At 62.1% G+C, this 206,260-nt stretch carries 194 protein-coding genes, 1 tRNA gene and 1 pseudogene; 78 read left to right on the top strand and 118 right to left on the bottom strand.

Annotated elements, in window-relative coordinates:
• The first annotated feature begins 53 nt into the window (after positions 1 to 53).
• The 4 genes from ACODSK_RS06115 to ACODSK_RS06130 all read left to right on the top strand — a co-directional run bounded on the left by ACODSK_RS06115 (position 54) and on the right by ACODSK_RS06130 (position 3,733).
• Positions 54 to 1,430, top strand: a complete 1,377-nt coding sequence (locus ACODSK_RS06115) for an L-serine ammonia-lyase (protein WP_489014641.1) — start codon at positions 54 to 56, stop codon at positions 1,428 to 1,430.
• A gap of 26 nt (positions 1,431 to 1,456) precedes the next feature.
• The gene (gene gcvT / locus ACODSK_RS06120; protein WP_489014642.1) at positions 1,457 to 2,581 is read left to right on the top strand and encodes a glycine cleavage system aminomethyltransferase GcvT; all 1,125 of its coding nucleotides are present in this window, start codon (positions 1,457 to 1,459) and stop codon (positions 2,579 to 2,581) included.
• Positions 2,582 to 2,935: 354 nt separating this feature from the next.
• Positions 2,936 to 3,148, top strand: a complete 213-nt coding sequence (locus ACODSK_RS06125) for a cold-shock protein (RefSeq protein WP_010220199.1) — start codon at positions 2,936 to 2,938, stop codon at positions 3,146 to 3,148.
• Positions 3,149 to 3,244: 96 nt separating this feature from the next.
• Positions 3,245 to 3,733, top strand: a complete 489-nt coding sequence (locus tag ACODSK_RS06130; protein ID WP_489014643.1) for an RDD family protein — start codon at positions 3,245 to 3,247, stop codon at positions 3,731 to 3,733.
• Positions 3,734 to 3,788: 55 nt separating this feature from the next.
• On the opposite strand, the gene lptG is transcribed toward ACODSK_RS06130, so the two are convergent.
• Both lptG and lptF read right to left on the bottom strand, forming a co-directional pair.
• Positions 3,789 to 4,850, bottom strand: coding sequence for an LPS export ABC transporter permease LptG (gene lptG, locus ACODSK_RS06135; RefSeq protein WP_489014645.1), 1,062 nt, complete (start codon positions 4,848 to 4,850; stop codon positions 3,789 to 3,791).
• Positions 4,843 to 5,958 (bottom strand): LPS export ABC transporter permease LptF, encoded by a 1,116-nt coding sequence (gene lptF, locus ACODSK_RS06140; protein WP_489014646.1) that lies wholly within the window; start codon positions 5,956 to 5,958, stop codon positions 4,843 to 4,845. The genes lptG and lptF overlap by 8 nt, the downstream gene beginning before the upstream one ends.
• A 299-nt stretch (positions 5,959 to 6,257) precedes the next feature.
• Here lptF and ACODSK_RS06145 point away from each other — a divergent pair, with 299 nt between their 5' ends.
• The 5 genes from ACODSK_RS06145 to rlmF all read left to right on the top strand — a co-directional run bounded on the left by ACODSK_RS06145 (position 6,258) and on the right by rlmF (position 12,984).
• Positions 6,258 to 7,751, top strand: a complete 1,494-nt coding sequence (locus tag ACODSK_RS06145; protein ID WP_489014648.1) for a leucyl aminopeptidase — start codon at positions 6,258 to 6,260, stop codon at positions 7,749 to 7,751.
• A gap of 42 nt (positions 7,752 to 7,793) precedes the next feature.
• Positions 7,794 to 8,222, top strand: coding sequence for a DNA polymerase III subunit chi (locus ACODSK_RS06150; RefSeq protein ID WP_489014650.1), 429 nt, complete (start codon positions 7,794 to 7,796; stop codon positions 8,220 to 8,222).
• Between the two features lie 5 nt (positions 8,223 to 8,227).
• Positions 8,228 to 8,593, top strand: coding sequence for a DNA polymerase III subunit chi (locus ACODSK_RS06155; RefSeq protein ID WP_489014651.1), 366 nt, complete (start codon positions 8,228 to 8,230; stop codon positions 8,591 to 8,593).
• A gap of 474 nt (positions 8,594 to 9,067) precedes the next feature.
• Positions 9,068 to 11,914 carry a valine--tRNA ligase gene (locus ACODSK_RS06160; protein WP_489014653.1) on the top strand — a complete coding sequence of 949 codons (2,847 nt, stop codon included), beginning with the start codon at positions 9,068 to 9,070 and terminating at the stop codon, positions 11,912 to 11,914.
• Positions 11,915 to 12,027: 113 nt separating this feature from the next.
• Positions 12,028 to 12,984 carry a 23S rRNA (adenine(1618)-N(6))-methyltransferase RlmF gene (gene rlmF, locus ACODSK_RS06165; RefSeq protein WP_489014654.1) on the top strand — a complete coding sequence of 319 codons (957 nt, stop codon included), beginning with the start codon at positions 12,028 to 12,030 and terminating at the stop codon, positions 12,982 to 12,984.
• A gap of 71 nt (positions 12,985 to 13,055) precedes the next feature.
• Here rlmF and ACODSK_RS06170 read toward each other — a convergent pair whose 3' ends face one another.
• The gene (locus ACODSK_RS06170) at positions 13,056 to 13,337 is read right to left on the bottom strand and encodes an HU family DNA-binding protein (protein ID WP_009398256.1); all 282 of its coding nucleotides are present in this window, start codon (positions 13,335 to 13,337) and stop codon (positions 13,056 to 13,058) included.
• Between the two features lie 408 nt (positions 13,338 to 13,745).
• Here ACODSK_RS06170 and yejK point away from each other — a divergent pair, with 408 nt between their 5' ends.
• The 3 genes from yejK (at position 13,746) to ACODSK_RS06185 (ending at position 16,586) form a co-directional block, all read left to right on the top strand.
• The gene (gene yejK / locus ACODSK_RS06175; RefSeq protein ID WP_489014656.1) at positions 13,746 to 14,753 is read left to right on the top strand and encodes a nucleoid-associated protein YejK; all 1,008 of its coding nucleotides are present in this window, start codon (positions 13,746 to 13,748) and stop codon (positions 14,751 to 14,753) included.
• A 197-nt stretch (positions 14,754 to 14,950) separates the two neighbouring features.
• Positions 14,951 to 16,123, top strand: a complete 1,173-nt coding sequence (locus ACODSK_RS06180) for a DUF2599 domain-containing protein (RefSeq protein ID WP_489014657.1) — start codon at positions 14,951 to 14,953, stop codon at positions 16,121 to 16,123.
• A 37-nt stretch (positions 16,124 to 16,160) separates the two neighbouring features.
• The gene (locus ACODSK_RS06185) at positions 16,161 to 16,586 is read left to right on the top strand and encodes a hypothetical protein (RefSeq protein ID WP_489014658.1); all 426 of its coding nucleotides are present in this window, start codon (positions 16,161 to 16,163) and stop codon (positions 16,584 to 16,586) included.
• Here ACODSK_RS06185 and ACODSK_RS06190 read toward each other — a convergent pair.
• The 14 genes from ACODSK_RS06190 to ACODSK_RS06255 form a co-directional block, all read right to left on the bottom strand.
• Positions 16,555 to 16,878, bottom strand: coding sequence for a GIY-YIG nuclease family protein (locus ACODSK_RS06190; RefSeq protein ID WP_489014660.1), 324 nt, complete (start codon positions 16,876 to 16,878; stop codon positions 16,555 to 16,557). The genes ACODSK_RS06185 and ACODSK_RS06190 overlap by 32 nt on opposite strands.
• Positions 16,879 to 16,922: 44 nt before the next feature.
• Complete coding sequence (locus tag ACODSK_RS06195; protein ID WP_489014661.1) at positions 16,923 to 17,393, bottom strand: nuclear transport factor 2 family protein; 471 nt, start codon at positions 17,391 to 17,393, stop codon at positions 16,923 to 16,925.
• 92 nt (positions 17,394 to 17,485) lie between these two features.
• Positions 17,486 to 18,763, bottom strand: a complete 1,278-nt coding sequence (locus tag ACODSK_RS06200) for a CynX/NimT family MFS transporter (protein WP_489014663.1) — start codon at positions 18,761 to 18,763, stop codon at positions 17,486 to 17,488.
• 18 nt (positions 18,764 to 18,781) lie between these two features.
• Positions 18,782 to 19,426, bottom strand: coding sequence for a FadR/GntR family transcriptional regulator (locus ACODSK_RS06205; RefSeq protein WP_489014664.1), 645 nt, complete (start codon positions 19,424 to 19,426; stop codon positions 18,782 to 18,784).
• Between the two features lie 183 nt (positions 19,427 to 19,609).
• Positions 19,610 to 20,656: a histidinol-phosphate transaminase gene (gene hisC / locus ACODSK_RS06210; RefSeq protein WP_489014665.1), complete on the bottom strand. Its 1,047-nt coding sequence runs from the start codon at positions 20,654 to 20,656 to the stop codon at positions 19,610 to 19,612.
• 2 nt (positions 20,657 to 20,658) lie between these two features.
• A complete protein-coding gene (hisD, locus tag ACODSK_RS06215; RefSeq protein WP_489014666.1) occupies positions 20,659 to 21,984 on the bottom strand; it encodes a histidinol dehydrogenase in 1,326 nt (441 codons plus the stop codon).
• 124 nt (positions 21,985 to 22,108) lie between these two features.
• Positions 22,109 to 22,744, bottom strand: a complete 636-nt coding sequence (gene hisG, locus ACODSK_RS06220) for an ATP phosphoribosyltransferase (protein ID WP_009398242.1) — start codon at positions 22,742 to 22,744, stop codon at positions 22,109 to 22,111.
• Between the two features lie 98 nt (positions 22,745 to 22,842).
• Positions 22,843 to 24,108, bottom strand: a complete 1,266-nt coding sequence (gene murA / locus ACODSK_RS06225; RefSeq protein ID WP_489014667.1) for a UDP-N-acetylglucosamine 1-carboxyvinyltransferase — start codon at positions 24,106 to 24,108, stop codon at positions 22,843 to 22,845.
• 25 nt (positions 24,109 to 24,133) lie between these two features.
• Complete coding sequence (locus ACODSK_RS06230) at positions 24,134 to 24,373, bottom strand: BolA family protein (RefSeq protein ID WP_009398240.1); 240 nt, start codon at positions 24,371 to 24,373, stop codon at positions 24,134 to 24,136.
• 116 nt (positions 24,374 to 24,489) lie between these two features.
• On the bottom strand, positions 24,490 to 24,795 hold the full coding sequence (locus ACODSK_RS06235; protein WP_489014668.1) for an STAS domain-containing protein: 306 nt from the start codon (positions 24,793 to 24,795) through the stop codon (positions 24,490 to 24,492).
• The gene (locus ACODSK_RS06240; protein ID WP_489014669.1) at positions 24,792 to 25,445 is read right to left on the bottom strand and encodes an MlaC/ttg2D family ABC transporter substrate-binding protein; all 654 of its coding nucleotides are present in this window, start codon (positions 25,443 to 25,445) and stop codon (positions 24,792 to 24,794) included. Before ACODSK_RS06240 ends, ACODSK_RS06235 begins: the two co-directional genes overlap by 4 nt.
• 9 nt (positions 25,446 to 25,454) lie before the next feature.
• The gene (mlaD, locus tag ACODSK_RS06245) at positions 25,455 to 25,922 is read right to left on the bottom strand and encodes an outer membrane lipid asymmetry maintenance protein MlaD (RefSeq protein WP_489014670.1); all 468 of its coding nucleotides are present in this window, start codon (positions 25,920 to 25,922) and stop codon (positions 25,455 to 25,457) included.
• Positions 25,922 to 26,719: a lipid asymmetry maintenance ABC transporter permease subunit MlaE gene (gene mlaE, locus ACODSK_RS06250; protein ID WP_489014671.1), complete on the bottom strand. Its 798-nt coding sequence runs from the start codon at positions 26,717 to 26,719 to the stop codon at positions 25,922 to 25,924. The genes mlaD and mlaE overlap by 1 nt, the downstream gene beginning before the upstream one ends.
• Positions 26,720 to 27,529, bottom strand: a complete 810-nt coding sequence (locus ACODSK_RS06255) for an ATP-binding cassette domain-containing protein (RefSeq protein WP_489014673.1) — start codon at positions 27,527 to 27,529, stop codon at positions 26,720 to 26,722.
• A gap of 290 nt (positions 27,530 to 27,819) precedes the next feature.
• Between ACODSK_RS06255 and ACODSK_RS06260 the strand changes: the two genes are divergently transcribed.
• The 10 genes from ACODSK_RS06260 to ACODSK_RS06305 all read left to right on the top strand — a co-directional run bounded on the left by ACODSK_RS06260 (position 27,820) and on the right by ACODSK_RS06305 (position 34,821).
• Positions 27,820 to 28,794 (top strand): KpsF/GutQ family sugar-phosphate isomerase, encoded by a 975-nt coding sequence (locus tag ACODSK_RS06260; protein ID WP_489014674.1) that lies wholly within the window; start codon positions 27,820 to 27,822, stop codon positions 28,792 to 28,794.
• Positions 28,794 to 29,315 (top strand): KdsC family phosphatase, encoded by a 522-nt coding sequence (locus tag ACODSK_RS06265; RefSeq protein ID WP_489014675.1) that lies wholly within the window; start codon positions 28,794 to 28,796, stop codon positions 29,313 to 29,315. The genes ACODSK_RS06260 and ACODSK_RS06265 overlap by 1 nt, the downstream gene beginning before the upstream one ends.
• Before the next feature lie 8 nt (positions 29,316 to 29,323).
• On the top strand, positions 29,324 to 29,896 hold the full coding sequence (gene lptC, locus ACODSK_RS06270; RefSeq protein ID WP_489014676.1) for an LPS export ABC transporter periplasmic protein LptC: 573 nt from the start codon (positions 29,324 to 29,326) through the stop codon (positions 29,894 to 29,896).
• Positions 29,883 to 30,410, top strand: a complete 528-nt coding sequence (lptA, locus tag ACODSK_RS06275; RefSeq protein ID WP_489014677.1) for a lipopolysaccharide transport periplasmic protein LptA — start codon at positions 29,883 to 29,885, stop codon at positions 30,408 to 30,410. The genes lptC and lptA overlap by 14 nt, the downstream gene beginning before the upstream one ends.
• Positions 30,410 to 31,135 carry an LPS export ABC transporter ATP-binding protein gene (lptB, locus tag ACODSK_RS06280; RefSeq protein WP_489014678.1) on the top strand — a complete coding sequence of 242 codons (726 nt, stop codon included), beginning with the start codon at positions 30,410 to 30,412 and terminating at the stop codon, positions 31,133 to 31,135. Before lptA ends, lptB begins: the two co-directional genes overlap by 1 nt.
• Positions 31,136 to 31,310: 175 nt before the next feature.
• Complete coding sequence (locus ACODSK_RS06285) at positions 31,311 to 32,804, top strand: RNA polymerase factor sigma-54 (protein ID WP_489014679.1); 1,494 nt, start codon at positions 31,311 to 31,313, stop codon at positions 32,802 to 32,804.
• 81 nt (positions 32,805 to 32,885) lie between these two features.
• The gene (gene hpf, locus ACODSK_RS06290; protein WP_489014681.1) at positions 32,886 to 33,194 is read left to right on the top strand and encodes a ribosome hibernation-promoting factor, HPF/YfiA family; all 309 of its coding nucleotides are present in this window, start codon (positions 32,886 to 32,888) and stop codon (positions 33,192 to 33,194) included.
• Positions 33,195 to 33,206: 12 nt separating this feature from the next.
• Positions 33,207 to 33,671 carry a PTS IIA-like nitrogen regulatory protein PtsN gene (gene ptsN / locus ACODSK_RS06295; protein ID WP_489014682.1) on the top strand — a complete coding sequence of 155 codons (465 nt, stop codon included), beginning with the start codon at positions 33,207 to 33,209 and terminating at the stop codon, positions 33,669 to 33,671.
• 2 nt (positions 33,672 to 33,673) lie between these two features.
• Positions 33,674 to 34,528: an RNase adapter RapZ gene (gene rapZ, locus ACODSK_RS06300; protein ID WP_489014683.1), complete on the top strand. Its 855-nt coding sequence runs from the start codon at positions 33,674 to 33,676 to the stop codon at positions 34,526 to 34,528.
• Positions 34,529 to 34,548: 20 nt separating this feature from the next.
• Positions 34,549 to 34,821: an HPr family phosphocarrier protein gene (locus ACODSK_RS06305; protein ID WP_489014684.1), complete on the top strand. Its 273-nt coding sequence runs from the start codon at positions 34,549 to 34,551 to the stop codon at positions 34,819 to 34,821.
• A gap of 58 nt (positions 34,822 to 34,879) precedes the next feature.
• Here the strand turns inward: ACODSK_RS06305 and ACODSK_RS06310 are convergent, their stop codons facing one another.
• The 6 genes from ACODSK_RS06310 to pmbA form a co-directional block, all read right to left on the bottom strand.
• Positions 34,880 to 35,773: a ZIP family metal transporter gene (locus ACODSK_RS06310; protein ID WP_489014685.1), complete on the bottom strand. Its 894-nt coding sequence runs from the start codon at positions 35,771 to 35,773 to the stop codon at positions 34,880 to 34,882.
• A gap of 11 nt (positions 35,774 to 35,784) precedes the next feature.
• Complete coding sequence (locus ACODSK_RS06315) at positions 35,785 to 36,396, bottom strand: superoxide dismutase (RefSeq protein ID WP_489014686.1); 612 nt, start codon at positions 36,394 to 36,396, stop codon at positions 35,785 to 35,787.
• Positions 36,396 to 36,857 (bottom strand): DUF2753 family protein, encoded by a 462-nt coding sequence (locus ACODSK_RS06320; protein ID WP_489014687.1) that lies wholly within the window; start codon positions 36,855 to 36,857, stop codon positions 36,396 to 36,398. Before ACODSK_RS06320 ends, ACODSK_RS06315 begins: the two co-directional genes overlap by 1 nt.
• A gap of 27 nt (positions 36,858 to 36,884) precedes the next feature.
• Complete coding sequence (locus tag ACODSK_RS06325; RefSeq protein ID WP_489014688.1) at positions 36,885 to 38,261, bottom strand: class II fumarate hydratase; 1,377 nt, start codon at positions 38,259 to 38,261, stop codon at positions 36,885 to 36,887.
• Positions 38,254 to 38,646 carry a FagA protein gene (locus ACODSK_RS06330; protein ID WP_489014689.1) on the bottom strand — a complete coding sequence of 131 codons (393 nt, stop codon included), beginning with the start codon at positions 38,644 to 38,646 and terminating at the stop codon, positions 38,254 to 38,256. The genes ACODSK_RS06325 and ACODSK_RS06330 overlap by 8 nt, the downstream gene beginning before the upstream one ends.
• Positions 38,647 to 38,824: 178 nt before the next feature.
• On the bottom strand, positions 38,825 to 40,171 hold the full coding sequence (pmbA, locus tag ACODSK_RS06335) for a metalloprotease PmbA (protein ID WP_489014690.1): 1,347 nt from the start codon (positions 40,169 to 40,171) through the stop codon (positions 38,825 to 38,827).
• Positions 40,172 to 40,282: 111 nt separating this feature from the next.
• Here pmbA and yjgA point away from each other — a divergent pair, with 111 nt between their 5' ends.
• Entirely contained in the window at positions 40,283 to 40,804 is a 522-nt protein-coding gene (yjgA, locus tag ACODSK_RS06340; RefSeq protein WP_489014691.1) for a ribosome biogenesis factor YjgA, read from the top strand.
• A 42-nt stretch (positions 40,805 to 40,846) separates the two neighbouring features.
• Here the strand turns inward: yjgA and tldD are convergent, their stop codons facing one another.
• The 8 genes from tldD to mreB all read right to left on the bottom strand — a co-directional run bounded on the left by tldD (position 40,847) and on the right by mreB (position 51,969).
• A complete protein-coding gene (gene tldD, locus ACODSK_RS06345; protein WP_489014692.1) occupies positions 40,847 to 42,286 on the bottom strand; it encodes a metalloprotease TldD in 1,440 nt (479 codons plus the stop codon).
• A 2-nt stretch (positions 42,287 to 42,288) separates the two neighbouring features.
• Entirely contained in the window at positions 42,289 to 43,140 is an 852-nt protein-coding gene (locus ACODSK_RS06350; RefSeq protein WP_489014693.1) for a carbon-nitrogen hydrolase family protein, read from the bottom strand.
• 9 nt (positions 43,141 to 43,149) lie between these two features.
• The gene (locus ACODSK_RS06355; RefSeq protein WP_489014694.1) at positions 43,150 to 46,962 is read right to left on the bottom strand and encodes a YhdP family protein; all 3,813 of its coding nucleotides are present in this window, start codon (positions 46,960 to 46,962) and stop codon (positions 43,150 to 43,152) included.
• Between the two features lie 76 nt (positions 46,963 to 47,038).
• Positions 47,039 to 48,496, bottom strand: coding sequence for a ribonuclease G (gene rng / locus ACODSK_RS06360; RefSeq protein ID WP_489014695.1), 1,458 nt, complete (start codon positions 48,494 to 48,496; stop codon positions 47,039 to 47,041).
• 82 nt (positions 48,497 to 48,578) lie between these two features.
• Positions 48,579 to 49,187, bottom strand: coding sequence for a Maf family protein (locus tag ACODSK_RS06365; protein ID WP_489014696.1), 609 nt, complete (start codon positions 49,185 to 49,187; stop codon positions 48,579 to 48,581).
• 36 nt (positions 49,188 to 49,223) lie between these two features.
• Positions 49,224 to 49,712, bottom strand: coding sequence for a rod shape-determining protein MreD (mreD, locus tag ACODSK_RS06370; protein WP_489014698.1), 489 nt, complete (start codon positions 49,710 to 49,712; stop codon positions 49,224 to 49,226).
• Positions 49,712 to 50,737 carry a rod shape-determining protein MreC gene (mreC, locus tag ACODSK_RS06375; protein ID WP_489014895.1) on the bottom strand — a complete coding sequence of 342 codons (1,026 nt, stop codon included), beginning with the start codon at positions 50,735 to 50,737 and terminating at the stop codon, positions 49,712 to 49,714. Before mreC ends, mreD begins: the two co-directional genes overlap by 1 nt.
• A gap of 194 nt (positions 50,738 to 50,931) precedes the next feature.
• Positions 50,932 to 51,969 (bottom strand): rod shape-determining protein MreB, encoded by a 1,038-nt coding sequence (mreB, locus tag ACODSK_RS06380; protein WP_008371426.1) that lies wholly within the window; start codon positions 51,967 to 51,969, stop codon positions 50,932 to 50,934.
• 195 nt (positions 51,970 to 52,164) lie between these two features.
• Between mreB and gatC the strand changes: the two genes are divergently transcribed.
• The 6 genes from gatC to ACODSK_RS06410 all read left to right on the top strand — a co-directional run bounded on the left by gatC (position 52,165) and on the right by ACODSK_RS06410 (position 57,377).
• Positions 52,165 to 52,452, top strand: coding sequence for an Asp-tRNA(Asn)/Glu-tRNA(Gln) amidotransferase subunit GatC (gatC, locus tag ACODSK_RS06385; protein ID WP_489014699.1), 288 nt, complete (start codon positions 52,165 to 52,167; stop codon positions 52,450 to 52,452).
• Between the two features lie 15 nt (positions 52,453 to 52,467).
• A complete protein-coding gene (gene gatA, locus ACODSK_RS06390; protein ID WP_489014701.1) occupies positions 52,468 to 53,919 on the top strand; it encodes an Asp-tRNA(Asn)/Glu-tRNA(Gln) amidotransferase subunit GatA in 1,452 nt (483 codons plus the stop codon).
• 11 nt (positions 53,920 to 53,930) lie between these two features.
• Complete coding sequence (gatB, locus tag ACODSK_RS06395) at positions 53,931 to 55,376, top strand: Asp-tRNA(Asn)/Glu-tRNA(Gln) amidotransferase subunit GatB (RefSeq protein WP_489014702.1); 1,446 nt, start codon at positions 53,931 to 53,933, stop codon at positions 55,374 to 55,376.
• 130 nt (positions 55,377 to 55,506) lie between these two features.
• Positions 55,507 to 55,878: a septal ring lytic transglycosylase RlpA family protein gene (locus ACODSK_RS06400; protein WP_489014703.1), complete on the top strand. Its 372-nt coding sequence runs from the start codon at positions 55,507 to 55,509 to the stop codon at positions 55,876 to 55,878.
• An 82-nt stretch (positions 55,879 to 55,960) separates the two neighbouring features.
• On the top strand, positions 55,961 to 56,986 hold the full coding sequence (locus tag ACODSK_RS06405; RefSeq protein WP_489014896.1) for a calcium/sodium antiporter: 1,026 nt from the start codon (positions 55,961 to 55,963) through the stop codon (positions 56,984 to 56,986).
• A 10-nt stretch (positions 56,987 to 56,996) separates the two neighbouring features.
• Positions 56,997 to 57,377 (top strand): carboxymuconolactone decarboxylase family protein, encoded by a 381-nt coding sequence (locus ACODSK_RS06410; protein ID WP_489014704.1) that lies wholly within the window; start codon positions 56,997 to 56,999, stop codon positions 57,375 to 57,377.
• 25 nt (positions 57,378 to 57,402) lie between these two features.
• On the opposite strand, the gene ACODSK_RS06415 is transcribed toward ACODSK_RS06410, so the two are convergent.
• From ACODSK_RS06415 to ACODSK_RS06430, 4 genes are all read right to left on the bottom strand, one after another.
• Entirely contained in the window at positions 57,403 to 58,758 is a 1,356-nt protein-coding gene (locus ACODSK_RS06415) for an amino acid permease (protein WP_489014705.1), read from the bottom strand.
• 56 nt (positions 58,759 to 58,814) lie between these two features.
• Positions 58,815 to 59,756, bottom strand: a complete 942-nt coding sequence (locus tag ACODSK_RS06420; protein WP_489014706.1) for an AEC family transporter — start codon at positions 59,754 to 59,756, stop codon at positions 58,815 to 58,817.
• A gap of 192 nt (positions 59,757 to 59,948) precedes the next feature.
• Positions 59,949 to 60,509, bottom strand: coding sequence for a response regulator transcription factor (locus ACODSK_RS06425; protein WP_489014708.1), 561 nt, complete (start codon positions 60,507 to 60,509; stop codon positions 59,949 to 59,951).
• Positions 60,509 to 61,771 carry an ATP-binding protein gene (locus ACODSK_RS06430; RefSeq protein ID WP_489014709.1) on the bottom strand — a complete coding sequence of 421 codons (1,263 nt, stop codon included), beginning with the start codon at positions 61,769 to 61,771 and terminating at the stop codon, positions 60,509 to 60,511. Before ACODSK_RS06430 ends, ACODSK_RS06425 begins: the two co-directional genes overlap by 1 nt.
• 204 nt (positions 61,772 to 61,975) lie before the next feature.
• Here ACODSK_RS06430 and ACODSK_RS06435 point away from each other — a divergent pair, with 204 nt between their 5' ends.
• From ACODSK_RS06435 to ACODSK_RS06475, 9 genes are all read left to right on the top strand, one after another.
• Complete coding sequence (locus ACODSK_RS06435; protein WP_489014711.1) at positions 61,976 to 62,686, top strand: SIMPL domain-containing protein; 711 nt, start codon at positions 61,976 to 61,978, stop codon at positions 62,684 to 62,686.
• Between the two features lie 324 nt (positions 62,687 to 63,010).
• Positions 63,011 to 64,636, top strand: a complete 1,626-nt coding sequence (locus ACODSK_RS06440; RefSeq protein WP_489014712.1) for an ABC transporter substrate-binding protein — start codon at positions 63,011 to 63,013, stop codon at positions 64,634 to 64,636.
• A 254-nt stretch (positions 64,637 to 64,890) separates the two neighbouring features.
• Positions 64,891 to 66,486 (top strand): ABC transporter substrate-binding protein, encoded by a 1,596-nt coding sequence (locus tag ACODSK_RS06445; protein WP_489014713.1) that lies wholly within the window; start codon positions 64,891 to 64,893, stop codon positions 66,484 to 66,486.
• 105 nt (positions 66,487 to 66,591) lie between these two features.
• On the top strand, positions 66,592 to 67,968 hold the full coding sequence (locus ACODSK_RS06450; protein WP_489014714.1) for an OprD family porin: 1,377 nt from the start codon (positions 66,592 to 66,594) through the stop codon (positions 67,966 to 67,968).
• Between the two features lie 56 nt (positions 67,969 to 68,024).
• Entirely contained in the window at positions 68,025 to 69,626 is a 1,602-nt protein-coding gene (locus tag ACODSK_RS06455) for an ABC transporter substrate-binding protein (protein WP_489014715.1), read from the top strand.
• A gap of 74 nt (positions 69,627 to 69,700) precedes the next feature.
• Complete coding sequence (locus ACODSK_RS06460; RefSeq protein WP_489014716.1) at positions 69,701 to 70,711, top strand: ABC transporter permease subunit; 1,011 nt, start codon at positions 69,701 to 69,703, stop codon at positions 70,709 to 70,711.
• Between the two features lie 10 nt (positions 70,712 to 70,721).
• Positions 70,722 to 71,639 (top strand): ABC transporter permease subunit, encoded by a 918-nt coding sequence (locus tag ACODSK_RS06465; protein WP_489014717.1) that lies wholly within the window; start codon positions 70,722 to 70,724, stop codon positions 71,637 to 71,639.
• A 10-nt stretch (positions 71,640 to 71,649) separates the two neighbouring features.
• Positions 71,650 to 72,618, top strand: a complete 969-nt coding sequence (locus tag ACODSK_RS06470) for an ABC transporter ATP-binding protein (RefSeq protein ID WP_489014718.1) — start codon at positions 71,650 to 71,652, stop codon at positions 72,616 to 72,618.
• A complete protein-coding gene (locus ACODSK_RS06475; RefSeq protein ID WP_489014719.1) occupies positions 72,618 to 73,586 on the top strand; it encodes a peptide ABC transporter ATP-binding protein in 969 nt (322 codons plus the stop codon). The genes ACODSK_RS06470 and ACODSK_RS06475 overlap by 1 nt, the downstream gene beginning before the upstream one ends.
• 218 nt (positions 73,587 to 73,804) lie before the next feature.
• Here ACODSK_RS06475 and ACODSK_RS06480 read toward each other — a convergent pair whose 3' ends face one another.
• A complete protein-coding gene (locus ACODSK_RS06480; protein ID WP_489014720.1) occupies positions 73,805 to 74,677 on the bottom strand; it encodes a hypothetical protein in 873 nt (290 codons plus the stop codon).
• 233 nt (positions 74,678 to 74,910) lie between these two features.
• Here ACODSK_RS06480 and ACODSK_RS06485 point away from each other — a divergent pair, with 233 nt between their 5' ends.
• The 4 genes from ACODSK_RS06485 (at position 74,911) to ACODSK_RS06500 (ending at position 78,688) form a co-directional block, all read left to right on the top strand.
• Positions 74,911 to 75,714, top strand: coding sequence for a helix-turn-helix domain-containing protein (locus ACODSK_RS06485; protein ID WP_489014721.1), 804 nt, complete (start codon positions 74,911 to 74,913; stop codon positions 75,712 to 75,714).
• Positions 75,715 to 75,778: 64 nt separating this feature from the next.
• Positions 75,779 to 77,185 (top strand): NAD(P)/FAD-dependent oxidoreductase, encoded by a 1,407-nt coding sequence (locus ACODSK_RS06490; protein WP_489014722.1) that lies wholly within the window; start codon positions 75,779 to 75,781, stop codon positions 77,183 to 77,185.
• A gap of 26 nt (positions 77,186 to 77,211) precedes the next feature.
• A complete protein-coding gene (locus ACODSK_RS06495) occupies positions 77,212 to 77,553 on the top strand; it encodes a cupin domain-containing protein (RefSeq protein WP_489014723.1) in 342 nt (113 codons plus the stop codon).
• 55 nt (positions 77,554 to 77,608) lie between these two features.
• Complete coding sequence (locus tag ACODSK_RS06500; RefSeq protein ID WP_489014724.1) at positions 77,609 to 78,688, top strand: polyamine ABC transporter substrate-binding protein; 1,080 nt, start codon at positions 77,609 to 77,611, stop codon at positions 78,686 to 78,688.
• A gap of 150 nt (positions 78,689 to 78,838) precedes the next feature.
• Here ACODSK_RS06500 and ACODSK_RS06505 read toward each other — a convergent pair whose 3' ends face one another.
• Positions 78,839 to 80,428, bottom strand: a complete 1,590-nt coding sequence (locus ACODSK_RS06505; RefSeq protein WP_489014725.1) for a peptide chain release factor 3 — start codon at positions 80,426 to 80,428, stop codon at positions 78,839 to 78,841.
• 387 nt (positions 80,429 to 80,815) lie between these two features.
• On the opposite strand from ACODSK_RS06505, the gene ACODSK_RS06510 reads away from it, so the two are divergent.
• Together ACODSK_RS06510 and ACODSK_RS06515 are read left to right on the top strand one after the other, a co-directional pair.
• Entirely contained in the window at positions 80,816 to 82,852 is a 2,037-nt protein-coding gene (locus ACODSK_RS06510) for an ATP-dependent nuclease (RefSeq protein WP_489014898.1), read from the top strand.
• 3 nt (positions 82,853 to 82,855) lie between these two features.
• On the top strand, positions 82,856 to 84,604 hold the full coding sequence (locus ACODSK_RS06515) for a UvrD-helicase domain-containing protein (RefSeq protein ID WP_489014726.1): 1,749 nt from the start codon (positions 82,856 to 82,858) through the stop codon (positions 84,602 to 84,604).
• A 107-nt stretch (positions 84,605 to 84,711) separates the two neighbouring features.
• On the opposite strand, the gene ACODSK_RS06520 is transcribed toward ACODSK_RS06515, so the two are convergent.
• The 3 genes from ACODSK_RS06520 to ACODSK_RS06530 form a co-directional block, all read right to left on the bottom strand.
• The gene (locus ACODSK_RS06520; protein ID WP_489014727.1) at positions 84,712 to 86,307 is read right to left on the bottom strand and encodes a relaxase/mobilization nuclease domain-containing protein; all 1,596 of its coding nucleotides are present in this window, start codon (positions 86,305 to 86,307) and stop codon (positions 84,712 to 84,714) included.
• Positions 86,304 to 86,648, bottom strand: coding sequence for a hypothetical protein (locus tag ACODSK_RS06525; RefSeq protein WP_489014728.1), 345 nt, complete (start codon positions 86,646 to 86,648; stop codon positions 86,304 to 86,306). The genes ACODSK_RS06520 and ACODSK_RS06525 overlap by 4 nt, the downstream gene beginning before the upstream one ends.
• Before the next feature lie 715 nt (positions 86,649 to 87,363).
• Positions 87,364 to 87,573: a hypothetical protein gene (locus ACODSK_RS06530; protein WP_489014729.1), complete on the bottom strand. Its 210-nt coding sequence runs from the start codon at positions 87,571 to 87,573 to the stop codon at positions 87,364 to 87,366.
• 344 nt (positions 87,574 to 87,917) lie between these two features.
• Between ACODSK_RS06530 and ACODSK_RS06535 the strand changes: the two genes are divergently transcribed.
• Positions 87,918 to 89,450, top strand: a complete 1,533-nt coding sequence (locus tag ACODSK_RS06535; RefSeq protein ID WP_489014731.1) for a type IV secretory system conjugative DNA transfer family protein — start codon at positions 87,918 to 87,920, stop codon at positions 89,448 to 89,450.
• 35 nt (positions 89,451 to 89,485) lie between these two features.
• Here the strand turns inward: ACODSK_RS06535 and ACODSK_RS06540 are convergent, their stop codons facing one another.
• The 6 genes from ACODSK_RS06540 to ACODSK_RS06565 all read right to left on the bottom strand — a co-directional run bounded on the left by ACODSK_RS06540 (position 89,486) and on the right by ACODSK_RS06565 (position 92,478).
• Positions 89,486 to 89,908, bottom strand: coding sequence for an ankyrin repeat domain-containing protein (locus ACODSK_RS06540; RefSeq protein WP_489014732.1), 423 nt, complete (start codon positions 89,906 to 89,908; stop codon positions 89,486 to 89,488).
• Between the two features lie 201 nt (positions 89,909 to 90,109).
• Positions 90,110 to 90,430 carry a hypothetical protein gene (locus tag ACODSK_RS06545; RefSeq protein WP_489014733.1) on the bottom strand — a complete coding sequence of 107 codons (321 nt, stop codon included), beginning with the start codon at positions 90,428 to 90,430 and terminating at the stop codon, positions 90,110 to 90,112.
• Positions 90,431 to 90,488: 58 nt separating this feature from the next.
• Positions 90,489 to 90,806, bottom strand: coding sequence for a hypothetical protein (locus ACODSK_RS06550; protein WP_489014734.1), 318 nt, complete (start codon positions 90,804 to 90,806; stop codon positions 90,489 to 90,491).
• Positions 90,803 to 91,162: a hypothetical protein gene (locus tag ACODSK_RS06555; protein WP_489014735.1), complete on the bottom strand. Its 360-nt coding sequence runs from the start codon at positions 91,160 to 91,162 to the stop codon at positions 90,803 to 90,805. Before ACODSK_RS06555 ends, ACODSK_RS06550 begins: the two co-directional genes overlap by 4 nt.
• A 23-nt stretch (positions 91,163 to 91,185) precedes the next feature.
• Positions 91,186 to 91,620, bottom strand: coding sequence for an ankyrin repeat domain-containing protein (locus tag ACODSK_RS06560; protein ID WP_489014736.1), 435 nt, complete (start codon positions 91,618 to 91,620; stop codon positions 91,186 to 91,188).
• 3 nt (positions 91,621 to 91,623) lie between these two features.
• Positions 91,624 to 92,478 carry a hypothetical protein gene (locus ACODSK_RS06565; protein ID WP_489014738.1) on the bottom strand — a complete coding sequence of 285 codons (855 nt, stop codon included), beginning with the start codon at positions 92,476 to 92,478 and terminating at the stop codon, positions 91,624 to 91,626.
• 114 nt (positions 92,479 to 92,592) lie between these two features.
• Here ACODSK_RS06565 and ACODSK_RS06570 point away from each other — a divergent pair, with 114 nt between their 5' ends.
• Genes ACODSK_RS06570 through ACODSK_RS06585 form a run of 4 tightly spaced genes read left to right on the top strand, consistent with a single transcriptional unit; the run spans position 92,593 to position 94,918 of the window.
• The gene (locus ACODSK_RS06570) at positions 92,593 to 93,264 is read left to right on the top strand and encodes a hypothetical protein (RefSeq protein ID WP_489014740.1); all 672 of its coding nucleotides are present in this window, start codon (positions 92,593 to 92,595) and stop codon (positions 93,262 to 93,264) included.
• On the top strand, positions 93,264 to 93,902 hold the full coding sequence (locus ACODSK_RS06575; protein ID WP_489014742.1) for a J domain-containing protein: 639 nt from the start codon (positions 93,264 to 93,266) through the stop codon (positions 93,900 to 93,902). The genes ACODSK_RS06570 and ACODSK_RS06575 overlap by 1 nt, the downstream gene beginning before the upstream one ends.
• Positions 93,893 to 94,456 carry a TerY-C metal binding domain-containing protein gene (locus tag ACODSK_RS06580; RefSeq protein ID WP_489014744.1) on the top strand — a complete coding sequence of 188 codons (564 nt, stop codon included), beginning with the start codon at positions 93,893 to 93,895 and terminating at the stop codon, positions 94,454 to 94,456. Before ACODSK_RS06575 ends, ACODSK_RS06580 begins: the two co-directional genes overlap by 10 nt.
• 15 nt (positions 94,457 to 94,471) lie before the next feature.
• Positions 94,472 to 94,918, top strand: a complete 447-nt coding sequence (locus tag ACODSK_RS06585; RefSeq protein ID WP_489014745.1) for a hypothetical protein — start codon at positions 94,472 to 94,474, stop codon at positions 94,916 to 94,918.
• A 96-nt stretch (positions 94,919 to 95,014) separates the two neighbouring features.
• On the opposite strand, the gene ACODSK_RS06590 is transcribed toward ACODSK_RS06585, so the two are convergent.
• Positions 95,015 to 95,527 carry an antirestriction protein ArdA gene (locus ACODSK_RS06590; protein WP_489014746.1) on the bottom strand — a complete coding sequence of 171 codons (513 nt, stop codon included), beginning with the start codon at positions 95,525 to 95,527 and terminating at the stop codon, positions 95,015 to 95,017.
• A gap of 613 nt (positions 95,528 to 96,140) precedes the next feature.
• Between ACODSK_RS06590 and ACODSK_RS06595 the strand changes: the two genes are divergently transcribed.
• The gene (locus tag ACODSK_RS06595; protein WP_489014748.1) at positions 96,141 to 96,320 is read left to right on the top strand and encodes a hypothetical protein; all 180 of its coding nucleotides are present in this window, start codon (positions 96,141 to 96,143) and stop codon (positions 96,318 to 96,320) included.
• Between the two features lie 69 nt (positions 96,321 to 96,389).
• On the opposite strand, the gene ACODSK_RS06600 is transcribed toward ACODSK_RS06595, so the two are convergent.
• From ACODSK_RS06600 to ACODSK_RS06640, 9 genes are all read right to left on the bottom strand, one after another.
• On the bottom strand, positions 96,390 to 97,448 hold the full coding sequence (locus ACODSK_RS06600; protein WP_489014749.1) for a hypothetical protein: 1,059 nt from the start codon (positions 97,446 to 97,448) through the stop codon (positions 96,390 to 96,392).
• Between the two features lie 56 nt (positions 97,449 to 97,504).
• Positions 97,505 to 100,528: a type III restriction-modification system endonuclease gene (locus tag ACODSK_RS06605; protein WP_489014751.1), complete on the bottom strand. Its 3,024-nt coding sequence runs from the start codon at positions 100,526 to 100,528 to the stop codon at positions 97,505 to 97,507.
• A gap of 12 nt (positions 100,529 to 100,540) precedes the next feature.
• Entirely contained in the window at positions 100,541 to 102,463 is a 1,923-nt protein-coding gene (locus ACODSK_RS06610; protein ID WP_489014753.1) for a site-specific DNA-methyltransferase, read from the bottom strand.
• Complete coding sequence (locus ACODSK_RS06615; RefSeq protein ID WP_489014755.1) at positions 102,463 to 103,242, bottom strand: DUF4391 domain-containing protein; 780 nt, start codon at positions 103,240 to 103,242, stop codon at positions 102,463 to 102,465. The genes ACODSK_RS06610 and ACODSK_RS06615 overlap by 1 nt, the downstream gene beginning before the upstream one ends.
• Positions 103,243 to 103,257: 15 nt before the next feature.
• Positions 103,258 to 106,467: a helicase-related protein gene (locus ACODSK_RS06620; protein WP_489014756.1), complete on the bottom strand. Its 3,210-nt coding sequence runs from the start codon at positions 106,465 to 106,467 to the stop codon at positions 103,258 to 103,260.
• A gap of 17 nt (positions 106,468 to 106,484) precedes the next feature.
• Positions 106,485 to 106,652, bottom strand: a complete 168-nt coding sequence (locus ACODSK_RS06625) for a helix-turn-helix domain-containing protein (protein WP_439900223.1) — start codon at positions 106,650 to 106,652, stop codon at positions 106,485 to 106,487.
• A gap of 408 nt (positions 106,653 to 107,060) precedes the next feature.
• On the bottom strand, positions 107,061 to 108,218 hold the full coding sequence (locus ACODSK_RS06630) for a tyrosine-type recombinase/integrase (RefSeq protein ID WP_489014758.1): 1,158 nt from the start codon (positions 108,216 to 108,218) through the stop codon (positions 107,061 to 107,063).
• Between the two features lie 17 nt (positions 108,219 to 108,235).
• On the bottom strand, positions 108,236 to 108,508 hold the full coding sequence (locus tag ACODSK_RS06635; protein ID WP_489014759.1) for a hypothetical protein: 273 nt from the start codon (positions 108,506 to 108,508) through the stop codon (positions 108,236 to 108,238).
• Between the two features lie 49 nt (positions 108,509 to 108,557).
• Positions 108,558 to 108,767 (bottom strand): hypothetical protein, encoded by a 210-nt coding sequence (locus tag ACODSK_RS06640; protein ID WP_489014760.1) that lies wholly within the window; start codon positions 108,765 to 108,767, stop codon positions 108,558 to 108,560.
• 684 nt (positions 108,768 to 109,451) lie between these two features.
• Here ACODSK_RS06640 and ACODSK_RS06645 point away from each other — a divergent pair.
• Positions 109,452 to 114,281, top strand: coding sequence for an RHS repeat-associated core domain-containing protein (locus tag ACODSK_RS06645; protein WP_489014762.1), 4,830 nt, complete (start codon positions 109,452 to 109,454; stop codon positions 114,279 to 114,281).
• 344 nt (positions 114,282 to 114,625) lie between these two features.
• Here ACODSK_RS06645 and ACODSK_RS06650 read toward each other — a convergent pair whose 3' ends face one another.
• From ACODSK_RS06650 to ACODSK_RS06665, 4 genes and pseudogenes are all read right to left on the bottom strand, one after another.
• Positions 114,626 to 115,831, bottom strand: coding sequence for a tyrosine-type recombinase/integrase (locus ACODSK_RS06650; RefSeq protein WP_489014763.1), 1,206 nt, complete (start codon positions 115,829 to 115,831; stop codon positions 114,626 to 114,628).
• A gap of 203 nt (positions 115,832 to 116,034) precedes the next feature.
• Positions 116,035 to 116,097: pseudogene (locus tag ACODSK_RS06655) on the bottom strand (hypothetical protein); the annotation flags it as partial.
• Positions 116,098 to 116,201: 104 nt separating this feature from the next.
• Positions 116,202 to 116,531, bottom strand: a complete 330-nt coding sequence (locus tag ACODSK_RS06660) for a helix-turn-helix domain-containing protein (protein ID WP_489014765.1) — start codon at positions 116,529 to 116,531, stop codon at positions 116,202 to 116,204.
• Positions 116,528 to 116,884, bottom strand: coding sequence for a type II toxin-antitoxin system RelE/ParE family toxin (locus tag ACODSK_RS06665; protein ID WP_489014767.1), 357 nt, complete (start codon positions 116,882 to 116,884; stop codon positions 116,528 to 116,530). The genes ACODSK_RS06660 and ACODSK_RS06665 overlap by 4 nt, the downstream gene beginning before the upstream one ends.
• A 386-nt stretch (positions 116,885 to 117,270) precedes the next feature.
• Here ACODSK_RS06665 and ACODSK_RS06670 point away from each other — a divergent pair, with 386 nt between their 5' ends.
• From ACODSK_RS06670 to ACODSK_RS06685, 4 genes are read left to right on the top strand one after another with little or no spacing between them, the layout of a single operon-like run.
• A complete protein-coding gene (locus ACODSK_RS06670; RefSeq protein WP_489014769.1) occupies positions 117,271 to 117,984 on the top strand; it encodes an ABC transporter permease in 714 nt (237 codons plus the stop codon).
• Between the two features lie 13 nt (positions 117,985 to 117,997).
• The gene (locus ACODSK_RS06675) at positions 117,998 to 118,906 is read left to right on the top strand and encodes a glycine betaine ABC transporter substrate-binding protein (protein ID WP_489014771.1); all 909 of its coding nucleotides are present in this window, start codon (positions 117,998 to 118,000) and stop codon (positions 118,904 to 118,906) included.
• Positions 118,903 to 119,556: an ABC transporter permease gene (locus ACODSK_RS06680; RefSeq protein WP_489014772.1), complete on the top strand. Its 654-nt coding sequence runs from the start codon at positions 118,903 to 118,905 to the stop codon at positions 119,554 to 119,556. The genes ACODSK_RS06675 and ACODSK_RS06680 overlap by 4 nt, the downstream gene beginning before the upstream one ends.
• Entirely contained in the window at positions 119,553 to 120,707 is a 1,155-nt protein-coding gene (locus tag ACODSK_RS06685; protein WP_489014773.1) for an osmoprotectant ABC transporter ATP-binding protein OsmV, read from the top strand. Before ACODSK_RS06680 ends, ACODSK_RS06685 begins: the two co-directional genes overlap by 4 nt.
• Before the next feature lie 112 nt (positions 120,708 to 120,819).
• Here the strand turns inward: ACODSK_RS06685 and ACODSK_RS06690 are convergent, their stop codons facing one another.
• From ACODSK_RS06690 to ACODSK_RS06700, 3 genes are all read right to left on the bottom strand, one after another.
• Positions 120,820 to 123,267: a TonB-dependent siderophore receptor gene (locus tag ACODSK_RS06690; protein ID WP_489014775.1), complete on the bottom strand. Its 2,448-nt coding sequence runs from the start codon at positions 123,265 to 123,267 to the stop codon at positions 120,820 to 120,822.
• Positions 123,268 to 123,349: 82 nt separating this feature from the next.
• Positions 123,350 to 124,321, bottom strand: coding sequence for a FecR family protein (locus tag ACODSK_RS06695; protein WP_489014776.1), 972 nt, complete (start codon positions 124,319 to 124,321; stop codon positions 123,350 to 123,352).
• 17 nt (positions 124,322 to 124,338) lie between these two features.
• A complete protein-coding gene (locus ACODSK_RS06700; protein WP_489014777.1) occupies positions 124,339 to 124,827 on the bottom strand; it encodes a sigma-70 family RNA polymerase sigma factor in 489 nt (162 codons plus the stop codon).
• 663 nt (positions 124,828 to 125,490) lie between these two features.
• Between ACODSK_RS06700 and ACODSK_RS06705 the strand changes: the two genes are divergently transcribed.
• Complete coding sequence (locus ACODSK_RS06705; RefSeq protein ID WP_489014778.1) at positions 125,491 to 126,654, top strand: type III PLP-dependent enzyme; 1,164 nt, start codon at positions 125,491 to 125,493, stop codon at positions 126,652 to 126,654.
• Positions 126,655 to 126,801: 147 nt separating this feature from the next.
• Here the strand turns inward: ACODSK_RS06705 and ACODSK_RS06710 are convergent, their stop codons facing one another.
• Complete coding sequence (locus ACODSK_RS06710; protein WP_489014780.1) at positions 126,802 to 127,551, bottom strand: tetratricopeptide repeat protein; 750 nt, start codon at positions 127,549 to 127,551, stop codon at positions 126,802 to 126,804.
• A gap of 3 nt (positions 127,552 to 127,554) precedes the next feature.
• Complete coding sequence (locus tag ACODSK_RS06715; RefSeq protein WP_489014782.1) at positions 127,555 to 128,235, bottom strand: Fe2+-dependent dioxygenase; 681 nt, start codon at positions 128,233 to 128,235, stop codon at positions 127,555 to 127,557.
• 210 nt (positions 128,236 to 128,445) lie between these two features.
• Between ACODSK_RS06715 and ACODSK_RS06720 the strand changes: the two genes are divergently transcribed.
• The gene (locus tag ACODSK_RS06720; protein WP_489014783.1) at positions 128,446 to 130,797 is read left to right on the top strand and encodes a TonB-dependent receptor; all 2,352 of its coding nucleotides are present in this window, start codon (positions 128,446 to 128,448) and stop codon (positions 130,795 to 130,797) included.
• A gap of 105 nt (positions 130,798 to 130,902) precedes the next feature.
• Complete coding sequence (locus ACODSK_RS06725) at positions 130,903 to 133,464, top strand: PepSY domain-containing protein (RefSeq protein WP_489014785.1); 2,562 nt, start codon at positions 130,903 to 130,905, stop codon at positions 133,462 to 133,464.
• Positions 133,465 to 133,568: 104 nt separating this feature from the next.
• Here the strand turns inward: ACODSK_RS06725 and ACODSK_RS06730 are convergent, their stop codons facing one another.
• From ACODSK_RS06730 to trmJ, 21 genes are all read right to left on the bottom strand, one after another.
• On the bottom strand, positions 133,569 to 134,360 hold the full coding sequence (locus ACODSK_RS06730; protein WP_489014787.1) for an amidohydrolase: 792 nt from the start codon (positions 134,358 to 134,360) through the stop codon (positions 133,569 to 133,571).
• Positions 134,348 to 135,496 (bottom strand): pyridoxal phosphate-dependent aminotransferase, encoded by a 1,149-nt coding sequence (locus ACODSK_RS06735; protein WP_489014788.1) that lies wholly within the window; start codon positions 135,494 to 135,496, stop codon positions 134,348 to 134,350. The genes ACODSK_RS06730 and ACODSK_RS06735 overlap by 13 nt, the downstream gene beginning before the upstream one ends.
• 157 nt (positions 135,497 to 135,653) lie before the next feature.
• Positions 135,654 to 137,120 (bottom strand): ribosome biogenesis GTPase Der, encoded by a 1,467-nt coding sequence (gene der / locus ACODSK_RS06740; protein WP_489014790.1) that lies wholly within the window; start codon positions 137,118 to 137,120, stop codon positions 135,654 to 135,656.
• 119 nt (positions 137,121 to 137,239) lie between these two features.
• Positions 137,240 to 138,391 (bottom strand): outer membrane protein assembly factor BamB, encoded by a 1,152-nt coding sequence (gene bamB, locus ACODSK_RS06745; RefSeq protein ID WP_489014792.1) that lies wholly within the window; start codon positions 138,389 to 138,391, stop codon positions 137,240 to 137,242.
• Entirely contained in the window at positions 138,384 to 139,025 is a 642-nt protein-coding gene (locus ACODSK_RS06750; protein ID WP_489014793.1) for a YfgM family protein, read from the bottom strand. Before ACODSK_RS06750 ends, bamB begins: the two co-directional genes overlap by 8 nt.
• 36 nt (positions 139,026 to 139,061) lie before the next feature.
• On the bottom strand, positions 139,062 to 140,351 hold the full coding sequence (gene hisS / locus ACODSK_RS06755; RefSeq protein WP_489014795.1) for a histidine--tRNA ligase: 1,290 nt from the start codon (positions 140,349 to 140,351) through the stop codon (positions 139,062 to 139,064).
• A 28-nt stretch (positions 140,352 to 140,379) separates the two neighbouring features.
• Positions 140,380 to 141,489 (bottom strand): flavodoxin-dependent (E)-4-hydroxy-3-methylbut-2-enyl-diphosphate synthase, encoded by a 1,110-nt coding sequence (ispG, locus tag ACODSK_RS06760; RefSeq protein WP_489014796.1) that lies wholly within the window; start codon positions 141,487 to 141,489, stop codon positions 140,380 to 140,382.
• A 3-nt stretch (positions 141,490 to 141,492) separates the two neighbouring features.
• On the bottom strand, positions 141,493 to 142,551 hold the full coding sequence (locus tag ACODSK_RS06765; protein WP_489014798.1) for a RodZ domain-containing protein: 1,059 nt from the start codon (positions 142,549 to 142,551) through the stop codon (positions 141,493 to 141,495).
• The gene (gene pilW / locus ACODSK_RS06770) at positions 142,551 to 143,312 is read right to left on the bottom strand and encodes a type IV pilus biogenesis/stability protein PilW (RefSeq protein WP_489014800.1); all 762 of its coding nucleotides are present in this window, start codon (positions 143,310 to 143,312) and stop codon (positions 142,551 to 142,553) included. The genes ACODSK_RS06765 and pilW overlap by 1 nt, the downstream gene beginning before the upstream one ends.
• A 13-nt stretch (positions 143,313 to 143,325) precedes the next feature.
• Positions 143,326 to 144,468, bottom strand: coding sequence for a dual-specificity RNA methyltransferase RlmN (rlmN, locus tag ACODSK_RS06775; protein ID WP_489014802.1), 1,143 nt, complete (start codon positions 144,466 to 144,468; stop codon positions 143,326 to 143,328).
• 28 nt (positions 144,469 to 144,496) lie between these two features.
• Positions 144,497 to 144,922 (bottom strand): nucleoside-diphosphate kinase, encoded by a 426-nt coding sequence (gene ndk / locus ACODSK_RS06780; protein ID WP_489014803.1) that lies wholly within the window; start codon positions 144,920 to 144,922, stop codon positions 144,497 to 144,499.
• A 91-nt stretch (positions 144,923 to 145,013) separates the two neighbouring features.
• Positions 145,014 to 145,214 (bottom strand): Fe-S cluster assembly protein IscX, encoded by a 201-nt coding sequence (gene iscX / locus ACODSK_RS06785; protein ID WP_489014805.1) that lies wholly within the window; start codon positions 145,212 to 145,214, stop codon positions 145,014 to 145,016.
• Positions 145,215 to 145,228: 14 nt separating this feature from the next.
• A complete protein-coding gene (gene fdx / locus ACODSK_RS06790; RefSeq protein ID WP_489014806.1) occupies positions 145,229 to 145,570 on the bottom strand; it encodes an ISC system 2Fe-2S type ferredoxin in 342 nt (113 codons plus the stop codon).
• Positions 145,570 to 147,435: a Fe-S protein assembly chaperone HscA gene (gene hscA / locus ACODSK_RS06795; RefSeq protein WP_489014808.1), complete on the bottom strand. Its 1,866-nt coding sequence runs from the start codon at positions 147,433 to 147,435 to the stop codon at positions 145,570 to 145,572. Before hscA ends, fdx begins: the two co-directional genes overlap by 1 nt.
• A 42-nt stretch (positions 147,436 to 147,477) precedes the next feature.
• A complete protein-coding gene (gene hscB, locus ACODSK_RS06800; protein ID WP_489014810.1) occupies positions 147,478 to 147,999 on the bottom strand; it encodes a co-chaperone HscB in 522 nt (173 codons plus the stop codon).
• An 8-nt stretch (positions 148,000 to 148,007) separates the two neighbouring features.
• Positions 148,008 to 148,331, bottom strand: coding sequence for an iron-sulfur cluster assembly protein IscA (gene iscA, locus ACODSK_RS06805; protein ID WP_316919268.1), 324 nt, complete (start codon positions 148,329 to 148,331; stop codon positions 148,008 to 148,010).
• 28 nt (positions 148,332 to 148,359) lie between these two features.
• Positions 148,360 to 148,746, bottom strand: a complete 387-nt coding sequence (gene iscU, locus ACODSK_RS06810) for a Fe-S cluster assembly scaffold IscU (protein ID WP_003248539.1) — start codon at positions 148,744 to 148,746, stop codon at positions 148,360 to 148,362.
• A gap of 46 nt (positions 148,747 to 148,792) precedes the next feature.
• Positions 148,793 to 150,007: an IscS subfamily cysteine desulfurase gene (locus ACODSK_RS06815; protein ID WP_489014811.1), complete on the bottom strand. Its 1,215-nt coding sequence runs from the start codon at positions 150,005 to 150,007 to the stop codon at positions 148,793 to 148,795.
• Positions 150,008 to 150,050: 43 nt separating this feature from the next.
• Entirely contained in the window at positions 150,051 to 150,539 is a 489-nt protein-coding gene (gene iscR, locus ACODSK_RS06820; RefSeq protein ID WP_009398503.1) for a Fe-S cluster assembly transcriptional regulator IscR, read from the bottom strand.
• Positions 150,540 to 150,704: 165 nt separating this feature from the next.
• The gene (gene cysE / locus ACODSK_RS06825) at positions 150,705 to 151,487 is read right to left on the bottom strand and encodes a serine O-acetyltransferase (RefSeq protein ID WP_489014813.1); all 783 of its coding nucleotides are present in this window, start codon (positions 151,485 to 151,487) and stop codon (positions 150,705 to 150,707) included.
• Positions 151,488 to 152,249 (bottom strand): tRNA (cytosine(32)/uridine(32)-2'-O)-methyltransferase TrmJ, encoded by a 762-nt coding sequence (trmJ, locus tag ACODSK_RS06830; protein ID WP_489014814.1) that lies wholly within the window; start codon positions 152,247 to 152,249, stop codon positions 151,488 to 151,490.
• A gap of 150 nt (positions 152,250 to 152,399) precedes the next feature.
• Here trmJ and suhB point away from each other — a divergent pair, with 150 nt between their 5' ends.
• Entirely contained in the window at positions 152,400 to 153,215 is an 816-nt protein-coding gene (suhB, locus tag ACODSK_RS06835) for a type III secretion system regulator SuhB (protein ID WP_075806547.1), read from the top strand.
• A gap of 182 nt (positions 153,216 to 153,397) precedes the next feature.
• Here suhB and ACODSK_RS06840 read toward each other — a convergent pair whose 3' ends face one another.
• The 6 genes from ACODSK_RS06840 to queA all read right to left on the bottom strand — a co-directional run bounded on the left by ACODSK_RS06840 (position 153,398) and on the right by queA (position 159,482).
• Entirely contained in the window at positions 153,398 to 153,946 is a 549-nt protein-coding gene (locus ACODSK_RS06840) for a glycine zipper 2TM domain-containing protein (protein ID WP_489014816.1), read from the bottom strand.
• 119 nt (positions 153,947 to 154,065) lie between these two features.
• Positions 154,066 to 154,977, bottom strand: coding sequence for a protein translocase subunit SecF (gene secF / locus ACODSK_RS06845; protein ID WP_489014818.1), 912 nt, complete (start codon positions 154,975 to 154,977; stop codon positions 154,066 to 154,068).
• A 9-nt stretch (positions 154,978 to 154,986) separates the two neighbouring features.
• Positions 154,987 to 156,852, bottom strand: a complete 1,866-nt coding sequence (secD, locus tag ACODSK_RS06850) for a protein translocase subunit SecD (RefSeq protein WP_489014819.1) — start codon at positions 156,850 to 156,852, stop codon at positions 154,987 to 154,989.
• A gap of 62 nt (positions 156,853 to 156,914) precedes the next feature.
• Positions 156,915 to 157,256 (bottom strand): preprotein translocase subunit YajC, encoded by a 342-nt coding sequence (yajC, locus tag ACODSK_RS06855; RefSeq protein WP_075806543.1) that lies wholly within the window; start codon positions 157,254 to 157,256, stop codon positions 156,915 to 156,917.
• 46 nt (positions 157,257 to 157,302) lie between these two features.
• On the bottom strand, positions 157,303 to 158,418 hold the full coding sequence (tgt, locus tag ACODSK_RS06860) for a tRNA guanosine(34) transglycosylase Tgt (RefSeq protein WP_009399721.1): 1,116 nt from the start codon (positions 158,416 to 158,418) through the stop codon (positions 157,303 to 157,305).
• Between the two features lie 14 nt (positions 158,419 to 158,432).
• Entirely contained in the window at positions 158,433 to 159,482 is a 1,050-nt protein-coding gene (gene queA / locus ACODSK_RS06865) for a tRNA preQ1(34) S-adenosylmethionine ribosyltransferase-isomerase QueA (protein WP_489014821.1), read from the bottom strand.
• Between the two features lie 114 nt (positions 159,483 to 159,596).
• Between queA and ACODSK_RS06870 the strand changes: the two genes are divergently transcribed.
• The 3 genes from ACODSK_RS06870 (at position 159,597) to ACODSK_RS06880 (ending at position 161,034) form a co-directional block, all read left to right on the top strand.
• Positions 159,597 to 159,681, top strand: a tRNA-Leu gene (locus ACODSK_RS06870).
• 740 nt (positions 159,682 to 160,421) lie between these two features.
• Entirely contained in the window at positions 160,422 to 160,667 is a 246-nt protein-coding gene (locus ACODSK_RS06875) for a hypothetical protein (RefSeq protein ID WP_489014823.1), read from the top strand.
• A gap of 151 nt (positions 160,668 to 160,818) precedes the next feature.
• Entirely contained in the window at positions 160,819 to 161,034 is a 216-nt protein-coding gene (locus ACODSK_RS06880) for a hypothetical protein (protein ID WP_489014825.1), read from the top strand.
• Positions 161,035 to 161,065: 31 nt separating this feature from the next.
• Here the strand turns inward: ACODSK_RS06880 and pseH are convergent, their stop codons facing one another.
• Positions 161,066 to 161,617, bottom strand: a complete 552-nt coding sequence (pseH, locus tag ACODSK_RS06885; RefSeq protein WP_489014827.1) for a UDP-4-amino-4,6-dideoxy-N-acetyl-beta-L-altrosamine N-acetyltransferase — start codon at positions 161,615 to 161,617, stop codon at positions 161,066 to 161,068.
• Between the two features lie 126 nt (positions 161,618 to 161,743).
• Between pseH and ACODSK_RS06890 the strand changes: the two genes are divergently transcribed.
• A complete protein-coding gene (locus ACODSK_RS06890; protein WP_489014828.1) occupies positions 161,744 to 162,463 on the top strand; it encodes an SDR family NAD(P)-dependent oxidoreductase in 720 nt (239 codons plus the stop codon).
• On the opposite strand, the gene ACODSK_RS06895 is transcribed toward ACODSK_RS06890, so the two are convergent.
• Complete coding sequence (locus tag ACODSK_RS06895; protein ID WP_489014830.1) at positions 162,404 to 162,922, bottom strand: sterol desaturase family protein; 519 nt, start codon at positions 162,920 to 162,922, stop codon at positions 162,404 to 162,406. The two genes, ACODSK_RS06890 and ACODSK_RS06895, sit on opposite strands and share 60 nt — an antisense overlap.
• A gap of 286 nt (positions 162,923 to 163,208) precedes the next feature.
• Here ACODSK_RS06895 and ACODSK_RS06900 point away from each other — a divergent pair, with 286 nt between their 5' ends.
• Positions 163,209 to 163,616 (top strand): RidA family protein, encoded by a 408-nt coding sequence (locus tag ACODSK_RS06900; protein ID WP_489014832.1) that lies wholly within the window; start codon positions 163,209 to 163,211, stop codon positions 163,614 to 163,616.
• Positions 163,617 to 163,997: 381 nt separating this feature from the next.
• Here the strand turns inward: ACODSK_RS06900 and ACODSK_RS06905 are convergent, their stop codons facing one another.
• The 4 genes from ACODSK_RS06905 to ACODSK_RS06920 are packed head-to-tail and all read right to left on the bottom strand — an operon-like array spanning position 163,998 to position 168,765.
• The gene (locus tag ACODSK_RS06905; RefSeq protein WP_489014834.1) at positions 163,998 to 164,855 is read right to left on the bottom strand and encodes an efflux RND transporter periplasmic adaptor subunit; all 858 of its coding nucleotides are present in this window, start codon (positions 164,853 to 164,855) and stop codon (positions 163,998 to 164,000) included.
• 10 nt (positions 164,856 to 164,865) lie between these two features.
• The gene (locus ACODSK_RS06910; RefSeq protein WP_064302741.1) at positions 164,866 to 165,066 is read right to left on the bottom strand and encodes a DUF1656 domain-containing protein; all 201 of its coding nucleotides are present in this window, start codon (positions 165,064 to 165,066) and stop codon (positions 164,866 to 164,868) included.
• On the bottom strand, positions 165,056 to 167,242 hold the full coding sequence (locus ACODSK_RS06915; RefSeq protein ID WP_489014836.1) for an FUSC family protein: 2,187 nt from the start codon (positions 167,240 to 167,242) through the stop codon (positions 165,056 to 165,058). The genes ACODSK_RS06910 and ACODSK_RS06915 overlap by 11 nt, the downstream gene beginning before the upstream one ends.
• Positions 167,239 to 168,765, bottom strand: a complete 1,527-nt coding sequence (locus ACODSK_RS06920) for an efflux transporter outer membrane subunit (protein ID WP_489014837.1) — start codon at positions 168,763 to 168,765, stop codon at positions 167,239 to 167,241. The genes ACODSK_RS06915 and ACODSK_RS06920 overlap by 4 nt, the downstream gene beginning before the upstream one ends.
• A 185-nt stretch (positions 168,766 to 168,950) precedes the next feature.
• Here ACODSK_RS06920 and ACODSK_RS06925 point away from each other — a divergent pair, with 185 nt between their 5' ends.
• Together ACODSK_RS06925 and ACODSK_RS06930 are read left to right on the top strand one after the other, a co-directional pair.
• Complete coding sequence (locus ACODSK_RS06925; RefSeq protein ID WP_489014839.1) at positions 168,951 to 169,898, top strand: LysR family transcriptional regulator; 948 nt, start codon at positions 168,951 to 168,953, stop codon at positions 169,896 to 169,898.
• A 71-nt stretch (positions 169,899 to 169,969) separates the two neighbouring features.
• Entirely contained in the window at positions 169,970 to 170,941 is a 972-nt protein-coding gene (locus tag ACODSK_RS06930; protein WP_489014841.1) for a 2-hydroxyacid dehydrogenase, read from the top strand.
• Between the two features lie 281 nt (positions 170,942 to 171,222).
• Here the strand turns inward: ACODSK_RS06930 and ACODSK_RS06935 are convergent, their stop codons facing one another.
• The gene (locus tag ACODSK_RS06935) at positions 171,223 to 171,483 is read right to left on the bottom strand and encodes a hypothetical protein (RefSeq protein WP_489014842.1); all 261 of its coding nucleotides are present in this window, start codon (positions 171,481 to 171,483) and stop codon (positions 171,223 to 171,225) included.
• A gap of 141 nt (positions 171,484 to 171,624) precedes the next feature.
• Positions 171,625 to 172,539 carry a DMT family transporter gene (locus ACODSK_RS06940; protein WP_489014844.1) on the bottom strand — a complete coding sequence of 305 codons (915 nt, stop codon included), beginning with the start codon at positions 172,537 to 172,539 and terminating at the stop codon, positions 171,625 to 171,627.
• Positions 172,540 to 172,673: 134 nt separating this feature from the next.
• Between ACODSK_RS06940 and ACODSK_RS06945 the strand changes: the two genes are divergently transcribed.
• Complete coding sequence (locus ACODSK_RS06945; protein ID WP_489014846.1) at positions 172,674 to 173,549, top strand: helix-turn-helix domain-containing protein; 876 nt, start codon at positions 172,674 to 172,676, stop codon at positions 173,547 to 173,549.
• A gap of 125 nt (positions 173,550 to 173,674) precedes the next feature.
• On the opposite strand, the gene ACODSK_RS06950 is transcribed toward ACODSK_RS06945, so the two are convergent.
• The 6 genes from ACODSK_RS06950 to ACODSK_RS06975 all read right to left on the bottom strand — a co-directional run bounded on the left by ACODSK_RS06950 (position 173,675) and on the right by ACODSK_RS06975 (position 179,930).
• Entirely contained in the window at positions 173,675 to 176,077 is a 2,403-nt protein-coding gene (locus tag ACODSK_RS06950; RefSeq protein ID WP_489014848.1) for a TonB-dependent siderophore receptor, read from the bottom strand.
• Positions 176,078 to 176,182: 105 nt separating this feature from the next.
• Positions 176,183 to 177,157, bottom strand: coding sequence for a FecR family protein (locus tag ACODSK_RS06955; RefSeq protein ID WP_489014849.1), 975 nt, complete (start codon positions 177,155 to 177,157; stop codon positions 176,183 to 176,185).
• Complete coding sequence (locus tag ACODSK_RS06960) at positions 177,154 to 177,720, bottom strand: RNA polymerase sigma factor (protein WP_489014850.1); 567 nt, start codon at positions 177,718 to 177,720, stop codon at positions 177,154 to 177,156. Before ACODSK_RS06960 ends, ACODSK_RS06955 begins: the two co-directional genes overlap by 4 nt.
• Before the next feature lie 4 nt (positions 177,721 to 177,724).
• Entirely contained in the window at positions 177,725 to 178,051 is a 327-nt protein-coding gene (locus ACODSK_RS06965) for a DUF3325 domain-containing protein (RefSeq protein ID WP_489014851.1), read from the bottom strand.
• Entirely contained in the window at positions 178,051 to 179,628 is a 1,578-nt protein-coding gene (locus ACODSK_RS06970) for a PepSY-associated TM helix domain-containing protein (protein WP_489014853.1), read from the bottom strand. Before ACODSK_RS06970 ends, ACODSK_RS06965 begins: the two co-directional genes overlap by 1 nt.
• Positions 179,625 to 179,930 (bottom strand): DUF3649 domain-containing protein, encoded by a 306-nt coding sequence (locus ACODSK_RS06975; RefSeq protein WP_489014855.1) that lies wholly within the window; start codon positions 179,928 to 179,930, stop codon positions 179,625 to 179,627. Before ACODSK_RS06975 ends, ACODSK_RS06970 begins: the two co-directional genes overlap by 4 nt.
• 171 nt (positions 179,931 to 180,101) lie before the next feature.
• Between ACODSK_RS06975 and ACODSK_RS06980 the strand changes: the two genes are divergently transcribed.
• The 4 genes from ACODSK_RS06980 to ACODSK_RS06995 all read left to right on the top strand — a co-directional run bounded on the left by ACODSK_RS06980 (position 180,102) and on the right by ACODSK_RS06995 (position 184,743).
• A complete protein-coding gene (locus tag ACODSK_RS06980) occupies positions 180,102 to 180,605 on the top strand; it encodes a sigma-70 family RNA polymerase sigma factor (RefSeq protein ID WP_489014857.1) in 504 nt (167 codons plus the stop codon).
• Positions 180,602 to 181,531 carry a FecR domain-containing protein gene (locus ACODSK_RS06985; RefSeq protein ID WP_489014858.1) on the top strand — a complete coding sequence of 310 codons (930 nt, stop codon included), beginning with the start codon at positions 180,602 to 180,604 and terminating at the stop codon, positions 181,529 to 181,531. The genes ACODSK_RS06980 and ACODSK_RS06985 overlap by 4 nt, the downstream gene beginning before the upstream one ends.
• A gap of 256 nt (positions 181,532 to 181,787) precedes the next feature.
• Positions 181,788 to 184,112: a TonB-dependent Fe(3+) dicitrate receptor FecA gene (gene fecA, locus ACODSK_RS06990; protein ID WP_489014860.1), complete on the top strand. Its 2,325-nt coding sequence runs from the start codon at positions 181,788 to 181,790 to the stop codon at positions 184,110 to 184,112.
• A gap of 244 nt (positions 184,113 to 184,356) precedes the next feature.
• Positions 184,357 to 184,743, top strand: a complete 387-nt coding sequence (locus ACODSK_RS06995; RefSeq protein WP_489014861.1) for an HPF/RaiA family ribosome-associated protein — start codon at positions 184,357 to 184,359, stop codon at positions 184,741 to 184,743.
• Between the two features lie 156 nt (positions 184,744 to 184,899).
• Here ACODSK_RS06995 and ACODSK_RS07000 read toward each other — a convergent pair whose 3' ends face one another.
• Together ACODSK_RS07000 and ACODSK_RS07005 are read right to left on the bottom strand one after the other, a co-directional pair.
• Positions 184,900 to 185,271 carry a lysozyme inhibitor LprI family protein gene (locus tag ACODSK_RS07000; RefSeq protein WP_489014863.1) on the bottom strand — a complete coding sequence of 124 codons (372 nt, stop codon included), beginning with the start codon at positions 185,269 to 185,271 and terminating at the stop codon, positions 184,900 to 184,902.
• A gap of 39 nt (positions 185,272 to 185,310) precedes the next feature.
• A complete protein-coding gene (locus ACODSK_RS07005) occupies positions 185,311 to 186,222 on the bottom strand; it encodes a LysR family transcriptional regulator (protein WP_489014865.1) in 912 nt (303 codons plus the stop codon).
• 95 nt (positions 186,223 to 186,317) lie between these two features.
• On the opposite strand from ACODSK_RS07005, the gene ACODSK_RS07010 reads away from it, so the two are divergent.
• A complete protein-coding gene (locus ACODSK_RS07010; protein WP_489014867.1) occupies positions 186,318 to 186,797 on the top strand; it encodes a DMT family transporter in 480 nt (159 codons plus the stop codon).
• 3 nt (positions 186,798 to 186,800) lie between these two features.
• Here ACODSK_RS07010 and ACODSK_RS07015 read toward each other — a convergent pair whose 3' ends face one another.
• The 9 genes from ACODSK_RS07015 to hmpA form a co-directional block, all read right to left on the bottom strand.
• Entirely contained in the window at positions 186,801 to 187,166 is a 366-nt protein-coding gene (locus ACODSK_RS07015) for a YkgJ family cysteine cluster protein (protein ID WP_489014869.1), read from the bottom strand.
• Positions 187,167 to 187,337: 171 nt separating this feature from the next.
• Positions 187,338 to 188,570, bottom strand: a complete 1,233-nt coding sequence (gene alaC, locus ACODSK_RS07020; protein WP_489014871.1) for an alanine transaminase — start codon at positions 188,568 to 188,570, stop codon at positions 187,338 to 187,340.
• 279 nt (positions 188,571 to 188,849) lie between these two features.
• Positions 188,850 to 189,737, bottom strand: coding sequence for a heme o synthase (gene cyoE / locus ACODSK_RS07025; RefSeq protein WP_489014872.1), 888 nt, complete (start codon positions 189,735 to 189,737; stop codon positions 188,850 to 188,852).
• A gap of 11 nt (positions 189,738 to 189,748) precedes the next feature.
• Complete coding sequence (gene cyoD / locus ACODSK_RS07030) at positions 189,749 to 190,087, bottom strand: cytochrome o ubiquinol oxidase subunit IV (RefSeq protein WP_489014874.1); 339 nt, start codon at positions 190,085 to 190,087, stop codon at positions 189,749 to 189,751.
• Positions 190,088 to 190,711 carry a cytochrome o ubiquinol oxidase subunit III gene (gene cyoC, locus ACODSK_RS07035; protein ID WP_489014875.1) on the bottom strand — a complete coding sequence of 208 codons (624 nt, stop codon included), beginning with the start codon at positions 190,709 to 190,711 and terminating at the stop codon, positions 190,088 to 190,090.
• Positions 190,712 to 190,714: 3 nt separating this feature from the next.
• On the bottom strand, positions 190,715 to 192,733 hold the full coding sequence (gene cyoB / locus ACODSK_RS07040) for a cytochrome o ubiquinol oxidase subunit I (RefSeq protein WP_489014877.1): 2,019 nt from the start codon (positions 192,731 to 192,733) through the stop codon (positions 190,715 to 190,717).
• A 3-nt stretch (positions 192,734 to 192,736) separates the two neighbouring features.
• On the bottom strand, positions 192,737 to 193,693 hold the full coding sequence (gene cyoA / locus ACODSK_RS07045; protein ID WP_489014878.1) for a ubiquinol oxidase subunit II: 957 nt from the start codon (positions 193,691 to 193,693) through the stop codon (positions 192,737 to 192,739).
• Positions 193,694 to 194,252: 559 nt separating this feature from the next.
• Complete coding sequence (locus ACODSK_RS07050; protein ID WP_489014879.1) at positions 194,253 to 194,759, bottom strand: disulfide bond formation protein B; 507 nt, start codon at positions 194,757 to 194,759, stop codon at positions 194,253 to 194,255.
• 283 nt (positions 194,760 to 195,042) lie between these two features.
• A complete protein-coding gene (hmpA, locus tag ACODSK_RS07055; protein WP_489014881.1) occupies positions 195,043 to 196,224 on the bottom strand; it encodes an NO-inducible flavohemoprotein in 1,182 nt (393 codons plus the stop codon).
• Positions 196,225 to 196,383: 159 nt separating this feature from the next.
• Here hmpA and norR point away from each other — a divergent pair, with 159 nt between their 5' ends.
• The 4 genes from norR to ACODSK_RS07075 all read left to right on the top strand — a co-directional run bounded on the left by norR (position 196,384) and on the right by ACODSK_RS07075 (position 200,107).
• Positions 196,384 to 197,910, top strand: coding sequence for a nitric oxide reductase transcriptional regulator NorR (norR, locus tag ACODSK_RS07060; protein ID WP_489014883.1), 1,527 nt, complete (start codon positions 196,384 to 196,386; stop codon positions 197,908 to 197,910).
• A gap of 86 nt (positions 197,911 to 197,996) precedes the next feature.
• Positions 197,997 to 198,896 (top strand): chemotaxis protein, encoded by a 900-nt coding sequence (locus tag ACODSK_RS07065; RefSeq protein WP_489014885.1) that lies wholly within the window; start codon positions 197,997 to 197,999, stop codon positions 198,894 to 198,896.
• A gap of 159 nt (positions 198,897 to 199,055) precedes the next feature.
• Positions 199,056 to 199,358, top strand: coding sequence for a hypothetical protein (locus tag ACODSK_RS07070; RefSeq protein ID WP_489014887.1), 303 nt, complete (start codon positions 199,056 to 199,058; stop codon positions 199,356 to 199,358).
• Entirely contained in the window at positions 199,337 to 200,107 is a 771-nt protein-coding gene (locus tag ACODSK_RS07075) for a YkgJ family cysteine cluster protein (protein WP_489014889.1), read from the top strand. Before ACODSK_RS07070 ends, ACODSK_RS07075 begins: the two co-directional genes overlap by 22 nt.
• A 9-nt stretch (positions 200,108 to 200,116) precedes the next feature.
• Here ACODSK_RS07075 and ACODSK_RS07080 read toward each other — a convergent pair whose 3' ends face one another.
• Positions 200,117 to 201,697 (bottom strand): methyl-accepting chemotaxis protein, encoded by a 1,581-nt coding sequence (locus ACODSK_RS07080; RefSeq protein WP_489014891.1) that lies wholly within the window; start codon positions 201,695 to 201,697, stop codon positions 200,117 to 200,119.
• A 233-nt stretch (positions 201,698 to 201,930) separates the two neighbouring features.
• On the opposite strand from ACODSK_RS07080, the gene ACODSK_RS07085 reads away from it, so the two are divergent.
• Together ACODSK_RS07085 and ACODSK_RS07090 are read left to right on the top strand one after the other, a co-directional pair.
• Entirely contained in the window at positions 201,931 to 203,106 is a 1,176-nt protein-coding gene (locus ACODSK_RS07085) for an efflux RND transporter periplasmic adaptor subunit (protein ID WP_489014892.1), read from the top strand.
• The gene (locus tag ACODSK_RS07090; RefSeq protein WP_489014894.1) at positions 203,103 to 206,219 is read left to right on the top strand and encodes a multidrug efflux RND transporter permease subunit; all 3,117 of its coding nucleotides are present in this window, start codon (positions 203,103 to 203,105) and stop codon (positions 206,217 to 206,219) included. The genes ACODSK_RS07085 and ACODSK_RS07090 overlap by 4 nt, the downstream gene beginning before the upstream one ends.
• Positions 206,220 to 206,260 lie beyond the last annotated feature (41 nt).

Genomic DNA, 206,260 nt, shown 5'->3' on the forward strand with positions numbered 1-206,260 from the left:
CCCCCCCCCCTGGGCCGCAACGCGGCCCCAAATTTCACGCGGAGGAACCAGCCATGTCACTTAGCGTCTTCGACCTGTTCAAGATCGGCATCGGCCCCTCCAGCTCCCATACCGTCGGTCCGATGCGCGCCGCTGCGCGCTTCGCCGAAGGACTGCGGCGTGACGGCCTGCTGGCCGCCACCCACAGCGTCAGGGTCGAGCTGTACGGCTCGCTCGGAGCCACCGGCAAGGGCCACGGCAGCGACAAGGCCGTGCTGCTCGGGCTGGAAGGCGAGCAACCCGACAGCGTCGATACCGACAGCATTCCCGCCCGCCTGAAGACGATCCGCGACAGCGGTCGCCTCGACCTGCTCGGCGAACACCCCATCGAGTTCCACGAAAAACAGCACCTGGCAATGATCCGCAAGCCGCTGGACTACCACCCCAACGGCATGATCTTCCGCGCCTTCGACAGCGCCGGCCTGCAGATCCGCAGCCGCGAGTACTACTCGGTGGGTGGTGGCTTCGTGGTCGACGAAGACGCGGCCGGAGCCAACCGCATCGTCGAGGACAAGACGCCGCTGGCGTATCCGTTCAAGACCGCGCGGGAGCTTCTGGCCCACTGCGCCGCGCATCAGTTATCGATCAGCCAGGTGATGCTGGCCAACGAAGCCGCCTGGCGCCCGGAAAGCGAGACCCGCGCCGGCCTGCTGAAGATCTGGCAGGTCATGCAGGACTGCGTCAGCGCCGGCTGTCGCAACGAAGGCATCCTGCCCGGCGGGCTCAAGGTGCGTCGGCGCGCGGCGGCGTTGTACCGCCAGCTCTGCGCCAGCCCGGAAGCGAGCCTGCGCGATGCCCTCTCGGTGCTCGACTGGGTCAACCTCTATGCCCTGGCGGTGAACGAGGAAAACGCCTTCGGCGGGCGGGTGGTCACCGCTCCGACCAACGGCGCCGCCGGGATCATTCCGGCGGTCCTGCACTACTACATGCGCTTCATCCCCGGCGCCAACGAGGACGGGGTGGTGCGTTTTCTTTTGACCGCCGCCGCCATCGGCATCCTTTACAAGGAAAACGCCTCGATCTCCGGTGCCGAAGTCGGCTGCCAGGGCGAGGTCGGCGTGGCCTGCTCGATGGCCGCCGGCGCCCTCTGCGAGGTCATGGGCGGCAGCGTGCAACAGGTGGAGAACGCCGCCGAAATCGGTATGGAACACAACCTGGGCCTGACCTGCGATCCGATCGGCGGGCTGGTCCAGGTGCCCTGCATCGAGCGCAACGCCATGGGCTCGGTGAAGGCGATCAACGCGGTGCGCATGGCCTTGCGCGGCGACGGGCAGCATTTCGTCTCACTCGACAAGGTCATCCGCACCATGCGCCAGACCGGCGCGGATATGAAAAGCAAATACAAGGAGACCGCTCGCGGCGGTCTGGCCGTCAACATCATCGAATGCTGACATCCCTTTGAAACCAGGAGTCCTACATGTCCACCGAAACACTGCTGAAAACCCCGCTGCACGCCCTGCACCTGGAACTGGGCGCGCGCATGGTGCCCTTCGCCGGCTACGACATGCCGGTGCAGTACCCGCTGGGGGTAATGAAGGAGCACCTGCACACCCGTGAGCAGGCCGGCCTGTTCGATGTCTCGCACATGGGCCAGATTCGCCTGCGCGGCGCCAATGCCGCCGAAGCCCTGGAAAGCCTGGTACCGGTGGACATCATCGACCTGCCGGTAGGCATGCAGCGCTATGCCATGTTCACCAACGAACAGGGCGGCATCCTCGATGACCTGATGGTCGCCAACCTGGGTGACGGCGAGCTGTTCCTGGTGGTCAACGCCGCCTGCAAGGACCAGGACCTGGCTCATCTGCGCCAGCATATCGGTGACCAGTGCGAGATCGAGCCGCTGTTCGAGGAGCGTGCCCTGCTGGCCCTGCAAGGCCCGGCGGCGGTCAAGGTGCTGGAGCGCCTGGCGCCGCAGGTGGCGAAGATGACCTTCATGCAGTTCGCCCCGGTGCAACTGCTGGGTGAGGACTGCTATGTCAGCCGCTCCGGCTACACCGGCGAGGACGGCTACGAGATTTCCGTTCCGGCGCACAAGGCCGAGGCCCTGGCCCGGCGCCTGCTGGAAGAGCCGGAAGTCGCCGCCATCGGCCTGGGTGCCCGTGATTCGCTGCGCCTGGAAGCCGGGCTGTGCCTGTACGGCCACGATATGAACACCAGCACCACCCCGGTCGAAGCCAGCCTGCTCTGGGCCGTGTCCAAGGCACGCCGTGCCGATGGCCCGCGTGCCGGTGGATTCCCCGGCGCGGCCCAGGTCTTCGCCCAGCAACAGGCCGGCGTGACGCGCAAGCGCGTTGGCCTGCTGCCGCAGGAACGCACGCCGGTGCGTGAAGGCGCAGAGATCGTCGACGAGGCGGGCAAGGTGATCGGCCAGGTCTGCAGCGGTGGCTTCGGTCCGACCCTTGGCGCTCCGGTGGCCATGGGTTACCTGGACAGCGAGCAGACCGTCCTGGACACCCAGGTCTGGGCAATCGTGCGGGGCAAACGGGTGGCGATGAAGGTCAGCAAAATGCCGTTCGTAGCCCAGCGTTATTACCGCGGCTGAGCCAGGACAACTGGTGTCATGGTGCGTTCGGGATATTCGATTTCGAACGCACGTCCAAACTTTCGAACAGGGTACGGCGCAAGCCCCGGAAAAAGCGCGTAAAGATCCGCCGATAATCGCCTAAAAAGCCTAAGAACAGCGGTCTCCAGGGCTTGTTTTTCCCGGCGAAGTTAGCGTAGAGTCGTTGCCACTGTGTTTGCATGGGTCGCTTGGTTCGTGACCTGGACAGTAGGCTGAGATTCGCTACAACCCGTTCGACGTCTCTTACTTTCCTGCAACCAGCCCAGTGCCTTTCATGACAAACCAATGAAAGAAACTGTAATCACAATATTCAAGTTTCAAAGGGAATAAGACATGTCTCAACGTCAGAGCGGTACCGTCAAGTGGTTTAACGACGAGAAAGGTTTCGGTTTCATCACTCCAGAGAGCGGTCCGGATCTGTTCGTACACTTCCGCGCCATTCAAGGTAACGGCTTCAAGAGCCTGAAAGAAGGCCAGAAAGTCACCTTCATCGCTGTGCAAGGCCAGAAAGGCATGCAAGCTGACGAGGTTATCGCTGAAGCCTAAGTCTTCGCGAAATCCGAAAGCCCCTGTCAATGACAGGGGCTTTTTTTTGCGCGCAATTCCGTAGAATGCACGCTTTTGCGCCAGGAGCCTCACCGCATGTCCAAACAACTGCTCCAGCCACAAGGCGACTTTCCGGTTGCCGGACTGGGCCGCCGCCTGGCGGCGATGTTCTACGACTTCCTGCTCTGCACCGCCCTGCTGATGGTCACCACGCTGGTCTACAAGATGATCCAGATGTCGATCATCGGCGAAACGCAGATGCGCGCCATGACCGAAGCCGGCGCCCTGGATGGCGACCCGTTGCTCTCCACCGTGCTGCTGTTCGCCCTGTTCGGTTTCTTCGCCAAGTTCTGGACCCACGGCGGCCAGACCCTAGGCATGCAGGTCTGGGGCGTGCGGGTGCAGAACGCCGATGGCAGCGCCATCAGCCTGTGGCAGGCATTGCTGCGCTTCATAGTCTCGATCGCCTCGTGGCTGTGCCTGGGCCTGGGCTTTCTCTGGGTGCTGTTCGACAAGCAGAAGCGCAGCTGGCACGACATGTATTCCGAGACCCGGCTGGTGCGGATTCCCAAGCGCAAGAAATGACGGATAAAAAAAAGCCGACCCCAGGGTCGGCTTTTTTACGCCTGCGAAACGCCGGTCAACCCGCGCGCCGCAACAGCCAGACACCTGCCAGCGCACAGATCGCCGCCGGCAGCAGCACCGCCAGCAACGGCGGGAAGCCGAACACCTGGCTGGATGGCCCGAGCAGGTCCTGGGCAATGCGGAACACGAAGCCCACCAGTACGCCGGTGAATACCCGCTGACCAAGGGTCACCGAACGCAGCGGGCCGAAGATGAAGGAGATCGCCATCAGCACCAGCGCTGCGGTCACCAGCGGCTGCAGGACCTTGGTCCAGAAGGCCAGCCAGTAACGATCGTTGTTCAGCCCCTGGTCGGAGAGGTAGTGGATGTAGTCCCACAGGCCGGTGATCGACAGCGATTCCGGCGCCATCACCACGGTATTCAGCAGTTGCGGGGTCAGCGCTACATCCCAGCGCTCCTGCGGCGTTTTCACTACTTCGGTATGGTCGCCGCGGAACAGGGTGGTCGTGACGTCGGTCAGCAGCCAGTGATCCTGCTGGTACTGGGCACGACGGGAAAAGCTGGAGGACTGGATGCGTCGCTCGCTGTCGAAGTGATAGCGGGTCACACCCAGCATCAGGCCGTTCGGCTGCACAGTGTTGATGTGCACGAACTCTTCACCCTGGCGGTGCCACAGGCCGCGCTTGGAGGTCTGTGCCTCGCCGCCACCCTGGGCCAGGGAGCGGTCGGCCTGGGCCTTGTTCTCGGTGACCGGGGCAACGTATTCGCCGATCAGCACGCCAGCCAGCATCAGCACCAGCATCGGCTTCATCACTGCCCAGACGATGCGTCCGATGGACACCCCGGCCGCACGCATGATGGTCAGTTCGCTGTTGCTGGCCAGGCTGCCAAGGCCGATCAGGCAGCCGATCAGGCCGGCCATCGGCAGCATGTCGTAGAGACGTCGTGGTGCGGTGAGCAGGACGAACTCGCCGGCATTCCACAAGGTGTAGGTCTCGCTGATATCGCCCATCTCGTCGATGAAGGCGAACAGCGATGCCAGGCCGAGGATGATCCCGAGCACGGCGAGGATCGCCATGAACACGCTGCGACCGATGTAACCATCGAGCTTACGCACGGGTCACCTCCGCGGCACGGGCACGCATCTTCAGGCGCAGTGGCTCCCAGTACATCAGGCCCAGGCCAATCAGCAGGAACAGCAGGTGAACCGGCCACAAGCCCACGGACAGCGGGATCTTGCCCTTCTCCAGGGCGCCGCGGGCGGCAATCAGAATCGTCAGGTAGGCCATATACAGAAGAATCGCCGGCAGCAGCTTGAGGAAACGACCCTGGCGTGGATTGACCCGCGCCAGCGGTACGGCCATCAGGGTCACGATGAACACCAGCAGCGGCAGCGACAGGCGCCACTCCAGTTCGGCACGCTCGCGTGGGGCATCGCTCTTGAACAGTTCGGAGGTCGGGATCGCCTCGCGCTCGGAGATGTCCTGGCTGACCTCCGGCTTGGGCAGCAGTACGCCATAGGTGTCGTACTTGATGGCGCGGTAGTCGGCCTGGCCCGGGTTGCCGTCGTAGCGGTAGCCGTTTTCCAGGATCAGGTAGCGGTTGCCGTCGGCCTGCACTTCCTGCCGGCCCTTCTCGGCCACCAGCACGCTGATACCGCGGTCCTTGCTCTTGTCGCCGGACAGGCGTTTCTCGGAAATGAACACACCGGCGAGACGGCTGCGGTCGTCGGACAGTTGCTCGGTGTAGGTTACCCGGGTGCCATCACGCAGGGTCTGGAAACGGCCAGGCACGAGGGTATCGAACTCGGTCATGGCATCCTGCTGGTTGATGATCTGGGCGACGTGGGCCACCCCCTGGGGCGCCAGGCTCAGGCTCAGCCAGGCAACGATCAGCGCCACCAGCGCGGCCGGGGCCATGGTCATGCGCAGCAGGCGCTGCTGGCTCATGCCGGTGGCGGAGAGCACGGTCATCTCGCTTTCGAGATACAGGCGACCGTAGGCCAGCAGGATGCCAAGGAACAGGCCCAGCGGCAGGATCAGCTGCAGGAAGCCCGGCAGGCGATAGCCCATGATGAGGAACAGCACGCCCGGATCGAGCATGCCTTGTGCGGCCTGGGCCAGGTATTTGATGAAGCGCCCGCTCATGATGATGACCAGCAGCACGGCGCTGACGGCACTCAAGGTCACCAGGACCTCGCGGGACAGATAACGGAAGACGATCAAACCAGCCACTCCTGGGTTGTCAGGCTCGGACAGCCAAACAAGGAAAACGTTGCAACCAACAAGATAGTTGCCGGTGCGTCAATGCACCCGGACTTCGAAGTGGGCGCATTATCCTGTGATTGCCCCTGCCTGTCACTTCGCACCGCGCAATGCATGAAAACGGGGTTGTCACGGGCGCCGCACCGGGCTCAAACTGGCAGCTTTCCGTCTGGCCCGCCGCGGGCGGCCAGGTCGCTTCGAGCGCTCGCTACGTTTTGTACGACCAGCAGCGCACTGACAGTTCGTTCGGGGACCCTGACATGGATTTGGTTGTAAAAAGCGTAGCCGCAGCATCCTTGAAAACCGCCACCCTGGTCCTGCCCGTCGGCGAAGGCCGCAAGCTGGGCGCCAGCGCCAAGGCCGTCGATGAGGCCAGCAAAGGCGCACTGAGCGCCGTACTGAAACGCGGGGACATCGCCGGCAAGGTCGGCCAGACCCTGCTGCTGCAAGGCATCGCCGGCCTGAAGGCCGAGCGCGTGCTGCTGGTCGGCACCGGCAAGGACGACAACCTGGGCGATCGCGCCTGGCGCAAGGTCGCCAACGCCATCCTCGGCGTGCTCAAGGGCCTGAACGGTGCCGATGCGGTGCTGGCCCTGGAAGACGTTGCGGTCAGCGGCCGCGATGCCCATTACGGCAAGGCCCGCCTGCTGGCCGAAACCCTGCTCGACGGCGAATACGTGTTCGACCGCTTCAAGAGCCAGAAAGCCGAACCTCGCGCCCTGAAGAAAGTCACCCTGCTCGCCGACAAGGCCGGGCTGGCCGACACCGAGCGCGCAGTCAAGCACGCTGCCGCCATCACCAGCGGCATGCGTTTCACCCGCGACCTGGGCAACCTGCCACCGAACCTGTGCCACCCGACTTTCCTCGCCGAAGAAGCGAAGAACCTCGGCAAGGCCTTCAAGGGCCTCAAGGTCGAAATCCTCGACGAGAAGAAGATCAAGGATCTCGGCATGGGCGCCTTCTATGCCGTCGGCCAGGGCAGCGACCAGCCGCCACGGCTGATCGTGATGAACTACCAGGGCGCGAAGAAGACCGAAAAGCCGTTCGTGCTGGTCGGCAAGGGCATCACCTTCGACACCGGCGGTATCAGCCTGAAGCCGGGTGCCGGCATGGACGAAATGAAGTTCGACATGTGCGGCGCCGCCAGCGTGTTCGGCACCCTGCGCGCCGTGCTGGAGCTGCAGTTGCCGATCAACCTGGTGTGCCTGCTGGCCTGTGCCGAGAACATGCCGAGCGGTGGCGCTACCCGTCCGGGTGACATCGTCACCACCATGAGCGGGCAGACCGTGGAGATCCTCAACACCGATGCCGAAGGCCGCCTGGTGCTGTGCGACACCCTGACCTACGCCGAGCGCTTCAAGCCGCAGGCGGTGATCGACATCGCCACCCTGACCGGCGCCTGCATCGTCGCCTTGGGTAGCCACACCTCGGGCCTGATGGGCAACAACGACGAACTGGTCGAGCAACTGCTCAGCGCCGGCAAGCGCGCCGACGACCGCGCCTGGCAACTGCCGCTGTTCGATGAATACCAGGAACAACTGGACAGCCCGTTCGCCGACATCGCCAACATCGGCGGGCCGAAGGCCGGCACCATCACCGCCGGCTGCTTCCTCTCGCGCTTCGCCAAGGCCTACAACTGGGCGCACCTGGACATCGCCGGCACCGCCTGGATCAGCGGCGGCAAGGACAAGGGCGCCACTGGCCGTCCGGTCCCGCTGCTGACCCAGTACCTGCTCGACCGTGCCAATGCCTGACCAGGATGCCGGCCGGTCCGGTGACCGGTCGGCGCTTGCCTCATGAGCCAAGTCGACTTCTATATCCTGCCCAGCCCCTCCCCCGGCGCACGCCTGGATTTCGCCTGCAAGCTTTGCGAAAAAGCCTGGCGCCTGGGGCATCGGGTCTACCTGAATTGCACCGATACCGCCCAGCGCGACGAACTGGATGCGCGCCTCTGGGCGTTCAAGGGCGAGGCCTTCGTGCCCCACAGCCATGCCGAGGAGGATGCCGCGGCAGCGGTGGCCCTGGGCATCGGTGACGACGCCGGCGAGCATCAGGACCTGCTGGTCAATCTCGACCTGAAAGTCCCGCCGTTCGCTGCGCGCTTCGCTCGGATCGCCGAGATCGTGGTGGAAGACCCGGCCATCCGCCAGGCCACCCGAGAGAGTTTCCGCTTCTACCGCGAACAGGGCTATGCTCTGCAAGATCACCGCTTACAGCGATTCTGACGACGATGGACAAACGCCCTGCCCTGCCTCAATCCGCCCACTTGCTGGACGACCTGGAGTCGATTCGCCAGTTGCTGGGCGATGAAACCCTGCAACCGCCGCTGCTGACCGAAACCGTGGAAGAACAGATCCCGCTGTTGCTCGAACCGGCCGAAGAGCTCGCACCGCCTCCTCCCGCTGCCGCCCCGGTGGCAGAGCCCGACCCGCAGGCCCGCCGCCAGGACACCCTGCTGCACCTGGACGCCGAACTGCGCGCCGCCGCGCAACTGATCATGCAGGACGTCATCGACGACTTCGCCCCGCATATCGAGAACGAGATCAAGCGGCGACTGGATGCCCGCCTGGAACGGCTACTCAACCAATCCTCCTGACACACCCTGGATCCCCACAGAAGGCATATAACCCTGTGGGAGCTGGCTTGCCAGCGATTTGGCCAGACCTGACAACATCATTGCTCTTGCCGGCCTCATCGCTGCATGGGTATCTACACAACTTGAGATCAACCACAAAGCCACAGGTCGCCGTGTACCTGTGGGAGCGGCTGTTAGCCGCGATTGGCCGCAAAGCGGCCATGAAACCTGTGCCCTCGGTGTGTCAGGCAGATCTGGGACTTAGGTTTTACGACGGCTTCGCCGCCGATCGCGCGGTCCGGCGTCCCGGCTAACAGCCGCTCCCACAAGGTCCGTGTTGTACCTGATAGAGATGTGTAGATACCCATGCTCATCGCTGGCAAGCCAGCTCCCACAGGGTCATGTGTTGCCATTGCCCTGCTTATCGCCTCAACCCCCCGCCTCCGTTATACTTCCCGGCTTTCCCGAATAAATGCCATAGGGTCCCCCCGCGCAATGGATAAGACCTACCAGCCGCACGCCATCGAAACCTCCTGGTACAACACCTGGGAGTCCGAGAATTACTTCGCCCCGCAAGGCGCGGGCGAGTCGTACACCATCATGATCCCGCCGCCGAACGTCACCGGCAGCCTGCACATGGGTCACGGCTTCAACAACGCGATCATGGACGCCCTGATCCGTTTCCGTCGCATGCAGGGCCGCAACACCCTGTGGCAGCCGGGCACCGACCACGCCGGTATCGCCACCCAGATGCTGGTGGAGCGCCAACTGGAAGCCAAGGGCCAGAACCGTCACGACCTGGGCCGCGAGAAGTTCCTGGAGAAGGTCTGGGAATGGAAGGATCAATCGGGTGGCAACATCAGCCGCCAGATCCGCCGCCTGGGCTCCTCCGTGGACTGGAGCCGCGAGCGCTTCACCATGGACGACGGCCTGTCCGAAGCGGTCAAGGAAGCCTTCGTGCGCCTGCATGAAGACGGCCTGATCTACCGCGGCAAGCGCCTGGTCAACTGGGACACCAAGCTGCACACGGCGATCTCCGACCTCGAAGTGGAAAACCACGACGAGAAAGGCCACCTGTGGAACCTGCGCTACCCGCTGGCCGATGGTGCGAAAACCGCCGAAGGCAACGACTTCCTGATCGTCGCCACCACCCGTCCGGAAACCATGCTCGGCGACTCCGCCGTAGCCGTTAACCCGAACGACGAACGCTACCAGGCGCTGATCGGCAAGTTCGTCGAGCTGCCGCTGATCGGCCGCCGCATCCCGATCATCGCCGACGACTACTGCGATCCGGAATTCGGCACCGGCTGCGTGAAGATCACCCCGGCCCACGACTTCAACGACTACGAAGTCGGCAAGCGCCACAACCTGCCGCTGCTGAACATCTTCGACAAGAACGCCACGGTCCTGGCCGCCGCCCAGGTGTTCAACCTCGACGGCACGGTCAACGAATCCATCGACGCCAGCCTGCCGGCCAAGTACGCCGGTCTCGACCGCTTCGCCGCGCGCAAGCAGATCGTCGCCGACTTCGATGAGCTGGGCCTGCTGGTCAGCGTCGACGACCACGCCCTGAAAGTGCCGAAGGGCGACCGTTCCGGCACCGTCATCGAGCCGTGGCTGACCGACCAGTGGTACGTCTCCACCAAACCGCTGGCCGAACCGGCCATCGCTGCCGTGGAAGACGGGCGTATCCAGTTCGTTCCGAAACAATACGAAAACATGTACTTCTCCTGGATGCGTGACATCCAGGACTGGTGCATCAGCCGCCAGCTGTGGTGGGGCCACCGCATTCCGGCCTGGTACGACGAGTCCGGCAAGGTCTACGTCGGCCGCAGCGAAGAAGAAGTACGGGCGAAGAACAACCTCGGCGCCGACGTGGTCCTGAATCAGGACAACGACGTGCTCGACACCTGGTTCAGCTCCGGCCTGTGGACCTTCTCCACCCTTGGCTGGCCGCAGCAGACCGAATTCCTCAAGACCTTCCACTCCACCGACGTGCTGGTCACCGGCTTCGACATCATCTTCTTCTGGGTTGCCCGGATGATCATGCTGACCATGCACCTGGTGAAGAACGAGGACGGCACCCCGCAGGTGCCGTTCAAGACCGTCTACGTGCACGGCCTGGTGCGCGATGGCCAGGGCCAGAAGATGTCCAAGTCCAAGGGCAACGTCCTTGACCCGCTGGACATCGTCGACGGCATCACCCTCGACGCGCTGCTGGAGAAACGCACCAGCGGCATGATGCAGCCCAAGCTGGCGGAAAAAATCGCCAAGCAGACCAAGGCCGAGTTCCCCGAAGGCATCGCCAGCTACGGCACCGACGCCCTGCGCTTCACCTTCTGCTCGCTGGCGTCCACCGGTCGCGACATCAAGTTCGACATGGGCCGCGTCGAGGGCTACCGCAACTTCTGCAACAAGATCTGGAACGCCGCCCGCTACGTGCTGGACAAGGGCGAGGACTGCGGCCAGAACGGCGAGGCCTACGAGCTGTCGCTGGCGGACCGCTGGATCATCTCGCAACTGCAACGCACCGAAGCCGAAGTGACCCGCCAACTGGAGCAATTCCGCTTCGACCTGGCTGCCCAGGCACTGTACGAGTTCATCTGGAACCAGTACTGCGACTGGTACCTGGAGCTGTCCAAGCCTGTGCTGTGGGACGAGAACGCCCCGGTCGAACGCGCTCGCGGCACCCGTCGCACCCTGGTCCGGGTACTGGAAGTGGCGCTGCGCCTGGCCCATCCGTTCATGCCATTCATCACCGAGGAAATCTGGCAGCGCCTGGCGCCGCTGGCCGGTATCGACGGCAAGACCATCATGCTGCAGCCATGGCCTGAAGCGAACGAGAGCCGCATCGACGCCGCCGCCGAAAGCGACATCGAGTGGGTCAAGGAGCTGATGCTCGGCGTGCGCAACATCCGGGGCGAAATGAACATCGGCCCGGGCAAGCCGCTGCAACTGTTCCTGAAGAACGCCAGTGCCGATGACCAGCGCCGTCTGGTCGAAAACGAAGCGCTGCTGAAGAAGCTGGCCAAGATAGAATCGTTCACCGTGCTCGGCGAGCAGGACGAAGCACCACTGAGCGCCACCGCGCTGGTCGGTGACCTGCAAGTGCTGGTACCGATGGCCGGCCTGATCGACAAGGACGCCGAGCTGGCACGCCTGAACAAGGAAATCCAGCGTCTGCAGGGCGAAGTCCAGCGCGTCGGCGGCAAGCTGTCCAACGCCGCCTTCGTCGACAAGGCACCGCCTGCGGTGATCGACAAGGAGCGCGCCAAGCTGGCCGAAGCCGAACAGGCCCTGGCCAACTTCACCGAGCAGCACGCGCGGATCGCCGCCCTGTAAAGCGACCCCGCCCCTGTGGGAGCTGGCTTGCCAGCGATGACTGTTGTGACTTCACTGACTTCATCGCTGGCAAGCCAGCTCCCACAGGTCCGCGCTCAAGCAAGCCCACGACCATGACCAAACCCGAAAAACCCACCCTGCACCCGCGCAACCGCCATCAGGGCCGCTACGACTTCCCCGCCCTGATCAAGGCCCTCCCGGACCTCGCCCGCTTCACCATCACCAACCCCCATGGCAAGCCGAGCATCGACTTCGCCAATCCGGAAGCGGTGCGGGTGTTCAACCGAGCGTTGCTGAAGGCCCAGTACGGCATCCAGTTCTGGGACATTCCCGCCGACTACCTGTGCCCGCCGATTCCGGGACGTGCCGACTACCTGCACGCCCTGGCCGATCTGCTGGCCGAGGAAAATGCCGGCGAGATCCCCCGTGGCGCGCAGATCCAGGCACTCGACGTCGGCGTTGGCGCCAACTGCATCTACCCGCTGCTGGGCAATGCGGACTACCGCTGGCGCTTCACCGGCTCGGATATCGATCCGCTGGCCCTGGCCTCGGCCAAGGCCATCGTCCAGGCCAATGGCCTGGGCAAGTTCATCAGCCTGCGCCAGCAAGGCAACCACAAGCACATCCTCAGCGGCCTGCTGGCCGCCGAGGAGCGCTTCGACCTGACCTTGTGCAATCCGCCCTTCCACAGCTCCCGTGAGGAAGCCACCCGCGGCAGCCAGCGCAAATGGCGCGCCTTGGGCAAGGCCGATCCGAAGCGCAAGCTTCCGGTGCTGAATTTCGGCGGGCAGAACAACGAGCTGTGGTGCGAAGGCGGCGAGATCCGTTTCGTCACGCAACTGGTACAGGAGAGCAAGGCCGTGGGCCAGCAGGTGCTGTGGTTCAGCAGCCTGGTGTCGAAAGCGAGCAACCTGCCCGGTATCGAAGCAGCGCTGAAGAAGGCCGGTGCCGTCGAGCAACGGGTCATGGAGATGGGCCAGGGGCAGAAGCAAAGTCGCCTGGTGGCCTGGACTTTCCAGGATCCGGCTGCCCGCCAGCAATGGCGACAGCAACGCTGGAAGGCGAAGTAGGCTACTTTCGCCAGACGTAAAAAAAACGCATCAGGCTCGCGCCGGATGCGGTTTTTTCGTGCTGCTTACAATTACTTGTTTACAGCGTCGGTCAGCACTTTGGCTGGCACGAACTTGACGACTTTCTTGGCAGCGATTTCGATGGCAGCGCCAGTCGAAGGGTTGCGACCGGTACGGGCAGGACGCTCGGTGATTTTCAGCTTGCCAATGCCTGGCAGGGTGATTTCGCTGCCGTTTTCCAGTTGATCAGCAACGATCTGGCCCAGTTGCTCCAGTGCGTTACGCGCGGTGGTTTTCGGCGCGTCGATAGCTTCAGCGATATCGGCGATCAGTTGGTCTTTGGTCAATGCCATGGTGGTGTTCCTTCCCTAATCAAATTCAGTGGGTTTGCAGAGTGCCGCGTCAGCCATCGGGTCCGGCTCCGTAGTCGGACGGCCGGGATACATCCATTTTTGCCAATCGCGTATGTAGATACCTAAAAATGCGATTGGTTCGACGTGACGCCAGCGGTCTGCCAGCACTGCGCCTCACAGGGGGCGCAAGACCGGGCAAAACTACCACAGGAATAGATAAATATCCGCCTCGCAGGTCGCAAATCTTCAGGTTTTTCGGGGGTTTACACAAAATATCGCAAAAAACAGAACGAAAAACGAACAGAGCCCCCCGGCATCCCACCTGGAAGCCCGTCCCGAGGCCCAGCTGGGTTACACTTGGCAACTTTGCCACGCCCTGCGCCACACCTTCATTGAGCCGAGAATTCCATGCCGATCCGTCATTGCATCGTCCACCTGATCGACAAGAAACCCGATGGCAGCCCTGCGGTCCTGCACGCGCGCGATTCCGAACTGAGCGAGTCGACCGCTATCGAGAACCTCCTGGCCGACCTGAATGACAGCTACAACGCCAAGCAGGGCAAGGCCTGGGGTTTCTTCCATGCCGAGTCCGGCGCCCACCCGTTCAGCGGCTGGTTGAAACAGTACCTGGACAGCGAAGAAACCTTCACCGGGTTCAGCCGTACTGCGGTGGAGCATCTGCAAAAGCTGATGGAGGAATCGAACCTGTCGGTGGGCGGCCACGTGCTGTTCGCCCATTACCAGCAAGGCATGACCGACTACCTGGCCATCGCCCTGCTGCACCACAGCGAGGGCGTCGCGGTTAACGCCGAGCTGGATGTCACCCCGTCCCGCCACCTCGACCTGAGCCAGCTGCACCTGGCCGCGCGGATCAATATCTCCGAGTGGCGCAACAACCAGAATTCCAAGCAGTACATCTCCTTCATCAAGGGCAAGAACGGCAAGAAGGTCTCCGACTACTTCCGTGACTTCATCGGTTGCCAGGAAGGCGTCGACGGGCCCGGCGAGACCCGTACCCTGCTCAAGGCCTTCAGCGATTTCGTCGAGAGCGAGGACCTGCCCGAGGAAGCCGCCCGCGAGAAGACCCAGACCCTGGTCGAGTACGCCACCAGCCAGACCAAGGCCGGCGAACCGGTGACCCTGGAAGAGCTGTCGAGCCTGATCGACGAAGACCGCCCGAAAGCCTTCTACGACCATATCCGCAACAAGGACTACGGGCTCTCTCCGGAGATCCCGGCGGATAAACGCACCCTCAACCAGTTCCGCCGCTTCACCGGTCGCGCCGAAGGCCTGTCGATCAGCTTCGAAGCCCACTTGCTCGGTTCGAAGATCGAATACGACGAAGAAGCCGGTACCCTGACGATCAAGGGCCTGCCTACCCAACTGATGGACCAGCTCAAGCGGCGCAAGGACTGAACCATTCATCCGAACTGATATTTTTGCCAGTAGCAGCCTCTTCGTTCGGATAGTTAGCCTGAGCGTGTCGTCACCGACCTTCTCGCCCAGTCGTCTTGCACGTGGTGACCCCTTTGCGACTCACCTGATCAGGACCGGGCTTGAAGATGATGACCCTCGTTTCCCTGCTTCGATGTCTCACGTGCTCAGCGGCGCTCATGTCGGGGGCCGCCCTGGCCGGCCCCGGCGAAGACATGGCCAACGCCTTGAATATTCGCCTGGGCAACCGCGCCTGGGATTGCGGCGCGGATTCGAAACCGGCCTTCCTCTGCAGCGGGGTTATTATCCGGGCCGCCGAAGAGCAGCAGTTCTGGGTACCCCTGAAGAAAAACATCGACGCCGGGGCAATCTCGGCGTCCTACCTGCGCATCGACTCCAAGTTCAAGACCCTGGTCTACCGCCGCAACAGTGGCTTCACCCTCTACCCGATCTTCGCCAACCCGTCGAAGAACGCGAGGTACGAGGTGCTCTGCTCGTTTCCCAACGATGGCGGCACGGACAACCGGGCAGACCGCGGTTGCGCCGACCACGTGCAGACCCCGACCGTGGAAAACTACTGCGACCAGATCGGCGTCAGGAGCGGAAAGGACTGGATCGCACGGTTTCCCGCCGACAAGGTGAAATACAGCGAGATCTGCGCCTTCGACGTGCGTGACCGCCGTGATGCCCATGCAGGGCCCGCCTTCCGCGCCAGCCTGGATGCACGCAACTATGGCGGCGAGACCTTGTTCCCCGTGGACAACGAACTGCGCATCGGCACCTGGGGCAACAACCCGCCTTACGATCCTCCGGTCGAGAGCACCTTCTACACCACGCCACCGACCTCCAGCACCTCGGGGCTGGAGAATGCCCGGGCCAACCAGATCGAATGGTGGCTCGCAGCAAAACGCTATCTGCCTTTGGTAAAGCTGGACCTGCCACAAAAAATCACCGAGAACCCGAGATTCAGCTTCGACCCCGCCGACCAGGCTATCCAGCCCACCACCCGCGCCGACGGCTGCCCCAGCTACATCGACAGCGCCAGCTTCGCCGACATCCCCGCGACGGCCACCTCACCCGCGATGAAGAGCCTGAGAATCGTGCCCAGCGCCTGCGGACGCGAGGCCAGGGAAGACCAGACCAACAACTTCTTCAATGAACTGGTCTCACGCTACTACCGCAACCCGGCCTGGCAAGAAGCTTCACTGACTCACCCGCAGAACATCCTGAGCATGCGCCGGCAACTGGTCTGCCACTTCATCTATCGGCGCTATGCGGCCGAATGGACCCTTGAGCCAATCCGCAAACTGATTGACGTCCAGGAATCGGGCGCCAAGCAGTGCGACAACTGACCCCGTCGTCATCTCCTGCAAACCGAGAGCCGCCACCATGAAACGCACTTCCCTGCCATGGTTCATCTTGCTTGCAACACTGGACGCACTGGCTGCGACCCGCGCCCTGGCCGACCCGAACTGCTCGCAGTACATCACAGAGGCGAAATGGGGCACGGAGAAAGTCACCTCATACTTCTCAGGCTCCTACCCCAGCCTGCAAATCACCCTGAACAGATCAGGCTGTATCTACAGCGCCGCCGATACCGATGCAATGTTCGAGCAGATCTACGCAGCGCATTCCCAGGACACGGAATGGAACAGTCCCAAACTGAGCACCGAGCAGATGCGCAACAGCGTGAAGCTCCAATTGGAATGCCAATTGAGCCGCTCGCCGGTACCCAATCCGATTACCCTGGAACCCAGGCGCGAAACGGCGTCGCTCGAGGCATTCAAGAAGGCAAGCAACTGCAACGCGCCGTAACCAGCCCCTGCGCCGCGAAAGCTGCCACCAGGGCCTCCTTCGCGCTCTTGCGCAAGGCCTTGATCAGGCGCTCATGGCGCAAGGCCTGGGACTTGTCCGGCCACTGCTCGACATACACCAGCGCCACCGCCGGGCTGGTGCTGAAGTAGCGCGCCCCGCGGCCTTTCTGATGGGCCGCGAAACGCCGCTCGGGGTTGTCGCTGATGCCGCAGTACAGCGAGCCGTTAGCGGCGCGCACCAGGTAGACGTACCAAGGCTTGGCGGCGGTGGAGGGAGCGGCTGTTTCGGTCACGATGAAAAGAAGATTCCGACGGCGGGAGACTACAGCTTACCGCCTCAGTTGCCGCTCTGGAACGCGCGCAGGCCCTTCAGCGCCTGCTGGCGGACCTTGTTGTGCAGAAACGGCGTCCAGCCCAGCAGCAGGCCCGGCGCACCCAATGCCTGGCGCGCCCAGCCCCAGAAATCGAAAACGTCATGGTGCTCGACGATCAGGCCGTCGCGAATCACGAAGCTGGCACGGATGTCGTTGACCACCGTGCGCCCGGTCTGGCTGAACAGGTAGGTCGCCACCCAGTGCGCGGAGCCGCCCCGCTCATCGGCGCGGACGCTGTCGAAGGTCAGGGAGAAGTCCTTGGCCCTGCGGGTGAGCATGCGCCACATGTCGCCGGCATCCTTGCCGCGCAAGGTACCGAAGGCCGGGTCGCTGAAGACGATATCGGGGCTGTAGCAGGCAACCATGGCCTCGGCATCCAGACGCTGGAACGCCTGGTAGAAACGGGTGATCAGGGCACTGTTGGCATCGCTCATATCGGGTTCCATCACCGGAAGAATCAAGCGTTGCACGATAGTCCGGCTGACGGCACAAGGCCAGCGCCATCAACCGGACGAATGGGGCGCCCTCAGATCCGCTCGCTGGTCGCCTGGACGTACTGCGTGCGGCCCGCCTTGAGGCCGAACAGGATGGCCGCCGCACCGATCACCGCGAAGATCCAGCCAACCGCGTTCCAGCCGCCGGACAGGTCGTGCACCAGACCCACCGCGAACGGGCCGGCCGAGGCCAGGGTGTAGCCGACCCCCTGGGCCATGCTCGACAGGTGGGCGGCGACATGGGCGTCCTTCGAACGCAGCACGATCAGGGTCAGGGCCAGGGCGAAGGTGCCACCCTGGCCGATACCCAGCACCACCGCCCAACCCCAGAGCCCGCCGAGAGGGGCGTACAGGCAGCCGAACAGCCCGGCCAGGGTCAGGACCATGACGATCAGGATCGCCAGGCGCTGGTCCTTGCCGCGGGTAGCCAGCATCGGCGCGGTCAAGGCGCTGAGCAATTGCACGATCACCGAGCCGGACAGCACCAGCCCCGCCTCGGTCGGACTCAGGCCGCGACCGATGAGGATCGATGGCAGCCAGCCGAAGACGATATAGGCCAGGGACGATTGCAGGCCCATGTACAGGGTGACCTGCCAGGCCAGGCGATCGCGCCACAGGCCGCGCACGCGAAAGGCGGCGTGGTGGACGCCATGCCCCTGGCGGGCCTGGGGCAGCCAGATCAGGGCGGCGACCACGGCCGGAATCAGCCAGACACCCAGGCCCAGCCGCCAGTCATCGGCGAAATGATGGCTCAGCGGTACCGTAGCACCCGCCGCCAGTGCCGCGCCCAGGCATAGGGCCATGGTGTAGACGCCCATCAGGCTGCCGGCGTGGGCCGGGAAATCGCGCTTGACGATGCCCGGCAGCAGCACGCCGATCACCCCGATGCTCGCTCCGGCGACCAGGCTGCCGGCGAAAATGCCGAAGCTGCCCAGGCTGCTGCGCAGGGCGATCCCGCCGGCCAGGCACAGCAGCACGCCAAGAATCACCCGTTCGCTGCCGAAGCGCCGTGCCAGCATCGGCGCCAGGGGGGCGAACAGGCCTAGGCACAGCACTGGCAGCGTGGTCAGCAGACCGGCCTGGGAACCGCTCAGGCCCAGTCCCCGGGACACGTCGCCGAGTACCGGGGCCATGCTCGATAGCGCGGGGCGCAGGTTCAGTGCGACCAGCACCAGGCCAAGCAACAGCAGCCAGGCGCTGGGTTGGCGAGCCGGGGGTTGCAGTTCGGCGTCGTCGACTTCGGCGTCGATCAACAGTTCGTCAAGCACCGGCCCGTGGGGCGGCGGCTTGGTGGGGAGGTGTTGGCCCATGGCAGTGTCTCGAAAAGTTCAGGGTTCATTGATCAGTGTCCGGCTGAGGGCCTTGGCCCGCTCCGGATCTTGTCGTTCCACGGCATCGAGGATCTGCTCGTGCAGGTCGAACACCGCCTGGTTGCGCGGGGTGTGGCTCATGCTGTGTTCCAGCTTCAGCGCCACCACGCTGGAGAAATAGCGGTACAGCTCGCTCAGCGCCGGGTTGTGCGCGGCGTCGACCAGGCGTTGGTGGAAGACCAGGTCGCAGCGGATGTAATCGCCGAGATCGCCATGAAAATGGCTACCGCTGTGCTTGAGCGCCTCATGCAGGCCGACGAGGTCCGCCTCGGTGCGCCGCAGCGCGGCCAGGCCGATGGCCTCGGCCTCCAGCAGGTGTCGGGCTTCGCGGGCATGCTCAAGACTGCAACTGGACAAGGCCTGTACTGCCGACAGTGGGTCGGAGGCCGTGCGCAGGTAGCTGCCGTCCCCCTGGCGAATCTCGACCAGGCCGCTGAAGGCCAGCACGCGCATGGCTTCGCGCATGGTATTGCGGCTGATGCCGAGTTCGGCGGCCAGCTCGGGTTCGGTGGGCAGGCGCTGGCCTACGGCCCAGGTGCCGCTGGTGATGCGCTGGCGGAGTTGGTCGACGGCTTGTTCGACCAGGGAGCGTTTGATGAGCATGGAGTGCTTACATCCAATCATCGGATGAATTTATGGAGGGCAAGGGTAACGGGTTGTTTCAGGAAAATGCAAACCAGGAGGGAGAATTTGCTGTGGACTTGCGGACCTCATCGCGGGTGAACCCGCTCCCACAGTGCTTACGAAACCCTGTGGGAGCGGGTTTACCCGCGATTGGCTTCAGGATCAGTTCAGAGCGTCAAGCAACGCCTGGTTCTGCTCTTCGGTACCGATGCTGATACGCAGGAACTGATCGATCCGCGGCAGCTTGAAGTGGCGCACGATCACGCCCTGCTCACGCAGCGCCGCCGCGATGCCAGCGGCATCCTTCTGCGGGTGGCGGGCAAAGATGAAGTTGGCCGCCGATGGCAGCACCTCGAAACCACGGGTGGTCAGCTCGGCGACCAGTTTCTCGCGGCTGGCGATGACCTTGTTGCAGGTCTCCTCGAAGTACGCGCGGTCTTCGAAGGCCGCCGTGGCGCCGACGATGGCGATGCGGTCCAGCGGATAGGAGTTGAAGCTGTTCTTGATCCGCTCCAGCGCTTCGATCAGGTCCGGATGCCCCACTGCCAACCCGACCCGCAGACCGGCCAGCGAGCGCGACTTGGACAGGGTCTGGGTGACCAGCAGGTTCGGGTAGCGGTCCACCAGGCTGATGGCGGTTTCGCCACCGAAGTCGATGTAGGCCTCATCCACCACCACCACCGACTCGGTGTTGAGCTTGAGCAGTCGCTCGATGGCCTCAAGCGCCAGCAGGCAGCCGGTCGGGGCGTTCGGATTGGGGAAGATGATCCCGGCATTGGGCTGCTGGTAGTCCTCGACGCGGATCTGGAACTGCTCGTCCAACGCCACCGGCGCCGACTGGATGCCGTACAGGCCGCAGTAGACCGGGTAGAAGCTGTAGCTGATATCCGGGAACAGCAGCGGTGCGTCGTGCTGGAACAGGCCGTGGAAGATGTGCGCCAGCACCTCGTCCGAGCCGTTGCCGAGGAATACCTGGTTGGGCTGGACGCCGTAGTAACCGGCGACGGCCTGCTTGAGCAGGTCGCTGTTCGGGTCCGGGTACAGGCGCAGGTTTTCACTCAGCTCGCCGCGCATGGCTTCCAGCGCTTTCGGCGACGGGCCATAGGGGTTTTCGTTGGTGTTGAGCTTGACCAGCTTGGTCAGCTTCGGCTGTTCGCCCGGTACGTAAGGCACCAGGTTCTTGACGAAGGGGCTCCAGAATTTACTCATGATCAGTTGCCCTCTTTATCGGCAAGGATGCGGTATTCGGCACTGCGCGCGTGGGCGCTGAGGGACTCGCCGCGAGCCAGGACCGATGCGGTCTTGCCCAGTTCGGAAGCGCCCTGTTCGGAGCAGAAGATGATCGAGGAACGCTTCTGGAAGTCATAGACGCCCAGCGGCGACGAGAAGCGCGCGGTACCGGAGGTCGGCAGCACGTGGTTGGGGCCCGCGCAGTAGTCGCCCAGCGCTTCGCTGGTGTGGCGGCCCATGAAGATCGCACCGGCGTGGCGGATCTTCGGCAGCCAGGCCTGCGGATCGGCGACCGACAGCTCCAGGTGTTCCGGAGCGATGCGGTTGGCGACTTCCATGGCCTGCTCCATGTCGCGGACCTGGATCAGCGCGCCACGACCATCGATCGAGGTGCGGATGATCTCGGCGCGGTCCATGGTCGGCAGCAGCTTGTCGATGCTGGCGGCGACGCGATCGAGGAACTCGGCGTCCGGGCTGACCAGGATCGACTGGGCATCCTCGTCGTGCTCGGCCTGGGAGAACAGGTCCATGGCGATCCAGTCCGGATCGGTCAGGCCGTCGCAGACCACGAGGATTTCCGAGGGACCGGCGATCATGTCGATGCCGACCTGGCCGAACACATGGCGCTTGGCGGTGGCCACATAGATGTTGCCCGGACCGACCACCTTGTCCACCTGCGGCACGCTCTCGGTGCCATAGGCCAGGGCCGCAACGGCCTGGGCGCCACCGATGGTGAAGACCCGGTCGACCCCGGCGATGCAGGCGGCGGCCAGCACCAGTTCGTTGACCTCGCCACGCGGGGTCGGCACCACCATCACCACTTCGGCAACACCGGCAACCTTGGCCGGGATGGCGTTCATCAGCACCGACGACGGGTACGACGCCTTGCCGCCAGGCACGTAGAGGCCGGCGCGGTCCAGCGGGGTGACTTTCTGGCCGAGGACGGTGCCGTCGGCTTCGGTGTAGCTCCAGGAGTCCTGCTTCTGCCGCTCGTGATACAGGCGCACGCGCTCGGCGGCCTTTTCCAGGGCCTGACGCTGCTCCGGGGTGATCCGGGTCAGGGCCAGTTCCAGGCGCTCGCGGCCGAGAATCAGGTCATTGATGGACTTGGCCTCGACACCGTCGAAGCGCTGGGTGAACTCCACCAGCGCCGCGTCGCCGCGCTCGCGCACGGCCTGGATGATGTCGAGTACGCGCTGGTTGACCGCGTCATCGGACACGCTTTCCCAGCTCAGCAGATGATCCAGATGTCGGGCGAAATCCGGGTCAGCGGCATTGAGTCGGCGAATTGCGGTGGACGTGGTCATAGCTAAGGCCTCGGTAATTGGCGAATGCTCAGGCGCCCTAAAGCTACCAGTCGATCCGCGCGGGCACCCGAGATAATTGGCTATGACGCGGATAGACGGGCGCGACACAGGGTCGCGCACAAGGTCAGCCGCGGTGTCGCGACTCCACGGCCTGACGCAGGGTGTCGATCAGGCTCTGGATACGGGCGTGCTGCATCTTCATCGATGCCTTGTTGACCACCAGGCGGGAGCTGATGGTGGCGATGAGTTCCTGGGGTTCCAGGCCATTGGCGCGCAGGGTGTTGCCGGTGTCGACGACGTCGATGATCTTGTCGGCGAGGTTGACCAGCGGCGCCAGTTCCATCGAGCCATAGAGCTTGATGATGTCGACCTGACGGCCCTGCTCGGCGTAGTAGCGCTTGGCGACGTTGACGAACTTGGTGGCGACGCGCAGGCGGCCCTTGGGCTCCGGCGCACCGATGGCACCGGCGGTCATCAGCTTGCAGCGGGCGATGTTCAGATCCAGGGGCTCGTACATGCCCTGGCCACCGTATTCCATCAGCACGTCCTTGCCGGCCACACCCAGATCGGCGGCGCCATGCTCGACATAGGTCGGCACGTCGGTGGCCCGCACGATCAGCAGGCGTACATCGTCCTGGGTCGTGGGGATGATCAGTTTGCGGCTCTTGTCCGGATTCTCGGTCGGGACGATGCCCGCCTCCGCCAGCAGCGGCAGGGTATCGTCGAGAATACGGCCCTTGGACAGCGCGATGGTCAACATGAAACGTCGGTCCTTATGCGGCTCAAAGCCGCCGGATGTCCAGGGACACGCGGCGGCGTTCAATTCAATTCATGGCGCGTCCCTGCGCCGCAAGCAGACTAGCCCGGTACGCGGCGGATCTTCGCGCCCAGCATCTGCAGTTTTTCCTCGATGCACTCGTAGCCACGGTCGATGTGGTAGATGCGGTCGATCAGGGTATCGCCTTCGGCGACCAGGGCCGACAGCACCAGGCTGGCCGACGCCCGCAGGTCGGTGGCCATGACCGGCGCGCCCTTGAGGGCCTTGGTGCCGGTGACGATGGCGGTGTTGCCTTCGACCTGGATCTGCGCGCCCATGCGGTGCATTTCATACACGTGCATGAAGCGGTTTTCGAAGATCGTCTCGATCACCGCGCCGGTGCCTTCGGCAATGGCGTTGAGCGAGATGAACTGCGCCTGCATGTCGGTCGGGAACGCCGGGTACGGGGCGGTACGCAGGTTGACGGCTTTCGGCCGCTTGCCGTGCATGTCCAGCTCGATCCAGTCTTCGCCGGTGGTGATTTCGGCGCCGGCTTCCTTGAGCTTCTCGAGGACGGCTTCAAGGATGGTCGGATCGGTGTCCTTGACCTTCACGCGGCCACCGGTGACGGCAGCAGCAACCAGGTAGGTACCGGTTTCGATACGGTCGGGCATGACGCGGTAGGTCGCGGAACCCAGGCGCTCGACGCCATCGATGGTGATGGTGTCGGTACCGGCGCCCTGGATCTTGGCACCCATGGCGATCAGGAAGTTGGCCAGGTCGACCACTTCAGGCTCGCGTGCGGCGTTCTGCAGGACGCTGCGGCCTTTGGCCAGGGCAGCGGCCATCATGATGTTCTCGGTACCGGTCACACTGACGGTATCGAAGAAGAAGTGCGCACCGCGCAGGCCACCTTCAGGCGCCCTGGCCTTGATGTAGCCGCCTTCCACTTCGATCTTCGCGCCCATGGCTTCGAGGCCGCGGATGTGCAGGTCGACTGGACGCGAGCCGATGGCGCAGCCACCAGGCAGGGCCACTTCGGCCTCGCCGAAACGGGCGACCATCGGGCCCAGTACCAGGATCGAGGCGCGCATGGTCTTGACCAGCTCGTACGGCGCGACCAGGGTCTTGATGGTGCGAGGATCGATTTCCACCGAGAGCTTCTCGTCGATCACAGGCTCGATGCCCATGCGCCCGAACAGCTCGATCATGGTGGTGATGTCGTGCAGGTGCGGCAGGTTGCCGACGGTGACCGGGCCATCGCACAGCAGGGTGGCCGACAGAATCGGCAGGGCCGCGTTCTTGGCACCGGAAATGCGGATTTCGCCGTCGAGGCGAACGCCGCCAGTAATAATCAGTTTGTCCATTTGGATTCTCGCCGCCACAGGTGGCTCAGGTGCGCTCAGCCCAGGCTGCGCTGCTGAAAAATTTCATGGTAACCGCGTGGATACGGCCATCGGTGATCCACGGATTAAGGTGAGCGTAGATCTGCTGCTGACGCTTTACCGGGCTCAGGGCCGCGATTTCGTCGCTGATCACGTTCAACTGGAAGTTGCAGCCTTCGCCTTCAACTTCGACCCGGGTTCCCGGCAACTTTTCTTCAAGGAAGTTCTTAACTTCTACGGCCTGCATGCTCAACCTCAATCGGCGCCCTGTGCGCGCGGGTCGGCCATCATACAAAAAAGCCCCTCGCCTGCGAACCCCGTAAACGAGGACTCTGACAGAGGGGCTTCGGTTCTTTTACCCGTTCACTGCAACGCCAGGATGTCGTCCAGGCCATAGACCTCGGCAATTTCCCGCATGCCGTGGGGCATGCCGCGAATCTCGCAGGCCTTGCCGGCGGCCTTGGCATCGCGGAGGAAGGCCAGCAGCAGGGACAGGCCGACGCTGCTGGATTGCTCCACCGCAGTGAAATCGAGCACCAGCGCGTCGCCCTTGCTCGCCGCGATCAGCGCGCCGCCCTGCTTGCGCAGCGCCGGGCCAGAGCGGTAATCGAGGATGCCGGCCAGGCTGAGGATGCCTGGCTCGGCCAACTGGACGCTGCCTACGCTCATTGCGCCTGCTTCTCCGCCGCGTCCTCGGTGACCGCCTTGGCCTTGGCGACTTCGCCGGCCCAGTTGTCGATGGTCTTGTCGAGGTCGTTGCCGTTGCGCTGCATGGCGTCGGCGAACTGGTCACGGAACAGCTTGCCGATGTTGATGCCGTTGACGATCACGTTGCGCACTTTCCATTCACCCTGAAGCTTCTGCAGGGTGTACTGCACCGGATAGACCGCACCGTTGGTACCGGTGACCTTCATGCCGACGCTGGCACGGTCGCCGTCCTCGGCCTTGGCCGGATCGACGGTGATGCCCTGGTTGTTGTATTCCAGCAGGGCGTTGCCATAGAACTGCATCAGGCTGCGCTTGAAGTTTTCCTGGAAGCGCTGCATCTGGTCCGGGCTCGCCTGGCGCGAGTACTTCACGGTCATGATGCTTTTCGAGATGCCGTCGGCATCCACGACCGGGCCGAGGATGTTGTTCAGCGCATCGTAGAACTGGCTTGGGTTGGCCTTGTATTGCTCCTTGTTGGCTTTCAGGTCGTTGAGCAACTGGGTGGTGGTGCCCTGAATCACGTCATGGGCCGATTGACCCGGTGCCGCCAGCGCCAGCATGGGCAGGGCCGCCAGCAACACCAGCAGGCCGCGTCGCAGGATGGAAATCATGGAAACTCCTTATTTAGCTTCTTTGCCTACGGTATTGAGCAGGAACTTGCCAATCAGATCTTCCAGGACCAGCGCCGACTGCGTGTCATGGATCACACCGCCGTCCTTGAGCACGGAATCTTCCCCGCCGACGCTGATGCCGATGTACTTCTCGCCGAGCAACCCGGCGGTCAGGATCGATGCAGTGGAATCGACGGGCAGGTTGTCCACGCTCTTGTCCAGTTGCAGGGTCACCCGACCGGTGTAGGTATCGCGATCCAGATCGATGGCAGTGACCTTGCCGATGGTCACACCGGCCATGGTCACTTTTGCTCTGACCGTCAAACCGGCGATATTGTCGAAATTCGCATAAAGTTTATAGGTATCGCTGCTGGGGCTGGCGGACAGGCCACTGACGCGCAGGGCCAGCAGGATCAGCGCCAGGATCCCGGCCAGGAGGAACAGGCCGACACCGATTTCCAGGGTGCGGTTTTGCATCAGAAATCTCCAAACATCAGGGCGGTCAGAATAAAGTCCAGTCCCAGGACTGCCAACGAGGCGTAGACCACGGTTCTGGTGGTGGCCCGACTGATCCCCTCTGAGGTGGGCTCGCAGTCATAGCCTTGGAAAACGGCAATCCAGGTAACGACGAAGGCAAAGACGATGCTCTTGACCACGCCGTTGAGCACGTCGTCGGTGAAGGACACGCTGTTCTGCATGTTCGCCCAGAACGAGCCTTCGTAGACGCCCAGCCAGTCCACCGCCACCCACGAGCCGCCCCAGATGCCGACGACACTGAAGATCATCGCCAGCAGCGGCAGGGAGATGAAGCCGGCCCACAGGCGTGGGGCAACGATGTACTTGAGCGGGTCGACACCGATCATCTCCAGGCTGGAGAGCTGTTCGGTGGACTTCATGTTGCCGATCTCGGCGGTCAGCGCGGATCCGGCGCGGCCGGCGAACAGCAGCGCGGTCACCACCGGCCCCAGTTCACGCAGCAGGGTCAGGGCGACCATCTGCCCTACCGCCTGCTCCGAGCCGTACTTGGTCAGGATGCTGAAACCCTGCAATGCCAGGACCATGCCGATGAAGATGCCGGACACGACGATGATCGCCAGGGACAGCACGCCCACCGAATACAGTTGCCGTACCAGCAACTGGAAACCGCCACCGATCCCGCCACGCCCGACCAGGGCATGCAACAGGAACAGGCAGGAACGCCCCATGACCGCGACCACGTCGATGGCCGAACGGCCGAAACGGCGGATACGTTCGAGTAAGGATTTTCTGCGCATCTAACGCTTCCCCAGCAGATCGGCGCGGTAGCCAGGCGCAGGAAAATGGAAAGGCACCGGTCCGTCCGGGTCGCCCTTCATGAATTGGCGGATGCGCGGGTTGTCCGAGTCCATCAGCTCCGCCGGCGTGCCCTGGCCGAGGACCTGGCCGTCACCCACCACATAAATGTAGTCGGCGATGCTGGCGGTTTCCGCGAGGTCGTGGGAGACCACGATGCTGGTGATGCCGAGGGCGTCGTTGAGCAGGCGGATCAGGCGCACCAGGACGCCCATGGCGATCGGGTCCTGGCCGACGAAAGGCTCGTCGTACATGAGGATCTGCGGATCCAGGGCAATTGCCCGGGCCAGCGCCACGCGGCGCTTCATGCCACCGGACAGCTCGTCCGGCATCAGCTCGATGGCGCCGCGCAGGCCTACCGCCTGGAGCTTCATCAGCACGATGTCGCGGATCATTTCCTCGGAGAGCTTGGTGTGCACGCGCAGCGGAAAGGCGACGTTCTCGAACACGTCGAGGTCGGTGAACAGCGCGCCGCTCTGGAACAGCACGCCCATCTGCTTGCGCGCGTCAAACAGGTCGCTGCGCGACAACGCCGGCAGGTTCTGCCCGGCGACCCACACCTCGCCGCTGGCAGGCCGCAGTTGCGCACCCATCAAACGCAGCAGCGTGGTCTTGCCACACCCGGAAGGCCCCATGATCCCGGTGACCTTGCCCTTGGGAATGCGTATGTCGACATTATTGAAGATGCTGCGCGAACCGCGTTTGAAGGTCACTCCCTTCAACTCGACCGCGTAGGCGTTATCAACGCTCATCTAGACTCCTTGCGATGCAGCCTTGTCCTCAGACGCACGCCCCCTTCGTGGAGGCACGCAAGTATCGAGCAGGCCGAACTGGTGGCGAACTATAGCACCGCAGGCAAGCCCTTCCCAAGGCCATCGCAAGGCCTGTTCAGGCCCTGTACAGCCATTTTCGTGCCATCACCGAAGGGAACCGCGAGGGAGCAAAACGCTCAAACAGGCAGCCTGCGACCAATCCGCAGGTGAGGCTTTCGCGCATTACCGCTATAATCGCGACCTTTTCATCAGGCAACCCGATTTCCGACATGAGCCAATCCACCGACCTGATCCAATCCGCGCAGCGCACCATCCGCCTTGAAATCGAAGCGGTAGAAGGCCTGCTGGCCCACATCGACGCCGACTTCGTCAAGGCATGCGAACTGATCCTGGGCAGCAAGGGCCGTGTTGTCGTGGTAGGCATGGGCAAATCCGGGCACATCGGCAACAAGATTGCCGCGACCCTGGCGAGCACCGGGACCCCGGCGTTCTTCGTCCATCCCGCCGAGGCCAGCCACGGCGACATGGGCATGATCACCCGGGACGACATCATCCTGGCCCTGTCGAACTCCGGTTCCACTGCCGAAATCGTCACCCTGCTGCCGCTGATCAAGCGCCTGGGCATCAAGCTCATCAGCCTCACCGGCAATCCCGAATCGCCACTGGCCAAGGCTGCCGAGGTCAACCTCGACGCACGCGTGGCCCAGGAAGCCTGCCCGCTGAACCTGGCACCGACCTCCTCGACCACCGCAGCGCTGGTGCTGGGCGACGCCCTGGCCATCGCCCTGCTCGAAGCCCGTGGCTTCACTGCCGAAGACTTCGCCTTCTCCCATCCGGGAGGTGCCCTGGGCCGCCGCCTGCTGCTCAAGGTCGAGAACGTGATGCATGCTGGCGACGAACTGCCCCAGGTCAGCCGTGGCACCCTGCTCAAGGACGCACTGCTGGAAATGTCGCGCAAGGGCCTGGGCATGACCGTGGTGGTCGAAGCCGACGGCAGCCTGGCCGGGATCTTCACCGACGGCGACCTGCGCCGTAGCCTCGACCGCAATATCGACGTGCACAAGACGTTGATCGAAGAAGTCATGACCGTGCACGGCAAGACCGCCCGCGCCGAGATGCTCGCCGCCGAGGCCCTGAAGATCATGGAAGACCACAAGATCAGCGCGCTGGTGGTCGTCGACAAGGCCGACCATCCGGTCGGAGCCCTGAACATGCACGACCTGCTGCGCGCCGGAGTGATGTGATGAATACCCTGTTGCAACGCGGCAAAGCCATCAAGCTGGCGGTTTTCGACGTGGACGGCGTGCTCACTGACGGGCGCCTGTACTTCCTCGAGGACGGCAGCGAATTCAAGACCTTCAACACCCTCGACGGCCAGGGCATCAAGATGCTGATGAACTCCGGGGTGACCACGGCGATCATCAGCGGACGCAAGACCCCGGTGGTCGAGCGCCGAGCGAAGAACCTCGGCATCCCGCACCTGTACCAGGGCCGCGAGGACAAACTGGTGGTGCTCGACGAACTTCTCGGCCAACTCGGCCTAAGCTATGAGGAAGTCGCCTACCTCGGCGACGACCTGCCCGACCTGCCAGTGATCCGCCGGGTCGGCCTGGGCATGGCGGTCGCCAATGCGGCGGCGTTCGTCCGCCAGCATGCCCACGGTGTCACCCAGGCCCGCGGGGGCGAAGGCGCGGCCCGTGAATTCTGCGAACTGATCCTGCAAGCCCAGGGCAACCTGGAAGCAGCAAACGCCCACTATCTGTAGAGCACGTCATGTTCAGCAAGAAGATCCGCAATATCGCGCTGTTCGGCGTGATCGCCGTGCTTTTCGGGGCGATCGGCTACTGGAACATCGTTCCCGAGCGCTTCCTCGACCAGACCGTGGCGCAGGTCGACGAAAGTGCCATCGACTACTACGCGATCAATGCCCACAGTGTGCAGTTCCTGCCCGATGGCAAACTGCAATATGAAATGACTGCGGACAAGGTCGAGCACCTCAAGGCCAGCGAAGTCACCCTGCTGACCAAACCGGACCTGCAGATGTACCGCGGCACCACCTTCCCCTGGCACGTCCAGAGCGAACGTGGCGAGGTCAACCCGGACGGCACCGAGGTCGAGCTGATCGATTCGGTCCGGGTCGCACGCACCGACGAACAGAACCGCACCACGATCATCACATCCAGTCGCATGACGGTATTCCCGCAGAAGCAATATGCGCAAACCGAGCAAGACGTTAGAATCGACGGCGCCGGTGGCGTGACTACGGGCAAGGGAATGAAAGCGTATTTGAAAGACGGCAGGATGGACCTGCTGTCCAACGTAAGAGGACAGTATGAGGCTCGTTAAAACCCTCCCTTATTTGCTCAGCCTGAGCGCGGCACTGGGAAGCGCGAGCGCCTGGGCTCTGCCGAACGACCGTGAGCAACCTGTTCGCATCCAGGCCGACAGCGCCCAGATGGATGACAAGAACAAGGTCGCTACCTACACCGGCGACGTGATCATCACCCAGGGCTCGATGATGATCAAAGGCAATGTCGTGACCGTCACCCTCAACCAGGCCGGCGATATCGACACCGCGACCTCCGTCGGCAGCCTGGCCTACTTCGAGCAGCAGCAGGACGCCGCCAAGCCGGACAAGATGCAAGGCTATGCCAAGCAGATCCAGTACCAGGCCGGCAAGGACCTGATCATCCTTACCGACCAGGCCAAGGTAATCAACGCTGGCAACACCACCGAAGGCGAGAAGATCGTCTACAACTCCAAGACCCAGGTCGCCACTGCCGGTCGCGGCGGCAAGGACATCAAGACACCACGCCAGCGTATCGACATGGTGATCCAGCCGAAGAAGAAGGCCGAGTAATGGCAACCCTCAAAGCCCAGCACCTGGCCAAGAGCTACAAGAGCCGACAAGTGGTACGTGATGTCAGCCTGTCGATCGACAGCGGCCAGATCGTCGGCCTGCTCGGCCCCAACGGCGCCGGCAAGACCACTTGCTTCTACATGATCGTCGGCCTGGTCCAGGCCGACCAGGGCCGCGTCCTGATCGACGACCTGGATGTCAGCCATCAACCGATGCATGGCCGCGCTCGCGCCGGCATCGGTTACCTGCCCCAGGAAGCCTCGATCTTCCGCAAGCTGTCGGTGGCCAACAACATCATGGCGATCCTGGAGACGCGCAAGGACCTCGACAGCGATGGCCGGCGCAAGGAGCTGGAAAGCCTGCTGCAGGAATTCCACATCAGCCATATCCGCGACAACCTCGGCATGAGCCTGTCCGGAGGTGAACGCCGCCGGGTGGAAATCGCCCGCGCCCTGGCCACCGCTCCGAAGTTCATCCTGCTCGACGAACCCTTCGCCGGCGTCGACCCGATCTCGGTCGGCGATATCAAGCAGATCATCCATCACCTGAAGGCCAAGGGCATCGGCGTCCTGATCACCGACCACAACGTCCGTGAAACCCTCGATATCTGCGAAACCGCGTACATCGTCAACGACGGCCAGTTGATCGCCGAAGGCGATTCGGAAACCATCCTGGCCAACCAGCTGGTGAAAGAGGTGTACCTCGGCCACGAGTTCCGCCTGTAGATCGAAATACCGGAGTGACCGAGCGCTGGCATTCAGCCATTATTGCGGCTTAATTGTTACAGCGCTCTAGGCAAACGCTACAATTTCAGGCATATATCTTGCTTAAAATTGGCGCCCAGCGCCCGTGTAGTAGATGGCGCATGCGCGCCGGCGAATAAGGTGTAAAGCCCCAGCCATGAAACCATCGCTCGTCCTAAGAATGGGCCAGCAACTGACGATGACCCCGCAGTTGCAACAGGCCATCCGTCTGCTCCAGCTCTCCACGCTGGACCTGCAGCAGGAAATCCAGGAAGCCCTGGAGTCCAATCCGATGCTCGAACGCCAGGAAGACGGCGACGACTTCGACAACAGCGACCCCATGGCCGACAACGCCGAGAGCAAACCCGTCGCGGAATCTCAGGAGAGCAGCTTCGAACAGACCGGGCCCACTGCGGAAAACCTCGAAGAAGGCGAATGGAACGAGCGCATCCCCAACGAACTGCCGGTCGACACGGCCTGGGAAGATATCTACCAGACCAGCGCCAGCAGCCTGCCCAGCAACGATGACGACGAGTGGGACTTCACCACCCGCACCTCCGCGGGCGAGAGCCTGCAGAGCCATCTGCTCTGGCAGCTCAACCTGGCACCGATGTCGGACACCGACCGCCTCATTGCCGTCACCCTGATCGATTGCATCAACAATCAGGGTTACCTCGACGAAACCCTGGAAGAAATCTGCGACTCCTTCGATCCCGAGCTCGATATCGAGCTGGACGAGATCGAAGCCGTCCTGCACCGCATCCAGCAGTTCGAACCCGCCGGCATCGGCGCACGCAACCTGGGCGAGTGCCTGTTGCTGCAACTGCGCCAACTGCCCGCCAACACCCCATGGATGGCTGAAGCACAGCGCCTGGTGAGTGATTACATCGACCTGCTCGGCAGCCGCGACTACAGCCAGCTGATGCGCCGCATGAAGCTCAAGGAAGACGAGCTGCGCCAGGTCATCGAGCTGGTGCAGAGCCTCAACCCGCGCCCCGGGTCGCAGATCGAATCCAGCGAGCCGGAGTATGTGGTACCCGACGTGATCGTGCGCAAGGACAACGATCGCTGGCTGGTGGAACTGAACCAGGAGGCGGTACCGCGCCTGCGGGTCAATCCACAGTACGCCGGTTTCGTTCGCCGCGCCGACACCAGCGCCGACAACACCTTCATGCGCAACCAGTTGCAGGAGGCGCGCTGGTTCATCAAGAGCCTGCAGAGCCGCAACGAGACCCTGATGAAGGTTGCCACGCAGATCGTCGAGCATCAGCGCGGTTTCCTCGACCACGGCGACGAAGCCATGAAGCCGCTGGTGCTGCACGATATCGCCGAGGCGGTGGGCATGCACGAGTCGACCATTTCCCGGGTGACCACGCAGAAATACATGCACACGCCGCGTGGCATCTACGAGCTGAAGTACTTTTTCTCCAGCCACGTCAGCACCTCCGAAGGCGGTGAATGCTCCTCCACCGCCATCCGCGCGATCATCAAGAAACTGGTTGCCGCGGAAAATCAGAAAAAGCCATTGAGTGACAGCAAGATCGCTGGTTTACTGGAGGCACAAGGCATCCAGGTAGCACGTCGCACCGTCGCCAAGTACCGCGAGTCCCTCGGCATTGCACCATCGAGTGAGCGCAAGCGATTGATGTGACATTCCCTGAGATGTGCCATCGCAATTCAGTGGCAGGCGCAACACCTGCCTCTTTATGCACGGCAACAAAGGAGAAGCAGTATGCAAGTCAACATCAGTGGACAACATGTAGAAGTCACTCCTCCGCTTCGTGAATATGTCGAGCTCAAGCTCAAGCGCCTGGAGGGTCATTTCGACAGGATCACCAACGTCCAGGTCATCATGAAGGTCGAGAAACTCCAGCAGAAAGTGGAGGCGACCTTGCAGATTCCCGGTGGTGAAGTGGTCGCCAATGCCGAAGACGCCGACATGTATGCCGCCATCGACTCCTTGACCGACAAGCTCGACCGCCAACTGAAAAAACACAAGGAAAAACAGCAAAGTCTGCTGCAAGGTGCAGCGGCCCGCTGATCCCCCTCATCCATGATCCGACTTGAATCCATCCTGACCCCCGGCCGTTCCCTGGTGAACGTGCCGGGAGGCAGTAAAAAGCGCGTACTTGAACAGATCGCCAACCTGATCGGGAAGGAAGTTCCCGGACTGGAAAACCAGGAAGTGTTCGAAAGCCTGATTGCCCGGGAAAAGCTCGGCTCGACAGGTTTCGGCAATGGCATCGCCATCCCTCACTGCCGCCTCAAGGGCTGCACCAGCCCGGTCAGCGCGCTGTTGCATCTGGATGCCCCCATCGATTTCGACGCCATCGACGGCGCCCCGGTAGACCTGCTGTTCGTCCTGCTGGTCCCGGAAGCCGCCACCGATGCGCATCTTGAACTGCTACGCCAAATTGCCAGCATGCTCGACCGCAAGGATGTTCGCGACAGGCTGCGCGCTGCCGACAGCAGCACCGCCCTGTACCAGGTTGTCCTGGACGCGCAGAACGAGTCCTGAGCATGCGCCTGATCATCGTCAGCGGCCGTTCCGGATCCGGCAAAAGCACCGCCCTCGATGTCCTGGAAGACAATGGCTTCTACTGTATCGACAACCTCCCCGCCGGCCTGCTTCCGCAGCTGGCGGAGAGCGCGCTGATCAACACCGAGCTGCTGCAACCGCGGGTCGCCGTGTCGATCGACGCCCGCAACCTGCCGAGCCACCTCACGCGCTTCCCTGAATTGCTCGAAGAAGCACGGGCCCGGCATATCCAGTGCGATGTGCTCTACCTGGACGCCGACGAAGAAACCCTGCTCAAGCGTTTCTCCGAAACTCGCCGACGTCATCCGCTGACCAACCAGGACCGCTCGCTTGCCGAGGCCATCCGGGTCGAAAGCGAACTGCTCGGCCCTATCGCCGACCTGGCGGACCTGAAGATCGACACCACCAACCTCAACCTTTACCAGTTGCGGGACTCGATCAAGCTGCGCCTGCTCAATCAACCCGAGCCCGGCACGGCCTTCCTGGTCGAGTCGTTCGGCTTCAAGCGCGGCATGCCGGTGGATGCCGACGTGGTGTTCGATGTTCGCTGCCTGCCCAATCCCTACTGGAAACCTGAATTGCGCGAGCATTCCGGCCGGGACCAGCCGGTGATCGACTACCTGGCCGCACAACCGGATGTGGAAGAAATGTTCCAGGACATATCGTCCTACCTGCTGAAATGGTTGCCACGCTTCGCCGCCAGCAACCGCGCTTACGTCACCGTTGCCATTGGCTGCACTGGCGGTCACCATCGCTCGGTCTACCTCACCGAACGGCTCGGCCAGTTGCTGCAACCCATATTGAAGAACGTCCAGGTTCGCCACCGCGACCTCTAGTCCACAGGATCCCACCCGCGATGCCCGCCATTGAAATCGAGATCATCAACAAGCTGGGCCTGCATGCCCGTGCGGCTGCCAAGTTCGTCGGCGTGGCGGGCAAGTTTCCCTGCGCGGTCAAGGTTGGACGAGCACCGGACAAGCTGGTCGATGGCAAAAGCATCATGGCGGTGATGATGCTCGCCGCGGGCAAGGGCACCACCGTCCACCTGTCGGCAGAAGGCGAGCAGGACAACGATGCTCTGCAGGCATTGGTCGAACTGATCAACAACCGCTTCGACGAAGGCGAATGAATTGCCAGCCATGAAAAAGCCCGCCAGATTGGCGGGCTTTTTCGTTTAACGCAGAGAATCAAGACAGCGCGGTATCCATCACCATCATCAAGCAGAAGCCGACGCACAAACCCAGGCTGGCCAAGCGGTGATGTCCGTTGGCCCGCGACTCGGGAATGATCTCCTGGGTCACCACCAGCAGCATGGCGCCGGCCGCGAAGGCCAGGCCGAGCGGCAACAGCAGCTCTGCCACATTCACCAGCCAGGCACACAGCAGCGCTGCCGCCGGCTCCACCAGCCCTGACGCGGCACCGATCAGGAACGCCTTGAAGCGCGCCATCCCGGCCCCCGCCAGTACCAGCGCGATCACCAGCCCTTCCGGGACATCCTGCAAGGCGATACCCATTGCCAGGCTGTCCGCATCCGGCATACCGCCGCCGGCAGAAACGCCGATGGCCATACCCTCCGGAATGTTATGGGCGATGATGGCAATCACGAAGACCCAGATCCGCGCCGGCACCACTGGCTGGGTACCGGACGCCACCAGCGCTTCGGGCGATGCACCGGATACCTGGCGATCCACCAGGTACAGGCACAAGGCACCGAACAGCAGGCCGAAGCTGATCAGGCTACCCGCTCCCCACTTGCCGAAGCCCACCGCCTGCGCGGCATCCAGGCCCGGAATGATCAGGGAGAAGGCTGTTGCCGCCAGCATGACCCCAGCCCCGAAGCCCAACAGCGTATCGGCCAGCGCGACCGGCATGCTGCGGATCACCAGGACCGGCACCGCGCCAAGCGCGGTACCCAGGGCACACAATGCGCCACCTTCCAGCGCCCGCATCATCCGCGGCTCCAGGTCCAGCCAGGCAATGCCCTGGGCCACCAGCAAGGCGGTGCCTACCAGCAACAACAGGGTACCCAATGCCAGGCGAAACAAACGCACACTGCTTACGGACAAGACATCCGAGCGCATTCGCTTGTCACTCACGCCACGGCGGCAAGGTACCGCCGCTCGACTTCAGCCCAATCGACCACGTTATAGAAGGCGTTGATGTATTCCGGGCGGCGGTTCTGGTACAGCAGGTAGTAGGCGTGCTCCCAGACGTCCAGGCCGAGGATCGGCGTATTGCCGTTCATCAGCGGGCTGTCCTGGTTGCCGCTGCTTTCCACCACCAGTTTTTTCTCCGGGGTCACGCTCAGCCAGGCCCAGCCACTGCCGAAACGAGTCAGCGCGGCCTTGGTGAAAGCTTCCTTGAAAGCATCGAAACCGCCCAGTTGCTCATCGATGGCCTTGGCCACCGAGCCTTGCGGTTCACCGCCGCCGGTTGGCGACATGACAGTCCAGAACAGGGTGTGGTTGGCGTGACCGCCGCCCTGGTTGATCACTGCGGCCTGGAGGTTCTGCGGCAGCTGCTTGACCGCTGCGACCAGCTTCTCCACCGGCCACTCGGCCCACTCGGTGCCGTCGACGGCGGCGTTGAGATTGTTGATGTAGGTCTGGTGGTGCTTGGTGTGGTGGATCTGCATGGTCTGGGTATCGATGTGCGGCTCAAGCGCATCGTAGGCGTAAGGCAATGCAGGCAAGGTATGTGGCATTAGTGAATTCCTTGTTGGAAGGCTTGGGGGATCACGGGGTCCTGGCCAGCCAGCACACCGGACTGCGGTTCCTGTCGGTACAGCAGCCGTTCGGTGCGTGGGTACTGGCCGTACTCACTGATGAAGCTCAAGAGTTCGGTGTAGGTCTTGCCGCTCTGGCGCAGCGCCGCCTCGCGCAATGGCTCGGGCAGGCGCGGGTCCTGGCTCGCGCTCAGCAGCCGCTGATGGATCGCACAGAGATACTCGGCGCTCTCCTGCGGCTGCTTCAGACGCAGATGAAGGTCCGCCAGGTTGTGATGGGAAATCACGCAAGCGGCCACCGCTTCGTTGGCGTCATGCCAGCGCTCGAAAAGCACCTGGGCCAAGGCCAGGGCCTGCAGGTACAGCTCGCGGGCATCGACCAGATCCCCTTGGTTGAACAGGCGGTTGGCAATCTCGGTGGTACGTTTCCAGTGCTGCATGGCGAACCTCCAAAGCGGTGGGCGGTATCAGATACCGCCGGCGGTGAGCTTTTCCGGATCCAGCAGGACTTCCAGCTGGGTACGCGACAGCTCGGTGTGTTCCTGGGCTACGTCGATGATCGGACGCCCCTGCTTGTAGGCGGTCTTGGCGATTTCCGCGGCCTTCTGGTAGCCGATGATCGGGTTCAGCGCGGTCACCAGGATCGGGTTGCGGGCCAGGGCTTCCTTGAGCTTCGGCTCGTTGACCTTGAAGCTGGCGATGGCCTTGTCGGCCAGCAGGCGGCTGACATTGGCCATCAGCTCGATGCTTTCCAGCAGGTTGCGGGCGATGACCGGCAGCATCACGTTCAGCTCGAAGTTGCCCGACTGACCGGCAACGGCGATGGTGGCGTCATTGCCGATGACCTGGGCCGCAACCATGGCGGTGGCTTCCGGAATCACCGGGTTGACCTTGCCCGGCATGATCGAGGAGCCCGGCTGCAGGCCTTCCAGTTCGATTTCGCCGAGGCCGGCCAGCGGGCCGGAGTTCATCCAGCGCAGGTCGTTGGCGATCTTCATCAGCGCCACGGCAGTCGCCTTGAGCTGGCCGGATACGGCCACGGCGGTGTCCTGGGAGCCGATCAGGGCGAACAGGTTCTCGCCCGGCACGAAATCGACCTGGGTCAGGCCACTCAGTTGCTTGGCGAACAATGCGGAGAATTGCGGGTGGGCGTTGATCCCGGTACCGACCGCAGTACCACCCTGGGCCAGGGCCTGCAGGGCAGGCAGGGTGTCTTGCAGATGGCCGATGCTGGCCTTGATCTGCTGCGCCCAGCCACCGAGCACCTGGCTCATGCGCACCGGCATGGCGTCCATCAGGTGGGTGCGGCCGGTCTTGACGAACGGATGCACCTGCTCGGCCTTGGCCTCGATCACCTTGACCAGGTGATTCAGCGCCGGCAGCAGTTGCTCGTGCAGGGCCAGCGCGGCACTGACGTGGATGGTGGTGGGGATGATGTCGTTGCTGCTCTGGCCACAGTTGACGTGATCGTTAGGGTTGACCTTGTCATTGGCGACGCGGCTGGCGAGGGTCGCGATCACCTCGTTGGCGTTCATGTTCGAGCTGGTGCCGGAGCCGGTCTGGAACACGTCCACCGGGAAGTGCTGCATGAAGTCGCTCGCCAGCAGTTGCTCCACTGCCGCGACGATCGCCTCGCCCTGGGCCGGGGTCACCTGCTCCAGTTGCACGTTGGCCTTGGCAGCAGCGGCCTTGGCCAGCAGCAAGGCACGGATGAACTGCTTCGGCATGGGTTGCTGGCTGACCGGGAAGTTGTTGACCGCGCGCTGGGTCTGGGCACCGTACAGGGCCTCGGCCGGCACCTGCAGTTCACCCATGCTGTCACGCTCGATACGGGTATTACTCATCATCAAGTCCTTGCATCAGTTCAGCGGAAGAAATCGAAGGCAACAGCGTGCAGTTCGCCAGTTGCAGGGCCAGCGGCTGCCAGCGCTGGCCTTGCTCGCCGCCATCGAGCTTGCGCAGCTGCAGCAGCGGGCGCCATGCCTGGTCCAGGCACAGGCAGCGCCAATGCCACGGCAACATGCGGTCGCAGGCGGTATCGAGCAGAAGACGGAAAGAAGTGAGGGCGACGGTCCACGCCGAGGTATCGGTGCAGCAGACCAGGTAGCGTCCTTCGGCCAGGTAGTGTTCGATCAGACGCGGCTCGTCGGGCTCGAGCGCGCAACGAATACGCCGGCTCAGCCAGCGCCAGTTTTCGAGATAGGGCAGTTCGTGAAGGACGGATTTCATGGAATGAACATCATCGCTCAGATAATGATATTCATTATTAATTGATAAATAGAATCAGTACAAGCCTCAAGCTTTAAGCTGCAAAAAAAGCGCGCTGCGTGACGGCTGGTTTTTTCGCCTGAAAAACAAAAGCCCGGCATCAAGGCCGGGCTTTTGGATAACGCGATAGTGACGGTGATCAGCTACCTGCGACGGTCATCTTCTCAATCAGGATCGAACCCGTGTGGATATTGCTACGAGTTTCAAGATCGCTGCCGATGGCGACAATCTGCTGGAACATGTCCTTCATATTCCCGGCGATCGTCACTTCCTGTACGGCGAACTGGATCTCGCCGTTTTCCACCCAGTAGCCTGCCGCGCCGCGGGAATAGTCGCCGGTCACCATGTTGAGGCCGTGCCCCATCAGCTCGGTTACCAGCAAGCCACGACCCATGCGCCGGATCAGCGCGGCCTGGTCCTCGACGCCGTGGGTGACGAACAGGTTGTGTACGCCACCGGCATTCGCGGTGCTCGGCAGGCCAAGCTTGCGCCCGGAGTAGGTGCCCAGTACGTAGGAAACCAATTGGCCATTTTCGACGAACGGCTTGGCGTAGGTGGCCAGGCCATCGCCATCGAATGCGGCGCTACCCAGTGCACGGGGCAGGTGCGGACGTTCATCGAGGGTCAGCCAGGTCGGGAACAGACGCTGACCGATGGTGCCTTCCAGGAACGACGATTTGCGATACAGGTTGCCGCCGGAAATCGCCGACAGGAAACTGCCGAACAGACCACCGGCCAGCTCCGCCGAGAACAGCACCGGCACTTCGCAGGTCGGCACCGGGCGCGCCCCTAGGCGACTGGCGGCACGCTGGGCGGCGCGGATACCGATGGAACGCGGATCTGCCAGCAACTCGCCCTGGCGATTCACGTCATACCAGTAGTCCCGCTGCATCTGCCCATCGCCCTCGGCGATCATCACGCAGCTCAGGCTGTGACGGGTCGAGGCGTAGCCACCGATGAAGCCGTTGCTGTTGCCGTAGACGCGGCAGCCCTGGTGGGTATTGAGGGTGGTGCCGTCGGCGTTCTTGATCCGCGGATCGGCGTCGAACGCTGCGGCCTCGCAGGCCAGGGCTTTCTCGATGGCCTGCTCCGGGGTGATATCCCAGGCGTGATACAGGTCGAAGTCCGGCAGGTCCCGGGCCATCAGCGCCGGATCGGCCAGCCCCGAGCAGTCGTCCTCGGAGGTGTGCTTGGCAATGGCCAGCGCTGCGGCGACGGTCTCGCGGATCGCCTCGCTGCCGCTGGCGGAAGTGCTGGCCGAGCCCTTGCGCTGGCCAACGTAGAGGGTGATGCCAAAGCCCTGGTCGCGGTTGAATTCCACCGTTTCCACTTCACGCTGGCGCACCGAGGTCGACAACCCCTGCTCCAGGGATACTGCCACCTCGCACGCACTGGCGCCCTGGCGTTTCGCCTCGGCGATGATCTGCTCGACCTGCTCCTGCAAGGCCGGCAGGGCTTGCGGACCTACGCTCTGGACTGCACTCATGGTTTTCTCCACTCAAATTCTACGTTCGGCGCGGGCCGGCGATTTGCGACCGGGCCGGACAAGCGGCCCCCGACTGGTTATCATGGCGGCGTTTCTCAGCGGACTGCCCCCATGGTTGATTCTTACGACGACGCCTTCGATGGCGAAAAAAGCAAAACCCAGATCAAGCGCGAACTTCAGGCCTTGGTCGACATGGGCGAGCGCCTTACCACGCTCAAGCCCGACACCCTGGCCAAACTGCCCCTGACCGACGAGCTGCGCAAGGCGCTCGAAGAGCACAAGCGGCATACGGCCAACGAGGCCAAGCGCCGTCACCGTTCGTTCATCGGCAAACTGATGCGCGACCAGGATCTCGACGCCATCAATGCCCTGCTTGACCAGCTGGACGCCTCATCGCGCCAGTACAACGAGCGCTTCCACAACCTCGAACGCTGGCGCGACCGCCTGATCGGTGGAACCGACGATGTCCTGGAGAAGTTCGTCCAGGAATACCCGGAAGCCGATCGCCAGCAACTGCGCTCGCTGATCCGCCAGGCCCAGCACGAGGCCAAGACCAACAAGCCGCCAAGTGCCGCGCGCAAGATCTTCAAGTACATCCGCGACCTCGACGAGAGCCAGCGCGGCCTGCGCTGATCCACGCTACCAGGCGGGCACCCTGCCCGCCCGGTGTCTTTCTCATGCGCCCGTGCCACCCACGGTGATCGCATCGATCTTCAGGGTCGGCTGGCCCACGCCAACCGGCACCGACTGCCCATCCTTGCCGCACGTGCCCACGCCACTGTCCAGGGCCAGGTCGTTGCCGACCATGGACACCCGGCTCATGGCTTCCGGACCATTGCCAATCAGGGTCGCACCCTTGACCGGGGCGGTGATCTTGCCGTCCTCGATCAGGTACGCCTCGCTGGTGGAGAAGACGAACTTGCCGCTGGTGATATCCACCTGGCCGCCGCCCAGGTTGGCGCAGTACAGACCGCGTTTGACCGAGGCGATGATCTCCGCCGGGTCGCTCTCACCGGCGCGCATGTAGGTGTTGGTCATGCGCGGCATCGGCAGGTGCGCGTACGACTCGCGGCGCCCGTTGCCGGTGACCGCCATGCCCATCAGGCGGGCATTGAGCTTGTCCTGCATGTAGCCGACCAGCTTGCCGTTCTCGATCAGGGTGGTGCATTCGGTCGGCGTACCTTCGTCGTCGACGCTCAGCGAGCCACGACGATCCTTGAGGGTGCCGTCATCGACGATGGTGCACAGGCTCGACGCAACCATCTCGCCGATGCGCCCGCTGTAGGCCGAACTGCCCTTGCGATTGAAGTCGCCTTCCAGGCCGTGGCCGACCGCTTCATGCAGCAATACACCAGACCAGCCCGAACCCAGCACCACCGGCAGCGTACCCGCCGGGGCCGGCACTGCCTCCAGGTTGACCAGGGCCTGACGCAGCGCCTCGCGGGCGTAGCCCATGACCCGATCTTCACTGAAATAGCGGTAATCGGTGCGCCCACCGCCACCATGACCACCGCGCTCGCGACGGCCATTCTGCTCGACGATCACGCTGACACTGAAACGCACCAGCGGCCGCACATCCGCAGCCAGGCTGCCATCGGCGGCAGCGATCAGGATGCGCTCCCAGACCCCGGCCATGCTCACGCTGACCTGCTGGATACGCGGGTCGAGGGCTCGGGTGGCAGCATCGACGCGCTTGAGCAGATCGACCTTCTCGGCCCGGCTCATGACTTCCAGCGGATTGTCCGCCGCATACAGCGGCGTAATCGCCTGGCTCTTGAATGCCTGCACCGTGCCGTTCTGCCCGGCCCGGGAAATCGAGCGGGCAGCCTGTGCCGCAGCGCTCAGGGCTTCGAGGTTGATCGCGTTACTGTAGGCGAAGCCGGTCTTTTCGCCGGACTGGGCGCGCACGCCCACGCCCTGGTCGAGGTTGAAGCTGCCTTCCTTGACGATGCCGTCCTCCAGCGCCCAGGACTCCGAGATCTGGCCCTGGAAATACAGGTCGGCCGCGTCGATGCCCGGACCGGCCAACTCGCCCAGCACGCTCTGCAGGCTGTCGAAGGTCAGGTCGCCGGGGGCCAGCAGTTGCTCGCTGACGCTTGTTAACAACTCGCTCATAGTCACTCCGAGGTGTGCGCGGGCCGCAAGGCGTCCCGCGAGAAAAAGCGCCGGTGCAAGGTCACCGGCATCCGCGCCCGTATGGACGACTGTTCTGCGCTGTCGCGCGTGGCCAGCAGCACCGCCTCGCCACGGGCCTGTTCGGCGAGGATCCGCCCCCAGGGGTCGACGATCGCCGCCTGACCGTGGGTTTCACGCGGCCCCGGATGCATCCCGCCCTGGGCAGCAGCCAGCACATAGCATTGGGTTTCGATGGCGCGAGCGCGGATCAGCACTTCCCAGTGCGCCGCACCGGTGACGGCGGTAAAGGCCGCCGGCGCCGTGATCAGTTCCGCCCCCGCTTCGCGCAGGGCGCTGTACAACTCGGGGAAACGCAGGTCGTAGCAAACCGTCAATCCAAGCTTGCCCACCGGCGTATCGGCCACCACCACATTGGCACCGTGGGCGTAGTCATCGGACTCGCGATAGCGGCCACGGCTGTCGGCGACATCCACGTCGAACAAATGCAATTTGTCGTAGCGGGCAACCAGCTCGCCGTGCTCGTCCACCAGCAGGGAGCAGGCATGGGCTTTGGCCTCGGGCCGATCGACGGGCGGCAACGGCAGGGTGCCCGCCACGATCCATAACCTGAGGTCGCGGGCGGTCTGTTTCAACCAGGGCAGGATCGGCCCTTCGCCGCGGGCTTCGGTCAGGCCGATGGCAGCGCTGTCGCGACGGCCCATGGCGGCGAAGTTTTCCGGCAGGACGGCAAGCCGGGCGCCCTGCTCCGCCGCCTGCTCCAGCAACGCGCGGGCGCGGGCCAGGTTGGCGGCGATATCGTCCTGGCTGATCATCTGAATGACGGCGAAAGTCATGGCCACGCTCTATCTGGACTTATCGAAAGGTTTCACAAAAGTAATCTTAGGCTCTTTCACCGGGCCTTCGACCCGATAGTTGACGCTGGCGTAACGCGCCACCCGGTCGCCCAGCAGCTTGTCCACCAGGAACAGGGCGCCACCGACGGCAGGCGCGCCAACAATCAACGCCGCCAGCGGCAGGTTGTTGGTCACCGGCAAGGTCACCATCAGGTTGGCCGCGACCCGGTCACGAACCAGGTCGAGCGTGCCTTCCAGCTCGAAATTGCTCGACGGCCCGGTCACGGTAATCGGCTCACGGGTCACATAGACGCCTTCGCTGGCCGCCAGTACGCCCTTGACCCGGTCGTAGCTCAGGCCCTTGCCCAGCAGATCGGAGAAGTCCAGGCGCAGACGGCGGCCGATGGAGTTGAAGTTAAGCAGGCCGAACACCCGCAGGGCCTGGGCGCTGGCGTCGACTTCGACGATCTGTCCGTCGCGCAGCGAGGCATCCATGCTCCCCGAGAAGCGCTTGAGGCTGACCCAGGCCGGCGACCCCTGCCAGCGACCATCGGCATCCATATGGAACTCGCGACTGGTCACCGTAGGTGCGAAGCCCCAGGCCTTGAGCACATCCCCCAGATTGCCGCCTTGCAGGCGTCCCTTGTACCAACTGCTGCTCGCCCCCGGCACGCCTTCCCAACCGGCGGAACCATCGATAGCCAGGCCCTTGAGGTTGAGATCGAGCTCATTGAACACCACCCCCTTGCCGGTGGGGCGCAGCTTGAGGGACAGGCTACCCATCAGGTCATCGCCGCGGAACAGCTTGCCGATGCTCACATCCACGGCCGGGACCTTGCGCGGGTCGGTATCGGCCAGTGGGTCCGGCGCTTCCGGCGCGCTCTCCTCGGCGGGATCGGCGGGCGGCAGGCGCAGGGTCGGCAGGTCGACGACGATGGGCGCAGCCTTGGCGTCGGGGATCCGTGCATTGCCGATGACTTCCTGGCTATCCAGGCGCAGCCCCCAGTTGTCGTTGTTGCGGTCCAGGCGCACTACGGCCTGGTTCAGTTCGAAGTTGTAGGCCTTGATCTTGCCGACGCTCAGGTCCACGCCACGGAGAATCTGCCGGGCACTGCCACCCGGGTCGTCACCGGTGTAGTTGCCAGCCTTGCCCTGCCAGTCCGCCAGGTCCACCTCGGCCACCTTGCCGCGAACCCGCAACCCCTGGCTCGTCGGCAATTGCACAGCACCTCCACCAAGCACCAGCTCACCGCGCACCTGCTCGGTCTTGCCGGCCGGGGCGGCCATGGCCAGGCTGGCCAGGCTGTCATAGGTCGCATCGATGCGCCGCTCGCTACCGCCCAGGTTCATGCGGAACTGGCTGCTACGGGTCTCGCCGGCCACCTTGCCGAAAGGCGCTGGCAGGTCGATGAGCAGGCCCTTGAGGTTGGAGTCGACACTGATCAGGTTGTCCCTGCCCAGCACCACCTGCAATTGATAGGGCAGTTCGCCGGACACCGGCAGAGGCTGGTTGAACTGCAACCAATCGGTCAGGGATTTCAGGGCAATCTGGCCCTTGGCGACGACCCGGGTCTGCAACTGGCCCGGCTTGCCTTCGGCGAAGATCTCCGCCGTCACCGGCTTGCCGAATGCCACGGTGCTGATGTTCTTGCCGCTGAGTCCCTGGTCCAGGTCGAAACGGAAATCGCCCTTGAGTGCGCTGAGTTCGAGCACCGGTTCGCTGATCTTCAAGCGCGACTGCTCGGTTCGGAAATCCACCACAACCTTGGGCTCAATCCCGTGGGCCAGGGGGATATCCAGTTTCAGCGAGCCTTGCAGGTCACCCTCACCTTCCCAGCCTGCAAAGGTCGGGCCGGTGCCGATCGGCGCCTCCTGCAGGATCTTCACGCCGTCGGCGAGGGTCCCGTCGAAGTCGCCATCGACCAGCAGATGGCTGTGTTCGCCCGCCGGAACATGGGGGATATCCACCAGCACATCGCTGACCTTGGTGTTGAGCATCTGCCCGGTGCTGGCCTTGATCCGCACACCGTGGTCATCGATGAACACGTCACCATCGACCTGGGTCAGTTGCGGCCAGCCCGGCTGGAAGTCGAGGTCGGCATCACGCACCTTGAAGAACAGGCTGATGCTACGGGCATGGTCCGGCGCGCCGTGGTTCAGCGAACCCTGGTACTGGAAATAACCTTCGTCCACCGCGCCCTTGAGGATCGCGGTGCGCAGCCAGTGATCGACATCCGGGCTGAGCACTTCCGGCAGGTACTTGCCGGTATAGCGACCATCGCCGTCGACCATGCCGACCCGCAGGTCCATATAGTCCTCATGTCCGGGGGCGAGGTGGATCCGGATCAGGAAGTCGCCGGCGATCTTGCCCTCTTCACCCAGAACCTTGAGATAAGGCGCGATCAGGGTGAAGGTTTCCTTGTCCAGTTTCCAGGTCAGCCGCGCGTTGGCTTTCAGGTAGTGCCAGGGATCGGCGAAGATCGGCACCAGATGCAGCATGAATTTCTCGGTATCCAGGCGCAGTTCGCCATGCCCGAGGTCACCGCTGATACTGCCGCTGACATTGCCGGCCGCCGGAGCGCCGTGATAGGCGTCGAAGCCGACCCGATCGAGGTTGGCGGCAAAGCTGAACATGCGATCCCCCTCGACCTGGGGGCGCACTTCGAGCAGGACGTTGCGCAGCCCCCCGGTGACCTTGAGGCCATCGACCACCGCCATCGCCGGCTTGGGCAACGGACCAAGCGCCTGGATCAGCGGGGTCAACGGGGTCAGATCGATACGATCGGCCTGGATCTTCCAGAGCTCGCCATCCTGCTCGGCACCCGACTGGCTGATCTGGACGTGGGATTCCCAGCGGGTTTCACCGAGATTCATGGCCAGCGAATCCAGGGTCAGTTGGAGGCCTTCATCACCGCGCCGCAGCCAGGCATTGAGGGCCAGGTTTTCTATCTTCACCGGCTTGCGTTCGGCATAGGCGCCCTGCAATTGCGGGGCGTTCAAACGCAGCGTGGCGCTTTGCACCTTGCCCTTGCCCCAGTCCAGCCAGACTTCGCCACCAGCACGCAGTTCGGGCAGTTGCCATTGACCCAGCAGGCGCGCCGGCAGCCATTTCGCCCAGTCGCTTTGCGGCAGGCTGGCATAGGCTTCGATTTCGCCATCACGCCATTTCGCCGGGCGGATCCGGCTTTTCAGGCTGATGGCCAGGGGCTGGCCGTCGGGCAGGGTCATGCGTGCGTCGAGGCGCTGACGCACGCTGCCGGTCTGCAGGCTCAGGCCGACATAGGTCAGGGTCATGGGGTCGTGGTCGAAGGGCTCCAGGGTGATCTGGCTGTCGAGCAGCGAGACCCGGGAGACGATCTGCATGCGCCGCAACGCCTGTTCGACATCCAGTGGCTGGTCGTCGTCCTGCATCGGCAGGCCCTTCAGCGTCCACTTGCCGCTTTCGTCTTCATGCAGGTTGAGCTGCAGGCCGCCCAGTTCGACGCGGGCCAGGCGCACCTCGCGGGCCATCAGGCTGGCCCACAGGTCCGGGACCACCTTGACCGCATCCAGACGCAGGGCCGAGGCGCCCTCGCCCACCTGCACATCACGCACCACGAGAATCGGTGCCAAACCACTCCAGCGCCCTTCCAGCGCCCCGACATGCACCGGCAGACCCAGGCTTTCCTCGGCCTTGGCCTGGACGTCGCTACGGTATTCGGCAACCAGCGGGATGAGCTCGCGGCCCAGGCTGACATAGAGCGCAACCAGCACCGCGAGTAATGCGCAGGTGCCCAGTCCCCAGCGGGTCAAGGCAGCCAGAACGCGGATCAGACGCTCCATTGCTGTGGCCCCCCGAGTCGTCCATTAACTATGGCCCGACATGCAGGGATTGCCACCATCAAGGGTTCAGGGCAAGTCAGAGCAGCACCACATCGTATTGTTCCTGGGAATACATGGACTCCACCTGGAAGCGGATGGTTCGCCCGATAAAGGCTTCGAGTTCGGCGACATTCCCCGACTCTTCGTCCAGCAGGCGGTCCACGACCTTTTGATTGGCCAGCACTCTATACCCTTCGGCCTGGTACGCCCGCGCCTCGCGAAGGATTTCCCTGAATATCTCGTAGCAGACTGTTTCAGGGGTCTTCAGCTTGCCGCGTCCCTGGCAGCAGATGCACGGCTCGCAGAGCACCTGCTCGAGGCTTTCGCGGGTGCGCTTGCGGGTCATCTGCACCAGGCCCAGTTCGGTCAGGCCGATGATGTTGGTCTTGGCGTGATCGCGCTCAAGCTGCTTTTCCAGGGTACGCAGGACCTGGCGCTGATGCTCTTCGTCTTCCATGTCGATGAAGTCGATGATGATGATCCCGCCGATATTGCGCAGGCGCAGTTGCCGGGCAATGGCGGTGGCCGCTTCGAGGTTGGTCTTGAAGATGGTCTCTTCGAGGTTGCGATGGCCAACGAACGCGCCGGTGTTCACGTCGATGGTGGTCATGGCCTCGGCCGGGTCCACCACCAGGTAGCCGCCGGACTTGAGCGGCACCTTGCGCTCCAGCGCGCGCTGGATTTCATCCTCGACGCCATAGAGGTCGAAGATCGGTCGCTCGCCCGGATAGTGCTCCAGGCGATCGGCGATCTCCGGCATCAGTTCGGCGACGAACTGCGTGGTTTTCTGGAAGGTTTCCCGGGAATCGATACGGATCTTCTCGATCTTCGGATTGACCAGGTCGCGCAGGGTGCGCAGGGCCAGGCCGAGGTCCTCGTAGATTTCCGTGGGGGCGCCGACGGTCTTGATCTGGGTACCGATCTGGTCCCAGAGACGGCGCAGGTAGCGGATATCCATGAGGATCTCTTCAGCCCCTGCACCTTCCGCCGCGGTGCGCAGGATGAAGCCACCGGAATCCTGGATGTTCTCCTGGGCCACGCAATCGCTGACCACCTGCTTGAGACGCTCGCGCTCGGCTTCATCCTCGATCTTCAGGGAAATGCCGACATGCTTGGTGCGCGGCATGTACACCAGGTAGCGCGAGGGAATCGACAACTGGGTGGTCAGGCGTGCGCCCTTGGAACCGATCGGGTCCTTGGTCACCTGCACCACCAGGCTCTGGCCCTCGTGAACCAGGGCACTGATGCTCTCCACCGTGGTGCCTTCGCGCAGGGAGATTTCAGAAGCATGGATGAAGGCGGCACGATCCAGGCCGATATCGACGAACGCCGCCTGCATGCCCGGCAGCACCCGCACCACCTTGCCCTTGTAGATATTGCCGACGATACCCCGGCGCTGCGTCCGTTCGACATGGACTTCCTGAAGGACGCCGTTTTCCACCACCGCCACGCGGGATTCCATCGGGGTGATGTTGATCAGAATCTCTTCACTCATGGCAGGCTCTCGTCAAAGGGGCTTCAGGTAATCATGGATCGCCCGTCAGTGGCTGGCGAGCGATAAAGCTTGCGGTACTTCCTCACTCTGCGTCCGGCACACCCTGCCAGCAAGGAATGCCGAAGCGCGCCAGCAACTCGGCAGTTTCCGCAAGCGGCAGGCCGACCACAGCCGAATAGCTGCCCTGCAGGCCCTGCACGAAGACGGCACCAAGGCCCTGGATGGCGTAGGCGCCGGCCTTGTCCTGCGGCTCACCGCTGGCCCAGTAGGCGCGGGCCTGGCTTTCGCTGATGGGATTGAAGGAAACGTGGCTGCTGATGCACAGGCTTTCCGTGCGCTGGCCATCGGTAACGGCGACTGCGGTCAGCACCTCGTGCTCGCGCCCGGACAATGCAGCCAGCATGGCCAGGGCGTCATCGCGGTCAACCGGCTTGCCGAGAATACGGCCATCGAGCACCACCGCCGTGTCGGCCCCCAGCACGGCCAGTGGCTCGCTCACCCCGCTGGCAGCCAGCAAGGCCAGGCCGGCGGCGGCCTTGCCGCGGGCCAGACGCTCGACATAGGCGCCAGCCGGCTCGCCGGCCAGCGCTGTTTCGTCGATGGAGGCGCTGACGATAGTGAAGGGAACGCCAATCTGGGTCAGCAGTTCACGGCGGCGCGGCGAACCGGAGGCCAGGTACAGCGGGGTCATCTTGACTACTCCCTGTCAGCGTCGAGAAACGGTGGTTCAGTAGATGCTCAAGCGGCTGCGCAGACCGCGCAGACCGAAGCTGATCCATGGCCAGAGCAAGGCACTGGTGACCGCCGGCCAGACCAGCGCCAGGGTCGGCTGGCGATTGCCGGTCAGCGCACTGAGCCACAACTGGACCAGTTGCGCGACGCCGAACACCACCAGGATGGTCAGGCTCTGCTGCCACATCGGGAACATGCGCAGGCGTTGCTGCAGGCTCAGCACGAGGAAGGTGATCAGGGTCAGGACCAGGGCGTTCTGTCCGAGCAACGTGCCGTAGAGCACGTCCTCGCACAGGCCGAGGGCGAAGGCCGTGGTCATGCCGATCTTGTGCGGCAGGTTCAAGGTCCAGAAGGCCAGCAGCAGGGCCAGCCACAGGGGACGGAAAATATCCATGAACGGCGGCATCGGCCATACGCTGAGCAGCAGGCCGATCAGGAAGGTCAGCCAGACCACCCAACCGTTCTTGCCGTGGGTACTGACCATCAGTGTCTCTCCCGGGAAGGTGTGCTGGCCGTGCCTGGCGCAACGGGGGCGGCAGCCGCAGCGGGCGTGGCCGCTGGAGCCGGTGAAGTGGCCGGGGTGGCCGGAGCGGCCGGGGTGATAGCGGGCGTCGCCGGAGCTGGCGCCGGGTGTGCCGGATCGGCAGACGGCGCCGGTGGGCCAGCGTGCTCCGCTTCCTGTGCCTTGACTGCATCATTGGCGCGCTCTTCCGGCGTGCGGCCATCGGAGAACACCAGCAGCAGATAGCGGCTGCGGTTGAGCGCGGCCGTCGGCACGGCACGGACGATGGCGAACGGCTGGCCGGAGTCGTGGATCACTTCCTTGACCGTGGCCACTGGATAGCCTGCCGGGAAGCGCTGCCCAAGGCCGGAGCTGACCAGCAGGTCGCCTTCCTTGATATCGGCGGTGTCGGCGACATGGCGCAGCTCCAGGCGTTCCGGGTTGCCGGTACCGCTGGCGATGGCGCGCAGGCCGTTGCGGTTGACCTGCACCGGGATGCTGTGGGTGGTATCGGTGAGCAGCAGCACCCGCGAGGTGTACGGCATCAGCTCGACCACCTGGCCCATCAGGCCACGGGCATCCAGCACCGGCTGGCCGAGGACCACGCCGTCATGCTCGCCCTTGTTGATCAGGATGCGATGGGTGAAGGGGTTCGGATCCATGCCGATCAGCTCGGCAACCTCGACCTTCTCGTTGACCAGCGCCGAGGAGTTGAGCAACTCGCGCAGACGCACGTTCTGCTCGGTCAACGCCGCCAGCTTCTGCAGGCGGCCTTGCAGGAGCAGGGCTTCGGTCTTGAGTTTCTCGTTTTCCGCGATCAGCTCGGTACGGCTGCCAAACTGGCTGGCCACACCTTGCCACAGCCGCACCGGCAGGTCGGTGATGGCATAGGACTGCATCAGCACCAGGGACATCTGGCTGCGCACGGGTTTGAGTATGGTGAAACGGGCATCGACCACCATCAGGGCGATCGACAGCACCACCAGAACGAGCAGGCGCACGCCCAGCGACGGGCCTTTGGCAAAAAGCGGTTTAATGGGCCGCTCCTCGTGGACGACGGTTCAGCAGGTCATTCATAAGGCAACGCACCGGCCTGGCTTGCGGATGGGTGGAATCGGCGCCCGGACGGACGCCGACCCGGTTTCGGGCAGCACTGCGCAGGCTAGCCGAAATCCGGGCGACAGGAAGGCAATCCGGCGAATCACTCGCTGGAGAGCAGGTCCATGGTGTGCTTGTCCATCATTTCCAGGGCGCGACCGCCGCCACGGGCGACACAGGTCAGCGGATCCTCGGCGACGATCACCGGCAGGCCGGTTTCCTGGGCCAGCAGCTTGTCTAGGTCGCGCAGCAGGGCGCCACCACCGGTCAGCACCAGGCCACGCTCGGCGATGTCCGAAGCCAGCTCGGGAGGCGATTGCTCCAGGGCGCTCTTGACCGCCTGGACGATGGTCGCCAGGGATTCCTGCAGGGCTTCCAGGACTTCGTTGGAATTCAGGGTGAAGGCACGTGGCACGCCTTCGGCCAGGTTACGGCCGCGGACGTCGACTTCGCGCACTTCGCCGCCCGGGTAGGCGGTACCGATTTCCTGCTTGATGCGCTCGGCGGTGGATTCGCCGATCAGGCTGCCGTAGTTGCGGCGCACGTAGGTGACGATGGCTTCGTCGAAGCGGTCGCCGCCGACGCGGACGGATTCGGCATAGACCACGCCGTTCAGGGAGATCAGGGCGATTTCGGTGGTACCACCACCGATATCGACGACCATCGAACCGCGGGCTTCTTCGACCGGCAGGCCGGCACCGATGGCAGCGGCCATCGGTTCTTCGATCAGGAACACTTCACGGGCACCGGCGCCCAGGGCCGATTCACGGATGGCACGGCGCTCGACCTGGGTCGACTTGCACGGCACGCAGATCAGCACGCGCGGGCTCGGCTGCAGGAAGCTGTTCTCGTGAACCTTGTTGATGAAGTACTGGAGCATCTTTTCGCAGACGCTGAAGTCGGCGATCACGCCGTCCTTCATCGGACGAATGGCAGCAATGTTGCCCGGGGTACGCCCGAGCATGCGCTTGGCTTCGGTACCGACCGCGACGACACTTTTCTGGTTGCCGTGGGTACGAATGGCCACGACGGAGGGCTCATTCAGGACGATACCGCGCTCACGCACGTAGATAAGGGTGTTGGCAGTGCCCAGGTCGATGGAAAGATCGCTGGAAAACATGCCACGCAGTTTCTTGAACATGGGAAAGGGACCCTGGCAACGCGTGGGTAAAAAAGTGCGGCAAACTCTAACAATGGCGGGGATTTTGGGCAAGGCGCCAATATGTTAAATTGGCGGTTTTTCCGAGCAGGCCAGCACACGATCGGGCCTTATGACCGCGTGTCTGCCGGCATGTTCCTCATCCCGGACAATTCCGTTTTTTCCCAGGAGATCCCCATGGCGCTTGAACGCAGCGACGTGGAAAAGATCGCCCATCTGGCCCGTCTGGGCCTGGACGAGGCCGATCTGCCACGCACCACCGACGCACTCAACAGCATTCTGGGCCTGGTCGACCAGATGCAGGCGGTCGACACCACCGGCATCGAACCTCTGGCCCACCCTCTGGAAGCCAGTCAGCGCCTGCGCGCCGACGTTGTAACAGAAAGCAACCAACGCGACCGCTACCAGGCCATCGCCCCGGCGACGGACAGCGGCCTGTACCTGGTTCCGAAAGTCATCGAGTAAGGGAATAGCGCCAGCATGCATCAACTTACCCTGGCCGAGATCGCCCGTGGCCTCGCCGACAAATCGTTTTCCGCCGAAGAGCTGACCCGCGCGCTGCTGCAGCGCATCCACCAGCTCGATCCGCAACTCAACAGCTTCATCAGCGTCACCGACGAGCTGGCCATCAGCCAGGCCAAGGCCGCCGATGCCCGTCGCGCTGCCGGCGAGAATGGCGCCCTGCTCGGCGCGCCGATCGCCCACAAGGACCTGTTCTGCACCCAGGGCGTACGCACCAGCTGCGGCTCGAAGATGCTCGACTCGTTCACCGCGCCCTATGACGCCACCGTGGTCGCCAAACTGGCCGAAGCCGGCGCCGTGACCCTGGGCAAGACCAACATGGACGAGTTCGCCATGGGTTCGGCCAACGAATCCAGCCACTACGGCGCGGTGAAGAACCCATGGAACCTGGAACACGTGCCAGGCGGTTCGTCCGGCGGTTCCGCCGCGGCCGTTGCCGCGCGCCTGCTGCCGGCCGCCACCGGCACCGACACCGGCGGCTCGATCCGCCAGCCTGCCGCCCTGACCAGCCTGACCGGCCTGAAACCGACCTACGGCCGGGTTTCGCGCTGGGGCATGATCGCCTACGCCTCCAGCCTCGACCAGGGCGGCCCGATGGCCCGTACCGCCGAGGACTGCGCCCTGCTCCTGCAAGGCATGGCCGGCTTCGATCCGAAGGACTCCACCAGCATCGACGAGCCGGTGCCCGACTACAGCACCAGCCTCAACGGCTCGCTGCAGGGCCTGCGCATCGGCCTGCCGAAGGAATACTTCGGCGCCGGTCTCGACCCGCGCATCGCCGACCTGGTCCAGGCCAGCGTCAAGGAGCTGGAAAAGCTCGGCGCGGTGATCAAGGAAATCAGCCTGCCGAACATGCAGCACGCGATCCCCGCGTACTACGTGATCGCCCCGGCCGAGGCTTCCTCCAACCTGTCGCGTTTCGACGGCGTGCGCTTCGGCTACCGCTGCGAAAACCCGAAGGACCTCACCGACCTGTACAAGCGCTCCCGCGGCGAAGGCTTCGGCAGTGAAGTGCAGCGGCGCATCATGGTCGGCACCTATGCCCTGTCGGCCGGCTACTACGACGCCTACTACCTGAAGGCGCAGAAGATCCGCCGCCTGATCAAGAACGACTTCATGGCCGCCTTCGAAGGCGTCGACGTGATCCTCGGCCCGACCACGCCGAACCTGGCCTGGAAGATCGGCGCCAAGAACGCCGACCCGGTCGCCGCCTACCTGGAAGACGTCTACACCATCACCGCCAACCTGGCCGGCCTGCCGGGCCTGTCGATGCCGGCTGGTTTCGTTGACGGCCTGCCGGTGGGCGTACAGCTGCTGGCCCCGTATTTCCAGGAAGGCCGCCTGCTCAACGTCGCGCACCAGTATCAGCAAGTGACTGACTGGCACACCCGCGCACCTAACGGTTTCTGAGGAGCAGACACATGCAATGGGAAGTTGTCATCGGGCTGGAGATTCATACCCAGCTCGCCACCCAGTCGAAGATTTTCTCCGGCAGCGCCACCACCTTCGGTTCCGAGCCGAACACCCAGGCCAGCCTGATCGACCTGGGCATGCCTGGCGTTCTGCCGGTGCTGAACCAGGAAGCGGTGCGCATGGCCTGCATGTTCGGCCTGGCGATCGACGCCGAGATCGGCCAGCACAACGTGTTCGCGCGCAAGAACTACTTCTACCCGGACCTGCCCAAGGGCTACCAGATCAGCCAGATGGAGCTGCCGATCGTCGGCAAGGGCCACCTGGACATCGCCCTTGAGGACGGCACCGTCAAGCGCATCGGCATCACCCGCGCGCACCTGGAAGAAGACGCCGGCAAGAGCCTGCACGAAGACTTCGCCGGTTCCAGCGGCATCGACCTGAACCGTGCCGGCACGCCGCTGCTGGAAATCGTTTCCGAACCGGAAATGCGCAGCGCCAAGGAAGCCGTGGCCTACGTCAAGGCGATCCACGCCCTGGTGCGCTACCTCGGCATCTGCGACGGCAACATGGCCGAAGGCTCGCTGCGTTGCGACTGCAACGTATCGATCCGGCCAAAAGGCCAGGCCGAGTTCGGCACCCGCTGCGAGATCAAGAACGTCAACTCGTTCCGCTTCATCGAGCGCGCGATCAACAGCGAAGTGCAGCGCCAGATCGAGCTGATCGAGGACGGCGGCAAGGTCATCCAGGAAACCCGCCTGTACGACCCGAACAAGGACGAGACCCGCTCCATGCGCAGCAAGGAGGAAGCCAACGACTACCGTTACTTCCCCGATCCGGACCTGCTGCCGGTGGTGATCGAGTCGGCGTACCTCGACGACCTGCGCGCCACCCTGCCGGAACTGCCGCCACAGAAGGTCGAGCGTTTCCAGAGCCAGTACGGCCTGTCAGCCTACGACGCCAACGTGCTGGCCTCCAGCCGCGAACAGGCGGAGTACTTCGAGAAGGTCGCGGCCATCGGCGGCGACGCCAAGCTGGCAGCCAACTGGGTCATGGTCGAACTGGGCAGCCTGCTGAACAAGCTGGGCGTCGAGATCGACCAGGCGCCAGTCACCGCCGAGCAACTGGGCGGCATGCTGCTGCGCATTCGCGACAACACCATCAGCGGCAAGATCGCCAAGACCGTGTTCGAGGCGATGGCCAATGGCGAGGGTGATGCCGACCAGATCATCAAGGACAAAGACCTGATCGTTGAGTCCGACAGCGGTGTCATCGAGAAGATTCTGGATGAGGTCCTCGCGGCCAATGCCGAGCAGCTTGAGCAATACCGGGCGGCGGACGAAGCCAAGCGGGGCAAGATGTTCGGCTTCTTCGTTGGCCAGGCTATGCGAGCCTCGAAGGGCAAGGCTGACCCGCAACAGGTGAACCAACTGCTCAAGAGCAAGCTCGAAGGGTAATTCCTTGAAGCGGGGCTGTCTTACGGGCCCCATCGCTGGCAAGCCAGCTCCCACAGGGTTCGCGGTGTATTCGGTCCCTGTGGGAGCTGGCTTGCCAGCGATTAGCCACCCCACGGAGCATCAGACATAAATGTGGCGTCCCCTAAGCGCCCTCGCGCTGTTCACCCTCCTCGCCGGCTGCGCCAGCCATTCCATCGACCCACGCGGCTACGATGAAACCGGCACCGCCTCTTTCTATGGCTCCCGCCACCACGGCAAACGCACCGCCAGCGGCGAACCCTTCGACCAGCACGGCCTGACCGCCGCCCATCGCACCCTGCCCTTCGGCACCCGGGTGCAGGTCACCAACCTGAAGAACGACCGCACCGTAGTGGTCCGCATCAACGACCGCGGCCCCCATACCCGTGGCCGCCTGATCGATCTTTCCAAAGCCGCCGCCCAGCAACTGGACATGATCCGTAGCGGAACGGCGCGAGTCCGGGTACAAAGCCTGAGCGACTGATCCTGTTTTCTGGAGCACGACCATTTTCGACCTGGCCGCTTTACCCACCTTCAGCCTGCTGCAACTGGCCAGCGGCCTGATCCTGCTGATTCTCGGCGCCGAACTGCTGGTGCGTGCCGCGCTGCGCATCGCTGCCAGCCTGCATGTGCGCCCGCTGATCATCGGCCTGAGCCTGGTGGCCTTCGGCAGCAGCGCGCCGCAACTGACCGTCAGCCTGCAGGCCGCCTACACCGGCGCCCCGGATGTAGCGGTGGGCAGCGTGATCGGCAGCAATATCTTCAATGTCCTGGTCATCCTCGGCCTCGCTGCCCTGATCATTCCCCTGCGAGTTTCGCGGCAACTGGTGCGCCTGGACATTCCGCTGATGATCGGCGCCAGCCTGCTGGTGTACCTGCTGGCGCTGAACGAAGTGATCGGGCGCTGGGAAGGCGCCCTGCTGCTGGCCGGGCTGGTGGCCTACCTGGCCATGCTCTGGCACCAGTCACGCCACCATGCGCGCACCTACCCGCCACCCAACCCGCGTGTCGACCGGGGTGTCGGCTTCTGGTTCGGCAGCGTGCTGCTGATGCTACTCGGCCTCGGCCTGCTCAGCCTGGCCGGGCACCTGCTGCTGGAGGCCGCCGTGGAGGTGGCCACCGACCTGGGCCTGTCGGAGCGGGTGATCGGCCTGACCGTGGTCGCCGTATGCACCTCACTGCCGGAACTGGCCACCTCGCTGATCGCCGCCATCCGCGGTGAACGGGAGATCGCCGTGGGCAACGTGATCGGCAGCAACCTGTTCAACCTGCTGGCGGTCCTTGGACTGACTGCCGTAGTGGCTCCGGCCCCGCTGTCCATTTCCCCCAACGCCCTGGATTTCGATTTGCCGGTGATGCTCGGCGTCGCCGTGCTGACCCTGCCGGTGTTCTATTCCGGCTACCGGGTCACCCGCGCCGAGGGCCTGGTGTTTCTTTGCCTGTATCTGGCCTACGGCCTGCACGTGGTGGCCTTCACCACCGGCATGCCGCTGGCCAACCGTTTGGAACAGCTGATGCTGTTCTATGTCTTGCCGGTGCTGGGGTTGTTGCTGACGTACACGACCCTGCGCGCCTGGCGCCGCCAACACTAAGGAAAACAACATGGGTGAGACGAAGAAAACCGGCGAACAGGTTCGCCGTCAGGTCATGGGCGATGTGTTCGTCGATCGCGCATTGGGCAATGCCACCGAGTTCACCGCGCCGCTGCAGGAATTCGTCAACGAGCATGCCTGGGGCAGCGTGTGGAGCCGCGAAGGCCTGCCGCTGAAGACCCGCAGCCTGATCACCCTGGCCGCCCTGACCGCGCTGAAATGCCCGCAGGAACTCAAGGGCCACGTGCGTGGAGCCCTGAATAATGGCTGTACGGTGGAAGAGATTCGCGAAGCCCTGCTGCATTGCGCAGTCTATGCGGGCGTGCCGGCGGCAATCGATGCGTTCCGCGCGGCCCAGGAAGTGATCGACGCCTGGCAACAGCAAGGCTGATCGACCACTCCCCGAACAGGGGTCGTCAGGCGTGACGACCCTTGGTCAGCCGGTAGACCACATAAAGCACGAACAGCCAGACCGGAATCAGCGCGACCGAGATACGCGTGTCCTCGCTAATCGCCATTACCACCAGGATGAAGGCAAGGAAGGCCAGGCACAGGTAGTTGGTCAGCGGATAGCCGAGGCTCTTGTAGAAGGTCTCATGCCCCTGCGCAGCCTTGGCCTGGCGGAACTTGAGGTGAGTGATGCTGATGATCCCCCAGTTGATCACCAGCGATGCGACCACCAGCGCCATCAGCAAGCCAAAGGCCTCACGCGGCATCAGGTAGTTGATGACCACGCACAACCCGGTGGCCAGCGCGGAAATGCCCAACGCCACCAGCGGCACGCCCTTGGCATTGACCTTGAGCAGCGACTTCGGCGCATCGCCCTGGGTAGCCAGGCCGAACAGCATGCGGCTGTTGCAGTACACGCAGCTGTTGTAGACCGACAGCGCAGCAGTCAGGACCACCAGGTTGAGCACGGTGGCCACGACGTTGGCGTCCAGATCGTGGAAGATCATCACGAACGGGCTGCTGCCATCGACGACCTTCTGCCACGGATACAGCGCCAGCAGCACAGCCAGGGCGCCCACGTAGAACAGCAGGATGCGGTAGATCACCTGGTTGGTCGCGCGCGGGATGCTGTGGCGCGGGTTATCGGCTTCTGCCGCAGTGATGCCCACCAGTTCCAGGCCGCCGAAGGAGAACATGATCACCGCCATGGCCAGCATCAGCCCGGTGACGCCTTTGGGGAAGAAGCCGCCGTGCTGCCACAGGTTGGCAACGCTGGCATCCGGGCCACCGTTGCCGCTGAACAGCAGGTAGCCACCGAAGCCGATCATGCCGAGGATGGCCGCCACCTTGATCAGGGCGAACCAGAACTCCATCTCGCCGAAAACCTTCACCTGGCTGACGTTCATCAGGTTGATGATGACGAAGAAGATCGCGGCCGTGGCCCAGGTCGGGAAGCCCGGCCACCAGTACTGGATGTACAGGCCAACGGCGGTCAGTTCGGCCATGCCCACCAGCACGTACAGCACCCAGTAGTTCCAGCCCGACATAAAGCCGGCGAACGGACCCCAGTAGCTGTGGGCGAAGTGGCTGAAGGTCCCGGAAACCGGCTCTTCAACGACCATCTCGCCGAGCTGGCGCATGATGAAGAAGGCGATCAGGCCGGCGATGGCGTAGCCCAGCAGCACCGAGGGACCGGCCATCTGGATGGTCTGGGCGATGCCGAGGAACAGCCCGGTGCCGATTGCGCCACCGAGGGCAATCAGCTGGATATGGCGATTTTTCAGGCCGCGATGCAAACGCTCGGGCGTGATCTGGTCTTGCATGAAGTGTCCTCAGAAGTAAGAGGCAGTGTTGATGTTGTTGTAAGGTCGCACAGGATCTAGATCCATCCGCCCCACTGCAATAGGAAAATTCCGATGTTGGTTGTCACAGCGGCGGCAAGCGTGGTGATGACGATGATCGACGCCGCCAGCTCATGGTTGCCATTCGACGAACGGGCCATCACATAACTGGCCGCAGCGGTGGGGCTGCCAATGTAGAGGAACAGGATCCCCAGTTCCGCCCCGCGAAAGCCGCATAGCCAGCCGCCGAAAGTGAATATCAACGGCAGCCAGACCATCTTCACCAGACTGGCACTCACCGCCATCCGCCCACTGGCACGCAACGACGCCAGCGACAGGGTGCCGCCGATGCAGATCAGCGCCAGCGGCAGGGTCATCTGCGCAATGTAGTCGGCGGAGGTCAGCATCCAGTTGGGCAGCGCCACCTTGGCGTAGGCCAGTGGTGTCGCCAGCAGCACGCTGATGATCAACGGGTTGCGCAGGATGCTCTTGAAGATGCTCCACGGATCCGACTTCAGACTCGGGCTGTACACCGCCAGCACCACCACCGACAGCGAGTTGTAGAGCAGGATCACCAACCCGGCGAGGATCGCGCCAAGGGAAATACCGTAGTCGCCGTACATGCTGGCCGCCAGTGCCAGACCGATCACCCCGTTGTTGCCGCGAAACGCGCCCTGGGTGTAGATGCCGCGATCTTCCTTGGGGCAGCGCCAGATGGCAATCAGCCAGGCCAAGGCGAAACTGCCGAAGGTGGCGGCGATGAAGTACAGCAACAGGCTTGGTTTGACCGCAGCGTCGAGGTCGGCGTGGTAGATACCGAGGAACAGCAGCGCCGGCATGCACACGTTGAACACCAGTGACGAGGCGACCTGGATGAAGTTGTCGTTGATCGCATCGATGCGACGCAAGAACACACCCATGAACAGCATCGCGAAGACCGGGGCGGTGATGTTCAGGGTCTGGATGAATAAGGCGAGCATGCGGGGGAGTGTTCCGTGGCCTGTCGTTAGGCGGCTAATGATACGCCAGTGCAAGGCTCAGGGATGGGGGTTTGTCGATGAAATAGAGGAATTTCGGCGATCTTCAGGGCCTCATCGCTGGCAAGCCAGCTCCCACAGGGTCTTGTGGGAGCTGGCTTGCCAGCGATGAGGCCCTGAAGGGCAATGAAGAATTCAGCGCCGGACCGGGCGCTTCTGCAACTTGCGCTGCAAGGTCCGCCGGTGCATGCCCAGGGCCCGCGCGGTGGCGGAGATATTGCCCTCGTGCTCGGTCAGCACGCGCTGGATGTGTTCCCATTGCAGGCGATCCACCGACATCGGGTTTTCCGGCACCAGGGTGTCCAGATCGGCATGCTCCGAGGCCAGCGCTGCCAGCACATCATCGGCATCCGCCGGCTTGCACAGGTAGTTGCAGGCGCCGCGCTTGATGGCTTCCACTGCGGTGGCGATGCTGGAGTAGCCGGTGAGGATCACCACCTTCATTTCCGGGTCCAGTTCCAGCAGCTTGGGCAGCAGCACCAGGCCGGAGTCGCCTTCCATCTTCAGGTCCAGCGCGGCGTAGTCCGGTACGTCCTGCTGGGCCAGGATCAGGCCCTCTTCCGCCGAACTCGCGGTGCTGACCCGAAAACCCCGGCGGACCATGGCCCGGGCCATCACCCGGGTAAAGGTCGAGTCGTCGTCGACCAGCAGCAGGTGCGGCAGGTCTTCACCTTCAACCTGGATTTCATCACTCATCACACGTCTCCTCGCGCGTCACGGGGCAAGCGCAGCTCGGTCAGCGTGCCGCCCTCTTCGTGACTATAGAGTTTTACCGAGCCGCCAGCACGGGTGACGCTGGCCTTGCTCAGGAACAGGCCAAGGCCGAAGCCCTTGCCCTTGGTGGTAAAGAACGGCTTGCCGATCTGTTCGGCAATGGCCACCGGCACGCCGGGGCCGTGGTCGCGGATGCTGATGACAATGTCGGAAGCATCCCAGTCGAGCCGCACTTCCAGCCCCTCGGGGCAGGCATCGGCGGCATTGTTGAGCAGATTGAGCAGCGCCTGGGTCAGGTCCGGTGGTGGCGCCAGATGCGGCACCAGCCCTTGGCCGAGACGCTGGAAGCGGTAGCTCGCCTCGGGGCGCATCAGGTGCCAGCGGTTCAGCGACTCGTCCATCCAGAAGGTCACCGGCTGCTCCTCCACCGCCATGCGCCGGTTGGCCTCGGCGGCACGGACCAGTTGCTGCAAGGTGTGCTTGCACTGCTTGACCTGCTCCTGCAGCACCGCCAGGTCTTCCTGCAGCAGGGGGTCGGTGTGGTCCTGGCGCATTTCGTTGATCAGCACGCTCATGGTCGCCAGCGGCGTGCCCAGCTCGTGGGCGGCGCCGGCGGCCTGGGTGGCCACGGCCAGCAGTTGCTCGTCACGCAGGCTTTCCTCGCGGCGCCGGGCCTGGAACTGCTCCTGCCGGCGCAATTCCTCGGCCATCTTCGCGGCGAAGAAGGTGATCACCGCCGCCGCCAGGGCGAAGCTCAGCCACATGCCGTATATCTGCATCTTGTCGCGGGCCATGGGCAGCGCTTCGAGCGGATAGAACTGCACCAGCAGCAGGGTGTAGGCGACCAGGGCAATACCGGACAGGATCAGCGAATAGACCCATGGCAAGGTCACCGCCGCGATCGCCAGGGGCACCAGATAATAGGAAACGAAGGGGTTGGTCGAACCGCCGGAGAAATACAGCAGGGCACTGTGGATCAGCAGATCGCAGGCCAATTGCACCGCGTATTCGAGCTCGGTGACCGGCAGCGAGGCACGCAGGCGCAGGGCGGTGACCAGGCACAGCACCATGGAGAAGCCGAGGGTGACGCTCAGCGCCAGCCAGGGCAACGGCAGCAGCTCGGTCCAGTAGGCGACCGCGACCGAACCGGCCTGGGCGGCCAGTACCAGGGTGCGGATAAAGGTAAGGCGCCAGAGGTTCTGGCGAGTAGCAGACAACATTTGCATTTTGACCGGGGCGAGCATGAGCTCTCCTGATGAGTGCTCCAGATAAACCGTCGCGAAGTATACCCAAGCGAGGTCCTTGACTGCAGCGATGCGGCAACTCGCCACACGGCGAGCAGGTTAAATGATAGCCATTTGGAACCTTGGTGCTATTTTCAAGGTCTGATGCGGTCTGCGTGGCACACAGGATCGTACTGGCCACGCCCATTTTCCAAGGAGTCGCACATGAATACCCCAAGCCGTAGCGCCAAAGCCCTGCTGGCCGCCAGCCTGCTGGTCAGCCTTCCTGTTCTGGCGGACGAGCCGCGTTACAACCAGGTGTCCCTGCGCGCCGAAGCGAGCAAGGAGGTCGCCCGCGACCTGATGGTCGTGACCCTGTACAGCGAAGCGCAGAACACCGACCCGGCCAAGCTGGCCAACGAAATCACCACCACCCTGAACAAGGCGCTGGAACAGGCGCGCCAGGTCAAGGATGTGAAGATCAGCCAGGGCAGCCGCAACGCCTACCCGATCTACGACGACAAGGGCCAGAAGATCACCGGCTGGCGCGAACGTGCCGAGCTGCGCCTGGAAAGCGCCGACTTCCCGGCCCTGTCCAAGCTCACCGGCGAGCTGCTGCAACAACTGAAGATGGGCGGCATGGACTTCGCCATCGCCCCGGCCACCCGCAAGGCCAGTGAAGATGCGCTGATCAAGGACGCGGTGGACGCATTCAAGGCGCGCGCGCAGATCGCCACCGAAGCGCTGGGCGGCAAGGGCTACAAGGTGGTCAGCCTGAACCTGAACAGCAGCGGCTACCCGCAGCCCTACATGCGTGCGCCGATGATGATGAAGGCCAGCATGGACGCCGAGGCAGCGCCTTCGCCGCAGGTCGAGGCGGGCACTACCCAGGTCAGCGTCAATGCTGATGGCACCATTGAAGTGCAGATGCCCTGATCGACCTTCCGGGCCTCATCGCCGGCAAGCCGGCTCCCACAGGGTGCTGAGCCAGCCATAGGATCGGTGCTGGACGCGCTCCTTGTGGGAGCTGGCTTGCCAGCGATGGGGCCTTCAAAGTTTCAAGATATTTCGTGTAAAGTCTTACGCGCAAACGTTCAACTCGCACAAAATTGCACGAATGCGACATTCCTGTACGCTCGTCCCGCTTTTCTTCCCGCCAGCTATCCTCAATCGTTGCATCAGGTACAGCACCTGCATAAGTATCCGCGAGTCGGCTCACAAGGCCGCCCTCAGATCAAAAATGACAACAATGAGGCCACCATGCTGAAAACCGCAGTCATTCCCTTTCTCGTCGGCGCAGGTCTGCTCGCCGCTACCCCGGCCGCCCAGGCCGCTTCCAATCTGGTCTATTGCTCCGAAGGCAGTCCCGCCGGCTTCGATCCCGGCCAGTACACCACCGGCACCGACTTCGACGCGTCGTCTGAGACCGTCTTCAACCGCCTGGCCCAGTTCGAGCGCGGCGGCACCAAGGTCATCCCCGGTCTGGCCACCAGGTGGGACGTCTCCGACGATGCCCTGACCTACACCTTCCACCTGCGCGAAGGGGTCAAGTTCCACACCACCGACTACTTCAAGCCGACCCGCGATTTCAACGCCGACGACGTGCTGTTTACCTTCAACCGCATGCTCGACAAGGACATGCCGTTCCGCAAGGCGTACCCCACCGAGTTCCCGTACTTCACCGACATGGGCATGGACGCCAACATCAAGCAGGTGGACAAGGTCGACGAGCACACCGTCAAGTTCACCCTCAACGCCGTCGATGCCGCCTTCATCCAGAACATCGCCATGAGCTTCGCCTCGATCCAGTCCGCCGAATACGCCGCGCAACTGCTCAAGCAGGGCAAGGCCGCGGACATCAACCAGAAGCCGATCGGCACCGGCCCGTTCGTGTTCAGCAAGTACCAGAAGGACGCGCAGATCCGCTTCAAGGGCAACAAGGACTACTGGTCGCCGGACGAGGTGAAGATCGACAACCTGATCTTTGCCATCACCACCGATGCCTCGGTGCGCATGCAGAAGCTGAAGAAGAACGAGTGCCAGGTCACCCTCTTCCCGCGTCCGGCCGATCTCGAATCGCTGAAAGCCGACCCGAACCTGCAGATGCCGTCCCAGGCCGGTTTCAACCTCGGCTACATCGCCTACAACGTGATGGACAAGATCAAGGGCAGCAACGAGCCCAACCCCATGGCCCAGCTCAAGGTGCGCCAGGCGCTGGACATGGCGGTGAACAAGCAGCAGATCATCGACTCGGTGTACCAGGGCGCCGGCCAGCTGGCGGTCAACGCGATGCCGCCGACCCAGTGGTCCTATGACGAGACCATCAAGGGCACCGAGTACAACGTCGAGAAGGCCAAGGCCCTGCTCAAGGAAGCCGGGGTCAAGGAAGGCACCGAGATCACCCTGTGGGCCATGCCGGTGCAGCGCCCGTACAACCCCAACGCCAAGCTGATGGCGGAGATGATCCAGTCCGACTGGGCCAAGATCGGCATCAAGGCGCGCATCGTCAGCTACGAATGGGGCGAGTACATCAAGCGCGCCAAGGACGGCGAGAACGGCGCCATGCTGATCGGCTGGAGCGGCGACAACGGTGACCCGGACAACTGGCTCGGCACCCTGTACGGCTGCGACGCAGTCAATGGCAACAACTTCTCCCACTGGTGCGACAACGACTACGACAAGCTGGTCAAGGACGCCAAGCGCATCCCCGACCAGGCCAAGCGCACCGAGCTATACAAGCAGGCCCAGCACATCCTCAAGGACCAGGTGCCGATCACCCCGATCGCCCACTCCACGGTCTACCAACCCATGCGCAAGAGCGTCGAGGACTTCAAGATCAGTCCCTTCGCCCTCAATGACTTCTACGGCGTCAGCGTGAAGCCATAAGGCCCGGCTGTGGGCGCATTCACGGATGCGCCCGCAGCCAATCTGTGCAAAACAACGCACAGGTTGATGGCACTTCGGTTATCTACAGAAATTTCCTCGTTTCACTCGGAAACCTCCCACCCCAATTTGCACCTTGTGTACCTCGTCGGACGCCTTTTACCCACTTACCTTGGGAACGGTGCCGTGATGCGTGAGCGAGGATTCGCCACGCGCCATGGATTTCTTCAATAACGACGACAAGACAGGGAATTCCCATGCGTAAGACGTCTCTCTTCGCCGCCTTGCTCGGAGCCGGTCTGCTGGCCCATGCGCCTTTCGGCCTGGCCAAGGGCAACCTGGTGTTCTGTTCGGAGGGCAGCCCTTCCGGCTTCGACACCGCGCAATACCAGAGCGGCACCGACAACGATGTGTCCGAACCGCTGTACAACCGCCTGGTGGAGTTCCAGCGCGGAGCCACGGTGGTGGAGCCTTCCCTGGCCACCGACTGGAGCATCTCCGAGGACGGCCTGGTGTACACCTTCAACCTGCGTCCGGGGGTGAAGTTCCACAGCAACGCCGGCTTCAGCCCGACCCGCGAATTCGACGCCGACGACGTGCTCTTCACCTTCAACCGCATGCTCGACCCGACCCACCCCTTCCGCATGGCCTATGGCACGGTGTTCCCGTACTTCAGCGCCATGGGCATGGACAAGACCATCGCCAAGGTGGAGAAGACCGGCCCGATGACCGTCACCTTCACCCTCAACCATCCCGACGCGACGCTGCTGCAAAACCTCGCCATGAGCTTCGCCTCGGTGCTCTCCGCCGAATACGCCGAACACCTGCTGGCCCGCGGCACGCCGTCGGACATCACCCACAAGCCCATCGGCACCGGCCCCTTCGTCTTCAGCCGCTACCAGAAGGACACCCAGATCCGCTATCGCGGCAACACCGAGTACTGGGCTCCCGAGCAGGTCAAGCTGGACAACCTGATCTACTCGATCAACGTCGACCCGTCCGTGCGCGTGCAAAAGCTGCGCAAGGGCGAATGCCACGTGAGCATCCATCCTCGCCCCGCCGACCTTGACGCCCTGCGCGAAGACCAGAACATCAACCTGATCGAGAAGCCCGCCTACAACCTCGGCTATATCGCCTACAACACCCGGCACAAGCCGTTCGACCAACTGGAAGTGCGCCAGGCCCTGGACATGGCGGTGAACAAGGAAGCGATCATCAAGGCGGTGTTCCAGGGCGCCGGCCAGGTGGCGGTGAACACCATGCCGCCGACCCAGTGGTCCTACGACGAGAGCATCGCCGACACCCCGCGCGACCTGGAAAAGGCCAGGCAGATGCTGCGCGACGCCGGGGTCAGGGAAGGCACCGAGATCACCCTCTGGGCCATGCCCGTGCAGCGCCCGTACAACCCCGATGCGCGCCTGATGGCGCAGATGCTCCAGGACGACTGGGGCAAGCTCGGGCTGAAGGTGAACATCGTCAGCTACGAATGGGGCGAATACCTCAAGCGCGCCAAGAATGGCGAGCACGACACCCTGCTGATCGGCTGGACCGGTGACAACGGCGACCCGGACAACTGGCTCGGCACCCTGTACGGCTGCGATGCCATCGGCAGCCACAACCATTCCATGTGGTGCGACCCGGAATACGACGCCTTGATGAAAAAGGCCAAGGGCACCAATGACCGCGAGCAGCGCAGCGAGCTGTATCGCCAGGCCCAGCACTACATCAAGCAGAACGTGCCGATCACCCCCATCGCCCACTCCACCGTCAGCCAGCCGGTCAGCACACGGGTGCAGGACTACCTGGTCAGCCCATTCGGCAAGACGACATTCCGCGACGTCGGCATCGACTGACCGGTGCAACCCGGATCACCGCTACCCGCAGCGATCCGCCGCACTGACCGCCGGGTCCACGAGGCCCGCCGGTTCAATGACAAGAACAAGAAAGGAAGCATTGCCTTGAAACGAATCACCACCGTAATCGCCCTGTCCCTTGGTGGACTGTCCGGCCTGGCCCAGGCCACCACCACCAGCCAGGACTACCTGCCGCTGAGCCTCAAGGAAACCAGCGCCCAGGCCGAATCCAACGGCTTTATCGAAGACCAGAGCCTGTCCGGCTGGACCCGCAACTGGTACGCCCGCGAGCGGGCGACCAAGGGCCCGCAGTTCCGCTACTACAAGAGCGACGGCACGCGCCGCGACACCCACAGCCGCGACAACTGGGTCCAGGGCACCATCCTCGACTACAGCTCCGGCTTCACCCAGGGCACGGTCGGCTTCGCCACCCAGGTCGCCGGCTATCACGCCCTCGCTCTCGAACGCGGCCGCGCCACCGTGGCCGGGCCGAACAACCGCACCCTGACCCATAGCGACGGCGATGTCATCGGCCAGTGGAGCAAGCTCGGCCTGGCCAACCTGCAGGCACGCATCTCCAACACCACCCTGGTCGCCGGCCGCCAGTCGATCAACACCCCGGTGTTCGCCTACATCGGCAACCGCGCACTGCCGTCGAGCTTCGACGGGGTCGCGCTGCACAGCGCCGAGTTCGACAACCTGTCCTTCGACCTCGGCACCTTCGAGCGGGTCTCGACCCGTACCGAGCAAGGCAAGAGCAAGTTCACCACCGAGTACTCGGCCACCGGTGCCGAGGCCGACCGCGTCAGCCTGGCCGGCCTCAACTACCAGCCACTGCGCAGCCTGACCACCAGCCTGTACTTCGGCCATGTCGAGGACATCTGGAACCAGTACTACTTCGGCGCCTCCCACGACCTGGGCGACAAGGGCAGCCTGGCCCTGACCACCGGCCTGAACTACTACGGCACCCGCGACACCGGCTCGGCAAAACTGGGGCCGATCGACAACGACACCTTCAGCCTGTCCTTCACCCTGGCGCACCAGGCCCACAGCCTGACCCTGGCCTACCAGAAGGTGAGCGGCGACGAGTACTTCGACTATGTGCACGACACCAACGCGATCTTCCTCGCCAACTCGCTGTTCTCCGACTACAACGGCCCCAACGAGCAGTCGCTGCAGATCGGCTATGCCCTCGACATGGCCGGCTTCGGCGTACCGGGCCTGCGCCTGAACGTCTACACCGCCCGCGGCTGGGGTATCGACGGCACCCACTACAAGGGCAACGGCTACGATGTACGCAACCTCGATGGCGAACATCACCGGGAATGGTCCCTGGGTGCGAGCTACGTGGTGCAGAGCGGACCGCTACAGGCCACCAGCATCCGCGCCTACTACACCGCGCACCGCGCCAGCCGGGAGCAGATCGATGGCAACCTCGATGAATTCCGCATCGTGACCACCGTGCCCTTCAACATTCTCTGAGCAGGTCCCGGGCGCCTGGCGTGATTGCCAGCGCCCGGGCAGGAGCGAAAACGCCTATGCCGATCAAATCCCCAACCCTGCACACCGTGCTGGCCGCCCTGCTGCTCAGCGCCTCGGCGAACCTCTGGGCGCGCCCGCTGGTGGTCTGCACCGAAGCCAGCCCGGAAGGCTTCGACATGGCCCAGTACACCACGGCGGTCACCGCCGATGCCGCCGCCGAAACCCTGTTCAACCGCCTGGTCGACTTCAAGCCCGGCACCACCGAGATCCAGCCGTCCCTGGCCGAACGCTGGGAGATCAGCGACGACGGCCTCACCTACACCTTCCACCTGCGCCGGGGCGTGAAGTTCCACACCACGCCCTGGTTCACCCCGACCCGCGAGATGAACGCCGACGACGTGCTCTGGAGCTTCCAGCGCCAGCTCGACAAGAACCACCCCTGGCATGACAAGACCAGCGTCGGCTTCCCCTACTTCGAGGGCATGAGCTTTCGCACGCTGCTGAAAAGCGTCGAGAAGACCGACGAGCACACCGTGGTCTTCACCCTGACCCAGCCCCAGGCGCCGTTCCTGCGCGATTTGGCCATGGCCTTCACCTCGATCTACTCCGCCGAATACGGCGACCAGTTGCTCGCCGCCGGGCGCACCGGCGACCTCAACAGCAAGCCGGTGGGCACCGGGCCGTTCATCTTCCAGCGCTATGTCAAGGACGCCCAGGTCCGCTACAAGGCCAACCCGGACTACTTCCGCGGCGCGCCGCCGAGCGAAAGCCTGGTATTCGCCATCACCACCGACAACAACGTGCGCCTGCAGAAGCTGCGCGCCAACGAGTGCCAGGTCGCGGTCTATCCCAAGCCCGACGACGTGCCCTCGATCAAGCAGGACCCGATGCTCAAGGTCGCCGAGCTGGAGGCGCTGATCATCGGCTACGTGGCCATGAACACCGAACATCCGCTGCTCAAGGATGTGCGCGTGCGCAAGGCCATCGATATCGCCTTCGACCGCCAGAGCCACATGGACCAGCTGTTCGGCAAGGACAACGCGGTGCTGGCGGTCAATCCCTATCCGCCGACCATGCTCGGCTACAACCACGACAACCATAATCCGCCCCGCGACCTCGACAAGGCCCGCGCCCTGCTCAAGGAAGCCGGAGTGCCGGAGGGCGCCAGGCTGACCCTGTTCACCCGCAACGGCGGCGGCATGACCAACCCCAACCCGCGCCTGAGCGCGGAAATGCTCCAGGCCGACCTCAAGCAGATCGGCCTGAAACTGGACATCCGCGTCATGGAATGGGCAGAAATGCTGCGCCGGGCAAAGAACGGCGAGCACGACCTGGTGTCCACCGGATGGGCCGGCGACAACGGCGATCCGGACAACTTCCTGACCCCGCTGCTCAGCTGCGAGGCGGTGAAGAACGGCGAGAACTATGCTCGTTGGTGCAATGAGAAATTCGACGCGCTGATCACCCAGGCCCGCCAGGTGATCGACCCGCAACAGCGAGAAGCGCTCTATAAGGAGGCCCTGGCCGTGTACGATGCGGACCGGCCGTGGATAACCATGGCCCATCCGAAGATGTTCACGGCCATGCGGCGGAACGTCGAGGGCTACATCATCAGCCCGCTGACCAATAACAACTTCGCCACCACCCTGGTGAAGTAGAACAAGAACGCCCGCCCAACCCCACCCGGGAAAAGCGGGCACGCGCCTTACCGGCTGACGAGGAACACCACACGATGTTGAGTTTCATTGCCCGGCGTCTGGGATTGCTGATCCCGACCTTTTTCGGCATTACCTTGCTGACCTTCGCCCTCATACGGCTCATACCGGGGGACCCGGTGGAAGTGATGATGGGCGAGCGCAGGGTCGACCCTGAAATGCACGCACAGGCCATGGAACGGCTGGGCCTGAACAAGCCCTTGCCCGAGCAGTACCTGGACTACATCGGCAAGCTGTCCCAGGGCGACCTGGGCGAATCGCTGCGCACCCGCGAGAGCGTGTGGAACGAGTTTCTCGCGCTGTTTCCCGCCACCCTCGAACTGGCCCTGGCCGCCCTGCTGTTCGCCGGCATCGTCGGCGTGCTGGCCGGGGTCATCGCCGCGCTCAAGCGCGGCTCGCTGTTCGACCACGGGGTGATGGGCCTGTCCCTCACCGGCTACTCGATGCCGATCTTCTGGTGGGGCCTGATTCTCATCATGTTCTTCTCCGTCGGCCTGGGCTGGACCCCGGTATCCGGACGCATCGACCTGCTCTACGACATCGAGCCGAAGACCGGCTTCATGCTCATCGACACCTTGCTCAGCGACGAACAGGGCGCGTTCAAGGACGCGGTCATGCACCTGATCCTGCCGGCCATCGTCCTCGGCACCATCCCCCTGGCAGTGATCGCGCGGATGACCCGTTCGTCGATGCTCGAAGTGCTGCGCGAAGACTACATCCGCACGGCCCGAGCCAAGGGCTTGTCGCCGGCCCGGGTGGTCTTCGTCCACGGCCTGCGCAACGCGCTGATCCCGGTGCTGACGGTGTTCGGCCTGCAGGTCGGCACCCTGCTCGCCGGCGCGGTGCTCACCGAAACCATCTTCTCCTGGCCGGGCATCGGCAAATGGCTGATCGAAGCCATCGGTGCCCGTGACTACCCCGTGGTCCAGAACGGCATCCTGCTGATCGCCTGCCTGGTCATCCTGGTCAACTTCGTCGTGGACATCCTCTACGGCCTGGCCAATCCACGCATCCGTCACCAGCGCTGAGGCCATCGTCATGAATACCCCCGCTCCAAACCCGGCTCCGGCGATCGACCAGAGCCTGCTCTACCCGTCCCCCTTCAAAGAGTTCTGGCACGCCTTCTCGCGCAACAAGGGCGCGGTGGCCGGCCTGCTGTTCATGTGCCTGATCGTGTTCTGCGCGCTGTTCGCGCCCTGGGTCGCCCCGCACAACCCCAGCGAGCAGTACCGCGACTTCCTGCTGACCCCTCCGGTGTGGCTTGAAGGCGGCAACTGGCAGTTCATCCTCGGCACCGACGAACTCGGCCGCGACCTGCTCTCGCGGCTGATCCAGGGCTCGCGCCTGTCGTTGCTGATCGGCCTGTCGTCGGTGGTCATCTCGCTGATCCCGGGCATCGTCCTCGGCCTGCTCGCCGGCTTCTTCCCCAGTGCCCTGGGTGCCTCGATCATGCGCCTGATGGACGTGATGCTGGCCCTGCCCTCGCTGCTGCTGGCCGTGGCCATCGTCGCCATTCTCGGCCCAGGCCTGGTCAATACGGTGATCGCCATCGCCATCGTCTCGTTGCCGTCCTATGTGCGCCTGACCCGTGCCGCGGTGATGGGCGAGCTGAACCGCGACTACGTCACCGCCGCGCGCCTGGCCGGCGCCAGCCTGCCGCGCCTGATGTTCATCACCGTCCTGCCCAATTGCATGGCACCGCTGATCGTCCAGGCCACCCTGAGCTTCTCCTCGGCGATCCTCGATGCCGCTGCGCTGGGCTTCCTCGGCCTCGGCGTGCAACCGCCGACCCCGGAGTGGGGCACCATGCTGGCCTCGGCCCGCGACTACATCGAACGCGCCTGGTGGGTGGTCAGCCTGCCCGGCCTGACCATCTTGCTCAGCGTGCTGGCAATCAACCTGATGGGCGACGGACTGCGCGACGCGCTGGACCCGAAACTCAAGAATGCCGCCTGAGGAGAAGCCCATGTCACTTCTGAAAATCCGCAACCTCAACGTGCGCTTCGGCGACGCCACGGCCGTACCGGTGGTGGACGGCCTCGACCTCGACGTCGACAAGGGCGAAGTCCTGGCCATCGTCGGCGAGTCCGGCTCCGGCAAGTCGGTGACCATGATGGCGCTGATGGGCCTGATCGACGCACCCGGCCGCATCAGCGCCGACACCCTGGCCTTCGACGGCAACGACATGCTCAAGATCAGCGGCCGGCAGCGGCGCAAGGTGGTCGGCAAGGACATGGCGATGGTCTTCCAGGACCCGATGACCGCCCTCAACCCCAGCTACACCGTGGGCTTCCAGATCGAGGAAGTGCTGCGCCAGCACCTCGGCCTGCGCGGCAAGGCAGCGCGCCAACGGGCGCTGGAACTGCTGAAGAAGGTCGAGATCCCGGCCCCGGAAAGCCGCCTCGATGCCTACCCGCACCAGCTCTCCGGCGGCATGAGCCAGCGCGTGGCGATCGCCATGGCGATTGCCGGCGAACCCAAGCTGCTGATCGCCGACGAACCCACCACCGCCCTCGACGTGACCATCCAGGCACAGATCATGGAACTGCTGCTGAACCTGCAGAAAGAACAGGACATGGCCCTGATCCTGATCACCCACGACCTCGCCGTGGTAGCGGAAACCGCCAGGCGGGTCTGCGTGATGTACGCCGGCCAGGCGGTGGAAGTCGGCCAGGTTCCGCAGCTGTTCGACATCCCCGCCCATCCCTACAGCGAGGCGCTGCTCAAGGCCATTCCCGAGCACAGCCTGGGCGCCGAGCGCCTGGCCACCCTGCCCGGCATCGTCCCCGGCCGCTATGACCGGCCCAGTGGCTGCCTGCTTTCGCCGCGCTGCCCCTACGTCCATGAAAACTGCCGCCAGCAGCGTCCCACCCTCGATCCCCAGGCCCATAGCCTGGCCCGCTGCTTCTATCCGCTGAACCAGGAGGTGGCCTGATGAGCGTCGTCCTCACCGCCCGTGACCTCACCCGTCACTACGAAGTCTCCCGCGGCCTGTTCAAGGGCCACGCCACGGTGCGCGCGCTCAATGGCGTGTCGTTCGAACTGGAGGCCGGCAAGACCCTGGCCGTGGTCGGCGAATCCGGCTGCGGCAAATCCACCCTGGCGCGCGCCCTGACCCTGATCGAAGAGCCGTCCTCCGGCTCGTTGCAGATCGCCGGACAGGAAGTGAACGGCGCCAGCAAGAGCGAGCGCAAGCAGCTGCGTCGCGATGTGCAGATGGTCTTCCAGAGCCCCTACGCCTCGCTCAACCCGCGGCAGAAGATCGGCGACCAGCTGGCCGAGCCACTGCTGATCAACACCTCGCTATCCAAGGCGCAGCGGCGCGAGAAGGTCCAGGCGATGATGATGCAGGTCGGCCTGCGTCCCGAGCACTACCAGCGCTATCCGCACATGTTCTCCGGCGGCCAGCGCCAGCGTATCGCCCTGGCCCGGGCGATGATGCTGCAACCCAAGGTGCTGGTGGCGGACGAACCGACCTCGGCGCTGGACGTGTCGATCCAGGCCCAGGTGCTCAACCTGTTCATGGACCTGCAGAAGGAGTTCAACACCGCCTACGTGTTCATCTCGCACAACCTGGCGGTGGTGCGGCATGTGGCGGATGAAGTGCTGGTGATGTACCTCGGCCGCCCGGCGGAGATGGGGCCGAAGGAGGCGATCTACGAGAAGCCGCTGCACCCCTACACCCAGGCGCTGCTGTCAGCGACTCCGACCATCCATCCTGACCCGGCGAAGCCGAAGATCAGGATTGCCGGGGAACTGCCCAACCCGCTGAATCCGCCGGATGGATGTGCGTTCCACAAGCGTTGCCCGCATGCGACGGAGCGTTGTGCCAAGGAAGTGCCGGCGTTTCGTAAGGTGGAAAGCCGCCAGGTGGCTTGCCATTACGCCGAGCAATTCCTCTGAAATGAACTGCTGATTCAACACAATCCTGTGGGAGCTGGGGTTGCCAGCGATGAGGCCAGACCTGGCGACTTCTTTGCCTGATCTGGCCTCATCGCTGGCAACGCCAGCTCCCACAGGAACCGTGTTCAGTGCATGAAGATGGCGATCAGGATGATCACGGGAATCGGCACACCCAGGAACCACAGCAGTAATGAACGCATGATCTCTCTCCTCAAAATTCAACGAATCGGCGCGGTACGGGCCACATAGCCGACATTTTCAGTTTCCAGCCAACGCACTTCGTCACGCTGACGGCCGCCGAACAGCGCGGCGAAACTGGCGAAGAACGCACCGCACAACAGCGCCACGAAGGTCCACAACGCTGTCCACGCCGCCACCTTGGCCGCTGTGTCAGCTGCTTGTTTGGCCTCTACCTTGGCTTGCTGTACCTGACCGAACACCTGATCGACCCGTGCCTCGGCCTCGGCCTGGCTCAAGCGGGTACGCTGCGCCACCAGTTGCGACAGGTAGGCATGATCTTCCGGCGTCAGCGCCCGGTCCTGTGCCACGGCCCGTGCCAGGATGCGCGCGGCCACGCCGTTGGCGGCGTCCTCGGTGACCGGTGCCGGGCCTTCGCCACGGAAGAGGTTGTCGACGAAGTAGCCCATCGACGCATCGCTGTTGGCTGCTACTGCCGCACCCGCCTGGGCACCTGCTCCGGCGATACCGCCGACGCTACCGACCACCAGCAGGGCGGCGAACAGGGTGGAAACGGCCCAGGCCAGGAAACCATGGGCGGTATCGCGGAAATACACCTCGTCACCGTGCAGGTTGGCCCACTTCACCCGCAGCCGACCGGCGATATAACCGCCGAAACCGGAAGCGATGATCTGGGTCAGCAACAGCCAGATGATGGTGGAAACCCCGAGCGCCTTGGCGCTGGCACCCTCGCCCGCCCAGGGCGATGTCGCGGCGAAGCCCAGGCCCGCGCCGAGCACCACCAGGATCAATGACAACGCCGCGGCGGACGCGGCCCCGGCAAAAATCGCCGCCCAGGACACACCCGAACGATTCGGGATTTCCAGGGCGGTTGAAACGTCGTTGGTGATCATCTGTATGCCTCTCCGGTGAGCGAATGGTCCTTTCACAAGAGGGCTGGTGCAGTGGGCGTGCCAAATGTTTCAAATGATGACAACCAATGAATTCGGGGGTTTGGCTGGACGTTGCCGTCTGAGGACCGTGCAAAATGCCGGAAAACCATTCCGACAGATGGCTTTCTGCAATACACCGCGAACCTTGTGGGAGCTGGCTTGCCAGCGATGAGGCCCTCAAGCACTATCGGGCAATGACTTCCCTCCCCGACGGCCCAAGCCAGACCCCGATCACCGCCGACACCGTGCTGCGCTACCACCATTGCTGGATGCGCCGCGATCTCGACGGGGTGATGGCGCTGTATCACCCGGATGTCGAGTACCACGATTTCTTCCAGAACCGCGTCCTCGGCCATGACGAGCTGCGCGACTACGTACGCGTCTGCCTGCCCCACGAGGACGGCGAGGACATCGTCCACGGCGACCGCATCCGCGTCGATGGCTGCACCGCCTTCATCCAGTACCAGGTCACGGTGCAGGGCGGCGAAGGGCTGGTGGCGTTCCAGTCCAGCGAAGCGCTGACGGTCAAGGACGGGCTGATCTGGCGGGTCAACGAATACGCCACACTGATCCGCCAGAACACCAAGGGCAGCACGCCCTCCGGCCCGCGCCCGGCCACCAGCCGCCTAGGCCTGTCACCACGGCAACTGAGCACCATGGCCCAGGACCTGGAGCATTACTTCCAGCGCCAGCGTCCGTACCTCGATCCGGAGCTGGACCTGCAACGGGTGGCCCGGGAAAGCGGCTACAGCCGCAACCAGATTTCCTACCTGCTCAACCAGGTGCTCGGCCAGAGCTTCTACCGCTACGTCAACCAGGCCCGCCTGCAACACCTGCTCGGCGGCCTGGACAGCGCCACCGCCAGCACGCCCATCGATGAGCTGGCGTTCAATGCCGGTTTCAACTCCCTTTCCGCCTTCTACAAATGCTTCCGCGAACACACCGGCCTGTCGCCCAAGGCCTATGTGAAGCAGATTTCCCTGCGTGCACGCACGTAAGACAGCCCGCCCCAAGCACTACTAGGATCGGCTCCAGACCTTAACGGATGGGAGCAGTACCTGCATGCAAGCCTGGCGCACGATCAGCCTGTGGATGGACCAGCTCGACGAATCGATCGAGCCGCGCCCGGCGTTGGGCCAGGACCTGGAGGTCGATGTGTGCATCATCGGCGCCGGCTACACCGGGCTGTGGACCGCTTACTACCTCAAGCAGCAGGCGCCGCACCTGAACATCGCCATCATCGAGGCGAAGTTCGCCGGCTTCGGCGCATCCGGGCGCAACGGTGGCTGGCTGATGGGCAACGTGCTCGGCGACGACCGTCTGCTCACCACCCTCTCGCCACAGCAACGCCGGGACAGCATCGACCTGCTCCACGACATCCCCGACGAAGTCCGCCGCGTGCTGGACCGGGAAAGCATCGACTGCGACTACCGCAAGGGCGGCGTGCTGTACTGCGCGGCGCGCTACCCCGAGCAGGAAAAAAGCCTGCGCAGCTGGCTCGACGACCTGTACCGCCAGGGCATGACCGCCGACGACTACCGCTGGCTGCGTCCCGAAGAACTGGAAGGCCAGTTGCGGGTGAGCAATGCCTACGGCGCGATCTTCAGCCCGCACACCGCAACCATCCAGCCGGCCAAGCTGGCTCGCGGCCTGGCCCGGGCGGTGGAACGGCTTGGCGTGCCGATCTACGAAAACACCCCGGCCATCGACTGGAATCCCGGCCTGGTGCGTACGCCGCAGGCGACCATCCGCAGCCACTGGGTGGTGCCCGCCGTGGAAGGCTACGCCGCCAGCCTGCCGCCGCTGGGCAAGCATCAATTGCCAGTGCAGAGCCTGCTGGTAGCCACCGAGCCGCTGGCGGACTCGGTATGGGACGAAATCGGTCTGAAGGAAGGCCAGGCCTTCAGCGAGAACAGCCGCCAGGTCACCTACGGCCAGCGCACCCGCGACAACCGCCTGATGTTCGGCGCCCGCGGCGGCTATCGCTTCGGCGGTCGTCTGCGCGAGGACTTCAGTCTCACCGACGCTGAAGTCGAACTGCGCCGCTACCTGTTCAGCGAGCTGTTCCCGCAACTGAAGAACGTGCGTATCACCCATTCCTGGGGCGGCAACCTGGGCATGGCGCGGCGCTTCCGCCCACACATGCTCTGCGACCGCCAGCGCGGTATCGCCCTGTCCGGCGGCTACGGCGGCGAAGGGGTCGGCGCCACCAACCTCGGCGGACGCACCCTGGCCGCGCTGATCCTCGGCCAGCACAACGCCCTGACCGCCCAGCCCTGGGTCCACGACAACCGCGCGCTGTCCAGCCTCGCCAGCTGGCCGCCGGAGCCGTGCCGCTGGCTGGGCTACAACGCCATCATCCAGAGCTTCGTCTTCGAGGACCGCACCCTCGCCAGCCCGGCCAGTCCGCCGTGGCGCCGGCGCATGGCCAGCGGCCTGGCGGACCTGATGCAGAGTTTCATGAACTGATTTTGCAAACAGAGGAACCCGTGGTCATGAGCATTACCCAGTTCAAACACACCGACAGCGTCGCCCTGGATATCTCCAATCCGGTCGCCGTGCCCCTCGGCGAGCCCGTCGCGGTGACCTCGGTCACCTGCGTCGAGCGTAGCGATGGCGTGGAAACCGGCATCTGGGAATGCACTCCGGGTCGCTGGCGCCGGCAGATCGTGCAACAGGAGTTCTGCCACTTCATCAAGGGCCGCTGCACCTTCACCCCCGATGGTGGCGAGCCCCTTGTCATAGAAGCCGGAGACGCACTGATGCTACCGGCCAACAGCACCGGCATCTGGGATATCCAGGAGACCGTGCGCAAGACCTACGTACTTATTTTCTGATCCGCTGATCGCCTGCTGCCTTCGATAAAAACAGATAAAGAAAGGTAACCCGGACATGCGCAAGCTACTCGTTGCACCCCTGATGCTGGCCGCCTGCGTGGCCAACGCCGCCGACTCGGTGAAGATCTACAACTGGTCCAGCTATATCGCCCCGGACACGCTGAAGAACTTCCAGCAGGCCAGCGGCATCGTGCCCACCTACGACGTGTTCGACAGCAACGAAACCCTCGACGGCAAGCTGATGACCGGCAACTCCGGCTACGACGTGGTGTTTCCTTCCAACCACTTCATGGCCCGGCAGATCCAGGGCGGCGCCCTGAAGAAGCTGGATAAAAGCCAGTTGCCCAACTGGAAGAACCTCAACCCGGTGCTGCTCAAGGCGCTGGAGGTGAACGATCCGGGCAACCAGCATGGCTTCCCGTACCTGTGGGGCAGCACCGGCATCGGCTACAACATCGACAAGGTCAAGGCGGTGCTCGGCGACAACGCACCGGTGGACTCCTGGGACCTGATCTTCAAGCCCGAATACATCGGCAAGCTGAAAAGCTGCGGCGTCGCCGTGCTCGACAACGGCCCGGAACTGCTGCCGATCGCCCTGCACTACCTGGGGCTGCCGCACCACAGCCAGAACCCGGCGGACTATGACAAGGCCAAGGAACTGCTGATGAAGGTGCGACCGTACATCAGCTACTTCCACTCGTCCAAGTACACCGGCGACCTGGCCAATGGCGATGTGTGCGTGGTGGTGGGCTTCTCCGGTGACGTGCTGCAGGCGAAGAACCGTGCCGAGGAAGCGAAGAACGGGGTCAAGGTGGGCTATTCGATTCCGAAGGAAGGGGCGCCAATGTGGTTCGACATGGTCGCCATGCCGGCCGACGCACCGGACGAAAAGGCCGGCTACGCCTACATGAACTACCTGCTGCAACCGGAGGTGATGGCCAATATCAGCAACTTCGTGCAGTACGCCAACGGCAACCTCAAGGCGGACGCCATCGTCGCCCCGCAGCTCAAGGCGAATCCGATGATCTATCCGGGGGATGAGGTGATGGGCAAGCTGTATGCGCTTGAGGCGATGCCGGCGAAGATCGACCGGATCAGGACGAGGATCTGGACCAGCATAAAAGCCGGGAACTAAGGACTGGATTCAAGCCTTGTGGGAGAGCTGATGGCCTCATCGCTGGCAATCGGATCGCCGCCCGGCCAGCTCCCACAAGGTCCTGCGGTGTGCACGATACCTGTGGGAGCCGGCGTTGCCGGCGATAAGGCCGGCAGCCATCCCACAAGATCAATGATGCTCGCGGGTCGCGCGGAACTTCACATCCGGCCAGCGCTCTTCCATCAGCGACAGGTTGACCCGGGTCGGCGCCAGGTAGGTCAGGTGACCACCGCCATCCACCGCCAGGTTTTCCATGGCCTTGTTCTTGAAGTCTTCCAGCTTTTTCTTGTCATCGCAGGTGATCCAGCGCGCCGACCACACGGTGATCGGCTCGTAGGCGCACTCGACCTTGTATTCCTCCTTCAGCCGGCTGGCGACCACATCGAACTGCAGCACACCGACGGCGCCGAGGATGATGTCGTTGCTGCGCTCGGGGAAGAACACCTGGGTCGCACCCTCTTCGGCCAACTGTTGCAGGCCCTGACGCAGCTGCTTGGACTTCAGCGGGTCCTTCAGGCGCACGCGGCGGAACAGCTCGGGGGCGAAGTGCGGGATACCGGTGAAGCCCAGCGCTTCGCCTTCGGTGAAGGTGTCGCCGATCTGGATGGTGCCGTGGTTGTGCAGGCCGATGATGTCGCCGGCATAGGCCTCTTCCAGTTGCTCGCGCTCGGAGGAGAAAAAGGTCAGTGCGTCGCCGATGCGCAGGTCCTTGCCGGTGCGCACGTGGCGCATCTTCATGCCCTTCTCGTACTTGCCCGAGCAGATGCGCATGAAGGCGATGCGGTCACGGTGTTTCGGGTCCATGTTCGCCTGGATCTTGAACACGAAGCCACTGAACTTCTCTTCCACCGGCTCGACGGTACGCTCGTGGGCGACCCGCGCCAGAGGACGCGGTGCCCAGTCGACCACGGCATCGAGTACATGGTCGACACCGAAGTTGCCCAGTGCAGTACCGAAGAACACCGGGGTCAGCTGGCCGTTGATGAACTCGTCCTGGTCGAACTCGTGGCAGGCGCCCTGTACCAGTTCCAGCTGTTCGAGGAAGCGCTCGTACTCGTCACCCAGGTGCGCGCGGGCTTCGTCGGAGTCGAGCTTCTCGATGATCTTCACCTCGGTCCGCTCGTGGCCGTGGCCCGGGGTGTAGACGATGATGTAGTCGCCGGCCAGGTGGTAGACGCCCTTGAAGTCCTTGTAGCAACCGATCGGCCAGGTGATCGGCGCCGCCTTGATCTTCAGCACCGCCTCGATCTCGTCGAGCAGCTCGATCGGGTCGCGGATATCGCGGTCGAGTTTGTTGATGAAGCTGACGATCGGCGTATCGCGCAGGCGGCAGACGTCCATCAGGGCGATGGTCCGCGGCTCGACGCCTTTACCGCCGTCGAGCACCATCAGCGCCGAGTCGACGGCGGTCAGGGTGCGGTAGGTGTCTTCGGAGAAGTCTTCGTGGCCCGGGGTGTCGAGCAGGTTGATCATGTGCTCGCGGTAGGGGAACTGCATCACCGAGGTGGTGATCGAGATACCCCGCTGCTTCTCCATTTCCATCCAGTCGGAGGTGGCATGGCGGTCGGACTTGCGCGACTTCACCGTACCGGCGACGGCGATCGCCTTGCCCATCAGCAGGAGCTTCTCGGTGATGGTGGTCTTACCGGCGTCGGGGTGGGAAATGATGGCAAACGTGCGTCGGCTGTTGACTTCGTTGACAATTTTGCTGTCGGACATCGTTCTGGATCTCGATTGTGTACGCTGTTATGTACACAGCTGAAAAGGTGCCCTTGGCCGCTTGCTACAGGCCAGCGCAGGAAATCGCGCATTGTAACAAATGGCGGCCTGGAATTCCCGGCACGATGAGCTTATCCGCCAGCGCGCGCAGAATCATCACATCAACAATCCCACAAAAATGCTCTGTCTATGCTTCCACTCCCTACTCAACGGAATCTTCATCCAGTGATGGGACGGCGAAGGGCCAGCAAAATCAGCCTAGATTTGGGCCCCACAGACAGCGAAACCAGGGAAAGATAAATGCGCCGCAGATAAGGTATCGTCAGAGTAGACAGCCTTCAGAAACAAGCCTATGAAGGTGATCACCATAAAAGACCGGGGGTAGTGATGCGGATTGAGAAGGTAAGGATTACTAATTTTCGTCTGCTGGAAGACGTTGAAGTTTCATTCGAAAAGGTGACCACTGTCATCGTCGGTCGCAACAACAGCGGAAAGACTTCACTCACCGAGTTCTTTGACCGGCTAATTGGGGACGGCCCCAGTAAGTTTAAGTTAGAGGATTTTTCCGCAAGTACTCGTCCGAAATTTATCGCTGCCAAAAAACTCCGCCAAGAAGGAGCCGATGTCCAAAAAATTCTTGGCGTTCTGCCTGTGATCTCAGCGACGATAACACTCAGCTATGATCCTGGGGCACCTGATTTGGGCCCACTCTCACCCTTCATCATCGACTTAGACCCTAATTGCAAGACAGTCATGCTCCGGCTGGATTACAGAGCAGGTCTTCCAGGTCTTACCGAGCTACTCGACATTCCGGTTTCCGAGGGTGAAGAGGATGAGGCGACCAGAGTTTTCAGAAGCCTTCGCGACTTTGTGACAAAAGCATACGCTTTGCACGTCGTGGCAATCGACCCGACGGACGCCACGAACGAACGTGTCCTTGAGATTAAAACCGTCAATGCACTCTTTGGGTACGGAATTATCAGTGCACAGCGTTCGCTCGACCAACAAAAAAAGGGGGAGCCGCATGTTCTTGGGAAGCTTCTTGAAACGCTCTTTGAGACGGCTTCAACTTCCACCGCTGCTCCTAAGGATCAGGAAATTGCCGCCTCACTAAAGTTGGCCGTTGAAATCGTCGAGAAGAAAATCCACGGCGATTTCAATGAAAAGCTCGCGGCTTTGCTTCCAACATTTGACAAATTCGGATATCCGGGACTGAACGATCCCCACCTGAGAACAGAGACAGACCTTAATGTAGCGAGCTTGCTGTCAGAACATACAAAAGTTTTTTACACAGGCGCTCATGGCGTACATCTACCTGAGGGCTACAACGGGCTCGGCACGAGAAACCTGATCTACATCCTTCTTCAACTCCTTACCTTTCACAAAGGCTTCAGAGCGCAACCAACACTCCCTGGAATTCACCTCATATTCATCGAAGAACCAGAAGCGCATTTGCATCCGCAAATGCAAGAAGTATTTATTAAACAGTTGACAGATGCAGTCGCCACCTTTTCGAAAGACTATCCCAAGGGTTCTGAGTGGCCGGTGCAGTTTGTTGTGACCACTCATTCTTCACATGTAGCAAATGCGGCGACATTTGAAGCCGTCAGATACTTTCTCACCAAACCTGCAATGGATGGCATCACTCGCCACACTCGTGTCAAGGATTTCAGAAAAGGGCTTGACACCATTCCTACTCCGGACAGGAATTTTCTTCATCAGTACATGACGTTGACAAAATGCGATTTGTATTTCGCCGACAAGGCGATCCTGGTGGAAGGCGCTACAGAACGCTTGCTTATGCCAAAGATTTGTCAACTTGTGGATCACGAGTTGGCAGAGGAATCTAAGCTTGTAAAGCAATACCTCACAATCGTTGAGATTGATGGCGCGCATGGAAAGCTGTTTGCCCCGCTCCTAGATTTCCTTGAGCTAAAAACGCTCATGATTACCGATCTTGATGTAGTCAGGCTACGAGAGGCAGAAGACAACAAACCTGCGCGATGGGTGAAATGCCCTTATTCGCAAGGTGTCCGGACGGGTAACGCGACCATCAAGGACTGGTTTGATACTCCAGAGGGCGAACAATTATCCCTAGAAACGCTTCAGCAGAAGACTTCTGCTGAAAAAGTAAAAGGATATCGTCGCATCGCTTACCAAATCCACGAGCCTGGCTTGGAGTTTTGCGCTAGAAGTTACGAAGACGCCCTGATCTTAGCGAACCCTGCGCACTTCGAACTTGCTCAGGATGCTCATTGGGGCGACCAATCGTGGGAGCTCGCCAAAAATATGCCAAAAATTGAAACGGCTCTGCGCTTTGCGATAGACGTACCTGAATGGAGTGTGCCCCTATACATTAAAGAAGGGCTTGTGTGGCTATCAGAACCGCCGCCGCTACCGCTCCCCCTGGTAGAAGAGGTCTAAGTCATGACCGAAGAACAGATTAACCTCAATCCCGCTGAGTCGGCTGCAGCTCTAGCACAAGAGAAAGTGAATGGATGCCTTAATGCGGGCAAGAACTTCAGGTTGGAGGCTGGCGCAGGTGCGGGGAAAACATACTCTCTCGTTGAAGCACTGAAGAGACTCATTGCGGAGCGTGGGGTGGAATACATCCAGAAAAAGCAGATGGTTGCCTGCATCACTTTCACAAAAGTAGCGCGCGATGAAATTCTGAATGAAATCGATCAACACCCTGCTATCTTGGTAGAGACTATCCACTCCTTTTGTTGGGGCTTCATGTCCCGTTTTCAGAGTCAACTCAGGACTCTAATACCTGACTTCGAGCGCTACAAAGAGAAGGTGGAAGCGGCAGGTGGACTGGGCAATAGAGCCGTCGAGTATGACTTGGGCTTCTTCGGAATTGAAGAAGATAAGGTTACGCTGTTCCACGATGACGTGCCCGAGATGATGGCAAAGCTTATGGAGCTACCTAAGTTCAGGCAACTATTGACGAGCGCCTACCCGGTTCTTTTCATCGATGAGTATCAGGATACTGACGCCTCTTTCATGGGAGCGATATCCAAACATTTCTTTTCGGGTAACGAAGGCCCTCTTATAGGACTATTCGGAGACCATTGGCAGACTATATATCGTGACGACTTTGATCTGGCTGAATTTCCTAACGTCGAGGGAATCGACAAGGGTTCCAATTTCCGGTCAACACCCGCAATCGTCAATGTCTTAAACAAGTTGCGCCCTGAGTTGATACAGGCAGTTAAAAACCCTGATGCCATTGGCGAAGCTCAAGTCTTCCACACAAATGGCTATGTCGGAGAGCGCACTAACGATAGAAACTCAAAAGACGACGTCCTGCCTCCAGTTGCACGTGAGTACCTTGCCGTACTGCGGAAGCGCCTCGTCGAGACGGGATGGGATTTCAATCCAAAGGTCACCAAGGTTCTTATGCTGACGCACAACGCCTTGGCAGAGGAGCAAGGTTATCCAACCGTCGTCGAAATTTTCAAAGGAGGACGGAATGATGCCTTTGCAAAAAAAGAGGATAAGACCATCGACTTCCTGGTGAGCTTGGTAGAACCCATGTGCCAGGCATACCAAGAAAAGCGTTACGGCGAGATGTTTCGTGTCTTGGGAAGGCCGCAGGCCATCAAGAGCCATGCCGATAAGCAGGATTGGCGTAAAGATATGGAGGCACTTGAGGGCTTTCGCAAAAATGGTACTGTCGGTGAACTGCTAGATCACTTAAAGAAAACGCAGCGACCGAGGTTATCGGATCCTGTAGCGCGGCGAGAGGAAGCGTTGGCTGCGTTTGATCCCGAGAGCGGCGAGGAAGAGCCTAAGTCAATTCAACGTCATCGTCGCCTCAGGGACGTTCCTTACGCAGAGATAGTAAAACTGGCAAAATTCATAGAGGGCTTCACGCCTTTTGCAACACAGCACAGCGTAAAGGGTGCAGAGTTTGAAAATGTCCTAGTTGTCTTGGGCGGAGGATGGAATCACTACAACTGGCCTCGGATGCTCGATTTGATGAGCGCTAACAAAATCCCCGAAAAGCAGAGGACGGGCTTCCACCGCGCCAGAAATCTCTTTTACGTTGGGATATCGCGCCCAAAAAAACGGCTTGCCGTGCTTTTGACTCAGACACTGTCGGATGATGCAATTAACTCCCTTGAAAAACTCTTTGGGGCACAGAATATCATCGCTCTCAATCTTGAATGACTGGCGGGAGTTTCTCTTTCAGGAATAGATATTGGCAATTACATTCCGATAGTGGAATGCCATTCGACTGGATACAGAACATTCGGTCAAATGGTATACGGAAGTAGTCACCGCTCCCGGTCAGGCTCATGACCCTTGCGGTGACGTGATGGCGTCAGCGGTCGGGCTTTCTCCGGCCCCTCGCCTTCACGCTGCTCCTTTCTCTCCTTGCGGAATACAGCCGTGGCGCGCTCAAACGCCGCCATAACATCCGGGAACGGACTGCGCGGTGCGTGCCGAGCCTGCTCAAAGGCAGCCATGACATCGGGCACTGTGCCCCTGCCCGGTGCGCGCCTGCGCCCTGGGATTATCTGTACCAGTGACGGCATGGCACCGTCTTTCCCGCGCGCCCTGATGCGCTGTGCGCATTGCTGGTCGCGCATGAAAGCGGAGATTTCGCGTTTATCCACCTTTTCGAGCGACCGGTACTGACGCTCGATATGCGCTCCCTGAAGCCTGAGCCGGAGCGCCAGCGTGGCAGCCTCCTGGGATTGCCGGATTTTCAGTTGGGTGTGCTCATCGAGATAGATACGCAGGCGTTTGGTGTCCTGATAGTGCTGGAGCTTGTGGCGCAGAAAATTCACGCCGCTGACCCGCCCCAGGAATTCTGCCAGTCCGGTGGGGCGGTGCTCATAGCGTTCCTGGCGCACCTGTTTCATCAGCGCGAGATGGCCAGCGCGCAACCTGTCCCGCTCGGCCCGGTGCTTGGCCTGCTGCGCCAGGCGCAGGGCATGTTGCCGGTACTTCAAGGCCTCGCGCTGCTGCTCCAACACGTGCCGCCGCTCTGCTTGAGCGTGCTTGAGCTCGGCAAGCTTGTCGGCGTACTCCTCCTCCCGCACTGAACGCTCGATCTCTTTGCGGTGATCGGCCACAAGTTTCTGCGCCTCCTCCACCGATGGCAGCGCATCAGGTGGGAACTCCTTCTCCAGAAAGGCCCGGATGTCCTTGGTGCGGATGGACTTGTCGTCGATCAGCCGGGGCAGCGCGTTCACGTTGCCGTAGAGATCGACCAGCACATAGGGCCGGTTGCCCGTGGCAAGCATGTAGCCGCGTTCGCTCAAAGCATGGACAAACGTGCGGGCATTATCACTCTGCTGCCAGGCCTCGGTGACCTGCCGTTTGTGATCATCCAGGGAGAGTCCTGTGCGCTGTAACTGCGCCCGCTCATAGAGCGAGAGCTGCCCCACATTGCGGGATTTCTCATAACCGGCAGGCAGGCTCAGCCCGTGATCGCGGGCAAAACCCCTGGTCACCCGCATCAGCTTGTCACGATCGAAGGCCAGGTGGACGGCCTTCTCATGGTCAGCGTCGATCCGTGACCAGACGACGTGGCAGTGCTCACGGCCATCCTTGATATGGAAGACGATAGCGCGCGGCTGATCTCCCAGTCCCAGCGTGTCTTCAGCGCGGCGGATGTAATCCATGTACTGGTCGCGGGTGAGCGGCCCCTGCGCGGGATCGGGGTTGATCGAGAGGCTGTAGAGATACTTTTCACAACGGGTCAGGGTTTGGGCCTGCACCTGCCATTCCTTGAAGGCACCGTGCAGGTCGTGGGCAATGGCACCACGCAGATGTGCCACTTCCGCCAGCTCGTTGTCATAGGCATTCAGCAGGTGGGTGGCAAGATCCTGACCGCTGCCGCGCTGCGAAGCAAAAGGGATCATGTGTCCCTCCCCAGCGCGAGCATGAGATAGCTGCGGATTTCCGTGAGCTCATCGCGGCATTCCTGCAGCAGCTGCTCCAGGTGAGCGGCGTCGGGTTCACCGCAGGCCTCCTGCAGACGGTCGTTGATCTGGGCAGCCTGCGAGAGCAGCATGGCAGCGAGCTTACGCTCCAGGGATGAGATGGGCCTGGCGCGGGGCATGGCCTGCCCGAACACGGCTTCGGTGATGAAGGCGTTGATCGACTGACCAGAGTGCGTCACGCGCAAATGAAACTCCTCACGCAGCCGCTCGGGCGGGCGGTAGGAGATCGGCGCAGGGCGTTTTTTCGTTCGTCTGGTCATGCCATCAACATATCCGTTCGATAAACGCTGCCTCCTCTTGGCTTCCTCGCGCAGGTCAGCCTCTGCGCTGGTTGGTCGATGGGATTCCAAAGGGAGAGCTGACATCTCCTTTTGGTCGGCACCGGGCCGAACACCCGGTCGTGGTTTTAAGGACGAGACAAGTCCTTAATCGAGGGTCGCAAGGGGCTACGAAGTGCCCTTTGCTCGATGGAGTTCAGAGGAGAGCCGAAGTCTCCTCTGATCGCGATGCAACGACGACACGTTGCGCCTTAATCCCTTGGTGACAAAGTTCCAAAAGAACTTTGAAACCTAGGGATTCCCAGGGGGGATCGCGGGGGACTGGAAGTCCCCACGCAAGGTGGGCGTGGTACTACCACGCACACCTTGTGCTCACTTCGTTCGCTAGCTGGCCCATGAGACCAGTGTATGGCTGGGGGTATGAATAATTTCTAAAAGAGCGCGCCGCTGAAGCGGTCTCTCCTGTTCGAGAGATGTACGCGCTGGTGCTCCATAGCACGGCTATGTACGTATGGGTACAAATAAGTCCCCCGGATCAAAAGAGATCGTGGCAGATCACGGCAGACAGCGATGTACCTGCACGGGCTTTCGTGTGCCGGATCGAAACAGGCTTATGTGGATTGATACGGATTGAAGCGGACTAGAAAAAGAAAGACGGGCCTTTTGTGGCCCGTCTGTGCGGTGATGAAGCAGCTTTTTATTCAGCAGGTGCTTCGGTGCTTTCGATCTCATAGAGCATGAAGTCGGAGACGATCTGCGTACCCGCAAGCTTGATGTAGAACGAGCCATCGGCATTTTTCCAGGCGACACCGATGCGTTCATAGACCGCCTGCTCGCCTGTGCCTTTGCGGGTCTTGGCCACGAAGCCGGGTTTACGGGATTCGGATGCGGTGGATTTGGTGTTCATGATAATGCTCCTCGGTTTTGCTTTGAGGCTGGTTTATTCCAGCGACAAGCCCCCTGACAGCCAGCGGACGCCGACATGTCATGGGCAACACGGGGTCTGCACCAGGGCAACGCCCGATCAGGTGCAGGCTGGCGCGGGCCGCCCATTGACATGCTGACAAGGCATCGGCGATTGATGGCTAAGGGATAAAGGCTTATGAGCTGGGATAAGGACAGCCGTCAAAAACGAGGAGCCGTTGAACACGCACCATCCGTCCTGAAGAAGCCCTCACGAGGCTTCCGAGGGGAAGCCTGCATACAGTCGTATGCCATGCTCTTTAGGACATCTGTGGCGAGGCCCATGCCATGAGTGAGTTCTTCAAGGAGTTCATGCGGGATGTTCCGCGCGGCGACTCCACCCGCCCTTTGCGGGAGCAGAAAGTACCGCAGGCGCGTTGGATGAAGCTCGAAGACATAGCCGCGAGCCGCATACTCTCGTATGACCCGCGCCAGCCGGGGAAGAAAGTGCTGATCGGTGCCCTGGGCGAGCAGCTGATCGGGATTGAGGACGACCGCCACATTCTGACCGTGGCGGGATCACGTTCCGGTAAATCGGTCGGCCTTATCAGCAACCTCTTCTTCTATCCCGGCAGCATCCTGGCGACCGACCCCAAGGGGGAGCTTGCCAGTATCACGGCCAGCAGACGGGCAGCTCTCGGGCAAAAAATCTACGTTGTCGACCCCTTCGGGGTCTCCAGCAAAGAGACGCTCCCCTACAGGGCATCGTTCAACCCGATGAGTGTTCTCGACCTTAGCAGTCCGACCTTTCTGGAAGATGCGGCGCTGATTGCAGAATCAATTGTCGTGCAGTCAGCAGACCAGAAAGACCCGCACTGGGACGAATCCGCCAAGAACTTTATCGAGGGCGTGATTATTCACGTGGCGACAAAGGCGCAGCTTGCTGGCGAGCGTCACCTCATCAAGGTGCGGGAGCTGATTAAACTTGCGCTGTGGGCCGGGCCGGGAGGAGAAGCAGACAGCGAGGATGCACCGGCGACCTACCCCCTGTTTGAAGAAATGCAGGATAACGCCTTTCGGCTGCAGGACAGCCCGGATACCGACGACATCGGTAGTGCGCTGATGGCGGCAGCGCTGGATTTTTACGGCAAGAGAGGAACTGAACTTTCCGGTGTTCACTCCACGGTCAACCGGCACACGAAGTTCCTGGATTACTCGGCCTTCCGCCAGGTGCTGAAGGATCACAACTTCGACCTGGCGGAACTGAAGAACAAGCCTGGTGGTGTGAGCATTTATCTGTGCTTCCCGGCGACACGGATTGAGATTGCCCGGCGCTGGATGCGGATATTCGTGAACCAGCTGCTCGATGCCATGGAGCGGGAAAAGACAGTGCCGCCTGCCCCGGTGCTGGCCTGCCTCGATGAGTTTCCGGTGCTGGGTTACATGAAGCAGCTGGAGACCGCTTCCGGCCTGATTGCCTCCTTCGGCGTAAAACTCTGGGTGATCCTGCAGGACTGGAGCCAGGGCAAGGCGCTCTATGGGGAGCGCTGGGAAACCTTCGCCGGGAACGCGGGCATCATGCAGTTCTTCGGCAACAACGATCTGGCGACGACCGAGTACGTCTCGAAGCTGCTGGGTAAAACACAGGTGGAAGTCGCCCGCATGGGGGAAGTAGCGCAGGATCAGCAGAGCAAGGGCTTATCCGGGCGTTCGGAAGCGATTGAGCTTCACGACCTGCTGACCCCTGATGAAATCAGGCGTCATTTCGCGCGCCACGATCCGCTGCAACGCCAGCTGATACTGTGGGCCGGACGTCATCCGATGATGTTACAGCGGGTGATCTGGCACCAGAAAGACGGCGTACTGGCACCTTATCTTTAAGGTGCCAGTACGCCGTAACAAGAAGCTCTCAGAAACTACAGTTTGGGTTTATCCCATGCCGGAACGCCCTGCACATATGCCTGACGCACCTGCTTTTTTGAAAGCAGTAAACCGACCGCATAATCTTTTCCCCAATCAAAGGCAATCTCAGAGGCGTAGCGATCTTTGAAATCCTTCAACAGGTAGCTGCACTCATTGAAGCTGGTCAGGAGGCGTATACAAGGACGCGCACCATGTGCCGCTGCGTAATGCAGGGCAGTCATTTTGTACTCATCCTGAAAGTTAATATCCGCTCCGTTATCCAGCAAAAGCTTTGCCGCTGGCGCATCGCCAGCTTTCACGGTGCTAATTAAACGCTGGCTATAAACTTGGGTACGGTCGTCGCCGTCATTGAGCCTTAAGATATATTCCTGCTCGTCCGTTGTGAGTTCAGATAAATCGCTTTTCCTTTGAACCATGACTGCCAACCTTTCTGCCGATGAGGCTAGTCAGGTTATGCGCAGAATTATGGAAAAAATGCAAGAAAAAAGAGAGCTGTTATATTTGCGATGCCTAATACTCAATTATTTCTCTCAGCCTTGCCCACAGGCGCCAGATTATCCAATGAACGGGAGGCGATTCAACGATGCTCACCTGGTTTTTGGGTATGAGCGCGGGCGCTATTTCGGCGCGTGCGTACGATTTAAATCAATTGTAGCCATGTCTGGAAGACCGCCATGTTCCAGTAGCCTGTCTACAAATTCATCAGCTGTCAGTCCGCCTGCGCTTATTTCGAATTTAGGGCTTATTTTTAGATGATGCAAAGCCATCTCCCTGAACTGCTCGACACCCTCAGAGTAATCAGCGTCTTCAAACTCACGAATAGCGGGATCGTTGACTCTATCTTGCTCATGCTGCTCACGAATAACATTCATGATCCTGTGCGCATATTCATCTGCCCTCTTATAGGCATCTGCGAGATCAATTTCTGTATCTTTCATGTTATTCCCTCCTCAAGCACTGTGACACTATACAGCAAGATAAGTTTAGTCCAAAAATTCAGTTTGTGATCTTTTTTAATAACGCATGATTACTAAAAATATAATCACACAAAAAGTCTGCCAATAAAATAGGTTTTGGGTTTGGGTGCCATAGTAGCGCCTTTTGCGCTATTTTTTGCCACTCCGGCCATTTCAAAAGCTCGTCCCTAAACCCATTTTTCGTAATCAACAATGTAACATCGGTAACAACCCCATTTGTCGCATATTTTGCCGTATTTAAGTGCGAACGGATTTTATCAATGTAGACATCTTCATTGCTTTCAAGATGCCGGATAAATCCCATGCGTCGCAATTTATCTATCTGATTATTCATCATTGCATTTTCGCCGCAAGCCAGATTGTAGGGATCAGAATTGCAACAATCAGAATACAGAGCGTAACACTTATAAACGAAGACACTTGCGAGGAAGGCTGACATACAACTTGAACCAAAATATAAATAGCAAGCAGAGCTGAAAAGGAAATCAAAACGGAAAGGTATCGGCATGTCATGACCAGAGCCCGCAATATGTACGACTCATTACCATCTTGCTCTAGCGTCTTATAAACTGCATACACTCCAAATATGCTTCCAAAAACAGTCAGCAGAAGAGACTCCATTGCCAGTAAAGCTGCAACAGCGAACTGATAAAAGGTGACGGTATCTGGATTAACTATTTGGCAGGCCAGCATACTCACCTCCAAATAAATGGGGCCTACTCGCTGTCATCTGGCACGTCCGGTGAATGCGAAATGCTTTGTGCGTACGCCTGTCTTGCTTCTTTCTTCTGCAGAAGCAATCCCACGGCATAGTCCCTTCCCCATTCATACGCGAGCTCGGAAGCAAGACGCCCTTTGTTGTCCTTAATGAGGTAATTGCATTTCCCACTATTTACGAGCATCCGGATACCGGCACGAAACCCTCTGGCTGCCGCATAGTGAAGCGCTGTCATTCCGAACTTGTCCTGGATGTTCACATTGATGCCGAAATAAATAGCAGATTCAGTCCTCCATAATTTTCCCTCTTTCACACTGAGGATAAACTCCTGCTCTTCAACCTCTTGCGACCTATCCAACTGTTCGGCGTTTTCCTCTATATTTTCCTGTGACTGCCGAATCTGAGCCCTCCTTCCTGCTTCATTCTTAGCCATTATTTATTTCTCCTGCATTTGTTCAGGAACGAAACGGAAAACATTGGGAAGTATTACCGGCTCTTCATAATAGCTATCATGCTCCCATTGATCCCGGCCCGTTTCCTCGCCATTGCGCATCAGAAAAAACCCATCTGCGTTATAATTTTTGTGAAGCTCTCCAGCCTGGATGTAGGTCATCCGGTCGCTGGGCGTCACGCCTTCCAGGAATATATGAAGGACATTAAGACGGGTGATAGGGAATCCAAAGCCTTTTCTACGACTCTTACTGGTAAAATCACTTTCTTTGGCGCATCGACGAGTATCTGGCATATTCACTTTGCTGCTGACAGCGTGTACCGACTCTATGACTTCTTCTACGTGTACATATTTTCCGGAGGCATCCGGTATTAAGTGCAAAGTAATGGTATGCGCCCCAGGTACGCCGCGGATGTAAGGGGCTTTATAGGTAAATATTCCGCTAAACGCAGAAACCACACTCTGTGCATCTTCGTAATCGTTGGCAAAGTACTCGTGCATGGCGAGGAAAGCAGCAAGATCCTGTCGATCTTCCTGAAAGGTTTCAGGCGTAAGTAATTCTTCATCGAGAAGAAAGCGCGTCGCATCCCGCAGGCGCTCGATACCCATAGTGTCGTTGACTGCCTCGCCGAAGCGGCGCAGGGACTCTTCTTTGAAGACAAGTTCGGCGTCGTCTGCTGCGTATTTGTCGACGTTGGAATCGGAGAACACAATGTCGTCACGTACCTGACGCCAGGACGGTAATCGTCCCATGTGCTTGCTGATCGTGCGGTACCGGCGCAAGGCCGAGCGGATCTTCTCGATCTGCCAATCGCTGAAGACGAGCTCATCAACATCCATATTTCTTCCCCCCTGCATGGCGGGCGCGTGGAAAACGCGAGGCAAGCGGTGTGTCTTGATGATTTAGCGTAGTGCCTAACGCGATTCGTTGAGGCCGCTGCCATGAACTCTCCGATGAAAAGCCCTCTGGAAGGGCGACCCACCACATTTGCGCTGACCGGTGAAGATGGTCGGCTGATGTTCCGGGTGATGCCGCATGAGCTCACGCCGTTACGGGCAAAGCTTGCGGATGCGATCAGCAGCCTGTGCGGGCTTGGGCTGTTCGCGGCCAGCATGCTGACCCTGCCTGACTGGCGGCATCCCGATTTATCCGTACTGGCGGTGGCCATCGGCGGTGCGGCTGCTGCCAGCTGGGTGCTGCACTTCGTGGCCCGGCAGGCCTTTCGGGTCACCACGCGGATTGAGATAACCCTGAATTCAATCCGGGTGCGGCAAGTTCTGGGCTGGAAGACCTATGACCGCCGCCTCACGCATCGCTTCTACTTGCTGCCACATGACCGGGCTGAACTTGAACGGCGCAGCAACGAGTTTGATACCCGCGAGGCTGCCGCACGCGGCGAAGTGCTGCAGCAGCCCATCTATTACGGCGACTCCTTCCATGTGCTGCTGGAGTATGCCGGGCACCGGGTAGACCTGCTCACCGTGTACGGCAGGAAGCCCGCGACAGCTGTGCTGGCGCGGTTGCAGTACTGCGACCGGCTGCTGGAGCAGGAAGCAATACATGTCGGCGCGGGTGACAACCCGCATGTCGATGGCGACTGGCATCAATCCCCTGGAGGTCTGTAATGACAACTTCCCAATGGCTCGATTACCTGGCGATGGTTTCTGAGGCGGTGCTCTGGATCATAGCTGCCGGGATCGCATTCAACTTCCTCCAGTGGCTGGCTGTAGCGCTGTACCGGCAGGGGCTGATCTTCATCGACTGGGCGTCGGTATTGCTGATGCAGGGCGCTGCCCGGCTGGGCAGGTTCCTTAAATTCCTGGTCTGCGAAAGCGTGCTGCTGGTGTTTGCTGCTGTCTGGGGTACGTGGCTGCGCCTGTATCAGCCCTGTGCCTGCAGCCTGCGCCATCTTTCTATCGCCGTGCGCCAGTACATGAAGCTGCGCCAGCTGTTCTGGAAGTACGGACGGCATGAGTTTGCGAGTTTCGCGCAGTTCAGGCGCAGCGTACTGGGCGAGAAGGAACCGCCGCCGAAACAGCAGCAGAGCAAGCAGCAGCCTGCCCCTGAGAAGAGCAGTTATGCGCAGGCGCTGGAAGTGCTGGGGTTTGCGGAAGGCCAGGTACTCGACAAGGCCATGCTCAAAACCCGGCAGCGTGAGCTTGCCAGGATACTGCACCCGGACAAGGAGTTCCCCACGCACGTGTTCATGCAGCAGGTCAACGATGCCGTTGACTGCATCAAGAGGGCGAAGAAATGGAAATAATCCGCAAGCAAGATAAGGGCCTCTCCCTGCTGGAGAAGGCGCGCCAGGAACTGGCGGCCTTCAATCGCAAGGTGGCTACACCGCAGCCTGCCGCTTCTGCTGTGTTGCGCAAGCCGCAGCAGGCGCATGGCGACCGCATTCTCTATTGTTCGAAAGTGCCGCAATGTTCCGCCGCGCTGATCCTCAAAATCCAGGAAAAAGGCGCGGAGATCACCGATGTGATCGTGCGTCGCAACGGCCCGGTGGCGAAGCCATCGGGCTCAGCCGGTAAACGTGAGAACAGCGATTTTCGGGCGCTGCTGCTGGGCAACTATCAGGGCTGTCCGCACTGCGATAACGAAGCGATAGTGCTGTGCGGCAATTGTGGCTGCCTCTCCTGCATCGCGGACGCGGCTGAGCGTATGACCTGCCCGGTCTGCGGAGATGGCGGGCGGGTCAGGGCGAGTGGAATCAACCTGGAATTTGCCCGGCAGAAGCCTGCACAGCAGGCTTCGTCGCAGACGCTTTTGCCCAGGGGGCCAGCCACACTGTCCCTGCCCGGTAAACCCCGATAGGCCCGTGGTGCCTTCATGAACAAGACAGATGGTTTTAATCAGGCAGCGCGGGAGCCGGATGTCATCCGCGCGCAGCAGATCAGGAAGTTGCAGGAGGCGCGCGACCAGGCACTGGAAGCCCTGCGGGAGGATCAGCGGCAGCGCTATGCCGATGATCTTGAACGCGCGCGTCGTCAAATATTGCTGGCGCATAACCGGCCTGAATGCAGGCCGGATCATGCCCGCGAGAAGCCGTTGAGCTGGAAGCAGCTGGACAGGCGCGCGGAATGGATGGTGGAGGCGCAGCATGTGCGGGAATCGAATGTGATCCGGGAGCAGTACCGGCGTGAGATCGACAGGCTGGAGCACCCGGAGCGGTATGCGCGGAGCGAGAGCCGCAAGGACTCTCCGACTCAGATCAGGGGACTGTTCAACGGCTTACCTGCCGGGCGCGCAGCGCAGGAGCAAGGCCTTGGCAGGTGATCGGCTTTAAAGACGAAGCGGCCCGAAAGGGCCGCGATTTTTTTCTAAAAGGCGTCCGGGCAGGATCTTGAATGTAGGCCCTGCCCGGCTGTTGTTTTAGCGGTTCCAGAACACATGGACTTCGCGGTATCCGGTTTCAAGGGTGAACACGTCGCCACCCAGCTCCATGTCACGGGCCATGGCTTCGTAATTGATGTAATAGGCCAGTGACTCTGGAATCTGTGTGGTTTCTTCGGTCAGCTGCTGCGCGTAGTCGGCTAAGGATTCAAAGCTGCCGCAATAATCCTCTTCGGCTGCCCGGCGGGCCTCCTCGATGCTGGAGAAGTAGCTAAGAAGCGCTCCCCCGAATGCCGGGAATTCCTCGATGAAACAGGCGATCTCGTGGGCGGCTTCAATACCTTCATATTCGCCAAGCCGGTAGCCGTCGAAACCTTCGTAATCGTGGATCGCGTATTCCTCGGCATCCTGCACGGGCGAGGCTGCCAGCATGGCGTTGATCTGATCCTGGATATCCCCGACCTCTGCGCTCGCGTCAATCCAGACGCCGTGGAGATAACCGCTGTTATAGGCAGCAAGGTCGGCAACATAGATGCGGGGCGTGGTGGTCATGGCTGGGGCTCTCCTATCAGGGCTATGGGTGCATGTGCTGTGTGGTTCGCACATGCACCCCTGCCCGTCGGCGAGACCAGGGAGGCAAAACGCAACGGGGCCGGTAAAGGGAGGGGGATCACCCGGCCTGCACAAACCCATGTCGTTTTATGGGTGCGGAAGGTCGGGGACACCCTTTAACGGGGCGAAGCTTTACCCTTGCGTTGCGCCAGGGGCGGATGCCCCTTGAGTTTCTTCCTCTTTCGCGCAAGGGATCGTCACCTTAATGGCCGGGACAATTGCCCTTCGTTGGCCCGGTCGCGCGGACACGCGCGATAGAGCCCGGCCTGCCGTGCAAAGCGCAGCAGGTTCGCTACAAAATCTCGTCACCATTTCAATGCGGTCATCGCTGCTTCTCTTCTGCTTCCCTCGTCTTCTTTCATCACACCGCACATGCGTCCTGATCTATGGGCTTTCGCACAGGCGTTCGTCACGTCGGTACTGCAAGTCATGGAATGACTCCTTCTCTTCGTTGCGGCCCGTGAAAAGCGGGTGCAGCCGTGGCCTCGCCTGGTGCGTGGGCAAGCGCCATGAGGCCGCGATGGGTGGCTTAAAAAAAGAGGAGATAACGAAGATGAAACTGCTGACGATCTTTGAACTGGCTGCCAAATCTGAGAGCGAACTGCGCGCGCTCTACCGCACAGCCTTCAATGCGGCGGCGCGTGGCGACAAAGCCAGCGAAGACTGCCGGAATGCCCTCGCCTCATTGGCAAACATCCGGCGCGTAATGAGCGCAAGGGGAATGCGCCCCTGATGCCCGAAACGAGAAGCGGCCCCGAAAAGGGCCGCTTGGCGTGTGGACGAATTATGTCCCTTGAAGATTTTAGTATTGCGGCTCGCAGGGCGGTTTTGAATAGAAGGTAAACAGAACCAGCTTCTCGATGGGCTCATAAAACATGATGACTTTTTCCGGGCCACCTAATTGATAGGAATCCACAGGCACCGTCGCGACATGATGGAACGGGTGGCCGGAGGGGCTCCGGGGATAAACGGGCGTAATGCCGTTACATTCCGAGGCATAGTACAACGGCATACCGCGCATCCCTACCAGCCAGAGATCAACATCACCGCCGATTTGCTCTACAAAGGGGCACCGATCCCGGCTATCCACGCTCCTACCGGAATGAAGCCGGGAGAGATCCAAAAGATATCCTGTCTTGCGGTAGGCATCACGAACGGCCGCAAAAGACTTATTTCCAGCTTCGTAACATTCCATCAGTTCAGAGCGCGCTTCCGGATAGGGATCTGAAAGGTCTGCATTTTCTGCATGAAGGAAGAAATAACGAGGATCACCCATCAGGCGGTAACGACCGTCTTCGATTTTGAATCCGACCCAGTTCGTTTGCAGTAAGGCGGAATGATAGTCCGTATGCTCGGTAGCATAACCGACCAGACGATCTTCGCCCGGTTCAAGCGGACACAGCATATGCGCGTAACCAGACCACTCCCGATTAACCGAACTCAGATCAATACTGAAAAGCGGGTGCAGATGTGTGGCAAGGTCGGTTTGATCGGGAACAAAAACTAACTCAGGCTCTGGAAACATGTAAAAATCGGAAGGCTCCTGCGTGTAGTCAGGGCGTCGCGCGATCATCTCCCGGCATACATTTTTGAACGGATCACTATCTCGCCCCTCCTCCCTGAAATTCTTCGCAAGCTCGATAAAAATATCAAAATGGGCATCACTGAGGCTGGAAAGCTCTTTGGCAGAAAATTTGTAATTGTTGCTGTCATGCATCGACAGAACGAAGGATTGCAAATACTGCGCTGAGGCATCCCGCCCGTTGATCAATAAATCGGCATGCGTCTGAAAAGGCGATTCATACATGGCGTTATGTCCGAGATATTTTAGGTAACCATCTGGAAAGACCTGGTAGGTCAATCGGAATATTCCGATTGACCTACCAGGCATAAACAACTTTCAACCGTTCCTGGATGTCAGTCCTGATTGATATGCGCCATCATGCCATTGACATCGACTGCACGTATGTACCGTGCTGGGTTGGCGTCATTGGCGACTTCCTCAAAATGCTTTTCACCACAGAGGATTTTGGCACCCTCGACGTGGCGCAGATCGCCCCACCAGGTGCTGCCTTTGGTTTCCACCACGAAGTACAGTTTTTCCTTGCCTTCTTCATCATCGACGACAACCGCCCAGTCCGGGTTATAGGTGCCCAGCGGCGTGGGAATTTTGAACCAGGACGGCAGCTTCGCATACACCTTCACGGCTTCGTTACTTTCCAAAGCTTCAGCGAAGTTTTTCTCTACGCCCGCCGAATCATAGACGACATGCGTATAAACGGACTTCTGCGTCTCTAAGGTATTTTTCAAATAGCCTTTAAGCTCCTCCTGCTGGAAAAGTTCCTGCGCATAGAAGTGCTCGTCGCCGATCTTGCTGTACTTAATGCCATCGACTAGCGCCAGACGTTTGGTGCGGTTGATGGCCTCTGAGGCAAAGTCGATGAATTGTTGCGGGTTACGGGCAAAGTCCTGCAGGCGGCGACTCTCGGTGAGGATTTTGACGATGCTGCTGCGGGTCAGCTGGGTTTTGTCCTGCAAATCCGTAATGATGTCGGGAAGCTCAATGTCGTCCTCATGGATCGTCGTAAATTGAGAGGCACCCGTTTCCTTGGTCGTCACGCCGCCTTTGCCTATCGCAATATCAGCCTTTCGGAATTGCGCCCTGGTTTTGGTGATAGGCGGGCAGTCCAGAATGGCTTTGGCGCAATCGGCAATAAGCTTCTCGTTATTGAAGTCAACCCGGTAGGTCGTCTTGTACTTGATGCGATCCCAGAGCGCCTTGAACTCCTCGCTCTGCAGGACGGCCTCGCGGGTACGGATGATCCGGCGGTCATCGGCATTCTTGATATCAAGCTTGCCAGCAAGCTTCTTCAGCACACCCTGAATGTCCTCCACCGCAACATCAGGCTTTCTGCCCAATCCCGCCTTGATATCGTCGGGCAGCTTGAAGCAGCCGTCCTTGAGTGCGGCACGCAGAGAATCCTGAACCTTGCCCTTGACGTCGACATAGCCTTCGTCTTTCAGGAATTGCCAGATTTTCTCGGACTGCTCGAAGCCAAGCGGGGTAGCTTCCCCCTTCTCATTAACCGTCAGCACGGTCGCAAACTGGTGGGATTCAACGATGCCGAAACGGATGCCAGTATCTTTCTCCATCTCCGTCTGAAGATTTTCGGCGAACTCTTCATAACTCTCGGTCGCGATCACAGTGAGCGTGTTGATATCAGACCCGCGCAGGCGCTGCCCATCCTGATTGACGCAAAGGCGCAAGCCGCGCCCGATGGTCTGGCGGCGCTCCCGCTCGGTGCCCATTTCACGCAAGGCGCAAATCTGGAAGACGTTGGGGTTGTCCCAGCCCTCTTTGAGAGCCGAGTGGGAGAAAATAAACTTCAGCTTAGTATCAAAACTCAGCAGTTTTTCCTTCTCCTTCATAATTAGATTGTAGGCCCGTTCGGAGTTGTCACGGCCTGCCTGTGTGCTTTCTGCGGTGTCGACCAGGCGCTCCTTCTTGTCAATGGAGAAGTAGCCGTTGTGAACTTCGGCAGCATCTGTGTCTAGATCAATTTCTTTGAAGAGGCTCTGGTAGTCACTGGACTTGGCGAGCTTCGAATACTCCTCTTCAAACATCAAGGCGTATTTGCCTTTGACCGGATTACCAGCTTCATCGTACTGGCGATAATGCTCAACGCTGTCGATAAAGAACAGGCTCAAAACCTTGATAGGCTGCTTGTTCGCAGCAAAGGTGAGCTCCTTGTCGAGATGCTCCTTGATCGTGCGACGGATCATAAGGCGCTTGATCTCATCCGGACTTACTGCCCCAATGGCTTCGCCAGGACGCAATACCTGGTCGATGCCCGGCCCTTTGATCTGGATTGATTCGTTGTCCTTGCCGCAAGTAATCGTGCCGATCTGCATATTCTCGTAGATGGCGCGGTTGGCGATTTGCTCCAGATCGTCACCGTCTTCGACGGTAAGAATCTCGCGCTTGATGTTCTTACCGCGCTGGACGTCGATTTCGATCTTGGCTGTGATCGAGCCTTTGCGGTTATGCGTAGATTCAAGCCTTACATAAGGCTTGTTGTTGCCTCCTTCGACCTTGAGGGAAGCGACCTCAATCTGCTTGACCAACCCTCGATCATAGGCGTCAAAGGCATCCAGACTATAAACCATGTGGTGCTCGTCCACATGGGTAGCGGAATAACGCAACGTGCAAAGCGGGCTCATGGCGTCCAGTGCTTTTTTACCCTGTCCCTGAAGGCCGCCATCCACGGTTTGCGGCTCGTCCACAATAATGATGGGGTTGGTCGCTTTGATGAGATCAATCGGCTTCTCACCGCCCGTGCTCTCATTTTCTTTGTAGAGGTTGTTAACGTCTTTTTTGTTGATGGCCCCTACGGTCGTCACCATGATCTGAATGTTCGGACTGGTGGCGAAGCTACGTACTAGCCCTGGCTTGGACGAGTCGTAAAGGAAATACTCATACCCCTTTGCTTTGGGGTAAAGGTTTTCAAAGTGATCGCGGGTGATTTTTAGTGTCTTATATGTGCCTTCCTTAATGGCAACAGAGGGCACAACAATCACGAATTTTGTAAATCCGTAATTTTTATTCAGTTCAAAAATGGTACGCAGATAGACGTAAGTCTTGCCTGTGCCGGTTTCCATTTCTACGGTGAAATCACCGCTCTTCAGATCCTTGGATGGTCGCAAACCGTTGCCTAGTTGGATGGCGCGAAGATTATCGATAATTTCGTCATCTACCAACTGTAAACGGTTACCCACTCCAAGCTCATTTTCTGCAAGACCCAGCGAGCGCTGCGGCCCGGACTCGGGCCGATAAGTGACTGTAAACTCAGAGCGGGAGATTTCCTGTCCTTTGAATAGCCCCAGGACAGACTCTATGGCCGACATCTGGTAATCAAGATTGTCTTCAAAATGCAGCTTCATCAGGCCCGCTCCTTACAAGCTGCGTACATGGGTTATGCCGTTCTGCTCTAGAATGGCAGCCATGTTGGTTTTTGAGACATCACCAATGAATGCACTATCACGGAAGAAAACATGCGTGTCGGAAGCAGGCTTTAGCTCTTCATGCCAATTCAAAATTGCGTGAGCAATTCCTTCGACCTCATCCTGAGAGATGGTCTCGTGAAGACACGCAAATACAGCGCCGTAGCCGATGCTATAAATATTTTTACCAATTACAGTTTTGGTCTCGATAGGTACAGCAAGATCAATGCCACGCTTGAGCAAAAGTTCAAATAAGATATCTTGCTCACTGCGCCCTTCGACCAAGTGCTCCTGATGAGAAAGGAGTGTCTCTTCAAGGTCTGTACGGTCAGGGTTCCAGGCTTTTATATTTGAGCTGGAAAGTTTGAACACCTTGTAACCCAGATCGCCGTTGAACTTCGGATAGTCCTTCTGGATGGACTTGGCTGCGCGTTTAATCCTTTCCCTGGAAATCTGAGAGATCGTCTTGAACCCTGCACTGAAAGCTTCAGAATCCTCTTCAACGGGTTCTGGAAGCTGGATGCTAATGTGCCTTCTGTTTCCAGAGTCCTTTGCATTAAGTAGCATTACTGCGTGAGCTGTTGTAGCTGACCCTGCAAAGAAGTCTAAGATAATGTCATCTTGAGACGAGTTTGGGGCGATCTGGATGCAACGCTCAATCATAGGAATAGGCTTTGGAAAGTCGAAAACCTTCTTTCCATCAAACAATGCTCTTACATCACGAGCTGCTTTTTTATTTCCGTCAAGGTCGTTCCAAAGCGGAGATGGACGCTTAGTCCTTCCCTCCAGGTAGTATTTCACATACGGCCACCAGACCTCTTGATCATCACGCTTTGTCTTTTTCCAAAGAATGAAATTGTCATTTAGCAAACGATCATATGCTTTTTTCTCGAAACGCCAACGACTTTCGTATCCAGCCGGGGCGATAGGGTATACATCCTCGCCGTCTGGATTAGTTACAGGATAAAATAGCTTTGGCCGATCTTCACGCCGGTCATTGGAGCCGGTTTTTCTCATCTGGTCGTATGCAAACTTTCCTCGCTCATCTTCGTTCTCAAAGCGGGTCAAGTCCTTTTCATTGAGAGGAAGGCCGCAGAGGTCAAAACCTACGCTTTTTGAGTAAACCAGGATGTAGTCAAAAGAGCTGCCGAGGCCGCCACTATCCTGGCCAGTTGTCTGACCAGTAGCTCGACAAACCTCACCCATGAAGTTCTCTTGACCGAAAATATCATCGCAAATGATTTTTAAGTTTGCGTGCTCATTATCATCAATGGAAATGAAAATTATCCCATCTTCGGTCAGCAAGCTGCGAGCCAGCTTGAGGCGAGGATACATCATGTTAAGCCAGTTCGTGTGCTTGCGCCCAGAAGTTTCAGTATTGCTGGAGAACTTCACCCCTTCATCGTCAACCTGGCCCGTGTATTTGAGATAGGTATCCAAGTTCTCTTGAAATCTATCAGGATAAATGAATTCTTTCCCAGTGTTATACGGAGGATCGATATAAATCATCTTAATCTTGCCTGCGTAGCTTTTCTGTAAAAGCTTCAGAACCTCAAGATTATCGCCTTCGATAAATAAATTCTGAGTCGTGTCCCAAGCAACACTTTCCCCTGGGCAAGGCCGTAGTGTTCCGGTCGATGGCGTCAAGGCGATCTGGCGGGCCTTCTTTTTGCCATGCCAGTTCAGGCCGTATTTCTCTTCACCTTCGTCGATGACACCTGCATCGCCCAGGAGTTGGCGCAGAGTGTCAAAATCCACGCCACCCTCGCCAAAAGCTTCAGCGAATATTGTTTTGAGCTGCTCGATATTTTCATTGACGATATTGGTGCTCTCACCGTCCTTCAGGGTCACTCGCTCAAGAGCTGGCTTATTCATCAAATGGTCTCTCTAATTTTTTCAATGACATCATTGATCTGTTTGATCTTGGTATTCAGCTCAACCTGCCGCCCCATCTGCTTCTCTTTTTTAAGCTTATTGGCGATCTCTGTCTTTTGCAGGTTGAGCTTTTCAAGCTCGCGGAGCCGTTCAAGACGGCCCTCGCTCGGTTTATTTTCTATATTATCGGCTGCAACCTGTTTATAGCGTCCACTATGGCTAGAGCAATTAATAGCTATGACACGATCAGTCAGGCTTTTATAGAAACTAAGGAAATTGACAAAGGAAAAGCTGTTGATATGGCAGTCTTTTAAGAAATCTGCCTGCGCTGCCGTGGGAGCGCCCAGGTCGATCCAATCCGTGTAAAGAGGGTCTTCGACGACCCATTTTTCCTTGTCCGCCTGGTTGATACGCTTGTCGGACACGCTTAGGCAGATCTGGCTGCCTTGGGTAAACAGCAGGATGAGCGGGTATGGGATCGACCGCTGCATAAAGTTCGCGATCCGCTTCAGCCGCTTGGCCGATGTCAACTCCACCTGGAGAACCGCGATTTCAGAAAAATCGCGCTCGCTATCAACATAAGCCGCGACGTTGATCGTGGCGGGTTTCAGGGTGTAGAGCCAACGGATTTTGTCAACATCATCCTTCAAGGCCGTTTTATCGGCGATATCGAGGATACCGTTTTCAAGAAAGAGCTTCTTGAAAACGGGTTTGTTCAATTCACAGGATCTGGGAATTGAAAGATGGTCGATGAAGGCTTCCAGCGTACCTGGCGTCATAGCATGTCCTTAGCCTTATGGAGCGTCCGTGATGATGAGGTAGGTTACAACAGCGAAATCCTCGATGCCCTGGCTGCTGGTGGCGGTCAGCACCGTGCCACCTCTGGTGAAGAGGCTTTGTACGCCCTTCTCTTCGCTTTTGCCTGCAATGCTATCAACCGCGACGGCCAGCAGCTGCTGGTATTGCGCCATGTCGGAGCCGTTCCTGGTACGGTCGTTTACCTGCCCGGTTGCATCCTCATCAACGGCAGATGCCGAGAGACCGTGCTTCTTCAGCAGGTCGAGTACCTTCTTGCTTTGCGTGAAGTTGAGCTCAACGACGGCTTCGTCCGTGACATAGACCAGGAAGAACGGCGCAAGCGGATAGTTCTCGTCCACTTGGACAGCGCGATGACCATCCCGGATGCTCTTCAGGCAGAAGATGACGCCAGGCTTGAGGCCATCCGCTTTGAGGTCGGCATCAATGGTGACTGCGGCATAGAGGCCGTGAGGAGCCTCTACCAGCTTGTGCAGGCCCTTCTTCATGTAGCCTGAAAGATCCATGCGGAAGTCGTTCAAGGTCAAGTCGGTGATGGAGACACCGCCTGCCATGTCTTCCAGATCGACCACGGCATCTTTGAGTTGCTGAAGCTGCCTGCGGCGATATTCCAGGTCGTTCATTTCCTGGGCGTTGGCGTCGATGACATTTTCCTCGCCCGTGGCCGAGACGTCCAGGAGCATCATGCGGCCTGCCACCCGTGCTTCCAGATTGATGTACTCGTCCAGCTCCATATTCGGCCAGAAGTTGATGAGTTGGATTCTGGTGTTTTTCGAGCCCAGGCGATCAACGCGACCAAAGCGCTGGATGATTCTGACCGGGTTCCAGTGAATGTCGTAGTTGATGAGCGTGTCGCAGTCCTGAAGGTTTTGACCCTCGCTGATGCAGTCGGTGGCAATCAGCAGGTCAATCTCAGCCTTCGCGTCGGGATCAATCTTTCCGCGCTCCTTCGACACGGGGGAAAATGCGGTCAGGAGGTTGTTCAGGTCAGACCCCGCCCCGGCCAGGGTCGTCTTGTTGGTGCCGCCGCCCGTGATGAGTGCACTGTGGATACCAAGTTCGTCCTTAGCCCAATCAGCAAGATGGGTATAGAGGTACTTCGCGGTATCGGCAAAGGCCGTGAAGACGATGACCTTCTTGTTTCCCGGATTAAGGGGCTCTCGGACTTTTTGGGCAATGACGTCTTTAAGCCTTTCGAGCTTGGCATCACGTGGCGCACCCACGGTTTGCGCGGATTCGACGATAGTGGTCAGGAAGATCCTGTCCGCCTCCAGCTCCTGCCTGAACCGGATGAGATCCATGTCCTGGAGCAGGACGCGGGTTTTATTGCCGATCATGAAGGGCTCAAGTTCCGGCGAGTCCATTTCAAAGTCGTGAATATCCTCGATATTCAGCGCTTCGATGTCGCCGCTTTCATGGGCGTCGATCTTCTGCAGCAGCGCTTCCACCTGCGCCAGCAGCTTTTGCGAGGTGAGCGTGAACGAGCTGATCGAGCTTTCCATGCGCTTGAGCAGATTCACCCGCATCAGGTGGATCAGGCTCTCTTCCCGGTCAACCTGCTTGAACACGCCCTTGCCGTCGCCCACAGCGTTGTCGTAGCGCCGGGCGTACTCGTCCTTCTTGTCAGTCCGAACGAACTTCATCGGCGAGTAGCCTGCGAGCGACAGCCTGCGGATTGTCTTGTTCACTTCCTTGAGCGGCGGAAATTCGTGCGTGGCGTCGATGTCCGCATAGATGTTCTGCGGTGGCAGACGTGTCGGGAACTGGCCGATATCTGCCGTGCCGTAGTATTTCTGAATATGCTTGCGGGAGCGCGCGATGGTGACGATATCGAGCAGCTTGAAATAGTCAAAGCTCATCGTATCCAGCAAGGACGCGACGCTACGGCTTTCAGGCGGTTGCTTGACCCACTGGTTGAACTGCTTCTGCGCCAGGCGCAGCGTGCTTTCCACATTCTTAATGCCGACATCGCTGAAGGCGTCATCACGCCCCTCGGTGATGAAGGCGACCTGATTCTTCAGGTCGTTCATGCGGTTGTTCACCGGCGTGGCGGAGAGCATCAGCACCCTGGTCTTCACACCTGACTGGATGATGTCCTCCATCAGGCGGCTATAGCGGTTTTTTGTGCCTTTGGTGGGGTTGTTGTTGCGGAAGTTGTGCGACTCGTCGATGACGATGAGGTCGTAATTTCCCCAGTTCAGGGTTTCAAGATTGATCTCACCGGAGCTGCCTTTCAGGCGCGAGAGATCGGTATGGTTCAGGACGTCATAGTTGAAACGGTCTTGCGCCAGCAGGTTGCGCTTGTCGTTGACGGTGTAGATAGTCCAGTTATCCCGAAGCTTTTTCGGGCATAGCACCAGCACACGGTCATTGCGCAGCTCGTAATACTTGATGACGGCCAGCGCCTCGAAGGTCTTACCCAGACCGACGCTGTCGGCAATGATGCAGCCATTGTGCTTTTCGAGCTTATCGATGGCACCGAGCACGCCATCCTTCTGGAATTTATAGAGCTTGTTCCAGACAAGGGTGTCCTTGAAACCGGTCTTGGTCTTGATGATGCTCTCTTCGTCGATGTCGTCGAGGAAGTCTTTGAAAATGTTGTAGAGCGTCAGGAAATAAATGAAATCGCCGGGCTGGTCGGCGGCGATGAATTCCAGCTTTTCAAGGAGCTCGTCCTTGATGTCGCGAGCTTTAGGGGCGTCCGCCCAGACAGAGTTAAACCAGGACAGCAGCTGCTTGGTGGTTTCCGGATCACTGATGCCGGTATTCATTAGCGGGGTATCGGCTTGGACTTCGCCCAGACCGGCAGGAGTGAAGGCTGAACTGCCGTGAATGGCGAAGCTGCCCTGGCTGCCGTCTTCGACCAGGAACATGTTCTGCGCCGCGTTGGCTGAGCGTACCTCGGCCTTGCTGGCGAGCCATTTGGCGCATTCCCTGGCGATGCGCTTTTGATCGAGCTGGTTCACGAGGCGCAGGTCAGTATCAGACCCAATGAGTGCCTGAAGCGGCGAGCCTTCCCAGTCGGAGAGCAGCAGCCTTGCACCGTCCATGCGGGAAAGCTCCTTCCTGAGCGCTGAGAAGCCATAGATGGTGAACAGGCCTGAAAGCACGGATAGCTTCGATCCGGCAGCGAGGTGATCGCGCAGCGTGTTCCCTACGTGGCCGTTATTTCTATTGTCCAGTAACAAAGCTTGTCCACCCTAACTCAAATGCGATTTTTGACCGTTTGCTGGTCGATCCAGTCTTCGATGACGGCCTTTCGGAACCGCCAACTGCCCCCTACCTTGAAGCCAGGAATCGTCCCGTCGGCGGCCAGACGGTAGGCCGTCTTCTCCGCGAGCTTGAGGTATTCAGCTACCTCCTTGAGGGTCATTATCTCTTCAGGCATCTCATCCGCCCCTGCTTTGATGCCTGAGAGAATAAGGGGAAATCGGGGAATGGCCAAATGCTATCGACACTCTTTCAGACGGAGGTACCAGTTTACCTACCGGCTGGTAGAGGCAAAGCAATATGGATTCGCCACACGCTCGCCACAAGTCCAAAACGACCATGGCGGACAATGGCGGATTTCTGCGGGTTTCAGCGTGTGGCATTTTGTGGCAAGAATTGAATTTTCAAAGAATAAAGGGTCAGTCTGCGAAGACTAACCAATTGATATTATTTATAATTTTGATGGCGATCCCGGCAGGACTCGAACCTGCAACCCCCTGCTTAGAAGGCGGCAAAATATCTATCTATATCAGATACTTGTATTGCGCTCGCCACAAACTCGCCACAAGGATCAGCTTACATACATCCGGCTGACCGCTGCTCGAACCAAATCAGCGTCGCTTTCGTCGGTATTTTTCATGAGATGGGCATAAGTATTGAGCGTGATAGAAGGGTCTTTATGACCCATAAGCTTCTGGATTCTGGTGATAGCAATATTGTTGGCAATCAGCATCGACGCATAATAATGCCGCAGGGCATACGGATGATATTTTGGCCGGATAAATGTCTTTCCGTTCTCTTCAACCTCCTGCAACAATCCAGCCTTTTCCATCATCGAAAACCAGGCGGCGTGACGGTAATTGCGAGTTGAAATCGGCGTATTGGAACGTGTGCCAAATATCAAATCATCTGGACTCCATTTATCGCGTTTGGCAATGAATGAATTCAGGATATCCATGGTTTGAGGCTCTATCGGGATAATCCGCATTCCAGACTTCGTCTTCGGCTTGCCGATATCGCCGGTTTTTTTCAGTGCCTGACTGACTCGGATAGCGTTGTTCATTACATCACGATGCGGCAGCGCAAGATATTCTTGCGGACGCATACCGGAGCCGACAGCCAGCCAGATCATCGGTCTGTAAATCTCCCATACCTTGGCGGTTCGCTTGTCCGAGGCAGCGGCCAGGTCATCGGTCGCTTTAAGCATCGCCTTCACCTCACCCGTCGTCGGAATATCGACCTCTTCATTCTCCAGCTGAATCGCTACACCCGACACCGGGTCTTGCAGCAGCATGTCACGGTCGATCAGTTCCTTGACCACAGAATGAAGACTTAGCAATGTTTTTGAGGCCATATAACGGCTCGTCCGACGCAACAGCCACGAACGGAATTTCACCACGTCAGCCTTGTTAAGCTCGTGAGGCCCCTTCCCCCAGTCATATTCACACATCAGGTCGCCCCGGACTTCGTAGAGCTGATAGGTGAACGCACTGACCGGAGGACGCCCGCCGCGACCTTCATTGCGGCAGACGTCGAGCCACAGCCGAACGGCAGCATTCATGGTCTTGAATTCGGAGTCTTCCGGCTTGCGGGTTGAAAGAGATTCGATGAATAGCTGCGCATCCTTTCGCCGGGGAAAGGTCTTATAACCGGACTTACCGTTCTTCTGAAGATAACGAACCTGATAGGTCGTTCCTTTTGCGCCTGTTCTTTTTCGAATGTCGGACATGATTCTGGTTAGCGTACTTAGCTGTTTCGGTCAAATGTTCCTTTTAAGCTTTTAGGGGTTATATGCGCAGCATTTTGAGCCTCAACCTGGCAGGTATTGTAAATCTCAACCAGCAGGTTTTTGTCGATCTTCAGGCGTCCGTCGATAGGATCGACGAAGAACGGCAATTTACGCTTGCCGTGGGCGTCTGGGTCGGCGGCCCGCTTGAGCTGGCGGTGGCTGAGCTCAATGCCATTCTCGGCAAGTACGCTTCTGGCCTGCTCAAGATTCACATAACGAGGAAATTCCATGATGGCATTCATCTCCCTTCGCAGTGGTTGAAGAAAGTAAAACGCAGGGTCAAATCTTGTAATCGTCGGCAGCGCTTTTGTACGGGCCGTTGCTGTGCAGCTTGTTCACCGACTGGCCGCACCTGTTACGCGGTACGACTTCTTCACCAAACTCATTGACAGGATTTACGTACAGGGTGGCGTTTTTAAAGTGCTTTACGTTGTAGTCTTCCTCCAGCTCTTTGAGCTTTTCATAGAATGCCTGACGCAGCTGCGCCATCGTCATCTCCCCTCTGATTATGATTTGCATCCTATAAATCTCTTATGCGCAATAAATAAAATTTGTCTCAATAATTTTATAATGAGACTGAAGGGGTTTATTTTTACTTAATTTTTTACATTCTATGGTTGTGTATTTTCAGACAGGCAGCGCCATGATCCGCCCCTGTCCGTTTGAGCCCCGTTGAGATCAGGAGGAAGCCGAGAGGAGGAGCACCATCTGTCCTCTGGTAAGTTGAAACCATGCTCCCTATGGAGGTGCGCCATGGTTTCCTACTACTCCACACAGGATCTCTGCGAACGCTTCCGTTGTTCAAGCCGGACGCTGTTTAGGCGTATGAAGCGTGCCGTGAACCCGTTCCCTTCCCCCTGCATGAAGCATGTCGGGAGCTTCAATCTCTGGGACGCAGAAGATGTGGCGCACTGGGAACGGCGTGAGCGGGAAAGATGCGCCAGCTCAATCCCGACTTAACACAACCAAAACACCATATTCATAATGCGACATACAACCTTATGCGCCTCTATGTATACAACCAGTAATCATGCAAGAAAAAATAAAAAGCCACCTGATAACTCAGGGAATCAGATTGCTTTGGGTACAAACGTATGATTGAGTTTATTTTGTTATTCAAGTGTATCCACCTGCGAGCCAGGCAAGCAGAATAAATTTTTATTAGAGGGTGTAATGAAGTTTAAGTTTGGTAAAAAGCTTGTATGGCTGCCTATTTTTCTTGCCCTTCTTGCGTCCTATCCCGCCTATAAAATTTATAAAGTACAGCCGATGATGCTTAGCGTATCCGGCACTATCGAAAGTGGCCAGATTGTCACTGGCAACATTCCCAATACTTCAACGACGGACACATACACTTTTGAAGCTAACACCGGCGATGCACTTTTGGCATCCGTGGGAGAGGTCGGCGCTCTCACCAATTTCAGTCCGGTAGTAAGACTTAAAAAGCCTAATGGCACGCAAGGCTGTGCCGGTCAGGGCACCATTCACGCTACTTGTGAAGCGCTTAATGCAACAGGCGGCACATGGACGATGGAGGTGACTCGCACCACAGGCACGGCTGGGGGCGATTATGAGGCTACCGTAATAGTTGTTCCGGGGGCCACGGCCATATCAGGAGCAAGTACAGGGGGCACTATGTACCCCGGAACGACCTATGGCGGTGCGGTCACTCGTGGAGGTGTTGATGTTTACACCTTCTCAGGGGGCACCAGCAGCCCAGCCGTAGTCAGCTTGGGGGCATCCAGCAGCAACTCGGCATTAAGAGTATGGGCCAGAGTTTACGATGGTGATGGCAGCGGTAAGGGCGCTGCTCTAGCTGGCCCCACTTCACCCAGCACCCTAAATGTGACTTCCATCGTTGCTGGAGAGACTTATAGCGTTCTTGTCTATAAACAAGATCAGAACGACATTACTGACGGCACCTACACGCTTTCCGTATCCCCTGCAGGTCTTGCCACTGCCGCCAAGGGCGACGGTGCGAACTGTTTTGACTGCTGCGTCGGTGGTGCGGCAGTGGGCGACCCGATCAATGTCGCGACTGGCAACCTTTATGAAGACGTGACGGATTACACCACGGCGGGCACCAACCCGCTGACCTTCACCCGCAGCTATAACAGCCAGTCTTATACGCGCAACCTGTACCCGACGATCATGGGCATGAACTGGCGCTCGAACTTCGACCGTTACTTACGCATTCTTTCCGGTTCTCAGGCGACTGCCGAGCGCGCCGACGGCCAGGTCATCAACTTCACCAGCAGCGGCACATGGACACCCAGTACCGATCAGGATTACCGCCTGACCAGCAGCGGATCGACCTATACGCTCAAAGATTCCGACGACACCACCGAAACCTATACGGTGACCAGTGGCAAGGGCCGCCTGGATTCCATTGCCTGGCGCAACGGCTACAGCCAGACCTTAAGCTATACCAGCGCCGGAGAGTTAAGCAGCGTCAGCGATTCTTATGGCCGTTCGCTGGGCTTCACCTTCACCAGCGGCGCGGTCAGTTATGTCACCACGCCCGACAACATGACACTGACCTATGGCTACACCCAGCCCTCGGGCAGCAATAACCGCCTGGAGACAGTGACCTATAACACCAGCCCCACCACCACACTCACCTATCTTTATGAAACCGCCGAACTGCCGTGGATGCTGACCGGCATCACCGATGAAAACGGCAACCGCTTCGCGACATGGACGTATGACGGCGCGGGTCGCGCCACCTCCAGCACACACGCGGGCAGCGCGGGCCTGACCAGCATTTCCTACAGCAGCGCCGGGAATCTCGTCACCGGGCCGCTCGGCATTCAGGACACTTATAAATTCACCACGCTGCAAAGTACGCCGAAGCTCAGCCGGATCGACCGCGCTGCCAACGGCACCGTTGCAGCAGCCACGCGCCTGTTCACCTATGACGCCAACGGTTATCTGGCCACCCAGACCGACTGGAACGGCGTGCAGACCGCCTATACCAACAACAGCCGTGGCGATCCAACAGCCATCGTTTATGCCTCCGGCACCGCGAACCAGTACACCACCAGCATTTCGTATGACGCGACATGGGTGCGCCTGCCCGCGACCATCACCAATCCGGGCGTAACAGGCAGCTTCACCTATAGCAGCACCAGCGGCCATATGCTCACCAGCACGCTGACCGATACGACGTCACAGACGATCCCCTATTCCACCAACGGGCAGACGCGCACCAGCACGTTCACCTATACCTCGACGGGCCTCTTAAGCACGGCACAATCCCCGCGCACCGATCTGACCTCGACCACGACTTATACCTATAGCGGCGGCACACTTGCGACCATTACCGACCCGGTCAGCCTTGTCACCACTATCAACACGGCGCAGGGCGGTGGCTTGCCGCTCACCATCACCGACCCGAACAGTAACGTCACGACGCTGGCCTATAACAACCGCAACTGGCTGACCAGCAGCAGTCTGGCCGTCACGGGCGGCAGCCTGACCACGACCATTCAATATGACTCGGCAGGCAACCTGACCAAAACCACGCTGCCGGATGCCTCATATCTTTCTTACGGCTACGACAACGCCCACCGCCTGACCAGCATCACCAACCGTCTGAACGAAACCCAGAACTTCACGCTGGATAACGACGACAACATCACGCAGGCTCTCTGGAAAGATTCATCCGCCGTCACCAAGCGCCAACAAACCGCGACCTTCGACGCGCTCGGGCGGATGCTGACTTCCGTGGGCGGGATGAGCCAGTCCACAGCCTTCACTTACGACGATAACGGCAATGTGCTGACCGTGACCGACCCGCTCACATACGTCACCACCATGACGTATGACGACCTGAACCGTGTATTAACGGTGACGGACGCCGCAACCAACCTGACCAGCTACACCTATGACCTGCTGGGCCGGGTGCTGACCGTGACCGACCCGCGCGGCAAGGTGACCACTTACGTCTATAACGGCTTTGGCGACGTCATTCAGGAAACCTCGCCGGATCGCGGCACATGGGTCTGGTATTACGACAAAGTCTCCAACGTCACGCAGCAGATCGACGGCAACTCTGTTACCACCAACATGACGTATGACGCGGCGGATCGTATCCTCACCCGCACATACCCAGCTGATAGCAGCCTCGATGTCGCCTACACCTACGACCAGGGCGGCCACGGTGATGGCATCGGGCGCCTGACCACGCTGACCGATCAGGCAGGCACCTTGTCGCTCGATTACGACGAACGCGGTCTGGTGACGTCGCAGGATCGTGTGATTTCGGGCACCACCTATACGACCGACTTCACCTATGAAAGCGCCGGGCGTTACAGCACCATCACCTATCCGGATGCAGGCTGGATCATCGGCTACACCCGCGATAACGCAGGCCAGATCTCTGCCGTCACCGCCAAGGAACCCGGCCAGTCGCCCACAAACGTGGCGACTTCCATCGCGTATCTTCCCTATGGGCCGGTGTCGTCGTTCACTTACGGCAACAGCCTGTCTGCCACGCGGAGTTATGACCTTGATTACCGCCCCACGGGCATCCGCTATGCCAGCGCGGGGGGCAATATCTATTACACCTCCAGCACGTGGAACGCGAACAACAACCTGACCAATATCGTGGACAATGTTACGCCCGCGAACAATCAGGATCTGACCTACGACGTGATCGACAGGCTGACCTATGCCAGTTCAGGCAGCTATACGTCATCGAGCATCACGTATGACAGCAATTCCAACCGCCTGACCTATGGCGGGACGAGCTACACGATCAGCAGCACCAGCAACCGCATGACGGCTGCCGGGGGTACGTCGATCACGTATACATCTGCGGGTAACGTCAGCGCCATTGGCTCCGACACGTTCGCCTATAACAAGGCCAACCAGCTTGCCACCGCCACCGTATCAGGCACCGCCAGCGCCTATGTCTATGACGCGTTCGGCCAGCGCCTGAAATCCACGGTCGGCGCGGGCACACCCGTCATCCAGCAATACGGCATGGGCGGGATGCTCCTCTCTGAAACGCAAGGCGCCGCAGAAACTAATTATGTCTACCTGAACGGATTGCCCATCGCGGCGATCAACACGGCCAGCCCTGCCATCTCTTACGTCCACCCCGACCATCTCGGCACGCCGCAGCGGGCGACCAACAGCGGCCAGAGCATCGTCTGGACGGGCAATTACCAGCCGTTCGGCAGTGTGACACCGACGACCAGCATCACCCAGAACCTGCGCTTCCCCGGCCAGTACGCCGACCCCACAGGCATGTATTACAACATGTTCCGCAACTACAACCCGGCGCTCGGGCGGTATCTGGAATCCGATCCGATTGGGTTGATGGGCGGGATTAACACCTACAACTACGCCCTCAATAATCCTTATAGGTATGTTGATCCAGACGGGCAAAATCCAGTTCTCTTTGCTCTAATGGTTGGAGGTGCTTTGTTGGGCAGTACAACGCCCGCATATGCTCCGGCCCCAAGTGATCCAACACCACCGCCAAAATCTGATGCGCAGATGGTGGCAAATATGTTCGGCGGCGTTGCGATGATGGCTCCAGTCATGCCCGCTGTTCGTGCTGTAAAGTCGATGGCTAGCGGTATGGCAAAAGCCATCAAGGATAGGAGCTGGGGAGCGAGCGGAAAAGGCAAAAACCAACCAGCTGTAAGCTCTCCAGAAGCCAGTAGCACAGCGACAACCGCAGTAAAGGGGGCAAATGGTACGCAGAGGGCTAACCCTGTAAGCACTGGATGCAAAAGTGGAGATTGTGTAAGCACACCGACACGTCAGTATCCTGGAAATGACCCTACGAAAGCTCCAGAGGGTATGGAATGGCGCGGCAGGCCTGGCAGTGCTCCGGGTAGCAAAGACGGAAATTATTACAACCCTAAAACCAATGAGAGCTTACGACCTGACTTAGACCATCCTGATCCAGTAGGCCCCCATTGGGATTATCGTGGCCCAAGTGGAGATTGGTACAGGATCATGCCTGATGGAACAGTAATTCCTAAATAGCGAGGTTAAAATGAAAGATTGGCGGCTTCAAGGACAAGAAAAATTCTTAATGGGGGCTGAGCTATCTTGGGCTAAGTACCTCCCATACCGCCCAGGATGGGATCATGATCACTGCGAGTTTTGCGGAGGAAAATTTTCTCTGCAAGATGGGGACTTTATGGAGGGTTACAAAACAAAAGATCAGTATCATTGGATCTGTCAAAATTGCTTCAATGACTTTTCCCCTGATTTTAAATGGAAAGTTGATCGATAACGTATAGCTAAAAAATAATCAAACCACTACGACCCATTGATTCATAACACCACAACAAGCTGAGGAACTATTTACGCCAACAAGAACCCCACTATTCGGTGAGGCTGCTCAGACGCTTGCACCAGGCGCTGTAGGCCTCCTTCTGTTCAGCCAGATAGTCGTACTGGTCATAAACCTGCCAACTGCCGGGCAGCTTATGGCCGAGCATGATTTCGGCGATGTGAGGTTCGGTCAGCGTTGAAAAATTCGTCCGTGCTGTTTTGCGCAGGTCGTGAACCGACCAGTGCGCCATCTCATATTTCTCGTGTCGGCGCAGCCACTGCATGATGTTGTATGGCAGCTGCAGGGGTGCCCCCGTCCCCATCGGCTCATCTGTGCCGCTGTTGGTGAACAGGTAAGCACTGCCCTTACTCAAGTCGATGGCCTGCCGGATCAGGCTTTCAGTTTCCGGCGTGATGGGGCGCAGCAGCGGCTTACCGGAGTTCTTGCCGAGCTTGTGGTTTCCAGGCGGCACCGTCCAGACCATCGCCCTGAAATCAAAATGCCCCTTCTCGCTCACACGTAGCTCGCCATTGCGGCAGCCATAGATCAGGCAGAGCTTCAGGAAGATCTTGTTCTTGGTTGCCATGCGCGATTGCTCGATGGCCTTCCATACGAGCCTGATTTCATCACTGGACAGGGAGCGAGAGCCCGCGACCTTTTTGATCTGCAGGTCTTCCTTGGCGTTGATATCGGAGAGTGGATGGCTGGGAATGAGCTGGCGCTTTACGCCCCATTTGAGCATCTGCTTGGCATTGACCAGGATGCGGTCGGCGATGCCGGGCCTGACCTTGGCCTGCTGCTCCAGCAGTGCCAGCCATTCATGCAGGGTGACTTTGCCTGCCGGAAGATGGCCGATCTTGGGGAACACATGGATTTCGAAGGAGCGCAGGATTTCGTGATGGCCCTTCTTGTTGCCCTTGCAGTAGGCCGCATACCACTGCCGGAACAGGGACTCCACGGAGTCAGCCTGGAGGATCGCCTGCTTTTCCAACTGCCTGACGACCCTGGGATCATGTCCCTGCTCCAGCTGGGCACGAAGACGCTGCGATTCCGCACGTGCGTCTTTGAGTGACATCAGGGGATAGGTGCCAAGATCAAGACGGCAGGGGCGCGCGTCATAGCGGAAGCGCAGCTGGAAGGTGATTTTGCCCTTGGGCGTGATGCGCACGCTTAAACCGTCGCGGTCTGCCTTCTCTTCCCGGATCGCACGAGGTTTGCCGCTGTTGGCCTTGAGCCAGGTATCCGAGATTGCCATGAGCCCTCCCCGGATTTCGCGTACATAATTTTTCAAGGTCTCCGAAGGGCTGATTTATGTACGCTGCTGTGTACATAAAACATGTGGCTCAGCCTGTCTTCGGATGTCTTTGATTGTCGCGGGTGCTCAGGGATTCTTCAATAAAATCAGTAGATTATTTGAGAATATGGCAGGGCCTGTCGCAGCCTGACCTAGAGGGTAAGGTCGGGGTGGGAAATGATTGCGAAAGTGCGGCGCTTCGCGACTTCGGCGGCCTGGTTGGTCATGGGAAATCGCCTGACTGGGGATTGAAAAAAGGGGCGGTATCATACCTGAAGTCGGGCGGGGACCAAAATCGGGTCCCCTGATATGGATACTAAAGCGTACAAATCTACTCAGCAGCCGGCGAGCTGTCAGTGAAACCCTGCAGTTTTACCGGAGCACGACCCGGCATGCAGGCAACCAGCTCTAACCGTCCTCCCAACGCCTCGACATAACCGCGCAGAGTCGAAATCAACATGTCGCTGCGGTTCTCCACTTTCGAGACATTGGCCTGGCCCATTTCCAATCGCTCGGCAAGGCTTTCCTGGGTAACGTCCAACTGCCGGCGCAAAGCCTGCAGGGTCAACTCCTCACGAATCAGCTCACGGGCTTGCTCCTCTATCCATGCCCTGCGCTCTGGAGAAAAGCTGTCCATCAAATCATCAAGTGTCATTGTCATTTCCCGGCACCTCCTGCCAGATATCTGTCAAATCGCTCATCCGCGCAAGCAATCAAGCCCTTGTAGAAACGCTCCTGATTGACGCCTGCCTTGTCACCTGCGACCAAGACCACGGCGCAGCGGGATGGATCAAATGCGAACACGACGCGCCAAACACAACCATTGGAAGAAAACCGCAGTTCCTTGAGGTTCTGATGGCGAGAGCCTCTCAACGTATCCACCCTGGGACGGCCCAACAGAGGACCGATTTCCCTCAACAGCCCCAGATGCACCGCCAATTGCTCTTTGAACAATTGATCGGAACGCTGCACCTCTTCAGCGAACTCTGTACAAAAATTGACCGCCCACGCCATAAAATACCTCCGAAGGAATATTCCCTCAAGCGACTATTCGCAAGAAGTACGGAGGTAAATGCTGCCCCTCGCGACTAACGGCCCAACAGCAGGTAATTCAACGCCTCCCGGTAAGAATCACGCTCGTTTCTCGTGCGAAATTTCATACACCCCAGGGATTAACGCTGGCCAAATGCCGCATTCGATGGGAACCTTTAAAGCGATGGAGGCGTCCATTCCCCTGCAATGACCGTTGGTCGGGGGTGGTTTCACCGGCAACACGAGCCTGACGGGGCTTCGCTCATGGCGCGCTTTTTCGCCGCCGCTTTTCGCGCACAGATCGCCCGTCGCCTGGAATGGCGACAGCACGGGTATCTGCGCGCCGACGATAAAAAAGGAGTCCGCCTATGGCTGCACGCTATGGCAAGGGGCTGATGGGATGTGCCGCCGCGCTCGTCATCCTGGCCCTGCTGATCCACTGGATCGGCATCGATACGATCGCGCACTACCGCGCCGATCTGTGGTTCTACCTGCAAGCGCACCTGATGCTGGTGCTGCTGTCGATGGTGGCGGCGCTGGCCGTGGGCATTCCCGCCGGCATTGCCCTGAGTCGACCGCACCGGGTCGACCGCGCCGAACGCTTCATGCAGGTTTTCAACATTGGCAACACTGTTCCGCCCCTCGCCGTTCTCGCCATCGCCCTGAGCATCCTCGGCATCGGCGCCGGCCCCGCGATCTTCGCGCTGTTCCTCGCCTCGTTGCTGCCCATCGTGCGCAACACCTACGAAGGCCTGAAAAACGTCCCCGCCTCGCTCAAGGAAGCCGCCACCGGCATCGGCATGACCCCGCGCCAGTCGCTGTATCAGGTCGAGCTGCCGAATGCCGTGCCGATCATTGTCGGCGGCGTGCGCGTGGCCCTGGCGATCAACGTCGGCACCGCGCCGCTGTCATTCCTGATCGGCGCCAACAGCCTGGGCAGCCTGATCTTCCCCGGCATCGCCCTGAACAATCAGCCGCAACTGCTGCTGGGCGCGGCCTGTACCGCCCTGCTCGCCTTGCTGCTCGACGCGCTGGTCAGCCAGTGCAGCCGCCGCTGGCTGGAACGCGGCCTGACCAACTGACCGAGGGATCACCATGAAACGAATCGCCTTGCTCCTGGGCGCGGCCCTGCTGTTCGCAGGATTTGCCCAGGCCGCCGATAAACCGCTGATCCGCATTGGCGCGCGGGTCTTCACCGAGCAGACCGTGCTCGCCGAAATCACCGCCCGCTACCTGCGCCAGCATGGTTTCGAGGTCACTATCACCGGCGGTCTGGGCAGCAACCTGGCCCGCAGCGCCCAGGAAAGCGGCCAGTTGGACATGGTCTGGGAATACACCGGGGTGTCGCTGGTGTCCTACAACCATATCGACGAGCGCATGCCGAGCGCCGAAGCCACCTATGCGCGGGTCAAGGAACTGGACGCGAAGAAGGACCTGGTCTGGCTCGCGCCGTCGCGCTTCAGCAACACCTACGCCCTGGCCTTGCCGCGCAAGGTGGCCGAGGCCTACCCGCAGGTGAACAACATCAGCCAGCTCAACCAGGTGCTGCGCGACGAAGCAGGCAAGACCCACGTCCTGGCCCTCGACACCGAGTTCGCCAACCGCCCGGATGGCCTCGCCGGCCTCACCGAAACCTACGACCTGCAATTCACCCGCAAGGACATCCGCCAGATGGACGCCGGCCTGGTCTACACCGCGCTGCGCAACGGCCAGGTGTTCACCGGCCTGGTGTACACCACCGACGGCCGCCTGAGCGCCTTCGACCTCAAGCTGCTGGAAGACGACCGCCACTACTTCCCCGACTACACCGCCGCGCCGGTGGTACGCAAAGCGGTGCTCGATGCCAACCCCGAGCTGGCCACGCTGCTGAAACCACTGGCCGAGCAACTGGACGACGAGACCATGCGCCAGCTCAACGCCAAGGTCGATGTCGAGCACCAGAGCCCGGGCAAGGTGGCCGACGACTTCCTGCGTGAACACCCGCTGCAAGGAGATGCGCAATGAGCCTGCTGGATACCTTCGCCCATCTCGACTGGGCGCAAGTGCTGCAACTGACCGGCCAGCACGTGGCCCTGGTGGGCATCGCCGTGAGCCTGGCGATTCTCGTCGGCGTGCCGCTGGGCATCCTGATGACCCGCTTCCCCGCCCTCGCCGGCCCGCTCCAGGCCAGCGCCACGGTGCTGCTGACGGTACCGTCGATCGCCCTGTTCGGCCTGCTGCTGCCGTTCTACTCGAAGTTCGGCCAGGGCCTCGGCCCGCTGCCGGCGATCACCGCGGTGTTCCTCTATTCCCTGTTGCCGATCATGCGCAACACCTACCTGGCCCTGACCAACGTCGAGCCGGGCATCCGTGAAGCCGCCCGCGGCATCGGCATGACCTTCGGCCAGCGCCTGCGCATGGTCGAACTGCCGATCGCCGTGCCGGTGATCCTCGCCGGGGTGCGTACCGCCGTGGTGATGAACATCGGCGTCATGACCATCGCCGCCACCATCGGCGCCGGTGGCCTCGGCGTACTTATCCTGACCTCCATCAGCCGCAGCGACATGTCGATGCTGCTGGTCGGCGCCGTGCTGGTGAGCCTCCTGGCCATCGCCGCCGACCTGCTGCTGCAAGCCCTGCAACGTTCGCTGACCCCAGAAGGACTGCTCAAATGATCGAACTCCAGAACCTCTCGAAAACCTTCCAAAGCAATGGCAAGGAGGTCAAGGCAGTCGACTCGGTCAGCCTGACCGTCAACGAAGGCGAGATCTGCGTCTTCCTCGGCCCGTCCGGATGCGGCAAGAGCACCACGCTGAAGATGATCAACCGCCTGATCGAGCCGACCTCGGGCAAGGTGCTGATCAACGGCGAAGACACCACCGGCCTCGACGAAGTGACCCTGCGCCGACGCATCGGTTACGTGATCCAGCAGATCGGCCTGTTCCCCAACATGACCATCGAGGAAAACATCACCGTGGTCCCGCGCCTGCTCGGCTGGGACAAGCAGAAATGCCATGACCGTGCCCGCGAGCTGATGAGCATGATCCGCCTGGAACCCAAGCAGTACCTGCAGCGCTACCCGCGCGAGCTGTCCGGCGGCCAGCAGCAGCGCATCGGCGTGATCCGCGCCCTGGCGGCCGAAGCGCCGCTGCTGTTGATGGACGAACCGTTCGGCGCGGTCGACCCGATCAACCGCGAGATGATCCAGAACGAGTTCTTCGAGATGCAACGGGCGCTGAACAAGACCGTGATCATGGTCAGCCACGATATCGACGAAGCCATCAAGCTGGGTGACAAGATCGCCATTTTCCGTGCCGGCAAGCTGGTCCAGATCGACCATCCGGACACCTTGCTGGCGCACCCGGCGGACGAGTTCGTCAGCAACTTCGTTGGCCAGGACAGCACCCTCAAGCGCCTGTTGCTGGTGCGCGCGGAGGACGCGGCGGACAACGCACCGTCGGCCAGCCCGGAGATGGCGGTGGCCGATGCCCTGGAACTGATGGACGAGCACGATCGCAAGTACGTGGTGGTGACCGATGGCGAGAACCGCGCGCTGGGTTACGTGCGCCGCCGCGACCTGCACCGGCAGCAAGGCGTGTGTGCCGACTACCTGCGGCCGTTCAACGCCACCGCGGCCCATGACGAGCACCTGCGCATCCTGTTGTCGCGAATGTACGAGTTCAACCGCGCATGGCTGCCGGTGCTGGATGCCAACCAGGTGTTTCTGGGCGAGGTGACTCAGGAGTCCATTGCGGCGTACCTGAGTTCGGGTCGGTCTCGCGGGGGCAAGACCAGCATCGTCTCTCCTGCCGAAGCTGCTGTGTAAAACTTGATGGCCTCATCGCCGGCAACGCCGGCTCCCACAGGTTCAGCGTGCATCACGATACCTGTGGGAGCCGGCGTTGCCGGCGATGAGGCCATCAAGGCTGGTCGAAGGATCAGAACCCTACACTGGCCTGCACATAGAAGGTCCGCGGCTCACCCAGGTAGATCCCCGAGTTGTTGTCGCTGGAGCGCGTGTAGTACTGCTTGTCGAAGATGTTCTTCACCCCCGCCGCCAGCTTCAGGTTGGACAGTTCCTTGCCGAAGTCATACCCGCCCCGCGCACTCCAGGTCACATACCCCGGAATGTCGCCATACTGCCCGTCGGCGCTCGGCGTGGTGATGTAGTCACCGGTGAAGCTGCCGTCGGCATTCATCCCGGTACCCGGCGCGCGCTGCTTGGATTGGGCGAAGGCGTCCAGGTTCCAGGTCCAGCGGTCCACCTGGTAGCGCAGGCCGGCATTGACTACCTGGCGCGAGTAGAACGGCAGGTCGCGGCCCTTGAAGCCGGGGATCTCGCCTTCGTAGGTGGCACGGGTATAGGTGAAGCCGGCATTGGCGCTCAGGCCGTCCAGGCGCGGGTCCAGCCCGGCCAGGTCGTAGCGCACCGAGGCCTCGATGCCCTGGTGCTTGGTCGCGCCAAGGTTGGTCCAGCCCACGTCGTTGCTGATGTATTGCAGTTCGTCGTCGAAGTCGATGTAGAACGCGGTCAGCTCGCCGCCCCAATGCTCGCTGTTGTAGCGGGTACCGATTTCGTAGGTCTTGGCCTTTTCCGGCTCCAGGCCGTTGGCGGTTTCGTTGCCGGTGCCGCCCTGGCCGAGCTGGAAGTACTGCAGGCTGCCGAACGAGGTTTCGTAGTTGGCGAACAGCTTCCAGGCATCGGACAGGTGATACATCACGCTCAATGCCGGCAGCGGCTCGTTGCTGGTGATGCTGCGGCTCTTGGCCTGGACACGCACGCCGTTGGTGCCGAGCACCGGACGGTCGTTCCAATCGGTGTTGATGTGCTCGAAGCGGATACCCGGGGTGATGGTCCAGTTGCCGACGTCGATCTTGTCATCGATGTAGTAGGCACTGGCCTCGGTGCCACCGGTACGGTCCTGGTAGACATGACCATCGGAGGTCGGGGTGACCACCGGCACGTTGTTGACCAGCGCCAGGCGGCTGGCCTGTTCGTGCATGGCTTCCTTCAGGTAGCGGTAGCCAACGCTGACTTCCTGGGTGACATCGCCGGTGAAGAACATCCGCGACACCCGCGGCTCGATGGCGAAGGTGTGGTAGCTGCGCGGGAAGGACGACAGGGTCTTCTGGTCGCGGGCGGCAATGGTGCTGCCACGGAAGCTGTCGGTGTAGTAGGTCAGCACTTCGAACTGGGTGACGTCGTCGATCTGCCGCAGGTACTTGAGCGACACGTCCTTGCGCCGGCCGCTGAAGTTGTCGTAGTCACGGTCGGACTGGTACGGGTCGGCATCGAACTGGGCCTGGGTCAGGCCGCCGGGCATGTCGGCCTTGCCGTCGTAGTAGTGGAAGTTCAGCCACAGCTCGTCCTGCTCGGTCGGCGCCCAGTGGGTCTTGAACAGCACGTCGTCGATGTCGTTGCCGTTGTTGCTGCTGCGATAACCGTTGCCGTTGACCCCGGAATACAGCAGCGCAGCGCCGATACCGTTGTCGGCGGTGCCACCGAGAAACGCCGTGTCGATATGCTTCCAGCCGCCGTGGCGGGAGGTTTCCAGGGTGGTGCCGATTTCACCGGTGGCTTTCTCCGGGATCGCCCGGGTCACGAAGTTGATCACCCCGCCGACGTTCTGTGGCCCGTAGCGTACCGAGCCGGCACCGCGTACCACGTCGATGCTGTCGAGGTTGCCGGAGGAAATCGGCGCCATCGACAACTGCGGCTGGCCGTAGGGGGCGAAGGCCGCCGGAATGCCGTCGATCAGCACGGTGGAGCGCGGCGACAGGCGCGAGGTCAGGCCGCGCACGCCGACGTTGAGCGACAGGTCGCTGCCACCGGTGCCGTTGGAGTCCTGTACCTGCACGCCGGGAATGCCCTTGAGCACATCGCGCACATTCATCGCGCCCTGCTCGATCATCGCCTCGCGACGCACCACGGTGCGCGCGCCGGCATGGTTGTGCACCACTGCTTCCTGGGCATCGCCAAGCCAGTCACCGACCATGGAGATATCGGTGGGCGCCAGCTCCAGGGTGCCATTGGCCGCCTGCGAACCAGTCTTCACCGCTTGCAGGACCACCGTGCCCTGGGAAATCTCGTAGGTCAGCCCGCTGCCCTGGAGCAGAGCCTTGAGCGCCTGCTCCGGCGCCAGGTTGCCGGACACCGCCGGGGCCTGCTTGCCCGCCACCAGGTCGGGGCTGAAGAACAGTTGCAGCGAGGTCTGCTGGCCAAGCTGGTTCAGCGCCGTGGCCAGCGGCTGAGCCTGGATGTGGATAGCGGTGGGGGTCGAATCGGCGTAGCTGTTGCCGATGCCGGCACTGACCGCCAGGGCCAGCGCCAGAGGCAGCCAGCGCGAGCGGCCAGCGGAACGCGGAGCATGCTTGTTGTTGTTCACGTCTTCGGGACTTCCTGAGAATGAAAATGCTTGGCAGTTACAAGTCAGGCAGGAAGACGAACAACTGAAAAAATACCTGAATCTATTTTGAAATTATTTCCTGGGAGCCGTCGGCATGGGCCACCACGGTGACCGGCAGGATGCTCGGCAAGGCCCGCAGCAGAGCGTCGGTATCGTCGACGCGGAAGGTACTGCTGAGGCGCAGCTTCGCGGCTTTCGGCGCCACCTTGAGCGGATGTTCGCGATAGCGCGACACCTCTTCGACCACCTGGGCCAGGGACGCGTCGTTGAACACCAGCTTGCCGGAGCGCCAGGCGGTGAGCGCGGCGGCGTCGATCTTGTAGGCCGCGGCGACGTTACCTTCTTCATCTATATGGGAGCCGAGCCCGGCACTGAGCAGCGCCCGGGATTCGCCATGGCCCTGGACCCGTACCGAGCCCTGCTCCACCGCCACCCGGGTCTGGCCGGGGTCGCGGCGCACGTCGAAGCGGGTACCGGTCACGGTGACCGTGCCGTTGCCCGCATCCACCACGAAGGGACGCTCGCTGTCGTGGGCGACGCTGAACATCACCTCGCCCTGCTCCAGGCGGATATCCCGCTGCCCGGCGCTGAAACGCACTTCGAGGCGGGTGCGACCGTTGATCTCCAGGTGGGAGCCATCCGGCAGCTCGACCTGGCGGCGCTCGCCGAGGCCGGTGTGCAACTGTTCGTGGTAGTCGAGCCCGTGTTGCTGCCAGCCCAGCCAGCCCAGGCCCACGGCGGCAGCCATTACCCCGGCGGCCAGGGCCCGCTGCACGAAACGGCGGCGCGGCAAGGTGCTGACCTTGTCCTCCACGCACAACGCCTCCAGCCGCGCCCGGGGCAGCAGATCGCTAGCCTGCCATAGCTCGGCCAGCACGGCGTATTCGTCACGGTGAAGGGGATCCTCGGCCAGCCAGGCCTCGAAGCCGGCCTGCTGCGCGGACGACAGCGGCCCGTCCTGAACGCGGGCAAACCATTCGGCCGCCTGCTCGCGTGCGGCCTCCATCGGCTCGGGACTCACGTCCTGATTCATGAAACCATTCGCCTGACTCATCTCGTCGACACATCCAGGTGCTCGCGCAGATGGCGAAGCGTGCGGATCATATACTTTTCCACCATGTTCCTGCTCAGGCCCATGCGCTCGGCGATCTCCGCCTGGGTCAGACCTTCGAGCTTCTGCCAGACGAACACCCGACGGCAGTTAAGCGGCAACTCGGCCAGTGCCCGCTCGACGCTGTCGGCCAATTGCAGTGCGTTCATGAACGCCTCCGGGTCGTCTTCCACCTGCGGGGTCAGCTCCAGGGCCTGCAGCTCCAGGGACTGGCGGCGGTCTTCGCGACGGTATCCATCCACGGCGATATTGCGCGCGGTCTGGTGCAGGTACGCCCGCGGTTGCACCACCGCGCCCTGCTCGCTTTCCAGAACGCGAACGAAGGCATCGTGGGCGAGGTCCTCGGCCTGCTGGCGATTGCGCAGCTTGCGCGTCCAGGTGCCGATCAGCTCGTGGTAGTGGTCGAGGAAGCCTTTGTGTCGAGACACGGTAGGAAGGTCGTCGTCAGGCAGTGGGAAAGCGCGCGAATAGTAATGTTTCTCGTTAAGCCGGGCAAATCCCTGCTTGGGTCTGCCGATCGAAGGCATCCGGGCGAACGCGGAGAAAATTTTTTCGCGCTGAACACCCCTGAAGCGGGTGGCCATAAATATGAACACTCAGCCGATTGAAACAGCTTTCCGGCGAGTGTCGACAAACGGTCATCTTTAATAAGTGAAGAGTAACTTGGAGCGAAATGCGCCAATTGAAAGGGTGAGTGCCGAAGTTCTGGAAAAGTGAGCACTTTGCCAGCTATTCCACAATTCTTTACGCAACGGCGATCCAGCGGAACATATGGCTGTCACCTGAGTCGGTTATGAAAGGAACACGTCGACAACAGGCCGCCGAGGAGTACGAAAAAGCGACATTTTTAGTTGATCTTGAACCCCTCAGGTCCTAAAGTTCGCGCCGAACGTCCATGCTGGAAACGATCCATCCGGCTCAAGTACTGACGACGAGACAGCAAGGTCACCCGCAGCAGCAATGTATCGCGCGCGGTTGACCTTTTTGCTTTCGGCGACATGCCTTGGGAAGTAGGCGAACCAAAGTGGGGATACGGAGGGCGTTCAGTTGCAGCCACTTATTCATTCAGTTTGCCCATGGAGTTCCCAGGTATGTCGATTCAGGTCGAAGACTACTTTGCGCGTGAAACCTTCCAGAAAATGAAGGCGTTCGCCGACAAGCAAGAAACCCCGTTCGTACTCATCGACACCCAGATGATCAGCCAGGCCTACGACGACCTGCGCGCCGGCTTCGAATTCGCCAAGGTCTACTACGCGGTCAAGGCCAACCCGGCGGTCGAGATCATCGACCTGCTGAAAGAGAAAGGTTCGAGCTTCGACATCGCCTCGATCTACGAGCTGGACAAGGTGCTGGGCCGCGGCGTTGGCCCGGAGCGCATCAGCTACGGCAACACCATCAAGAAATCCAAGGACATCCGCTACTTCTACGAGAAGGGCGTGCGCCTGTACGCCACCGACTCCGAAGCCGACCTGCGCAACATCGCCAAGGCCGCACCGGGTTCGAAGGTCTACGTGCGCATCCTCACCGAAGGCTCCACCACTGCCGACTGGCCGCTGTCGCGCAAGTTCGGCTGCCAGACCGACATGGCCATGGACCTGCTGATCCTCGCCCGCGACCTGGGCCTGGTGCCTTACGGTATCTCCTTCCACGTCGGCTCGCAGCAGCGCGACATCTCCGTGTGGGACGCCGCCATCGCCAAGGTCAAGGTGATCTTCGAGCGCCTGAAGGAAGAAGACGGCATCGAGCTCAAGCTGATCAACATGGGTGGCGGCTTCCCGGCCAACTACATCACCCGTACCAACAGCCTGGAAACCTACGCCGAAGAGATCATCCGCTTCCTCAAGGAAGACTTCGGCGACGACCTGCCGGAAATCATCCTCGAGCCTGGCCGTTCGCTGATCGCCAACGCCGGCATCCTGGTCAGCGAAGTGGTACTGGTCGCACGTAAATCCCGTACCGCCGTCGAGCGCTGGATCTACACCGATGTGGGCAAGTTCTCCGGCCTGATCGAAACCATGGACGAGTCCATCAAGTTCCCGATCTGGACCGAGAAGAAAGGCGAGACCGAAGAAGTGGTCATCGCCGGCCCGACCTGCGACAGCGCCGACATCATGTACGAGCACTACAAGTACGGCCTGCCGCTGAACCTGGCGATCGGTGACCGTCTGTACTGGCTGTCGACCGGTGCGTACACCACCAGCTACAGCGCCGTCGAATTCAACGGCTTCCCGCCGCTGAAGGCTTACTACCTGTAAATGAAAAAAGGGGCTGAGTGATCAGCCCCTTTTTTTGGCCTTGTCCTTTAGGGACCTATCGCCGGCAACGCCGGCTCCCACAAGGATTTGCGGCGTTCGCGATACCTGTGGGAGCTGGCGTTGCCAGCGATGAGGCCCTAGAGACCGCTACACAAGCTCAGCCAAACGCTCCCGATAAGCCCCCGCCAAAGCCCGGATCTCCGGCTGCACCGCCTGCTCCAGCGCCGGCCCGGCCACCCGCAGGAAGTTGGCATTGCCCCCCTCCAGCGCCACCTGCAACCACTTCAGCGCCTCGTCCAGCTCGCCCTGTGCCGCCAGCACTGCGGCATGGCTGAACTGCCCGCGAAAATCCCCGGCCTCGGCCGAACGCCGGTACCAGTCCCGCGCCGCCGCCAGATTGGCCTGGCAGTGCAGTCCTTCTTCCAGATAACGCCCGAGCAGGTTCATCGACTTGGCATGCCCCATCTGCGCCGCCCGCCGGTAGCAGGCCAGTGCCAGTTGATGGTCCTGGGTCACGCCGCGCCCGGTGGCGAGCAGGTTGGCCAGGTTGTAGATGCCCCAGTCCAGCCCGCCATTGGCGGCATGCCGGTAATGCAGCGCCGCCTGGGCTTCGTCCACCTCGCCGCCCCAGCCGTGCTCCAGGCAGCGTCCGAGCATGTTGTGGGCCATCAGGCTGCCCTGCTGCGCGGCAATGCCAAACCAGGTCCGGGCCAACGCCTCGTCACGCTCGATGCCACGCCCATCCAGGAGGATCTGCCCAAGCAATGCCTGGGCCTCGACCGCACCCTTGGCCGAGGCCAGCAACAGCGCCTGAGCCGCCTTGGCCGGGCTTTGTTCAAGCATCTGGCCCAGTTCATCCGAGCCCACCACTTCCTCACGCCGCAACTGGAATGCCATGCCTCAGACCTCGACCCAGCGACGCAGCAGGTTGTGATAGGTGCCGGTCAGTTGCAGCAACGACGGGTGATCCGGCACATCGGCGCTCAGTTGCTGGATGGCGTTGTCCATCTCGAACAGCAGGGCACGCTGGCTGTCCTCGCGAACCAGGCTCTGGGTCCAGAAGAACGCCGCATAACGGGCGCCACGGGTGACCGGGTTGACCCGGTGCAGGCTGGTGCCCGGATACAGCACCATGTCCCCCGCCGCCAGCTTGACCCGCTGCATGCCGTAGGTGTCCTGGATCTCCAGCTCACCGCCGTCGTAATCCTCCGGATCGCTGAAGAACAGGGTCGAGGACAGGTCGGTACGCACCCGCTCGACGCTGCCCTTGGGCTGGCGCACGGCGTTGTCGATGTGGAAACCGAAGTTGCCACCCTCGCGATAGCAGTTGATCAGCGGCGGAAACACCTTGTGCGGCAGCGCTGCCGACATGAAGCGCGGGTTGCTCCACAGACGCTCGACCATCGCCGCGCCGATCTCCTTGGCCAGCGGATGACCTTCGGGCAGTTGCAGGTTGTGCTTGGCCTTGGCCGACTGGTAGCCGGCAGTGATCTTGCCGTCGGCCCAGTCGGTCTGCTCCAGTGCCTCACGGATGCGCAGCACTTCCTCACGGGTAAACAGGCCGGGAATGTGTAAAAGCATGGCGGTTTGGCACCTGAACGGAAAAAGTTGCCAATGGTATTGATTCTTATCTGACCGCCACAAGCCCTTGCCGAGGGACGGACATTGATCCTTGGCAAAATTCCGTGAAAAAGGTGTAAAGAATGTAAATGCAAGGCTTTCTCAATTGTGAGTGCCAATCAGTTGCTCTTATATTCCGCCCCCTCGAAACCTTGGGAGGGGGTCCACCTGATGTCGCGTCAATTCGTTCCAGCCACTGTCAGTTCACCGCGCTTGCTCGCATCCGCCATCGGTGTCGCCATCACCGCCACGTCCGCAGCGCACATGGCCTATGCCGACGAGCCCGTCACCGACAAGGCGGCTGGTCCCATGACCCTCGATGCCACCAGCATCAATGCCCAGGCCGAACCGGCCAGCACCGAATACAAGGTGGAGAAGGCATCCTCGCAGAAATACACTGCTCCGCTGATCGACACCCCGCGCTCGGTCACCGTGGTTCCGCAGCAAGTCCTCAAGGATACCAATGCCCTGACCCTGCAGGACGCCCTGCGCACCGTGCCGGGCATTACCTTCGGTGCCGGTGAAGGCGGCAACCCGCAAGGCGACCGTCCGTTCATCCGCGGCTTCGACTCGCAAAACGACACCTACATCGATGGCGTGCGCGACACCGGCGCACAGAGCCGCGAGCTGTTCGCCGTGGAATCCATCGAAGTCAGCAAGGGCCCGAACTCCGCGGTCGGCGGCCGTGGCGCTGCAGGCGGCAGCATCAACCTGGTGAGCAAGAAAGCGCACCTGGGCAACTCCTTCGACGGCGGCTTCACCTGGGGCTCCGACCAGACCCAGCGCTACACCTTCGACGGCAACTACCAGTTCACCGACAGCATCGCCGGTCGCCTGAACCTGATGAGCCACGAAAGCAACGTCGCCGGTCGCGACAAGGTCAACTACGACCGCTGGGGCATCGCCCCGTCCCTGGCCTTCGGCCTGGGCACCGATACCCGGGTCAACCTCGACTGGTACCACGTCGAAAGCGACGACCTGCCGGACTCCGGCGTGCCGTACTCGATCCCGGCCGGCGGTAGCGCCGCGCGCACCTCGGCTGACCCAAGCAAGCCGATCGACGGTGGCGACAGCAGCAACTTCTACGGCCTGACCAACCGCGACTTCCGCAAGGCGCGCACGGACATCGCCACCATCGCTGTCGAGCACGACCTGACCGACGCGCTGACCATCAAGAACACCCTGCGCCACGGCAACTCGATGCAGGACTACATCCTCACCCAGCCGGACGACAGCCAGCGCAACGTCAACAACGGCAGTGTCTGGCGCCGGGCCAACACCCGGGTGGGCAACACCGCCACCACCACCAACCAGACCGACCTGTTCGGCGACTTCTACATCGCCGGCTTCAAGAACAGCTTCTCCACCGGTATCGAACTGAGCCGCGAAGAGAGCAAGCGTTCGAGCTACAACGTCAACACCGACACCACGCCACTGACGCCGATCACCTCGACTACGCCGTCCAGCACCAACTGCACCGTCGGCACCATCGCTTCCAGCGGCTACAACTGCACCTCGCTGAGCAACCCGAACCCGGACGATCCGTGGAACGGTACGATCTCGCGCAACTACGCCGGCACCACCACCAAGAGCAAGACCCGTGCGATCTACGTGTTCGACACCCTGGAGCTGAGCCCGCAGTGGCTGGTCAACATGGGCCTGCGCTACGACCACTTCGAGACCGAGTACCGCACCTACACCGCCAACGGTGCCACCAGCGTCAGCGCCAAGGGCGTGCGCGCCGAAGGCGAGGACACCAGCGAGTTCTTCACCGGCCAGTTGGGCCTGGTGTGGAAACCCGCCGACAACGGCAGCATCTATGTCTCCTACGCCACCTCGGCCACCCCGCCGGGCGCCATGCTCGGCGAAGGCACCGAGAACAACCCGCTGGGCGGCACCACCGACCGTTCGGGCAACCTGCTGTCCAGCGACCTGGAGCCGGAAGAAACCACCAACTACGAAATCGGTACCAAGTGGGACCTGCTGGACAACCGCCTGTCCCTGACCGGTGCGGTCTTCCGCACCGAGAAGGACAACGCCCGCGTCCAGGTCGATGCCACCACCTACGAGAACGTCGGCACCACCCGCGTCGACGGCGTCGAGCTGTCGGCCAGCGGCAAGATCACCGACAAGTGGCAGGTCTTCGCCGGCTACACCTACATGGAAGGTCGCCAGATCGATGGCGGCGCGATGGGCAAGGCCAACGATGGCAATCAACTGCCTAACCTGCCGAACAACGCGGCCAGCCTGTGGACCACCTACCAGGTCACGCCGAAGCTGACCATCGGCGGCGGCGCCTTCTACACCGACGAGGTCTACGGCAGCGTGGCCAACACCACCATGGTCGACAGCTGGGTCCGCTACGACGCCATGGCCGCCTACAAGCTGACCAAGAACGTCGACCTGCAACTCAACGTGCAGAACCTGACCAACGAGGTCTACTACGACAAGGCCTACAGCACCCACTTCGCCAACCAGGCGGCGGGTCGTACCACACTGCTGACCACCAGCTTCCACTTCTGACGGACGCTGCAGGTCCAGCCCCGCTCATTCAGGTGAGCGGGGCTTTTGTGTATCAAGGCATAATGCGCGACTAATTCGCATTCCCAGACGTATCAGGTGATCGATGTGTTGAAAAAGACGCTGTTCCAATTGCACTGGTTCTTCGGCATCACCGCCGGGCTGGTGCTCGCGCTGATGGGCATCACCGGCGCAGCGTATTCGTTCCAGGATGAGATCCTCCGGGCCATCAACCCGCAGGTGCTCAAGGTCCAGGTGCGCGAGGGCGGTGTGCTGGCGCCGGCCGAACTGGTGCGCCGGGTCGAGGAAACCGAGGGCAAGAAGGTTGCCATGCTCTGGGTCGAGACCCACAGCGACGCCGCCGCGCGGGTCTTCTTCACCCCGCCGCCGGGTGAACGCCGTGGCCAGCTGCGCTACGTCGATCCCTACACCGGTGCCTTCCAGGGCGATGTGGTGGGCCAGGACTTCTTCAACCTGATGCTCAACCTGCACCGCTTCCTCACCATCGGTGACACCGGCCGGCAGATCACCGGCGCCTGCACCCTGATCCTGGTGTTCTTCTGCCTGTCCGGCCTGTACCTGCGCTGGCCGCGCCAGGCACTGAACTGGCGGGTCTGGCTGACCCTCGACTGGGCCAAGAAAGGACGTGCATTCAACTGGGACCTGCATGCGGTGTTCGGCACCTGGTGCCTGCTGTTCTATCTCCTGTTTGCCCTGACCGGCCTGTTCTGGTCCTACGAGTGGTACCGCGAGGGGTTGAACAAACTGCTGGCGGACAAGCCACCGGCAGGCCAGCAACAAAAGAAACGCGGCGAAGGACGCGGCGGCCATGGCGGCCCGCCTAAGCCCGACACCAACGCTCCGGCGCTGGTGGTGGACTACGACGCCATCTGGGCCAGCCTGCAAAAGGCCGCCGGACCGGGTCTGGCCGCCTATAACCTGCGTCTGCCGCCGGCGGGAGGACAGCCGGCGATGCTCTTCTATCTACTGGACGATGCCGCCCACGAACGCGCCCTCAACACCCTGACCCTCGACCCGGCCAACGGCCAGGTGAAACGCCAGGAGGTGTACAACGACAAGTCGTTCAAGGCGCAGTTGCTGACCAGCGTCTATGCCCTGCACGTCGGCAGCTACTGGGGCCTGACCGGGCGCATCCTGGTAACCATCGCCAGCCTGAGCATGCCGCTGTTCTTCGTCACCGGCTGGCTGCTGTACCTCGATCGTCGGCGCAAGAAGCGCCAGGTCCGCGCAGCCCGCAGCGGCCTGGTCCAGGGCAGCGGCCAGGCCGACAGCTGGCTGGTGGGTTTCGCCAGCCAGAGCGGTTTCGCCGAACAACTGGCCTGGCAGAGCGCCGGGCAATTGCAGGCCGCCGGTCTGCCGGTGCGGGTGCAATCGCTGGCCAGCCTGAGCGAGGACGATCTGCGTCAGGCCGGGCGTGCGCTGTTCGTGGTCAGTACCTTCGGCGATGGCGAAGCGCCGGACAGTGCCCGTGGTTTCGAACGCAAGGTGCTCGGCCAGCCGTGGTCGCTGGAAGGGTTGAACTACTCGCTGCTGGCCCTGGGCGACCGTCAGTATCCGCACTTCTGCGGCTTTGCCCGGCGCCTGCACGCCTGGCTCGGCGAACGCGGCGCCCACGCCCGCTTCGCCCCGATCGAGGTGGACAGCGCCGACCCGGTGGCCCTGCAACATTGGCAGCAACAGCTGGCGGAACTGAGTGGCAGCAGCGTAGTACCGGTATGGCAGGCGCCGGAGTTCGCGCCGTGGACCTTGAATCGCCGCGAGCTGCTCAACCCTGGCAGCCAGGGCCAGCCGGTATTCCTGTTGGGGCTGAACCCGCCCTCGCCTGCGCAATGGGAGGCCGGCGATCTGGTCGAGATCATCCCGCGCCAGGCTCCGGCCACGGTGCAGCGCTTCCTGCAAGGGCTCGGCCTGGATGGCAATAGCGAAGTCCAGGTCGCTGGCCTGGGCGAATCCCTGGCTGCCGCCCTCGCCGGCCGCCAGTTGCCGGTCAGCCGCGAACACCTGGTCGGCCTGCATGCGCAGGCGCTGGTGGATGCGCTGATTCCGCTGGATGCCCGGGAATACTCCATTGCCTCGATCGCCGCCGACGGCGTGCTGGAACTGATCGTGCGCCAGGAACGGCATGCCGATGGCAGCCTGGGCCTCGGCTCCGGCTGGCTGACCGAGCATATGGCGCTGGGCGACAGTGTCAGCCTGCGCCTGCGGCGTAACAGCGGCTTCCATCTGCCGGCCGAGTCGGTGCCGATGATCCTGGTCGGCAACGGCACCGGCCTGGCCGGGCTGCGCAGCCTGCTCAAGGCGCGAATCGCCAGCGGTGAACAGCGCAACTGGCTACTGTTCGGCGAGCGCAATGAAGCCCATGACTTCCACTGCCGGGAGGAGTTGCAAGGCTGGCTGGCCAATGGTGACCTGGCGCGGCTGGACCTGGCGTTCTCGCGGGACCAGGCGGAGAAGGTCTATGTCCAGGACCTGCTGTTGCAGCGCGGCGAAGAACTGAAGCGCTGGCTGGAGGAAGGTGCGGCGATCTATATCTGCGGCAGCCTGCAAGGCATGGCTGGCGGAGTGGATGCGGCGCTTAACGGATTGCTCGGCGAGGCGGCGGTCGAGGAGTTGATCGAACTGGGGCGGTATCGCCGGGACGTTTATTGAGATGCTGAGGGCCTCATCGCCGGCAACGCCGGCTCCCACAGGGTTTGGTGGTGCACAAAAATCCTGTGGGAGCTGGCGTTGCCAGCGATGAGGCCCTCAAGGGCTCAGTGAAGCTCGAAACTATCGGCATCCAGATTGGCCGGGAAGCGGGTCCGGTACGCCGCCAGGTCCGCCGAACTCAGCACCACGGTAAACACCCCGTCCGCCTCCCCGGCACTCAACAGGCTTTCGCCCTGGAAATCCAGCACCTGGCTGTCGCCGGTATAGGCAAAGCCCTTCCCGTCCGTCCCCACCCGATTCACCGCTGCCACATAGCACAGGTTCTCGATCCCCCGCGCCGGCAACAGCCGGTTCCAATGCTGGCGCCGCGCCGCCGGCCAGTTGGCGGTGTACAGCAGCAGGTCGGTGTCCTGGGCATCGCGGCTCCACACCGGGAAACGCAGGTCGTAGCAAATCAGCGGACGTACCCGCCAACCCTTGAGTTCGAACTGCACCTGGCGCTCGCCCGGGGTGTAGTGCTTGTGCTCGCCGGCCATGCGGAACAGGTGGCGCTTGTCGTAGTGCAGGATCTCGCCGTCCGGCCGCGCCCAGAGCAGGCGGTTGCGGTGGCTGCCGTCGGCGGCCTGGATGATCACGCTACCGGTGATCACTGCATCGATGCGCTTGGCCTGGGCCTTGAGCCAGGCATAGGTCGGGCCGTTCTCCGGCTCGGCAAGACGCTCCGAGTCCATGGAAAAACCGGTGGTGAACATCTCCGGGAGGATCACCAGGTCGGCGCCCTTGGCCTGGTCGAGCAAGGCCTCGAAGTGCTCGTAGTTGCCCTGGCGGTCCTGCCAGACCAGGCTGGTCTGGACCAGGGCGACGCTCAGGTTGGGCAGGCTGCTCAGATCGCGCATAGTTTTTCCGCTGCCTCGCGCAGCGTCTCCTCGCGTTTGGCGAAACACAGGCGCACCAGGCGCTGTTCGGCAATGGGTTGCTGGTAGAACACCGACACCGGAATGGTCGCCACGCCGTGCTCGCGGGTCAGCCACAGGGCCATGTCGACATCGTTGAGGTCCGGGCGAATGGCCGAGTAGTCCACCAACTGGAAATAGGTACCCGGCGACCGGCGGAACTGGAAGCGCGATGGCGTCAGCAGGTCGCAGAACAGGTCGCGCTTGGCCTGGTAGAAGGCCGGCAGTTCGTCGATATGCTCCGGATGCTCGGCCATGAAATCGGCCAGCGCCCATTGCAGCGGGGTCACGCCGCAGAAGTTGACGTACTGGTGGACCTTGCGCAGCTCGGCGCTCAGCGCCGGGGGCGCGATCACGTAGCCGGTCTTCCAGCCGGTAACGTGGTAGGTCTTGCCGAACGAGCTGACCACGAAGGCACGCGGGTACAGCGCCTCATGGGCCAGCACGCTGGCATGGGCGACGCCGTCGAACACCAGGTGCTCGTAGACCTCGTCGCTGATCAGGTAGATGTCGCGCTCGGCGATCAGCGCGGCCAACTGGTCGAGGTCGGCCCGGGTGATCAGCGCACCGCTGGGGTTGTGCGGCGAGTTGATGATGACCATGCGGGTTTTCGGGCTCAGCGCGTCGCTGAACTTCTGCCAGTCGATGCTGAAGTCCACCGGGTCCAGTTGCACATGCACGCAGCGGCCACCGGCCAGTTCCACCGAAGGCTCGTAGCTGTCGTAGCTGGGGTCGAAGACGATGACTTCGTCACCGGCGCGGATCACTGCCTGGATGGCGCAGAAGATGCCTTCGGTGGCACCGGGAACGATGGTCACCTCGTGATCGGCATCGACGTTGACGCCGTAATGCCGGGCGATCTTCGCCGCCACTTGCTGGCGCAAGGCGGGCAAGCCGGTCATCGGCGAATACTGGTTGTGCCCGGCGCTGACATGCCGCCCCACCGCATCGAGCAGTGCCTGCGGGCCATTGAAGTCGGGAAATCCCTGGGACAGGTTCAACGCACCGGTTTGCACGGCGAGCTGGGACATGGTGGTGAAGATGGTCGTGCCGACATTCGGCAGCTTGCTGCTGATCATGAAGCCCTCTTTCCTGCGGAACCGGCTCAGGTGCGGTGGTCACCGAGCATAGCGGATCGACGGGTCAGGAAAAAGCTTGTAACACAGGGTCGGCGGGGGGCGCTGACCGGGATCAACAAGACCGCGGCGCAGGGACCAGCCCTGCGCCGCTGCGAGCTTACTTGCGCTTGTCCTTGCGCTTCTTCTCGGCCTTCTTGTGGTGCGACATCAACCGGCGCTTCTTGTTGACCTGGCGGTCGGTGAGGGTGTTCTTGTTGCCCTCGAACGGGTTGTCGCTGCCCTTGTACTCGATGCGGATCGGCGTACCGACCAGCTTGAGCACACGGCGGTAGGTGTTTTCCAGGTAACGCGAGTAGGAACGCGGGACCTTCTCCACCTGGTTGCCGTGGATCACGATGATCGGCGGGTTGGCACCACCGAGGTGGGCATAGCGCAGCTTGATGCGGCGGCCGTTGACCATCGGCGGCTGGTGCTCGCTGACCGCGTCTTCGAGGATCTGGGTCAGGCGGCTGGTCGGCCAGCGGGTGACCGCCGACTTGAACGAGTTCTGCACCGACTGGTACAGGTTGCCGACGCCAGTGCCGTGCAGGGCCGAGATGAAGTGGATGTCGGCGAAGTCGACGAAGAACAGCCGGCGCTCCAGCTCGGTCTTCACATAGTCACGCTCGCTCGGCTGCATGCCGTCCCACTTGTTCAGGGCGATAACGATGGCGCGACCGGCTTCGAGGGCGAAGCCCAGCAGGTTGAGGTCGTGGTCGACCACGCCTTCGCGGGCATCCATGACGAAGATCACCACGTTGGCGTCCTTGATCGCCTGGAGGGTCTTCACTACCGAGAACTTCTCGACTTCCTCGTGGATCTTGCCGCGTTTACGCACACCGGCCGTGTCGATCAGGGTGTACTTCTCTTCGTTGCGCTCGAAGGGAATGTAGATGCTGTCGCGGGTGGTGCCGGGCTCGTCGTAGACCACCACGCGCTCTTCACCGAGCATGCGGTTGACCAGGGTCGACTTGCCGACGTTGGGGCGACCGATGATGGCGATCTTGATGCCATCCTTCTCGCTCGGGCCGGGAATGCGCGTGGCTTCCTCGCCTTCGGCGACGTTCTCGTCGAGGGACTCTTCTTCCTGGTCGCGCGGCACGTCGCCGAGGACGATTTCCATCATCGCGTTGATGCCGCGGCCTTGCGAGCCGGCCACCGGGATGGCGTTGCCCATGCCCATCGGGGCGAATTCGGCGCGGGCGGTATCCGGATCGATGTTGTCGACCTTGTTGGCCACCAGGAACGACTGTTTGTTCCGCTTGCGCAGGTGCTCGGCGATCATCTGGTCGGCGGCGGTCAGGCCGGCGCGTGCGTCGACCAGGAACAGCACGTAGTCGGCTTCTTCGATGGCCATGAGCGACTGCTCGGCCATCTTCTCGTCCATGCCCGCCTCGTCACCGGTGATACCGCCGGTGTCGATCAGGATGAAGGTACGGCCCTGCCAGCGCGCTTCACCGTACTGGCGGTCGCGGGTCAGGCCCGAGAGGTCGCCAACGATGGCGTCGCGGGTCTTGGTCAGGCGGTTGAACATGGTGGACTTGCCGACGTTGGGGCGACCCACCAGGGCGATTACGGGAACCATGCGGCTCTCCAATTGCTTAATTTCAAAAAATACAAAGGCCGCTGCGGGGCAGCGGCCGAATGTGTCGGGCAACGTCTCTCGACGTCGCGGCCCGGGACCCGAAGGTCCCAAGCATAGACTTACTTGATGGTCAGCGCCTCGAGGGTACCGCTGTTGCCATACACGTAGATCATGTTGCCATCGACCAGCGGACGGGCACGCAGGCCATCGCTGTCGATACGCTCGCGGCCGACGAAGCGACCGTCCACCTGGCTGAGCAGGTGCAGGTAACCTTCCAGGTCACCGACCGCCACGTAGCTGGAGAACACTTCCGGCGCCGACAGCTGGCGACGGGCCAGTTGGTCGTTGCTCCACAGTGCCGAGGACGAACGCTCGTCGATACCTTCGACAGTGCCCGAAGCCTCGCTCACGTAGACGTTGCCGAAGCCTTGCGCCACGCCGGTGTAACTGGAGGCATCGCGCTGCCACAGGACACGGCCGGATTCCAGGTCCAGGCCAGCGACACGGCCCTGGTAGGTGGCGACGTACAGGGTGCCACCGGACAGCAGCAGGCCGCCGTCGATGTCCACCACGCGGTCCAGTTCCGAACGGCCTTGCGGGATGGCTACACGCTGCTCCCACACCGGCACGCCGTTGCTGGTATCCAGGGCGATGACCTTGCCGCTGGACAGGCCGGCGACCGCCAGGTGGTTGGTCACGATCGGCGCGCCGGTACCACGCAGGGTCAGGACTGCCGGGGTGCTGTCGTAGATCCAGCGACGGTCGCCAGTAGCGGCGTCGAGGCCGATCAGACGGTCGTCCTGGGTCTGTACCACTACCACGTCACCGTTGGTGGCAGGCGGGGCCAGCACTTCGCTGGTCACGCGAGCGGTCCATTTCTCCTCGCCGGTGCTGGAATCCAGGGCAATCACCTCGCCCTTGATGGTGCCCAGCAGGACCATGCCGTAACCCACGCCGACCGCGCCGGAGATGGGTTTTTCCAAGTCCTTCTTCCAGACCACGTCGCCATTCATGCGGTCCAGCGACATGACCACGCCGGTCACGTCGGAGGCGTAGATGCGATCGTTCTCGATGGCCGGAACCAGCATGTTCCAGGTCTCGCCCTGACCGTCACCGATCGAACGGCTCCACTGCTTCTGCAACACCACCTCTTCGGTGAACTTGGTCAGCTCGGCCGGAGGCAATTCCTTCTTGCTGTTGCTGCTGCAACCCGCGGCCAGAATGGCCAGGGTCAGCACTGCTGCATGTTTCCAACCGATCACGTCACGCATCCCCTTTGGCCAGGTCGTCGAGCTTGAGTTGCAGGCCACCTACCGCGTCGTCGTCGGACAGTGCGGCCTTGGCTTTTTCATATGCAGCATGGGCGTCATCGGCGCGGCCCAGTTGTACCAGCAGGTCGCCTTTCAGCTCTTCGCGGGTGGCAACGAATGCCTTGTCGGTATCGCCATCGAGCAGCTTCAGGGCCTCGTCGGCCTTGTTCTGCGCGGCCAGCACGCGGGCCAGGCGCTGACGGGCGATCTCGCCCAGGGTCGCGTCGGCCGGCTTGTCGTAGACGCTCTTCAGTTCGGCGACGGCGTCGTCCAGCTTGCCGCTTTCAACCGCGACCTTGGCGACGAACAGGCTGCCGTACTGGGCATACGCGGTGCCGCCGAACTCGCTCTTCAGCTTGCCCGACAGCTCGGCGACCTTGGCCGTGTCCGGGGTCCCGGTCGGCGTCAGGGTAGTTTCCAGCAGAGCCTGATAAAGGTTCGAGGCGCCTTGCGACTGGTTGTTCTGGTACTTGTGCCAGGCCTGCCAGCCGAACACTGCGACCAGGGCCAGCAGACCGCCGGTTACCAGTGGCTTGCCGTTGCGCTCCCACCAGTCCTTGACCGCGGCCAGTGTTTCATCATCGGTACTCGACACCCCAATACTCCTTTCGACAATTCGGCTGCGGGCGCTTCAGGCCTGCGCGAGGGAAGCTTCCAGGTGCTCGGCCAGAGCATCCCAGGCAATGTTTTGTTGTTCGCCCTGACCACGCAGGGGCTTGAAACCTACCACTTGTTGCGCCAGTTCGTCCTCTCCGAGGATGAGGGCGTACAGGGCGTTGCTCTTGTCGGCCTTCTTGAACTGGCTCTTGAAGCTGCCGGCACCGGCATTGACCTGCAGGCGCAGGTTCGGCAGCCGGTCGCGCAGGCGCTCGCTCAGTTGCAGGGCGGCCAGTTCGGCAGCGTCGCCAAAGGCACAGAGGTAGACATCGACCTGACGGGAGATCGACTCCGGTACCAGTTCGAGGGTTTCCAGCAGCAGGATCAAGCGCTCGATACCCATGGCGAAACCGACGCCCGGGGTCGGCTTGCCGCCCATCTGCTCGACCAGACCGTCGTAGCGGCCACCGGCGCAGACGGTGCCCTGGGCGCCGAGCTTGTCGGTGACCCACTCGAACACGGTCTTGCTGTAGTAGTCGAGACCACGCACCAGCTTGGTGTTGATCACGTAGGGAATGCCGGCGGCATCCAGGCGCGACTTGAGGCCTTCGAAGTGAACCCGGGACTCTTCGTCCAGGTAGTCTTCCAGCTTCGGTGCGCCGACCAGGGCGGCCTGGGTACCGGCGTCCTTGCTGTCGAGGATGCGCAGCGGGTTGCTCTTCAGACGGCGCTGGCTGTCTTCGTCGAGCTGGTCGAGACGGGCCGAGAGGAATTCCACCAGGGCGTCACGGTAGCGGGCACGGGCCTCGCTGGTGCCCAGGCTGTTCAGCTCCAGGGTGACCGCATCGCGCAGGCCCAGCAGGCCCCACAGGCGCCAGGTCAGGGCGATCAGCTCGGCGTCGATGTCCGGGCCGTCGAGGTTGAACACCTCGATGCCGATCTGGTTGAACTGGCGGTAACGGCCTTTCTGCGGACGCTCGTGGCGGAACATCTGGCCGATGTACCAGAGCTTCTGCACTTCGCCATTGCCGCTGATGCCGTGCTCGAGCACCGCACGCACGCAGGACGCGGTGCCTTCGGGGCGCAGGGTCAGGGAATCGCCGTTGCGGTCGGTGAAGGTGTACATCTCTTTTTCGACGATGTCGGTCACTTCACCGATGGAACGCTTGAACAGCTCGGTGAACTCGACGATCGGCATGCGGATCTGGCGATAGCCGTAGGTATCCAGCAGACCGGCGACGGTGCTTTCGAAATAACGCCACAGGGGCGTCTGCTCGGGCAGGATGTCGTTCATGCCACGGATGGCTTGCAGCGATTTGCTCACGAAAGGTCCTTAACGAAATCTGTAGCGGTCAACCGCGGGCAATCAATGCCGCGTCGGCCTCGGCCTTCTCGGCCGCTTTCTGGCGGATGAGCTTCTCGAGGTCATCCACCAGGTTGTCATTGGTCAGCTTCTGCGCCGGCTTGCCGTCGATGTAGATCAGGTTCGGCGTGCCACCGGTCAGGCCGACATGGGCCTCCTTGGCTTCGCCGGGACCGTTGACCACGCAACCGATCACCGCAACGTCCATCGGCACCAGCAGGTCTTCCAGACGGCCTTCGAGCTCGTTCATGGTCTTGACCACATCGAAGTTCTGCCGCGAGCAGCTCGGGCAGGCGATGAAGTTGATACCACGGGAACGCAGGTGCAGCGACTTGAGGATGTCGTAGCCGACCTTCACTTCCTCGACCGGGTCTGCCGCCAGGGAAATGCGGATAGTATCGCCAATCCCGTCGGCGAGCAGCATACCGAGGCCGACCGCCGATTTCACCGTGCCCGAACGCAGGCCACCGGCTTCGGTGATGCCCAGGTGCAGCGGCTGGACGATCTGCTTGGCCAGCAGGCGGTAGGCTTCGACCGCCATGAACACGTCGGAGGCCTTGACGCTGACCTTGAAGTCCTGGAAATCCAGACGATCGAGGTGCTCGACGTGGCGCATTGCCGACTCCACCAGTGCAGCCGGGGTCGGTTCGCCGTACTTTTTCTGCAGGTCCTTTTCCAGGGAACCGGCGTTGACGCCGATGCGGATCGGGATGCCACGGTCGCGGGCGGCATCGACCACGGCGCGGACACGGTCTTCGCGACCGATGTTGCCCGGGTTGATACGCAGGCAGTCCACGCCCAGCTCGGCCACGCGCAGGGCGATGCGGTAGTCGAAGTGGATATCGGCGACCAGCGGCACGCTGACCTGCTGCTTGATACGGCCGAAGGCTTCGGCGGCGTCCATGTCCGGTACCGAGACGCGGACGATGTCGACGCCGGCATCGATCAGGCGGTTGATCTGCGCCACAGTGGCGGCAACGTCGTTGGTATCGGTGTTGGTCATGCTCTGGACGGCAATGGGAGCATCGCCGCCGACAGGCACGTTACCGACCCAGATTTTCCGGGATTCGCGACGTTTGATCGGAGATTCGCCGTGCATGACTTATTGCCCCAACTTCAGGCGAGCGGTTTCGCCACTGGTGAACGGTGCGATATCGACGGCCTGGCCGTTGTAGCTCACCTGCGCACCGCGGGCGACGCCCAGGCGTACCGCGAAGGGAGGCTTGCCGGCCAGCTCAAGGTTTTCGCCCTTGCGCTTGATACCGCTGTACAGAACCTTGCCGTTGCCGTCGGTGACCGAGGTCCAGCAGTCGGCGGTGAACTGGATGTTGACCTGGCCACTGCCAGCTGGGGCGGCAACCGGGGCTGCAGGTGCTGCTGGAGCTGGAGCTGGAGCTGGAGCTGCCGCAGCGACCGGGGCGGTCACGGCCGGAGCAGCCGGGGCGACGGGCGCGGCAGGGGCAGGAGTCGCGGCGGCATGGGCAGCCGGTGCGGTGGCGGCTGGAGCAGCAGGCGCAGTGGTCGCGGCTGGCGCTGTGGCTACAGGCGCGGCTGGAGTGGTCAGAGGCAGCGGCGCGGTTTCAGTCGCCGCCGGGGCCTGCTCGGTGACCGGGGCAGCGCTTTCAGGCTGCTGGCCAGCGCTCACGGCCTGGTCTTCCGGCTCGTCCAGCGGATGAATCTGGGTGGTGCCGTCGGCACTCTCCACTTCGATATGTTCCGGCGCGGCGCTGAACAGGTCCCTGGAGGCGTTGGCGCTCTGGTCTTTCCACCAGACGAAGCCACCACCGACCACGACCACCAGCAACAGCAGGCTGACGATGCGCAGGATGTTGTGGGAGAGGCGTACCGGCTCCTCGATGCGGCCCAGGGCATGCACGTCGCTGCCTTGGGCGTGGGTGCCGGTGCAGAGGTCGAAGGACTGCACCAGGGCGGCCTGGTCCATGTCCAGCAGTTTGGCGTAGGCGCGGATATAGCCGCGGGCAAAGGTATGCCCCGGCAGCTTGTCGAAGGCGCCGGCCTCGAGGTTGTTCAGGGAGGTTACGGTCAGGTTGAGCTTGCGGGCCACTTCGGCCTGCGACCAGTCCCTGCTTTCACGGGCCTGACGCAGGATCTCACCGGGATTTTCGCGAGTTGCTGCTGCTTCGGGATGCGCCGCTTTCATCATTGCTCCGACAGGTATTGCTGATATTCCGGCGTACCGGGATAAAGTCGCTGTAATTGCAGGCCCAGTTCGGTGGCCTTGGTCCGTTCTTCGAAGACGGTTGCCAGGCGATTGCCAAGCAACAGGCTGCGGGCGCTCGGTTCACTCAGACGGCTGTGCCGGTCGTAGAACTCGCGAGCTGGCACATAATGCCTGTCTTCGTAAGACATCTCAGCCATTTCCAGCAACGCGCGGGGTTGCTGGCGGTTGAGACGTAAAGCCTTTTCCAGGTATTCCCGCGCCTGGTCGCGCTGGCCCATGCGCAGGGCCGTCAGCCCGAGGTTCTCAAACACCCGGGACCGCTCAGGATACAGGGTATCGGTCGAGGCTTGGCGAAACATCTGCTGCGCCTTGGCAAATTGCCCCTGCGCATAGAGAAAACTGCCGTAGTTGTTGCGAATCCGCGGGTCATGGGGCTGGGCCGAAAGGGCCTTGCGGAAGTGCGTGTCGGCCAGTGTCGTCTCGCCTTCCTGCTGGAACACCAGGGCCAGGGCCGCATTGACATCGGCGTCGTTGCCACCGAGTTCGAGGGCCTTCTTCAGTGGCACCTTGGCGCGCTCGGTGTAGCCCTGCTGCAGGTAGCCCAGGCCCAGTTGCACATAGGCCTGCCGGACCTCTTCACGCCCCTTGCCGGTGGCCTGCGGGTCGGAACTGCCGGAGCTGACGCAGCCGCACAGCAGCGTCGTCAACAGAACAAGCGGCAGCGCGGCGCGCAGGGTCATGGCAAGCCTCGTCTCAGTTGCCCGCCGCGCCGCTGGAATCGGCGTCGGCGTTCAATTGCCGCACGGCGATGTAGCGCTCACTGCGACGAGTACGGTCCATCACCTGACCGACCAGTTGACCGCACGCCGCGTCGATATCTTCGCCACGGGTGGTGCGCACGGTCACGTTGTAGCCGGCGTTGTGCATGTAGTCCTGGAAACGGCGGATCGCGTTGTTGCTCGGACGCTCGTAACCGGAATGCGGGAACGGGTTGAACGGGATCAGGTTGATCTTGCACGGCACGTCCTTGAGCAGCTCGGCCATTTCCTTGGCGTGTTCGAGCTGGTCGTTGACGTCCTTGAGCAGGGTGTACTCGATGGTCAGCACACGCTTCTCGCCCAGTTCGGACATGTAGCGCATGCACGAGTCGAGGACGACCTTGAGCGGGTACTTCTTGTTGATCGGCACCAGTTCGTTGCGCAGCGCATCGTTCGGCGCGTGCAGCGACAGGGCCAGGGAGACGTCGATGTGCTTGGCCAGCTCATCGATCATCGGCACCACGCCGGAGGTGGATAGGGTCACCCGGCGCTTGGAAATGCCGTAGCCGAGGTCGTCCATCATCAGGTGCATGGCGGCGACCACGTTGTCGAAGTTCAGCAGCGGCTCGCCCATGCCCATCATCACCACGTTGGTGATGGCGCGGTCGATGGTGGCCGGCACGGAGCCGAACGACTTGTTGGCAATCCACACCTGGCCGATGACTTCGGCGGCGGTGAGGTTGCTGTTGAATCCTTGCTTGCCGGTGGAGCAGAAACTGCAGTCCAGGGCGCAACCGGCCTGGGACGATACGCACAACGTACCGCGCTTGCCCTGGGGGATGTAGACGGTTTCGACACAACTGCCGGATGCCACGCGCACGACCCACTTGCGGGTGCCGTCTGCGGAGATGTCCTCGCTGACCACTTCGGGGCCGCGAATCTCGGCGCAGTTCTTCAGCTTTTCGCGCAGCGCCTTGCCGACGTTGGTCATGGCGTCGAAATCATCGACGCCAAAGTGGTGAATCCATTTCATTACCTGACCGGCACGGAAGCGCTTCTCCCCTATCGAGTCGAAGAACTTTTCCATTTCCGGCTGGGTCAGCCCCAACAGGTTAGTTTTGCCAGTAGATGTCGTCATGGATTCACCCTCACTCGTCAGCCGTGGCTTAGCGAGTGGTTACCTCGGTAGCTGCGAAGAAGTAAGCGATTTCGCGAGCGGCAGCGGCTTCGGAGTCCGAACCGTGGACGGCGTTGGCGTCGATGGATTCGGCGAAGTCGGCGCGGATGGTGCCTGGAGCAGCTTCTTTAGGGTTGGTAGCGCCCATCAGCTCACGGTTGCGAGCGATGGCGTTCTCGCCTTCCAGAACCTGGACAACGACCGGACCGGAAGTCATGAAGGCAACCAGGTCACCGAAGAAGCCGCGCTCTTTGTGCTCGGCGTAGAAGCCTTCGGCTTCGGCCTTGGACAGTTGCTTGATTTTCGAAGCGACGATTTTCAGGCCGGCTTCTTCGAAACGGGTGGTGATCTTGCCGATCACGTTCTTGGCAACGGCGTCAGGCTTGATGATGGAGAAAGTACGTTGAACAGCCATGGTGTAACTCCAGAAACAGTAAGTGATGCGAAAAATTAAACCCGCGAATTATACGCGGGTTCCGGGGGATTGCCTAACCTGCCGAGTGCGCTCAGTCGGCTTCTTCGATCCAGGCGGCCTGGATGGCTTCCAGGACCTTCTCGCCACCGCGCGCCGGATCGTCGTTGAAGTCTGGCAATGCCAGCACCCAGCGATGCAGATCGACGAAATTCAGGTAGCGAGGATCGACTTCCGGCTTGCTTTCGGCAAGCTGGATAGCAATTTCAAGTACATCAATCCATTTCAGGCTCATGGTCGGCTCCAGGATCAATGCGGCGCTTCGGCGGCGTGGTTGAGCGAGTACTTCGGAATCTCGATGGTCAGGTCTTCTTCGCCGACCTTCACCTGGCAGGCCAGGCGCGACTGCGCTTCCAGGCCCCAGGCCTTGTCCAGCATGTCTTCTTCCAGCTCGTCGGCTTCCTCGACCGTGTCGAAGCCCTTGCGCACGATGCAGTGGCAGGTGGTGCAGGCGCACACGCCGCCACAGGCGCTTTCGATCTCGATGTGGTGGTCATGGGCCAGTTCGAGAATGGAAGTCCCCGGTGCTGCCTCGACGGTCAGGCCGTCCGGACAGAACTTCTCGTGGGGCAGAAATGTAACCTGCGGCATCAGTTGTCCTCGATCTCATTCAGGTTGCGCCCGGCCAGTGCGGCTTTGACCGTCGAATCAAGGCGTCGGGCGGCAAAGGCATCGGTCACCTGCGACAGACGCTTGGTCTGCTGCTCGATGGCCGCGCCATCGGTGCCGTTCATCAAATCACGCAAGTCTTGCATTTGTTGCTCGATCGCCAGGCGCTCCTCGGCGTCCAGCAGGCGCTCGCCATCGGCATCGAGGGCACCCTGCACCGCTTCCAGCAGGCGTTCGGCGTCGACCTGGTGCTCGCGCAACTGGCGCGCCACCTTGTCATTGCCGGCATGTTCGAAGGAGTCCTTGAGCATGCGGGCGATCTCGCCGTCGGTCAGGCCGTAGGACGGCTTGACCTGGATGCTCGATTCCACGCCCGAACCCAGCTCGCGGGCAGACACGCTGAGCAGGCCGTCGGCGTCGACCTGGAAGGTCACGCGGATCTTCGCCGCACCGGCGACCATGGCCGGAATACCGCGCAACTCGAAGCGCGCCAGGGAACGACAGTCGCTGATCAGCTCGCGCTCGCCCTGGAGCACGTGGATCATCATGGCGCTCTGGCCGTCCTTGTAGGTGGTGAACTCCTGGGCACGGGCGACCGGAATGGTGGTGTTGCGCGGAATCACCTTTTCCATCAGCCCGCCCATGGTTTCCAGGCCCAGGGACAGCGGAATAACGTCCAGCAGCAGCAGTTCGCCGCCTTCACGCTGGTTGCCGGCCAGGGTATCGGCCTGGATCGCGGCACCAATGGCGACCACCTGGTCCGGATCGATATCGGTCAGCGGCTGGCGACCGAACAGCTCGCCAACGGCACTGCGCACACGCGGTACGCGGGTCGAACCACCGACCATGACCACGGCGCTGACTTCTTCCAGCTCGACACCGCTGTCGCGCACGGCGCGGCGGCAGGCCTTGAGGCTGCGGGCGATCATCGGCTCGATCAGCGCATCGAAGGCAGCGCGGGTCAGCTCGGCCTGCCAGCCGTCGTAGCTCACGCTCACGACTTCAGCGTCGGTCAGCGCTTCCTTGGCCGCGCAGGCGGTCTCCAGGAGGCGGCGCTGGGCGCTCGGGTCGAGATCGGAGGACAGCCCGGCGGACTCGATGATCCAGCTGGCGATGGCGTAGTCGAAATCGTCGCCACCCAGGGCGGTATCACCGCCGGTAGCCAGCACTTCGAATACCCCGCCAGTCAGGCGCAGGATGGAAATATCGAAGGTACCGCCGCCCAGGTCATAGATGGCCACCACGCCTTCGGCGTTCTGGTCCAGACCGTAGGCCACGGCAGCAGCGGTCGGCTCGTTGAGCAGGCGCAGCACGTTGAGACCGGCCAGACGCGCGGCATCCTTGGTGGCCTGGCGCTGGGCGTCGTCGAAATAGGCAGGAACGGTGATCACCGCGCCGACCAGTTCACCGCCGAGGGTGGCCTCGGCGCGCTGGCGCAGGACCTTGAGGATGTCTGCCGAGACTTCCACCGGGCTCTTCGGCCCCTGGACAGTGTCGATGAACGGCATGTGCGACTCGCCGCCAACGAAGCGGTACGGCAGTTGCTCGCCGAGCTGCTTGACGTCCGCCAGGCCACGGCCCATCAGGCGCTTGACCGAGAGGATGGTGTTCAGCGGGTCCGCCGAAGCCGCCTCGCGGGCACCGTGGCCGACGTCGATGCGATCGGCGTGGTAGCGCACTGCGGACGGCAGGATGACCCGGCCTTCGGCATCGGGCAACGGAGCGGAAAGACCACTGCGCAGGGCAGCGACCAGCGAATTGGTGGTGCCAAGGTCAATACCCACGGCCAGACGGCGCTGGTGGGGTTGAGGGCTCTGACCGGGTTCGGCGATCTGCAGTAGGGCCATGCTTATCTGAATACCAAAGGTGCCGCCAGCGGCGGCACCGGGTTAATCGTCGAGGCGCTCTTCCAGCTGGCGCACTTCGTAGGCGAGCTTGTCGAGGAACTGCATGCGGCGCATCAGGCGCTCGGCCTGCTCACGCTGCGCGGCGTCGTTCCAGCACGCGGCGAACTCCTCGTTGAGGGCGTCCTGGGCAACCTTCAGGCGGCGCTTGAAAGCGGCCACGCCATCGAGGTCGGCACTGTCCTGCAGGTCTTCGAGCTCTTCGCGCCATTGCATCTGCTGGAAGAGGAACTCGGGATCGTGGACGGTGACTTCCTGCGGCACTTCATGGCCGCCGATCGCCAACAGGTAACGCGCCCGACGGGGCGCGCTCTTGAGGGTCTGGTAGGCCTCGTTGAGACCGGCGGAACGCTCCAGCGCCAGGCGCTGCTCACGCTCGGAGGCATCGGCGAAGCGATCCGGGTGCACCGCGCGAGCCAGCTCGCGATAGCGGCTGGCCAACTGGTCGAGGTCCAGACGGAAGTCCGGTTGCAGGTCAAACAGGGCGAAATGACAAGGAGTACCCACGCGCAGCCTCAAACGTTGAAGCTTTCGCCGCAGCCACACTCACCGCGCACGTTGGGGTTGTTGAACTTGAAGCCTTCGTTCAACCCTTCCTTGACGAAGTCCAGTTCGGTGCCGTCGAGGTAGACCAGGCTCTTCGGGTCGATGATGACCTTCATGCCATGGCTTTCGAAGACCTGGTCTTCGTCGTTCGGCTCGTCGACGAACTCCAGCACGTAGGCCAGACCGGAGCAGCCGGTAGTACGGACGCCCAGGCGAATGCCGTCACCTTTGCCGCGTCCTTCGAGGGAGCGCCGCACATGGTTGGCGGCGGCTTCTGTCATGCTGATAGCCATCGGGACTCCTTGACCTGCTACAGGCGGGTTAGATCAAACCTTTCTTCTGCTTGTAATCGCGAACGGCCGCCTTGATGGCGTCTTCAGCGAGTACCGAGCAGTGGATCTTCACCGGCGGCAGGGCCAGTTCTTCGGCCAGCTGGGTGTTCTTGATGGTTTCGGCTTCGTCCAGGGTCTTGCCCTTCATCCACTCGGTGGCGAGGGAGCTGGAGGCGATGGCCGAACCGCAGCCGTAGGTCTTGAACTTGGCGTCTTCGATGACGCCCTGCTCGTTGACCTTGATCTGCAGACGCATCACGTCGCCACACGCCGGGGCGCCGACCATGCCGGTGCCTACGTCCGGGTCTTCGGCGTTCATCTTGCCGACGTTGCGTGGGTTTTCGTAGTGGTCGATGACCTTTTCACTGTATGCCATGGTGCAATTCCTTCCTCATCAGGGAGCCGCTCTTGCCGGCGACTACTTAGTGCGCAGCCCACTCGATCTTGGAGATGTCGACGCCGTCTTTGAACATATCCCACAGCGGCGACAATTCGCGCAGCTTGGTAACGGCCTCGCAGACTTTCTGCGCGGCGTAGTCGATTTCTTCTTCGGTGGTGAAACGACCGAAGGTGAAACGGATCGAGCTGTGCGCCAGTTCGTCGTTGCGGCCCAGGGCGCGCAGGACGTAGGACGGCTCGAGGGATGCCGAAGTACAGGCGGAACCGGACGAAACGGCCAGGTCCTTGAGCGCCATGATCAGCGACTCGCCTTCGACATAGTTGAAGCTCAGGTTCAGGTTGTGCGGGATACGCGCGGTCAGGCTGCCGTTGACGTACAGCTCTTCCAGGCCTTGTACCTGCTTGAAGAAGCGGTCGCTCAGGGCCTTGATGCGCACGTTCTCGCTGGCCATCAGCTCTTTCGCCACGGCGAAGGCTTCGCCCATGCCGACGATCTGGTGGGTGGCCAGGGTGCCGGAACGCATGCCGCGCTCGTGACCGCCGCCGTGCATGGCCGCTTCCAGGCGCACGCGAGGCTTGCGGCTGACGTACAGCGCGCCAATGCCTTTCGGGCCATAGGTCTTGTGGGCGGAGAAGGACATCAGGTCGACTTTCAGCTTCTGCAGGTCGATCTCGACCTTGCCGGTGGACTGAGCGGCGTCGACGTGGAACAGCACGCCGCGGGAGCGGGTCAGCTCACCGATGGCAGCGATGTCGTTGATGGTGCCGATCTCGTTGTTCACGTGCATTACCGAAACCAGGATGGTGTCGTCACGCAGGGCGGCTTCGACCAGTGCCGGAGTGATCAGGCCGTCTTCGCCCGGCTCCAGGTAGGTAACCTCGAAGCCTTCGCGCTCGAGCTGGCGAGTGCTGTCCAGGACCGCCTTGTGCTCGATCTTGGAGGTGATGATGTGCTTGCCCTTGGAGCCGTAGAAGTGCGCAACGCCCTTCAGCGCCAGGTTGTCGGATTCGGTGGCGCCGCTGGTCCAGACGATTTCGCGTGGATCGGCGTTGACCAGATCGGCGACCTGGCGGCGGGCGTTCTCGACCGCTTCCTCGGCCTTCCAGCCGAAGACGTGGGAGCGCGAGGCCGGGTTACCGAAGTTCCCGTCGACCAGCAGGCATTCGCTCATCTTCTGGGCGACGCGTGGGTCGACCGGAGTGGTCGCGGAATAATCGAGGTAGATCGGCAACTTCATTGAATATCTCCTATCAGGCAGGCACGTCGCTCGTTCGACACGGTCAATCGACGGCGGACGTTTCAATCTTGTCCAGTGGGGCACGGCCGGCTACGCGGCGCTGATCCTGGCGCAGGGCGACTTCCTGGACCTCACGGCGGGTCACGAGGTCGGCCAGGCTGATTCCGCTGAGGAATTCGTGGATCCGGGCACTGAGGTCGCACCACAGGTGGTGGGTCAGGCAGGTGTCGCCAGCGTGGCAATCACCGAGCCCCTGGCAACGGGTGGCATCGACCGATTCGTTGACCGCATCGATCACCTGGGCTACCTGGATGCTTTCCATCACTCGCGAGAGCTGGTAGCCGCCACCCGGGCCGCGCACGCTGGAAACCAGGTTGCTGCGGCGCAGCTTGGCGAACAGCTGCTCCAGATAAGAAAGGGAAATGCCTTGGCGCTCGGAGATGTCGGCCAGGGAGACCGGCCCGTTTTGCGCGTGCAATGCCAGGTCGAGCATGGCAGTCACGGCGTATCGGCCTTTAGTAGTCAGTCGCATGGCTATTTGATACCACGGGGTTACAGGATGTGTGCGAGTATGCGATTCCCGAGTGTTTAAGTCAACTATAAAACCTAGTGCTTTAGTCGGGATTGAGCCTGAACGGCGGCGCAGATCATAGCAAAGTCGGGGCGCGATCACACGCCCCGATTTACCGGCGACCTGTCAATGCGTCGGCGCGTCGCTGCGTACCTCGCCCTTGACGCAGGCGAAGTCTTCTTCGTGCAGGGCCGGCAGCTCCTTGGCGCAGTAGTCGCTGCCGAGCTTGGTCAGCGCACCGCACATGTCTTCCAGGCGTCCGTCGACCGCCTGCAGGTGGTCGAGCAACTGACCAATGGCGCGAGCCACCGGGTCCGGCATGTCTTCGCTGACGCCGTAGGCATCGAAGCCGATCTTCTCGGCCATGGCCTTGCGCCGCGCTTCCTGCTCGCCGTCGCTCTTGACGATGATGCGTCCGGGAATACCTACCGCCGTGGCACCGGCCGGCACCGCCTTGGTCACCACCGCATTGGAGCCGATCTTGGCCCCGGCGCCGACGGTGAACGGTCCCAGCACCTTGGCTCCGGCACCAACCACCACGCCATCTTCCAGGGTCGGGTGACGCTTGCCCTTGTTCCAGCTGGTGCCACCCAGGGTCACGCCCTGGTACAGGGTGACGTCATCGCCGATCTCGGCGGTCTCGCCGATGACGATGCCCATGCCGTGGTCGATAAAGAAGCGCCGACCGACCTTGGCCCCCGGATGGATCTCGATGCCGGTCAGCCAGCGCCCGAAGTTGGACACCAGGCGAGCCAGCCACTTCCACTCTTTCTTCCACAGGCAATGCGCCGCGCGGTGCAGCCAGATCGCGTGCATGCCCGGATAGCAGGTCAGCACCTCAAAGGCATTGCGTGCCGCCGGGTCACGGTGGAAAACGCTTTGGATATCTTCACGCAGACGCTCGAACATTTACTGATCCTTCCGCTTGTGCGCATCGCCCCGGGCCGCTTTCTGGGTTTCGGTGAGGATGCCGCGCAAAATACTCATTTCCGAACGATTCACCGCACTGCGCCCGAACAGGCGACGCAGACGCGGCATCAGGTGCTTGGGCTTGGCCGGATCGAGGAACCCGATCTGCACCAGGGTGCTTTCCAGGTGTCCGTAGAACCGCTCCATCTCGTCCATGGTGGCCAGTTCCTCGGCCACTTCGTCCTTGTCCGTCTTCACCACCTGCGGCTCGCGGGCCAGCCAGGCGGTACGAACCTCGTAGCTCAGCACCTGCACCGCCGCCGCCAGGTTCAGCGAGCTGAAGTCCGGGTTGGAGGGGATATGCACGTGGTAGTGACATCGCTGCAGCTCTTCGTTGGTCAGGCCGGCGTGCTCACGACCAAAGACCAGGGCCACCTCCTCGCCTTGCGCCGCTCGCCCGACGGACTCGGTCCCGCACTCGCGAGGATCGAGCATCGGCCACGGCAGGCTGCGGCTGCGGGCGCTGGTGCCGACCACCAGGGTGCAGCCGACCAGGGCCTCTTCAAGGGAACCGACCACTTGCGCAGCGGCCAGCACATCATCGGCGCCGGAAGCACGGGCGCTGGCCTCGGAGGAAGGGAAATCGGCGGGATTCACCAGCACCAGGCGCGACAGTCCCATGTTCTTCATGGCACGCGCAGCCCCGCCGATATTGCCGGGATGACTGGTACAGACCAGGACGACACGAATATTTTGCAGCACGTCAGGCGCTCACAGACATGAAATCAGGGGGAGCAAATCTTACAGAAGCGACCGGCGTAACGCCACGTAAGCAAATGTTGCCCCACTCCTCCGGAACTTTTCTGATAGACTGTGCGGCTTTCATTTCTTTAAAACTCAGGTGAAACGTCCATGCAGCCCATGCTGAATATCGCGCTGCGCGCCGCCCGCAGCGCCAGCGAACTGATTTTCCGCTCAATCGAACGCCTGGATACCATCAAGGTTGATGAGAAGGACGCCAAGGACTACGTGTCCGAGGTCGACCGCGCAGCCGAGAAGGTCATCATCGATGCGCTGCGCAAAGCGTATCCGAACCACGCCATCCAGGGCGAAGAGACCGGTCTGCATGCCGGCAGCGGCGAAGGTGAAGACTACCTGTGGATCATCGATCCGCTGGACGGCACCACCAACTTCCTGCGTGGCGTTCCTCACTTCGCAGTCAGCATCGCCTGCAAATACCGTGGCCGCCTCGAGCACGCCGTGGTCCTCGACCCGGTTCGCCAGGAAGAATTCACCGCCAGCCGCGGCCGTGGCGCCCAGCTCAATGGCCGTCGCCTGCGCGTCAGCTCGCGCACCAGCCTGGAAGGCGCCCTGCTCGGCACCGGTTTCCCGTTCCGCGACAACCAGATGGAATACCTGGACAACTACCTGGGCATGTTCCGCGCCCTGGTCGGCCAGACCGCCGGCATCCGCCGCGCCGGCTCCGCCAGCCTGGACCTCGCCTACGTAGCCGCCGGTCGTTTCGATGCTTTCTGGGAATCAGGCCTGTCCGAGTGGGACATGGCGGCAGGCGCCCTGCTGATTCAGGAAGCAGGCGGCCTGGTCAGCGACTTCACCGGTGGCCATGACTTCCTCGAGAAGGGCCACGTGGTTGCGGGCAACATCAAGTGCTTCAAGGCGGTACTGACGGCGATCCAGCCGCACCTGCCGCCTTCGGTAAAGCGCTGAGTTTCAGCTGAAAACAAAAAAGCACCTTTCGAGGTGCTTTTTTTTGGCCCTGCCAATTACCAGAATTGATGGCGCCTGTTCCGACCTCATCGCTGGCAACGCCAGCTCCCACAAGCTTCGTGTACACCGCCGAACCTTGTGGGAGCCGGCGTTGCCGGCGATGAGGCCAGCAGCCTCACCACCTACTGCCCCGGTTGGGCCTGCCCCAGAATCAGATTCCCCTGCTTATCCAGCGGGATCTGCGAACCCGGATCACGCTCCATGCGCACCTGCCCGACCTTGTCGCCGATGGTGTACTTCACGTCATACCCGACCACCTTCTCGCTCACGTCATTGACCGTGTTACAGCGAGTCTGGGTGGTGGTGTAGGTATCGCTGTTCTGCATGTGCTCCTGCACCTTGTTGCCGGCATAACCGCCACCGACCGCACCGGCCACCGTGGCGATCTTCTTGCCGGTGCCGCCGCCGATCTGGTTGCCCAGCAGACCACCAGCCAGCGCACCGACCACCGTACCGGCGATCTGGTGCTGGTCCTGCACCGGTTTCTGACGAGTGACCGTGACGTCCTTGCAAACTTCCCGTGGCGTCTTGACGGTCGTCTTGACCGGTTGCACACCCACTACCTGGGCGTACTCCGGGCCGTTGTTGACCAGGCTGTAGGTCGCGACAGCACCTCCGGCAGTCACACCGACAGCACCCAGTACCGCACCCACGAGCATCGACTTGTTCACGTGAACCTCCTGATTTACCTGCGGGACTTACCCGCGCTTCTCCCAGCCTTGGAGCAAAAAAAAGGGCGCGAGTTCAACACTCGCGCCCTTCTCTTCCGCCAACGGCGTAGGAAAAATCCTTATGGACGGTCGTCCACACCTTCGGTTTTAGCCGGAGGAATCAGGTCTTCACTGCTCAGGTTCAGCCAGATCAGCACCACGTTGGCGATGTAGATCGACGAGTAGGTACCTGCCAGAACACCGATGAACAGTGCCAGGGAGAAGCCGTACAGGTTGTCGCCACCAAATACCAGCAGCGCGGCGATGGCCAGCAAGGTCGAGACCGAGGTCGCCACGGTACGCAGCAGGGTCTGGGTGGTCGAGATGTTGATGTTCTCGATCAGCGAGGCCTTGCGCAGCACGCGGAAGTTTTCGCGAACCCGGTCGAACACGACGATGGTGTCGTTGAGCGAGTAACCGATGATCGCCAGCACCGCCGCCAGCACCGTCAGGTCGAAGGTGATCTGGAAGAACGACAGGATACCCATGGTCACGACCACGTCGTGGATCAGCGAGATGATGGCACCCACGGCGAACTTCCATTGGAAGCGGAACGCCAGGTAGATCAGGATGCCGCCCAGTGCCAGGAGCATGCCGAGGCCGCCCTGGTCGCGCAGTTCCTCACCCACCTGCGGGCCGACGAACTCGACGCGCTTGACCGTGGCCGGGTTGTCGCCGCCCACTTTCTTCAGCGCGTCGGCCACCTTGTTGCCCAGTTGCGGGTCATCACCCGGCATGCGCACCAGCAGGTCGGTGGTCGCGCCGAAGCTCTGCACCACCGCCTCGTGGAAACCGGACTTGACCAGCTCTTCACGCACCTGGCCGAGGTCGGCCGGGCGCTCGTAGGTCAGCTCGATGAGCGTACCGCCGGTGAAGTCCAGGCCGAAGTTCAGGCCCTTGTAGAACCAGCTGCCCAAGGCCAGCACGGTAAGGAGCATGGTGATGGCGAACGCAACGTTGCGCACGCCCATGAAGTTGATCGTACGTAGCATGGCAGCCCCTTAAATCCACAGCTTCTTGAAGTCACGGCCGCCATAGATCGCGTTGACGATCGCCCGGGTAACCAGGATGGCAGTGAACATCGAAGTAACGATACCCAGCGACATGGTCACCGCGAAGCCCTTCACCGGGCCGGTGCCCATGGCGAAGAGGATGCCGCCGACCAGCAGGGTGGTCAGGTTGGCGTCGAGAATCGCCGCATAGGCGCGGTCGAAACCTTCGTGGATGGCGCGCTGGACGGACATGCCATTGGCGATTTCCTCGCGGATCCGCGAGAAGATCAGCACGTTGGCGTCGACCGCCATACCCATGGTCAACACGATACCGGCGATACCCGGCAGGGTCAGGGTCGCGCCGAGCAACGACATCAGGGCCAGCAACAGGACCATGTTGCCCGCCAGGGCGACGGTGGCGATCAGGCCGAAGAAGCGATAGATGGCCATGATGAACAGCGAAACGAACAGCATGCCCCACAGGGACGCATCGATACCCTTGGTGATGTTGTCGGCACCCAGGCTCGGGCCGATGGTGCGCTCTTCAGCGAAGTACATCGGCGCGGCCAGGCCACCGGCACGCAGCAGCAGGGCCAGTTCGGACGATTCGCCCTGGCCGTTCAGGCCGGTGATGCGGAACTGGCTGCCCAGCGGCGACTGGATGGTCGCCAGGCTGATGATCTTCTTCTCTTCCTGGAAGGTCTGGATGGCCACGTCCTTCTCGACGCCGTCGACCACCTGCTTCTCGTAGCGGGTGACCGGACGCTGCTCGATGAAGATCACCGCCATGCTGCGCCCGACGTTGCTGCGGGTCGCACGACTCATCAGCTCGCCGCCGTGGCCATCGAGACGGATGTTCACCTGCGGACGGCCGTGTTCGTCGTAGCTGGCCTGGGCATCGGTAACCTGGTCACCGGTGATGATCAGGCCACGCTCGACCAGCGCAGAACGACCGCCTTCACGGAACTCGAATTGCTCGGTAGTGGCTTTCGACGCACCAGGCTCGGCGCCCAGGCGGAATTCCAGGTTGGCGGTCTTGCCGAGGATACGCTTGGCTTCGGCGGTGTCCTGCACGCCCGGCAGCTCGACCACGATGCGGTTGGCGCCCTGACGTTGAACCAGCGGCTCGGCGACACCCAGCTCGTTGACGCGGTTACGTACCGTGGTCAGGTTCTGCTTGATCGCGTATTCACGGATTTCCGTGATCTTCGCCGGGGAGATGGCCAGACGCAGCACCGAGAGATCGTTACGCTCGGTGGTGGTCATGTCGAAATCGTTGAAATTCTTGCGGATCAGGCTGCGGGCCTGTTCGCGGGTCGCGTCGTCGGAGAAGCCCAGCTGGATGCCACCATCCTGCTGCGGCAGGCTGCGGTAGCGGACTTTCTCTTTGCGCAGGAGGCTCTTGACCTCGCCTTCGTAGACTTTCAGGCGCGCGGCCATGGCCTTGTCCATGTCCACTTCGAGAAGGAAGTGCACACCACCGGACAGGTCCAGACCCAGCTTCATCGGATGAGCACCGACGTTGCGCAGCCATTGTGGAGTGGTCGGGGCCAGGTTCAGCGCCACCACATAATCATCGCCCAGTGCCTTGCGCACGACATCCTTGGCTGGAAGCTGATCTTCCTGCTTGGTCAGGCGCACCAGTGCCGCCTTGCCGTTTTCGCCCAGGGTAGCGGCCTTGACCGCGATCCCGGCATCACCCAGCGCCTTGCTGACGCGATCCAGATCGGCCTGGCTGACCTGCAGCGCAGTGCTTGCGCCGCTGACCTGCACAGCCGGATCGTCAGGGTAGAGGTTGGGAGCGGAATAAATAAAACCGATCGCCAATACCGCCAGGATCAGTACGTATTTCCATAGAGGAGTTTTGTTCAGCATCACGCCGCCCGTTCAAGACGCGGGGCGCCTTGCGCGCCCCGTCGATTGGTAAAAAACGTAACTCAGATCGCTTTCAGCGTTCCTTTTGGCAGGGTGGCCGCGATGGCACCCTTCTGGAACTTCAGTTCGACCGAATCGGATACTTCCAGTACCACGAAGTCATCGCTGACCTTGACGATCTTGCCGGCGATACCGCCGTTGGTGACCACTTCGTCACCCTTTTGCAGGGCGCTCAGCAGGTTTTTCTGCTCTTTGGCACGTTTGGCCTGTGGACGCCAGATCATCAGGTAGAAGATGACCAGGAAACCGACCAGGAAGATCCATTCGAAACCGGTACCGGCCGGGCCGGCAGCAGCGGCAGGGGCTGCGGCGTCCGCGTAAGCGGCAGGAATCAGAAAGCTCATTTAGCACTCCAGTTGCAGAAGTTGTGTTTGTCAGGATGGCAAAACATCAATCCAAAGGCGGCACGGGAAGTCCGCGTTTGGCATAAAAGGCGTCGACAAAGGCGGCCAATGTACCTTGTTGAATAGCCTCGCGCAAACCAGCCATAAGGCGCTGGTAATGACGCAAGTTGTGGATTGTATTCAACATGGCGCCGAGCATTTCGCCGCATTTATCCAGGTGATGCAGATAAGCGCGGGAGAAGTTCTGGCAGGTGTAGCAGTCGCAGGTCGGATCCAGGGGCGAATCATCATGACGATGGAACGCGTTACGGATTTTCAGCACGCCGGTGTCGATGAACAGATGACCATTGCGCGCATTGCGCGTGGGCATCACGCAATCGAACATGTCGACGCCGCGGCGCACACCCTCCACAAGATCCTCCGGCTTGCCAACACCCATAAGGTAACGAGGTTTGTCAGCCGGCATCTGGCCCGGCAGGTAGTCGAGCACCTTGATCATCTCGTGCTTCGGCTCGCCTACCGACAGACCGCCGATGGCCAGGCCGTCGAAGCCGATCTTGTCCAGGCCTTCCAGGGAGCGCATGCGCAGGTCCTGGTGCATGCCGCCCTGGACGATGCCGAACAGCGCCGCGGTGCTGTCGCCGTGGGCGTTCTTCGAGCGCTGGGCCCAGCGCAACGACAGCTCCATGGAAATGCGCGCCACGTCTTCGTCGGCCGGGTACGGCGTGCATTCGTCGAAGATCATCACGATGTCCGAGCCCAGGTCGCGCTGCACCTGCATCGACTCTTCCGGGCCCATGAACACTTTCGAGCCGTCCACCGGCGAGGCGAAGGTCACGCCTTCTTCCTTGATCTTGCGCATCGCGCCCAGGCTGAACACCTGGAAACCGCCGGAGTCAGTGAGGATCGGGCCTTTCCACTGCATGAAATCGTGCAGGTCGCCGTGGGCCTTGATCACCTCGGTACCCGGGCGCAGCCACAGGTGGAAGGTGTTGCCGAGGATGATCTCGGCGCCGATGGCCTCGATGTCCCGCGGCAGCATGCCCTTGACCGTGCCGTAGGTGCCCACCGGCATGAACGCCGGGGTTTCCACGGTGCCACGGGGGAAGGTCAGGCGGCCGCGACGGGCCTTGCCGTCGGTGGCCAGCAACTCGAAGGACATACGACAGGTGCGACTCATGCTTGATCCTCGGGCCCGCGTGGCGCCGGATTGCGGGTGATGAACATGGCATCACCGTAACTGAAGAAGCGGTACTCGTTGCTCACGGCGGCGGCGTAGGCGGCCATGGTTTCCGGGTAGCCGGCGAAGGCCGAAACCAGCATCAGCAGCGTGGACTCGGGCAAATGGAAGTTGGTGACCAGGGCATCGACCACATGGAACGGCCGGCCCGGGAAAATGAAGATGTCGGTATCGCCGCTGAACGGCTTGAGCACGCCATCCCGCGCCGCGCTCTCCAGCGAACGCACGCTGGTGGTGCCCACCGCGACAACCCGGCCACCGCGAGCACGACAGGCCGCCACTGCATCCACCACATCCTGGCCGACTTCCAGCCATTCCTTGTGCATATGGTGGTCTTCGATGCGCTCGACGCGCACCGGCTGGAAAGTCCCGGCGCCGACATGCAGGGTCACGAAGGCGGTATCGACGCCCTTCTCGGCGATCTTCGCCAGCAGGTCCTCGTCGAAATGCAAGCCGGCGGTTGGCGCGGCCACCGCACCGGCGCGCTCGGCGTAGACCGTCTGATAGCGCTCGCGGTCGGCGCCCTCGTCGGGGCGATCTATATAAGGAGGCAACGGCATATGCCCGACGCGGTCCAGCAGCGGCAGCACCTCCTCGGTGAAACGCAGCTCGAACAGCGTGTCATGGCGCGCCACCATCTCGGCCTCGCCACCGCCGTCGACCAGGATCTGCGTCCCTGGCTTCGGCGCCTTGCTCGAACGCACGTGGGCCAGCACGCGATGGCTGTCCAGCACCCGCTCCACCAGGATCTCCAGCTTGCCGCCGGACGCTTTCTGGCCGAACAGCCGGGCCGGGATCACCCGGGTGTTGTTGAACACCATCAGGTCGCCGGGGCGCAGGTAATCGAGCAGATCGGCGAACTGCTTGTGCGCCAGCGCGCCGCTCGGCCCATCGAGGACCAGCAACCGGCTACCGCGCCGTTCGGCCAGGGGATGGCGGGCGATCAGGGAATCGGGGAGTTCGAAAGAAAAATCGGCGACGCGCATGGGCTGTGGGGGTACGGGTTCGACAGGGCCGGGAAGTTTAGCCGAAAGCAGAAAAATTGACCATGAAAGCTGATTGACCAACGGTAGGTGGCTCTTTATACTCCGCCGCCACATGCCCTGATGGCGGAATTGGTAGACGCGGCGGATTCAAAATCCGTTTTCGAAAGGAGTGGGAGTTCGAGTCTCCCTCGGGGCACCAAATCTGAAAAAAACCGACCTTTTTAGGTCGGTTTTTTTATGCCTGGGGTTTGGGGGTGGTGCGGCGTGACATGCTGTGTTTCTGATGGTCTGTACGACGGTGAACGTGTCCAGCAGATTCCCGTCAGACGTTCTGCATTTTTGGGCTGCCTATACGGCAGTGAACGCGCGGGTGCTGCGTAATCGCCTCGGCGTGAGTTTCTGAGCTGCCGTATAGGCAGCTCAGAAATCGAGCTGCTGCGCCTCGGCTTCCAGGAAATCGTTCACTGCCGTATGGGCAGCTCAGAAATGGTGCAGCAGATGCTGCAGCAGATCCTCAACGTTCACTGCCGTGTAGGCAGCTCAAAAAATACTGGCTAAGCGCATTGCCGACTCCTTGTTTGCAACCCTCCTCCCGACACAACTCAGAGAGGTAACCGGGTCGGAGGTGTCGCATACAGCAACGAAAACTCCCCGATTTCCGACTTTCTTGTAGGCAATTTCCCAAGCATACTCCCCAGCCCCGCTTGGCTGTTGCGCCTCATGGAAACGGTGCCTACGCTCCCCCGGTCGTTGCCAAATCAACGACCGGATTAGCAGTCCGACATGAGAGACCACCAGCCGTTTTATGGCGGCTGTATGTGTGGGCACTTTCGAGTGCGCCGGTTTTCTCTCATGTCCGGTCTGCTAACCCGCATACAGTCGCCACCCCACTCGTTTAGCAGCGACAAGGTGCGTCCTCTTCCAACATGAGAGATCGCCATGAAAAAACTCGTACCCGATCCACCACCCGTTCTATGCATTCGCGCTGGCATGTCCACCGACGAAGCAATCCACAACGCTGAGAAGCACCTTCAAAGCGCCCTCTTTTCGCTAACCGAGTTGCCTGCACAGCCATTGCCGCTCGACCAGACAAGAGTCGCCGGTGCAATCGTAAATCTGAAGATCAGCAGAACACTGCTAACGGTCGCCAGGGCCAAATCGAAAGCCGGCATAGCGGTTCAGTAGCGGGCCTCGCCGCGGGCTTGCCCCGCGGCACTGCCTTCACGGTCTCGTAGGTTTTCCTCATGACGCGCACCCGCCTATCCGACAGATAGAAGCAATATGATATCGTCGGCGCACTTAAAGGATTTCTATCAGCCCGCAAGGACCACGCCTCATGAAAGACTTCGTCATCAGCGTCAACAACATCGTTCTCTACATCGCCCTCGTCGTCATCTGGCTCGCCGGGCTGGGCACCATGTTCACCCTCAGCTTCATGCAAGGCCTGAGCGTTCTGGTGCTGGGCAGCATTACCTGGTGCATCATTTCGGGCTTCTGGTTCGTGCAGTCGGCGACCTATGAAGAGCTGCGCAAGCTCAACAGCAAGAACTGACCGCCTCGCCGTGGGCTTGCCCCACGGCCCCTCACCGCCGCCCCAGACGCTCCACCACGGCCAACATCCTCGGCCGCTGCTCCGCCCACTCTTCCCGGGTAATCCCCAGCAACACCACATCGATGCGCTCCCCATCCTTGAGAATGTTCCGGCGCCGCACGCCCTCGATGGAAAAACCGAATTTCCGGTGCATCTTCACTACTGCGGCATTGCTTTCCAGCACTTCGCAATTGAGCTTGTGCAACCCCGCCGTTTCGAAGGCGTGATCGAGCAGCCAGAACTCGACCAGGCTGCCAAGCCCTTGCCCTTGCAACGCCGGATCGAGGTAGAAGGCCCAGTCGGCAGTCTGGTGCGTGGTGTTGATGGCGTTGAGCGAAACGATGCCCGCCACGCGGTCGTCAAGGCAGACAACGAAGACGCTCTGGCGCTGATTGCCCACCAGTGAGGCAAGCCAGTTTTGATGTTCCTGTTCGGAGATCTCATGACTGCTGTACATGAAGCGCCGGACGTCAGCATGGTTGCGCAACTCGCGGACCCGCGCCTGCATGCTGGGATCGGTGTCGAGAATGTTGATGAAATGCATGGGGGCTCACCGACAGACGCTAGCGGGAAATGGAAACCATCATCTTACATCCAGAAACACCCAGCCCTTTGCCACCACCCTCCTCCATCTGCTTGCATGCCCTCCGCCAACACAAGGAGTGATGCGATGAAAACCATGGTAATCGGCGCCAGCAAGGGCCTGGGCCGGGCCCTGATGGAAGGACTAGGCAACAACGGCGACACCCTGATCGGCGTGTCCCGCAGCCGCCCGCATGATGTAAGGCCACTGCCCGGCGTCAGCCAGCAGTGGCTCGAAGCCGACCTCGGCAATCCCCTGAAAGCCGCCGAGCTGCTGACCCACTGCGCCGCCGAGAGCGGCCTCGACACCCTGATCTACAACCTCGGCATCTGGGAAGACGCCGCCTTCGACGCGCGCTACGACTTCCTCGCCGACAACGACGAGCAGTTGCAGCGCATCGTCGATTGCAACGTCACCGCCCCCATCCTGCTGATCAAGCACTTGCTGCCGATCCTGCTGAACAGCCCGCGCCCACGCATCATCCTCACCGGCTCGACCTCCGGCCTGCCCCAGAGCGGCCGCCCGGAAGTGACCTTCGGCGCCAGCAAGTTCGCCCTGCGCGGCATGGCCGATGCGCTGCGCGAGGGCTATCGCGAACGCAACCTGGGCGTGACCTGCCTGAACCTCGGCTACCTCAATACCGAAGACCCGTTGCACACCCCGCGCGAGCAGGCCGCCGCGCATGGCGACGGCGAGCTGATCCCGCTGCATGACGTGGTGCAGGTGGTGCGGATGGCGTTGAGCCTGTCAGCCGCGAGCTTCGTCAAGGAAATCACCCTGCCGGCAATCCGCGACCCGCGCTTCTGATGCGCGCATCTCGCGCAACTGCCGCTTCAACTCATGCACCGGCGGCGCATACAGGAAGCCGAACGACACGCTGTTGCGCCGCCCCTTCACCGCGTGGTGCATCAGGTGCGCCTGGTACAGCCGGCGCAGGTAGGGATGACGCGGTTTCGGCCGGCTCGGCCAGTGGCGATGGACGACACCGTCGTGGATCACCACATAGAGAATGCCGAACGCCGCCACCCCGGCGCCGACCCACTGCAACGGGTCGTGTCCGGCGTTGCCAAGCACGATCAGGGTGATCGCCACCAGGGCCAGGACCACCAGATAGACGTCGTTGGTTTCCAGCACGCCGAGGTGTGGCTCATGGTGCGAGCGGTGCAGGAACCAGCCCGGCCCGTGCATCACGTACTTGTGCGCAAGAAAGCCGACGCCCTCCATGGCGACCAGGGTGCAAAGGAAGATGGCGAAGTGGGCAAGCATGCGAAGCCGCTGTGAGATTCCGGAAAGTGGGCGTCAGATTAGGGGAAGTAGCGGGGAGAATCCATGACGGGATTGTCATGTGAGGATAGGCGGCAGTTCACTCTGGCTGCCGTAATGAGCTTGCTCGCGAAGCGCGGCATGCCGGGTTTTGGGACCGCCCTGCGGTCCTTCGCGAGCGAGCTCGCTCCCACAATGCCCCTCAGATCATGCCAGGCAAAACCCGCTTGACCTCAACCTAACTAGAGGTCTGAAACTCCCCCGCTCTTTCGTCCTGTGGAGTTTCGCCATGACCGCCCCGTTCCAGCTGTTCAACCCGGAAGGCCTCTACGACCCGAGCGCCAATGCCTATTCCCATATCGCCGAGGTCAAGGCCGGGACGCGCCTGATCTTCCTTGCCGGGCAAGGTGGCGAGGACCTGGGGGGCGCACTGTCACCGGTGTTCGCCGAACAGGCCCGGCAGGCTCTGGAGAACGTGAAGAGAGCCCTGGCCGCACGGGGCGCCGGGATCGGTGATGTGTTCAAGCTGACGCTGCTGATCGTCGATCACTCGCCGCAGCGGCTGCGGGATTGGGTAGCAGTGGCGGACGAGGTGTGGGGCGGACGGATGAAGCCGGCCTGCACCCTGATTCCGGTGCCAAGGCTGGCGCTGGAGGGGATGCTGGTGGAGGTGGAAGCGGTGGCGGTCGGGCTCTAGTTCTGCGGTGTAGCGGATGGCCTCATCGCCGGCAAGCCGGCTCCCACAGGTTCTGTGCATGCAGATCCTTGTGGGAGCTGGCTTGTCGGGGCGCCGAACCGCAGCGATGAGCATGGGTATCTACACATCTCTATCAGGAACAACACGGACCTTGTGGGAGCGGCTGTTAGCCGGAACGCCGGACCGCGCGATCGGCGGCGAAGCCGTCGTAAAACCTGAGTCCCAGACCTGCCTGACACACCGAGGGCACAGGTTTCATGGCCGCTTTGCGGCCAATCGCGGCTAACAGCCGCTCCCACAGGTACACGGCGACCTGTGGCTTTGTGGTTGATCTCAAGTTGTGTAGATACCCATGCAGCGATGAGGCCCGAAAGAACACCCTCACTCCCCAGGCCGCACGATCACCGTACAGGTCGTCCCCGCCGCCAACAGGTACCCCTCCGGTACTTCGTCGATATGGATCCGCACCGGCACCCGCTGGGCCAGGCGCACCCAGTTGAAGGTCGGATTCACATCGGCGATCAGCTCGCGACTCTCCGGGTTGTCGCGATCGTAGATACCACGGGAAATGCTCTCTACATGCCCCTGCAACACCTCGCCGCTCATCATCTGCAACTCGGCATGGTCGCCCACCCGCACATGGGGCAGCTTGGTCTCTTCGAAGAAGCCGTAGACCCAGAACGAATCACGGTCCACCACCGCCATCCTGGCCTCGCCGGTACGCGCGTAGTCGCCGCGATGCACGTTGAGGTTGGTGACGTAGCCATCGACCGTGGCGAGGATGGTGGTGCGCTTGAGGTCCAGTTGCGCCGCCGCCAGTTGCGCCTGGGCCTGCTGGTAGTCGGCCAGCGCCGAGTTGGCGATGTTGCTGGCGTCGTCGCGGTTTTCCTTGGAGATCACCAGGTTGTCCAGGTCGGCGCGGCGGCTGGCGTTGACCTTGCGCATTTCCCAGGTGGCCTTGCGCGAGGCCACCAGCGCCTCGGCCTGGCGCACGGCAATTTCATAGTGCTCGGGGTCGATGCGCAGCAGTACGTCGCCCTTCTTCACCAACTGGTTGTCCTTGACCGGCACGTCCACCACATACCCCGGCACATCGGCGGCGACGTTGATGATGTCGGCGCGGACCCGGCCGTCGCGGGTCCAGGGCGTGGTCATGTAGTTGATCCACAGCTGCCGGCCGATCGCCACGGCGGCGGCGAGCACGAGCAAGGTGGCGATCAGGCTGAAAAACTTCTTCATCGACGGGCTCTCAACGGTAGACGGTCAGCGCCATGGCGCCGAACAGGCAAAGAAACAGGCACAGGCGCAGCAAGGCCGGGTGCCAGAAAAAACGGTAGCCATCGACGCTGGCGATAAACCGGTCCAGCCCCCAGGCCAGGCCCGCGGCGAACAGGAACATCAGGGTCACGGTGGGCATGTACAGGCCATGGAAGGCGATTTCACGAAGCATGGGTTGCTCCTGGCTGCGGGCCGAGTTCGGCCAGCGGCGATCGAGGGTCGAGCAGGGAAGTACGGATGAAGTGCAGGTAGCTCTGCACCCGGCGCAGCGCCGAGGTGTCGAAGTGGCGGGCGAAGGGTTCGTCGGTGGCCTGCACGCGGCTGATCGCATGCTCCACCGCCACCAGGGCGCGCTCGTGGTTGCTCGCGGTGGGCTGCAGGAACAGCCGCGCCAGCGCCCGGCCCATGACCCGGATGGCCTGGCGCCACGGCTGGGACTCGGCATAAGACGGATGCACCGGGAGGATCGCCTGCTCCTTGCGCAGTTCGATGATGGCGTGACCGACTTCCAGCACCACGAACATCCAGCGCAGCAGGCGGCTTTGCACCAACGGCTGGCCGACGGCCAGGCCATAGGCCTGGTGCAGCAGGTCGCGGGTGCGGCTTTCGAAGCCCGAACCCAGCCCGCGCAGCCGTCCGCTGATGGCGAACAGCACCTGCTCGCGCAGGTCCTGCTCCAGGCGACTCCACAACCAGCGGCTGTTGGGCGGCAGGATGATCGCCCCGGCGGCGGCACACACCAGCATGCCGATGACCATGCCGATGTAGTCGTTGATGAAGGTGTACGGGTTGTAGACGGTCAGGTTGTTGGGCACCGAGCCGATGGCGAAGAACACCAGCAGGCCCAGGCCGTAGCCGGCATAGGCCGGGCGCGAGGCGAGGAAGGCCCCGAGCACGAACACCGGCGCCAGCACCAGGCAGAGCAGCGGGAAACCGTCGATCCAGGGGAACACGAAGAAGGTTTCGAAGAAGCCGACGAAGGCGCCGAACAAGGTGCCGCAAGCCATCTGGAACGACATGCGTTTGGGGTTGGGCGAGGCCGCCGAGAGGCCCACGGTGACCGTGGCGATCAGGGTCATCATGCCGCCGCTGGGCCAGTTGCTGAGCAGCCAGTAGCTGCCGAGCAACAGCAGCACTGCCGCCGCGCGCACCCCGGCCGCCGCCGAGACCACCCAGCTTGAATGCGCTACGTAGGGCTCGTCCCATTGCTCGCGCTCGTGGTTGTGCGCGGCCAGGGAGGCGTGGGTCTCGGCGTAGTTGTGCATATCGTCGACGAAGCGGTAGAGCAGCTCGTAGGCGGTGTGGAAATCCAGCAGGTCGGACTCGCTTGGCGCGGTTTCCTCGTAGATGGCGCGCAAGGCGCGGACCTGCGCCGGCAGGCCTTCCTTGTAGGCGGCCAGCTCCAGGGTCAGGCGCAGCGCATCGGCGGCGGTCAGGGCGCGGCCGACGTAGGGATCGAGCAATTCCGCCAGGGTCTTCAGCCCCGGCTCGATGGCGCTGACGATCTGCAACGGGCCACGCAGGCGCAAGCGTTCGAGCAACTGATGCAGGGCGTTGTAGCGCGTGGTGATGGCCATGAACTCGCTGTTCATGCGCATCAGCCGGCCGCTGCGCCGACGCATGTGCGGGTCTTCGAAGGTGGTGACGCTGCGCAGGCTCTCCAGCCCCACCGCCTCGGCGATAAAGCGCACGTTGCTGCTCTCCAGGCGATCACGCTGGCTGTCACCGCGCAGGCCTTCCACCACCACCCCTGCAAACACGCCGAAGCGCTGGTACAGGGCGTTGCGCATCGCCGCACTGGCCGACTGCGGCAGGATCGCGGCGCTGACCAGGGTCGAGACGAAGATCCCCAGACCGATTTCCAGCACCCGCCATACCGCCGCCATGAAGGCCTGCTGCGGCTGGTCGAGAATCGGCAAGCCGATCATCGCCGCCGTGTAGCCGGCCAGCACGAAACCATAGGCGCGGAAGGTGCGGTAGCGCATGGCCCCGGCCGAACACAAGCCGACCCACAGTGCCAGGCTGGGCAGGAACAACTCGGTGTTCTGCGGAAAGATGGCGATCAGCGCGACCATCATCGCCGAGCCGGCCAACGTCCCGAGCACCCGGTAGAAGCTCTTGGCGAACACATGCCCGCTCTGCGGCTGCATGACGATGAACACGGTGATCATCGCCGTGCGCGGCTGCGGCAGTTCCAGGCGCATGGCCAGCCACAGGGTGGCGAAGGCGGCGACCAGTACCTTGAAGATGTACACCCAGGTCACGCCGTCGGTGCACGCCCACTCGAGAAAGCCGCGGCGCCACTCCAGGGAGGCGAGCCAGCGGAACGGCAAAGCCAGTGCGTTCATTGGGCGTGGCCGGGTTGGTCGAAGATTGCCAGGGTACGAGGGGTCTTGGGTGCGTCCTGGCGCTCGGCGTCAGGCACGTCGGCGCCGGCACCGAGGCCGCCGCCGAGAGCAGTGACCAGCCCTGCATGGGCGCTCAGGCGCGCGGCCTGGACCTGCTGCTCGATCATCTGCTGCTTGAACAGCAGGGTCTGCGCATTGAGCACGTTGAGGTAGTCGGTGAGGCCGCGCTGGAAAGCGATCATGGCGATGTCGTAGGTCTTCTGCGCCGAGGCCACGGATTCGGCAGCGAAGTGCGCCTGCTCCTTCATCGACTCGCGGCGGATCAACTGGTCGGAGATGCCCTTGAGCGCCTCGACCACGGTCTGGTTGTAGCGCGCCACGGCGATGTCGTAACCAGCCGAAGCGACGCCCAGCTCGGAGCGCAGACGCCCGCCATCGAAGATTGGCAGGCTGATGGCCGGGCCGACGTTGTAGTTGAATTTGCGCCCGGTCAGAAACTCCAGCGGGCCGCCGCCGGTGGCCATGAAGCCGAGACCGCCGACCAGGTCGACATTGGGGAAGAAGCCGGCATGGGCGACGTCGATGCCGCGAGCCTGGGCCGCGACCTGCCAGCGGCTGGCGACCACATCCGGACGCTGGCCGACCAGCTCGGCCGGCAGCGCCGATGGCAGTTTCAGCGGCGCTGCCAGGGACAGTCGCGGACGCTGGATCTGCGCGCCCTCCCCCGGGCCCTTGCCGGCCAGCGCCGCCAGCTGGTTGCGCGCCAGGGCGATCTCTTCATTGAGGGCGTCGAGCTGGCGATGGGTCTCCGGCAGCGGAGTCTGTGCCTGGCTGACTTCGAAATGGGTACCGATGCCGCCGGCCAGGCGTCGTTCGGCCAGGGCGAGGATCTGCTCCTGCTGGGCCAGTTCGGCCTTGACCACATCGCGCTGGGCGAAATGCAGCGACAGCTGGATATACACCCGCACCAGGTTGTTCTGCAGTTCGAGCTGGGCCTGGCGGGCCTGGGCCACGCTCATATGGGCCAGGTCCACCGCCTGTTCGCTGGCGTTCTCCTCGCGGCCCCAGAGGTCGAGGGCGTAGCGGAAGCCAAGGGCGGCGTTGTTATCCCAGGTGTTCGCGCCGGACAGCGCGCCGGGACCGTAAAACTGGTCTTCCGGCCAGTTGTGGCGCTTGAGGGTCGCCTCGCCATTGACCTGGAGCTTCTCGGCCGACTCGACCACCCCGGCCATGGCCCTGGCCTCGCGCACCCGCGCTGCGGCCATGGCCAGGCTCGGGCTGCCACTCAGGGCCAGTTGCATCCAGCGGTCCAGTTGCGGGTCGCCATAGGCGCGCCACCACTGTTGTTCGGGCCAGTGCGCGTCGCGGGCGGCTTCGGCGATCGCCGCGTCGGTTGTCAGGGTGTTGGCTTGCAGCGTCTTGCTTTGCGGGGCGATGCCCCAGGTTCCGATACAGCCGCTCAAGGTGAAGCAAAAGGCACAGACACTGAGCGCATTCAACGCTCTGATGATGCGACGCGGCACTGCTGCAAATTCCCGACGTAGGTGGATGAAGCCAAGAAAGCGCAATTCTATGAGCGTGCCGTGATGGCGATAAGCGTGCATTCCTGCGAATCTTTGTTACCGATTCAGCGATAATCCGGCTTTAGTCTGACGACCCAGGCTGTTACTTCATGTCACAATTCTGTCGTCTTCCTTGAGAGCGCCCCATGGACACCCTGCAAAACATGCGTGCTTTCAGCTGCGTCGCCCAGGTCGGCAGCTTTACCGCCGCCGCCGTGCAGCTGGATACGACCACCGCGAACGTCTCGCGGGCGGTTTCCAATCTTGAAGCACACCTGCAAACCCGCCTGCTCAACCGCACCACCCGGCGCATCGCCCTGACCGAAGCCGGCAAACGCTACCTGATGCGCTGCGAGCAGATCCTCACCTACGTCGAGGAAGCCGAGGCCGAAGCCAGCGACGCCCACGCCCGGCCGGCCGGGCAACTGAAAGTGCACTCGATGACCGGGGTCGGCCAGCACTTCGTCATCGACGCCATTGCCCGTTATCGCCAGACCCATCCGGACGTAACCTTCGACCTGACCATGGCCAACCGCGTGCCGGACCTGCTGGACGAGGGCTACGACATCTCCATCGTGCTGGCCAGCGAACTGCCGGACTCCGGCTTCGTCTCCCAGCGCCTGGGCATTACCTACAGCATCGTCTGCGCCTCGCCCGAATACGTGGCCGAGCACGGCGTCGCGCAAAAACCGTCGGACCTGCTCAAGCACGCCTGCCTGCGCATGGTCAGCCCGGTGATCCCGCTGGAGAAATGGCTGTTCGACGGCCCGGAAGGCCAGGAAGTGGTGAACATCACCCAGGCGCCGTTCCAGGTGAACTCGGCGGATGCGATGAAAGCAGCGATCCGCAGCGGCATGGGGGTCGGCGTGCTGCCGATCTACTCGGCCATCGACGGCCTGCGCGACGGCACCCTGGTGCGGGTGATGCCCGAGTACCGCTTGCAGGAGTTGAACCTGTACGCGATCTACCCGTCGCGGCAGTACCTCGACGCCAAGATCAAGACCTGGGTCGAGTACCTGCGTAACTCCCTGCCGGAAATCCTCGCCGCCCACGAGGCCGACCTGAAGACCCACGAGTTGCGCATCGCCCACTAAATCTTTGTGCCGGGCGTGGCGGGAATGATAGGTTGCTACCCATTCTCCCCCGCCCCGCAGAGATTTCGCCGATGAAAAAGACGGTACTGGCCTTCAGCCGCATCACCCCGCCCATGGCCGAGCGCCTGCAGCAAGACTTCAACGTCATCATTCCCGATCCGAAGAATGGTGACATCGCAGCCCAGTTCGACGAAGCCCTGCCCGAAGCCCACGGCCTGATCGGTGCCGGGCGCAAGCTGGGTGAAGCGCAACTGCACGGCGCGCTGAAGCTGGAAGTGGTGTCCAGCGTTTCGGTGGGCTACGACAACTACGACGTGGCCTACCTGACCCAACGCGGCATCGCCCTGACCAACACCCCCGACGTGCTCACCGAAAGCACCGCCGACCTCGGCTTCAGCCTGATCATGAGCAGCGCCCGGCGCATCGCCGAGCTGGATGCCTGGACCAAGGCTGGCAACTGGAAGGCCACCGTAGCGCCGTCGCACTTCGGTTCCGACGTGCACGGCAAGACCCTGGGCATCGTCGGCCTCGGCAATATCGGCGCAGCAGTGGCCCGGCGCGGGCGCTTCGGCTTCAACATGCCGATTCTCTACAGCGGCAACAGCCGCAAGGCCGAACTGGAGCAGGAACTGGGCGCGCGCTACGTGAGCCTGGAGCAGTTGCTGGCCGAAGCCGATTTCGTCTGCCTGGTGGTGCCACTGAGCGCCCACACCAAGCACCTGATCGGCGCCGAGCAACTCAAGCAGATGAAGCGCAGTGCGTTCCTGATCAACATCTCTCGCGGTCCGGTGGTGGACGAAGCGGCGCTGGTGGAGGCTCTGCAGAACGGCACCATCCGCGGCGCAGGGCTGGACGTGTACGAGAAGGAGCCACTGAGCGAATCGCCGCTGTTCGCCCTGAGCAATGCGGTGACCTTGCCGCATATCGGTTCGGCCACGGCCGAGACCCGCGAGGCCATGGCCAACCGGGCGATCGACAACCTGCGTGCGGCACTGCTGGGTGAGCGGCCGCAGGATCTGGTGAATCCGCAAGTGTGGAAGTGATTCGCCTTGGGTAACGAGGTACCGGCCACTCGATAACGGCGTCGAGCGGCCGGCCTGGTGGAAGCATGGGTATCTACACATCGTTAGCCGGGTGTAGCACGGACTTTGTGGGAGCGGCTGTTAGCCGCGATCGACGGCGAAGCCGTCGCAAAACCTCAGTCCCAAGTCTTTCTGACACAACGAGAACACCGGTTTATGGCCGCTTCGCGCCCAATCGCGGCTAACAGCCGCTCCCACAGGTCCGCGTTGTGCCTGGTAGATACCTATGCTGATGGAAGCGCTCAGTTGCCCGGCGCGAGTTTCTTGTCAGCGTACTTCAAGCGCTTGACCTCGTCGGGTGTCCAACTGCCAGTGGCCTTGGTCGGATTGATCATGAAGACGCTCCCGGGCTTTTCCGGACAATTCACCGACACCGAACACTTGCCGGCGGACAGCGCCATGGGCTCGATCAGCCAGCACGCCTTGTTGCCATGCACGGCGGAAGCTTGCCAGGCCTCCTTGCACTTGGCGTCGCTCTTGTCGAGCGAGCGTATCGACATCATGTCGGGATCGCTCTCCAATTGATCCATCGCCCCCTGCCAGGCATGGGACGACAGGGGGGTGTCCTCCTGACCAGATTGGCGTCACTACGTTTGCCCTTGAAGCATAGTGAGCCGCCACGCCCCCAGTACCTTGAATATCGACTAGTACTTTGTGATGGCTGGCGCCGCCTCGGCATTCACTGCCTTCACCCGCGGCTTCCTGAACACCAGCACATTCCCCATCATCACCAGCGCCAACCCGGCCAGCGCCGGCGGCGTCCACTGGTAGCCCTCCATCACCGCCGAGACGTTCAGCGCTACCAGCGGGAACAGCACGGTGCAATAGGCCGCCCGCTCCGGCCCCATGCGCCCGACCAGGGTCAGGTAGGCGGTGAAGGCGATCACCGAGCCCGGCACCGCCAGGTACAGCAGCGAGCCGACGTACTGCCCGCTCCAGTCCATGCCGAACGGCACGCCGCTGACCAGGCAATACAGCCCGAGCATGCTCGCGCCGTAGAGCATGCCCCAGGCATTGGTGGTCATCGGCCGCAACCCGGCTTTCTGCTGCACGCTGGAGAGCATGTTGCCGGCAGAGAAGCACAGGGTGCCGGCCAGCCCCAGGCCAAGGCCCATCAAGGTTTCGTGGCTGGCACCCTGCCCGGCCAGTTCCGGCCAGAACAGCAGCCCCAAACCGCTCAGGCCCAGCGCCCCGCCAAGCAGCACATTGGCGGCGATCTTCTGGCCGAAGAAAATCCGCGCATTCAGCGCGTTCCACAGGGTTGCAGTGGAGAACACCACGGCGATCAGCCCGGTGGTCACCCACTGGCTGGCGGTGAGGAAGCACATGAAGTTCAGGCAGAACAGGCACAGGCCCTGGGCCACGCAGACCAGATGCCCGCGCCGGTTCATCGGTTGCAGCTTGCGGCTGATCAGGAGGAAGGCAAACAGCACCAGCGCTGCCAGGGCGAAGCGATAGACGATCGACACCGGGATGGCGACCACGCCGAGTTGCAGTTTCAGGGCGATCCAGGTGGTGCCCCAGATCAGGACGGTGAGCAGGTACAGCGACAGGTTCATGGCAAAGCCTCCCAGGTTGGCTTGCAGTCTCGCCCCTCGTCCGTCGCCCGCGCTTGCATAAACCTGCGCTTTTCTCGTCGGCCCCGGTGTAAGACCTGTCCTACGGGCGTAGGATGGCCTCGGAGGTAGCCACCATGACCGCGCTCGACCAACTGCAGGTGTTCAAATCCCTGAACGATTCGCCCCACGCTCGCCTGGAACACAGCGCGCAGCTCGGCGAAGGCCTGGCCGCGGCCCTGTGGAGCAACCGCCATGATGCCCGCGACTACGAGGCGCCCAGCCATCACACGCTGTCCTGCTACATCGCCGACGGCACCGGCACCTACCGCCGCGAGCGCCCGGACAACAAGGGCGCCCCGGACAAGCTCTGCGTGATCCCGGCGGGCAGCCCGTCGCACTGGATCATCAACGGCAGCATCCGCCTGGCCCATGTGTATATCAGCCAGGAGCAGTTCGCCCTCGGCTGCGTCAGCCTGCTCGACCGTGAACCGCGGGAGATGCAGTTGCGCGAAGCGACCTTCATCGACGACCCGCAGCAGACCCGGCGCTTTCGCCAGTTGATCGCGCTCAACTGGGATGAACCGGGCGAGCGCCTGCTGACCGGCAGCCTGGCCCATGAAATCCTCAGCCACGCGATTCTCAGCGAAGTGGGCATGCGCGACGGGCTGCGCTTGAAGGGCGGCCTGGCGAGCTGGCAACGTCGGCAACTGACCGACTACATCGACGCGCACCTCGATCAGCCGCTGGGGGTGGGCGAGCTGGCGGGGTTGTGCAATCTCTCCGAATACCATTTCGCCCGGATGTTCCGCGAAAGCTTCGGCCTGCCGCCGCACCAGTACGTGCTGGCGCGGCGACTGGCCAAGGCCCGGCAATTGCTGCGCGGCGGCGACCTGCCGCTGGGCGAGGTGGCGCTGGCTTGCGGGTTTGCCAGTGCCAGTCATTTCAGCAACAGGTTCCGCCAGGTGGTGGGGGCTACTCCAGGGGCGTATCGGCTGGCACTTCGCGGTTGATCTTCAGGGCCTCATCGCCGGCAATCGGATCGCCGCCCGGCCGGCTCCCACAGGTCCAGCGGTGCACGGAACCTTGTGGGAGCCGGCGTTGCCGGCGATGAGGCCCGAAAGGTCACCACAGATAATCAGAACTCCAGCGTGCTCGACAAACTCACCTGCCGCGAATCGCCGATCGCCACGAAGTAGCGGTTCACCGCCGAGGTGTAGTAGGTCTTGTCGAACAGGTTCTTGACGTTCAACTGGAAGCGCACCTTGTGCTCGTCCAGCTTGGTCTCGTAGCTGGCGAAGGCATCGGCCACGGTGTACGACGGCAGGTCGAAGTCGTTGACCGGGTTGCCCGCCCGCTCGCCGACATAGCGCGCCCCGGCGCCCATGCGCAGGCGGTCGCCGCCCAGCACGCTGCCGAAGTCATACACCGCCGACAACGAGCCGCTGTGCTTGGCGACGTTCTGCAGGCGGTTGCCCTTGTAGTCCGGGTCCTTGGTCACTTCCGCGTCGGTGAAGGCGTAGCTGCCCATCAGGCTCCAGCGCTCGCTGAGCTGGCCGCTGACGTCCACTTCCAGGCCACGGGACTTCACCTCGCCCGCTGCGCTGTACACCGTGTCACCGGTGCTGGTGTCGAAGTTGGAGACCAGCACGTTGCGCTTGGTGATATCGAACAGCGCGACGGTGGCGCTGACGGACTCCGGCAGGTCGAGCTTGGCGCCGATTTCCCAGGACTTGCCTTCCTCCGGCGCAATTGCCGAGTCGAGCACCAGGCCGCCGGTCAGCGGGGCGATGCTGGAGTTGGGCTTGAACGACTCGCTGTAGCTGCCGTACAGCGACAGCGTGTCGTCGACCTTGTAGACCACACCGGCATGGGGCACCCAGGCCTGGTCCTTGTTGTCGGTGTTGGCGGTGAACGGGCGGCCGCGACCGGCGTACTGGTCATAGGTCTGCCAGCGCGCGCCAGCCACCAGGATCCAGTGATCGTCGAGGTGCAGCGAGTCCTGGAAGAACAGCGAGTCGTTGCGCAGCTTGTCGGTCTGGTCACTGTCGCTGGCACGCACGGTGCTGCCCTCGACCTCGCGGCCATACACCGGATTGATGTAGCTGAAGGTGCTGCGGCTGGTCTGGCGGATCAGGTCGGCGCGGTAGATCTTGCGGTACTCGCTGTCGATGCCGAACAGCAGGTCGTTCTGCAGGCCGGCGATCTGCACCTTGCCGTCGAAGCTGAGGGTGGCGAAGCGGTCGGTGCTCAGCGAGCCGTGGGTGCCGTCGATGCTGCGGGTCAGGGTGCCGTTGGTGGCGTTGACGCCGGTCACCCGCACCTGGCTGGCATCGTAGGTTTCGCGGTTCCAGCTGTAGCCGAAGTGGGCCTTCCAGTCATCGGAAAACTGGTGGTCGACCTCGACGCGATACAGGTCCGAGCGCCCTTCCATATCGTTGAACGGCTCGTCGAGGCGGCGCTCGGCGGGGATGTTCAGCGGGCGATTGGTGCGCGGGTCGATGGCGGTGCCGCGGTCGAACGGGTAGACGAACTCGCGGTGCTCGTAGGCCAGTTGCACCTGGGTGTTCTCGCCATACCAGGCCAGCGATGGCGCCACCAGGGATTCGCGGTGCACGCCGTAGTTGCGCCAGTAGTCCTCGTCCTCGTGATCGACCACCAGGCGGTAGGCCAGCCCGCTGTCGCCCAGTGCACCGGTGCTGTCGAGGCCGCCGCCGCTGCCGTTCTTGCCTTCGCCGTAGGTCGAGCCGCGCAGGTTGAGGGCGTTGTAGCTCTGCAACTGCGGGCGCTTGCTGACCACGTTGATCACCCCGCCCGGGTCCTGGATGCCGTACAGCAGCGAGGCCGGGCCCTTGAGCACTTCGACCCGCTCGGTGGTGGCGTTGAGGCTGCGGCCCTGCACGATGGGCATGCCGTCGCGCATGATCGAACCGTCGCGGTTATCGCCGAAGCCGCGCTTCATCACGGTATCGGAAGTGCCGCCGAAGTTGTTGCCCTGGGTGATGCCGCTGACGTTGTACAGGGCGTCGTCGAGGTTGCGCGGGGTCTGGTCCTTGAGCACCTGCTCGGGCACCACGTTGATCGCCTGGGGAATCTCCATGCTCGACGCCGAGCCGCGCATGATCGAGGTGCTTTCCGGCTGGCGATAGCTGCCGATGCCGTCGGCCTGGGAGGTGATGCTGGTGGCTTGCAGGGTGAGCGGAGCGCCGTCCTGGGGCAGCGGCTCGACGGTCAGGGTGCGGGCATTGACCCGGCGGTAGCCAAAGCCGGAATTCTGCAACAGGCGCTGCAGGGCCTGCTCGGCACTCAGGCGGCCGTTCAGCGCCGGGGCTTGCAGGGCTGGCAACTCGGCGGTGTAGACCACGCCGAGGCCGGTGATCCGGCTGAAATCGGCCAGCGCCTGGGGCAGCGGTTTGCCCGGCAGGTCGAACTGATACACCTGCTCGACCTGCTCCGCGGCAAATGCCGGAACCACGCCGACCACCATCAGACCCGCCGCCAAACCGAGAGAAACACCGTGAACCGCCGACCTTGCCTTCATGCCGATGAACCTGTGAGAGAACCGTCTTGTATGCGAATAAATCGCACTTCCACTCACTACACGGATGGGCTGGCGGGATACCTCACGTCCTTTTGAAAATATTTTTCAGCGCAGCAGGGTGACCCGCCCGAGCAGGGTGTGGCGTTGGAACCCGGCCACCGCGCCGAGGGCATCCAGGGCCGCCAGCGGATCGTTGCCGGGGAAGCTGCCGCTGACCTTGCGCGCGCCGAGCTCGCGGTCGAGCAGGATGATGCGGCCGGGGTAATAGCGGGCCAGGTCGTCCACCACCTGGCTCAGCGGCAACTGGTAGTAGTTCAGCCAGCCCTGGCGCCAGGCCAGGCGGTTTTCGCTGTCCACGGCGTGTACCGCGCTGGCATGGCCGTCGTGGTAGTCGACCTGCTGGTTGGCGGTGAGTATCTGCTGGGTTTCGCCTTCGGCGGCCGTGACTCCGACCCGCCCCGACAGCACCGTGACCTCCGCCCCACCCGTCTGCTGGCGCACCTCGAAGCGGGTGCCGAGCACCTCGGTGCGCCCGCCTTCGGCTTCGACGATAAAGGGTTCGCCGGTATGGGCGACCTCGAAGAATACCGCGCCACGGTGCAACTGGATACGCCGCTGGCCCTGGTTGAAATCGACGCTGATGGCGGTATCGGCATCCAGCACCAGATGCGAGTTATCGGCCAGGGTCACCTCGCGGATCTGCCCGACCGGCGCCACATAGTCGGCACCGAAATCCCGCAGCCAGTCGGCCGGATGCCAGCCGGCACCGATACCCAGCATCAGCACCACGGACGCCGCCACGGCGAGACCACCGAGCTTGCGCCATGGCGCGGCCGCAGGACGGTCCATGGCCCGCAACAGGGCTTGCAGCGCCTCGTCCTCTTCCGCCGCCAGGCGCGCTGCTGGCGCCTCGCTGAGCTGCCACAACGCCTGGGCCTCGCGATAGGCCTGCCCGTGGGCCGGGTCGCTGAGCAACCAGCGCTTGAACGCCGCACCCTCGGCCAATTGTGGCTGGCCATTGATCCGGGCCAGCCAGTCGAGGGCGGTCTGCTGTTGTTCGGCGGTGATAGAGGCGTTCATCGCGGCGCGCTTCCTGGCTTGCGGGGCTGCTCGGGCGCGGTAGCGATACTCGCCTTGCAGGCCTCGAGGGCGCGCATCATATGTTTTTCCACCGCGCTTTGCGAAAGCCCCATGACCTTGGCGATGTCGCCATAGGTGCGGCCATGGATGCGGTTGAGCAGGAAGATCTGCCGGGTGCGCTCGGGCAGCTCGCGCAGCGCCGCCTCGATCCGGCGCAGGTCGCTGCTGGCTTCCAGGGCGGCTTGCGGCTCGCTTTCCTGGGGCAGTTCGAGGGGCTCGGGCAGGTTGTCGTTGACCCGCTCGCGGGCGCCCTCGCTGCGCAGGTGATCGATGGCGATATTGCCGGCGCAGCGCATCAGGTAGCTGTCCAGCGCCTCGATCTCCACCTGCGGTTTGCGCCAGAAACGCAGGAACAGCTCCTGCACCAGGTCGGCCGCCGTGGCCCGGCAGCCGACACGCCGGTTCACCAGGTTTTCCATGCGCCCGCGCTGGGCCAGGAACACCTGGAGAAAGCGCGCCCGGGCCGGGGCGTCGTGGGGTGGCAGGTCGAGGGGTTCGCTCATCGCTTCAGATCAGCCCCAGTGCGGAAAACGGCGCCAGCACCAGGCTCAGCAGCGCCAGGCCGAGCAGCCAGCGCGGCCGGTACGGCAGGGCGAACACCCACAGGCACAGGCCGGCCATCAGCATGCCGAACAGCTCCGCCAGGCCGACGGCCCAGCCCCGGTGGTCGACTGCGGCAGTCAGCGCCAGGGCCAGCAGCAGCCAGCCGACCACGCGCAGGCCGAGCAGTTGTTCGGGCCTGGGCTTGCGCCCGAGCAACTCGGTGAAGTGCTTGTCCATGGCCAGGCACAGCGCCGCACAACCGGCAAAGGCAAACAAGGCAATCGCCAGCATCAGCTTGCCTCCGCTTCACGGGTGGGCTGGGGCGCCGCCTTGGCTGGCTTCGGCGCACGCTTTGGCGCCTGCACCGGTTGGCGCAGCATCTTGCTGGCGGTCCAGGCGAACAGCAGCCCGCAGCCGAGCGCGGTGAGATCGAAGCCGGCCATGGCCCAGTCGCCGGCCGCGATCGAACGGTTCAGGCCCTGGCCGGTGGTCAGCGCATTGAGCAGCGGCAACGCGGCCCAGGACAGTGCTGCCAGGGCCAGTTGCTCGCCCCAGGCACGTCGCCCGGGACGCAGCACGGCATGCACCAGGCTCGCCAGCCATACCGCGAAGAACGCATTCACTTCCCACTGCGCCCGCCCTTCCAGAGCGACCGGCAGCAGGCGGTTGGCCCAGAAGAAGCCGGCCACGCCGAGGATCAGGCCGCTCATGCTGGCGATGTTGAGCACCTCGACCAGACGCAGTTCGAACGGCTGGGTGCCGCTCTTGGCGTGCTTGAGCTGGCGCTTGCCGAGCCACATGACCAGACCGGTGCCGATCACCGCAGTACCGGCCAGACCGAAGAAGAAATACAGCCAACGCAGCAGCGGGCCGGCGAAGGACGCCATATGCAGGCCGTAGAAGCCGCCACTGATGGTCCCGGCCAGCGTCTCCGGTCGCGCACTCCAGGCCAGGCTGCCGTCGGCGCCGTTGAAGCGCCAGCCGGCACCGCGCTGCACCGCGACCCGCTCATGGCCATCGGGGATGAACAGCACCTGGGCATTGCGATCGCCAGGTCGCTGGACATCGAGCCAGATGATCCGCGCATCCGGCGCCTGCGCCAGCACCTGCCGGTACAACTCCGGCAGCGGCTGCAGGGCGACCTTCTCGCCCGACGCCTTGACGCTGTCGCGCCCGCCGAACACCTCGTTGAAATAGCCCTGCTCGTTGTCGTAGCTGGCCAGGATCGGCGCCGGCATGACCATGTACATGAAGATCACCAGGCTGCTGTAGCTGATCATCAGGTGGAACGGCAGCGCCAGCACGCCGATGGCGTTGTGGCCGTCGAGCCAGGAGCGCTGGCCCTTGCCGGGGCGGAAGGTGAAGAACTCCTTGAAGATCTTCTTGTGGGTGATGATCCCGGTGACCAGCCCCACCAGCATCATCAGCGCGGCGAAAGTGGCCAGCCAGCGGCCCCAGGGATAGGGCATCTCCAGCTGGAAGTGGAAGCGGTAGAAGAAGTCGCCGCCACGGGTCTGGCGGGTGACGATCTCCTCGCCAGTCTCGGCGTCGAGGGTCTTGCGGGTGAAGCCGCGCGGGCCGTCGCCGCCGCGCCAACCGACGGTGATACCCGGGGTGCGCTCGTTCGGGGGCTCGATGAACCAGCTCGGCGCATCGGCGGCGTTGCGCTGCAGGTAATCCTGGGCCTTGCTCAGGGCCAGCGGGAGATCCAGCGCGCGCACCGGGACTTCCGGCTGGCTCCAGCGGGTGATCTCGGGCTTGAAGTAGGACATGGTCCCGGTGAGGAAGATCGCGAACAGCAGCCAGCCGAAAATCAGCCCGGCCCAGGTGTGCAGCCAGGCCATCGCCTGGCGGAAGCCCTCTTTCATGCCTTGCTCATCCAGTAGGTCAGGCCATTGATCGCCGCCAGCGCCAGGCTCGGCAGGAGGATGCCCAGCCAGGCGCGCCAGGCGCTGTGGGTGGCGAAGGCCCAGATGAACGCGCCGAGGTAGAACAGGAACGAGCTCATCATGCCGATCTGCACCGCCTCGGCCCTGGACAGCGGCAGCCATTGGCTGAGCAGCACGCCGACCATGGCCGCCAGCACGTAGCCACCGAGCAGCGCGGCGAGGCAGCGTGAGGTCACGGCGAGGCGGTAACTCAGGGGCAAGCCGGCGGCTTTGCTCTTCATGGGCGGGGATCCGGGGCGGAAAAGGCGCTTAATATAAATGATAAGGATTCTCACAAGCAAAGCCGTCTGACGGGCCGCTGATCATTGCCTGATTGCTGTTGGGAACTTTTCCCACATACAATGCGAACAATTCTTATTCTGTAGCGCATCCTGGCGCCCGGAGTGTGCACGGTGCGCAGCGCCCCTCCCGTCTTGTCCCATTCGCTGGAAGGCCTCTACCACGACCATCACGGCTGGCTGACCGGCTGGCTGCGGCGTCGTCTGGGTTGCCCGCACAATGCCGCCGACCTGGCCCAGGACACCTTCATGCGCCTGCTCCAGGCCCGGGAGACCCCGGTGCTGAACGAGCCGCGGGCATTCCTCACCACCGTGGCCAAGCGCGTGCTGTTCAACCACTACCGCCGCCAGGAACTGGAGCGCGCCTACCTGCTGGCGCTGGCGCAGTTGCCGGAAGAGGTCGCGCCGTCGGAGGAAGAGCGGGCGATCATCTTCGACACCCTGATGGAACTGGACCGCCTGCTCGACGGTTTGTCCGCCCAGGTCAAGCGCGCCTTCCTGCTGGCCCAGGTCGATGGCCTGACCTACAACGAAATCGCCGCCGAGCTGGGCATCTCCCTGGCCACGGTGAAACGTCATCTGAACAAGGCGGCCATGCGCTGTTATTTCGCCCTGTGAACACTCCGGCCTTTTCCAACCAGGTGGCCGAACAGGCCGTGCACTGGCTGATCGAGATCCAGGGCGGCACCCTCGACCATCGCCAGCAACTGGCCATGGAACGCTGGTTGCAGGCCAGCGAAGAACATCGCCAGGCCTGGGCGCATATCCAGCGGGTCAACCAGCGGCTCAGCGGAATGTCCTCGCCGCTGGCGCATGCGACCTTGCAGGCACCGGCCTCGGCCAGTCGTCGGCGGGCCCTGAAGATGCTGCTGATCCTCGGTGCCGGCAGCGCGGTGGGGCTGGGCATGCACGCCAGCGACAGCCTGCCGCCGCTGCTTGCCGACTACCGCAGCCCGCTGGGGCAGCGTCGGCGCATGCAACTGGACGATGGCAGCCAGTTGCAGCTCAATACCGCCAGCGCCGCCGATGTGCGCTTCGACGGCGGGCAGCGCCTGGTGCGCCTGCTGGAAGGCGAAATGATGTTGACCGTGGCGCAAGACCAGCGGCCCTTGCGCGTACAGACCCGGGACGGGCTGCTGGACCTGTCCGCCGGGCGCTTCAATGTGCGGCGCTGGGCCAGCCATACCGGCGTCGCGGTGTTCCAGGGATCGGCCGGGCTGGCCGGAGACCTTCTGGAAAGCGGTCATCAGGCACGCTTCGACGAAGCCGGCTGGAGCGTGCGCACGGCGCTGGATGCCAACAGCGGCGCCTGGGTCGACGGCATGCTGGTGGCGGCGCATATGCCGCTGGCGGCGTTTCTCGAAGAGCTGGGACGCTACCGGCGCGGGCAGCTCAATTGCGATGCGAAAGTGGCCGGGTTGCTGGTGTCGGGGAGTTATCCACTGGCGGACAGCGAGCGGATTCTCGATCTGCTGGAAGTGGCGTTGCCGGTGAAGGTGAGGCGCTTTACCCGGTATTGGGTGACGGTGGAAGCCAGAGCCTGATTGGCTGAGTTCAAGGGCCTCATCGCTGGCAATGCCAGCTCCCACAGGGACCGCGCCGAGCACAGATAATGTGGCTGGCATAGAACCCTGTGGGAGCCGGCGTTGCCGGCGATGAGGCCATCCGCTTCGACATCAATCCTGCTGCCCCGAAAGAAAACCCAAAAAATAATTTCCAGATCGATGAGCCGTTTTCCCCACCTCGCGTGACAGAGAAGACAGAACCCTTCCGCCCTGCCCTTCTCAAGGATCCTGTGCAATGCCCTTCCGTCCCAGTCCCCTTGCCCTCGCCCTGCTGCTGACCTTCGGTGCCGTCGCCCACTCGCAGGCCGCCGATGCCCCGGCGCGCACCTATCACATCGCGCCCATGGCGCTGGAAAGCGCCCTCAACCAGTTCGGCCGGGAAAGCGGCGTGCTGATCTCGTTCAGCTCGGAGATCACCCAGGGCCTCAACAGCCGCGGCCTGAGTGGCGATTTCGCCCCGGCCCAGGGCCTGGCTGCGCTGCTTGAAGGCACTGGCCTGCAAGCCCGCGCCGAGGGCGACAACGCCTTCAGCCTGCAACCGGCAAGCAGCGCCGCCAATGGCCCGCTGGAGCTCGGCGTGTCCAACGTGGTGGGCGACTGGCTGGGCGATGCGCAACAGGACAACGTCTTCGAACATGCCGGCGCGCGGGATGTGGTCCGCCGCGAGGAATTCGAACGCACCGGCGCCAGCAGCGCGCGGGAAGTGCTCAACCGCATGCCCGGGGTCAACGCACCGGAAAACAATGGCACCGGCAGCCATGACCTGGCGCTGAACTTCGGTATCCGTGGCCTCAACCCGCGCCTGGCGTCGCGCTCCACGGTGCTGATGGACGGCATCCCGGTACCCTTCGCGCCCTACGGCCAGCCACAGCTGTCGTTCGCCCCGATCAGCCTGGGCAACATGGACGCAGTGGACGTGGTCCGCGGTGGCGGCGCGGTGCGCTATGGGCCGCAGAACGTCGGCGGCATCGTCAACTTCGTGACCCGCGCCATCCCCGATGAGCCGACCGTGAAAGCCGGCCTGCAGACCCAGACCAGCCCTTCATCCAGCCATGACGGCTTCAAGAGCAACGCCAACCTGCTCGCCGGCGGTACCGCCGACAACGGCCTGGGCGGCGCCGTGCTGTACTCCGGCACCCGTGGCGGCGACTGGCGCGAGCACAGCGACACGCAGATCGACGACCTGATCCTCAAGGGCAAATTCCAGATCGACGAAGCCAACAGCCTGCACGCCATGGCCCAGTACTACGAGGGCGAAGCGCAGATGCCCGGGGGCCTGAGCGTGGCCGACTACGATGCCGATCCGTACCAGTCGACCCGCCTGCAGGACGAGTTCTGGGGCCGCCGGACCATGTTCAACGCCGGCTACGACTACAAGGAAGGCGAGCGTCAGTTCAGCGTCAACAGCTTCTTCACCAAGACCCTGCGCAGCGGTTATCTGCGCCAGGGCACGTCGATCTCGCTGTCGCCGCGCGAGTACTGGGTACGCGGCATCGAAACCCGCTTCACCCAAGGCTTCGCTCTTGGCGACAGCCATCACGAGGTCGGCCTGGGTTACCGCTACGTCAACGAAGCCGGACACGAACTGCGCTTCATGGAAGCGGTCAGTGCCAACCGCCTGCCGACCACCGGCAGCCGCAACGACCGCGATACCCGTGGCGCCACCGAAGCCCACGCGCTGTACCTGGATGACCGCATCGACATCGGCCAGTGGACCATCACCCCGGGCATCCGCTACGAGATGATCGACTCGCGGCAGAACAACAACCTCACCGGCAAGGACTACCAGGGCAGCTACAACACCGCCCTGCCAGCGCTCAACGTGATGTACCACCTGAGCGACAGCTGGAACCTCTACGCCAACACCGAAGGCTCGTTCGGCAGCGTGCAGTACAGCCAGATGCCGAACCGTGTCGATCAGGGTGAAGTGAAGCCGGAAAAGGCACGCACCTGGGAAATCGGTACTCGTTACGATAACGGCAACTTGCAGGCAGAAGCCGGCCTGTTCCTTATCAACTTCGACAATCAGTACGAAAGCAACCAGACCAACGACAGCGTCATCGCCCGCGGCGAAACCCGTCACCAGGGTGTGGAAACCAGCGTGAAATACGCCCTCGATGACGTCAGCCCGCTGCTCAGCGGCTTCGATGTGTACGCCAGCTACGCCTTCGTCGATGCCACCATCCGCGAGGACGGTGCGAACAAGGGCAACCGCGTGCCGTTCTCGTCGCGGCACAAGGGCACGTTGGGCGTGGGTTATACCGAGGGACCGTGGAAGCTGAACCTGGACAGCACCTACCAGAGCGACCAGTTCGCCGACAACGCCAACACCTCGCAGGAAAGCGCCGACGGCAGCACCGGACGGATCCCCGGCTACATGCTGTTCAGCACCCGTGCGGCGTATGACTTCGGCCCGCAACTGTCGGACCTGAACGTGGCGGTGGGGGTGAAGAACCTGTTCAATCGCGAGTACTTCACCCGCTCGTTCGATGACAACAACAAGGGCAAGTATGTGGGTGAGCCGCGTACGGTGTACTTGCAGACATCTGTCGCGTTTTGAGGCTTTTGGGGCCGCTTTGCGGCCCTTCGCAGGCAAGCCAGCTCCCACGGGGGAAGTGTTGCCTGTGAAGTTATCTCCCTGATCCTAACCCTGTTTCCGGCCCCTTTTGAAACAAAATATTTTTATTTTTTAGGGGGTTGAAATCTGTTCCGATCTGCCCGAAGTTGTAAGCAAGAGGCAACGAATTCCCAGGCAACCCAGCCTCCGATGCCTCTTGTGAGCTAGCTGAATAAGGATTGGAATCATGCAAATCCAGGTCAACAGCGACAACCATATTCAAGGCAACATCCGTCTGGAGCAGTGGGTCCGCAGCACGGTTGAAAGCACGCTCGAACGCTACGACGACTCCCTCACCCGCATCGAGGTTCACCTGCGGGACGAGAACGGCGACAAGCCCGGCCCACACGACAAACGCTGCCAGATGGAGGCACGCCCAAAAGGCCATCAACCGATTTCCGTTACCCACAAGGCCGCCAACCTGGAGCAGGCCATCGAGGGTGCCGCACAGAAACTGAACAACGCCCTGGAACACCTGTACGGCAAGCTGCGCGCCAAACGTGCCGTGGCCCAGCAGGATGGCAGCGCCAATGACGCGTTACTGCAGGAAGAATTCCTCGAACGCCTGGGCTGACCGATAAAACAGAGACGCAGACGGTAAACGAGAAAGCCCCTGGCCTTGTGGTCAGGGGCTTTTTTCTTGGCTGCCTTTCGGGCCTCATCGCCGGCAACGCCGGCTCCCACAGGGTGAGAGCCGGCGTTGCCGGCGATGAGGCCCTGAAGAGCACCCTCAATATTTCGGCAGGTTCTCCAGTTCCCCCGCCCGCTGCTTGGTCATATCCACCTCGCACCCGATCCCGTTGAGCTGATCGATGGTCCCGCCCGTCATCGTGTAGTACATCCCACAATTGGCATCCCGATATGCCACCCACTTGCGCTGAGCATCGCGCAGCTTGCCCTTCTGTTCTTCCTCCAGGCTGTCCATGGCCTTCTTGTAGTTCTGGTTCAGGCGATCATCCTGGCGCTTCAGTTCGGCGCCGGAACATTCGCGCATGGCCGCCGTGGTATTGGCGCCCTTCATGCACTGGCTGTAGCTGTCGGCGTGGGCCAGCTGGCTGCCACCGAGCAGGACCAGGGCAGTGGCGAGGGTTCGCAGGTTCATCGGTAAAAACTCCATGTCGTGATGGACGGGTTGGATGGCTCAGGGGCCGACAGGTTCCAGCAGGCAGGCGCGCATGACCTGGCCGCGCAACCAGCGATGGGCCGCATCGCCCTCGCGGCGCTCATGCCAGGCCTGCTGGAATGCAAAGGCTCGGATCGGCAGCGGCGGCGCAAAACAGCGTAGTCCACGAGGCGGCCGCAGCAGGTTACGCCGGGCAACGGTGAGGATCAGGTCGGTGCCGGCGATCACTTCGGTGGCCGCCGTCCAGTGCGGCATGGCCAAGGCGACGCGGCGCTGCTCGCCAAGAGCCGCCAGGGCCAGGTCGATCTCGTTGTCGGTACCAGGACGCACTGCCACCAGCACATGAGGACGAGCCAGCCATTGCGCCAGGCTGAGGCCGCCACGGGCCGGCAGGGTGTCACGATCGGCCAGGCAGGCAAAGCTTTCTTCGAACAGGTTCTCCGCCTGCAACGGCGCCGTCAGGGTGGGAAAGACGCCCAGCGCGAGATCGATCTCACCGTCGAACAACTGGCTGAGCATGGCCTCGCGACTGCCCTGGGTCACTACCAGATCCACGTCCGGCGCTTCGCTGCGCAAGGCGCGAACCAGGCGCGGCAGAACCACCCGGGCACCGTAGTCCGACATCGCCAGGCGGAAGCTGCGCCGCGCCCGCAGCGGGTCGAAACCTGGGCTGCTGAGCAAGGCATCGAGCTGCTGCAAGGCTTCGCGCAGTGGCTGGGCCAGCTCCAGGGCCCGGGCCGTGGGCTGCAACTTGCCGCCACGGCGCACCAGCAAAGGATCGGCAAAGATCTCGCGCAACTGGGCCAGGGCATGGCTGACCGCCGGCTGGCTGCGATGCAGGCGCAACGCCGCGCGGGAGACATGCTGCTCGGCCAGCAGGGCATGCAGGGTCAGCAGCAGGTTGAGGTCGATGCGGCGTAGATCATCCATGGTACGAATAGTCCCTGTGCGGATTTCGAATTTCCATCCAGCCTGTGGATAACCAAGACTGCCTTATGCCCATCGTGCGTATCAAGGAGTCCGTCATGAACCTCAACCTCGCCCCTGCCGTCGTGCTGCTGCCGCTGGTCGCCCTGCTTGCCGGCGCCGCCGTGCCGTTCCAGGCCGGGAGCAATGCCGCGCTCGGTCGCCTGCTCGGCCATCCGTTATGGGCCGCACTGATTTCCCTGTCGGTCAGCGTGCTGATGGTGCTGCCGGCGCTGTGGCTGATGCGTGCGCCATGGCCGCAACTCGGCGCGCTGGCGCAGGCACCGTGGTGGGCCTGGTTCGGGGGCGTGGCCGGGGTGGTCTATATCACCGCAGCGCTGATCCTCACGCCAAAACTGGGGGCGGCGGGGTTCATCGTCTGCGTGGTCGCCGGGCAGGTGCTGTCCTCGCTGGCGATCGACCAGTGGGGATTGATGGGCTTGCCGGAACGGCCGGTGAACCTGGCCCGACTGCTGGGCGTCGGGCTGATCGTGCTGGGCATGCTGGTGGTGCAATGGGGCACGCGGTCCAGCCAGTAGGTGTCAGGCCGCGCTGCTGCCACTGCCGAAGTCGAACGGCTGCAACGGCGGCAGTCCATGGGCAGCGCGGGCATCGTCACAGCGCGGGTTGTGCTCGCCATGTTCCCAGGAGGCATCGAACTCCCGGCACGGGCTGGAACGCTGCTCGTACATGGTGCAGGCCACCGCCTTGCCCACCTCGCCGGACAGGGAAATACAGCGCGCCGGCTTGGCATCGGTGCCGATCATCGCCACCCGGCTCGGGGTGATCTGCACCACCAGATCATCCGGCACGCAGCCGCCGGCCGAGGTGCACTCGCCCCAGAAGAAGGACACACGGAAATGCGCGCAGCAGGCGCCACAGCTCAAGCAAGGATGGGTATCGGACATGATGTCGGGGGACCGGGAAGAATGGTCATGGGGAGAATCCCGCCGCCAATTCTATGCAATGCCGCGCCGTTGAGAAGGGGGTGACGAAAAGAAAATCCGGCGCCCGACCGGCGGAATGAAAAAAGCCCGAAGCGCCCGTATCACGGGGGCTTCGGGCTTTTCGGCAGCGCCTTAGGCCTTGACCGGCTTGGCGGTTTTCGGCGGTTCGATGCCGTCGGCACGGAACATCTGGCGGATACCGCGCACCGCCTGGCGGATACGGTCCTGGTTCTCGATCAGGGCGAAGCGCACATGATCGTCGCCATAGTCACCGAAACCGATACCCGGCGACACGCAGACCTTGGCCTCGGCCAGCAGCTTCTTGGAGAACTCCAGGGAGCCGAGGTGCGCATACTGCTCGGGGATCTTGGCCCAGACGTACATCGACGCCTTGGGGTTCTCGACCATCCAGCCGATCTCGTGCAGCCCCTTGACCAGCACGTTGCGGCGCTGGCGATACTGCTCGGCGATCTCGCGCACCGGTTGCTGGTCGCCTTCCAGGGCCGCGATGGCCGCGACCTGCACCGGGGTGAAGGTGCCGTAGTCGTGATAGCTCTTGATCCGCGCCAGGGCGTTGACCAGCTCGGCGTTGCCGACCATGAAGCCGACGCGCCAGCCGGCCATGTTGTAGCTCTTGGACAGGGTGAAGAACTCCACCGCGATGTCCTTGGCGCCCGGCACCTGCATGATCGACGGGGCTTTCCAGCCGTCATAGACGATGTCGGCATAGGCCAGGTCGTGAATCACCAGCACGCCATACTGCTTGGCCAGTTCCACCACCCGCTCGAAGAAGTCCAGCTCCACGCACTGCGACGTAGGGTTCGAGGGGAAGCCGAGGATCATCATCTTCGGTTTCGGAATGGATTCGCGGATAGCCCGCTCCAGCTCGTTGAAGAAATCCACACCCGGGATCAGCGGCACCGAACGCACCTGGGCGCCGGCGATCACCGCACCGTAGATATGGATCGGGTAGCTGGGGTTGGGCACCAGCACCGTGTCGCCGTGGTCCAGGGTGGCCAGCATCAGGTGTGCCAGGCCTTCCTTGGAGCCGATGGTGACGATGGCTTCGCTCTCCGGGTCGATCTCGACCTTGTAGCGTTCCTCGTACCAGCGCGAGATCGCGCGGCGCAGACGGGGGATGCCTCGGGAAGTGGAATAGCCGTGGGTGTCTTCACGCTGGGCGACCTGCACCAGCTTCTCGACGATGTGCGGCGGCGTGGCCCCGTCGGGGTTGCCCATGCTCAGATCGATGATGTCCTCGCCACGACGGCGCGCGGCCATCTTGAGTTCGGCGGTGATGTTGAAGACGTAGGGGGGGAGACGATCGATGCGCGCAAAACGGCGCGGCGAACCTTGTTCGGCCATGATTTCCTCGAAGACGTAAGCGCCCGGAACCGTCCGAGCGACGTTGGCCACTCCTGTGGCCGAGGCAGCAAGATAGGGCCGCACGGGGATGGATGTAAAGAGTTATTTCATGATCCTGTGGTGTCCGGACCGGCCTCATCGCTGGCAAGCCAGCTCCCACAGGTACTGTAAACACCGATCCTGTGGGAGCTGGCTTGCCAGCGATGAGGCCCTCAAGGCAGAAACAAAAACGCCCCGGAGCCTTTCGGCGCCGGGGCGTTTTCTTCAAGCCGTTCCAGCTCAGTGGATGTAGGTCATCAGCACTTCGGCAGGCGAACGGGTATCCACCGACATCATCACGCTCAGGGCGGTGATGGTGAAGATGGAGAACGCGAACACCTTGCGCGCCCACAGACGATCATCGGCCACCTTGTTGCCACCCCAGGCCATGTACAGCCAGTACAGGCCCATGGCTGCCGCGACGGCCAGGTAGCCCAGGCCGGCGTAACCGCCGAAGGTGAGCATCAGGGTCGCGACGATGAAGGCAACGATGTACCAGAGGATCTGCTTCTTCGCTGCTGCGACACCGCGGGCAACCGGCAGGACCGGAATCGAGGCGGCGCGGTAGTCGTTGAAGCGGAAGATCGCGATGGCGTAGGAGTGCGGCATCTGCCACAGGCTGAACATCACCAGCAGGGTCAGCGCAGCCAGGTCGAAGGTGCCGCTCACCGCGCAGTAGCCGATCACCGGAGGCATGGCACCGGACAGGCTGCCAACCAGGGTGCCGTGCACCGATTTGCGCTTCAGGTAGAGGCTGTAGAAACCGACGTAGATGATGAAGCCGATCAGGCCGAACAAGGCCGCCAGGGCGTTGGCCTTGAAGAACAGCAGACCCAGGCCGGCCACCCCGAGCAGGGTGGCGTAGGCCAGGGCTACTGGCGACGAGATCGCGCCTTGCACCATCGCGCGGTTCTTGGTGCGCTCCATCTTGATGTCGATGTCGCGGTCGATCCAGTTGTTGAAGACACAACCGGATGCAACGACCAGCGAGGTACCAATCACCGTGGCGAGGAACAGCATGAAGTCGACATGCCCTGCCGCAGCGAGGAAGAATCCGCCCGCCACGGACAACACGTTACCGAAGATGATTCCCGGTTTGGTGATCTGGATAAAGTGCTTCAGGGACATGCCGTCTTTCCTCACTTCGCCATCATGCTGGTGTGGATGCTGAACATGATCCACAGCGACAGACCGACCAGCAGCGCGATGACCAGCGCCGTGAACAGGAAGGACGTCACGCTGGAGCGTGCGGCCTTCGAGCCATCCAGGTGCAGGAAGTAGTACAGGTGCACGACGATCTGGATCACCGCGAAGGCGATGATGATCAGCAGGGTCATGTCCTTCGGCAGGCTCGGGTTCATCACCAGGTAGAACGGGATGACCGTCAGGATCACCGACAGGATGAAGCCGATGGCGTAGGACTTGACGCTGCCGTGGTTGGCTTCGTCGTGGTCGTGGCTGTTGTGTGCGTTAGCCATTTACAGAACTCCCATCAGGTACACGACGGTGAACACGCAGATCCAGACCACGTCCAGGAAGTGCCAGAACAGGCTCAGGCAGCTCATGCGGGTCTTGTGGGTGCTGGTGATGCCGTCCTTGTTGATCTGGTACATCAGGATCGCCATCCAGATCAGACCGGCGGTCACGTGCAGACCGTGGGTACCGACCAGGGCGAAGAAGCCCGACAGGAAGCCGCTGCGGCTAGGGCCGAAGCCTTCGCTGATCAGCAGGTGGAACTCGTTGACTTCCATGCCGATGAAGCCGGCGCCCAGCAGCCAGGTGACGGCCAGCCAGGCCAGTACGCCACCCTTGTTGCCTTTGTACATCTGCAGCATCGCGAAGCCGAAGGTGATACTGGAGAACAGCAGCAGCGCGGTCTCGCCCAGTACGTAGTTCAGTTCGAAGATGTCATGACCCGACGGGCCGCCGGCAAAGTTGCCGGACAGCACCGCGTAGGTAGCGAAGATCGACGCAAACAGGATGCAGTCGGTCATCAGGTACAGCCAGAAACCGAATACGGTCATCTGGCCCGAGTCGTGGTGGTGATCGTCGTGCCCATGGTCGTGACCATGAGCACCAGCGTTGATTACTTGACTGGACATTGATTAAACCCGCTCAAACGATTCGACACGTGCACCGGCAGGCGCGCCAGTTGCCAGGCCCAGGGCTTTCATGCGCTCACCTTCGATGCGCGCAACTTCCTCGGCCGGAACCATGTAGCCCTGGTCGTCACGCGCGGCGTGGCGAACGAAGACTGCAACGGTGGCGAACAGGCTCAGACCAACCAGCCACCAGATGTGCCAGATGAAGGCGAAACCGAAGATGGTCAGGAACAGGCCCATGAACACACCGGTGGAGGTGTTGTTCGGCATGTGGATCGCTTCGTACTTGGCCGGAACCTTGTACGCAACGCCCGCTTCCTTGGCTTCGTGCCAGGCATCCAGGCCGACTTTCTCAGGCATGGTGGCGAAGTTGTAGAACGCAGGTGGCGACGAAGTCGACCATTCCAGGGTACGGCCGCCCCATGGGTCGCCGGTGACGTCCATGTTGTCCTTGCGGTCGCGGATCGATACGTACAGCTGGATCAGCTGGCAAGCGATACCGAACAGGATCAGCACGGCGCCGACAACGGCTACGTACAGGTACGGTTCCCAGGCTGGGTTGTCCGAGTGGTTCAGACGACGGGTCATGCCCATGAAGCCCAGGGCGTACAGCGGCATGAAGGCCACGTAGAAGCCGGAGATCCAGAACCAGAAGGCAGCCTTGCCCCACTTCTCGTTCAGGGTGAAACCGAAGGCTTTCGGGAACCAGAAGGCGAAGCCCGCTACATAACCGAATACCGCGCCGCCGATGATCACGTTGTGGAAGTGCGCGATCACGAACAGGCTGTTGTGCAGCACGAAGTCAGCACCTGGAACGGCCAGCAGAACGCCGGTCATGCCACCGATGGAGAAGGTGACCATGAAGCCCAGGGTCCAGAGTACTGGCGCGGTGAAGCGCAGGCGGCCCTGGTAGATGGTGAACAGCCAGTTGAACAGTTTTACGCCGGTCGGGATCGAAATCAGCATCGTCGCCAGACCGAAGAAGGTGTTGACGCTAGCGCCCGAACCCATGGTGAAGAAGTGGTGCAGCCATACCGCAAAGCCCAGTACCGCGATCGCGCCCGATGCGTAGATCATCGAGTGGTGACCGAACAGGCGCTTGCCGGTGAAGGTCGAGGTGACTTCCGAGAACACGCCGAAGGCCGGCAGGATCAGGATGTAAACCTCGGGGTGACCCCAGGCCCAGAACAGGTTGACGTACATCATCGGGTTCCCACCAAGCTCGTTGGTGAAGATGTGGAAGTCCAGATAACGGTCAACGGTCAGCAGTGCCAGGGCAGCGGTCAGGATCGGGAACGAAGCCACGATCAGGACGTTGGCCCAGGTGCAGGTCCAGGTGAAGATCGGCATGTCCATCAGTTTCATGCCAGGGGCGCGCATTTTCAGCACGGTCACCAGGAAGTTCACACCGGTCAGCGTCGTACCCAGGCCGGACAGCTGTAGCGCCCAGATGTAGTAGTCAACGCCTACGCCAGGGCTGTACTGGATACCCGACAGCGGTGGGTATGCAACCCAGCCGGTCTTGGCGAACTCGCCCACGCCCAGGGAGATGTTGACCAGCGCAACGCCGGACACCAGCAGCCAGAAGCTCAGGGAGTTGAGGAACGGGAAGGCCACGTCACGGGCGCCGATCTGCAGCGGCAGCGCCAGGTTCATCAGGCCGGTGAAGAATGGCATCGCCATGAAGATGATCATGATCACACCGTGGGCGGTGAAGATCTGGTCATAGTGTTCAGGCGGCAGGTAGCCCTCGGAACCGCCGGTGGCGGCCGCGAGCTGGGTACGCATCATGATCGCGTCGGCGAAGCCGCGGATCAGCATGAGCATGGCGACGATGATGTACATCACGCCGATTTTCTTGTGGTCAACCGAAGTCAGCCACTCGGTCCACAGGTAAGTCCACTTCTTGAAGTAGGTGATTGCCGCGAACAACGCGATACCGCCGAGCGCGATCATGGCGAGGGTCACCATGACGATCGGCTCGTGATACGGGATCGCGTCCAGACTTAATTTACCGAACATCTCTTACTCCTCTGCCCCGGCAGCTGAATGCATACTCACGTCCATCCCTTCGGTACCGGTACCGACCGCGGCTTCTTTGTGCTCGGCCTTCTCGTGTACTACCGGCTTGCCGCGGTTCATGCCTTCGTACTTGTCGACGATGGTCTGGAACTGGTCAGCCGATGCCACGCCGTACAGCGTGACCGGATTGTTTTCGCTCGCTTTGGCCAAGGCTTCGTACTCAGCCTTGTCCAGCTGTTTTGGCGATTGCTTGACTTCGTTCACCCACGCCTCGAAATCGGCCTGGGAGGTGGCGACTGCCTTGAACTTCATGCCGGTGAAGCCTGCACCGCTGTAGTTCGCCGAGATACCGTCGAACTCGCCGTTTTCGTTGGCGATCAGGTGCAGCTTGGTGGTCATGCCGGCCATCGCGTAGATCTGGCCGCCCAGTGCAGGGATGAAGAACGAGTTCATCACGGCGTCGGAGGTGACGCGGAAGTTGACCGGGGTGTTGGCCGGGAAGACGATCTTGTTGACCGTGGCGATGCCTTGTTCCGGGTAGATGAACAGCCATTTCCAGTCCAGGGCGACCACGTCGATCTGCACCGGCTTCACGTCGGAAACCAGCGGACGATACGGGTCCAGCTCATGGGTGGTTTTGTAGGTGACAACGCCCAGGGCGATGATGATCAGGACCGGGATGGTCCAGACCGCCACTTCGATCTTGGTCGAGTGCGACCAGTCCGGGGTGTACTTGGCGGCCTTGTTGGAAGCACGGTACTTCCAGGCGAACGCCAGGGTCATGCAGATGACCGGAACGACCACCAGCAGCATCAGGCCGAAGGCGATCAGGATAAGGTTCTTTTGCTCAATGCCGACCTGACCCTTCGGGTCGAGCAGGGTCCAGTTGCACCCACTGAGTAAAAGCATGCCTAAAAAGGGCAGAATGCCAAACAGTCTGGGGTAACGCTTTTTACTCATCTCACGACCTCTAGATCAGCTTGCTTCAATGCAATTTGTGTTTTGGTCGCCAACACTTCTTCCTGCCTGGTGTCAGCATTTACGGGCGAATAAGGTCATACCTTGAGGAGCGGCGCTGCTCGGCATAAACCTTGGGTGATGCGTGGTTATTGTTCTGACTTCGTGGGCAACAGGCCTGTATTTCAGACCAAGTCCATTTGGTGCGGAAAATCACGGAGGGGAGTCAGCCCGGCATCGCCGCAGGCGATGCTCGTCGAAGTCAGCAAAAAAGGCTTCGGAGCCTTTGAAACTGCGACTTGCAAGCAGTGCCGAACGGAAATTGGGGGCGATTGTAGATAGGTAGCCCCCCCTTGACTATGACTTATTGAGCAACAGTCTTTTACAGGAAGTGTAATAATCCAACCCGAAAAATCAGTTTCGCGACAGTTTGTCGCACCCGTTCCAATAGCTCTGAAACGCCCGTTCCACAAGGGCTGCGGGTTGACGCAAGTCAATCGCCCTGTGCGCATTGTGGGAAATTTCGCGGCACAAGGGACTTGCGTCAAAACAGGACTTTTGTCTAACCCCGACGACGGTTGCGCCAGATGCCCAGCGGCACCAGCACGGCGGTCAGGACGAATGCTACAAGTGCCCATTGTGCAAGGGAAAGTCCCAATACAGGTGGGTATGGCGTGGAGCAGAAACCGTCGACCTGGAACACCAGGGGCAGTACCGAAGCCAGGGGGAGTCCATCGACGATCGGTTGCAGGGTATCGATGCCGCAACTGACGGACGGATTGGCGAGGATATACACATGGTTGCCGGCGGCGGCGACGCCACCGAGGGCGCTGAGCACCACCAGGCCTTCGAAGAGGGTCAGGCTGCGCTTGCCGGGCATGGCGGCGCCGATGAAGGCGAACAGGGCGATCAGCAGCAGCGCATAGCGTTGCAGGATGCACAACGGGCAGGGCGCCTCGCCAAGGACGATCTGCATATACAGTGCGCCGCCGATCAGCGCGATGCAGATCACGCCCAACAGGACCAGGAAGCGCCGTTCCCGATTCAGGCGCTGCGTTTGCTCGTTCATTGCCATTCCCTTCACGTTAGATGGATCGACTCGCGGCCACGCGAAAGCCGCGGGGCGCACACGATGACGGCGCGCCGGCGGAAAGTCTACAGGCAGACGGAGGATCGGAGGTGAAGAGCCTGTGAAAAGGCCGGCGCAAGGGGAGAAGTGAAGAGGAACGGGATTAACAGGGAATTAATATGCTGAAACAAGTGGCCTCATCGCTGGCAAGCCAGCTCCCACAGGTCCGGCGCTGCACGCGGTCACTGTGGGAGCCGGCTTGCCGGCGATGAGGCCCAGAGGATCACTCCAAAGCCGAAGCCGGCCCGAAGAACTCATACCGGCTCTGCCCTTCCGGCACACCCAGCGCCTTCAGATGCCGCTTCACCGCCGCCATGAACGGCTTGGGCCCAAGGAAGTAGGCATCCAGGTCCCGCTCCTGCGGCAGCCACTGCCCCAGTTGTGCCTCACTCAGGTAACCCAGGGCATCCCCCGGCAGGCTCACGCCGTCATCCTCGTCATAGCTATAGAAGCGCTTGAGCTGCGGATTGCGCGCGGCCAGCGCGTCGACGTGCTCACGGAACGCATGCACGCCACCGTTGCGCGCGCAATGGATGAAGTGGATCTGCCGCCCGCTGTCCAGCGCCGCCTCGAGCATCGCCAGGGTCGGGGTGATGCCGACGCCGCCGCTGATCAGCACCAGCGGCTTGTCGCTGGCGGCCAGGGTGAAGTCCCCCGCTGGCGGGAACAGGTTGATGCTGTCGCCCACCTTCAACTGGTCATGCAGGTAGTTGGACGCCTTGCCCCCCGCCTCGCGCTTGACGCTGATGCGGTACAGGCGCCCATCCCCCAGGCTCGACAGCGAATAGTTGCGACGCTGCTCGACCCCATCGATGACCAATTGCAGCCCGATGTACTGGCCCGGCTCGGCCACCAGCACCGGCTGGCCATCCACCGGAGCGAAATAGAAGGAGACGATCTCGGCGCTCTCCTCGACCCGCTCCACCAGGGTAAAGGCCCGCGCTCCACGCCAGCCGCCCTTGGCCTGCTCCTTCTGCTGGTACATGCCCTCCTCGGCACCGATCAGGATATCGGCCAGCTGTTGATAGGCCGCGCCCCAGGCCTTGAGCACTTCAGGGGTGGCGATCTCGCTGCCGAGCACCTCCTCGATGGCGCGCAGCAGGCAACTGCCGACGATCGGGTAATGCTCGGGCAGGATCTGCAAGGCCACATGCTTGTTGACGATCTGCCCGACCAGACCGCCCAGTTGCTCCAGCCGGTCGATATGCCGGGCGTACATCAGCACGCCATTGGCCAGGGCGCGGGGCTGGTCGCCGCTGGCCTGGTGGGCCTGGTTGAACAGCGGGCGCACCTCGGGGTACTCGCTGAGCATCATCTTGTAGAAATGGGTGGTCAGGGCTTCGCCACCGCTCTCCAGCAGCGGAACGGTGGCCTTGATGATTGCACGGTCTTCGGCGGTCAGCATGAAACGACTCCTGAGCCTGATGGGCTTCTGGTTAAACACTGCCAGGGGTATTTCAGAATCCGTGCCAATGTTTTCACCCAATAAAACCGGGCACTTGCACGCAACAAGAGTCAGAATGACCAACAGCTGCTAGAGTCATAACGACCACAAGGAGTCAATATGACCTCAAAGCCCCTGCTCACCGCCCTGCTCCCCCTGGTCAGCGACCTGTCCCGCGACCTGCCCGAGCGCGAGCGCTATCGCCGCCTGCTGGAAGCCATGCGCGCCCTGCTGCCCTGCGACGCTGCCGCCCTGCTGCGCCTGGACGGCGAATGGCTGGTGCCGCTGGCGGTGGACGGGCTCAGCGTCGACACCCTGGGCCGGCGCTTCCGGGTCAGCGAACATCCGCGCTTCGCCGCCCTGCTCAGCCGCAGTGGCCCGACCCGCTTCGCCAGCGACAGCGAACTGCCCGACCCTTACGACGGCCTGGTCGAGGGCCTGCACCAGCAACTGGAAGTCCACGATTGCATGGGCTGCCCGCTGTTCGTCGACGAGCGCCCCTGGGGCCTGCTGACCCTCGATGCGCTGGCCCCGGACAGCTTCCGCCAGGCCGAACTGGACTCGCTGCAAGCCTTCGCCAGCCTCGCCGCCGCCACGGTCAACGTGGCCCAGCGCATCGAGGGCCTGGCCCTGCGCGCCGAGGTCTACCGCCAGGCCAGCGACCAGCAGGCCAAGGAACTGATCGGCCAGAGCAAGGCGCACAAGCGCCTGCTGGAGGAAATCAGCCTGGTCGGCAGCAGCGACCTGACCGTGCTGATCACCGGCGAGACCGGGGTCGGCAAGGAGCTGGTGGCCCAGGCCATCCATCAGGCCTCGCCGCGCGCCGACAAGCCGCTGATCAGCCTCAACTGCGCGGCCCTGCCCGACACCCTGGTGGAAAGCGAACTGTTCGGCCATGTCCGCGGCGCCTTTACCGGCGCGGTGGGCGAGCGCCGCGGCAAGTTCGAGCTGGCCAACGGCGGCACCCTGTTCCTCGATGAAGTGGGCGAGCTGTCGCTGGTGGTCCAGGCCAAGCTGTTGCGGGTCCTGCAAAGCGGCCAGTTGCAACGCCTGGGTTCGGACCAGGAACACCGCGTCGACGTGCGCCTGATCGCCGCCACCAACCGCGACCTGGCCGAGGAGGTCCGTGCCGGCCGTTACCGCGCCGACTTCTACCACCGCCTCAGCGTCTACCCGCTGCCGGTGCCGGCCCTGCGCGAGCGCGGTCGCGACGTGTTGCTGCTGGCCGGCTACTTCCTCGAACAGAACCGCTCGCGCATGGGCCTCAACAGCCTGCGCCTGAGCGCCGAAGCCCAGGCCGCGCTGCTGGCCTACGACTGGCCGGGGAACGTGCGCGAACTGGAACACCTGATCGGCCGCTCGGCGCTCAAGGCCCTCGGGCAGCACCGCGACCGGCCGCGGATCCTGACCCTCGACGGCGCCGACCTGGATTTGCCCGGCGTAGCCAGCACGACCGCCGCACAACCAGCTATCCTGCCCGGCAGCGAAAGCGCCGGCGACCTGCGCCAGGCACTCGACCACTACCAGCGCCAGCTCATCGGCCAATGCCTCGAACGCCACCAGCACAACTGGGCCAGCGCCGCTCGCGAACTGGGCCTGGATCGTGCCAACCTGGCGCGCCTGGCACGCCGGCTTGGACTGCGCTGATTTACGAATAAGCTAAAGCACGGCGTGCCGGGGTCGATAACCCTGGCACCAGCCTCCGATTCATCATTAATGCCACGAAGGTTTCTATGTTCTCGCAAAAAGCCCGCGCGGACTCGCTGTCGCTGCTGCTCTTCACCTTGCGCAGCGGCAAGCTGATGGCGATCAACCTGCTCAAGGTCAGCGAGATCATTCCCTGCCCGCCCTTGACCCGCCTGCCCGAGGCCCATCCCCACGTCAAAGGCGTGGCGACCCTGCGCGGCAACTCGCTGCCGGTGATCGACCTGTCCCGCGCCATCGGCGAACGGCCGCTGGCCGATCCCAATGGCGGCTGCCTGATCGTTACCGATATCAGCCGTTCCAAGCAGGGCCTGCATGTCCAGGCAGTGGCGCGCATCGTCCACTGCAAGAGCACCGATATCCGCCCGCCGCCCTTTGGCTCGGGGGACAAGTCGTTCATCACCGGCGTGACCCGCATCGACGACACCCTGGTGCAGGTGCTGGATATCGAAAAGGTCATCCACACCATCGCCCCGGTCCATCACGAGCATGCCCCGGCGCAGCTCAGCGACGAGGATGCGACCATCCTCAAGGCGACCAACATACTGGTGGTGGATGACAGCCAGGTTGCCTTGCAGCAATCGATCTACACCCTGCGCGGGCTCGGCCTGGAAGCCCATACCGCACGCAGCGCCAAGGACGCCATCGGCGTGCTCCTGGACCTGCAGGGCACCGACCAGGAAATCGACGTGGTGGTGTCGGATATCGAAATGTCGGAGATGGACGGCTACGCCTTCACCCGCACCCTGCGCGAAACCCCGGACTTCCAGCATCTCTATGTGCTGCTGCATACCTCGCTGGACAGTGCCATGAACAGCGAGAAGGCCAAGGCGGCAGGGGCCAATGCGGTGTTGACCAAGTTTTCTTCGCCTGAGCTGACCGACTGCCTGATCGTCGCGGCGCGGACGGTGGCCTTTACCGAGAGATAGTTGCTGCCAAGGGCCCCATCGCCGGCAATGCCGGCTCCCACAGGTTTCAGTGTCGCTACGGACATTGTGGGAGCCGGCGTTGCCGGCGATGGGGCCCGAATGAACACCACAAGGATCAGGCATACTCCGGCACTCAGCCCCAGAGGAACCACGTCCCCCATGAAAGCGCCCATCCTCGCCCTGCTTCTGCTCGCCCCCCTCGCCCACGCCTCCAGCGACCAGGCCTGGGCCGAGCACGACAAGCAATTGCTGCGCGCCTGCAGCGCCGCCAGCCAGCTCAAGGACGTCCGCGCCCTGGGCAAGAGCGCCGAGTTCGATGACCGCAGCGGCTACTCCGCCCTGCTCCTGCAAGGCCGCTACCCGCAAAAACACATGAACAACCGCAAGGGCACCGAGCTGTGCCTCTACGACCGGCGCCAGAAGACCGCCTACGTCACCGAATGGACACCGGGCAAACCGTGAACAGCGCCACCGATACGATCCATTTCAACTGCACCGGCTGCGGCCGCTGCTGCACCGGCCACCACGTCCCTCTGACCCTTGTCGAAGCCCGCCAGTGGGTGGATGACGGTGGCCAGGTGATCGTCCTGGTCGAGGCCTTTCTCGATAACGGCCTGGGCCTGCCCCTGGACCAGCAGGAGCACGCCCGCCGCCGCTCCTGCGCGGTGCCCTGCGGAGCCACCGAGGCCTACGTCGCCATCACCTTCGCGGCCTTCAACCCGGGCCCGTGTCGCAACCTCGACGCCGAGCTGCGCTGCATGATCTACGAGCGCCGCCCGCTGGTCTGTCGCATCTATCCGATGGAGATCAACCCGCATATCCCCCTGCGTCCGCAGGCCAAGGACTGCCCGCCGGAAGCCTGGGGCAGCGGCGAAGCATTGATCCATCGCGAACGCGTGGTCGACCCGAAGCTGATGGAGCTGATCGAGCAGTCACGCCAGGCCGATCGCGACGATATCCGCAACAAGGCGCTGATCTGCCAGCGCCTGGGCATCGACACCAGCGCCCTGAAAGGCAACGGCTTCACCGCCTATCTGCCGGACACGACGGCGCTGCGCCAGGCCATGATCGAAACGGCCAGCGATGCCGGAGCGACGTTGGCTCCGTGGATCCTGCATGTGGAGAATGGCGACCTTGCCGGAAAACTGGACTCGGCAGGGGCCAGGGTCACCGGCACGAGCGCCGGGCACTACAGCTTCATCGGTTTCTGATCCGGCGCGCTATTGGCGCCGGCACCAGAATTCTTCGGCCAGGCGCCGCAGGTCTTCGGCCAGGCCGGCCACATCGCTGGCAGTGGAATGACCGCGCTGACCCGCCGTGACGCTTTGCTCGCTGGCCTGGCGGATGCTGATGATGTTGCGGTTGATGTCTTCGCTGACCAGGCTTTGCTGCTCCACCGCCGAGGCGATCTGCATGCTCATCTCGCTGATCTGGTTGACCCGCTGGCTGATGCCGTGCAGCGCCTGGGTCGCATGCTGGGCCTGCTCGACACTGTGCCCGGCATGGTCGCTGCTCTGCTGCATCGCCAGCACCGCATCGCGGGCGCCGTTCTGCAACATGCTGATCATGCGCTGGATCTCCCCGGTGGACTGCGCGGTACGCTGGGCCAGGCCGCGCACCTCGTCGGCCACCACGGCAAAGCCGCGGCCATGATCCCCCGCCCGGGCCGCCTCGATCGCCGCATTCAGCGCCAGCAGGTTGGTCTGTTCGGCGATGCTGTGGATAACTTCCAGCACCCCGGAGATCTCCTCGCTGTGGTTCTCCAGGGTGTGCACCACCTCGGTGGCTTCGGCCAGGGCATTGGCCAGTTGCAGGATGGTGCTGCGGCTCTGGTCCACCAACTGGTGCCCGACCTGGGTCTCGCCTTCGGCCTGGTCCGCCGCCTTCGAAGCCTGCTGCGCGCTGTCGGCGACCTCGGCAACCCGCGCCGCCATGCGGTTGATGGCTTCGGCCACCTGGTCGGCGTCGCCCTGCTGGCCAACGGTGGTGGTATGGCTGTGCTGCAGGTGGCTGGCCAGGTCGGCGGTGTGCCCGGCCAGGCGCTTGGAGGTGTCACCGATACGCCCGACCACCGCGCCGATCTGCGCTTCGAGCATCTGCAAGGCGAATTCGATCTGGCCCACGGTATCGCGGCGCCCGGTGTACAGGCGCTGGCTCAGCGGGTTGTCGGCGATATCGCGCACGCGCCGGCCAAGGCGCTCCAACGGGCTCAGGGTGCGGCTGATCAGCAAGCCGCCGAGGCCGACGAAGGCCGCCCATTCCAGCACGCCCTGATAGGGGATTTCCGGTAACAGCAGGCGACTGCCCAGCACCACCGCCAGCAAGCCAGCGAGGCCCAGGCCCAGGCGCGCGCCCATGCTCGGCACGGGCAAACGATCCAGCAGCTTGCGTTCACCACTGCGCAGTTCGGCATAGTGCCGCTCGGCCGCCTCGACCTGGGCGCGACTCGGCTTGGTCCGCACCGACTGGTATTCCACGGTCTGGCCATGGCTGGTGATCGGCGAGACAAAGGCGCTGACCCAATAGTGATCACCGTTCTTGCAACGGTTCTTCACCAGGCCCATCCACGAACGGCCCTTCTTCAAGGTTTGCCACATATGCTCGAAAGCCGCCGGTGGCATGTCCGGGTGGCGCACGATATGGTGCGCGCTGCCGATCAGCTCCTCCCGGGAGAACCCGCTGATGCGGATGAACTCGTCGTTGGCGTAGGTGATTGCACTCGTCAGATCCGTGGTGGACAGAATGTTCGCATCCACGGGGTAATCCACGTTTCGACCGGTCACAGGCAGATTGCTCTTCATCGAGAGGCGCTCGTCGTTCGGGTGGGGGGTATAAAGCAGGGCGGAAATACTACGTTTGACCCCCTCCCGGAACCTTGACCCAGAGCAGCATTAAGGCCAGTTGCCATCACCGCTCATCGACAATCATTCTCACCTGACAGCGCTGACAGCTACGCGTCACCCAACTGACCCGGTCTGTCCTATATAAGGGTATGAAGCCCTTCCTCCCCAACTTCTGCCGGCCCTTCTGACGCATGCGAATTTCCAGTCCCCGAACGCTGCTTGTCCTGCTCGCCATCGTCCTTCTCGCCGTGGCCGCCTGGTTCATCAGCCGCCCACCGCAAGCCGCGCGCCCGGCCGCGGCGAATGCCGTACCGGTCAGCGTGATCGCGGTGCAGCGCGAGGATGTGCCGCGCTTTCTCAGCGCCATCGGCACCGTGCAATCGCTGCATAGCGTGGTGATCCGCCCGCAGGTGGAAGGCGTGCTGACGAAAATCGCCGTGCAGGAAGGCCAGACCGTACAGAAGGGCGACCTGCTGGCCACCCTCGACGACCGCGCCATCCGCGCCAGCCTCGACCAGGCCAAGGCCCAGCTCGGCCAGAGCCAGGCGCAGTTGCAGGTGGCGGAAACCGACCTCAAGCGCTATCGCCTGCTCAGCGAAGACAACGGCATCTCGCGCCAGACCCTCGACCAGCAGCAGGCGCTGGTCAACCAGCTGAAAGCCACCCTGCTCGGCAACCAGGCCAATATCGCCGCCGCCGAGGTGCAACTGTCCTATACCCGGATCCTCTCGCCGGTCAGCGGCCGGGTCGGCATCCGCAATGTCGACGAAGGCAACCTGGTGCGCACCACCGACACCCAGGGCCTGTTCAGCGTTACCCGCCTCGATCCGATCAACGTGGAATTCTCGGTGCCGCAGAACTGGCTGCCGACCCTGCAACAGCTCACCGCCAGCAGCGAGCCCTCGCCGATCCAGGCCTACCTGGAAGGCGATGGCGACACCGGCGGCAAGCTGCTCGGCGAAGGCCGCCTGAGCCTGATCGACAACCAGATCGCCGCCGGCACCGGCACCCTGCGCGCCAAGGCCACCTTCAACAACCCCGACGCCCGCCTGTGGCCCGGCCAACTGGTCACCCTGCGGGTGCAGACCGGCATCGAGCGCAACGCCCTGGTGGTGCCGCCGGGGGTGGTGCGCCAGGGCGTCGACCAGCATTTCGTCTACCGCATCAATGGCGACAAAGCCGAGGCCGTGCAGGTCAAGGTCATCTACCAGGACAGCAAGCTCAACGTGATCACCGGCGTCGAAGCCAACGACCGCCTGGTGGCCGATGGTCAATCGCGGCTCAAGCCCGGTGCCAAGGTTGAAATCCTTACGGCCAAGCCGGCCACCGAGGACGTGGCCCGCAGCGACGCGAGCGTGCAGCCATGAACGCCGCCCTGCCCAATGGTCGCAGCGGTCTGTTCGGCTGGTGCATCGAGCGCCCCGTCGCCACCCTGCTGCTGACCTTCGCCCTGGTCCTGCTCGGCGTGGTCGCCTTTCCCCGCCTGCCGGTGGCGCCGCTGCCGGAAGCGGACTTCCCGACCATCCAGGTCACCGCCAACCTGCCCGGGGCCAGCCCGGAAACCATGGCCTCGTCCGTGGCCACGCCGCTGGAGGTGCAGTTCAGTGCCATCCCCGGCATGACCCAGATGACCTCCAGCAGCGCCCTCGGCTCCACCAGCCTGATCCTGCAGTTCACCCTCGACAAGAACATCGACACCGCCGCCCAGGAGGTCCAGGCGGCGATCAACACCGCTACCGCGCGCCTGCCTCAGGACATGCCCAGCCCGCCGACCTGGCGCAAGGTCAACCCGGCCGACAGCCCGGTGCTGATCCTCACCGTCAGTTCCGAGCACATGCCGGCCAACGAGCTCAGCGACTACGCCGAAACCCTGCTGGCCCGGCAATTGAGCCAGATCGACGGGGTCGGCCTGGTCAACATCACCGGCCAGCAGCGCCCGGCGATCCGCGTCCAGGCCCAGCCCGACAAACTCGCCGCCCTCGGCCTGACCCTCGCCGACCTGCGCCTGGCGATCCAGCAGACCAGCCTCAACCTGGCCAAGGGCGCGCTATACGGCGAGAGCAGCGTGTCGACCCTGGCGACCAACGACCAGTTGTTCCATCCCGAGCAGTACGCGCAACTGATCGTCTCCTACCGCGACGGCGCGCCGGTGCAGCTCAAGGACGTGGCCAGGGTCATCAGCGGCTCGGAGAACGCCTACGTCAAGGCCTGGTCCGGTGACCAGCAAGGCCTCAACCTGGTGATCTTCCGCCAGCCCGGAGCGAACATCGTCGACACCGTCGACCGGGTCAACGTCGAGCTGCCGCGCCTTGAAGAAATGCTCCCGGCAACGGTCAACGTCTCGGTGCTGCAGGACCGCACCCAGACCATCCGCGCCTCGCTGCACGAAGTGGAACTGACCCTGGCCATCGCCGTGCTGCTGGTGATCGCGGTCATGGCCCTGTTCCTGCGCCAGTGGTCGGCGACCCTGATCGTCTCGGCGGTGCTCGGCGTGTCGCTGGTGGCCAGCTTCGCCTTCATGTACGTGATGGGCTTCAGCCTGAACAACCTGACCCTGGTGGCGATCGTCATCGCCGTGGGCTTCGTGGTGGACGACGCCATCGTCGTGGTGGAGAACATCCACCGCCACCTGGAAGCCGGCGACAGCCGCCGCGAAGCCGCGATGAAGGGCGCCCGGGAGATCGGCTTTACCGTGGTCTCGATCAGCTTCTCCCTGGTCGCAGCCTTTATCCCGCTGCTGTTCATGGGTGGCGTGGTCGGCCGGCTGTTCAAGGAATTCGCCCTGACCGCCACCTCGACCATCCTGATTTCGGTGCTGGTGTCGCTGACCCTGGCGCCGACCCTGTGCGCCCTGTTCATGAATGCCCCGGCCCACGATAAAGAGAAGAAGCCAGGCTTCGGCGAACGCCTGCTCGGCTGGTACGAGCGCCTGCTGGACAAGGCCCTGGCCCACCAGCGCCTGATGCTCGGGGTGTTCTTCCTCAGCACCACCCTGGCGGTGGTCGGCTATGTGCTGATTCCCAAGGGCTTCTTCCCGGTGCAGGACACCGGTTTCGTCCTCGGCACCACGGAAGCGGCGGCTGATATCTCCTACCCGGACATGGTCGCCAAGCACCAGGCCCTGGCCGAGATCATCGGCGCCGACCCGGCGGTACGCGCCTTCTCCCATGCAGTGGGGGTCACCGGCAGCAACCAGACCATCGCCAACGGTCGCTTCTGGATCTCGCTGAAGGACCGCGGCGACCGCGACGTGTCCGCCAGCGAGTTCATCGACCGCCTGCGGCCCAAGCTGGCCAAGGTGCCCGGCGTGGTCCTGTACCTGCGCGCCGGCCAGGACATCAACCTCAGTTCCGGGCCGAGCCGCAGCCAGTATCAATATGTGCTCAAGAGCAACGACGGCCCGGCGCTGAACCTGTGGACCGAGCGCCTGACCGAACGGCTCAAGGCCAACCCGGCGTTCCGCGACCTGTCCAACGACCTGCAACTGGGCGCCAGCGTCACCCGCATCGAGATCGACCGACAGGCTGCCGCACGCTTCGGCCTGACCACCACCGATGTCGACCAGGCCCTGTACGACGCCTTCGGCCAGCGCCAGATCAGCGAATTCCAGACCGAGACCAACCAGTACAAGGTGATTCTCGAGCTGGACGCCCGCCAGCGTGGCCGCGCAGAAAGCCTCAACTACTTCTACCTGCGCTCGCCGCTGACCGGCGAGATGGTGCCGCTGGCTGCCGTGGCCAGGGTCGAGGCACCGAGCACCGGCCCGCTGTCCATCGCCCACGACGGCCTGTTCCCGGCGGCCAACCTGTCGTTCAACCTGGCGCCGGGCGTGGCCCTCGGCGATGCGGTGAGCATCCTTGAACGGACCCAGCGCGAACTGGGCATGCCGGCCTCCATCAGCGGTACCTTCCAGGGCGCGGCGCAAGCCTTCCAGAGTTCGCTGTCGAGCCAGCCCTGGCTGATCCTCGCCGCGCTGGTGGCGGTGTACATCATCCTTGGCGTGCTCTACGAGAGCTTCGTCCACCCGCTGACCATCATCTCCACCCTGCCCCCGGCCGGCCTCGGCGCCCTGGCCCTGCTCTGGCTGTGGGGCCAGGACTTCACCATCATGGGCCTGATCGGCGTGGTGCTGCTGATCGGTATCGTCAAGAAGAACGGCATCCTGCTCATCGACTTCGCCCTGGATGCCCAGCGCAACCACGGCATGACGCCCGAGCAGGCGATCCATCAGGCCTGCCTGACCCGTTTCCGACCGATCATCATGACCACCCTGGCCGCCCTGCTCGGCGCCGTACCGCTGATGCTCGGCGCCGGTGCCGGCGCCGAACTGCGCCAGCCGCTGGGCATTGCCGTGGTTGGCGGGCTGCTGGTCAGCCAGGCCCTGACGCTGTTCACCACCCCGGTCATATACTTGGCCCTGGAGCGCCTGTTCCACCGGCGCCAGAGCGCTGCCCCGGCGCACCGGCCTGTGGCCGATTGAGCAACGCGGCCCCTGTGGGAGCGGGTTCACCGGAACGCCGG

The organism is Pseudomonas sp. FG98, assembly GCF_057808595.1.

Excerpts from the sequence above, each read along its gene's own strand:
- ACODSK_RS07050 (WP_489014879.1), bottom strand. The coding sequence starts at position 194,759 with ATGAACGAGCAAACGCAGCGCCTGAATCGGGAACGGCGCTTCCTGGTC.
- iscX (WP_489014805.1), bottom strand. The coding sequence starts at position 145,214 with ATGAGCCTGAAATGGATTGATGTACTTGAAATTGCTATCCAGCTTGCC.
- queA (WP_489014821.1), bottom strand. The coding sequence starts at position 159,482 with ATGCGCGTCGCCGATTTTTCTTTCGAACTCCCCGATTCCCTGATCGCC.
- ACODSK_RS06605 (WP_489014751.1), bottom strand. The coding sequence starts at position 100,528 with ATGAAGCTGCATTTTGAAGACAATCTTGATTACCAGATGTCGGCCATA.
- cyoE (WP_489014872.1), bottom strand. The coding sequence starts at position 189,737 with ATGTCCCTGAAGCACTTTATCCAGATCACCAAACCGGGAATCATCTTC.
- ACODSK_RS06510 (WP_489014898.1), top strand. The coding sequence starts at position 80,816 with ATGCGGATTGAGAAGGTAAGGATTACTAATTTTCGTCTGCTGGAAGAC.
- ACODSK_RS06720 (WP_489014783.1), top strand. The coding sequence starts at position 128,446 with ATGTCGCGTCAATTCGTTCCAGCCACTGTCAGTTCACCGCGCTTGCTC.
- rng (WP_489014695.1), bottom strand. The coding sequence starts at position 48,496 with ATGAGTGAAGAGATTCTGATCAACATCACCCCGATGGAATCCCGCGTG.
- ptsN (WP_489014682.1), top strand. The coding sequence starts at position 33,207 with ATGATCCGACTTGAATCCATCCTGACCCCCGGCCGTTCCCTGGTGAAC.
- lptA (WP_489014677.1), top strand. The coding sequence starts at position 29,883 with ATGAGGCTCGTTAAAACCCTCCCTTATTTGCTCAGCCTGAGCGCGGCA.
- ACODSK_RS06325 (WP_489014688.1), bottom strand. The coding sequence starts at position 38,261 with ATGAGTAATACCCGTATCGAGCGTGACAGCATGGGTGAACTGCAGGTG.
- ACODSK_RS06115 (WP_489014641.1), top strand. The coding sequence starts at position 54 with ATGTCACTTAGCGTCTTCGACCTGTTCAAGATCGGCATCGGCCCCTCC.
- alaC (WP_489014871.1), bottom strand. The coding sequence starts at position 188,570 with ATGGCCGAACAAGGTTCGCCGCGCCGTTTTGCGCGCATCGATCGTCTC.
- fdx (WP_489014806.1), bottom strand. The coding sequence starts at position 145,570 with ATGCCGCAGGTTACATTTCTGCCCCACGAGAAGTTCTGTCCGGACGGC.
- rlmF (WP_489014654.1), top strand. The coding sequence starts at position 12,028 with ATGACCAAACCCGAAAAACCCACCCTGCACCCGCGCAACCGCCATCAG.
- ACODSK_RS07080 (WP_489014891.1), bottom strand. The coding sequence starts at position 201,697 with ATGAAGAGCAATCTGCCTGTGACCGGTCGAAACGTGGATTACCCCGTG.
- ACODSK_RS06430 (WP_489014709.1), bottom strand. The coding sequence starts at position 61,771 with ATGCTCGCCCCGGTCAAAATGCAAATGTTGTCTGCTACTCGCCAGAAC.
- ACODSK_RS06935 (WP_489014842.1), bottom strand. The coding sequence starts at position 171,483 with ATGATGTCGATACGCTCGCTCGACAAGAGCGACGCCAAGTGCAAGGAG.
- iscR (WP_009398503.1), bottom strand. The coding sequence starts at position 150,539 with ATGCGACTGACTACTAAAGGCCGATACGCCGTGACTGCCATGCTCGAC.
- ACODSK_RS06255 (WP_489014673.1), bottom strand. The coding sequence starts at position 27,529 with ATGAGCGTTGATAACGCCTACGCGGTCGAGTTGAAGGGAGTGACCTTC.
- hscA (WP_489014808.1), bottom strand. The coding sequence starts at position 147,435 with ATGGCCCTACTGCAGATCGCCGAACCCGGTCAGAGCCCTCAACCCCAC.
- ACODSK_RS06505 (WP_489014725.1), bottom strand. The coding sequence starts at position 80,428 with ATGTCCGACAGCAAAATTGTCAACGAAGTCAACAGCCGACGCACGTTT.
- tgt (WP_009399721.1), bottom strand. The coding sequence starts at position 158,418 with ATGTCCTTCGAGTTGCTGGCCACCGACGGCAAGGCCCGTCGCGGCCGC.
- ACODSK_RS06765 (WP_489014798.1), bottom strand. The coding sequence starts at position 142,551 with ATGAAAGCGGCGCATCCCGAAGCAGCAGCAACTCGCGAAAATCCCGGT.
- gatB (WP_489014702.1), top strand. The coding sequence starts at position 53,931 with ATGCAATGGGAAGTTGTCATCGGGCTGGAGATTCATACCCAGCTCGCC.
- ACODSK_RS06660 (WP_489014765.1), bottom strand. The coding sequence starts at position 116,531 with ATGACAATGACACTTGATGATTTGATGGACAGCTTTTCTCCAGAGCGC.
- ACODSK_RS06910 (WP_064302741.1), bottom strand. The coding sequence starts at position 165,066 with ATGCTTCGTGAAATCGCCTTCCATGGCCTGTACATGCCCACCGTGACC.
- ACODSK_RS06500 (WP_489014724.1), top strand. The coding sequence starts at position 77,609 with ATGCGCAAGCTACTCGTTGCACCCCTGATGCTGGCCGCCTGCGTGGCC.
- mlaE (WP_489014671.1), bottom strand. The coding sequence starts at position 26,719 with ATGCGCAGAAAATCCTTACTCGAACGTATCCGCCGTTTCGGCCGTTCG.
- ACODSK_RS06540 (WP_489014732.1), bottom strand. The coding sequence starts at position 89,908 with ATGGTTCAAAGGAAAAGCGATTTATCTGAACTCACAACGGACGAGCAG.
- ACODSK_RS06425 (WP_489014708.1), bottom strand. The coding sequence starts at position 60,509 with ATGAGTGATGAAATCCAGGTTGAAGGTGAAGACCTGCCGCACCTGCTG.
- ACODSK_RS06960 (WP_489014850.1), bottom strand. The coding sequence starts at position 177,720 with ATGAGCGAACCCCTCGACCTGCCACCCCACGACGCCCCGGCCCGGGCG.
- ACODSK_RS06150 (WP_489014650.1), top strand. The coding sequence starts at position 7,794 with ATGAGCCAAGTCGACTTCTATATCCTGCCCAGCCCCTCCCCCGGCGCA.
- ACODSK_RS06330 (WP_489014689.1), bottom strand. The coding sequence starts at position 38,646 with ATGAAATCCGTCCTTCACGAACTGCCCTATCTCGAAAACTGGCGCTGG.
- rlmN (WP_489014802.1), bottom strand. The coding sequence starts at position 144,468 with ATGACGACATCTACTGGCAAAACTAACCTGTTGGGGCTGACCCAGCCG.
- ACODSK_RS06470 (WP_489014718.1), top strand. The coding sequence starts at position 71,650 with ATGTCACTTCTGAAAATCCGCAACCTCAACGTGCGCTTCGGCGACGCC.
- ACODSK_RS07070 (WP_489014887.1), top strand. The coding sequence starts at position 199,056 with ATGAAAGCGCCCATCCTCGCCCTGCTTCTGCTCGCCCCCCTCGCCCAC.
- ACODSK_RS06555 (WP_489014735.1), bottom strand. The coding sequence starts at position 91,162 with ATGCTGGCCTGCCAAATAGTTAATCCAGATACCGTCACCTTTTATCAG.
- ACODSK_RS06610 (WP_489014753.1), bottom strand. The coding sequence starts at position 102,463 with ATGAATAAGCCAGCTCTTGAGCGAGTGACCCTGAAGGACGGTGAGAGC.
- iscA (WP_316919268.1), bottom strand. The coding sequence starts at position 148,331 with ATGGCTATCAGCATGACAGAAGCCGCCGCCAACCATGTGCGGCGCTCC.
- ACODSK_RS06670 (WP_489014769.1), top strand. The coding sequence starts at position 117,271 with ATGGCTGCACGCTATGGCAAGGGGCTGATGGGATGTGCCGCCGCGCTC.
- cysE (WP_489014813.1), bottom strand. The coding sequence starts at position 151,487 with ATGTTCGAGCGTCTGCGTGAAGATATCCAAAGCGTTTTCCACCGTGAC.
- ACODSK_RS06400 (WP_489014703.1), top strand. The coding sequence starts at position 55,507 with ATGTGGCGTCCCCTAAGCGCCCTCGCGCTGTTCACCCTCCTCGCCGGC.
- ACODSK_RS06460 (WP_489014716.1), top strand. The coding sequence starts at position 69,701 with ATGTTGAGTTTCATTGCCCGGCGTCTGGGATTGCTGATCCCGACCTTT.
- yjgA (WP_489014691.1), top strand. The coding sequence starts at position 40,283 with ATGGTTGATTCTTACGACGACGCCTTCGATGGCGAAAAAAGCAAAACC.
- ACODSK_RS06880 (WP_489014825.1), top strand. The coding sequence starts at position 160,819 with ATGAAAGACTTCGTCATCAGCGTCAACAACATCGTTCTCTACATCGCC.
- murA (WP_489014667.1), bottom strand. The coding sequence starts at position 24,108 with ATGGACAAACTGATTATTACTGGCGGCGTTCGCCTCGACGGCGAAATC.
- ACODSK_RS06665 (WP_489014767.1), bottom strand. The coding sequence starts at position 116,884 with ATGGCGTGGGCGGTCAATTTTTGTACAGAGTTCGCTGAAGAGGTGCAG.
- ACODSK_RS06495 (WP_489014723.1), top strand. The coding sequence starts at position 77,212 with ATGAGCATTACCCAGTTCAAACACACCGACAGCGTCGCCCTGGATATC.
- mreD (WP_489014698.1), bottom strand. The coding sequence starts at position 49,712 with ATGGTCAGTACCCACGGCAAGAACGGTTGGGTGGTCTGGCTGACCTTC.
- suhB (WP_075806547.1), top strand. The coding sequence starts at position 152,400 with ATGCAGCCCATGCTGAATATCGCGCTGCGCGCCGCCCGCAGCGCCAGC.
- ACODSK_RS06905 (WP_489014834.1), bottom strand. The coding sequence starts at position 164,855 with ATGAAGAAGTTTTTCAGCCTGATCGCCACCTTGCTCGTGCTCGCCGCC.
- ACODSK_RS06645 (WP_489014762.1), top strand. The coding sequence starts at position 109,452 with ATGAAGTTTAAGTTTGGTAAAAAGCTTGTATGGCTGCCTATTTTTCTT.
- ACODSK_RS07005 (WP_489014865.1), bottom strand. The coding sequence starts at position 186,222 with ATGGATGATCTACGCCGCATCGACCTCAACCTGCTGCTGACCCTGCAT.
- ACODSK_RS06170 (WP_009398256.1), bottom strand. The coding sequence starts at position 13,337 with ATGGCATTGACCAAAGACCAACTGATCGCCGATATCGCTGAAGCTATC.
- ACODSK_RS07075 (WP_489014889.1), top strand. The coding sequence starts at position 199,337 with ATGGACACCGGGCAAACCGTGAACAGCGCCACCGATACGATCCATTTC.
- cyoB (WP_489014877.1), bottom strand. The coding sequence starts at position 192,733 with ATGTTCGGTAAATTAAGTCTGGACGCGATCCCGTATCACGAGCCGATC.
- cyoD (WP_489014874.1), bottom strand. The coding sequence starts at position 190,087 with ATGGCTAACGCACACAACAGCCACGACCACGACGAAGCCAACCACGGC.
- ACODSK_RS06145 (WP_489014648.1), top strand. The coding sequence starts at position 6,258 with ATGGATTTGGTTGTAAAAAGCGTAGCCGCAGCATCCTTGAAAACCGCC.
- yejK (WP_489014656.1), top strand. The coding sequence starts at position 13,746 with ATGCCGATCCGTCATTGCATCGTCCACCTGATCGACAAGAAACCCGAT.
- ACODSK_RS06525 (WP_489014728.1), bottom strand. The coding sequence starts at position 86,648 with ATGACCAGACGAACGAAAAAACGCCCTGCGCCGATCTCCTACCGCCCG.
- ACODSK_RS06685 (WP_489014773.1), top strand. The coding sequence starts at position 119,553 with ATGATCGAACTCCAGAACCTCTCGAAAACCTTCCAAAGCAATGGCAAG.
- mlaD (WP_489014670.1), bottom strand. The coding sequence starts at position 25,922 with ATGCAAAACCGCACCCTGGAAATCGGTGTCGGCCTGTTCCTCCTGGCC.
- ACODSK_RS06475 (WP_489014719.1), top strand. The coding sequence starts at position 72,618 with ATGAGCGTCGTCCTCACCGCCCGTGACCTCACCCGTCACTACGAAGTC.
- ACODSK_RS06705 (WP_489014778.1), top strand. The coding sequence starts at position 125,491 with ATGTCGATTCAGGTCGAAGACTACTTTGCGCGTGAAACCTTCCAGAAA.
- ACODSK_RS06355 (WP_489014694.1), bottom strand. The coding sequence starts at position 46,962 with ATGGAGCGTCTGATCCGCGTTCTGGCTGCCTTGACCCGCTGGGGACTG.
- bamB (WP_489014792.1), bottom strand. The coding sequence starts at position 138,391 with ATGCGTGACGTGATCGGTTGGAAACATGCAGCAGTGCTGACCCTGGCC.
- ACODSK_RS06675 (WP_489014771.1), top strand. The coding sequence starts at position 117,998 with ATGAAACGAATCGCCTTGCTCCTGGGCGCGGCCCTGCTGTTCGCAGGA.
- ACODSK_RS06435 (WP_489014711.1), top strand. The coding sequence starts at position 61,976 with ATGAATACCCCAAGCCGTAGCGCCAAAGCCCTGCTGGCCGCCAGCCTG.
- ACODSK_RS06205 (WP_489014664.1), bottom strand. The coding sequence starts at position 19,426 with ATGCTCATCAAACGCTCCCTGGTCGAACAAGCCGTCGACCAACTCCGC.
- ACODSK_RS07000 (WP_489014863.1), bottom strand. The coding sequence starts at position 185,271 with ATGAACCTGCGAACCCTCGCCACTGCCCTGGTCCTGCTCGGTGGCAGC.
- ACODSK_RS06185 (WP_489014658.1), top strand. The coding sequence starts at position 16,161 with ATGAAACGCACTTCCCTGCCATGGTTCATCTTGCTTGCAACACTGGAC.
- ACODSK_RS06420 (WP_489014706.1), bottom strand. The coding sequence starts at position 59,756 with ATGCTCGCCTTATTCATCCAGACCCTGAACATCACCGCCCCGGTCTTC.
- ACODSK_RS06950 (WP_489014848.1), bottom strand. The coding sequence starts at position 176,077 with ATGAAGGCAAGGTCGGCGGTTCACGGTGTTTCTCTCGGTTTGGCGGCG.
- ACODSK_RS06260 (WP_489014674.1), top strand. The coding sequence starts at position 27,820 with ATGAGCCAATCCACCGACCTGATCCAATCCGCGCAGCGCACCATCCGC.
- gatC (WP_489014699.1), top strand. The coding sequence starts at position 52,165 with ATGGCGCTTGAACGCAGCGACGTGGAAAAGATCGCCCATCTGGCCCGT.
- ACODSK_RS06520 (WP_489014727.1), bottom strand. The coding sequence starts at position 86,307 with ATGATCCCTTTTGCTTCGCAGCGCGGCAGCGGTCAGGATCTTGCCACC.
- der (WP_489014790.1), bottom strand. The coding sequence starts at position 137,120 with ATGGTTCCCGTAATCGCCCTGGTGGGTCGCCCCAACGTCGGCAAGTCC.
- gcvT (WP_489014642.1), top strand. The coding sequence starts at position 1,457 with ATGTCCACCGAAACACTGCTGAAAACCCCGCTGCACGCCCTGCACCTG.
- ACODSK_RS06440 (WP_489014712.1), top strand. The coding sequence starts at position 63,011 with ATGCTGAAAACCGCAGTCATTCCCTTTCTCGTCGGCGCAGGTCTGCTC.
- ACODSK_RS06575 (WP_489014742.1), top strand. The coding sequence starts at position 93,264 with ATGACAACTTCCCAATGGCTCGATTACCTGGCGATGGTTTCTGAGGCG.
- ACODSK_RS07015 (WP_489014869.1), bottom strand. The coding sequence starts at position 187,166 with ATGTCCGATACCCATCCTTGCTTGAGCTGTGGCGCCTGCTGCGCGCAT.
- ACODSK_RS06490 (WP_489014722.1), top strand. The coding sequence starts at position 75,779 with ATGCAAGCCTGGCGCACGATCAGCCTGTGGATGGACCAGCTCGACGAA.
- ACODSK_RS06485 (WP_489014721.1), top strand. The coding sequence starts at position 74,911 with ATGACTTCCCTCCCCGACGGCCCAAGCCAGACCCCGATCACCGCCGAC.
- ndk (WP_489014803.1), bottom strand. The coding sequence starts at position 144,922 with ATGGCTGTTCAACGTACTTTCTCCATCATCAAGCCTGACGCCGTTGCC.
- ACODSK_RS06900 (WP_489014832.1), top strand. The coding sequence starts at position 163,209 with ATGACCGCCCCGTTCCAGCTGTTCAACCCGGAAGGCCTCTACGACCCG.
- hisC (WP_489014665.1), bottom strand. The coding sequence starts at position 20,656 with ATGAGTAAATTCTGGAGCCCCTTCGTCAAGAACCTGGTGCCTTACGTA.
- ACODSK_RS06285 (WP_489014679.1), top strand. The coding sequence starts at position 31,311 with ATGAAACCATCGCTCGTCCTAAGAATGGGCCAGCAACTGACGATGACC.
- hpf (WP_489014681.1), top strand. The coding sequence starts at position 32,886 with ATGCAAGTCAACATCAGTGGACAACATGTAGAAGTCACTCCTCCGCTT.
- ACODSK_RS06315 (WP_489014686.1), bottom strand. The coding sequence starts at position 36,396 with ATGCCACATACCTTGCCTGCATTGCCTTACGCCTACGATGCGCTTGAG.
- ACODSK_RS06615 (WP_489014755.1), bottom strand. The coding sequence starts at position 103,242 with ATGACGCCAGGTACGCTGGAAGCCTTCATCGACCATCTTTCAATTCCC.
- yajC (WP_075806543.1), bottom strand. The coding sequence starts at position 157,256 with ATGAGCTTTCTGATTCCTGCCGCTTACGCGGACGCCGCAGCCCCTGCC.
- ACODSK_RS06635 (WP_489014759.1), bottom strand. The coding sequence starts at position 108,508 with ATGGAATTTCCTCGTTATGTGAATCTTGAGCAGGCCAGAAGCGTACTT.
- ACODSK_RS06630 (WP_489014758.1), bottom strand. The coding sequence starts at position 108,218 with ATGTCCGACATTCGAAAAAGAACAGGCGCAAAAGGAACGACCTATCAG.
- ACODSK_RS07010 (WP_489014867.1), top strand. The coding sequence starts at position 186,318 with ATGAACCTCAACCTCGCCCCTGCCGTCGTGCTGCTGCCGCTGGTCGCC.
- ACODSK_RS06650 (WP_489014763.1), bottom strand. The coding sequence starts at position 115,831 with ATGGCAATCTCGGATACCTGGCTCAAGGCCAACAGCGGCAAACCTCGT.
- ACODSK_RS06265 (WP_489014675.1), top strand. The coding sequence starts at position 28,794 with ATGAATACCCTGTTGCAACGCGGCAAAGCCATCAAGCTGGCGGTTTTC.
- ACODSK_RS06410 (WP_489014704.1), top strand. The coding sequence starts at position 56,997 with ATGGGTGAGACGAAGAAAACCGGCGAACAGGTTCGCCGTCAGGTCATG.
- ACODSK_RS06305 (WP_489014684.1), top strand. The coding sequence starts at position 34,549 with ATGCCCGCCATTGAAATCGAGATCATCAACAAGCTGGGCCTGCATGCC.
- ACODSK_RS06585 (WP_489014745.1), top strand. The coding sequence starts at position 94,472 with ATGAACAAGACAGATGGTTTTAATCAGGCAGCGCGGGAGCCGGATGTC.
- ACODSK_RS06480 (WP_489014720.1), bottom strand. The coding sequence starts at position 74,677 with ATGATCACCAACGACGTTTCAACCGCCCTGGAAATCCCGAATCGTTCG.
- ACODSK_RS06975 (WP_489014855.1), bottom strand. The coding sequence starts at position 179,930 with ATGAAGAGCAAAGCCGCCGGCTTGCCCCTGAGTTACCGCCTCGCCGTG.
- ACODSK_RS06310 (WP_489014685.1), bottom strand. The coding sequence starts at position 35,773 with ATGCGCTCGGATGTCTTGTCCGTAAGCAGTGTGCGTTTGTTTCGCCTG.
- ACODSK_RS06445 (WP_489014713.1), top strand. The coding sequence starts at position 64,891 with ATGCGTAAGACGTCTCTCTTCGCCGCCTTGCTCGGAGCCGGTCTGCTG.
- tldD (WP_489014692.1), bottom strand. The coding sequence starts at position 42,286 with ATGAGCGAGTTGTTAACAAGCGTCAGCGAGCAACTGCTGGCCCCCGGC.
- cyoA (WP_489014878.1), bottom strand. The coding sequence starts at position 193,693 with ATGAGTAAAAAGCGTTACCCCAGACTGTTTGGCATTCTGCCCTTTTTA.
- norR (WP_489014883.1), top strand. The coding sequence starts at position 196,384 with ATGACCTCAAAGCCCCTGCTCACCGCCCTGCTCCCCCTGGTCAGCGAC.
- ACODSK_RS06940 (WP_489014844.1), bottom strand. The coding sequence starts at position 172,539 with ATGAACCTGTCGCTGTACCTGCTCACCGTCCTGATCTGGGGCACCACC.
- ACODSK_RS06580 (WP_489014744.1), top strand. The coding sequence starts at position 93,893 with ATGGAAATAATCCGCAAGCAAGATAAGGGCCTCTCCCTGCTGGAGAAG.
- ACODSK_RS06930 (WP_489014841.1), top strand. The coding sequence starts at position 169,970 with ATGAAAAAGACGGTACTGGCCTTCAGCCGCATCACCCCGCCCATGGCC.
- hisG (WP_009398242.1), bottom strand. The coding sequence starts at position 22,744 with ATGTTGACCATCGCGCTGTCCAAGGGCCGTATTCTCGACGATACCCTG.
- secF (WP_489014818.1), bottom strand. The coding sequence starts at position 154,977 with ATGCTACGTACGATCAACTTCATGGGCGTGCGCAACGTTGCGTTCGCC.
- hisD (WP_489014666.1), bottom strand. The coding sequence starts at position 21,984 with ATGACCACGTCCACCGCAATTCGCCGACTCAATGCCGCTGACCCGGAT.
- ACODSK_RS06890 (WP_489014828.1), top strand. The coding sequence starts at position 161,744 with ATGAAAACCATGGTAATCGGCGCCAGCAAGGGCCTGGGCCGGGCCCTG.
- lptB (WP_489014678.1), top strand. The coding sequence starts at position 30,410 with ATGGCAACCCTCAAAGCCCAGCACCTGGCCAAGAGCTACAAGAGCCGA.
- ACODSK_RS06195 (WP_489014661.1), bottom strand. The coding sequence starts at position 17,393 with ATGAGCGATGCCAACAGTGCCCTGATCACCCGTTTCTACCAGGCGTTC.
- ACODSK_RS06415 (WP_489014705.1), bottom strand. The coding sequence starts at position 58,758 with ATGCAAGACCAGATCACGCCCGAGCGTTTGCATCGCGGCCTGAAAAAT.
- ACODSK_RS06230 (WP_009398240.1), bottom strand. The coding sequence starts at position 24,373 with ATGCAGGCCGTAGAAGTTAAGAACTTCCTTGAAGAAAAGTTGCCGGGA.
- ACODSK_RS06925 (WP_489014839.1), top strand. The coding sequence starts at position 168,951 with ATGGACACCCTGCAAAACATGCGTGCTTTCAGCTGCGTCGCCCAGGTC.
- pilW (WP_489014800.1), bottom strand. The coding sequence starts at position 143,312 with ATGACCCTGCGCGCCGCGCTGCCGCTTGTTCTGTTGACGACGCTGCTG.
- ACODSK_RS06730 (WP_489014787.1), bottom strand. The coding sequence starts at position 134,360 with ATGCGCGATCTGAGCAGCCTGCCCAACCTGAGCGTCGCCCTGGTCCAG.
- ispG (WP_489014796.1), bottom strand. The coding sequence starts at position 141,489 with ATGCACGGCGAATCTCCGATCAAACGTCGCGAATCCCGGAAAATCTGG.
- ACODSK_RS06815 (WP_489014811.1), bottom strand. The coding sequence starts at position 150,007 with ATGAAGTTGCCGATCTACCTCGATTATTCCGCGACCACTCCGGTCGAC.
- ACODSK_RS06625 (WP_439900223.1), bottom strand. The coding sequence starts at position 106,652 with ATGACCCTCAAGGAGGTAGCTGAATACCTCAAGCTCGCGGAGAAGACG.
- ACODSK_RS06695 (WP_489014776.1), bottom strand. The coding sequence starts at position 124,321 with ATGAATCAGGACGTGAGTCCCGAGCCGATGGAGGCCGCACGCGAGCAG.
- ACODSK_RS06365 (WP_489014696.1), bottom strand. The coding sequence starts at position 49,187 with ATGACCCCGCTGTACCTGGCCTCCGGTTCGCCGCGCCGCCGTGAACTG.
- ACODSK_RS06710 (WP_489014780.1), bottom strand. The coding sequence starts at position 127,551 with ATGGCATTCCAGTTGCGGCGTGAGGAAGTGGTGGGCTCGGATGAACTG.
- pmbA (WP_489014690.1), bottom strand. The coding sequence starts at position 40,171 with ATGAGTGCAGTCCAGAGCGTAGGTCCGCAAGCCCTGCCGGCCTTGCAG.
- ACODSK_RS06320 (WP_489014687.1), bottom strand. The coding sequence starts at position 36,857 with ATGCAGCACTGGAAACGTACCACCGAGATTGCCAACCGCCTGTTCAAC.
- ACODSK_RS06955 (WP_489014849.1), bottom strand. The coding sequence starts at position 177,157 with ATGAACGCCTCTATCACCGCCGAACAACAGCAGACCGCCCTCGACTGG.
- ACODSK_RS06965 (WP_489014851.1), bottom strand. The coding sequence starts at position 178,051 with ATGCTGGCGATTGCCTTGTTTGCCTTTGCCGGTTGTGCGGCGCTGTGC.
- ACODSK_RS06180 (WP_489014657.1), top strand. The coding sequence starts at position 14,951 with ATGTCGGGGGCCGCCCTGGCCGGCCCCGGCGAAGACATGGCCAACGCC.
- ACODSK_RS06200 (WP_489014663.1), bottom strand. The coding sequence starts at position 18,763 with ATGGGCCAACACCTCCCCACCAAGCCGCCGCCCCACGGGCCGGTGCTT.
- ACODSK_RS06465 (WP_489014717.1), top strand. The coding sequence starts at position 70,722 with ATGAATACCCCCGCTCCAAACCCGGCTCCGGCGATCGACCAGAGCCTG.
- ACODSK_RS06350 (WP_489014693.1), bottom strand. The coding sequence starts at position 43,140 with ATGACTTTCGCCGTCATTCAGATGATCAGCCAGGACGATATCGCCGCC.
- ACODSK_RS06570 (WP_489014740.1), top strand. The coding sequence starts at position 92,593 with ATGAAAAGCCCTCTGGAAGGGCGACCCACCACATTTGCGCTGACCGGT.
- ACODSK_RS07085 (WP_489014892.1), top strand. The coding sequence starts at position 201,931 with ATGCGAATTTCCAGTCCCCGAACGCTGCTTGTCCTGCTCGCCATCGTC.
- ACODSK_RS06160 (WP_489014653.1), top strand. The coding sequence starts at position 9,068 with ATGGATAAGACCTACCAGCCGCACGCCATCGAAACCTCCTGGTACAAC.
- ACODSK_RS07090 (WP_489014894.1), top strand. The coding sequence starts at position 203,103 with ATGAACGCCGCCCTGCCCAATGGTCGCAGCGGTCTGTTCGGCTGGTGC.
- mreB (WP_008371426.1), bottom strand. The coding sequence starts at position 51,969 with ATGTTCAAGAAACTGCGTGGCATGTTTTCCAGCGATCTTTCCATCGAC.
- secD (WP_489014819.1), bottom strand. The coding sequence starts at position 156,852 with ATGCTGAACAAAACTCCTCTATGGAAATACGTACTGATCCTGGCGGTA.
- ACODSK_RS06915 (WP_489014836.1), bottom strand. The coding sequence starts at position 167,242 with ATGAACGCACTGGCTTTGCCGTTCCGCTGGCTCGCCTCCCTGGAGTGG.
- ACODSK_RS06875 (WP_489014823.1), top strand. The coding sequence starts at position 160,422 with ATGAAAAAACTCGTACCCGATCCACCACCCGTTCTATGCATTCGCGCT.
- ACODSK_RS06680 (WP_489014772.1), top strand. The coding sequence starts at position 118,903 with ATGAGCCTGCTGGATACCTTCGCCCATCTCGACTGGGCGCAAGTGCTG.
- rapZ (WP_489014683.1), top strand. The coding sequence starts at position 33,674 with ATGCGCCTGATCATCGTCAGCGGCCGTTCCGGATCCGGCAAAAGCACC.
- ACODSK_RS06945 (WP_489014846.1), top strand. The coding sequence starts at position 172,674 with ATGACCGCGCTCGACCAACTGCAGGTGTTCAAATCCCTGAACGATTCG.
- ACODSK_RS06560 (WP_489014736.1), bottom strand. The coding sequence starts at position 91,620 with ATGGCTAAGAATGAAGCAGGAAGGAGGGCTCAGATTCGGCAGTCACAG.
- hmpA (WP_489014881.1), bottom strand. The coding sequence starts at position 196,224 with ATGCTGACCGCCGAAGACCGTGCAATCATCAAGGCCACCGTTCCGCTG.
- pseH (WP_489014827.1), bottom strand. The coding sequence starts at position 161,617 with ATGCATTTCATCAACATTCTCGACACCGATCCCAGCATGCAGGCGCGG.
- ACODSK_RS06535 (WP_489014731.1), top strand. The coding sequence starts at position 87,918 with ATGAGTGAGTTCTTCAAGGAGTTCATGCGGGATGTTCCGCGCGGCGAC.
- ACODSK_RS06715 (WP_489014782.1), bottom strand. The coding sequence starts at position 128,235 with ATGCTTTTACACATTCCCGGCCTGTTTACCCGTGAGGAAGTGCTGCGC.
- ACODSK_RS06595 (WP_489014748.1), top strand. The coding sequence starts at position 96,141 with ATGAAACTGCTGACGATCTTTGAACTGGCTGCCAAATCTGAGAGCGAA.
- ACODSK_RS06970 (WP_489014853.1), bottom strand. The coding sequence starts at position 179,628 with ATGAAAGAGGGCTTCCGCCAGGCGATGGCCTGGCTGCACACCTGGGCC.
- ACODSK_RS06155 (WP_489014651.1), top strand. The coding sequence starts at position 8,228 with ATGGACAAACGCCCTGCCCTGCCTCAATCCGCCCACTTGCTGGACGAC.
- fecA (WP_489014860.1), top strand. The coding sequence starts at position 181,788 with ATGCCCTTCCGTCCCAGTCCCCTTGCCCTCGCCCTGCTGCTGACCTTC.
- ACODSK_RS06130 (WP_489014643.1), top strand. The coding sequence starts at position 3,245 with ATGTCCAAACAACTGCTCCAGCCACAAGGCGACTTTCCGGTTGCCGGA.
- gatA (WP_489014701.1), top strand. The coding sequence starts at position 52,468 with ATGCATCAACTTACCCTGGCCGAGATCGCCCGTGGCCTCGCCGACAAA.
- ACODSK_RS06995 (WP_489014861.1), top strand. The coding sequence starts at position 184,357 with ATGCAAATCCAGGTCAACAGCGACAACCATATTCAAGGCAACATCCGT.
- ACODSK_RS06895 (WP_489014830.1), bottom strand. The coding sequence starts at position 162,922 with ATGCTTGCCCACTTCGCCATCTTCCTTTGCACCCTGGTCGCCATGGAG.
- ACODSK_RS06240 (WP_489014669.1), bottom strand. The coding sequence starts at position 25,445 with ATGATTTCCATCCTGCGACGCGGCCTGCTGGTGTTGCTGGCGGCCCTG.
- lptC (WP_489014676.1), top strand. The coding sequence starts at position 29,324 with ATGTTCAGCAAGAAGATCCGCAATATCGCGCTGTTCGGCGTGATCGCC.
- ACODSK_RS06545 (WP_489014733.1), bottom strand. The coding sequence starts at position 90,430 with ATGAAAGATACAGAAATTGATCTCGCAGATGCCTATAAGAGGGCAGAT.
- ACODSK_RS06515 (WP_489014726.1), top strand. The coding sequence starts at position 82,856 with ATGACCGAAGAACAGATTAACCTCAATCCCGCTGAGTCGGCTGCAGCT.
- ACODSK_RS07065 (WP_489014885.1), top strand. The coding sequence starts at position 197,997 with ATGTTCTCGCAAAAAGCCCGCGCGGACTCGCTGTCGCTGCTGCTCTTC.
- ACODSK_RS06590 (WP_489014746.1), bottom strand. The coding sequence starts at position 95,527 with ATGACCACCACGCCCCGCATCTATGTTGCCGACCTTGCTGCCTATAAC.
- iscU (WP_003248539.1), bottom strand. The coding sequence starts at position 148,746 with ATGGCATACAGTGAAAAGGTCATCGACCACTACGAAAACCCACGCAAC.
- ACODSK_RS06565 (WP_489014738.1), bottom strand. The coding sequence starts at position 92,478 with ATGGATGTTGATGAGCTCGTCTTCAGCGATTGGCAGATCGAGAAGATC.
- ACODSK_RS06235 (WP_489014668.1), bottom strand. The coding sequence starts at position 24,795 with ATGAGCGTAGGCAGCGTCCAGTTGGCCGAGCCAGGCATCCTCAGCCTG.
- cyoC (WP_489014875.1), bottom strand. The coding sequence starts at position 190,711 with ATGTCCAGTCAAGTAATCAACGCTGGTGCTCATGGTCACGACCATGGG.
- ACODSK_RS06735 (WP_489014788.1), bottom strand. The coding sequence starts at position 135,496 with ATGATCAGCAGCAAGCTGCCGAATGTCGGCACGACCATCTTCACCACC.
- ACODSK_RS06550 (WP_489014734.1), bottom strand. The coding sequence starts at position 90,806 with ATGATGAATAATCAGATAGATAAATTGCGACGCATGGGATTTATCCGG.
- ACODSK_RS06455 (WP_489014715.1), top strand. The coding sequence starts at position 68,025 with ATGCCGATCAAATCCCCAACCCTGCACACCGTGCTGGCCGCCCTGCTG.
- ACODSK_RS06530 (WP_489014729.1), bottom strand. The coding sequence starts at position 87,573 with ATGAACACCAAATCCACCGCATCCGAATCCCGTAAACCCGGCTTCGTG.
- ACODSK_RS06125 (WP_010220199.1), top strand. The coding sequence starts at position 2,936 with ATGTCTCAACGTCAGAGCGGTACCGTCAAGTGGTTTAACGACGAGAAA.
- ACODSK_RS06640 (WP_489014760.1), bottom strand. The coding sequence starts at position 108,767 with ATGGCGCAGCTGCGTCAGGCATTCTATGAAAAGCTCAAAGAGCTGGAG.